222 protein-coding genes, 1 other RNA gene and 1 CRISPR repeat array (2 of these 224 running past the window's edge) are annotated in these 222,870 nt (G+C 60.8%); of the genes, 102 read left to right on the forward strand and 121 right to left on the reverse strand.

What is annotated here, in order from left to right:
• From AAF659_RS06005 to cobJ, 6 genes are all read left to right on the forward strand, one after another.
• A protein-coding gene (locus AAF659_RS06005) for a cobalt-precorrin-5B (C(1))-methyltransferase (protein ID WP_349750811.1) crosses the window boundary here: on the forward strand, window positions 1-248 show its end. The gene continues 931 nt to the left of window position 1, outside the view; the window shows 248 of its 1,179 coding nt (coding positions 932-1,179); its start codon lies off the left edge, out of view; it ends in the stop codon at window positions 246-248.
• Window positions 245-1,015 (forward strand): ABC transporter ATP-binding protein, encoded by a 771-nt coding sequence (locus AAF659_RS06010; protein ID WP_349750812.1) that lies wholly within the window; start codon window positions 245-247, stop codon window positions 1,013-1,015. Before AAF659_RS06005 ends, AAF659_RS06010 begins: the two co-directional genes overlap by 4 nt.
• A complete protein-coding gene (locus AAF659_RS06015; RefSeq protein ID WP_349750813.1) occupies window positions 1,012-1,785 on the forward strand; it encodes an ABC transporter permease in 774 nt (257 codons plus the stop codon). Before AAF659_RS06010 ends, AAF659_RS06015 begins: the two co-directional genes overlap by 4 nt.
• Before the next feature lie 100 nt (window positions 1,786-1,885).
• Window positions 1,886-2,518, forward strand: a complete 633-nt coding sequence (locus tag AAF659_RS06020; RefSeq protein ID WP_349750814.1) for a precorrin-8X methylmutase — start codon at window positions 1,886-1,888, stop codon at window positions 2,516-2,518.
• A 4-nt stretch (window positions 2,519-2,522) separates the two neighbouring features.
• A complete protein-coding gene (locus AAF659_RS06025) occupies window positions 2,523-3,284 on the forward strand; it encodes a precorrin-2 C(20)-methyltransferase (RefSeq protein ID WP_349750815.1) in 762 nt (253 codons plus the stop codon).
• Window positions 3,281-4,027 (forward strand): precorrin-3B C(17)-methyltransferase, encoded by a 747-nt coding sequence (cobJ, locus tag AAF659_RS06030; protein WP_349750816.1) that lies wholly within the window; start codon window positions 3,281-3,283, stop codon window positions 4,025-4,027. Before AAF659_RS06025 ends, cobJ begins: the two co-directional genes overlap by 4 nt.
• 159 nt (window positions 4,028-4,186) lie before the next feature.
• Here cobJ and AAF659_RS06035 read toward each other — a convergent pair whose 3' ends face one another.
• A complete protein-coding gene (locus AAF659_RS06035; RefSeq protein ID WP_349750817.1) occupies window positions 4,187-4,981 on the reverse strand; it encodes a cobalt-precorrin-6A reductase in 795 nt (264 codons plus the stop codon).
• Window positions 4,982-5,027: 46 nt separating this feature from the next.
• On the opposite strand from AAF659_RS06035, the gene cbiE reads away from it, so the two are divergent.
• A complete protein-coding gene (gene cbiE, locus AAF659_RS06040) occupies window positions 5,028-6,296 on the forward strand; it encodes a precorrin-6y C5,15-methyltransferase (decarboxylating) subunit CbiE (RefSeq protein ID WP_349750818.1) in 1,269 nt (422 codons plus the stop codon).
• Entirely contained in the window at window positions 6,293-7,048 is a 756-nt protein-coding gene (cobM, locus tag AAF659_RS06045; protein WP_349750819.1) for a precorrin-4 C(11)-methyltransferase, read from the forward strand. Before cbiE ends, cobM begins: the two co-directional genes overlap by 4 nt.
• Here the strand turns inward: cobM and cobG are convergent.
• Both cobG and AAF659_RS06055 read right to left on the reverse strand, forming a co-directional pair.
• Window positions 7,024-8,373, reverse strand: coding sequence for a precorrin-3B synthase (gene cobG / locus AAF659_RS06050; RefSeq protein WP_349750820.1), 1,350 nt, complete (start codon window positions 8,371-8,373; stop codon window positions 7,024-7,026). The genes cobM and cobG overlap by 25 nt on opposite strands.
• Before the next feature lie 14 nt (window positions 8,374-8,387).
• Window positions 8,388-8,795: an acyl-CoA thioesterase gene (locus AAF659_RS06055; protein WP_349750821.1), complete on the reverse strand. Its 408-nt coding sequence runs from the start codon at window positions 8,793-8,795 to the stop codon at window positions 8,388-8,390.
• Between the two features lie 157 nt (window positions 8,796-8,952).
• Between AAF659_RS06055 and phoU the strand changes: the two genes are divergently transcribed.
• The gene (gene phoU, locus AAF659_RS06060; RefSeq protein ID WP_349750822.1) at window positions 8,953-9,708 is read left to right on the forward strand and encodes a phosphate signaling complex protein PhoU; all 756 of its coding nucleotides are present in this window, start codon (window positions 8,953-8,955) and stop codon (window positions 9,706-9,708) included.
• 16 nt (window positions 9,709-9,724) lie between these two features.
• Here the strand turns inward: phoU and AAF659_RS06065 are convergent, their stop codons facing one another.
• The 5 genes from AAF659_RS06065 to mnmH form a co-directional block, all read right to left on the reverse strand.
• Window positions 9,725-10,078, reverse strand: a complete 354-nt coding sequence (locus AAF659_RS06065) for a histidine triad nucleotide-binding protein (protein ID WP_349750823.1) — start codon at window positions 10,076-10,078, stop codon at window positions 9,725-9,727.
• 18 nt (window positions 10,079-10,096) lie between these two features.
• A complete protein-coding gene (locus AAF659_RS06070) occupies window positions 10,097-11,377 on the reverse strand; it encodes an FAD-dependent oxidoreductase (RefSeq protein ID WP_349750824.1) in 1,281 nt (426 codons plus the stop codon).
• A gap of 39 nt (window positions 11,378-11,416) precedes the next feature.
• Entirely contained in the window at window positions 11,417-11,935 is a 519-nt protein-coding gene (locus AAF659_RS06075) for an aminoacyl-tRNA deacylase (protein WP_349750825.1), read from the reverse strand.
• 110 nt (window positions 11,936-12,045) lie between these two features.
• Window positions 12,046-12,882: a mechanosensitive ion channel family protein gene (locus AAF659_RS06080; protein WP_349750826.1), complete on the reverse strand. Its 837-nt coding sequence runs from the start codon at window positions 12,880-12,882 to the stop codon at window positions 12,046-12,048.
• Window positions 12,883-14,022, reverse strand: a complete 1,140-nt coding sequence (gene mnmH / locus AAF659_RS06085; protein ID WP_349750827.1) for a tRNA 2-selenouridine(34) synthase MnmH — start codon at window positions 14,020-14,022, stop codon at window positions 12,883-12,885. It lies immediately after the preceding gene.
• A gap of 90 nt (window positions 14,023-14,112) precedes the next feature.
• Here mnmH and AAF659_RS06090 point away from each other — a divergent pair, with 90 nt between their 5' ends.
• Both AAF659_RS06090 and AAF659_RS06095 read left to right on the forward strand, forming a co-directional pair.
• Entirely contained in the window at window positions 14,113-14,784 is a 672-nt protein-coding gene (locus tag AAF659_RS06090; RefSeq protein WP_349750828.1) for a class I SAM-dependent methyltransferase, read from the forward strand.
• A 536-nt stretch (window positions 14,785-15,320) separates the two neighbouring features.
• The gene (locus AAF659_RS06095; protein WP_349750829.1) at window positions 15,321-16,193 is read left to right on the forward strand and encodes a response regulator; all 873 of its coding nucleotides are present in this window, start codon (window positions 15,321-15,323) and stop codon (window positions 16,191-16,193) included.
• On the opposite strand, the gene phoR is transcribed toward AAF659_RS06095, so the two are convergent.
• The 5 genes from phoR to AAF659_RS06120 are packed head-to-tail and all read right to left on the reverse strand — an operon-like array spanning window position 16,171 to window position 20,290.
• Complete coding sequence (gene phoR / locus AAF659_RS06100) at window positions 16,171-17,478, reverse strand: phosphate regulon sensor histidine kinase PhoR (protein ID WP_349750830.1); 1,308 nt, start codon at window positions 17,476-17,478, stop codon at window positions 16,171-16,173. The two genes, AAF659_RS06095 and phoR, sit on opposite strands and share 23 nt — an antisense overlap.
• Before the next feature lie 15 nt (window positions 17,479-17,493).
• Window positions 17,494-18,186 carry a phosphate regulon transcriptional regulator PhoB gene (gene phoB, locus AAF659_RS06105; protein ID WP_349750831.1) on the reverse strand — a complete coding sequence of 231 codons (693 nt, stop codon included), beginning with the start codon at window positions 18,184-18,186 and terminating at the stop codon, window positions 17,494-17,496.
• Window positions 18,187-18,244: 58 nt separating this feature from the next.
• Entirely contained in the window at window positions 18,245-19,141 is an 897-nt protein-coding gene (gene ubiA / locus AAF659_RS06110; protein ID WP_349750832.1) for a 4-hydroxybenzoate octaprenyltransferase, read from the reverse strand.
• A gap of 26 nt (window positions 19,142-19,167) precedes the next feature.
• Window positions 19,168-19,713, reverse strand: a complete 546-nt coding sequence (locus AAF659_RS06115; protein WP_349750833.1) for a chorismate--pyruvate lyase family protein — start codon at window positions 19,711-19,713, stop codon at window positions 19,168-19,170.
• Window positions 19,714-19,732: 19 nt separating this feature from the next.
• Window positions 19,733-20,290 carry a hypoxanthine-guanine phosphoribosyltransferase gene (locus AAF659_RS06120; protein WP_349750834.1) on the reverse strand — a complete coding sequence of 186 codons (558 nt, stop codon included), beginning with the start codon at window positions 20,288-20,290 and terminating at the stop codon, window positions 19,733-19,735.
• 157 nt (window positions 20,291-20,447) lie between these two features.
• On the opposite strand from AAF659_RS06120, the gene AAF659_RS06125 reads away from it, so the two are divergent.
• From AAF659_RS06125 to AAF659_RS06140, 4 genes are all read left to right on the forward strand, one after another.
• Complete coding sequence (locus tag AAF659_RS06125) at window positions 20,448-20,615, forward strand: rubredoxin (protein WP_349750835.1); 168 nt, start codon at window positions 20,448-20,450, stop codon at window positions 20,613-20,615.
• Between the two features lie 8 nt (window positions 20,616-20,623).
• Window positions 20,624-21,787, forward strand: coding sequence for an NAD(P)/FAD-dependent oxidoreductase (locus AAF659_RS06130; protein ID WP_349750836.1), 1,164 nt, complete (start codon window positions 20,624-20,626; stop codon window positions 21,785-21,787).
• 11 nt (window positions 21,788-21,798) lie between these two features.
• Window positions 21,799-22,677, forward strand: coding sequence for an acyl-CoA thioesterase (locus AAF659_RS06135; protein WP_502949199.1), 879 nt, complete (start codon window positions 21,799-21,801; stop codon window positions 22,675-22,677).
• Window positions 22,678-22,816: 139 nt separating this feature from the next.
• Window positions 22,817-23,083: a hypothetical protein gene (locus AAF659_RS06140; RefSeq protein ID WP_349750837.1), complete on the forward strand. Its 267-nt coding sequence runs from the start codon at window positions 22,817-22,819 to the stop codon at window positions 23,081-23,083.
• Here AAF659_RS06140 and panP read toward each other — a convergent pair.
• Window positions 23,077-24,747 (reverse strand): pyridoxal-dependent aspartate 1-decarboxylase PanP, encoded by a 1,671-nt coding sequence (gene panP, locus AAF659_RS06145; RefSeq protein ID WP_349750838.1) that lies wholly within the window; start codon window positions 24,745-24,747, stop codon window positions 23,077-23,079. The two genes, AAF659_RS06140 and panP, sit on opposite strands and share 7 nt — an antisense overlap.
• A 231-nt stretch (window positions 24,748-24,978) precedes the next feature.
• Between panP and AAF659_RS06150 the strand changes: the two genes are divergently transcribed.
• A complete protein-coding gene (locus tag AAF659_RS06150) occupies window positions 24,979-27,207 on the forward strand; it encodes a hypothetical protein (RefSeq protein WP_349750839.1) in 2,229 nt (742 codons plus the stop codon).
• A 21-nt stretch (window positions 27,208-27,228) separates the two neighbouring features.
• Here AAF659_RS06150 and AAF659_RS06155 read toward each other — a convergent pair whose 3' ends face one another.
• From AAF659_RS06155 to AAF659_RS06165, 3 genes are read right to left on the reverse strand one after another with little or no spacing between them, the layout of a single operon-like run.
• Window positions 27,229-27,519 carry a DUF503 domain-containing protein gene (locus AAF659_RS06155; protein ID WP_349750840.1) on the reverse strand — a complete coding sequence of 97 codons (291 nt, stop codon included), beginning with the start codon at window positions 27,517-27,519 and terminating at the stop codon, window positions 27,229-27,231.
• Window positions 27,519-29,204, reverse strand: a complete 1,686-nt coding sequence (locus AAF659_RS06160; protein ID WP_349750841.1) for an isovaleryl-CoA dehydrogenase — start codon at window positions 29,202-29,204, stop codon at window positions 27,519-27,521. The genes AAF659_RS06155 and AAF659_RS06160 overlap by 1 nt, the downstream gene beginning before the upstream one ends.
• A 4-nt stretch (window positions 29,205-29,208) precedes the next feature.
• Complete coding sequence (locus tag AAF659_RS06165) at window positions 29,209-29,832, reverse strand: TetR/AcrR family transcriptional regulator (RefSeq protein ID WP_349750842.1); 624 nt, start codon at window positions 29,830-29,832, stop codon at window positions 29,209-29,211.
• Window positions 29,833-30,012: 180 nt separating this feature from the next.
• Between AAF659_RS06165 and hemB the strand changes: the two genes are divergently transcribed.
• From hemB to AAF659_RS06180, 3 genes are read left to right on the forward strand one after another with little or no spacing between them, the layout of a single operon-like run.
• Entirely contained in the window at window positions 30,013-31,059 is a 1,047-nt protein-coding gene (gene hemB, locus AAF659_RS06170; protein ID WP_349750843.1) for a porphobilinogen synthase, read from the forward strand.
• Window positions 31,060-31,068: 9 nt separating this feature from the next.
• Complete coding sequence (gene ppk1, locus AAF659_RS06175) at window positions 31,069-33,171, forward strand: polyphosphate kinase 1 (RefSeq protein ID WP_349750844.1); 2,103 nt, start codon at window positions 31,069-31,071, stop codon at window positions 33,169-33,171.
• Window positions 33,172-33,174: 3 nt separating this feature from the next.
• Window positions 33,175-34,473 (forward strand): DUF945 family protein, encoded by a 1,299-nt coding sequence (locus tag AAF659_RS06180; protein ID WP_349750845.1) that lies wholly within the window; start codon window positions 33,175-33,177, stop codon window positions 34,471-34,473.
• A 50-nt stretch (window positions 34,474-34,523) separates the two neighbouring features.
• Here AAF659_RS06180 and coaD read toward each other — a convergent pair whose 3' ends face one another.
• Genes coaD through AAF659_RS06200 form a run of 4 tightly spaced genes read right to left on the reverse strand, consistent with a single transcriptional unit; the run spans window position 34,524 to window position 38,740 of the window.
• On the reverse strand, window positions 34,524-35,012 hold the full coding sequence (gene coaD, locus AAF659_RS06185) for a pantetheine-phosphate adenylyltransferase (protein ID WP_349750846.1): 489 nt from the start codon (window positions 35,010-35,012) through the stop codon (window positions 34,524-34,526).
• Between the two features lie 17 nt (window positions 35,013-35,029).
• On the reverse strand, window positions 35,030-36,631 hold the full coding sequence (locus AAF659_RS06190; protein WP_349750847.1) for a GMC family oxidoreductase N-terminal domain-containing protein: 1,602 nt from the start codon (window positions 36,629-36,631) through the stop codon (window positions 35,030-35,032).
• Window positions 36,632-36,663: 32 nt separating this feature from the next.
• Window positions 36,664-37,281, reverse strand: coding sequence for a hypothetical protein (locus AAF659_RS06195; RefSeq protein WP_349750848.1), 618 nt, complete (start codon window positions 37,279-37,281; stop codon window positions 36,664-36,666).
• Window positions 37,282-37,294: 13 nt separating this feature from the next.
• Window positions 37,295-38,740: a coniferyl aldehyde dehydrogenase gene (locus tag AAF659_RS06200; protein WP_349750849.1), complete on the reverse strand. Its 1,446-nt coding sequence runs from the start codon at window positions 38,738-38,740 to the stop codon at window positions 37,295-37,297.
• Window positions 38,741-38,902: 162 nt separating this feature from the next.
• Here AAF659_RS06200 and AAF659_RS06205 point away from each other — a divergent pair, with 162 nt between their 5' ends.
• The gene (locus AAF659_RS06205; protein WP_349750850.1) at window positions 38,903-39,595 is read left to right on the forward strand and encodes a TetR/AcrR family transcriptional regulator; all 693 of its coding nucleotides are present in this window, start codon (window positions 38,903-38,905) and stop codon (window positions 39,593-39,595) included.
• On the opposite strand, the gene yihA is transcribed toward AAF659_RS06205, so the two are convergent.
• Window positions 39,587-40,261, reverse strand: a complete 675-nt coding sequence (gene yihA / locus AAF659_RS06210; protein ID WP_349750851.1) for a ribosome biogenesis GTP-binding protein YihA/YsxC — start codon at window positions 40,259-40,261, stop codon at window positions 39,587-39,589. The two genes, AAF659_RS06205 and yihA, sit on opposite strands and share 9 nt — an antisense overlap.
• An 85-nt stretch (window positions 40,262-40,346) precedes the next feature.
• Here yihA and AAF659_RS06215 point away from each other — a divergent pair, with 85 nt between their 5' ends.
• From AAF659_RS06215 to AAF659_RS06225, 3 genes are all read left to right on the forward strand, one after another.
• Window positions 40,347-40,955 carry a c-type cytochrome gene (locus AAF659_RS06215; protein ID WP_349750852.1) on the forward strand — a complete coding sequence of 203 codons (609 nt, stop codon included), beginning with the start codon at window positions 40,347-40,349 and terminating at the stop codon, window positions 40,953-40,955.
• 96 nt (window positions 40,956-41,051) lie between these two features.
• Complete coding sequence (locus AAF659_RS06220) at window positions 41,052-41,681, forward strand: thiol:disulfide interchange protein DsbA/DsbL (protein ID WP_349750853.1); 630 nt, start codon at window positions 41,052-41,054, stop codon at window positions 41,679-41,681.
• 35 nt (window positions 41,682-41,716) lie between these two features.
• A complete protein-coding gene (locus AAF659_RS06225) occupies window positions 41,717-42,550 on the forward strand; it encodes an endonuclease/exonuclease/phosphatase family protein (RefSeq protein ID WP_349750854.1) in 834 nt (277 codons plus the stop codon).
• 57 nt (window positions 42,551-42,607) lie between these two features.
• Here AAF659_RS06225 and rpmG read toward each other — a convergent pair whose 3' ends face one another.
• From rpmG to radC, 3 genes are all read right to left on the reverse strand, one after another.
• Window positions 42,608-42,763, reverse strand: a complete 156-nt coding sequence (gene rpmG / locus AAF659_RS06230) for a 50S ribosomal protein L33 (RefSeq protein ID WP_349750855.1) — start codon at window positions 42,761-42,763, stop codon at window positions 42,608-42,610.
• Between the two features lie 10 nt (window positions 42,764-42,773).
• The gene (gene rpmB, locus AAF659_RS06235) at window positions 42,774-43,010 is read right to left on the reverse strand and encodes a 50S ribosomal protein L28 (RefSeq protein WP_349750856.1); all 237 of its coding nucleotides are present in this window, start codon (window positions 43,008-43,010) and stop codon (window positions 42,774-42,776) included.
• 162 nt (window positions 43,011-43,172) lie between these two features.
• Complete coding sequence (radC, locus tag AAF659_RS06240; protein WP_349750857.1) at window positions 43,173-43,847, reverse strand: RadC family protein; 675 nt, start codon at window positions 43,845-43,847, stop codon at window positions 43,173-43,175.
• Window positions 43,848-43,992: 145 nt separating this feature from the next.
• Here radC and coaBC point away from each other — a divergent pair, with 145 nt between their 5' ends.
• The 4 genes from coaBC (at window position 43,993) to argB (ending at window position 49,271) form a co-directional block, all read left to right on the forward strand.
• The gene (gene coaBC, locus AAF659_RS06245) at window positions 43,993-45,204 is read left to right on the forward strand and encodes a bifunctional phosphopantothenoylcysteine decarboxylase/phosphopantothenate--cysteine ligase CoaBC (protein ID WP_349750858.1); all 1,212 of its coding nucleotides are present in this window, start codon (window positions 43,993-43,995) and stop codon (window positions 45,202-45,204) included.
• A gap of 17 nt (window positions 45,205-45,221) precedes the next feature.
• A complete protein-coding gene (gene dut / locus AAF659_RS06250; RefSeq protein WP_349750859.1) occupies window positions 45,222-45,683 on the forward strand; it encodes a dUTP diphosphatase in 462 nt (153 codons plus the stop codon).
• A 66-nt stretch (window positions 45,684-45,749) separates the two neighbouring features.
• Window positions 45,750-48,353, forward strand: a complete 2,604-nt coding sequence (locus AAF659_RS06255; RefSeq protein WP_349750860.1) for a phosphomannomutase/phosphoglucomutase — start codon at window positions 45,750-45,752, stop codon at window positions 48,351-48,353.
• Window positions 48,354-48,374: 21 nt separating this feature from the next.
• Window positions 48,375-49,271, forward strand: a complete 897-nt coding sequence (gene argB, locus AAF659_RS06260) for an acetylglutamate kinase (RefSeq protein ID WP_349750861.1) — start codon at window positions 48,375-48,377, stop codon at window positions 49,269-49,271.
• Here the strand turns inward: argB and AAF659_RS06265 are convergent.
• Entirely contained in the window at window positions 49,258-49,710 is a 453-nt protein-coding gene (locus AAF659_RS06265) for a PilZ domain-containing protein (protein WP_349750862.1), read from the reverse strand. The genes argB and AAF659_RS06265 overlap by 14 nt on opposite strands.
• A 183-nt stretch (window positions 49,711-49,893) precedes the next feature.
• Here AAF659_RS06265 and AAF659_RS06270 point away from each other — a divergent pair, with 183 nt between their 5' ends.
• The 5 genes from AAF659_RS06270 (at window position 49,894) to AAF659_RS06290 (ending at window position 57,609) form a co-directional block, all read left to right on the forward strand.
• On the forward strand, window positions 49,894-51,264 hold the full coding sequence (locus AAF659_RS06270) for a hypothetical protein (RefSeq protein ID WP_349750863.1): 1,371 nt from the start codon (window positions 49,894-49,896) through the stop codon (window positions 51,262-51,264).
• A 1-nt stretch (window position 51,265) separates the two neighbouring features.
• Complete coding sequence (argE, locus tag AAF659_RS06275) at window positions 51,266-52,438, forward strand: acetylornithine deacetylase (RefSeq protein ID WP_349750864.1); 1,173 nt, start codon at window positions 51,266-51,268, stop codon at window positions 52,436-52,438.
• A complete protein-coding gene (gene argA / locus AAF659_RS06280; RefSeq protein ID WP_349750865.1) occupies window positions 52,431-53,738 on the forward strand; it encodes an amino-acid N-acetyltransferase in 1,308 nt (435 codons plus the stop codon). Before argE ends, argA begins: the two co-directional genes overlap by 8 nt.
• 94 nt (window positions 53,739-53,832) lie before the next feature.
• Window positions 53,833-56,658, forward strand: coding sequence for an EAL domain-containing protein (locus AAF659_RS06285; RefSeq protein WP_349750866.1), 2,826 nt, complete (start codon window positions 53,833-53,835; stop codon window positions 56,656-56,658).
• A gap of 81 nt (window positions 56,659-56,739) precedes the next feature.
• On the forward strand, window positions 56,740-57,609 hold the full coding sequence (locus AAF659_RS06290) for a phosphoribulokinase (protein WP_349750867.1): 870 nt from the start codon (window positions 56,740-56,742) through the stop codon (window positions 57,607-57,609).
• A gap of 9 nt (window positions 57,610-57,618) precedes the next feature.
• Here AAF659_RS06290 and AAF659_RS06295 read toward each other — a convergent pair whose 3' ends face one another.
• From AAF659_RS06295 to AAF659_RS06320, 6 genes are all read right to left on the reverse strand, one after another.
• Entirely contained in the window at window positions 57,619-58,599 is a 981-nt protein-coding gene (locus tag AAF659_RS06295; RefSeq protein WP_349750868.1) for an alpha/beta fold hydrolase, read from the reverse strand.
• On the reverse strand, window positions 58,599-59,006 hold the full coding sequence (locus AAF659_RS06300; RefSeq protein WP_349750869.1) for an SDR family NAD(P)-dependent oxidoreductase: 408 nt from the start codon (window positions 59,004-59,006) through the stop codon (window positions 58,599-58,601). Before AAF659_RS06300 ends, AAF659_RS06295 begins: the two co-directional genes overlap by 1 nt.
• Window positions 59,003-59,221 carry an SDR family NAD(P)-dependent oxidoreductase gene (locus AAF659_RS06305; RefSeq protein WP_349750870.1) on the reverse strand — a complete coding sequence of 73 codons (219 nt, stop codon included), beginning with the start codon at window positions 59,219-59,221 and terminating at the stop codon, window positions 59,003-59,005. Before AAF659_RS06305 ends, AAF659_RS06300 begins: the two co-directional genes overlap by 4 nt.
• Window positions 59,218-60,771: a flavin-containing monooxygenase gene (locus tag AAF659_RS06310; protein ID WP_349750871.1), complete on the reverse strand. Its 1,554-nt coding sequence runs from the start codon at window positions 60,769-60,771 to the stop codon at window positions 59,218-59,220. Before AAF659_RS06310 ends, AAF659_RS06305 begins: the two co-directional genes overlap by 4 nt.
• Window positions 60,772-60,938: 167 nt before the next feature.
• Window positions 60,939-61,730, reverse strand: a complete 792-nt coding sequence (gene speD, locus AAF659_RS06315) for an adenosylmethionine decarboxylase (protein ID WP_349750872.1) — start codon at window positions 61,728-61,730, stop codon at window positions 60,939-60,941.
• Between the two features lie 317 nt (window positions 61,731-62,047).
• A complete protein-coding gene (locus AAF659_RS06320; RefSeq protein ID WP_349751031.1) occupies window positions 62,048-62,467 on the reverse strand; it encodes an OsmC family protein in 420 nt (139 codons plus the stop codon).
• 181 nt (window positions 62,468-62,648) lie between these two features.
• Between AAF659_RS06320 and crp the strand changes: the two genes are divergently transcribed.
• Window positions 62,649-63,290, forward strand: a complete 642-nt coding sequence (gene crp / locus AAF659_RS06325; RefSeq protein WP_349750873.1) for a cAMP-activated global transcriptional regulator CRP — start codon at window positions 62,649-62,651, stop codon at window positions 63,288-63,290.
• Window positions 63,287-63,904 (forward strand): glutathione S-transferase family protein, encoded by a 618-nt coding sequence (locus AAF659_RS06330; RefSeq protein ID WP_349750874.1) that lies wholly within the window; start codon window positions 63,287-63,289, stop codon window positions 63,902-63,904. The genes crp and AAF659_RS06330 overlap by 4 nt, the downstream gene beginning before the upstream one ends.
• 18 nt (window positions 63,905-63,922) lie before the next feature.
• Here the strand turns inward: AAF659_RS06330 and AAF659_RS06335 are convergent, their stop codons facing one another.
• The 4 genes from AAF659_RS06335 to AAF659_RS06350 are packed head-to-tail and all read right to left on the reverse strand — an operon-like array spanning window position 63,923 to window position 68,266.
• A complete protein-coding gene (locus tag AAF659_RS06335; RefSeq protein ID WP_349750875.1) occupies window positions 63,923-64,381 on the reverse strand; it encodes a group I truncated hemoglobin in 459 nt (152 codons plus the stop codon).
• Between the two features lie 2 nt (window positions 64,382-64,383).
• On the reverse strand, window positions 64,384-65,259 hold the full coding sequence (locus AAF659_RS06340) for a DUF3034 family protein (protein ID WP_349750876.1): 876 nt from the start codon (window positions 65,257-65,259) through the stop codon (window positions 64,384-64,386).
• A complete protein-coding gene (locus AAF659_RS06345; protein WP_349750877.1) occupies window positions 65,256-67,610 on the reverse strand; it encodes a putative bifunctional diguanylate cyclase/phosphodiesterase in 2,355 nt (784 codons plus the stop codon). The genes AAF659_RS06340 and AAF659_RS06345 overlap by 4 nt, the downstream gene beginning before the upstream one ends.
• Window positions 67,610-68,266, reverse strand: a complete 657-nt coding sequence (locus tag AAF659_RS06350; RefSeq protein WP_349750878.1) for a cupredoxin domain-containing protein — start codon at window positions 68,264-68,266, stop codon at window positions 67,610-67,612. The genes AAF659_RS06345 and AAF659_RS06350 overlap by 1 nt, the downstream gene beginning before the upstream one ends.
• A gap of 259 nt (window positions 68,267-68,525) precedes the next feature.
• Here AAF659_RS06350 and AAF659_RS06355 point away from each other — a divergent pair, with 259 nt between their 5' ends.
• Window positions 68,526-69,278: a substrate-binding periplasmic protein gene (locus AAF659_RS06355; RefSeq protein WP_349750879.1), complete on the forward strand. Its 753-nt coding sequence runs from the start codon at window positions 68,526-68,528 to the stop codon at window positions 69,276-69,278.
• Window positions 69,279-69,338: 60 nt separating this feature from the next.
• Here the strand turns inward: AAF659_RS06355 and trpC are convergent, their stop codons facing one another.
• Genes trpC through trpE form a run of 4 tightly spaced genes read right to left on the reverse strand, consistent with a single transcriptional unit; the run spans window position 69,339 to window position 73,271 of the window.
• Window positions 69,339-70,136, reverse strand: a complete 798-nt coding sequence (gene trpC, locus AAF659_RS06360; protein WP_349750880.1) for an indole-3-glycerol phosphate synthase TrpC — start codon at window positions 70,134-70,136, stop codon at window positions 69,339-69,341.
• Window positions 70,133-71,173 (reverse strand): anthranilate phosphoribosyltransferase, encoded by a 1,041-nt coding sequence (trpD, locus tag AAF659_RS06365; protein WP_349750881.1) that lies wholly within the window; start codon window positions 71,171-71,173, stop codon window positions 70,133-70,135. Before trpD ends, trpC begins: the two co-directional genes overlap by 4 nt.
• 6 nt (window positions 71,174-71,179) lie before the next feature.
• Complete coding sequence (locus AAF659_RS06370) at window positions 71,180-71,773, reverse strand: anthranilate synthase component II (protein WP_349750882.1); 594 nt, start codon at window positions 71,771-71,773, stop codon at window positions 71,180-71,182.
• A 16-nt stretch (window positions 71,774-71,789) separates the two neighbouring features.
• The gene (gene trpE / locus AAF659_RS06375; protein ID WP_349750883.1) at window positions 71,790-73,271 is read right to left on the reverse strand and encodes an anthranilate synthase component I; all 1,482 of its coding nucleotides are present in this window, start codon (window positions 73,269-73,271) and stop codon (window positions 71,790-71,792) included.
• Window positions 73,272-73,594: 323 nt separating this feature from the next.
• Here trpE and AAF659_RS06380 point away from each other — a divergent pair, with 323 nt between their 5' ends.
• Genes AAF659_RS06380 through fhuB form a run of 4 tightly spaced genes read left to right on the forward strand, consistent with a single transcriptional unit; the run spans window position 73,595 to window position 78,058 of the window.
• Window positions 73,595-74,368, forward strand: a complete 774-nt coding sequence (locus AAF659_RS06380) for a siderophore ferric iron reductase (RefSeq protein WP_349750884.1) — start codon at window positions 73,595-73,597, stop codon at window positions 74,366-74,368.
• Entirely contained in the window at window positions 74,349-75,119 is a 771-nt protein-coding gene (locus AAF659_RS06385) for an ABC transporter ATP-binding protein (RefSeq protein WP_349750885.1), read from the forward strand. Before AAF659_RS06380 ends, AAF659_RS06385 begins: the two co-directional genes overlap by 20 nt.
• Window positions 75,120-75,137: 18 nt before the next feature.
• Complete coding sequence (locus AAF659_RS06390; RefSeq protein ID WP_349750886.1) at window positions 75,138-76,055, forward strand: ABC transporter substrate-binding protein; 918 nt, start codon at window positions 75,138-75,140, stop codon at window positions 76,053-76,055.
• Window positions 76,055-78,058: a Fe(3+)-hydroxamate ABC transporter permease FhuB gene (gene fhuB / locus AAF659_RS06395; protein WP_349750887.1), complete on the forward strand. Its 2,004-nt coding sequence runs from the start codon at window positions 76,055-76,057 to the stop codon at window positions 78,056-78,058. The genes AAF659_RS06390 and fhuB overlap by 1 nt, the downstream gene beginning before the upstream one ends.
• Window positions 78,059-78,118: 60 nt before the next feature.
• Here fhuB and AAF659_RS06400 read toward each other — a convergent pair whose 3' ends face one another.
• The 5 genes from AAF659_RS06400 to AAF659_RS06420 all read right to left on the reverse strand — a co-directional run bounded on the left by AAF659_RS06400 (window position 78,119) and on the right by AAF659_RS06420 (window position 86,273).
• On the reverse strand, window positions 78,119-80,410 hold the full coding sequence (locus tag AAF659_RS06400) for a TonB-dependent receptor (protein WP_349750888.1): 2,292 nt from the start codon (window positions 80,408-80,410) through the stop codon (window positions 78,119-78,121).
• Window positions 80,411-80,482: 72 nt separating this feature from the next.
• The gene (locus tag AAF659_RS06405) at window positions 80,483-81,823 is read right to left on the reverse strand and encodes a lysine N(6)-hydroxylase/L-ornithine N(5)-oxygenase family protein (protein WP_349750889.1); all 1,341 of its coding nucleotides are present in this window, start codon (window positions 81,821-81,823) and stop codon (window positions 80,483-80,485) included.
• Window positions 81,820-83,538 (reverse strand): IucA/IucC family protein, encoded by a 1,719-nt coding sequence (locus AAF659_RS06410; protein ID WP_349750890.1) that lies wholly within the window; start codon window positions 83,536-83,538, stop codon window positions 81,820-81,822. Before AAF659_RS06410 ends, AAF659_RS06405 begins: the two co-directional genes overlap by 4 nt.
• A gap of 13 nt (window positions 83,539-83,551) precedes the next feature.
• Window positions 83,552-84,529, reverse strand: a complete 978-nt coding sequence (locus AAF659_RS06415; protein WP_349750891.1) for a GNAT family N-acetyltransferase — start codon at window positions 84,527-84,529, stop codon at window positions 83,552-83,554.
• Complete coding sequence (locus AAF659_RS06420) at window positions 84,519-86,273, reverse strand: IucA/IucC family protein (protein ID WP_349750892.1); 1,755 nt, start codon at window positions 86,271-86,273, stop codon at window positions 84,519-84,521. The genes AAF659_RS06415 and AAF659_RS06420 overlap by 11 nt, the downstream gene beginning before the upstream one ends.
• A gap of 89 nt (window positions 86,274-86,362) precedes the next feature.
• Between AAF659_RS06420 and AAF659_RS06425 the strand changes: the two genes are divergently transcribed.
• On the forward strand, window positions 86,363-86,680 hold the full coding sequence (locus AAF659_RS06425) for a DUF3301 domain-containing protein (protein ID WP_349750893.1): 318 nt from the start codon (window positions 86,363-86,365) through the stop codon (window positions 86,678-86,680).
• On the opposite strand, the gene AAF659_RS06430 is transcribed toward AAF659_RS06425, so the two are convergent.
• On the reverse strand, window positions 86,681-87,550 hold the full coding sequence (locus AAF659_RS06430) for a sirohydrochlorin chelatase (RefSeq protein ID WP_349750894.1): 870 nt from the start codon (window positions 87,548-87,550) through the stop codon (window positions 86,681-86,683).
• A 164-nt stretch (window positions 87,551-87,714) separates the two neighbouring features.
• Between AAF659_RS06430 and AAF659_RS06435 the strand changes: the two genes are divergently transcribed.
• Complete coding sequence (locus AAF659_RS06435) at window positions 87,715-88,683, forward strand: ATP-binding cassette domain-containing protein (protein ID WP_349750895.1); 969 nt, start codon at window positions 87,715-87,717, stop codon at window positions 88,681-88,683.
• On the forward strand, window positions 88,680-89,444 hold the full coding sequence (locus tag AAF659_RS06440) for an ABC transporter permease (RefSeq protein WP_349750896.1): 765 nt from the start codon (window positions 88,680-88,682) through the stop codon (window positions 89,442-89,444). The genes AAF659_RS06435 and AAF659_RS06440 overlap by 4 nt, the downstream gene beginning before the upstream one ends.
• Before the next feature lie 8 nt (window positions 89,445-89,452).
• Here the strand turns inward: AAF659_RS06440 and rpe are convergent, their stop codons facing one another.
• Window positions 89,453-90,136 (reverse strand): ribulose-phosphate 3-epimerase, encoded by a 684-nt coding sequence (rpe, locus tag AAF659_RS06445; protein ID WP_349750897.1) that lies wholly within the window; start codon window positions 90,134-90,136, stop codon window positions 89,453-89,455.
• 83 nt (window positions 90,137-90,219) lie between these two features.
• On the opposite strand from rpe, the gene AAF659_RS06450 reads away from it, so the two are divergent.
• Window positions 90,220-91,221: a DUF3530 family protein gene (locus AAF659_RS06450; protein ID WP_349750898.1), complete on the forward strand. Its 1,002-nt coding sequence runs from the start codon at window positions 90,220-90,222 to the stop codon at window positions 91,219-91,221.
• Between the two features lie 115 nt (window positions 91,222-91,336).
• Window positions 91,337-92,614 carry an O-acetylhomoserine aminocarboxypropyltransferase/cysteine synthase family protein gene (locus AAF659_RS06455; protein ID WP_349750899.1) on the forward strand — a complete coding sequence of 426 codons (1,278 nt, stop codon included), beginning with the start codon at window positions 91,337-91,339 and terminating at the stop codon, window positions 92,612-92,614.
• Window positions 92,615-92,647: 33 nt separating this feature from the next.
• Here AAF659_RS06455 and AAF659_RS06460 read toward each other — a convergent pair whose 3' ends face one another.
• The 15 genes from AAF659_RS06460 to AAF659_RS06530 all read right to left on the reverse strand — a co-directional run bounded on the left by AAF659_RS06460 (window position 92,648) and on the right by AAF659_RS06530 (window position 108,159).
• Window positions 92,648-93,130, reverse strand: coding sequence for a cytochrome c (locus AAF659_RS06460; RefSeq protein WP_349750900.1), 483 nt, complete (start codon window positions 93,128-93,130; stop codon window positions 92,648-92,650).
• Window positions 93,131-93,217: 87 nt separating this feature from the next.
• A complete protein-coding gene (locus AAF659_RS06465; protein WP_349750901.1) occupies window positions 93,218-94,540 on the reverse strand; it encodes a sensor histidine kinase in 1,323 nt (440 codons plus the stop codon).
• Window positions 94,541-94,551: 11 nt separating this feature from the next.
• Entirely contained in the window at window positions 94,552-95,235 is a 684-nt protein-coding gene (locus AAF659_RS06470; protein ID WP_349750902.1) for a response regulator transcription factor, read from the reverse strand.
• Between the two features lie 11 nt (window positions 95,236-95,246).
• Window positions 95,247-95,555 (reverse strand): PepSY domain-containing protein, encoded by a 309-nt coding sequence (locus AAF659_RS06475; protein ID WP_349750903.1) that lies wholly within the window; start codon window positions 95,553-95,555, stop codon window positions 95,247-95,249.
• Entirely contained in the window at window positions 95,552-96,211 is a 660-nt protein-coding gene (locus tag AAF659_RS06480) for a cytochrome b/b6 domain-containing protein (protein WP_349750904.1), read from the reverse strand. The genes AAF659_RS06475 and AAF659_RS06480 overlap by 4 nt, the downstream gene beginning before the upstream one ends.
• Window positions 96,212-96,299: 88 nt before the next feature.
• Window positions 96,300-99,401, reverse strand: coding sequence for an efflux RND transporter permease subunit (locus tag AAF659_RS06485; protein ID WP_349750905.1), 3,102 nt, complete (start codon window positions 99,399-99,401; stop codon window positions 96,300-96,302).
• Complete coding sequence (locus AAF659_RS06490; RefSeq protein WP_349750906.1) at window positions 99,398-100,771, reverse strand: efflux RND transporter periplasmic adaptor subunit; 1,374 nt, start codon at window positions 100,769-100,771, stop codon at window positions 99,398-99,400. The genes AAF659_RS06485 and AAF659_RS06490 overlap by 4 nt, the downstream gene beginning before the upstream one ends.
• A gap of 84 nt (window positions 100,772-100,855) precedes the next feature.
• Complete coding sequence (locus AAF659_RS06495; RefSeq protein ID WP_349750907.1) at window positions 100,856-102,418, reverse strand: cytochrome D1 domain-containing protein; 1,563 nt, start codon at window positions 102,416-102,418, stop codon at window positions 100,856-100,858.
• On the reverse strand, window positions 102,415-103,266 hold the full coding sequence (gene cobA, locus AAF659_RS06500; RefSeq protein ID WP_349750908.1) for a uroporphyrinogen-III C-methyltransferase: 852 nt from the start codon (window positions 103,264-103,266) through the stop codon (window positions 102,415-102,417). Before cobA ends, AAF659_RS06495 begins: the two co-directional genes overlap by 4 nt.
• Before the next feature lie 10 nt (window positions 103,267-103,276).
• The gene (nirJ, locus tag AAF659_RS06505; protein WP_349750909.1) at window positions 103,277-104,473 is read right to left on the reverse strand and encodes a heme d1 biosynthesis radical SAM protein NirJ; all 1,197 of its coding nucleotides are present in this window, start codon (window positions 104,471-104,473) and stop codon (window positions 103,277-103,279) included.
• Between the two features lie 9 nt (window positions 104,474-104,482).
• On the reverse strand, window positions 104,483-104,998 hold the full coding sequence (ahbB, locus tag AAF659_RS06510; RefSeq protein ID WP_349750910.1) for a siroheme decarboxylase subunit beta: 516 nt from the start codon (window positions 104,996-104,998) through the stop codon (window positions 104,483-104,485).
• Complete coding sequence (locus AAF659_RS06515) at window positions 104,973-105,452, reverse strand: Lrp/AsnC family transcriptional regulator (protein WP_349750911.1); 480 nt, start codon at window positions 105,450-105,452, stop codon at window positions 104,973-104,975. Before AAF659_RS06515 ends, ahbB (AAF659_RS06510) begins: the two co-directional genes overlap by 26 nt.
• Window positions 105,436-105,954 carry a siroheme decarboxylase subunit beta gene (gene ahbB / locus AAF659_RS06520; RefSeq protein ID WP_349750912.1) on the reverse strand — a complete coding sequence of 173 codons (519 nt, stop codon included), beginning with the start codon at window positions 105,952-105,954 and terminating at the stop codon, window positions 105,436-105,438. Before ahbB (AAF659_RS06520) ends, AAF659_RS06515 begins: the two co-directional genes overlap by 17 nt.
• Window positions 105,951-106,415, reverse strand: a complete 465-nt coding sequence (locus AAF659_RS06525) for an AsnC family transcriptional regulator (protein ID WP_349750913.1) — start codon at window positions 106,413-106,415, stop codon at window positions 105,951-105,953. Before AAF659_RS06525 ends, ahbB (AAF659_RS06520) begins: the two co-directional genes overlap by 4 nt.
• Before the next feature lie 13 nt (window positions 106,416-106,428).
• Window positions 106,429-108,159: a cytochrome D1 domain-containing protein gene (locus AAF659_RS06530; protein WP_349750914.1), complete on the reverse strand. Its 1,731-nt coding sequence runs from the start codon at window positions 108,157-108,159 to the stop codon at window positions 106,429-106,431.
• A gap of 261 nt (window positions 108,160-108,420) precedes the next feature.
• Here AAF659_RS06530 and AAF659_RS06535 point away from each other — a divergent pair, with 261 nt between their 5' ends.
• Window positions 108,421-108,726 carry a c-type cytochrome gene (locus AAF659_RS06535; protein ID WP_349750915.1) on the forward strand — a complete coding sequence of 102 codons (306 nt, stop codon included), beginning with the start codon at window positions 108,421-108,423 and terminating at the stop codon, window positions 108,724-108,726.
• A 4-nt stretch (window positions 108,727-108,730) separates the two neighbouring features.
• Window positions 108,731-109,939 carry a cytochrome D1 domain-containing protein gene (locus tag AAF659_RS06540; protein ID WP_349750916.1) on the forward strand — a complete coding sequence of 403 codons (1,209 nt, stop codon included), beginning with the start codon at window positions 108,731-108,733 and terminating at the stop codon, window positions 109,937-109,939.
• 1 nt (window position 109,940) lies between these two features.
• On the opposite strand, the gene AAF659_RS06545 is transcribed toward AAF659_RS06540, so the two are convergent.
• Window positions 109,941-111,044 (reverse strand): NnrS family protein, encoded by a 1,104-nt coding sequence (locus AAF659_RS06545; protein ID WP_349750917.1) that lies wholly within the window; start codon window positions 111,042-111,044, stop codon window positions 109,941-109,943.
• A 125-nt stretch (window positions 111,045-111,169) separates the two neighbouring features.
• On the opposite strand from AAF659_RS06545, the gene can reads away from it, so the two are divergent.
• On the forward strand, window positions 111,170-111,841 hold the full coding sequence (gene can, locus AAF659_RS06550; protein ID WP_349750918.1) for a carbonate dehydratase: 672 nt from the start codon (window positions 111,170-111,172) through the stop codon (window positions 111,839-111,841).
• A gap of 37 nt (window positions 111,842-111,878) precedes the next feature.
• A complete protein-coding gene (locus AAF659_RS06555) occupies window positions 111,879-113,057 on the forward strand; it encodes an MFS transporter (RefSeq protein ID WP_349750919.1) in 1,179 nt (392 codons plus the stop codon).
• Here the strand turns inward: AAF659_RS06555 and AAF659_RS06560 are convergent.
• Window positions 113,008-113,208 (reverse strand): (2Fe-2S)-binding protein, encoded by a 201-nt coding sequence (locus AAF659_RS06560; protein ID WP_349750920.1) that lies wholly within the window; start codon window positions 113,206-113,208, stop codon window positions 113,008-113,010. The two genes, AAF659_RS06555 and AAF659_RS06560, sit on opposite strands and share 50 nt — an antisense overlap.
• A gap of 523 nt (window positions 113,209-113,731) precedes the next feature.
• Here AAF659_RS06560 and AAF659_RS06565 point away from each other — a divergent pair.
• The 8 genes from AAF659_RS06565 to AAF659_RS06600 all read left to right on the forward strand — a co-directional run bounded on the left by AAF659_RS06565 (window position 113,732) and on the right by AAF659_RS06600 (window position 121,957).
• Entirely contained in the window at window positions 113,732-114,358 is a 627-nt protein-coding gene (locus AAF659_RS06565) for an ANTAR domain-containing response regulator (RefSeq protein ID WP_349750921.1), read from the forward strand.
• Window positions 114,351-115,514 carry a CmpA/NrtA family ABC transporter substrate-binding protein gene (locus AAF659_RS06570; RefSeq protein ID WP_349750922.1) on the forward strand — a complete coding sequence of 388 codons (1,164 nt, stop codon included), beginning with the start codon at window positions 114,351-114,353 and terminating at the stop codon, window positions 115,512-115,514. Before AAF659_RS06565 ends, AAF659_RS06570 begins: the two co-directional genes overlap by 8 nt.
• Before the next feature lie 297 nt (window positions 115,515-115,811).
• A complete protein-coding gene (locus AAF659_RS06575) occupies window positions 115,812-116,111 on the forward strand; it encodes an ABC transporter substrate-binding protein (protein ID WP_349750923.1) in 300 nt (99 codons plus the stop codon).
• Window positions 116,112-116,250: 139 nt separating this feature from the next.
• Window positions 116,251-116,730, forward strand: coding sequence for an FAD-dependent oxidoreductase (locus tag AAF659_RS06580; RefSeq protein WP_349750924.1), 480 nt, complete (start codon window positions 116,251-116,253; stop codon window positions 116,728-116,730).
• Window positions 116,723-119,260: a nitrite reductase large subunit NirB gene (gene nirB, locus AAF659_RS06585; protein WP_349750925.1), complete on the forward strand. Its 2,538-nt coding sequence runs from the start codon at window positions 116,723-116,725 to the stop codon at window positions 119,258-119,260. Before AAF659_RS06580 ends, nirB begins: the two co-directional genes overlap by 8 nt.
• Window positions 119,261-119,271: 11 nt before the next feature.
• Window positions 119,272-119,640 carry a nitrite reductase small subunit NirD gene (nirD, locus tag AAF659_RS06590; protein WP_349750926.1) on the forward strand — a complete coding sequence of 123 codons (369 nt, stop codon included), beginning with the start codon at window positions 119,272-119,274 and terminating at the stop codon, window positions 119,638-119,640.
• Window positions 119,641-119,743: 103 nt separating this feature from the next.
• Window positions 119,744-121,144 (forward strand): sodium:solute symporter family transporter, encoded by a 1,401-nt coding sequence (locus tag AAF659_RS06595; protein ID WP_349750927.1) that lies wholly within the window; start codon window positions 119,744-119,746, stop codon window positions 121,142-121,144.
• Between the two features lie 126 nt (window positions 121,145-121,270).
• Window positions 121,271-121,957, forward strand: a complete 687-nt coding sequence (locus AAF659_RS06600; protein WP_349750928.1) for an OmpW/AlkL family protein — start codon at window positions 121,271-121,273, stop codon at window positions 121,955-121,957.
• Window positions 121,958-122,132: 175 nt separating this feature from the next.
• Here the strand turns inward: AAF659_RS06600 and AAF659_RS06605 are convergent, their stop codons facing one another.
• On the reverse strand, window positions 122,133-123,377 hold the full coding sequence (locus tag AAF659_RS06605) for an NAD(P)/FAD-dependent oxidoreductase (protein ID WP_349750929.1): 1,245 nt from the start codon (window positions 123,375-123,377) through the stop codon (window positions 122,133-122,135).
• A 211-nt stretch (window positions 123,378-123,588) separates the two neighbouring features.
• On the opposite strand from AAF659_RS06605, the gene ubiU reads away from it, so the two are divergent.
• From ubiU to ubiT, 3 genes are read left to right on the forward strand one after another with little or no spacing between them, the layout of a single operon-like run.
• Window positions 123,589-124,584, forward strand: a complete 996-nt coding sequence (gene ubiU / locus AAF659_RS06610; protein WP_349750930.1) for a ubiquinone anaerobic biosynthesis protein UbiU — start codon at window positions 123,589-123,591, stop codon at window positions 124,582-124,584.
• A complete protein-coding gene (locus AAF659_RS06615) occupies window positions 124,581-125,480 on the forward strand; it encodes a U32 family peptidase (protein WP_349750931.1) in 900 nt (299 codons plus the stop codon). Before ubiU ends, AAF659_RS06615 begins: the two co-directional genes overlap by 4 nt.
• A complete protein-coding gene (ubiT, locus tag AAF659_RS06620) occupies window positions 125,477-125,932 on the forward strand; it encodes a ubiquinone anaerobic biosynthesis accessory factor UbiT (protein ID WP_349750932.1) in 456 nt (151 codons plus the stop codon). Before AAF659_RS06615 ends, ubiT begins: the two co-directional genes overlap by 4 nt.
• Here ubiT and AAF659_RS06625 read toward each other — a convergent pair.
• The 3 genes from AAF659_RS06625 to AAF659_RS06635 are packed head-to-tail and all read right to left on the reverse strand — an operon-like array spanning window position 125,904 to window position 128,346.
• Window positions 125,904-126,656, reverse strand: a complete 753-nt coding sequence (locus tag AAF659_RS06625) for a co-chaperone DjlA (protein ID WP_349750933.1) — start codon at window positions 126,654-126,656, stop codon at window positions 125,904-125,906. The genes ubiT and AAF659_RS06625 overlap by 29 nt on opposite strands.
• A complete protein-coding gene (gene murU / locus AAF659_RS06630; RefSeq protein WP_349750934.1) occupies window positions 126,653-127,342 on the reverse strand; it encodes an N-acetylmuramate alpha-1-phosphate uridylyltransferase MurU in 690 nt (229 codons plus the stop codon). Before murU ends, AAF659_RS06625 begins: the two co-directional genes overlap by 4 nt.
• Window positions 127,339-128,346 (reverse strand): aminoglycoside phosphotransferase family protein, encoded by a 1,008-nt coding sequence (locus AAF659_RS06635; RefSeq protein WP_349750935.1) that lies wholly within the window; start codon window positions 128,344-128,346, stop codon window positions 127,339-127,341. The genes murU and AAF659_RS06635 overlap by 4 nt, the downstream gene beginning before the upstream one ends.
• Before the next feature lie 140 nt (window positions 128,347-128,486).
• On the opposite strand from AAF659_RS06635, the gene AAF659_RS06640 reads away from it, so the two are divergent.
• The 9 genes from AAF659_RS06640 (at window position 128,487) to AAF659_RS06680 (ending at window position 137,605) form a co-directional block, all read left to right on the forward strand.
• Complete coding sequence (locus tag AAF659_RS06640) at window positions 128,487-130,883, forward strand: LPS-assembly protein LptD (RefSeq protein ID WP_349750936.1); 2,397 nt, start codon at window positions 128,487-128,489, stop codon at window positions 130,881-130,883.
• A 22-nt stretch (window positions 130,884-130,905) separates the two neighbouring features.
• Window positions 130,906-132,219: a peptidylprolyl isomerase gene (locus AAF659_RS06645; protein ID WP_349750937.1), complete on the forward strand. Its 1,314-nt coding sequence runs from the start codon at window positions 130,906-130,908 to the stop codon at window positions 132,217-132,219.
• Window positions 132,216-133,223, forward strand: a complete 1,008-nt coding sequence (gene pdxA, locus AAF659_RS06650) for a 4-hydroxythreonine-4-phosphate dehydrogenase PdxA (RefSeq protein WP_349750938.1) — start codon at window positions 132,216-132,218, stop codon at window positions 133,221-133,223. Before AAF659_RS06645 ends, pdxA begins: the two co-directional genes overlap by 4 nt.
• The gene (gene rsmA, locus AAF659_RS06655) at window positions 133,220-134,032 is read left to right on the forward strand and encodes a 16S rRNA (adenine(1518)-N(6)/adenine(1519)-N(6))-dimethyltransferase RsmA (protein ID WP_349750939.1); all 813 of its coding nucleotides are present in this window, start codon (window positions 133,220-133,222) and stop codon (window positions 134,030-134,032) included. Before pdxA ends, rsmA begins: the two co-directional genes overlap by 4 nt.
• Window positions 134,029-134,835, forward strand: a complete 807-nt coding sequence (locus tag AAF659_RS06660) for a symmetrical bis(5'-nucleosyl)-tetraphosphatase (RefSeq protein ID WP_349750940.1) — start codon at window positions 134,029-134,031, stop codon at window positions 134,833-134,835. The genes rsmA and AAF659_RS06660 overlap by 4 nt, the downstream gene beginning before the upstream one ends.
• Window positions 134,816-135,223: a DUF423 domain-containing protein gene (locus AAF659_RS06665; RefSeq protein WP_349750941.1), complete on the forward strand. Its 408-nt coding sequence runs from the start codon at window positions 134,816-134,818 to the stop codon at window positions 135,221-135,223. Before AAF659_RS06660 ends, AAF659_RS06665 begins: the two co-directional genes overlap by 20 nt.
• Window positions 135,224-135,295: 72 nt before the next feature.
• Window positions 135,296-135,496: a sulfur carrier protein ThiS gene (gene thiS, locus AAF659_RS06670; RefSeq protein WP_349750942.1), complete on the forward strand. Its 201-nt coding sequence runs from the start codon at window positions 135,296-135,298 to the stop codon at window positions 135,494-135,496.
• A gap of 28 nt (window positions 135,497-135,524) precedes the next feature.
• On the forward strand, window positions 135,525-136,325 hold the full coding sequence (locus AAF659_RS06675; RefSeq protein WP_349751032.1) for a thiazole synthase: 801 nt from the start codon (window positions 135,525-135,527) through the stop codon (window positions 136,323-136,325).
• Window positions 136,326-136,519: 194 nt separating this feature from the next.
• Window positions 136,520-137,605, forward strand: coding sequence for an ABC transporter substrate-binding protein (locus AAF659_RS06680; RefSeq protein WP_349750943.1), 1,086 nt, complete (start codon window positions 136,520-136,522; stop codon window positions 137,603-137,605).
• A gap of 126 nt (window positions 137,606-137,731) precedes the next feature.
• On the opposite strand, the gene AAF659_RS06685 is transcribed toward AAF659_RS06680, so the two are convergent.
• The 9 genes from AAF659_RS06685 to AAF659_RS06725 form a co-directional block, all read right to left on the reverse strand.
• Window positions 137,732-137,893, reverse strand: a complete 162-nt coding sequence (locus AAF659_RS06685; protein ID WP_349750944.1) for a hypothetical protein — start codon at window positions 137,891-137,893, stop codon at window positions 137,732-137,734.
• A 232-nt stretch (window positions 137,894-138,125) separates the two neighbouring features.
• A CRISPR array of direct repeats spans window positions 138,126-141,947; the repeat unit is 32 nt; unit sequence GTTTCTATCCACGCGCCCGCACGGGGCGCGAC.
• Between the two features lie 175 nt (window positions 141,948-142,122).
• Window positions 142,123-142,416, reverse strand: coding sequence for a CRISPR-associated endonuclease Cas2 (gene cas2 / locus AAF659_RS06690; RefSeq protein WP_349750945.1), 294 nt, complete (start codon window positions 142,414-142,416; stop codon window positions 142,123-142,125).
• A gap of 2 nt (window positions 142,417-142,418) precedes the next feature.
• Window positions 142,419-143,435 (reverse strand): type I-C CRISPR-associated endonuclease Cas1c, encoded by a 1,017-nt coding sequence (gene cas1c, locus AAF659_RS06695; RefSeq protein ID WP_349750946.1) that lies wholly within the window; start codon window positions 143,433-143,435, stop codon window positions 142,419-142,421.
• On the reverse strand, window positions 143,420-144,046 hold the full coding sequence (gene cas4, locus AAF659_RS06700) for a CRISPR-associated protein Cas4 (RefSeq protein WP_349750947.1): 627 nt from the start codon (window positions 144,044-144,046) through the stop codon (window positions 143,420-143,422). Before cas4 ends, cas1c begins: the two co-directional genes overlap by 16 nt.
• Window positions 144,047-144,057: 11 nt before the next feature.
• The gene (cas7c, locus tag AAF659_RS06705) at window positions 144,058-144,942 is read right to left on the reverse strand and encodes a type I-C CRISPR-associated protein Cas7/Csd2 (protein WP_349750948.1); all 885 of its coding nucleotides are present in this window, start codon (window positions 144,940-144,942) and stop codon (window positions 144,058-144,060) included.
• Window positions 144,939-146,735 carry a type I-C CRISPR-associated protein Cas8c/Csd1 gene (cas8c, locus tag AAF659_RS06710; RefSeq protein WP_349750949.1) on the reverse strand — a complete coding sequence of 599 codons (1,797 nt, stop codon included), beginning with the start codon at window positions 146,733-146,735 and terminating at the stop codon, window positions 144,939-144,941. Before cas8c ends, cas7c begins: the two co-directional genes overlap by 4 nt.
• Window positions 146,732-147,406 carry a type I-C CRISPR-associated protein Cas5c gene (gene cas5c, locus AAF659_RS06715; RefSeq protein WP_349750950.1) on the reverse strand — a complete coding sequence of 225 codons (675 nt, stop codon included), beginning with the start codon at window positions 147,404-147,406 and terminating at the stop codon, window positions 146,732-146,734. The genes cas8c and cas5c overlap by 4 nt, the downstream gene beginning before the upstream one ends.
• Before the next feature lie 35 nt (window positions 147,407-147,441).
• Entirely contained in the window at window positions 147,442-149,658 is a 2,217-nt protein-coding gene (locus AAF659_RS06720; protein ID WP_349750951.1) for a CRISPR-associated endonuclease Cas3'', read from the reverse strand.
• An 81-nt stretch (window positions 149,659-149,739) separates the two neighbouring features.
• Complete coding sequence (locus AAF659_RS06725) at window positions 149,740-150,705, reverse strand: helix-turn-helix transcriptional regulator (RefSeq protein ID WP_349750952.1); 966 nt, start codon at window positions 150,703-150,705, stop codon at window positions 149,740-149,742.
• A 181-nt stretch (window positions 150,706-150,886) separates the two neighbouring features.
• On the opposite strand from AAF659_RS06725, the gene AAF659_RS06730 reads away from it, so the two are divergent.
• The 3 genes from AAF659_RS06730 (at window position 150,887) to AAF659_RS06740 (ending at window position 152,646) form a co-directional block, all read left to right on the forward strand.
• The gene (locus AAF659_RS06730; RefSeq protein WP_349750953.1) at window positions 150,887-151,366 is read left to right on the forward strand and encodes a hypothetical protein; all 480 of its coding nucleotides are present in this window, start codon (window positions 150,887-150,889) and stop codon (window positions 151,364-151,366) included.
• 11 nt (window positions 151,367-151,377) lie between these two features.
• A complete protein-coding gene (locus AAF659_RS06735; protein ID WP_349750954.1) occupies window positions 151,378-151,920 on the forward strand; it encodes an ankyrin repeat domain-containing protein in 543 nt (180 codons plus the stop codon).
• Between the two features lie 195 nt (window positions 151,921-152,115).
• On the forward strand, window positions 152,116-152,646 hold the full coding sequence (locus tag AAF659_RS06740) for an ankyrin repeat domain-containing protein (protein WP_349750955.1): 531 nt from the start codon (window positions 152,116-152,118) through the stop codon (window positions 152,644-152,646).
• A 28-nt stretch (window positions 152,647-152,674) separates the two neighbouring features.
• Here AAF659_RS06740 and AAF659_RS06745 read toward each other — a convergent pair whose 3' ends face one another.
• Window positions 152,675-153,097 (reverse strand): methylglyoxal synthase, encoded by a 423-nt coding sequence (locus AAF659_RS06745; protein ID WP_349750956.1) that lies wholly within the window; start codon window positions 153,095-153,097, stop codon window positions 152,675-152,677.
• Window positions 153,098-153,268: 171 nt separating this feature from the next.
• Between AAF659_RS06745 and AAF659_RS06750 the strand changes: the two genes are divergently transcribed.
• The 5 genes from AAF659_RS06750 (at window position 153,269) to AAF659_RS06770 (ending at window position 159,401) form a co-directional block, all read left to right on the forward strand.
• The gene (locus tag AAF659_RS06750; RefSeq protein ID WP_349750957.1) at window positions 153,269-154,072 is read left to right on the forward strand and encodes a hypothetical protein; all 804 of its coding nucleotides are present in this window, start codon (window positions 153,269-153,271) and stop codon (window positions 154,070-154,072) included.
• Window positions 154,062-155,108 carry an extracellular solute-binding protein gene (locus AAF659_RS06755; protein ID WP_349750958.1) on the forward strand — a complete coding sequence of 349 codons (1,047 nt, stop codon included), beginning with the start codon at window positions 154,062-154,064 and terminating at the stop codon, window positions 155,106-155,108. The genes AAF659_RS06750 and AAF659_RS06755 overlap by 11 nt, the downstream gene beginning before the upstream one ends.
• Window positions 155,105-156,622 (forward strand): ABC transporter permease, encoded by a 1,518-nt coding sequence (locus AAF659_RS06760; protein WP_349750959.1) that lies wholly within the window; start codon window positions 155,105-155,107, stop codon window positions 156,620-156,622. The genes AAF659_RS06755 and AAF659_RS06760 overlap by 4 nt, the downstream gene beginning before the upstream one ends.
• 2 nt (window positions 156,623-156,624) lie before the next feature.
• Window positions 156,625-157,647, forward strand: a complete 1,023-nt coding sequence (locus tag AAF659_RS06765) for an ABC transporter ATP-binding protein (RefSeq protein WP_349750960.1) — start codon at window positions 156,625-156,627, stop codon at window positions 157,645-157,647.
• A 137-nt stretch (window positions 157,648-157,784) separates the two neighbouring features.
• Complete coding sequence (locus AAF659_RS06770) at window positions 157,785-159,401, forward strand: methyl-accepting chemotaxis protein (RefSeq protein WP_349750961.1); 1,617 nt, start codon at window positions 157,785-157,787, stop codon at window positions 159,399-159,401.
• Window positions 159,402-159,417: 16 nt separating this feature from the next.
• Here the strand turns inward: AAF659_RS06770 and AAF659_RS06775 are convergent, their stop codons facing one another.
• Window positions 159,418-160,233, reverse strand: a complete 816-nt coding sequence (locus AAF659_RS06775; protein WP_349750962.1) for an inositol monophosphatase family protein — start codon at window positions 160,231-160,233, stop codon at window positions 159,418-159,420.
• A 95-nt stretch (window positions 160,234-160,328) separates the two neighbouring features.
• On the opposite strand from AAF659_RS06775, the gene AAF659_RS06780 reads away from it, so the two are divergent.
• Window positions 160,329-160,838, forward strand: a complete 510-nt coding sequence (locus AAF659_RS06780) for a DnaJ domain-containing protein (RefSeq protein WP_349750963.1) — start codon at window positions 160,329-160,331, stop codon at window positions 160,836-160,838.
• A 12-nt stretch (window positions 160,839-160,850) separates the two neighbouring features.
• Here AAF659_RS06780 and AAF659_RS06785 read toward each other — a convergent pair whose 3' ends face one another.
• Entirely contained in the window at window positions 160,851-161,594 is a 744-nt protein-coding gene (locus AAF659_RS06785) for a secretin N-terminal domain-containing protein (RefSeq protein ID WP_349750964.1), read from the reverse strand.
• 104 nt (window positions 161,595-161,698) lie between these two features.
• Here AAF659_RS06785 and AAF659_RS06790 point away from each other — a divergent pair, with 104 nt between their 5' ends.
• The 3 genes from AAF659_RS06790 to AAF659_RS06800 are packed head-to-tail and all read left to right on the forward strand — an operon-like array spanning window position 161,699 to window position 164,562.
• The gene (locus AAF659_RS06790) at window positions 161,699-162,823 is read left to right on the forward strand and encodes an NAD(P) transhydrogenase subunit alpha (protein WP_349750965.1); all 1,125 of its coding nucleotides are present in this window, start codon (window positions 161,699-161,701) and stop codon (window positions 162,821-162,823) included.
• 2 nt (window positions 162,824-162,825) lie between these two features.
• Window positions 162,826-163,131: an NAD(P) transhydrogenase subunit alpha part 2 gene (locus tag AAF659_RS06795; protein ID WP_502949200.1), complete on the forward strand. Its 306-nt coding sequence runs from the start codon at window positions 162,826-162,828 to the stop codon at window positions 163,129-163,131.
• 12 nt (window positions 163,132-163,143) lie between these two features.
• Window positions 163,144-164,562, forward strand: coding sequence for an NAD(P)(+) transhydrogenase (Re/Si-specific) subunit beta (locus tag AAF659_RS06800; RefSeq protein WP_349750967.1), 1,419 nt, complete (start codon window positions 163,144-163,146; stop codon window positions 164,560-164,562).
• 73 nt (window positions 164,563-164,635) lie between these two features.
• Here AAF659_RS06800 and AAF659_RS06805 read toward each other — a convergent pair whose 3' ends face one another.
• Both AAF659_RS06805 and AAF659_RS06810 read right to left on the reverse strand, forming a co-directional pair.
• Window positions 164,636-165,769 carry an NAD(P)/FAD-dependent oxidoreductase gene (locus AAF659_RS06805; RefSeq protein WP_349750968.1) on the reverse strand — a complete coding sequence of 378 codons (1,134 nt, stop codon included), beginning with the start codon at window positions 165,767-165,769 and terminating at the stop codon, window positions 164,636-164,638.
• Window positions 165,769-167,091 (reverse strand): class I SAM-dependent methyltransferase, encoded by a 1,323-nt coding sequence (locus tag AAF659_RS06810; RefSeq protein WP_349750969.1) that lies wholly within the window; start codon window positions 167,089-167,091, stop codon window positions 165,769-165,771. Before AAF659_RS06810 ends, AAF659_RS06805 begins: the two co-directional genes overlap by 1 nt.
• A 186-nt stretch (window positions 167,092-167,277) precedes the next feature.
• Between AAF659_RS06810 and AAF659_RS06815 the strand changes: the two genes are divergently transcribed.
• From AAF659_RS06815 to arsH, 6 genes are all read left to right on the forward strand, one after another.
• Window positions 167,278-167,700 (forward strand): PGPGW domain-containing protein, encoded by a 423-nt coding sequence (locus tag AAF659_RS06815; RefSeq protein ID WP_349750970.1) that lies wholly within the window; start codon window positions 167,278-167,280, stop codon window positions 167,698-167,700.
• A gap of 87 nt (window positions 167,701-167,787) precedes the next feature.
• Entirely contained in the window at window positions 167,788-168,126 is a 339-nt protein-coding gene (locus AAF659_RS06820; protein WP_349750971.1) for a metalloregulator ArsR/SmtB family transcription factor, read from the forward strand.
• Window positions 168,127-168,135: 9 nt separating this feature from the next.
• Window positions 168,136-168,558, forward strand: a complete 423-nt coding sequence (locus tag AAF659_RS06825; protein WP_349750972.1) for an arsenate reductase ArsC — start codon at window positions 168,136-168,138, stop codon at window positions 168,556-168,558.
• Complete coding sequence (gene arsB / locus AAF659_RS06830) at window positions 168,558-169,628, forward strand: ACR3 family arsenite efflux transporter (protein WP_349750973.1); 1,071 nt, start codon at window positions 168,558-168,560, stop codon at window positions 169,626-169,628. The genes AAF659_RS06825 and arsB overlap by 1 nt, the downstream gene beginning before the upstream one ends.
• Window positions 169,628-169,933: a CC/Se motif family (seleno)protein gene (locus AAF659_RS06835; protein WP_349750974.1), complete on the forward strand. Its 306-nt coding sequence runs from the start codon at window positions 169,628-169,630 to the stop codon at window positions 169,931-169,933. Before arsB ends, AAF659_RS06835 begins: the two co-directional genes overlap by 1 nt.
• Window positions 169,934-169,987: 54 nt before the next feature.
• Window positions 169,988-170,719, forward strand: coding sequence for an arsenical resistance protein ArsH (arsH, locus tag AAF659_RS06840; RefSeq protein ID WP_349750975.1), 732 nt, complete (start codon window positions 169,988-169,990; stop codon window positions 170,717-170,719).
• 26 nt (window positions 170,720-170,745) lie between these two features.
• On the opposite strand, the gene purD is transcribed toward arsH, so the two are convergent.
• The 10 genes from purD to AAF659_RS06890 all read right to left on the reverse strand — a co-directional run bounded on the left by purD (window position 170,746) and on the right by AAF659_RS06890 (window position 181,086).
• The gene (purD, locus tag AAF659_RS06845; protein WP_349750976.1) at window positions 170,746-172,029 is read right to left on the reverse strand and encodes a phosphoribosylamine--glycine ligase; all 1,284 of its coding nucleotides are present in this window, start codon (window positions 172,027-172,029) and stop codon (window positions 170,746-170,748) included.
• 25 nt (window positions 172,030-172,054) lie between these two features.
• Entirely contained in the window at window positions 172,055-173,641 is a 1,587-nt protein-coding gene (purH, locus tag AAF659_RS06850; protein ID WP_349750977.1) for a bifunctional phosphoribosylaminoimidazolecarboxamide formyltransferase/IMP cyclohydrolase, read from the reverse strand.
• A gap of 15 nt (window positions 173,642-173,656) precedes the next feature.
• The gene (gene fis / locus AAF659_RS06855; RefSeq protein WP_502949201.1) at window positions 173,657-173,965 is read right to left on the reverse strand and encodes a DNA-binding transcriptional regulator Fis; all 309 of its coding nucleotides are present in this window, start codon (window positions 173,963-173,965) and stop codon (window positions 173,657-173,659) included.
• The gene (dusB, locus tag AAF659_RS06860; RefSeq protein WP_349750978.1) at window positions 173,962-174,951 is read right to left on the reverse strand and encodes a tRNA dihydrouridine synthase DusB; all 990 of its coding nucleotides are present in this window, start codon (window positions 174,949-174,951) and stop codon (window positions 173,962-173,964) included. The genes fis and dusB overlap by 4 nt, the downstream gene beginning before the upstream one ends.
• A gap of 134 nt (window positions 174,952-175,085) precedes the next feature.
• Window positions 175,086-176,147, reverse strand: a complete 1,062-nt coding sequence (locus tag AAF659_RS06865; protein WP_349750979.1) for a DUF3426 domain-containing protein — start codon at window positions 176,145-176,147, stop codon at window positions 175,086-175,088.
• A gap of 15 nt (window positions 176,148-176,162) precedes the next feature.
• Window positions 176,163-177,059, reverse strand: coding sequence for a 50S ribosomal protein L11 methyltransferase (prmA, locus tag AAF659_RS06870; RefSeq protein ID WP_349750980.1), 897 nt, complete (start codon window positions 177,057-177,059; stop codon window positions 176,163-176,165).
• A 3-nt stretch (window positions 177,060-177,062) separates the two neighbouring features.
• Entirely contained in the window at window positions 177,063-178,406 is a 1,344-nt protein-coding gene (gene accC, locus AAF659_RS06875) for an acetyl-CoA carboxylase biotin carboxylase subunit (protein ID WP_349750981.1), read from the reverse strand.
• Between the two features lie 17 nt (window positions 178,407-178,423).
• Window positions 178,424-178,900: an acetyl-CoA carboxylase biotin carboxyl carrier protein gene (gene accB, locus AAF659_RS06880; RefSeq protein ID WP_349750982.1), complete on the reverse strand. Its 477-nt coding sequence runs from the start codon at window positions 178,898-178,900 to the stop codon at window positions 178,424-178,426.
• 13 nt (window positions 178,901-178,913) lie between these two features.
• Window positions 178,914-179,351, reverse strand: coding sequence for a type II 3-dehydroquinate dehydratase (gene aroQ, locus AAF659_RS06885; protein ID WP_349750983.1), 438 nt, complete (start codon window positions 179,349-179,351; stop codon window positions 178,914-178,916).
• 118 nt (window positions 179,352-179,469) lie between these two features.
• Window positions 179,470-181,086 carry a GGDEF domain-containing response regulator gene (locus tag AAF659_RS06890; protein ID WP_349750984.1) on the reverse strand — a complete coding sequence of 539 codons (1,617 nt, stop codon included), beginning with the start codon at window positions 181,084-181,086 and terminating at the stop codon, window positions 179,470-179,472.
• 111 nt (window positions 181,087-181,197) lie between these two features.
• Here AAF659_RS06890 and AAF659_RS06895 point away from each other — a divergent pair, with 111 nt between their 5' ends.
• Window positions 181,198-183,156: a bifunctional diguanylate cyclase/phosphodiesterase gene (locus AAF659_RS06895; protein WP_349750985.1), complete on the forward strand. Its 1,959-nt coding sequence runs from the start codon at window positions 181,198-181,200 to the stop codon at window positions 183,154-183,156.
• Between the two features lie 28 nt (window positions 183,157-183,184).
• Here the strand turns inward: AAF659_RS06895 and ppa are convergent, their stop codons facing one another.
• Window positions 183,185-183,709 carry an inorganic diphosphatase gene (gene ppa / locus AAF659_RS06900; RefSeq protein WP_349750986.1) on the reverse strand — a complete coding sequence of 175 codons (525 nt, stop codon included), beginning with the start codon at window positions 183,707-183,709 and terminating at the stop codon, window positions 183,185-183,187.
• Between the two features lie 170 nt (window positions 183,710-183,879).
• Here ppa and AAF659_RS06905 point away from each other — a divergent pair, with 170 nt between their 5' ends.
• Window positions 183,880-185,028, forward strand: a complete 1,149-nt coding sequence (locus tag AAF659_RS06905; RefSeq protein ID WP_349750987.1) for an acyl-CoA dehydrogenase family protein — start codon at window positions 183,880-183,882, stop codon at window positions 185,026-185,028.
• On the opposite strand, the gene rpiA is transcribed toward AAF659_RS06905, so the two are convergent.
• From rpiA to nosR, 7 genes are all read right to left on the reverse strand, one after another.
• On the reverse strand, window positions 185,029-185,700 hold the full coding sequence (gene rpiA / locus AAF659_RS06910) for a ribose-5-phosphate isomerase RpiA (RefSeq protein ID WP_349750988.1): 672 nt from the start codon (window positions 185,698-185,700) through the stop codon (window positions 185,029-185,031). It abuts the gene before it with no gap.
• A 58-nt stretch (window positions 185,701-185,758) separates the two neighbouring features.
• The gene (locus AAF659_RS06915) at window positions 185,759-186,259 is read right to left on the reverse strand and encodes a nitrous oxide reductase accessory protein NosL (RefSeq protein WP_349750989.1); all 501 of its coding nucleotides are present in this window, start codon (window positions 186,257-186,259) and stop codon (window positions 185,759-185,761) included.
• 15 nt (window positions 186,260-186,274) lie between these two features.
• A complete protein-coding gene (locus AAF659_RS06920) occupies window positions 186,275-187,105 on the reverse strand; it encodes an ABC transporter permease (RefSeq protein ID WP_349750990.1) in 831 nt (276 codons plus the stop codon).
• Window positions 187,098-188,030 (reverse strand): ABC transporter ATP-binding protein, encoded by a 933-nt coding sequence (locus AAF659_RS06925; protein ID WP_349750991.1) that lies wholly within the window; start codon window positions 188,028-188,030, stop codon window positions 187,098-187,100. The genes AAF659_RS06920 and AAF659_RS06925 overlap by 8 nt, the downstream gene beginning before the upstream one ends.
• Entirely contained in the window at window positions 188,027-189,316 is a 1,290-nt protein-coding gene (locus AAF659_RS06930) for a nitrous oxide reductase family maturation protein NosD (protein ID WP_349750992.1), read from the reverse strand. The genes AAF659_RS06925 and AAF659_RS06930 overlap by 4 nt, the downstream gene beginning before the upstream one ends.
• A gap of 66 nt (window positions 189,317-189,382) precedes the next feature.
• A complete protein-coding gene (gene nosZ, locus AAF659_RS06935) occupies window positions 189,383-191,296 on the reverse strand; it encodes a TAT-dependent nitrous-oxide reductase (RefSeq protein WP_349750993.1) in 1,914 nt (637 codons plus the stop codon).
• Between the two features lie 39 nt (window positions 191,297-191,335).
• Window positions 191,336-193,483 carry a transcriptional regulator NosR gene (nosR, locus tag AAF659_RS06940; protein WP_349750994.1) on the reverse strand — a complete coding sequence of 716 codons (2,148 nt, stop codon included), beginning with the start codon at window positions 193,481-193,483 and terminating at the stop codon, window positions 191,336-191,338.
• A 148-nt stretch (window positions 193,484-193,631) separates the two neighbouring features.
• Here nosR and AAF659_RS06945 point away from each other — a divergent pair, with 148 nt between their 5' ends.
• Window positions 193,632-193,967, forward strand: a complete 336-nt coding sequence (locus AAF659_RS06945; RefSeq protein WP_349750995.1) for a hypothetical protein — start codon at window positions 193,632-193,634, stop codon at window positions 193,965-193,967.
• Here AAF659_RS06945 and AAF659_RS06950 read toward each other — a convergent pair.
• Window positions 193,961-194,659: an alpha/beta hydrolase gene (locus AAF659_RS06950; RefSeq protein WP_349750996.1), complete on the reverse strand. Its 699-nt coding sequence runs from the start codon at window positions 194,657-194,659 to the stop codon at window positions 193,961-193,963. The two genes, AAF659_RS06945 and AAF659_RS06950, sit on opposite strands and share 7 nt — an antisense overlap.
• A gap of 127 nt (window positions 194,660-194,786) precedes the next feature.
• Window positions 194,787-196,763: a TonB-dependent copper receptor gene (locus AAF659_RS06955; RefSeq protein WP_349750997.1), complete on the reverse strand. Its 1,977-nt coding sequence runs from the start codon at window positions 196,761-196,763 to the stop codon at window positions 194,787-194,789.
• A gap of 233 nt (window positions 196,764-196,996) precedes the next feature.
• Here AAF659_RS06955 and AAF659_RS06960 point away from each other — a divergent pair, with 233 nt between their 5' ends.
• The 5 genes from AAF659_RS06960 (at window position 196,997) to AAF659_RS06980 (ending at window position 201,063) form a co-directional block, all read left to right on the forward strand.
• Complete coding sequence (locus tag AAF659_RS06960) at window positions 196,997-197,677, forward strand: sulfite exporter TauE/SafE family protein (protein ID WP_349750998.1); 681 nt, start codon at window positions 196,997-196,999, stop codon at window positions 197,675-197,677.
• Between the two features lie 51 nt (window positions 197,678-197,728).
• Window positions 197,729-198,691: a sigma-54 interaction domain-containing protein gene (locus tag AAF659_RS06965; RefSeq protein WP_349750999.1), complete on the forward strand. Its 963-nt coding sequence runs from the start codon at window positions 197,729-197,731 to the stop codon at window positions 198,689-198,691.
• A 105-nt stretch (window positions 198,692-198,796) separates the two neighbouring features.
• Entirely contained in the window at window positions 198,797-199,120 is a 324-nt protein-coding gene (locus tag AAF659_RS06970) for a c-type cytochrome (protein WP_349751000.1), read from the forward strand.
• 84 nt (window positions 199,121-199,204) lie between these two features.
• The gene (gene ilvA, locus AAF659_RS06975; protein ID WP_349751001.1) at window positions 199,205-200,722 is read left to right on the forward strand and encodes a threonine ammonia-lyase, biosynthetic; all 1,518 of its coding nucleotides are present in this window, start codon (window positions 199,205-199,207) and stop codon (window positions 200,720-200,722) included.
• Window positions 200,723-200,895: 173 nt separating this feature from the next.
• The gene (locus AAF659_RS06980) at window positions 200,896-201,063 is read left to right on the forward strand and encodes a hypothetical protein (RefSeq protein WP_349751002.1); all 168 of its coding nucleotides are present in this window, start codon (window positions 200,896-200,898) and stop codon (window positions 201,061-201,063) included.
• 13 nt (window positions 201,064-201,076) lie between these two features.
• Here the strand turns inward: AAF659_RS06980 and AAF659_RS06985 are convergent, their stop codons facing one another.
• From AAF659_RS06985 to AAF659_RS07000, 4 genes are all read right to left on the reverse strand, one after another.
• Window positions 201,077-201,676, reverse strand: coding sequence for a 5-formyltetrahydrofolate cyclo-ligase (locus AAF659_RS06985; protein ID WP_349751003.1), 600 nt, complete (start codon window positions 201,674-201,676; stop codon window positions 201,077-201,079).
• A 24-nt stretch (window positions 201,677-201,700) separates the two neighbouring features.
• A non-coding RNA gene (ssrS, locus tag AAF659_RS06990) (6S RNA) lies at window positions 201,701-201,887 on the reverse strand.
• A 72-nt stretch (window positions 201,888-201,959) separates the two neighbouring features.
• Window positions 201,960-202,256 carry a cell division protein ZapA gene (locus tag AAF659_RS06995; RefSeq protein WP_349751004.1) on the reverse strand — a complete coding sequence of 99 codons (297 nt, stop codon included), beginning with the start codon at window positions 202,254-202,256 and terminating at the stop codon, window positions 201,960-201,962.
• A complete protein-coding gene (locus AAF659_RS07000; protein WP_077529508.1) occupies window positions 202,256-202,462 on the reverse strand; it encodes a TIGR02449 family protein in 207 nt (68 codons plus the stop codon). Before AAF659_RS07000 ends, AAF659_RS06995 begins: the two co-directional genes overlap by 1 nt.
• A gap of 159 nt (window positions 202,463-202,621) precedes the next feature.
• Here AAF659_RS07000 and AAF659_RS07005 point away from each other — a divergent pair, with 159 nt between their 5' ends.
• Genes AAF659_RS07005 through AAF659_RS07020 form a run of 4 tightly spaced genes read left to right on the forward strand, consistent with a single transcriptional unit; the run spans window position 202,622 to window position 207,097 of the window.
• The gene (locus AAF659_RS07005; protein ID WP_349751005.1) at window positions 202,622-203,236 is read left to right on the forward strand and encodes a UPF0149 family protein; all 615 of its coding nucleotides are present in this window, start codon (window positions 202,622-202,624) and stop codon (window positions 203,234-203,236) included.
• 13 nt (window positions 203,237-203,249) lie between these two features.
• On the forward strand, window positions 203,250-204,593 hold the full coding sequence (gene pepP, locus AAF659_RS07010) for a Xaa-Pro aminopeptidase (protein WP_349751006.1): 1,344 nt from the start codon (window positions 203,250-203,252) through the stop codon (window positions 204,591-204,593).
• Complete coding sequence (gene ubiH, locus AAF659_RS07015) at window positions 204,586-205,839, forward strand: 2-octaprenyl-6-methoxyphenyl hydroxylase (protein WP_349751007.1); 1,254 nt, start codon at window positions 204,586-204,588, stop codon at window positions 205,837-205,839. Before pepP ends, ubiH begins: the two co-directional genes overlap by 8 nt.
• Window positions 205,832-207,097, forward strand: a complete 1,266-nt coding sequence (locus AAF659_RS07020) for an FAD-dependent monooxygenase (RefSeq protein WP_349751008.1) — start codon at window positions 205,832-205,834, stop codon at window positions 207,095-207,097. The genes ubiH and AAF659_RS07020 overlap by 8 nt, the downstream gene beginning before the upstream one ends.
• Window positions 207,098-207,109: 12 nt before the next feature.
• Here AAF659_RS07020 and AAF659_RS07025 read toward each other — a convergent pair whose 3' ends face one another.
• The 11 genes from AAF659_RS07025 to ubiE all read right to left on the reverse strand — a co-directional run bounded on the left by AAF659_RS07025 (window position 207,110) and on the right by ubiE (window position 216,741).
• Complete coding sequence (locus AAF659_RS07025) at window positions 207,110-208,921, reverse strand: chloride channel protein (RefSeq protein ID WP_349751009.1); 1,812 nt, start codon at window positions 208,919-208,921, stop codon at window positions 207,110-207,112.
• A gap of 49 nt (window positions 208,922-208,970) precedes the next feature.
• Window positions 208,971-210,686 carry a chloride channel protein gene (locus tag AAF659_RS07030; RefSeq protein WP_349751010.1) on the reverse strand — a complete coding sequence of 572 codons (1,716 nt, stop codon included), beginning with the start codon at window positions 210,684-210,686 and terminating at the stop codon, window positions 208,971-208,973.
• 178 nt (window positions 210,687-210,864) lie between these two features.
• Window positions 210,865-211,587 (reverse strand): 16S rRNA (uracil(1498)-N(3))-methyltransferase, encoded by a 723-nt coding sequence (locus tag AAF659_RS07035; RefSeq protein WP_349751011.1) that lies wholly within the window; start codon window positions 211,585-211,587, stop codon window positions 210,865-210,867.
• Complete coding sequence (gene tatC, locus AAF659_RS07040) at window positions 211,584-212,348, reverse strand: twin-arginine translocase subunit TatC (protein ID WP_349751012.1); 765 nt, start codon at window positions 212,346-212,348, stop codon at window positions 211,584-211,586. The genes AAF659_RS07035 and tatC overlap by 4 nt, the downstream gene beginning before the upstream one ends.
• Window positions 212,345-212,701, reverse strand: a complete 357-nt coding sequence (gene tatB, locus AAF659_RS07045; RefSeq protein WP_349751013.1) for a Sec-independent protein translocase protein TatB — start codon at window positions 212,699-212,701, stop codon at window positions 212,345-212,347. Before tatB ends, tatC begins: the two co-directional genes overlap by 4 nt.
• A gap of 10 nt (window positions 212,702-212,711) precedes the next feature.
• Window positions 212,712-212,972, reverse strand: a complete 261-nt coding sequence (tatA, locus tag AAF659_RS07050; RefSeq protein WP_349751034.1) for a twin-arginine translocase TatA/TatE family subunit — start codon at window positions 212,970-212,972, stop codon at window positions 212,712-212,714.
• Window positions 212,973-212,984: 12 nt separating this feature from the next.
• A complete protein-coding gene (locus AAF659_RS07055; RefSeq protein ID WP_349751014.1) occupies window positions 212,985-213,323 on the reverse strand; it encodes a phosphoribosyl-ATP diphosphatase in 339 nt (112 codons plus the stop codon).
• On the reverse strand, window positions 213,323-213,733 hold the full coding sequence (gene hisI / locus AAF659_RS07060) for a phosphoribosyl-AMP cyclohydrolase (protein WP_349751015.1): 411 nt from the start codon (window positions 213,731-213,733) through the stop codon (window positions 213,323-213,325). Before hisI ends, AAF659_RS07055 begins: the two co-directional genes overlap by 1 nt.
• A 1-nt stretch (window position 213,734) precedes the next feature.
• Window positions 213,735-215,372, reverse strand: a complete 1,638-nt coding sequence (gene ubiB, locus AAF659_RS07065; protein WP_502949202.1) for a ubiquinone biosynthesis regulatory protein kinase UbiB — start codon at window positions 215,370-215,372, stop codon at window positions 213,735-213,737.
• Window positions 215,369-215,992, reverse strand: coding sequence for a ubiquinone biosynthesis accessory factor UbiJ (locus AAF659_RS07070; protein ID WP_349751036.1), 624 nt, complete (start codon window positions 215,990-215,992; stop codon window positions 215,369-215,371). Before AAF659_RS07070 ends, ubiB begins: the two co-directional genes overlap by 4 nt.
• Complete coding sequence (gene ubiE / locus AAF659_RS07075; RefSeq protein WP_349751016.1) at window positions 215,992-216,741, reverse strand: bifunctional demethylmenaquinone methyltransferase/2-methoxy-6-polyprenyl-1,4-benzoquinol methylase UbiE; 750 nt, start codon at window positions 216,739-216,741, stop codon at window positions 215,992-215,994. Before ubiE ends, AAF659_RS07070 begins: the two co-directional genes overlap by 1 nt.
• Window positions 216,742-216,884: 143 nt before the next feature.
• Here ubiE and AAF659_RS07080 point away from each other — a divergent pair, with 143 nt between their 5' ends.
• On the forward strand, window positions 216,885-217,169 hold the full coding sequence (locus tag AAF659_RS07080; RefSeq protein WP_349751017.1) for a polyhydroxyalkanoic acid system family protein: 285 nt from the start codon (window positions 216,885-216,887) through the stop codon (window positions 217,167-217,169).
• A 19-nt stretch (window positions 217,170-217,188) separates the two neighbouring features.
• Here AAF659_RS07080 and AAF659_RS07085 read toward each other — a convergent pair whose 3' ends face one another.
• Together AAF659_RS07085 and AAF659_RS07090 are read right to left on the reverse strand one after the other, a co-directional pair.
• Window positions 217,189-217,935, reverse strand: a complete 747-nt coding sequence (locus AAF659_RS07085; protein WP_349751018.1) for a DUF8198 family protein — start codon at window positions 217,933-217,935, stop codon at window positions 217,189-217,191.
• Window positions 217,936-217,997: 62 nt separating this feature from the next.
• The gene (locus tag AAF659_RS07090; RefSeq protein WP_349751019.1) at window positions 217,998-218,915 is read right to left on the reverse strand and encodes an alpha/beta hydrolase; all 918 of its coding nucleotides are present in this window, start codon (window positions 218,913-218,915) and stop codon (window positions 217,998-218,000) included.
• 262 nt (window positions 218,916-219,177) lie between these two features.
• Here AAF659_RS07090 and AAF659_RS07095 point away from each other — a divergent pair, with 262 nt between their 5' ends.
• Window positions 219,178-220,563 carry a class II fumarate hydratase gene (locus AAF659_RS07095; RefSeq protein WP_349751020.1) on the forward strand — a complete coding sequence of 462 codons (1,386 nt, stop codon included), beginning with the start codon at window positions 219,178-219,180 and terminating at the stop codon, window positions 220,561-220,563.
• Between the two features lie 27 nt (window positions 220,564-220,590).
• Entirely contained in the window at window positions 220,591-221,070 is a 480-nt protein-coding gene (locus AAF659_RS07100) for a CDP-archaeol synthase (protein WP_349751021.1), read from the forward strand.
• Here the strand turns inward: AAF659_RS07100 and AAF659_RS07105 are convergent.
• Window positions 221,064-222,056: a metallophosphoesterase gene (locus AAF659_RS07105; protein WP_349751022.1), complete on the reverse strand. Its 993-nt coding sequence runs from the start codon at window positions 222,054-222,056 to the stop codon at window positions 221,064-221,066. The two genes, AAF659_RS07100 and AAF659_RS07105, sit on opposite strands and share 7 nt — an antisense overlap.
• A 143-nt stretch (window positions 222,057-222,199) precedes the next feature.
• On the opposite strand from AAF659_RS07105, the gene AAF659_RS07110 reads away from it, so the two are divergent.
• On the forward strand, window positions 222,200-222,610 hold the full coding sequence (locus tag AAF659_RS07110; RefSeq protein ID WP_349751023.1) for a DUF4124 domain-containing protein: 411 nt from the start codon (window positions 222,200-222,202) through the stop codon (window positions 222,608-222,610).
• Window positions 222,611-222,668: 58 nt separating this feature from the next.
• Here AAF659_RS07110 and AAF659_RS07115 read toward each other — a convergent pair whose 3' ends face one another.
• On the reverse strand, window positions 222,669-222,870 hold the 3' end of the coding sequence (locus AAF659_RS07115) for an OmpP1/FadL family transporter (RefSeq protein ID WP_349751024.1). It continues 1,235 nt past the right edge of the window; 202 of the gene's 1,437 nt are visible here — the last part of the coding sequence; its start codon lies off the right edge, out of view; its stop codon occupies window positions 222,669-222,671.

Raw genomic sequence — 222,870 nt, forward strand, 5'->3', positions numbered from 1 at the left:
TTGACTTCATCGCTGATGAGGCGGTGGCGGTTGGTGCCGGCCAGGAGCTGGCTGAATGGATCCGCAACGCCAACACCAGCATCGAAGCCCTGGAAGCCTGTCAGAACTCGGGGATTCCCCTGGGCGACCGCATCGCGGGTGTGAGTCTGGCGCGCGCGCGTGATTATCTGCCTGGTGATCATCATCTGAGTGTCTGCGCTGTAAGCCGCCGGAGTGAACTTGTCGGCTTCGCCGAGGAGGCGGGATGATCGCGGCCATTGAACTCGAGGGATTGCGCAAAACCTACAAAGGTGGTCAGTCAGCGCTCGACGGCGTGGACCTTAGCGTTTCCGGTGGCACCTTCCAGGGGCTTCTGGGGCCTAATGGCGCGGGCAAGAGCACGCTGATCGGCTTGATGACCGGCCTGGTTCGGGTCGAAACCGGTTCGGTACGGCTCTTTGGTCATGACCCGGAGCGCGACCCTGTCGCTGCCCGCCGTCGGGTGGGGCTGGTGCCCCAGGAAGTGAACTTCAACAGTTTTGAGCCCATCAACGAGATCATCGCTACCCAGGCCATGTACTACGGCCTGCCGCGCCGCCGCGCCCGGGAACGTACCCGGGTGGTCCTCGAGCGCGTGGGCCTGCTGGAACGCGCCGAGCGCAAACCCTGGGGCCTCTCCGGTGGTATGAAGCGCCGGTTGATGATGGCCCGTGCTCTGGTGCACGAGCCGGAGCTGTTGATTCTCGACGAGCCCACGGCTGGGCTGGACGTGGAAGCTCGCCGCGACACCTGGTCGCTGCTGCAGGAACTCAATGCCGCCGGCACTACCATTGTGATGAGCAGCCATTACCTCGAGGAAATGCGTGATCTCTGCCAGAGCGTCGCTGTGCTCCGTGAAGGACGTCTGATCGCCAATAACACACCGGAGCGCCTCTTTGGCGCCGACGCCGGCAGCGGCACCGGTGACCAGGGCCTGGAAGCCCGCTTCCTGCGCCTTCTGGAAAAAGGCGACCCGGACGCGGAGGGCAATCAATGAATGCCACCATCCTCTGGAACGCCTACCAGGGCCTGGTCATCAAGCAGGTCCGCCGCTTCCTGCGCTCCTGGGTCCAGAACCTGTTGCCCTCGGTGGTCACCGCCACGCTGTTCATGATCATCTTCGGGCATTTCGTTGGGCGCGATCTCGGGCAGGTGGGCGGTGCTGACTACGCCGACTACATCATGCCGGGTCTGGTGCTGTTCGCCGTGGTTACCAACGCCTACAACAACACCACCCTGGCGTTCTTCGGCGCCCGGCTCCAGCGCCACATCGAGGAAATGCTGGTCGCCCCCATGCCCGCCTGGCTGATCGTCGCCGGTTTCGCCACCGCCGGCGTTCTGCGCGGGCTCATGGCCGGAGCACTGGTACTGCTGGTGGCCCTGCCCATGACCCAGCTCGAACTCCAGCACCCCGGCATCGGCCTGCTGGTGGCGGTGCTGAGCGCCCTGCTGTTCTCCTTCGCGGGCCTGCTCAACGGTATTTTTGCCCGCAGCTTTGATGACACCTCTGTCATCGCCACCTTCCTGCTGACGCCGCTGATCTACCTGGGCGGCGTCTTCTACCCCATCGACCGCCTCCCGGCCCCCTGGGACACCGTCTCCCTGGCCAACCCCATGGTCTACATCGTGGACGGTTTCCGTTACAGCCTGCTTGATGAGGGAACGATCGGGGGCGGGTGGACGTTTCTGGTGCTGCCGGTGGTGACAGGGATTACCGGGTTGCTGGCTTGGTGGCTGGTGGCAAGAGGTGTACGGATCAAGCCATGAGTCAGCTAAACGTGGACACAGGAATGTTGGTTTGTTGCCTGAGCATTCGGGTATCGCTGCCCGAACAGGGCATGAGGATTGCACATAGAGAGACGATGTAATGGACGAACTCCATGAGTATGAAAAGGACGGCGCCGCCATCTACCGCGCGTCCTTCGCGACCATCCGCAATGAAGCGGATCTTGCAGCGGTGCCGGCAGATCTCGAAAAAACCGCGGTCCGCCTGATCCACGCTTGCGGTATGGTGGACCTGATCGAGGACCTGGCGTTTTCCGCGGACGCCGCTGGCGCGGCAAAGGCAGCGCTTCAGGCAGGTAACCCCATACTCTGCGACAGCGAAATGGTTGCCCATGGCGTCACCCGCAAGCGTTTGCCTGCGGACAACGCCGTCATCTGCACCCTGCGGGACGAACGCGTTCCCGATCATGCAGTCGCCATTGGCAACACGCGCAGTGCGGCCGCCGTGGACTTCTGGGATGAGCATCTTGAGGGCAGTGTTGTGGCGATTGGCAATGCGCCCACGGTTCTGTTCCATCTACTGAACCGGTTGGCCAATGGGGCGCCTCGCCCTGCTGCCATCCTCGGTTTTCCGGTCGGGTTCATTGGTGCCGCCGAGAGCAAAGAAGCGCTGGCGGCGACTACGGACCTGTCTTTTCTAACCGTTCATGGCCGGCGTGGCGGAAGCGCCATGGCTGCCGCTGCCGTGAACGCCCTGGCCAGTGAAACGGAATGACACAATGAATGATGTATTGGCAACACCGACAGTTGGCGATGGTTACGGTCATCTTTACGGCATCAGCACTGGCCCGGGCGATCCGGAACTGATTACCCTCAAGGCCGCCCGGTTGCTCTCTGAATGCCCGGTCGTGGCCTACTTCTGCAAGCGTAGTGGCGCAGGCCGTGCACGTACGTCCTGTGACGCCCACATTACGGAAGGTCACCAGGAGCTGCCGCTGGTCTATCCCGTTACCAACGAGATTCCGCACGGCAGCCAGGCCTACCGTCAGCAGATCGAGACCTTTTTCGAGGAGGCCGCTGAGGCGGTTGCCCGGGAGCTCAGGGCGGGGCGCTCCGTGGCGGTCCTTAATGAAGGGGATGCGTTCTTTTACGGCTCTTTCATGCACATCTATCTGCGGCTCAAAGATCGCTTCGAGAGCTCTGTTGTCCCGGGTGTTGGTGCCATGATGGCTGGTGGCGCCCTGCTACCGCACCCGCTGATGATGCGCGATGACCAGCTGCGGGTGATTCCCGGAACGATGGATGAAAATGATCTACGGGCTGGCATCGATCCGCAACGGGCTACGGTGATCATGAAAGTTGGCACCAACCTGCCGTTGCTTCGTCACATCGTGAAGGATCTGGGGCTTGAAGAGCGCGCCTGGTACGTGGAAAAGGCGAGCATGCCGGAGGAGCGGGTCATGCCGCTGGTAGAGGCGCCGGATGGCAAGGCGCCGTACTTCTCCATGGTGCTGATCCCGGGACCCGGAGTGCGGGCATGAATCGGCTGGATGTGATTGGCGTGGGCCCGGCGGGCCCGGATTGGGTAACGCCTGAGACCCGGGATCTGATTGAGCAAGCGACGGATCTGGTGGGGTACGGGCCCTATCTGGACCGGCTGGCCTCGCAGCGCCATCGCTGCCATCCCTCGGACAACCGCGAGGAACTGGAACGCGCCGCTGAGGCGCTCGATCTGGCGGCGCAGGGGCGCCATGTTGCGGTGGTTTCGGGCGGTGATCCGGGAATCTTTGCCATGGCGGCGGCCCTGTGCGAGGTGCTGGATCATCAGGCACGCCCGGAGTGGGAGGATGTTGAGTTTGAGGTCCATCCCGGGGTGTCAGCGCTGCAGGCGGCGGCTGCCCGGGTGGGGGCGCCGCTGGGCCATGACTTCTGTGCCATCTCGCTGTCGGACAATCTCAAGCCCTGGTCAGTGATCGCGAACCGGCTGCAGCTGGCGGCGCGGGCGGATTTCGCCATGGCCTTCTACAACCCGCGTTCCTCGAGCCGGACCTGGCAGCTGGGCGAGGCGCTGTCGCTGCTGCGGGCGGAGCAGCCGGGGGAGACGCCGGTGGTGTTCGCGGCTGCGATCGGGCGGCCGGATGAGTGGGTGCGGATGACAACGCTGGCGGAGGCGGATCCGACCGAGGTGGATATGCGGACGGTAGTTCTGGTTGGGAATTCCCGGGGGCGGTATGTGCGTCATGGGGATCGTTGGTTTGTTTACAGTCCCCGGGATTATTTGTAGCGCCTTGCAGGACGGGCTCCGGGGAGCTCTGAACGGGAATCGCCACGAGTACGTCCCTGTAGGCTGCTCTTCCGCCCGTCGCGCTGCGCATTCCTGCTTCGCGCGCCGGTCCTGGGTTGCCCCTTAATCGGGCCAACCCCTGGCTCCAGAGCTTCCCGTTCAGAGCTCTCCGGACCCCGTCTGATACGCCTCGATAACTCTTAGTGCCTGTTCCAGCCATTGTGTAATTTCTTCTGGAGACTGGAAGGAGTGGGTGGCCGGCGGGAGAGGCGGCCGGTCGATGATGATGACCGGGATGCCGGCCTCTCGGGCGCCGTCGAGTTTAGGGTGCGCGGCCTGGCCGCCGGAGTTCTTGGTGATGAGGGCCGCGACGTTGTGGTCGCTGATGAGGCGGCGTTCGTCCTCGAGGTGGTAGGGGCCGCGGTCTTCGATCAGGGTCCATTGGTCGAATGCCGGTTGCGGGTCCGGGGCGTCGACGCAGCGCACGAGCAGGTGGCGGTCGGCGATGCCTTCGAAGGCTGGGAGACTGGTTCGGCCGGTCGTGAGCCAGAGGGCGTCCCCGGGGGCGGTCAGTTCGGTGGCTTTGCTGGCCGCTTCATGGAGGTCGGCGACCGGGTGCCAGTCGTCGCCGGACTGGGGTTCCCAGGGTTCGCGTTCGAGTCGGCCCAGGGGCAGGTCGAGTTCCTGGCAGGCGATGGCGGCGTTGTGGGACATCTCGGCGGCGAAGGGGTGGGTGGCGTCCACCACGGCGGCGATGTCGTGCTCCATGAGCCACTGTTTGAGGCCCTCGATGCCGCCGAAGCCGCCCCTGCGGGTCGGCAGTGCCGGTGGCAGGGGGCGACGGGTGCGGCCCGCGAGTGAGTAGGTGGGGTCCAGCTCGGGCTTGTCCAGGAGCTGTTCCGCCAGTGTCATGGCGTCGCGGGTGCCGCCGAGGATCAGGATGCGAAAGGCCATGGGCAGTTGCCAGAGTCGGAAAATGGATCAGGTGTAGGATTATACAGTGAGCGCACAGAACACGTCTTGTGTAGAACCGGAGACCGACCGCTGGTTGAGCGTTGTGGGACTGTCCGAAGACGGCTGGACGGCGTTGGGTGACGGGGCGAGGGCAGCAGTGATCGGGGCTGAATTCGTGATTGGCGGGCAGCGCCACTTGGATCACCTGCCGGATGTGGCGGACCAGCAGCGCGAGGCCTGGCCATCACCGTTCAGCCAGGGGGTTGAGCGCATCCGCCAGTGGCAGGGCCGGCGGGTCTGTGTCCTGGTCAGCGGCGATCCGTTCTGGTTTGGAGCGGGAGCAACGCTTGCACGCACTTTTTCGCCAACGGTGATGGATTGTCATCCGGGTTCGTCTGCTTTCTCGCTAGCGGCGGCGCGCTTGGGATGGGCGCTGCAGTCGGTAAACTGTCACTCGCTGGTAGCCCGTGATCCGGACCGGTTACGGTCGGCTCTGGTGCCTGGTCGGCGCCTGCTGGTGCTGAGCAATGATGAACAGAGCCCGGAGACCGTATGCGAGCTGTTGGCAGCGGGTGGTTACGGGGCCAGTCGCGTGATGGTGCTGGAGGCGTTGGGTGGCCCGGAGGAACGGTTTACTGAGACCACGGCGGGAGAGGGTCTGGCGCAACCCGTGGCCCGTCTGAACACCCTGGCCATTGAATGTCAGGTCGATGATCCGGAAAGGCCGATGGCACGTGTGCCGGGGCGCCCGGGGGAGGCGTTCAGCCACGATGGTCAGATCTCGCAGCCCGAGGTCCGCGCTGTTGTCATGGCGCAACTGGCGCCGCGTGGTGGCGAGCACCTCTGGGATCTGGGCGCCGGTTCCGGTGCCGTGGCGGTGGAATGGCTGCTGGCGGATCCGGCCAATCGGGCTACTGCGGTGGAGCGCCGACCGGAGCGGGTGACCAATATACGCGACAATGGCCGTCGCCACGGCGTGGCTCATCTGGAGGCTGTTGCAGGCGATTCGATCCAGGCAATGCCGATGCTGTCACGTCCGGATGCGGTATTCATTGGCGGAGGCGCGAGCGGTGACGGCGTGATTAACAGCGCCTGGTCCGCCTTGCCCGCGGGTGGCCGCTGTGTGGCAACAGCGGTGACCACTGAGGGGGAAGCAGCGTTGCTGGCGGCCCAGGGTCAATACGGCGGACAGCTGACCCGCCTCTCAGTAGACCGAACCCAACCTCTGGGCCGGTTCAACGGCTGGAAGGCGGATCGGCCGATCACTATCTGGGCTACAACCAAACCACCACAAGCACAGGATGGAACGCCATGACGGTACATTTCATCGGCGCCGGCCCAGGGGCGCCGGACCTGATCACGCTTCGGGCAAGGGATCGCATCGCCGCCTGCCCGGTCTGTCTCTACGCGGGATCGATCATTCCGGACGAGGTGCTCGCGCATGCGCCGGAGGAGGCGCGGTTGGTCAATACGGCCTCCATGGCGCTGGATGACATCATTGATGAATTCCGGAACGCGTATGAACGGGGCCTGGACGTGGCGCGCCTTCATTCCGGGGATCTGGCCATCTACTCGGCGGTAGCGGAACAGCTCCGGCGGCTGCGCGAGCTGGCAATTCCCTATGAGCTTACGCCCGGCGTTCCTGCCTTTTCAGCGGCGGCGGCCGTGCTGGGCCAGGAGCTGACCATGCCCGGTGTCGCCCAGAGCCTGGTGCTCACGCGGACCCAAGGACGGGCCTCGTCCATGCCGGAAGGAGAAACCCTGGAGGCCTACGCGGCAACCGGCACTACTCTGGCGATCCACCTCTCGCTGCACACATTGGCTTCGGTAGTGGAACGGCTGACCCCCTTTTACGGAGAGACCTGTCCAGCAGCGGTGGTCTTTCGCGCCAGCCGGCCTGATGAGCAGGTGCTGCGGGCGCCACTGGGTCGGCTGGCAGAGGATCTGGAACGCATCCCGGAGAAACGTTCAGCGATCATCCTGATAGGGCCCGCGCTGGGGGAAACGGGCTTTTGCAACAGCGCGCTCTATGACCCCGCGCATCAGAGACTGTTCCGGGACGCCTGAGCCAGGCGCTCCAGGGCTTGCGTCAGGGGCTCGTCGTCAGGGCTTTGTTGCTTTGCGGTGCTGACCAGGGCGCGCAGTGCCTCTGGTACTTCTCCGGGCAGCAGATCTTGCGCTATCCGGTGATGTTCGTGATCGGGCAGAGCCCGGTCGCTGAGCACAATGTCATAGCGCCCGTTGCGGGCAACCAGTACCACAGGCGCTTTTCCGGGATGGGCACAGCCCTTGGGGCAGCCTGAGATATGGACAGGTGTGTTGCCGTCGAACAGTTCCGGCACCTGCTCTGCCCACCTCATGGCATCCTGGCGTGTGGCGGTGGTCCCTGAGGCGCACCCGGGCGTACCCGGGCAGGCAATGGCGGAAAGCCGTGGATCCTCCGGAGTCTGGATCAGCTCCGGTGATTGCGGAAGACTGGCCGTTGAGGCTGTCGTGTGGCTGAGGATCAGACGACGCTGGGGCGTTATTCTCACTGTTTCATTAGACATCTCCAGCCGTTCAGCGATCTGCCGGGCAGCGCTGGTACTCAGGCATCCGAGAGCGATGCCCAGAACCGTACCGGCTGGCGTGGGTCCGGGGTCCAGAGTTGGCGGGGCATCCAACGACATCCCTCCGGGGCGTGCCAGTTCACACCCCCCTGCGAAGGGAGCCTTGCCGGCTACGTTGATCAGTTGCTGCATGCGCCGCGCGGGCGTGATCACTCGCTGGCGCTCTTTGAGAAACATCAGCGCCAGATCCACCAGCACATCCACCACCCGTGAGGATGTGCAGTTACCCAGGATGGCTGCTGTCGATGCCGTGCCACCCAGTCCAATGCGGTAGCGGATGCCGTCTGGCGTTGAGACCGCGTCGGCGCGGATGTCGCCATCGGCCTGCGCCAGGTGTGTCAATCCCCCGCCATTGAGCACAAATCGGAACTTGGCGGGCAGAGTCCAGAGGCGTTCGTCATTGATGATGCGTTCGTCCAGCGTTCGGGCTTCGGGCGCGGGATCGATCAGGGCATCCGGATCGAGGTCGGCGGCGGCGCTGCACTGGATGTTGCGGGCAGCCTCTGCGGCGGGTGTTTCTGTTGCCAGCCCGCTTGCCACCAGTGACGACGTCAGCATGGCTTCAGCGTTTTCAGAGAGCCCACGAAGCTGCAGGTTGCCGCGCCCGGTAATCTCGATCAGGCCGTTTCCGTACTGCTCCGCCAGCCCGGCTACCTGTCTCAGGGCTGCTGGCGTGAGACGGCCATCCACCAGCCGGATCCGTGATAGCAGGCCATCGCCACTGGCCATCGGATTACCGGCAGAAGGGCAGGCGCCACGGCGGTAGTCATCCGGGGTCGTCATGAAACTGGTCTCGTCTAAAGTTTCTGTTGGGGCTGGGGCACCTCGCGGATGCGGCCGTGTTCATCGATTGCCACGCTGACAAACTGCGCCTCGGTAACCTTGCGGGCATGCTGTTCGGTCTGATCCCGGGTCCAGACTTCCACCCGGATCTTCATGGAACTGCGGCCGATATCCTGGAGATGGGTGTAAAAAGCCACCTCGGCGCCAAGGCGCACCGGGGATAGGAACTCCATACCCTCCATGGCCACGGTGGCGGTCCGGCCCCTGGCCAGGCGACCGGCAGCAGTGGCGCTGGCCAGATCCATCTTGTTGACCAGCCATCCCGCATAGATGTCGCCATTGTTGTTGGTATCGGAGGCCATGGTGACCAGCTGCAGAGTCAGTTCACCCCGAGGTTGCGGTTTTTCTGGTTGTGTTTTCATTGGTGTCTGTCCGATGCTTCACTCAGAATACGTGCTGTGCGGCTCAGTATAGTCACATCAGTGGTATTTGCGATGGTGCTCTGGATGCAGCCTGATATTCTGCAATCTGTACATATCTGTCTTATCCTTTGGGAGAGACATGGCCAGAGGCGCAACAATGATAAGTGATCGAGAGAATTATTCCCGCCATATCTCCCAGCGGTTCAATGAGGAGCTGAGTGAACTCAAGAACCAGCTGCTGGAGATGGGTGGACTGGTAGAGAAGCAGATCGGTGAGGCTGTGGAGGCGCTGGTCGGCAACGACGCGGAACAAGCCCAGGCAGTGCGCGACCGGGATCGGGAAGTGGATGATATGGAGCGGCGCCTTGATGAGGAAGCCATCCAGGTGATCGCGCTGCGCCAACCCGCTGCAAGTGATCTGAGATTGGTTATGTCAGTGGTGAAGATGGTGGCTGATCTGGAACGCATCGGCGATGAGGCCAAGAAGATCGCGCGGATGGCGATTGATATGGCGGATGAAATGGACGACGCCATGCCCCAGCGCCGCTTCGTGGAAGTGCGCAACATCAGCGGGCACGTCCGTGCTATGGTCCGCGACGCCTTGGATGCGTTTGCGCGGTTTGATGCCGAGAGCGCGCTCGAGGTAATGCGTGAAGACGAGTCCGTGGATGAGGAATACAAGAGTTCAGCACGGGCGCTGGTCACACACATGATGGAAGACCCGCGAGGCATAGGGCGCTGTCTCAATCAGATGTGGACTCTGCGTGCGTTGGAGCGAGTTGGTGACCATGCGGACAACCTTTCGGAGCAGGTTATCTACCTGGTCCGGGGGATGGATGTTCGCCACCGGCCTCTGTCCGAGACGGAACGCGAGCTCGAGGCCAGCAGCGACGATGCCAGCAGCGGGAGCTGAAAGCTCCCGTCAGGCTTTAGCCGTTAGGGAAGGGCGGCCAGCCCATTGCCTTGCCGCCGAGCAGATGCAGGTGGATGTGGTAGACGGACTGGCCACCGTGCTCATTGCAGTTCATGGCCGTACGGAATCCGTCCTCGGCGATGCCTTCCTGCTTGGCGATCCGGGCTGCCACGACGTAAAGGTGACCGACAGTTTTCTCATCGTCTTCTGTGAGGTCGTTGACAGTAGCAATCGCTTTTTTCGGGATGATCAGGATGTGTACCGGTGCCTGCGGGTTGATATCCCGGAAGGCCAGGCACTGCTCATCCTCGTGCACGATGTCCGCTGGAATTTCACGGTTGATGATGCGGCTGAAGATGGTTTCGGACATGGATTCCTCGTTTGGTCGTCAGGCGAGTCGTTTGATCAGTGATTCAATGGGCGCGGGGAGGTGTTCGTCAATCCCCATGGCATAGCGTGTAACCCTCTCGTGCGCGAAAGGGATGCGCCCGGCGAGTCCGAGCCCCAGGGTGCGCGCCAGGTGAAGCGGCGGGTTTGCGTTGCTGAACAGATGATAGAACAGGTCCATGGCATCCATCATCAGGCGGTTGTGCGGCCGGCGTTCGGTTTCGTAGGCGGTTAGTATCCGCGCGTCACCGGGGTCGTTCCGCGAAGATGCCGTGCCCAGGCAGCGTGCCAGTGCGGCTGCATCCCGGAAGCCAAGATTGACGCCCTGCCCGGCCAGCGGGTTGATTGTATGGGCGGCATCCCCCACAAGAACCACACGTCCCCGTGCATACTGGTGCGCGTGCTCGCGCGCTATGGGGAAGCGTCCCCGCGCTGGAGCCGCCTCCGGGTCCGGCAACGTCAGTGGAAAGTTTCTGCGGATCGCTGCCAGAAGCTGTGATTCGTCCATGGCCGTGAGTTCATCCAGGGTTTCTGGCTGGTCGTACCAGACGAGTGATCCCCAGCCACTGCCGTTCGCTTCCGGTAGAGGCAGGTAGGCCTTTGGCCCCTGTGGGGTGAACATCTGCCAGGTGATGGTTTCGGCTGGTGGCGCATGGCGGATGTTGATGACCATGGCCTGTTGCCGGTACTGGTTGCGGCTGGTTCCGATCCCGGCCATCCGCCTTGTTGCGGAGTTGGCACCGTCAGCGCCCACAACCAGGGTGACGGGAACGGTGTTGCCAGTGTCCAGAGTGAGCGTGACACCGTCATTGGTGTGCTCCAGGGTCTTCAGCGTCGCCGGGTAGAGCCGAGTGATGCGGTCATGGTCGCCCATCCGCTGCCAAAGGGCCCAGCGGGTCACGCGGTTTTCCACAATGTGACCCAGGTGGCTGCGTCCGAGAGCCTCTGCGTTGAATTCGGTCCGCGCCTGGTTAGCCACGAGGCGGCCGCCGGGAACGCTAGCCAGTGGCCCTGTGGGAGCCTCCCAGACCGCCAGACGGCCGAAGGGCGCCATGCGCATTGCCTCCATTGCGGGCCAGACGCCCAGCTGGCGCAGCAAGGCTTCACTGCCGGCGCTCAGGGCGGAGACGCGCAGGTCGGGGTCGCTCTCCGGGGTCGGCTCTTCCGGAGCACTGGGCTCGATGACGACCACGCGCCAACCACTGGCCGCACAGGCCAGTGCCAGGGCAGCGCCGACCATGCCGGCACCGATTACGGCGATGTCATGCTCACGTTCACTCATAGGCGCAGTTTACGCCAGAGTGAACGGTTGGGACAGGGCTCAGCCGGCCTTGCGGGCCCTGCCGCTCAACCAGGCGGGCCGACGGGTGCCGGGGCGGATAAAACCCTGGTCGATGATGACCGGCTGTACCAGGTCCAGATAATCCCGGGTGCGGATCTGCATGGCCTCGGTGTGGCTGCCCGCGGCAAAGGTGATTTCCGGCTGCTCGGCCAGGGTTTCACTGCCGTAGGTGGCCATTCCGAACAGATTACCGAAAGGCGGCATGGCGCCAACCTCGCAGTCCGGGAAGCGATCCGTGAAATCCTCCTCGTCCGCCAACTCCACGAAGTCTGTATTGAGCACGTCCATTATCCGATCCCAGCGGATCCGGAAGCTGGCGGGCATCACCATCATCGCCATCCGACCGTCGAGTTCGATGATGACTGTTTTGGCCACCTGGTCGTCGGGCACGTTGCAGTGATGGGCAAGTGAATGGGCGGTGAATCCCGGGGGATGGCTCAGGCACCGAAACTCGGCGCCACGAGCTTTCAGGTATCCGATCAGGGTCTGTACGGGCATGGCAACTCCTCCTGGCACAGGGCTGTGACCCAAGAATCCGCAGATTCTTTTGTCAGGCTAGACCAGGCTCGCCGGAGGTATCCCCGCAAAAAAGGTTACATTTTGTACAGTCACTCTGATGGCTGGTAGTGGTGTATGCCCCGTTGCGGATAGGGAATAGTGATGCCGTTGTGGTCGAAGGCCACCTTGATCTTCTCGAGCATGTCCCAGTAGCAGAACCAGAGCACATCACCGTGGGCCCAGAAGCGCACTTTGAGGTCCACGGAGCTTTCACCAAGGTCGCCCACCACGATCATCGGTTCCGGATCCTGGAGGATGCGCTCGTCTGTAGCCAGGGTTTGCTGGGTGAGCTCGCGTGCCTTCTGGATATCATCGCCATAGCTGATGCCAATACTGATATCTAAACGGCGGTGCGCATAGGCGCTGTAGTTGGTGAGGCAGTCATTGGAGAGCGATGAGTTCGGGATGACAACCTGGCGGTTATCGAAAGTGTCCATCAGCGTGTACAGGATCTGTATTTCGTTAACGGTGCCCAGATATCCCTGGGCTTCAATGATGTCACCCACTTTGAACGGCTTGAAAACGAGGATGAGGATGCCGCCCGCGAAGTTGGAGAGGCTGCCCTGCAGAGCGAGCCCGACCGCCAGACCAGCGGCACCCAGCACAGCGATGAAGGAGGTCGTTGCGATACCGATCATGGAGGCGACGGAAATCAGCAGGATGGCCTTGAGCAGGATGGAGACCAACCCTGTTACGAAGCGCCCAAGGGTCGGATCCCTGGCGGTCAGTTTTTTGTCAATGGCGGTGACAAACCGATTGATCAGCCACAAGCCCACGACCAGGGTGACAACAGCGAGCAGCAGCTGCGGCAGGTAGTTCATGGCCATGGCAGCAGCCATATCGGTCAGCTGTGCTAGACGCTCCGCGTCAGGGATAATGCTTGTCATTCAGGCGCTCCTTCTGGGTTTTTGTGCTGTAGGGGGCTGCAGGCTGGTTTCCGAAGCCCATTCAATCAGTTCATCGAACCCGCCTTGGATCAGGACTCGGCTATCGCGCTGACTGAGCTGGTAATCGTACATCGGGTCGTAGTAGTCGGTCAGCAGCGTCCGGATCCAGTCACGGTGGCGATCCAGCTCCCCGGAATGCCACTGCCGCGTGAGAGCCTCCTGCATCACGGCCTCAAGCTGCTGATGGCGTAATCCGCCAAGACGTTTGCGGATACGGCCGAGCGCGTCCAGAAGAAAGCTGCGGAAAGCCTCATAGCCAGCCTCGGTTCCGTCGCGCGCCATGAAAGCCTGGCTCATATCAATAACGTAGTCCTCGAGGATGTTTTCAACCCGCGTCTCATTGGGCTGTTCAAGCACGATGCGTGGCGATTCGGCCAGACGTTGCTGTAAAGGCAGGGGCAGTACCCGCCGGCCGATCAGTCGCCCTTCATCCTCCACATGAACGGGGACGCCCCGAGCATGGGCCTGGTAAAGGGCTGTGGCCACCACGTTTTCGAAGCTGGCCTGGGTAGGCTGCGGTGTCAGCGTGCGTCCGAAACTGGAGCCTCGGTGAGCGGCCAGCCCTTCCAGGTCCACAGGGTTGGGAAGCTGGTGGAGCAGGCGTGTCTTGCCGGTGCCGGTGCGACCGGCAACCACCATCAGTGGCAGCTCCGGGATGCGGTGTCCGATCAGCTCATCCAGAACAAAGCGTCGCAGTGATTTGTAACCGCCTGCGACCCGGGGAATGGTTACACCGGTCTCCTTCAGCCACTGCTGAACGATCCGGGAACGCAGTCCGCCCCTGGAACAGTAAAGTCGCGCTTGCGGATGTCGGTTCACAAAATCCACCCACTGGGCGATCCGAGCTTCGCGCACCTGGCCTCCGACCAACTCATGGCCGAGCTCAATGGCAGCGCGTTGGCCGGCTTCCTTGTAGCGGATACCCACCTGTTCGCGTTCGCGGTCCGTCATCAGAGGCAGGTTGTGAGCCGTGGGCAGGGTACCCTCTGCGAATTCCATAGGTGCGCGCACGTCCAGTAGTGGGTGCCCGTTGCGCAGAAGGTCAGCATAGTCGTTAGTCAGCGCCAGTTCGGAGGCCACGGTGATGATCCCGTTGGTGCAATGAAGCTACAGTTTAACCCAGCGCCCCGCGCTTTACGCTACCCGGTGCGCCCGCTAGTATGCGCCGCCATGGATCACAACCGTCTTGATGCCCTGCTGAGGCGCAGCCTGCCGCGTGCACGTACCCGCTGGAGCCGCCCAGCGGGCTGCCCTGCCATAGAGCTGTGCCTGTTTGATCCGGCTTGTCTCGAAGGCCCGCTCAGCCATGAGGAAGCCCAGTCGGTGGTGGCCGAGCCCGCGTACTGGTCGTTCTGCTGGGCCAGCGGTCAGATAATGGCACAATGGCTCTTGGATAATCCGGCAAGGGTTGCCGGTCAGCGCGTCCTTGATTTTGGCTGTGGTTGTGGCGTGGTGGCGATTGCTGCGGCGAAGGCGGGGGCGCGTGAGGTAATTGCCGCCGACATTGACGCGGATGCACTTACCGCCACGGAACTCAATGCGCGTCATAACGGGGTGACGGTGACCCTGGCAAAGAATTGGCGTGAGATGCCGCGCGCGGAGGTTCTGCTGGCTGCGGATGTGCTCTATGACCCGGAGAACCGCCCTATGCTGTGGGATTTCCAGGCTGGTTCGGATGCCGTTCTGATGGCGGACTCACGATTGCGCCACCTTGGCAATGAGGATTATCGACTGATCACCACCGTGCAGGGCCGAACCTGGCCGGATCTCAACGAGTTCGAAGAGTTCAATCGCGTACGACTTTACTGGGCCCCCGGAGCCGAGGCCAGTGGTGGAGCATAACGCATAAAAAAGGGATGGCCGGAGCCATCCCTCAAAGCTGGCGAAAACGCTTTCCGACGAAAGCGGTGGGCGTCCTGCCCGGGCATCACGCCCTGTGGCTGTCCTCAGCCTTCCATGGCAGCCAGCGTCCGAGCCGGCTATTGGGTTCAGCGTCCTTTAAGCATTACGTCCTTTTATTCCCTGCTTCCCCTCAGCTCCTCTGAGGAAACCATCCCTGTAGCGTCCTTTCCCTGTCGTCCGCTGACAGATGAAACAATACCAAGGCAGTGGCACCTGTTGCGGCGGTCAATACCGCCGGATCGGCTGTTACCTTTCCGGGTTTACCATAGATGATCTTTATAATCAGGATGGTATAAAACAATATCCAGCCAGGGTCATTGTAACGCACGCTACAGAACCACAATCTCCTACAGTATTGTAAGAAATCTCTTACGCGCGGCATGGGAAAATGCTGACAGGGAAAACCTGCGGGCATCGTCAGGCTTTCGGGTCTATAGTGAGAGTCATCTCCGCAAACTGACGTCGGACGTTGTGTAATGAGCAAACTCAAGGCCCTGGTGGTTGATGATGCCAGCTTCGTAAGGGATCTGGTAAGGAGGACCATCCGTTCTCAGTTTCCTACCATTGAGCTCCACGAGGCGGCGGATGGCCGTAAGGCGCAGACGCTGATGGGGCGCGAGCGGTTTGATCTGATCCTGTGTGACTGGGAAATGCCTGAGGTTTCCGGGCTGGAACTGCTGCAATGGGCTCGGGGTCATAGCCAGTACAGTGACACGCCTTTCGTGATGGTGACGAGCCGGGGTGACAAGCAGCATGTGGTAGAGGCTATCCGCGAGGGGGTTTCCGATTATCTTGGCAAGCCATTCAGTCCGGAATCTCTGAGCAAGAAGATCATAAAGGTGCTCGGCAGCCAGCTGGAGGATCATGATCAGGGGGCGTCAGCGTCCAGCGATGCCTTCCGCCAGTCCGCTGACCTGCTCACTGGCGGAGGCCGGTCCCAGAAGGAGCAGAAGAAGGCCCCGGAACCGCCCTCCGAGGCACCAGCTGATACAGGTGCCGCGGATGGGCGCGCTTCCAGACCAGCAGCGAAACCCCGGGGTAGCGAGGCCACAACGGTCGACCTGCGTTTTGCGGAGGCGACGCTCAGGGGCGTGCTCAGGGCTGTGACACTGAACGAGGCCCGGGTGAGCGCGAAACGTGATGAACAGCTTCCCGCCATTCTGGAGCAGGCTGTGGTGGATATGGATCTTGGAGACAAAATGGCTCGGCTGAACGGTTACGTCTACCAGCTCCAGGCTCAGGAAAAACACCCGGACACCAGGTTTGTCCAGATCGTGGTGCGGTTTGTGGATGACGATCCCCAGAAACTGGCGGATCTGAGCCACTTCATTGCCCGCTTTCAGGGATGATGCGGCTGGCTGGCAGATGGCAGCGGAAGGTACTGCCGCGATCTGGCGTACTGTCGATAGTCAGGTAGCCGTCATGGTTATAGAGAATGTGTTTGACGATGGCAAGACCGAGCCCGGTGCCGCCAGTCTCCTTACTGCGGCTCGGGTCGGCACGGTAGAAGCGTTCTGTAAGCCTGGGAATGTCCTCGGGGTCAATACCGGGGCCGTCATCGGTGACACTGAGCGTGATGCCCTCGGCTGCGGCGCTGTAGTCAATGTGGATATGGCCGCCGTCAGGGGTGTATTTCACCGCATTGAAGATGATGTTTGAGAAAGCGCTGCGAAGCTGTTCCGCGTCGCCGCGTATGCTGCGGTTGTCGCCTATGCGCAGCGCAATCTCGTGCCCCTGGTCGCCGCTCAGGGCCATGGCATCCTGCTGGATTTGGCGCAGCAGATCCGCCGGCACACATTGCGCATCGCTGGTATTACGGTCACTGGTCTCGAGACGCGACAGAAGCAGCAGGTCTGTGATCAGCGCTTCCATACGGTTAGCCTGGTGGCGCATTGCTTCCATCGGGCGCTGCCAGCCAGCCGGCATGCGGTCAGTCTGCTCCGCAAGCGTTTCCAGGTAGCCGTTCAGTACTGTCAGCGGTGTACGCATCTCGTGGGAGACGTTGCTGATGAAATCCCGCCGCATCGTCTCGAGTTGGTAGAGTCTGGTGACATCCTTGACGGTGATCAGCCGGTCCTCCTCGCCGAACAGATTGATCTCAATTTGCAGCCTTGTGCGTGGCCGCGCCGGTGATTCGATCTCGAGCGGCTCCGAATACTGCTTCGCCACGAAATAGTCCCGGAACTCGGGGGTACGGATCAGGTTATGGATGAATTCGCCGCGGTCCTGGCGGCTGTCGAAGCCGCAGAGGTTTTCTGCTGACTGATTCCACCACTCCATGGCGCCGTCGGCGTCGGTCATGATGACGCCGTCACGCAGTGCATTAGTGGATTCCCGGACCCGATTGATCATGCTTTGGAGCCGGTCCCGCGTATGCAGATGGCGTTTCTGGAGGCGGTGGATGTCGTCCAGGATCTCACCCCAGAGTCCGGGGGCTTCTGGCGGTTCGGCTTCGCGGCTGCTGCGTTTGAGCCAATTCTGGAGCTGGATCAGCCGGTGCAGCATCCAGCCGGCGTAGACTGCCAAGGCCACGGCGAGCAGCAGGGCGGGCCGACTGGTCATTGACCCGATCAGCAGCGACGCGATCAGCAGAAGTGACAGTCGGCGCAGATGCTTTTTCAGGCCTGTACTCATGGCATGCCTGCCTATTTACTGTTTACGCGTGGAAAACCGATAGCCGGCACCCCGCACTGTCTGCACAAGTTTGCCGTGAACCTCGCCCAGAACCTTGCGCAAGCGGCGTATGTGCACGTCCACCGTGCGCTCTTCGACGTAAATGCCTGCCCCCCAGACCTGATCAAGAAGCTGTTCACGAGTATAAACCCGGTCCGGGTGGGTCATGAAAAACTGAAGCAGGCGGTATTCAGTGGGCCCTATATTGACAGCTTCACCGTCGACGGTCACCCAGTGCCCCACAGGGTCCAGGTGTATGCCACCGATCTCTACCGGGGTGTCCGTTCCGGGTGGTGTGGAGCGGCGCAATACGGCTTTGAGACGGGCCACCATTTCCCGGGGTGAGAAGGGTTTGGTGATGTAGTCGTCAGCGCCCACCTCCAGACCCTGTACCCGGTTGTCCTCTTCGGTCTTCGCCGTAAGCATGATGATGGGAATCTCGGCGGTGCCCTCGTCGCGTCTTAGACGGCGTGCCAGGTCGATGCCGGAGGTGCCTGGCAGCATCCAGTCCAGGATGATCAGGTCCGGGCGTTCATCCACGATCAGGCCGTGTGCCTGGCGGGCATCGCCCGCCTCGAGGTAGTGATAACCTGCCATTTCCAGCGCTACGGCGATCATCTCGCGGATGGAGGGCTCGTCATCAACAATCAGGACGGTTTTTTCGGTCATGGAGGTCACGTCTTTCGATTGGGTTACCGCGTCATTACACAGCCCTAGTGTGACAGATTCATGACAGCGCCAGATCCAGTGCCAGTCCCAGGAACACGGCGAAGCCGGCCCAGTTGTTGTTCAGGAAGGCCTGAAAGCATCTGTCACGCTCCCGGCCCTGGATCAACCATTGCTGGTAGCCGAAAAGACCGCCCATGGCCACAAGTCCCAGCATAAAGAGGCCACCCAGGCTTGTCTGGAGGCCCACAAGGAGCAGTGTCAGTAGGGTTGTAGTCTGGAGGATGGCGACTGCCGCGCGGTCCATATCCCCGAATAATACGGCCGTGGATTTGATGCCGATCTTCAGGTCATCGTCCCGGTCCACCATGGCGTAGAGCGTGTCATAGGCCACGGTCCAGACCAGATTGGCGATATAGAGCAGCCAGACAATCCGGGTGACCTCGCCGGCCTCTGCTGCCCAGGCCATGGGAACGGCCCAGGAGAAGGCTGCCCCCAGTACAATCTGGGGAAGGTGGGTGTAGCGTTTCATGAACGGATAGATGAAAGCGAGTGCCACGCCACCGAATGACAGCCACAGGGTGAGACGGTTAGTGAAGAATACCACCATCAGGAAGGAAACCAGACAGAGGCCCAGGAACAGAGCGATAGCCTCGCCCGGGCGCACGCGGCCGGTGGCGAGGGGGCGTTCGCGGGTGCGTTTGACGTGACCGTCGAGGTTGCGATCCGCGTAATCGTTGATGACGCAGCCGGCGGCGCGCATGAGGAAAACCCCGAGCGTGAAGATCACCAGGTTGGCCAGGCTCGGGAGGCCGTCGGCGGCCAGCCATAGTGCCCACCAGGTGGGCCAGAGCAGCAGCAGGCTGCCAATCGGTCGGTTGATCCGCATCAGCTGTATGAAATCCGGCAGGCGCTCAAGTGCCCGCTGGAGTCTGGGCTGAAGGCGTGTCGTCGTCATGGTTCCCTGTCCATTGCGGCCCGTGACTAGAGTGGCCGGAGGCTGTCCCCGTAGGTGGGGTAGCGGCGCACGGCCTGGTTGCTGATGTCTTCCCAAAGCGGCGGCAGGAAGCACTCCGTGACCAGCAGGGTACCTCGGCCGCGGCGGAAACGCGAGCGTCGCGCCGGGTACCGGGTGGCGTGTCCGAGCGGTTGCGCCTGACCGCAGGTGAATGCCTCCCGGGACCAGGGGTTACGGCCAAAAAGCGCCGAGCCCAGCGGGCGGCTGCCCAGCTGGCGCAGGCGACGGTTGGGACCTGTCAGGCAATGCAGGGGGATGATCGTGCGCGCCTGCACCCAGGGGGTGCCGTCGCCGATCAGCTGGACATCCCGTATCCAGGCCCTCTGGCGCGGTGGCAGGCCGAGCTCCCTGGCCTCGTCCGGTTTGGGCAGACGATACCCCTCCTGCAGGACCCGTACACGGAAATGGTTGCGGGTGAAGCCACGCAGCAGCCTTGTCAGGGAACCACGATGGCGGACCACCCGGCGCTGGTAGCGGGGCAGCCAGTGCCAGGGGTGTGGCCGGAAACCCATGGTGGTTCCCTCCATGGGGTTACAGGCCCCGGACCGCGTAGATGCCCGGTGCGTTGCGCCAGTAGCCCTGGTAGTCCATGCCGTAACCGAAAAGGTAGCGATCCGGCGTTTCAAGACCGATGAAATCAGCTTCAAAGGTCGGCTGGCTCCTACGGTCATGGAGCTTTTCCACCAGCGCCAGGGTTTGGACCCGTTGCGCGCCCTCGCTGCGGCAGGCATCGGCCAGAGCAACCATGGTGTCGCCTTCATCAAGGATGTCGTCAACAATCAGCACTGTGCGCCCCGCCAGCGCCGTCTGCGGGTGCACCTTCCATTCCAGTTCCCCGCCGGTGGTGTTGTTGCGATAACGGGAAAGCTGCGCGTAGTCCAGTTGCAGTGGGAAAGCCAGCCGCGGCAGCAGCTGACCGGCCACCACAAGTCCCCCGTTCATGATGCAGAGGATGACAGGATCCTGATCGCCAATGCTGGCCGTTACCTGTCGGGCCAGGCGATCCAAGGCCTTGCTGACCTGACTCTCTGTATAGATGCAGTCGGCTTCGTCGTAGACCTGCTGCATTACCGCTGTATTACGGGACATAGCTGGTCGCGCTCTTCATGGGCATAGGTGGCTTGGAAAGGCGCGAGTATAACGCCGCCGGGCCGGATTGTCCCGATTCTGACACTGTCGGGTGTAATCCGAGGGGGGTGTTTGGTTAGAATGCGCGTTATATTTGTCATTCAGTAAGGAGTAGGGCATGAAAAAATGGCAGTGCGTAGTCTGTGGCTTCATTTATGATGAAGCGGAGGGCTGGCCTGAGGATGGCATTGAGGCGGGCACCCGCTGGGAAGATGTGCCTGAGGACTGGACCTGCCCCGACTGTGGTGTGGGCAAGGAAGACTTCGAAATGGTTGAGATCGACTGAGCCCGCTCATGAGCCAGAATCAGACTCTGCCCATTGTCATTATTGGCACCGGACTGTCCGGCTACACTCTGGCCCGCGAGCTGCGCAAGCTGGACGGGGAAACGCCGCTGGTGCTGATAACGGCCGATGATGGCCGCAGCTACTCCAAGCCCATGCTCTCCAATGGTTTTGCCAAGGGTAAGACTGCGGATGAGCTGGCTCAGGCGGACGCGGATGCGCAAGCCGGGGCGCTCAGTGCGCGCATCATGACTCACACCCGTGTTGAGGCCATTGAGCCGGAGGCGGGCCGAGTCGCGACCGATGCCGGCCCTGTTGATTATGGCCGGCTGATTCTGGCCTGGGGCGCGGACCCCATCCGCATTCCGCTTCAGGGCGATGGCCTCGAGGCGCTTTACCAGGTGAATGACCTGAAAGATTATGGTCGCTTCCGCGAGGCGGCGACCGGTGCGCGCAGGGTGATTATTCTGGGGGCCGGCCTGATCGGTTGTGAGTTCGCCAACGACCTGATCAATGGTGGCTTTGAAGTGGAGGTTGTCGCTCCGGATTCACGCGTTCTTGCGGCGCTGCTCCCGGAGTCTGCGTCGCAAGCGGTGTGTTCCGGGCTGGCGCAAGCCGGTGTGCGATTCCATCTTGAGCGTAGCGCCACTGCGGTGCACAGGACGCCGGACGGGGTATTGGTCACTCTGGATGACGGTACTGAGATAGTGGCGGATCTGGGGGTTGCCGCCGTAGGCCTCAAACCCCGTACGCAACTGGCACATGCCGCCGGTCTTGAGTGCGGTCGTGGTATCCAGGTGAACCAGTATCTGGAAACCAGCATGCCCAACGTCTACGCCCTGGGCGACTGCGCCGAGGTCTGCGGTCATGTGCTGCCCTATGTGATGCCTCTGATGGCGGCGGGCCGTGCATTGGCGAAAACCCTGACCCGTGAGCGGACACCGGTGCACTACGGCAGCATGCCGGTGACAGTCAAAACGCCTGCTTGTCCGCTGGCTGTATGCCCGCCTCCGGCGGACGCTGAGGGGCAATGGTGGATCGAGGCTGATGGGCGTAATCTGCGGGCTCTCTTCCGCTCACAAGAGGGCAATCTGCTCGGGTTTGCGGTAACCGGTGACTGCGTGGGCGAAAAGCAGTCGCTGTCGAAGGAGGTGCCGGCCATTCTGCCGGCCTGAGGAGCAGGTTGATGACGGGGAACGCCAGAATGGAAGAGGTGACGCGCAGGCTTGTGGGGCTGCTGGATGTTGCCCCTCTCGGGGACGATCATTTCAGCGGTGAAAGTGATGACCTCGGCTTTCCCAACGTGTTCGGTGGACAGGTGCTTGGTCAGGGGCTTATGGCCACCAGCCGCACCGTTGAGGGTCGGCTGGCGCATTCGATGCATGCCTATTTCCTGCGTCCGGGGAATCCGCATCGCGGCATTGATTACGAGGTGCAGCGTGTGCGGGACGGCGGCACCTTCACCGTCAGGCGTGTCATCGCCCGCCAGGATGATCGCGAGATCCTGACGGCCATGGTTTCATTCCAGGTGGCGGAAGAGGGCTTCGAGCATCAGTTCGAAGCACCCAGTGCCCCTGCGCCGGAAGGGCTTACGCCAGAACAGACCCTGCGGGAAAAGGTCCGTGATCTGATTCCGGAGGAGCGGCGTGAGCAGATGATGAAGGAACGTGCCATCGATATCCGTCCGGTTAACCGCATGGATCCGCTCAGGCCCGAGGCCGGCCCCCCCTGCAGCCAGAGCTGGTTCCGAGCGCGCGGGCCGCTTCCGGATGATCCTGTTCTGCACCGAGCTATCCTAGCCTACGCCTCAGACTTTGGGCTGCTTGCAACCTCCATCCGCCCGCATGGCGTGGGTTTTTCGACGCCGGGAATGCAGGTTGCCAGCCTGGATCACGCCATCTGGTTCCACCGGCCACTGCGGTTGGACGACTGGCTGCTTTACGACATGGACAGCCCCAGCGCCTCATCCGGCCGGGGTATGAATCGGGGAACCCTGTTCAATCGCGACGGGGAGCTGGTGGCGTCCGTGGCGCAGGAAGCGCTGATCCGCCAGCGCCCGACGTGATGGGGTTCGCCAATTTCCATGGCCCCTCGCCTTTCAGGCTTCGATGTTCCACCTGACATTACTGGGCATGGTCGTCTGATGCATTGCTATACTGGATCGGAGTGATCAGCCAGCAAGCGCGCCCGCAAAGGAGCAATTGATGACAACACCAACCGAAAGCCGCCAGCAGAAGATCATTGATGAACTCCGGGGATTCATCCGCAAGGTACTCAGTGAGCCTACCGTGGCTGCACGCTGCATGGAAATTGCCCGCCAGCATCGCCATGACCGGGACGCGCGGGAGCAGATCGCTTCCGAAATCAGCGCTCAGACCATTGTCCGGATTCCCGAGACTCACAGTGAGGCGGATGAGATTTTTCTGGACGTGATCGACGAGGTGCTGGAAGAAGAACAGGCGCTTTACTGAGCCGTCTGTTCCGCGCCTTCCATTACTGAGGCCACGGCGGCGTCCAGTGCCCGGCGCTCCCCTGCGATGCGCTCTTCCCGCGCAATGGCCGCCTGTTCCGCCAGCATGTCACTGAGGATTTCATGGGTGGTCAGCGGGTTGGCAAGCACCACCCGGAAAACCACGCAGGGATAATGGGCGTGCTGGGCCGGTTCGAGTTGGGTCCGTGATACGAAAGATTTACCCCGCTCGCGCTGGGTTTTCTGGATGAACCGGGTGATACGGTTGAGGCTGGCGTTGATGCGCTCTGCCGTGGCCTCATCCGCCTGGCTCAATGCCTTCTGGGTACGAACCGGGCTATAACGGTATGTCAGGATGTTGAGCTCGGGCTCTGTGATGAGTTCAAAGTCTTCGTGTTCCCGGATCATGGCCGCGAAGGACCGGGCCTTTTCAATGCCCTGATCGATGAGGATCTCATACCCCTCCCGCCCGATGATGCGCAGCCCGGAATGGATGAGCATGGCCATGCCGGGTCGTGAGCCTTCCAGCGTGGTGCTGCCCAGGTCCTTGGAGCCTTTGCGGATGATGTACTGGGCATGATGCTCGATTACGCTCACCGAGGCGGGATTGCGGAACAGAACCATGCCCGCTCCCTGCGGGGTGTAGAGTTGCTTATGGGCATCAATGGTGACTGAGTCCGCCTTTTCGACCCCCTTGAGCCGGTGGCGGTGCTGGCGGGAAAACAGGGTCGGACCGCCCCAGGCGGCATCCACATGGAAATGAGCTCCGAACTCTCTGGCGATATCCGCCAGCGGTTCCAATGGGTCCACGTGGCCGGTCTCGGTGGTGCCGGCAATACCCACAATTGATAGAACCTTGATCTTCTGTTGCTGGAGCTGCAGGCAGCGGTCGCGCAGCGCATCCGGATCAATGTGGTTGTCGGCATCCGTCGCTACCGGGATAAGGTTGTCTCGCCCGATACCGAGAACATCGGCCGCTTTGCTGAGCGAGTAGTGTCCCCGCTCGGAGACCAGGATTGCCGCGCCCTCATGCCCGTAGAAGCGCAAAGCGCGGAACAGCCCTTCACGGTGCACCCCGCGGAATCCACCTTCAGCGGGGAAAGCTTTGTTGCGAGCCACCCAGAGTGCTGTGAGGTTCGCAACGGTACCACCCGAGCACATGGCGCCCAACGCGTGATGTGGATCATGCATCCACTCGCGGTACCATGCCTCCTCACAGCCATACACCAGATGGTGCAGCATGCCCAGAACCTGGCGTTCGAGTGGTGTGAACGCCTTGGAGGTCTCGGTCTTCACCAGGTTCTGGTTGAGGGCGATCATGATCTTTGAAAGCGGCAGCATGAAGTACGGTAGTGCAGACGTCATGTGGCCTACGAAACTGGGCGAGGCGGTATGGACGGACTGGGAGACCAGCTTGTCCAACAGGAACTGCGCCTGTTCAGAGACAAAGATGGGCTTTTCAGGAACGCGTGGGTCCTGGAAGTCCCGTTCCATTTCCCCCATTTCCCGTTCCAGAGCCACGATGTGGTCCTGCAGGAAACCGGTCAGGTTCCGGGAGATATCCTGGTCGAGACGGCTGAGCGCGGAGTCCGGAGCCTCCGGGATCGTGAAGATCCGGTACATCGCCTCGAGACTGGCTTGTGCGGTTTTTCTCTGGCCGCTCATGAATGCTTGGGCTCCGGACTGGTTGCAGGGTGCTTCACTGCAGACACCCCAAAAAGGAAAGTATAAGGACTGAGCCCGCGCCAGACCAGCACCCGCTGTTCGTAGCCCGGGACGTTGGTGTGTGTCGAATTGCAACCGTTGGATTGCGAATCACGCGGATCACGCTATCTTGAAAGAGGGTGAAATTACCGTAACTATTCATGCAGCACGGCGCAGAACAGGTATCAGGTTATGAGCGAGTCGAATACGACGTCCGAGGAAGGGCACACCGGGCAGGCGACCGAAGAGACCACTGATAACACCAGGAAAGGCCGTTCCGGCCAAGCCAAAAACAGCGGCACCGGTAAGCGCAGCAGCTCGCGTCGACGCTCCGCCAGCAGCCAGACTACGGCCTCGCCACAGTCATCTTACATGTATTTTACGGAAGAGGATCTTGATCAGATCCTTTCGAATCTGGACGAACTCAGGGCCAAGGTTTTTCCCAGCACCATTACTGGGGCTGCGCCTGACAAAACCGGTCGCAATGATCAGGTTTTCCCATCGGTATGCCTGATTGGGCTGGGTCGCTGCGGATCCAACATCGCGCTGGATGTCGCGGCGCTGGTGCACAGTGCCCGAACCCATTACCTGCAGGAGCTGAACAACGAAGAGCGACGCAGCAGGGAGAAGGAAGTTGGCCCCGTGCGCTGGATCCGTAACAGCCTCAACCTGCCAACGCCTCACTCGGTGAAGCCGGTCTTCCTGATCGAGCCCATGGTCATGCTCGGGGATCTGGACAAAGACATCGAGGGACGCATCCAGCTGACGCATAATAAGGAAGACGACAACTACCTGCTGGATGACTACAACAAGCTCAAGATCATGGACCTGTCCGAGGTGCATGCCGGCGGTGCGGGTAACGCGCCGATTCTCGGGCAGTATCTGGCAAAGATCATCCTGAATAAAGATACCCACCAGTTCAGCAATCAGGACTGGAAATACATTCACTCCTACCTGATCGATTCCTGCGGCATCAAGGCTAATCAGTCGCGGCTCTATTTCTACATCTTTTCGGCTGGTGGCGGGACCGGCTCCGGTATGGCTTCGGAGTTCGGACTGGCGCAGCAGTACGCTTACATGCGCAAGACGTTTGATCCCAAGCTTGAGGATACAGGCCTTCAGAATCAGGATCATGCCTTTATCTTTGAGCCCATTTTCACCAGTGGCATCTGCATCCTTCCCAATATCCAGGACAATCGCGTGGAAATGTCCGAGGCGCTGCATATCAACGCGGGCCGGTTGCTCTGCAAGTACCTCTCCGAGGAGTGGGATTTTTCCTACAACTTCGATGCGGAGGAGACCAGCGATGATAATATGATGAATCGCATTCGACCGTGGAACGCCATGATGCTGATCTCCAACGACATCATGCGCTATGCGGAGCAGACGGATGACGGTCGCATTCAGGATGTTGATGTGAATGCCATGGAGAAGTACGCGAACCAGTACATCTCCCAGCAGATCTTCAACATCCTCACCGCCCAGGCGGTGACCACTGATTACGATGAGGATTACTTCCGCCGTGCCGGCGTTGATATCGGCGAAACCATCCGCCTGGATGCCAATGATCTGTTTATGAGCCTGGCGGGCCCGGTAGCGGTTGCCTATGCGGAATCCGTGGTGCCAACAGCGCCCCAGGATGTCAGCGACCGGCGCCATTTCAACGATGAATCACGGCTGGACATTGATGACCTCTTCTATCGGTCCATCGACCTGCCGCACTTCAATAAGGTAACCCAGGCCATTGAAGGTGTGAGCCTGTTGCCGATTGAGTCTGAACGCTACCGTGAGCGGCTCAAGCGTTTCCGGGATTCAGGCTATAATGCCGAGACTTTGAGCGACCTGCACTTTTTCCAGAACTGCTCGTCCATCGTCTCGATCGTGTCGCTGCCCAAGGACTACAAGCTGTCCTACATGGATCTGAATCGCCTAAAGACGCATCTGAATGCGCTTTTCCCGAATACCACGCTCAAGCGCTACGCTCTGGTAATCGGGGCTTCAGCGAATCTCTCGCTGACCACTCTGGTGGTGAAGAGCCCGTGCCTGAGTGATGACTTCCTCACGCTGATCACAGCCTACATCAAGCGCTGTTTCGCCAATGAGCAGACGCGCTTTGATGACACGCTGGACCGGAGCATGCTCGAGTTTATCCGGAATGAGGAATTCGACGAGTCAATGGTCGATGACATGCTCAACGAGTTCGAGAACCCGGCCAAGATCCTTGATACTAACTGGTATGCGATCAAGCCGATGTACGAGAAGAAGTACCGCGAGATGTGCCATGACCGGAGCAACTTCGTCTCGATCAACGACATTCGGCTGAACCGGGACAACATCAAGAAGGCGATCAAGTACCTGCGTGAGATCTACAGGCACCGTATCAGCAAGACCCAGATGATCTCGCTGAACGAGGATCTGTAAGAGGGCTTCTTACAGATTCGTTCAGTCGATCTCGACCTCCGTGTCGAGAATCGGGGCGTCAATGCGTGCCAGGATCGCCTTTTCCACTTCCTGCAGGCGATGCTGGAGCAGCTGAGGGTCCGGTCCGGCGGTTGCCACGCTCCAGGTGGCGAGACCGGGATCGTCCTGGTCGGCGATCTCGGCCACCGCCAGATCCGGTTGTTTCCCCCAGATCCGGCGCATGGCCGCGAACACGCGCCTCTTGTCCCGCACGGTGTCACACCCATAGACCTGGAATCGCAGGGTCATGACGGCAATATGCGGGTGTTCCATCAATCCTCCATGTTCGGAGTGGCGCGCTCGATAATGGCGGCGCAGTCGACATCGTCCGGCAGGTTGCCGAACTGAAAGTGATCGCGCTGGCGCAGGCGGCCAGCGCAGAAGCCTTTCGCCACGGTCTGGCTGTCACCCCGCAGCAGCAAAGACGCCTGGATGGCGAGCGCCATGCGGTCTGTCAGGTTGCGGGCGCGGTACTCCAGGTTGTCGCTGTGGCGGAACTCGCGCTCCAGCTCGCTGGTAAACGTATCGAAGTCCGCATGCATCCCCTGGGCGCGGTTCACTTCCGCGAAGAAACTGTCGAGCACGCCCGGTTCCTTCTTCATGGCCCGCAGAACATCCAGGCACTGGACGTTGCCACTGCCCTCCCAGATGGCATTGACCGGTGATTCGCGCAGCAGCCGGGGCATGATGCAGTCCTCCATTAAACCGCTGCCGCCGATACATTCCATGGCTTCATAGGCGTGCTGGGGAGTGCGCTTGCAGATCCAGTACTTGCCTACGGCGGTAACCAGGCGTACGAGGTTGCGTTCCTCCGGATCATGCTGGTTGTCCATTGCGCGAGCCATGCGCATGCTCAGGGCCACAGAGCCTTCGCTCTCCAGTGCCAGGTCGGCCAGCACATTCTGCATCAGCGGCTGCTGGTTGAGACGGCCACCGAAGGCGTCGCGCCAGGCGCAGTGGTGCAGAGCCTGGGCGGCGGCCTGGCGCTGGCCGGAAGCCGAACCGATCATGCAGTCGTAGCGGGTCATTGCCACCATTTCAATAATGGTGGCTACGCCCCGGCCTTCGTCGCCCACCATCCAGGCATGGGCGCCACGCAGCTCCGCTTCACTTGAGGCATTGGCCACATTGCCCATCTTGTTCTTGAGGCGCTGGATCTGCATCGCATTCTTGGTGCCGTCAGGCCGCCAGCGCGGCATAAGGAAGCAGCTCAGGCCACCGGGCGCCTGGGCCAGGACCAGGAAAGCATCGCTCATGGGCGCTGAAACAAACCACTTGTGTCCCACCAGCTGGTAGGCCTTGCCCGGACCCTGTTCTGACAACGGGTAGGCTTTGGTGGTGTTGGCGCGCACATCCGAACCACCCTGTTTTTCGGTCATGGCCATGCCGATGGTGACTGCCTGCTTTTCGGAATCCGGGACATTGCGCGGATCGTAATGGCGATTGAGAATTTTGGGCAGCCAGTATTCAGCCAGCTCAGGCTGTTTTTTGAGCGCTGGTACACACGCAAAGGTCATGGTGAGCGGGCAGCAGTGCGCGGCTTCGACCTGGCCGTGCATGTAATAGCGTGCCGCCCGGGCCACATGCGCCCCCTCGCCGGGATCGGTCCAGGGCGCGCTCTGGAGTCCCCCCTCCAGCCCCATGGTCATGAGCTCATGATAGGCAGGATGGAAGCGGACCTCGTCGATACGGTGACCAAAGCGGTCATGGGGATAGAACTCTGGCTTATTGGCGTTGGCACTGTGCCCGAGTTCGATAACGTCTGAACGCCCGGTTATGGCGCCGTAGACGTCGAGTTCGCTCTCCGCCCAGTTGGCGCCTTCACGCCGCACTGCTTCCTGAAGGGCGCGATCTTCGCGGTAAAGGTTGTAGTTCTCCAGAGCCGGCGGCTGATTGAAGACCTCGTGGGTGTCCGCCAGGAAAGCGCTGTCCTGGTTGCTGTCAAAGGGTGTATTCATTGTTCTATCCTCCCGGTGTTCGTACGGCCTGCAGGCAGAGCTGTACGATGTCATGGATCAGCTGCTCGGCGTGCTCCTGGTGCAGCCCGTCCGCAGCGGGCGACAGGGGCCCGACCAGTGCCTCGGCAATAGCGCCGACAGTAGCGGCACTGCTGAGTTTGGGGTTCTGGTCCGGGCGGAAGCATCCCTCACGCATCCCCCGGATCAGTGCTTTCTCAAAGCGCTCCGCGTAAGCCTGGCGGTAACGAAGGCGTTGTTCATCAACTACGGGGTCCACGGGCTCAGCAATCAGCGCCCAGGCCATGGTGGGCCGGCGGAGGGCGCGTCGGGCAAAGACTTCCAGCGCTTCGGCCATTGCCTGGTCAGCCGGGTTTGTGGCATCCAGAACCTCACCAACGCGGTGGACTTCAACCTCGGTAGCGCGCCGGAATACTTCTGCGAAGAGCTCGCTCTTGGAGTCAAAGTGGCGGTAGACGGAGCCAATGGCAACGCCGGATTCCTCGGCAACGCGGGCTACCGAAGCGGCACCAAAACCACCGGATGCGACCAGCTCGTGGGCCTGAGCCAGGATGCGCTGGCGCGTTGCTTCCTTGCGCGCCCGCATGCGTGGCGTTTCGCGATAAGCCATGGGTGCTCCTGAACCCCGACAGTATGTAACAATTGAAGCAAAGTTCACTTCTTCGGGCAAGGTTTATCAGAAACGATTGGAATGACCGCAAAAAGTCGGGCACAAGGCCGGGCTGAAGAGTCTAGGGGTCGATGGTGGGATAATGCACGCCTTGCGCAACCTCTCTGGCATAATGCTGTTATGTATCCGGATCACCAGCAACAGGAGGCAGCCTTGAGCCGCAACAGCCGAGCGTTCCCTGCAACCCGCATGCGTCGCAATCGCCGTGACGCGTTTTCGCGCCGGCTGGTGCGCGAGGCCCGCCTGAGCGTCGATGACCTGATCTATCCGGTGTTCGTGCTTCCTGGTCAGGGCCAGACAGAGGCGGTCCCTTCCATGCCCGGGATTGAACGCCACAGCATTGACCGTCTTCTGGCTCACCTGGAAGAAGTGGTTGAGCTTGGCATACCGGCGGTGGCCCTGTTTCCGGTAACGCCTGCCGAGTGCAAGAGTACGGATGCCGCCGAGGCCTGGAATTCGAATGGCCTGGCCCAGCAGGCGGTTCGGGCTATTAAGCAGCGCTTCCCGGAGCTGGGCGTCATGACGGACGTGGCCCTGGATCCTTTCACAAGCCATGGCCAGGACGGGATCATCGACGACAGCGGCTATGTCTTAAATGATGAGACGCTGGTTGCGCTGGTGCGCCAGGCGGTTTCCCATGCCCGTGCCGGGGCGGATGTGGTGGCCCCCTCGGATATGATGGACGGGCGCATTGGGGTCATCCGCGAGGCGCTTGAGGATGAAGGTTATGTGAACACCCGGATCATGGCCTATTCTGCTAAGTACGCCTCCAGCTACTATGGGCCATTCCGGGATGCGGTGGGCTCAGCGGCCAGTCTGGGCGGCGGTGACAAACGGACCTACCAGATGGATCCGGGAAATCTCGACGAGGCACTGGAAGAGGTGGCGCTGGATCTGGGCGAGGGCGCGGATATGGTTATGGTCAAGCCCGGCATGCCCTATCTAGACGTTATCAACCAGGTCCGCAACGAATTCCGGGTGCCGGTTTTTGCCTATCAGGTCAGTGGTGAGTACGCCATGCACATGGCAGCTGGCGAAAAGGGCTGGCTGGACGCCGAAGCTGTGATGATGGAAAGCCTGACCGCGCTGCGCCGGGCTGGCGCCGATGCCATACTCACCTACTTCGCGCTCCGAGCGGCGCGCATTCTGAGAGGCACCAATGGATAAGGATGCATCATGAACCAGTCGGTAACTGACACCAGAGGTCTGCAGCTACCGGACCTCAAGGCGCCGGAGAACTATTTCAATCGCGAGATAAGCCACCTGCAGTTCAACTATCGGGTGCTGCGCCAGGCCTGTGATGAGAGCCATCCCCTTCTGGAGCGGCTCATGTTCTGCTGTATCTTCAGCAGTAACATGGACGAGTTCTTCGAGATCCGGGCTGCCGGCCTGCGCCAACAGCTCAAGTACGGTCGGGAAGTCCCGGGGCCGGACGGGCGGGCACCGCAGCAGACACTGAGTGAGATTTCGGATGTTGCCCATCATTACGTTGCAGAGCAGTACCGGATTCTCAATGAGCGCATCATCCCGGAACTGCGCGAACAGAATATCCATTTCGTGCGCCGCCGGGAGTGGACCCGGGCCCAGGCGGACTGGGTGGCACGCTACTTCCGGGACGAGATCATGCCGGTGGTCAATCCCATCGGTCTGGATCCCTCGCACCCACTGCCGCGGCTGGTGAACAAAAGCCTGAATTTCATTGTGGAGCTGGAAGGCAAGGACGCCTTCGGCCGCGAGACCGGCATGGCCATTGTACCGGCCCCCCGTTCGCTGCCCCGGCTGGTTCGGCTGCCGGATGAGGTCTGCTCCAGTGGTGATAACCTCGTCTTTCTTTCATCCATGATCCACGCTCATGCCAATCTGCTGTTCCCGGGGATGCGCATCAAGGGGTGCTATCAGTTCCGCCTGACGCGGAACGCGGACCTGGAGCTGGAGGATGACCTTGAGGATCTGGCCTCGGCCCTGCGCGGTGAGCTGCTGAGCCGGCGCTTCGGCGATGCCGTGCGGCTGGAAGTGGCGGATAACTGCCCGCGCCACCTGGCTGATTTCCTGCTGCGTCAGTTTGGCCTCACGGAACGTGAGCTCTACTGGGCCAACGGGCCGGTGAATCTGGCGCGCCTGACTGCTGTCAGTGAGTTGGTGGATCGCCCGGACCTACAGAATACCCCTATGACGCCAGGCCTGCCGAAAGCCTTAAAAGGTGGCGGGAGCACTCTCGATGCCGTACGCCAGCAGGACGTTCTGCTGCTGCATCCCTATGAGAGTTTCTCGCCGGTGGTGGACTTCCTGCGGCAGGCGGCACGGGATCCGCAGGTGCTGGCGATCCGCCAGACCCTCTACCGCACCGGTGCGGACTCTGAGATGGTGGAGGCTTTGGCCGAGGCGGCGCGTCGGGGCAAGGAGGTGACCGCGGTGATTGAGCTGCGGGCCCGGTTTGACGAGGCCGAGAACCTGGAGCTGGCGAGCCGGCTCCAGGAGGCGGGTGTGATTGTGGTCTACGGGGTGGTGGGCTACAAGACTCACGCTAAGATGATCCTGATCGTGCGGCGCGAGAACGGGCGCCTCAAGCGCTATGTGCACCTTGGCACCGGTAACTATCACGCCGGCAATGCGCGTCTGTACACCGACTACAGTTTCATGAGCTGTGACGACGCCCTGGGTGATGACGTGAATAAGGTCTTCCAGCAGCTGACCGGCATGGGTAAAACCCTGCGCATCCAGAAGCTGCTGCATGCTCCTTTCACTCTTCATCAGCGGGTTCTGGAGTTGATTGAGCGGGAAACCACGAATGCTCTGGCAGGCAAACGGGCACGCATCATCGTCAAGATCAATGGCCTGACCGAAGCGGAAGTCATCCGTTCTCTTTACCGTGCCTCTTGCGCGGGCGTTCAGGTGGATCTGATCGTGCGCGGCATCTGCTGTCTGCGTCCCGGTGTTGAAGGGCTTTCCGAAAACATCCGCGTTGTGTCCATTATTGGGCGTTTTCTGGAGCACAGCCGCGTTTACTGGTTCGCTAATGCTGGCGAGCCGGAAGTGTACTGTTCCAGTGCTGACTGGATGGAGCGCAACCTCATCAACCGGGTGGAAAGCTGCTTTCCAGTCGAGGACCGGCGGCTGGCCCGGCGTCTGCGCCGGGACCTGGAGGTTCACCTGCGCGACAATGCCCAGAGCTGGGAGTTGCAGCCTGATGGCAGCTATACCCAGAGACAGCCCGCGGCGGGTGAGAAACGGGTCGCCTCCCAACAGGCCCTGATGCAGCGTCTCGCAGGGTCGGGCTGACCCATGCGCTGGCTGCCGCTGATTGCGCTTGTAATTCTGATCGGTATCGCCGTTGGCGCTCCCTACGGTCTGGGGGTGCTTACAGAGTCCGAGTTCCGCTCCGTTATGCGTGATCTCGACAGGGAAGGGCGCGCCTGGGGGCTGACCAATCTGGATTACGAACGATACTACCTTAATGCCGTTGCCCGCTATGAGCTGCGATGGGCCTCAGGCAACGGTGGCGAACAGGTACTTCCATTGGTGACGCGCTTCAATCACGGCATGACGGATGTCCGTGCGGTTACGCGTCTGGCGGATGAGACGCTGGCCCGTTTGGCGCCGCTGATCCCCGAGGGGCAGGAGCCCAGGCTCCGCGTTGAAGTTGGAATAGGCGGCTCCGCCGATTTCCGGCTGCATATTCCCCGGCTCGAATGGGGGCCGGATACAACGGTTGCCCAACTCGCAGGGTCAGGGGGGGAGATCGCGCCTGTAGACCTGCAAGGGACTTGGTCGCCGGGGAACCACCAGCAACTGGTTACTGAGTGGCCGGGCTTTTCCATGGATCTGGGTGATGCGCGCATTCAAGTGGGTGCTGTCACTCTGGATCATCAGCTCAGCTCCCTGGGTGAACGGCTCTGGCAGGGTCAGAGCCGGTTGAAGGTGGATTCTGTGACCATGGATCCGGTTCTGGATGATCCGGTTGTGGCGGATGACGTCCGTTTCCGGTTTCTCTCCGCAGCCCAGGAAAGCTCCCTGGATGCCAGTCTGAAGGCGGTTATTGGAGAACTCCGGAATGCCGGGCGTTCCCTGGGTCGCCAGGCTTTGTCGCTGAAAGCGGAACGCCTGCACGTGAGCAGTCTCGATAAGGCGGTGGACAGTTTCATAGAGCTGCGCTCTGCGGAAGCGGCAGCACAGGGCGGCCAGGCGGATCAAGGGCAGGCGCTCATGGAAAGGTATACACGGCTGTCAGAGAGTCTGCAGTCGCTGTCGGTGCGTGGGGGGCGCCTGAACCTGGAGGAACTGCTGTTGACCCTGCCTGATGGTACTGTGGAAGGAGAGGGGTACCTCTCTTATCCGAGCCTGCCTGAGGAAGAGTGGGGGCAGCCCGTGAGCCTATTGCGGCATACCAGGGCCGAAGGTGTCCTGAATGTGGACCGTGGCATGGTCTGGGCACTCCCAAGGGCTGCCCAGCGCGTTCTTACGCGCCTGGAGCAGAACCATGTAGTGACTCCCCGCGATGGGCGCTATCATCTGGATCTGCGTCTGGAATCGATGCAGCTGCAGGTCAACGACGAGCGCTTCGAGGTGCCGCCTCTACTCTGAGTCGACCGCCTGCTTAGTCCGGGGAGCGGGCTGGCCCACGGGGTGGCTCCTCAGCCGTTACGCTGCTGAAAATGGTCATGCAGGCTCTGCGACACCTCGGGGTCCACAAAACCGCTGACATCTCCGCCCAGCCCGGCAATCTCGCGGATCAGGCTGGAGGACAGGAAAGAGAGGTGGTTGGCAGGGGTCAGGAAAATACTTTCAACCCCGGGAGCAAGCTCGCGATTCATGTCTGCGAGCTGGAACTCGTACTCGAAGTCCGAGGCGGCGCGCAGACCGCGCAGAATGATGTTGCCGCCCTGATCCTTAACAAAGTCCGCCAGCAGTTTGCTGAATCCAACGACGCGCACATTGGGCAGGTCCGAGAGCACGTACTCACAGAGTCTTACCCGCTCCTCCAGGGGTAGAAGCGGACCCTTTTTGGTGCTGGCCGCAACGGCGACCACGACTTCGTCGAAAATGCGGGTTGCGCGCTGGACCAGGTCCGTATGCCCGTTGGTGACAGGGTCAAAAGTGCCCGGATAGATGGCAGTGTTCATCAGCGTCTCCCAATGCCTTATGCGTTGCTCTGGAGTCGCCCAGCCAGTCTGTGGCTGTTGCGTGCCGCCAGAGCATACACGGTCAGCTGCGGATTCGCACCCAGGCTGGTGGGAAAGATCGACGCATCGTGGACAGAAAGATTGTTCAGGTGGTGGTGCTCACCCCAGCTGTTGACCACGCTGCGGGTCGGGTCCTCGCCCATGGCGCAGCCGCCCATCTGGTGTGCCGTGAAGAGTCGGGCGCGGAGCTCTTCCAGTGGCAGATCCCGGATGCCCTTTTCAGCCTCTTGCCAGCTCCGCCAGTAGGGGGCGTCCATATGCACGGCGCGGACCGCCTCGGCCCCGGCGGCGAACTGCAGTTCGGCCATGCGCAGCCAGGCATGGCGGAAAGCGGACCACAGCGAATCGCTGATGGGGTAATGCAGTTGAGGGCTGTTGTCGTCACGCAGGGTGACGGTGCCGCCTTCGCTGTCGCTGTTGAAGCCGTCACGCACAAGGCCAATGATGGACTGGGTCTGCGGGAAATGGCGGGCCTGCTCGATCATGGCTTCGCCGTGGTCTGGCAGCACCGCCGAGGCCATGACCGGGTGCAGCGGTGGCACTTCCAGCTTGTAGCCGGGGCTGCCGGTGACGCCGTCGCGCCAGAGGAATTCATCCGAGTAGATCGACTGGGGCGCGCCGTAGTAAGGCGCGACCGTCTCCGGCATGCGTGCCACGGTGGCGTTGACCGGATGCAGGAAGGTGCGGCGACCGATGCGATCATGGGGGTCGGGTACGTTTGAGCGCAGCAGTACCCCGGGCGAGCCAATGGCGCTGCCGGCCACCACGAAGTGCCGGGCCCGGATGCGCATTCTCGGGCCGGTGACGGTAACCCCATCCGCCCCGAGGGCGGTTCCCTGAAGGTCGCGCACACGATCGCTCTGATGGTTCAGCCGGTCCACGCGCAGCGAATGGATCAGGGTCGCCCCATCGCCCAGGGCGGAGGGTACACTGGTGATGAGCGTGCCCTGCTTGGCGTTGGTGGGGCAGCCCATGCCGCAATAACCCAGGTTCCAGCAATCGCGCACATTGCGTGGGATCGTCTGCCATTCCCAGCCCATACGTTCACAGCCGTCACGTAGGATGTCATTGTTGCGGTTCGGCTCTGTTTCCCAGAGCTGGATGTTCAAAGCCTGCTCACGATTGGCGAACCAGGGGGCCAGGGTTTCAGGCTCACAGTTGCGGACGCCGTGGGTGCTCTGCCAATGATTAAGGGTCTGCTCCGGTGTGCGGAAACTGGACGTCCAGTTGACTGTGGTGGAGCCGCCCACGCATCGCCCCTGCAGTATGGCAATGCTGGCATCCGCGGTGGCGCGGGTCATACCCTCCTGATAGAGCTGACTGTAGGCCTTCTGCTCGTTCATGGTGAAGTCCGGGTCGTGATAAAGCCGCCCTTCCTCTACCATGATCACCTTGAGCCCCGCACCTGCGAGGATTTCGGCTGTGGTGCCACCGCCCGCCCCTGTGCCGATAATGGCCACGTCCGCTTCCAGGGTGCGGTCATCCTCCAGCAGGGCCGCGTCCACCACGTCCCAGCCGTTTTTGATGCCTTCGCCGTACAGATTGAAGTTGTTGGCCATGGAGGCTCCGTCTTTGGATTACCGCGTTTCGTTCAGGCGGATGATGGCTGCATCTGGGGCAGCGCGTCATAGGTATAGGCCGGTGGGCCGGGATACCCCATCCTCCCCCAGTTGCTGGGTTGACCATACCAGGCCGCGTTACTCACCTGGACCAGCCCCAGATAGGCCTGATTGAACGTGTTGAACATGCTGCTCCGCCAGCGCTGGAGAAAAGCCTCCGCCTGATCATTGGAGACATTGGGCCAGTAGGAGGACACCCGCGCGAGCGTCAGCCGGGTGATGGACGATTCCAGCAGATCGAAGAGCTGGCGGAACTGGCGCTGGTTGGGTGGGCCCATGGCGTGGAAGGCTTCGTCCATAGCGACCAGGGTGTCAGACAGGGCGGCGTTGCGCGCTTGTGTCTCGCGCGGCATACCCGAGCCCACGATGGCTGGCAGTAGTGCGGCCATAACGACACGATCCGCTTCGGTCATGAAGTGCCACTGGCGCTCGGGCGCGCCCTCAGTGGCCGGAACCATGGGATCATGCGCAGGGCGGACTGAACAGCCGGAGAGACCGGCGACAACCAAGGCACCGCCAACAGCTACGCCGCCCTGGAAGCCAAGGCGGAGAAAACGGCGGCGGTCCGGATCCGGTAATGGGCTTTCCATGGCACTGCTCCGGTCAGCGGATGAACAGCTTGTAGATCATCCTGTGCAGCAGTGTGCCATGCGGTGCGTGGATCACCTTGCCGCTGTTGAGCCGCTGTTTGCTCATTACCCCTCTGGGATTGCTGAAGGTAATGAAACCTTCGCGACCGTGATAGGCGCCCATGCCGGAGTGACCGACACCGCCGAATGGCAGATCATCCTGGCCTACGTGCACCAGCGTGTCGTTGATGCACATGCCCCCGGAGTGGGTCTGTTCGCGCACCCGGCGCTGCTCCACACGGTCATACCCGAAATAGTACAGGGCCAGGGGGTTGGGCCGGTCATTCACATGGGTCAGTGCATCCTCGACACCGTCACAGGGTACGATCGGAAGAAGCGGTCCGAAGACCTCATCCTGCAGCACCTGCATGTCTTCCGTGGCATTGAGGATCAGGTGCGGCGCCACTTTGCGGGTGTCCTCACCGAAATACTCGTTGCCCGGGTTGATCTGGATGATGTCCGCTCCTTTCTCCCGGGCGTCTGCCAGCACGCTGGTCAGGCGCTCATGCTGGCGCTCGTTGATAATGCTGGTGTAGTCCGGATTGTCCTTGATGGTCGGATACATGGTGGCAACCGCGCTGCGGAAGCTGTCCACGAAACTGTTGACCCGATCCCGTGGGCAGAGGATGTAGTCCGGTGCCACGCAGGTCTGGCCGGCATTGATGCATTTGCCGAAGGCAATCCGTTCGGCGGCATCCTTCATGGGTACTTCATGGGAAATGATCGCGGGGGACTTGCCACCCAGTTCCAGCGTCACCGGTGTCAGGTTCTCGGCCGCCGCTTTCATCACCATGCGCCCGATGGGGGTAGAGCCGGTGAACAGTAGATGATCGAACGGTTGCGACGAGAAGGCCTGCGCTACATCGGCCTCGCCATTGATGACCGTGACCAGATCGGAGGGGAAGGTCTCGTGCAGCAGGCGATCAAGCAGCGCCGATGTGGCCGGGGTGAACTCGGAAAGCTTGAGCATAACCCGGTTGCCGGCGGCCAGTGCTGCGGTCAATGGCCCGGCAGCCAGGAACAGCGGGTAGTTCCAGGGCACCATGATGCCGACTACGCCCAGGGGCTCATAGTGCACTTCGTTGCGTGCCGGCTGGAACAGCATGTGGACTTTGCGCTTCTCCGGCTTCATCCAGCTGCTGAGATGGCTCAGGGTGTAGTTGACGTTCTGTACCGAGGGCATAACCTCAGCAAGCAGGCTCTCATCCCATGAGCGGCCGCCAAAGTCTTCGCTCATGGCCTCACAGAGTGCATCCTGATTCGCAAGCAGCATGCGCTTGAGTCGTTTCAGATGCTCCCGGCGTTCGGTGGCGGTTGGCATGGGGTGGGCCCTGAAAGCCTCACGCTGGGCGCTGAAGGCGCGGCTGATCTGCTGGATCTGCTTCCGGTTATCCGTCAGCTGAACAACGTTGGCGACCATGACTGGTTCTCCTGTATGGTTCCGGCCTCTGCCGCAAACCTTCTCCGCAGGTTTTAGGGTGGTAGATTTAGAGCAAGTACTCTAGGATCAATATTAGAGCATAAGCTCTAACAGTCAATGCACTACCGACAATGAAATGTGTCGACAGGGCCCTGGATTTCCATGAAAACCCGTGACCGGATTCTCAAAGCCAGTCTTCAGCTGTTCAATGAACAGGGCGAACGCAATGTGACCACCAATCATATCGCCGCGTATCTGGGGATTTCGCCAGGGAATCTCTATTACCATTTCCGCAACAAGGCGGACATCATCTATTCGCTGTTCCTGCAGTACCGGGGGCTGGTGGATCGCTATCTGAAGGTCCCGCGGGAGCGAACGCTCACGGTTGAGGACAAGATGTTCTATCTGGAGTCCGTGTTCGACGGCCTCTGGCATTACCGCTTTTTCCACCGTGATCTGGAATACCTGCTGACCATGGATGAGCGGCTCCGCCGTGATTACAGGGCGTTTACCTTCCATTGCCTGGGTGAAATCCGGGCGGTGCTTAAGGGACTGCAGAACGCGGGCATTCTCCGGCCGCATGCTGAACAGGAGCACGAGGCCATGGCATTGAACGTGTGGCTGGTGGTGACCAATTGGATGGCCTTTCTCAAGACCGCGAGTGTGGATGATGGCCATGACGGCAACAGCCAGCGCGAGCTCAAGCAGGGCATCTACCAGGTTCTGACGCTGGAAATGCCGTATCTGACGGAGGCGTATTACGAGCGCGTAGCGGCGATTCGGGAACAGTACCGGCCGGATCTCACCGTCATGGAGGAGAGTGGCCGGCTGGAGGATCCCGGTGTGTCAGTCTGACGCCGGTTCCGCACCGAGAAGCCAGTCACTGAGGTGGTTGCGGGCCGGTTCCACGCCCTGCCCCTTGAGGGCGGAAAATGGCTGGATGTGGTGAATGCACTCAATGCCTTCAAGGTCCCGCCGGACGCTCTCTATCTGGCGCCGTGCGGGGTTGCTCTTGAGTTTATCCGCCTTGGTGAGCAGCAGCATCATTGGCAGCCCGTGGTGCTCGCACCACTCGATCAGCATGGCGTCAAACTCCGACAGCGGGTGGCGCAGATCCATGATCAGGGTCATGCTCACCAGCGACTGTCGCTGGGCCAGGTAGTCGCCCAGGTGTTTCTCCCACTGCTTCTGGGTATTGCGCGAGACGCGCGCGAAACCGTAGCCGGGCAGATCCACTAGGCGAGTGCCGGGCGTACTTAATGAGAAGAAATTGAGAAGCTGAGTACGGCCCGGCGTCTTGCTGATGCGTGCCAAGCCGCCAATACGGGTTATAGCGTTGATGGCGCTGGATTTGCCTGAATTTGAGCGCCCAGCGAATGCCACCTCGCGTCCTGTGTCCTCCGGGCACTGGTCGAGCCGGGCGGCGCTGGTGAGAAAGCGGGCACTGTTGAAGGCGATGGGGCTTGAAAGTCCGGTCACGGCGTGGCCTTCGTCCATTGATTTCAGTCGGTGTTGAAACATGTATAATACCACACCAGTTTACGGGGCCGGCGCCGCTTTTAAGGGGTCGGCCGAACGGACAATGTGTAATCCGAGTGGTGTCACGATGAAAAAATTGCTGACCGGTCTTGTACTGACGTTTGGCCTGGCCGGATTGGCCCAGGCGGCTGATCCCAGTGCCGGCGAAGAAATCGCGCAGAACCAGTGCGTTTCCTGCCACGGCCAGAATGGCGTTGAACCGCTGCAGCCGAACTACGCCCGGCTGGCGGGGCTGGGTGAGGACTACCTGTTCAAACAGCTGCGCGACATCAAAAGCGGTGACCGCAACGTGGCGGCTATGATGGGCATCGTCGCCAACCTTGATAAACAGGACATGCGCAATCTGGCAGCCTATTTCAACGAGCAGGAGATGCCTCGTGGTGAGGCGGACTCCGAGAAGGTTGACGCGGGTAAATCGCTCTACCGTGGCGGTGACCTGTCGCGCGACGTTGCAGCTTGTATTGCCTGTCATGGGCCAAAGGGGCTGGGCAACGAGCCTGCCGGTTATCCGCGGCTGAGCGGTCAGTCCGCTGAGTATGTAGTTAAATCACTGAAAGATTACCGCTCTGGCGACCGTGTCTATGACGAGCAGAGCCAGATCATGGGCGATATTGCCAGCAAGCTCACCGACAATGAAATGCAAGCGGTTGCCGAGTATGTTGAGGGGCTCTACTGAGTCCTACCGGCTCCCTGAAAGTCTCCCTTGCGGGCTGCTTCAAAGTCCGATTGAATGGGATATGAGTTTCAATGTCTGTGACCGCAGGAGAATGGCATGCTCTATCGCAGCCTGATTGCATTGATGGCCTTCCTTGCTATGGTGCCAGCCGCTGTCGCGGCTGAGTGGGAGGAGGGGACCCACTACCAGACCCTTTCCAATCCTGTTGAGACCCGCTCCGGAGACCAGCTCGAGCTGGCCGAGGTGTTCTGGTATGGCTGTCCCTCCTGTTATCGGATGCAGCCTGTGATTGAGGAGTGGCAGCAGGGCAAACCCGAGGACGTTAATCTGCGTCATGTGCCAGCTTCCCTTCGGGGTGATTGGGAGCCCCATGCCAAGGCGTTCTATGCGGCCCGGGAACTGGGCGTTTTGGACCAGGTCCACTCCGAACTGTTTGATGCGCTGGCTGGCGAGCGGCGTGACCTGAGCGATCTTGATGCGATAGCTGCTTTCTTCGAGGATCAGGGCGCCGCGGACGCAGAGACGGTTCGCGATGCCTGGGCCAGTTTTGCCGTGGATACCGCCATGCGACGTGGCCGTCAGTTCCAGCAGGGAGCTAAAGTTTCAGGCACGCCGACGCTCGTGGTGGAAGGTAAATACGTGATCTCGGTCAGGGGCGCAGGCAACTACGAGAACATGTTGGCAATCGCGGAGCACCTGCTTGAAAAGGAACGCACCGGCGACTGATTTTGTATCCGAAGCTGCGTGACCAGGTCCGGCGAATGGCCGTTTCCGGTCGCTCGCGGGGCGCGGCGTCAGACTCTGACAGGGCACCTTCGCTGGCCGAGACGGGCCGCATCCGGTTGCTGACCTTCAATATCCAGGTTGGCATCGCCACGGGGGCCTACCACCATTATTTCACCCGGAGCTGGCAACATCTGCTACCGCATTCCAGGCGCCGGGATAACCTGGATCGCATCGCGGAACTGCTGTGCGATTACGACGTGATCGCTCTTCAGGAGTGTGATGGTGGCTCGCTGAGAAGTGGTTTCGTCAATCAGGTCCAGTATCTGGCGTGTCAGGGGGGATTCGCGTATTGGCGTCAGCAGCTTAACCGCAATCTCGGCCGTATCGCCCAGCACAGCAATGGTATTCTCAGCCGATATCAGCCCCTGCGAGTGGAAGAGCACCGCCTGCCGGCCCTGATCCCGGGGCGCGGCGCCATGATGGCCTTCTATGGCAATCCCGATGATCCGCTGGTGCTGGTGTTGATGCATCTGTCACTGAGCAAGGGAGCCCAGAACCGCCAGCTGGACTATATCCGGGCGCTGATTGCCCCCTATCGGCACGTGGTGCTCATGGGTGACATGAATGCTCACGCCGAACAGCTGCTCACCCATTCCCCGCTGCGTTCCGCGGAGCTGATCCCTCTGCCCGGATCAGCAATGAGTTTCCCCAGCTGGCGGCCGGAAAAGGCGCTCGATCACATTCTGGTCAGTCCCAGCCTCGATGTGCATGACACACAGGTTGTGGATTATCCGGTGTCGGATCACCTGCCGATCAGTATGGAGATCGAAATTCCCGGGGGTCCAGAGGCGTCAATAAGAGAGGGGTAGGGACTCGTTAAAACTTGAAAGGGCCCGGAAACGAGGTTTTTCCAGGCCCTGAATCACTTATTTAAGCTTGGTTTCCTTATACGCAACATGCCGACGCACAACCGGATCGTACTTTTTGATCTCAAGCTTGTCCGGTGTGTTCCGCTTGTTCTTGGTCGTGGTGTAGAAGTGACCTGTGCCGGCAGTGGACGCCAGTTTGATCTTTTCGCGCATGGTACTCTCCTCAAACCTTCTCGCCGCGGGCACGCAGGTCTTTCAGGACCGTCTCGATACCCTTTTTATCAATGGTGCGCAGACCCTTGGTGGAAACGCGCAGCTTCACGAAGCGGTTCTCACTCTCCACCCAGAAACGGTGGGTCTGCAGGTTGGGCAGAAACCGCCGTTTACGATGGTTCATGGCGTGTGAAACGTTGTTACCGGTGGCCGTGCGCTTACCGGTCACCTGACAGACTCTGGACATATTCGGCCTCCAACTGAGCGTTGGTCATATTGATTGAAAACGAATCCCGCGCCCCGTGGTGCCCTGCCGCCTTTGTGCACCCGCTGGCGGCTTGCGCCTGACGCTCCCGGAAAAGGCGGGTTTTATACCAGAAAAGGCTGTCTGACGCAAAGGTTTCCGCTTTTACAGGTGCCCGGTCTCTGCCATAGAGCTGACTTCATTGTGCCCCACAATCATGTGATCCAGTACCCGCACATCGATCAGGCCCAGTGCGGAACGCAATCGTTCTGTGAGATTGACGTCGGCGCTGCTGGGCTCAGCCACGCCGGAAGGGTGATTGTGCGCCAGGATGACGGCCGCCGCGTTAGTCTCCAGCGCGCGGCGGACCACTTCCCGGGGATAGACCGCGGCCCCGTCTATAGTGCCGGTGAACAGTTCCTCGTAGCGAATTACCCGGTGTCGGGTATCCAGGAACAGACAGGCAAAGACCTCATGGTGGCGTGTCACCAGTTTGCTTTTCAGGTAGGTGCGGGTGGCTGCTGGTGAGGTGAGCGGGTCGCCCGTGGTAACCGGCGATTCCATGACTCGCTCGGCCATGGTCAGTGCGGCCTGCAGCTGGGCGAATTTGGCGGTGCCCAGGCCGGGCGTCTGGCAGAAGCGCTCGGACGAGGCACCGGTGAGCGCCCGCAGACTGCCAAAGCCGCTGAGTAGCTCGCGTGCGAGCGTCATGACGGGGCGCCCGGCGCTGCCTGTGCGCAGAAAAATGGCAAGCAGTTCCGCATCCGTGAGGCTGTCCGGTCCGTGGTGCAGCAGTTTTTCCCGCGGGCGTTCCGCTGCCGGGAGGTCTTTCAGTGACATGGCGGCTCCTTCGCTGTTGGGTCCTGATCCTTCAGATCACCGCCCTGACGGCGGTGACGGCCAAGTCTAGCGTTACTGCCTGCCGCTGCCAATACCGGGCAGGGATCTGGTATCTTGGCCATCAAAACAGTTCCCAGAGGCGAAAGTGGGTAAACGGATTCTTCTCGGCGTCACCGGTGGCATCGCCGCCTACAAGAGTGCGGAGCTTGTGCGCGAGCTGCGCCGTCAGGGTCATGAGGTTCAGGTGGTGATGACCAACGGCGCGCACGCGTTTGTGCAGCCGCTCACCTTTCAGGCACTGAGTGGCCACCCCGTGCGGGAGAGCCTGCTTGAGCCGGAAGCCGAAGCCGGGATGGGCCACATTGAACTGGCGAAGTGGGCGGATCTGGTGCTGGTGGCGCCCGCCTCGGCGGACGTGATGGCCAAGCTGGCCGGCGGTTTGGCGGATGACCTGCTGACCACCGTCTGCCTAGCCACGCAGGTTCCGATTGCGTTGGCGCCGGCTATGAACCAGGCCATGTGGCGCAATGCCCGTACCCAGCGCAACCGGAGCCTGCTTGCGGCGGACCCCCAGCTCCGGCTCTGGGGCCCGCAAGCAGGGGATCAGGCCTGCGGTGATACAGGGCCGGGGCGGATGCTGGAACCGGCGGTGCTGGCGCAGGAGGTGGCCGCCATGGCGGATCAACCGCTGGCAGGGCGCAGACTTGTGATTACCGCTGGCCCCACCCGTGAGGCGTTGGATCCGGTCCGTTATATTTCCAATCACAGTTCCGGGCGCATGGGATTTGCCCTGGCGCAAGCGGCCTCAGAGCAGGGAGCGGAAGTGACGCTGGTAGCCGGCCCTGTGGAGCAGCCCACCCCCGGGGGTGTAGCCCGCATTGATGTGACCTCGGCTCTGGAAATGAAGGAGGCGGTGGATCAGGCGGTCTCTGCCGGCGCTGACTGGTTCATCGCCACCGCGGCGGTGGCCGATTACCGGCCAATAACCGTTGCTGACCAGAAAATGAAGAAGGAGCCTGACGCCGATGCGCCTGTTGTCGAGCTCGAAGAAAATCCGGATATCCTCGCCAGTGTTGCCGCTAGAACGGAACAGCGACCTCTCACTATCGGTTTTGCCGCCGAAACCCGCGATGTTGCCGACTATGCCCGCGACAAGCTCAGCCGCAAAGGTCTGGATTTGATCGTTGCTAATGACGTTACAACGCCCGGCCTTGGTTTCAACAGTGACAGTAATGCGGTTGAGGTCTTCTGGGCCGATGGCAGCGAGCGCTTCGAGGCCCGCCCGAAGCGCGAACTGGCGCGGGATTTGATCCGTCTTTTCCAGGCACACCAGAGCAACCCACCATCCCAACTGTAGAGGAGCGCCAGCCCACCATGGCCAACCAATCGATTGAAGTCCGGATCCTTGATGAGCGCCTGGGGGATCGCTTTCCCATGCCTGACTACGCTACCCGGGGGTCCGCGGGCTTGGATTTGCGAGCCTGCCTGCCGGAATCACTGACGCTGGAGCCTGGCGAGACGAACCTTCTGCCCACAGGCATGGCGGTGCATATTGCTGATCCGGGACTGGCGGGTATGATCCTGCCGCGCTCAGGGCTGGGGCATAAGCACGGCATTGTGCTGGGGAATCTGGTCGGGCTGATCGACTCGGATTATCAGGGCGAGCTCATGGTTTCGTGTTGGAATCGAGGTAACATCGCTTTCACCATCGAGCCTGGCGACCGTATTGCGCAGTTCGTTGTGGTGCCTGTCGTGCAGGCCGATTTCCAGGTTGTCGAATCATTCTCGGGCTCTGAGCGCGGGGTAGGAGGTTTCGGCTCCACCGGGGGGCAATAAGGATGCAATCACCTTTCAGCCATCTATACTGGCCTGATAACCCCTCCCAGATGCAAGGATGACACCATGAAATTCCGACTCAGAAAGGCCGCTTCAGGGCCGGAATCCGAATCGGGCAGCGCCCGCTCCTTTCCGCTTTCACGGATCCCGGTGCTGCAGTCGCTGATTGTCGTGGGCGGACTGGCACTTGTGGGTCTGCTGGTTAGTTTCCTGCTGGTAACACCAGCGGAAAAAAAAGTGCTTGAAGACAACACCCAGGAGAGGGCGGATGCGCTCAGATCACGATTCAACCAGCATCTGAACTATCTGCACGATGTGGTGGCCGCGTTTGCGGCCCAGGATTCGATCCGCGCCGCTGTCACTGGCGGTGATGACCGCGAGAATGCTGCCCGAATCCTCCAGGACACACTGCCGGCTGCTGAAACCGTTTTTCTGTTTGAACCCGGAAACGTGAGCCAGCCGGAAGACCGCAGCTGGGAGCTGGGGTTTGCCAGTATTGACCTGGCAAGACAGGCCGAGCGCGACGGTGAGTCGCGGATGGATGCTTTCCAGCGCGATGGCAGCTGGTTCGTCCAGATTGCGGCACCGGTGGGCGGCTCCGGTGGTGGCAGCCTGCTGGTGATTTTCGATGATTCAGTGATGGATCCTGTGCTTTCGGCAGCAGGGGTGCTGGACGGTTTTGTGGCGCTGCGCCAGCGGGTGGAAGGCCGTGAGGTTCCGGTATTCACCCAGGGCAGTGGCCAGGGTGACGGTGTGACGCGGGATCTGGCCATCAGCGGCTGGTCGGTGCGCTATAGGCCCGCCTCCCGGGCGCCGGAGCTGATCACCCCCGCGGCACTGTGGGGCGTACTTGCGGTAGTGGCCGTCCTCATTGTGGGTGGCATCTGGATGGTTTTCGGTCGGCTTCAGAAGCAGCTACGGCAGGATGTGTCCGGCCTCAGTCAGTGGGCCCAGAAAGCCTTTGAGGGCGACCGCCTGAAACCGCCGGAGCTCCGGGTTCCTGCTGTAAGGGCTCTGGCCGAGACGCTGCAGCGACTTGCCAGGGAGCGACCGGCGGCCTCTGCTGGAGCAGGCGGCGGCAGCCGCAGGAAGGCAGCGTCCAGTGGTCCGGCAGCAGCGCCGGCCACAGGCGGAGAGGCGGACCTACCAGAGGAGACCGATAGTGACAGCGAGCCGTTGTTCGGGGATGATGCGCTCGACATTGACATGCTCAACGGCGATGAGGATGTGCTTGGACTTGGAGACAGTGACAGTGGTGGGGACACTATGAGCCTTGAGGAAAACGCGGCAGCAACAGTGGACGTGCCGGATTCCATCTTCCGCGCCTATGACATCCGGGGTGTGGTGGGTGACAGTCTGACCCCGGAGATCGTGGAAACTATTGGTCGGGCTATCGGCAGCGAGGCATTGCAGCGCCGCCAGCACAGCATCTGTGTGGGGTATGACGGGCGCCACTCCAGTCCGGATCTGGCCGAGGCCCTGACTCAGGGTGTTCTGGCCACGGGCGTGGATGTGATCCGCATTGGCCGTGTGCCGACACCGGTGCTTTACTTCGCCACCCACTATCTTGAAACCGGCTCCGGGGTGATGATCACCGGCAGTCACAATCCGCCAGAATACAACGGCCTCAAGATGATGCTCGGTGGCGATACTCTGGCCGGTGATGCCATCCAGGATCTGCTTACCCGGATTCGCCACAATCAGCTGGAGGAAGGGCAGGGCGAGCGCAGCGACCGCGATGTCCGCAAGGCCTACATTGACACTATCGTCGGCGACATCGCTGTGGCAGCGCCATTGCGTGTGGTCGTGGATGCGGGCAACGGCGTGGCTGGAGAACTGGGGCCGGAGTTGATCAGGGAGCTCGGTTGCGAGGTAACACCGCTTTACTGCGATGTGGACGGCAACTTCCCCAATCATCACCCGGATCCGGGCAAGCCGGAAAACCTGGCCTCCCTGATTCAAACGGTGCAGAACGAGGGCGCGGATCTGGGTATTGCCTTTGACGGTGACGGTGACCGTCTGGGCGTAGTCACCAACAGCGGCAAGATTATCTGGCCGGATCGTCTGCTGATGCTGTTCGCGCGCGACGTTGTCTCGCGCAACCCGGGCGCTGACATCATCTATGATGTGAAATGCTCGCGTCGGCTGGCCAGCGTGGTGAATGAGTATGGCGGTCGGCCAGTGATCTGGAAAACCGGCCACTCCTGGATCAAGGCGAAGATGAAGGAGATGGGCGCGCTGCTGGCGGGTGAGATGAGCGGCCATATCTTCTTCCGGGAACGCTGGTACGGTTTTGACGATGGCATCTACGCTGCCGCGCGCCTGCTGGAGATACTGGGCATCGAGGACCGTGAGGCGGATACCATCTTCGCGGAATTCCCGGAGGACGAAAGCACTCCCGAGATCAATCTGGCGGTGGCGGATGACGACAAGTTCGCTCTGATTGAGCGCCTTGCCAGTGGTGGCGATTTCGGCGAGGCCAGCATTACCGATCTTGATGGCCTGCGCGTGGATTACCCGGATGGGTGGGGGCTGTGCCGTGCTTCCAACACCACGCCCAACCTGGTTCTGCGCTTTGAGGCCCAGAGTGGCGAGGCACTGGAGCGCATCAAGGGGGTTTTCCGGCAACAATTGCAGAAGGCGGAGCCGTCACTGCAGATTCCGTTCTGATTTCAGGAGACAGTGCATTACATGACCATGGATCGTGATACGGCCATGCAGGTGGCCTCGGTACTCAGCAAGGGTCTGCCCTACATCCAGCGGTTTACCGGCAGAACCATCGTGATCAAGTACGGTGGCAATGCCATGGAGAACGAGGAGCTGAAGAACAGCTTCGCGCGGGACATCGTGCTGATGAAGCTGGTCGGCATGAACCCCATCATCGTTCACGGTGGTGGCCCGCAGATCGGGGAACTTCTGGAGCGGCTCGAGATCCATTCCGAGTTCGTCAACGGCATGCGCGTGACTGACAGCGAAACCATGGATGTCGTTGAAATGGTTCTGGGAGGCCGGGTGAACAAGGAGATCGTTTCCCTGATGAATCAGCACGGCGGCCGGGCTATTGGTCTCACCGGCAAGGATGCGGGTCTGATCCGGGCGCGGCAGCTGGAGGTGCGCGATCCCTCGCCCGAGGTCACCCGTTCGGAGATCGTCGACATCGGCCATGTGGGTGAGGTGGTGTCTGTGAACACCGAGGTCATCAACATGCTCACCGCCAGTGATGTGATCCCGGTGATTGCGCCCATCGGTGTGGGTGATGATGGCAAGGCCTACAACATCAATGCGGATTCCGTGGCCGGTCATGTGGCCTCGGCGCTGGAGGCCGAGAAACTGATCCTGCTGACCAATGTGGCAGGCCTTCAGGGCGGTGATGGCAATGTGCTGACGGGGCTTACCGCTGAGCGTGTGGATGAGCTGATCGCGGACGGTACCATCCAGGGCGGGATGCTGCCGAAGATCCAGTGTGCGCTGGATGCCGTGAAAGGGGGTGTGACATCGTCCCATATCATCGATGGCCGGGTGGCGCATGCCACTCTGCTCGAGATCTTTACGGATGAGGGTGTGGGGACCCTGATCACCCGGTCCTGACCGTTTCCGGATCCACGGGCGCGAAGTAAGGGGCGTACTGGCGGATCCATTCCGCGGCGGCCTGATCGAGGGTCAGGTAGCGCGCGTTCTGGATTACCTGGTCGAGCCGGTACTGCTGGATGTGGCAAGCTTGTTCAACCAGCCGCATTCGGTAGGCATCTGCTTTATCTTCGAAGGCCACGCCCACTTCATAATGATGATTACAGGCTTCACACCAGGCCACATGCCCCTCCATGCTTGCGCATGGTGTACAGCAGCTGATGGTGATGCGTATCGGCATCCCCTGCCGCCAGGGGTTCTCCGATGAGAACGAGACTCCACCAAGGCTGAGATTGCGCATTTCTTCGCAGTAGTGTTCGCCTTCGCGCGGTTCCACATCAATCGGCATGTCGATGGGGTGCCGGATGAAGGTCCGACCCGGATTCTGATGTGCGTTCATGACGCCTCCTGGTAACCGGGGACAGTTCTTCGTTCTGCCTCCTACCCCCCACTATAGTGAATTCCATGACGTTTGCCCGGCGAAAGACAAGCCTGTGCGACGGTTGCCGCATTATCACCATTTGATCAGGTACGATAGGATGATTTCTACGCTTTATCATGCCATGCCCGCGGACGGTCGACCATGAAACGAACTCTCGGCGCCTTTGTGATCCTGCTGCTGTTGGCAGTGAGCGCCTTCTACGCGACGCTCTGGTACGGTGCCCGGAAGACCGTCTCGGACATGGAGGATGCGGTCAGTCCCTGGGGTAATCTTCACTGGGATGCTATCCGACCGACCTGGGACGCTAATATCAAGCTCCAGGGGGTGCGGTGGCACTGGTTTGATATCACGCGAGCGGTAACGGTACGGCAAGTGACTCTTGAAACGCCCGGCTTGCTCGCGTTGCCCCAATGGCTTCTGGGTGGTGAACAGCCCTCCCGTTGGCGGCTGCGGGTGGACGATGTGGAACTGATGGTCGAACCGGATCTGTTCCGGCCCTGGGCCCGCACTCGTCGCGCACTCTCGTTGAAGCGTCATCCGCTGTATTTTCATGGCTGTGGTGAACAGCCCGCGCTGACACCCGCGGATCTGTTGCGTATGGGCGTGGACCGGATCGCTGGTGATATAACACTCAAAGACCGGGGGAGTGGCGCAAGCGAATACCGTTATCAAGCGGAACTGGAGGCAGGGCGGCTCGGCAGTCTGTCACTGGCCTGGCGTTCGCAGAAACTGCAGTTGCCGGTGGTCTCGGGGCCGGGTGAAATGCCCGCAATGCCAGCAAAAGCGAAAATGGTCGTCCGGGATGCTGGAGTGATGCGGCGCCTGTCTTCCTTTTGCGCAGCGGCGGAGGACGAGCCGGTGGAAGACTGGGTCAATCGCGCGTCCAGTCACTGGGCCGATGCCATGAGCAATCAGGGTCTGGCGCCCACCGCGTCAACGACAGCGCTGTACCGGCGATGGCTCCATGAGGGGGGAGAGTTGGCGTTCGGCTGGGCTCTGGATGATGACACCTGGCCACAGAATGGAGTTTCAGCAGCGCAGTGGCGGTCTCAGACAGGGTTCCGGGTTATCCATAATGATCAGGAGCTGGATGACATTGGATTCAGCCTGAGCGAGCCCAGTAAACCTGCGGAGGCGGTGGATCGCGCGCCGCTGGTACCTGTTGAGGAATCCGCGCCGGAAATGGCCTTCCGGGAATCCGACACGCAACGGGCCGGTGCCTGGATCGACCGCCGCGTGCGCCTGGAGCTGGCCTCAGGGCGTCGCATCGAAGGTCAGCTTGTGGCACGGGAAGGCAGTCAGTTGCATATCCGACGGACTCTTGAGGGTGGTTCGTTGGTGGCGCCTTTCCCGGTGACGGATATTGACAAGTTCGAGGTCTGGCGTCGTGCCGATGACATGGGCCGCCCCGTCTCCGCTGGCGATGATGGCCCGGGGCTGGATGATTTTCTGAACCCGGACCTGGGCAAAATGCAGCCGATTCCGTCGGCAACCGGCGCCAGGGAGGAATGATATGCAGCGCCCGATTCCGGCCATCAGGGGAATGCTCGGCGAGCTGATCGCGACCCCCTCAATCAGCAGCGTAAGTCCGGCATGGGACCGGAGCAATGAAGCGGTGATCAACCATCTGGCCCAATGGCTGGGTGATCTGGATTTCCGTGTGGAGACCATGCCCATTCCCGACGCACCCGGGAAGTTTAACCTGATCGCCACCCGCGGCGAGGGGCCGGGAGGGCTGGTGCTCTCGGGCCATACCGATACGGTGCCCTTTGATGACCAACGGTGGCAGAGTGACCCCTTCGCGCTGACCGAGTGCGATGATCGCTGGTACGGGCTGGGGACCTGTGACATGAAGGGCTTTTTTCCGCTGGCGCTGGAGGCCGCCTGGCGGACTCAGGGCCAGAATCATTCAGAGCCGCTGGTGATTGTTGCGACGGCCGATGAGGAAAGCGCCATGGGTGGCGCGCGCGCGTTGATTGAGGCTGGCCGTCCCAAAGCGCGGCATGCGGTGATCGGTGAGCCCACGGAGCTGCGTCCGGTACGCATGCATAAAGGTATTATGATGGAACGGCTTGTCTTCCGCGGCCAGTCCGGTCATTCGTCCAATCCCATGCTTGGCCGCAACGCGCTGGAGGGCATGAACGAGGCGCTCACGCGGATTCTGGACTACCGCGGCGAATTGCAGCGGGATTACCGCCATCCCGGCTTCCGGGTGGATTACCCGACGCTGAACCCGGGCCATATCCATGGCGGCGACAACCCCAACCGCATCTGTGCCGAATGTGAACTCCACTTCGATCTACGTCCGCTGCCGGGAATGGACCCGGCAGGTCTGCGCCAGTGTATTCTCGGGCGAGTGCAGCCAGTAGCCGAGCAACGGGGGCTGAGTTGCACCTTTGAACCGCTTTTTGACGGAGTTCCGCCGTTTGAGGAACCGGAGACGGCGCGTCTGGTGGGAATCTGTGAGCGTCTTACCGGTCATTCCGCGGAAGGGGTCGCCTTTGCCACCGAAGCGCCCTTCCTGCAGCAGCTTGGGATGGAGACCCTGGTGCTGGGGCCAGGCTCCATCGACCAGGCGCACCAGCCGGATGAGTTCCTGGCCCTCTCCCAGATCGAGCCCATGGTGACTATACTGACCGGTTTGATCGAACAATGCTGCATCAAGGGAGGAGCCCCACGTGAGTGACCACAACTGGCTGTATTGGTTCCGCCATTCCGCACCTTATATCAATGCCCATCGTGATCGGGTGGTCGTGATCACCCTGGGCGGTGATGCACTGGCCCATCCGAATCTGACAACCATCATCCATGATATCGCTCTGCTGGCGAGCCTGGGGGTGCGTCTGGTAGTGGCCTTCGGGGCGCGCCCGCAGATCCGTGAACGCCTCGACGAGGCGGGTGAAACCTCGGGGTATCAGGGTCGGTTACGTGTGACCACAGAAACCCAGCTACCGCTGGTGCTTGAAGCGGTGGGCCGGGTTCGGGCGATGCTTGAAAGCCACCTTTCCATGGGGTTGGTGAACTCACCCATGCATGGTGCCCAGATCCGGGTTGCCAGCGGCAACTGGCTGACCGCCCGCCCGATTGGCGTTATCGAGGGTGTTGATCATGGCTATACTGGGCGGGTGCGCCGGGTGGACGCGAGCAGCATCCGGGAGCAGCTGGCGCTCGGGCAGGTGGTCATGCTGCCGCCCGTGGGTTATTCCGCCACGGGCGATGCGTTCAATCTCTCGCATGAGGAGGTTGCCGGGGAAGCTGCGGGGGCGCTGGAAGCGGATAAGCTGATCCTGTTCAGCGGTCGTAATGGTATTGCGGATACACAAGGCGACCTCATCCGCGAGCTCAGTGTCGCTCACGCCCGGGAACTGCTCGGTGGTGACTACCTTGGTGAGGACGATGCAGCAGCCCTTGGTGCTGCGGCCAATGCCTGCGACCGCAACGTGCGGCGGGCTCACATCATCAGCTACGGCCGTGAAGGCGCGCTTCTGGAGGAGCTGTTCACCCTTGATGGTCTGGGCACGCTGGTGACTGATGACGACTATGAACATATCCGGGTTGCCACACCAGAAGACATCAGCGGCATCCAGGCGCTGATCCAGCCGCTGGAGGCTAAGGGGGTCCTGATCAGCCGGCCCCGCGACCTGATTGAGACCGAGGTTGACCGTTTCCTGGTGGACGAGCGTGACGGTCAGGTGGTGGGGTGTGCCGCGCTGTATCCCTACCCCGCGAGCGCCATGATGGAGCTGGCCTGTTTTGCCGTGAGTCCGGACTACCAGGGCGGCGGGCGGGGTGACCGAATGCTCGTCATGGTCGAACGCCATGCCCGGGCGGAAGGGCTGGGTGAGCTGTTTGTGCTCACCACCCAGACTTCCCACTGGTTTGCAGAGCGTGGTTTTGAGCCGGCTGGAGCCGACGCATTACCACCGGAAAAGCGCCGTGACTATGACACGAGTCGCAATTCCCGGATTTTCGTGAAGCAGCTCTGACCCTCGGATTACCGCGATACGGAAACCCGTAATGGTCTGTCCATGTGGTGTCGCCTTAGGCTGCTTCCGTGATCGGAAATGCAGGAAACACCTCATGGATAGGGGAAACGCAGGACTGCTCAGTCGTAGCGGTGATCGCCGTGATGCGCGCCGTCACAATATTCGCCTCGCGGTAAGGGCTGTGACGTCGCACGGGCTTTCCTGGCTTTGTCAGGTAACCGACTTCTCCGCGGAAGCGGTTTCGGTACGCTACCCGGCCTCGCGCGAGCCAGCTGTCCGGAGCTGGCTGGATTCAGGTGGAGACGCCATCCGTCTCCAGTTCCATCACGGCGTTCTGGATCGATGGCAGACCATACAGGGTCATGTGGTTCGATCGGATCCGGGTTTGTTGATCATCCGTTTTGCGCAAGATGCCCTCCGCGGATTTGAGACCCTGCTTGCGCAGTCCGGCCTGGCCTCTCCCCGCCAGCATCAGGCGCCCGGTGTGGTTCCTTGTCGGGCCCTTTCCGCCCGCGCTCGTGGCCACCAGGCCGACGTGGCCGTGCGCCAGGTTGTGATCCCGCCCGTGCCGTCGTTGATCGAACCGGAAACCATGCGCCAGCAGGCTATTGGCGGGCTTTCCCTACACCAGGCGATTGCCTGCCTTTATAACCCAAGCGAGATGGTTGGAAACGATTTCCCAGGGGCATTGGTTCCGGAACTGATCCGGGTTATGGGAAAGAGCCCCCGTATGACCGCGCGTGGCCGAACGCTGCTTGAATGGCTGGGTCCGGTGATTGAACGGAGTCTCGCACGCACGCCTGAGGCACTGACCAGCGGCGGCCACACGCTGCGAAGCCTATTGAACCGCATCGGCCATATTGAAACGGCGGATCACGAGAATCCGGGGCCTTGGCCAGAGGCGATGTTGCGGGTGCTGCGCTCCCCAGAGGTGCAGGATGAGCAAGCACTGGCCGAGGCGGCCGCCATCCTTAGGGCTGAAATCCAGAAACGGGACGATGTTCACCGGCGTAATCTACGCCGGGTGACCAAGGCTGTGGCAGGCAGCGAACGCCTGCGTGAGGCGGAGGCGGCTACCAACAGAGCGCTGGATAAGCGTCTGCTGGGAGGTCCGGTCCCACTGGCAGTCTTGCGCTTTGTGGAGAATGAGTGGCGTAACCGCCTGGTTCTTCTGCACCTGCACGAGGGTGAGTCGGGAAGCACTTGGCTGGAAGCTCTGGCCCTTCTGGACGCTGTGCTGGCTTATCATGCTCTCCCTGACGCATGCAGTGCTACGACCATAAGGGTAAGGCTGGAGGCGCTCTGTGGTGACCAGGGGGACAGTCAGTCGGCTCGAAACATGCTCGATACCTGCCTGCAGGAGACTGGCGTTCAGGAACTGGTGTGCCTGAGTGAGGGGTTTGCCCAAGATGAAGGGCAGCAAGCGGATGATGAACGCCTGCGCCAGTGGCGCCCTGCCCTGGAGGGTTTACCGATTGGGAGCTGGTTCATGGATGGGCAGGACGATCAACCGCCGGTGCGCCTGGCATGGACAAATTCCCGGCACACCCGGTTTGTGCTGGTGACTCCCTCAGGGCGTAAGCAGTATGACCTCGGCCTGACCGAGATGGCCGATTATCTGGCTGAAAGCGCTCTTACACCGGTAACCCGCCATGATCAATCTCTTGTAGATGAAGCCCTGGGGCGGCTTCTGGAGGGGCTCTATGAACGCCGTATCCGGAACGCGACTACGGATGCCGTTACCGGTCTCGCGGACCGGGAGGCCTTCCTGGGATGGCTGGAACGGGTTCTCCATACTGCCCCGCTTGATCGTGAGCAGGCGCTGGTGGTCCTGACTTGGGATAGGGCTACTGATGCGGTGGCGCTGGCTGGGCAACTGCGTCGTGAGTTGGGCAGTGACCGGATAAGCGGGCGGGTAGGGCCCCGCCGGATAGCTTTTTGGTGTCATCGCGAGGGGCTGGAATCATGGCTGGTACTGTTGATGCAACGCTGTAATGCGCTGGTCGCGGGTGGCGGCAATCATGTCTGTGCCGGTGTGGCCGTGGGGGACCCTGCGATGGTGACGGCGGCTCACTGGTACCATCTGGCGGAAGAAGCTGCCAGGCAGGCACCGTTTGAAGATCCGCCCGCCTTACGCTTTGCCAGTATTTCCGCTGAACGCAGCCGTTACATACGTCGGCTGGTAGACAGGCTGGCGGGAAATGGCCGGCTACGCCGGGAAGAACTCATGCTCCAGGCTCAGCGGATCATTCCCCTTCATGGGGCAACCCGAATGTCGGCGCAGTATGAGCTGTTGATGACACTGCCGGACGAAGACGGCAACCTTATGACAGCGCAGGAGCTGATTCCGTTGGCGGAGCGTTTTGCGGGGGGCAGGAATCTGGATGAATGGCTGATGCAGGCGACTCTGGACTGCCTTTCCCGACCGATGCAGACACTTCCGGAAGTCGAGCCGGGGATCTGTATTCCGGTGCTTGGCTACACCCTTACCGAGTCCGGGCTTGTGCACTTCATTCATGAGGTTTTCCGGATCCGGCCCTGCCCGGTGGAACGTCTCTGGTTCAGCATTTCGGGTGCGGATGCACTGGCCGATCCGGACACTGTCGCATTGTTCATGCGTGAGGTGCGCGAGTTGGGCTGCCGCATCTGTCTGGATGCAGATGAAACGGACGTCGGGTTAGCACAACTGGTCAGGCGGTTGCCCGTCGATCTGGTCCGGCTGCGCCCCAGGACCTCGGAGGAAGACGGTCGTGGTCATGACTCAAGGCTGGCGGCTGTGGTGACGGCGGCCCATCAGATGGGGGCGGAAGTGATCGCCTCAGGGGTCAGCCGTCCTGAGCGGGTTGAGCGGCTGCGCGAGCTTGGCCTGGACTATGCTCAGGGTGATGCTATTGCCCGCCCAAGGCTGCTGCCTCATTGAGGCTTGCGAGCCGCTGGCGCCCCATGCACCATAGCGGATTCCCGAAACCGGGACTCCCAGTGCAGAGCGGGTTACCCAACCATGTCCAGCCAGTATCCGATCATCGCGGTCACAGGATCCTCTGGTGCCGGCACCACCACAACCGGCCGTGCCTTCAACAAGCTTTTCGATAGCGAGGGGCTGCGTACGGCCACCGTCAGCGGGGACAGTTTTCACCGCTATACCCGTGAAGAGATGGCGCTGGTCGCCGAGCGCGGTGATTATGGTGATCTCAACCACTTCAATCTTGAAGCCAACCATATCGACAAACTGGAGGCCCTGTTCCAGGATTTCGCCAACACCGGGGCTGGCCAGTACCGGGAGTACGTGCATGACGATGACCGCGAGCTGATAGCCGCGGGTTATGAGCCAGGGGGGTTCACGCCCTGGCAGAATCTGCCGACGGAATGCGACCTGCTTTTCTACGAGGGATTACATGGCGGCGTGCAGACCGAGCAGCATGACGTGGCCGGTCATGTGGATCTACTGATTGGGGTGGTGCCCATCGTGAATCTGGAATGGATCCAGAAGATCCACCGGGACACCAACCACCGCGGCTACAGTCAGGACGAGGTGGTGGAGACGATCATTAATCGCATGGATGACTACGTTCAGGACATCGTCCCGCAGTTCTCCAATACCCATATCAACTTTCAGCGCGTGCCCACTGTGGACACTTCGAACCCCTTTGTGGTCAGTGAGGTTCCCACGAGTGATGAGAGCATGATCGTGGTTCACTTTCGCCATTATTTGGATGTGGATTTCCAGCGGCTCCTACAGATGATTTCCGGGAGTTTTATGTCACGTCAGGATACGATCGTGATTCCGGGGCCCAAGCTGCCGCTGGCCATCGATCTGATTCTCAGGCCCCGAATCCTGGAGCTGATGGAACACAAGCGCTACGCCTGGTAGCCCTCGTCCTCAGCCCTGATCCCGCAGGAAGCGCCTCACAAGCCGACCGGTCTGCAATGGCGCCTCCAGCATGGGCAGATGACCGATTCCCTTTAACACGCTCACCTGCGCGTTGCCCAGAAGTGCGCCGTAGTGATGCGCGCAGGAGACGTCCAGAACCTGGTCGCGCTCACCCCAGATCACCTGGGCCGGGGCCTGGACCCGCTCCAGCAGTTCTGGAATACGCTCGCGTGGCTGCATCATGTCCATGAACAGGTGCTGATTGACCGGGCGTCTGTGGCGTATTTCCGGGCCCATGGCAAGAGGCATGACACGACTAAAAATGGCACGCCCGCGCCAGGTGGCATACCGGAAGAGCGCACGGGTTTCATTCGTGTCAGCCGGGATCAGTGGGTTATGGCCTTTGATCAGCTGGTTTTCCATAGGGCTGTGGCGAGCGCTGCCCATACCGGCGGCATTCATCAGGATCAGGCCGGCGACGTGCTCAGGGTGGTTGGCAGCTAGGGTGGCACTCACAGCACCTCCCATAGAGGAACCAATCCAGAACGCAGCTGGCAGGGCCAAACTCCGGGCCCACTCCGCCATGCGCCGGGCCTGGACCTCATAGGTGTAGCGGGCGTCTGCTTGATAGTCACTCTGCCCAAAACCGGGCAGGTCCGGCAGGTAAAGTGTAATGTTGTGCCGCCGGATGACGGGAATCAGGCTGGCCCAGTTCTCCTTGCTGGCACCAAAACCATGGAGCAGAATCACCGGCGTTCCATGGCCCGAGCCAACGCGCCAGTGCTGGATACGGTGGCCGTCGATCTCGATGCTTTCGGCCTGGATACCGGGCAACCAGCCACTGATCGCTTGCAGCTTCTGCCAGGGGCTGGATGAGGGCTGCCAGCGGTCCAGAGTGGCGGAGTCGGGCTGGGCCGAGGGTGCGTTCAGATAGCTGTCGCTGACTTCCTGCAGCGAGTCCAGTATCGCTTTGAAGGTGGTCGCTTCCATCAGCGCCTCCGTGACCCATTCTGGCGTTGGCGGTTGAACTTCAGGGCACCGGTTACAAAACCCTGGTAGCCGGCGTGCAGCAGTCGGCGGCGGTTGCGCTTGACCGCTTTGAGTATAGCCTGTGCCGCGTCATCTGCGGAAGTGCGGAACAGCTTTTCGAAGTTGGCCTGGAGTGTGCCGGTGTCCTCGCCCATAAGCCCGGCCATGCTCTCATCCATGCGTGCCGTGCGGGCAATATTGGTCTTGATGCCACCGGGGTGTACGCAGGTGGCGGAAACACCGCTTTCTTCCATGTCCAGTTCCTGGCGCAGGGATTCGGTGAGGCTGCGGACCGCGAATTTGGTGGCGTTATAGGCGCTCATGCCCGGCTGGGCGAAGAGCCCGAAGATGCTGGAGGTGCTGATCACATGGCCTCCGCCCGGCGTTTGGCCACATTGACGCTCGCGTGGGTCACTTTCACGGCCTGTTGATCACACAGACGGACGGTTTCAGCCAGACCTTCCTCGTTCACATCACTGAGGGCCAGGTGGCAGCCCTCGGCTGCGAGCGCGCGAGACAGGGCCCGACCGATGCCGGACCCGGCACCGGTAATGGCGGCTACCTTGCCGGAAAAGGACCTCATGCGGGCTGTTCCTCCAGGGGTGTTGTTGTGGTGGTTGTCTGGGCCTGACCTTGATCGCCAGCTTTGCCGACCTGGTAGGCGGAGGCGTCGAACTGACGGGTCTGGCGGCTGAAACGGAAGGTGAAGTCCGGCCACAGGACCACATTCTTGCCTGTCTCGGGGTGAATATACCAGCTGGTGCAGCCGCCATCATTCCAGATGGAACCGCCGAGCCGGCTCTGCAAGCGCTTGTTATAGGCGTTCTGAAACGTTTCTTTCACGTCGACCCAGTCGATGTTCTTCTGTTCCATGGTGTGGATCGCATCCATCACGTACTGGATCTGGGACTCGATCATATAGACCATGGAGTTGTGTCCCAGACCGGTGTTCGGGCCCATTACCATGAACAGGTTCGGGAAGCCGGCGATGGTGGCGCCCTTGTAGGCTTCGGGGCCATTCCGCCAGACCTCGTTCAGATCCTGCCCCTCGCGGCCCTGAATGAGCCCCTGCGGTACCGGGTCTGTGGATTTGAAACCGGTGCCGTAGATGAGCACATCGATTTCCCGGTGTTGGCCGTCGTTCGTCACGATGCCCGTTTCGGTAACCTCCTGGACCCCGTCGGTCACCACTTCCACGTTGGGCTGTTGCAGCGCCGGATAGTAGTTATTTGACATCAACACCCTTTTACAGCCGAACTCGTAGTCCGGCGTAACCTTGCCCCGCAGTTCCGGGTCCTTGATCTGGCGGTGGATGTGGGAACGGGCCAGATAACGCGCGACTCTGAGTAGTTTGGGATTGATCAGCATGGGCACGATGCGGCTCTCCAGCATCCAGTACAGCGCCTTGCGTTCAAGCATCTGGGCTCTGGGCAGGCGTCGGAAGATACTGCGTTCGGTTTCGCTGATCTCACGGTCTGGTTTGGCCATGATCCAGGGCGCGGAGCGTTGGAGCAGGTAGAGTTGGCCGGCTTCCTTCTGGACTTCGGGCACAAACTGGATGGCCGAAGCGCCGGTGCCGATGACGGCCACGCGCTTGCCGGTGAGGTCGTAGTTGTGATCCCAGTCCTGGGAGTGGAAAGCTTTGCCCTGGAAATTGTCCCTACCGGGAATGTTGGGGGAGGCGGGGATCGACAGAGCGCCCATGCCGGAGACCAGCACACTGGCGGTGAAGTCGCGACCGTGATTGTCCTTCAGCTGCCAAAGGGCTTGGGCGTCATCCCAGCAGGCCTCGGTCAGGGCTGTGTTCAGGTGGATGTGGGGGCGAACCTGGTATTTGTCGGCACAGTGCTCCAGGTACTGTCGGATTTCCTCCTGAGGCGCAAACATGCGTGTCCACTCGGGATTCGGCTCAAAGGAATAGGAGTAGACGTGGGACTGCACATCGCAGGCGCAGCCCGGATAGTGGTTCTGTCGCCAGGTACCGCCAATGCCGCCGTCCTTTTCAAAGATCCGGAAGCTGTGCCGGCCTTCGCCCTTGAGTCGGATGGCCATGCCCAGCCCGGAGAAACCGGACCCGATGATGGCCACCTGGGTGTGTTTGCTCGCGATGGTGCCATGTTGTTGTTGGGCCATGGGGTGTCTCCCTGCTTACGTGTATACAGTTGTCTACTAAAGTAGACGAATGTATACCTGGATGTAAAGACTTTCATCGAAGAAAGTGACATTACCCAATGTAATTATAAGCAACGGTCTAGCCATTGGCACCCGGGACCGGGTGCCGGGTCAGCAGAGATAAGAGCTTACGGAAGGTTGCGGGAGTAGAAGATCTCCAGCATTTCTTTCTGCAGGCGCTGGTGGATCTCCTCGGCTTCCTGGTCGTCCAGGTCGGAGGCGTTCACGCCGAAGACATAGTTGTCGAGGTTGAACTCACGCAGGATCATCTTGGTATGGAACAGATTATCCTGATACACGTTCACGTCCAGCATCTGATATGCGGAGCGTGTGTCTTCAGTGAGGTAGTTCTGGATGGAACTCATTTCGTGATCGCTGTAGTGCTTCTTGCCGTTCACGTCTCGGGTGAAGCCACGTACACGGTAGTCAACGGTGACAATGTCGGACTCAAAACTGTGGATCAGATAATTGAGTGCCTTAAGTGGCGAAATGAGGCCGCATGTGGAGACGTCGATATCCGCCCGGAAGGTGCTGATGCCCTCATAGGGGTGGCTTTCCGGGTAGGTGTGGACCGTTACATGGCTCTTGTCCAGATGGCCGACCAGGGTTTCTGGTAGCGGGCCCGGTGAGGCCTCGCCAGTGTTGCCTTCGGGGGCTTCCTCATGCTCGGCAATGAGCATGGTGACGCTGGCACCATGGGGGTCATAGTCCTGATGGGCGATATTGAGGATATTGGCGCCGATGATCTTTACCACATCGGTGAGGATCTGGGTGAGGCGTTCGGCGTTGTACATTTCATCAATGTATTCGATGTACGCCTGGCGCTGTTCCTCGGTGCGCGCGTAGCAGATGTCATAGATGTTGAAGCTGAGGGACTTGGTCAGGTTGTTGAAACCGTGAAGTTCCAGCTTGGATTCCATCGGCATGCCCCTCCACTCTCTTGCACACAGTGCCGGTAAAGCCGCGTATTATGCCTGCGTCGCTCTGGGCTGAACACCATTGGTTTGCTCAGGGATTTCCCGGACTGCTCCAGCCCTCTGTCACAAGAATGCGGATGCTTCTGCCGGTTTCAAAGGCTGCGGGATAACTGTCCGGGAATCGCCACAAGTACATCCATGTAGGCTGCGCGGTGGCCATCCATGGCCACCGAGCGTCCCTCCAAGTCATCCCGTAGCCTTTGAACCCCGAGTCCTGCAGGTAGCGCTAGCTCATTCCTTTGGCTCGAGCTCCTTGATCTCTATTCTTCATGAATAGTGTAGTCATGCGTGATCTCAACCCCGGCCTTCTCCAGCATGATCGAAGCCGAGCAGTACTGCTGGGCCGAGAGCTGGATGGCGCGGGCCACGCGTTTCTCGTTCAGATCTTGTCCGCTCACGTGGAAATGGATATGGATCCTCGTGAAGACAGAGGGCACTGCATCCGCGCGCTCGGCGGTGATTTCGGCGCGGCAGTCGGTGACGGTCTGGCGGGATTTCTGGAGGATGCTCATGACGTCGAAGGACGTGCAGCCGCCGAGCCCGACGAGCATCATCTCCATGGGCCGTGCGCCGTGGTTTTCACCGCCGTGGTCGGGCGGGCCGTCCAGCTGGATGTCATGGCCGGAGCCGGTGGTGGCTTTAAAGCTGGCGGCGCCAGTCCAGTTAATTGTGGTGTTCATGGCCATAACAGCGGCAATCTCCTTCAGGGCTAGGAACCGCGAAGGCTACCACAGGCGGAAAACAAGAGGGTATCGCACCGGACGACGAACCCCTTGTGCTGTTCTATACTGAGTGCTATCAACAGGGAACTGCCCCAAGGGGCTGGAATGGAAACGTCAATAACAGAATCAGGATGCGATCATGACCAGTATTGCCAGACCCGTCGACGACAAGACCAAGCACCTGGACTATTTCCTGTCACAGTGTCACCGACGGCGTTACCCGGCAAAAAGCACCATTATCTATGCCGGTGATAAAAGCGATTCGTTGTTCTACATCGTTAAGGGCTCCGTCACCGTCATTATCGAGGACGACGACGGCCGCGAGATGATCATGGCCTACCTCAACGCCGGCGATTTCTTCGGCGAAATGGGCCTGTTCGACAACATGGACTCGCGCAGTGCCTGGGTGAAGGCCAAGACTGAGTGTGAAGTCGCTGAAATCAGCTACACGAAATTCCGTGAGATCTCCCAGGAAGACCCCAGGGTGCTGTATTTCATCGGCGAGCAGATGGCCTCGCGCCTGCGCCAGACCACTCGCAAAGTCGGCGATCTCGCCTTCCTCGACGTGACCGGCCGTGTGGCGCGTACCCTCCTCGACCTGTGCGAGGAGCCGGACGCCATGACGCACCCGGATGGCATGCAGATCAAAATCACACGCCAGGAAATTGGCCGCATCGTGGGCTGCTCCCGCGAGATGGTGGGCCGTGTGCTGAAAACACTCGAAGATCAGGGCCTGGTACAGGTATCCGGTAAAACCATGGTTGTCTACGGAACCCGATGATGAAAATCTACGAGATGAAAAAGGCGCCCAACCCGAGGCGCGTACGTATGTTCATGGCCGAGAAAGGCATCGTCGATCAGGCCGAATTCGTCGAGATGGATCTTCAGCAGGGCGAGAACCTGACCCCCGAATTCGCCGGGAAGAACCCGATGAAGAAAGTCCCTGTTCTGGAGCTCGACGACGGCACCTGTGTCTCAGAGACTATGGCCATCTGCCGCTACTTCGAGGAGCTGCACCCTCAGCCGCCGCTACTGGGGAAGGATGCGCTGGACAAAGCCAAAGTGGAGCAGTGGCTTCGCTGGCTTGAGCTCTATTTCTTTATGCCTACCGGGATGTGTTTTCAGCATACCAGCGGTGTGTTCAAGGATCGCATGACGCCGATTCCAGAATGGGGCGAGGAATGCCGCAAGGGCGTCGAAAAGTTCATGCACTTTCTGAACAAACACCTGGAAGGGCGCGAGTTCATTGTGGGTGACCACTTCACGGCGGCGGATATCAGCGCTCTGTGTACCGTCGACTTTAATAAAGTGAACAGTATCGGCATCCAGCCCGATCAGACCAACCTCAAGGCCTGGTATGATCGTGTTTCCCAGCGCGAATCCGCAAGGGCCTGACAGAGCCGGCGCCCGCGCCTACTGGGTAGGCGCGGCTTCCGCCGGCACATCCACGATGTCCTCATGCAGCGGCACCAGCCGCTCCAGCAGCCGGTTCTGTGCCCAGGTGGGCACGCCTTCCTCTTCCATCGCTCGCACCAGCTGTTCCGCCAGGGCATTGAACTGGGTATCGGTCACACCTATGCCGGCGTGGATCGAACGCATGTCGTCACCACCATAGCGACAGGGGCCGCCGCTGAGCTGGCACAGCTGATCGCTCAGGTTGCGGTGGAATCGACGTACATCGATGCTTTTGAACTGGGCAGCGAGGCGCTCGTCATTGGCGATGCGGCCGAGCAGATCCTTGACGATGGTCTCGATGCCGGAGCGTTCACCCAGGGCCTGGTAGACGTCGGAAGACGACTCCTGGGCGTGGACAGGCATCAGGATGAAGCCATTCAGAAGCAGCACGAGCAGGGCATGGCGATGGGCTTGCATGATCAGAAGCTCCCTTCAATGGAGAGATAAGCGCCGTCCTGGGACTCCAGTCCGGCGATATCGCCCAGGTTCACGTAGGCGGCGGTGACCGTAAGGCGCCGGTCCGGGATCCAGGCGACGTAGAGGTCCCACCAGTCATTTTCCCGAGCCAAGCCCAGGTTGTCTGGTTTTTGACGGTATTCACCACCGACCAGCCAGTCACGACGCAGAAAAAGGCCAACGCTGGCTTCGGCGACTAGCTCGTGGCGGTCCCGCCCATCGCCACCGAAGCCCAGCAGGCCGCCCTGGTTGGCTCGAGTGGCACGAAGGGTGCTGTTGATCACGAGGTTGCGGTCAAAGGGGCCGGCGACGAAAAGTTTGCTGCCACTGAGGTAGATATCGGTGCCGGCGTCGTCCTCGGCGCCCACGGCTGCGGGAATTTCGGACACCCGGTGGCGCTTGTGCTGAGCGCCAAGACTCCACTGGCCATAGGGGCTGTAGATTACATCGCCAGCCAGGCGTGCCTTAAGCCCGAAGATGTCCTGTTTGAGATCCGTCTCCCCGAACGGCAGTGCGAAGGCGAGCGTGTCCATTTCGAGCTCCTGGCGGGCAAAGCTTAGCTCGATCCGGTTACGCCAGTTAAACGCTACACTCTGGACATTGAGCGTATAGTCCTGAGTGTTGGCTCTGGAGAGGGCGACAGTGCCGCCCGATTCCTCGTCGCTGGCGTAGCCGGCCAGTGTCGCCCAGGGACTGATGCCGCCGCCGGCGCTGCCTTCAATGCTGGTTACGCCGCCGGTGCCCCAGAGGCGGCTTCCGGGGTCACTGGCAGCCGCTGGGCCCGCCAGTAATAAAAAACCAAAAACCGTGAGATGCGTCTTCGGGTGGTCAAAGATCATGTTTCATCTCCTTTCTGAAACAGGCCGTGGTCGGCTGCCCAGCGCCTGTAGCGCAAGGCCCAGTCCGGTATGGCTTCCGGTGCCATGGGGCGCCCCATGAAGAATCCCTGAGCCCGCTCGCAGCCCCATTGCCTCAGGATGTCCCAGGACCCCTGGTCTTCAATGCCTTCAGCGCAGACGGTCAGGCGCAATCCATGGGCGAGGTTGATGGTGGAGCTCACGATAAGCTGGTCCTGATCACTGCTCGTGAGGTGCAGTACAAAGGATTTATCGATCTTCAGCTCCTGTACCGGCAGGTTACGCAGCTGAGACAGGGATGACTGGCCAGTGCCAAAGTCATCCACGGATATTGAGGCCCCCAGCGCCCTGAGCCCTTCCAGCGTCTGCAGGGCAAGGCCGGTATCGTTCATGACCGCGCTTTCGGTGACCTCAAAGGTCAGCTTGTCCATCTGTTCCGGATCGTGCTGGAAACAGGCTCGCACATCCTCCGCCAGTGCCGGATTGCTCAGATCCAGGGCCGACAGGTTGATGGCAAGGTGTGGGTCCAGCCCGTGCGAGCGCCAGCCCGCGCAATCCCCGGCTGCGAGTGACAGCACCAGTCGTGTCAGCGCCAGGGTCTGCCCGGAACTTTCAGCGAGCGGTATGAACTCTTCCGGACTGATGAAGCCCAGCTCCGGGTGGTGCCAGCGAATCAGAGCTTCCACGCCCTCGAACTCGCCGGTTTCCAGCGCCAGCTTGGGCTGATAGTTGAGATGGAGCTCGCGTTGCTGGATGGCGTCGCTCAGGTCGCGGATAAGACGGATTTCGCGCAGATGCTCCTCGTCACCACCGGGTTCGTAGAACGCGATGCGTTCAGGTTTGTGGCGTGCCTGTGCCAGCGTCAGGTCGAGTCGGCGCTGGATCTCGTCGATGCTATGAGCGTGATCAGGGATCCACAGGGCGGCCAGGTCCAACTTGATCTGAAGAGGACTGCCCAGAATCTCAACGGATGTTTCCATCCGCGTTTTCAGATCCGTAACCTGCTGGCGGAGTTCTTCTTCAGCGGCCCATGGCAGGATTGCCATGAACTGTCTGCCACCGGTCCGTGCCAGTTGACCAGGGCGTTTCAGAACACCGTTGAGGCGCAGGCCGATGGCAATCAGGGTCTCATCACCGAAGCGGAAGCCCAGCATTTCGTTGATGGTCTTGATGTCGGGAAGGTGGATGGCAACAACCGCCGCCGACTGGCCCTGGCAAAGATCACTTTCCAGCTGCAGCCGCAGCGCGCGCCAGTTGGGCAGGCCCGTGAGGCTGTCGTGGGTGGCGGCATGCTCAATCCGTTTTTCGCGCTGGATGATGCTGTCGCGCATAGCCAGAAGCGACTGCAGGAGAATGCCGGGTTCGCCGGAAACCCGCAGCGCTGGTGGCTCCGCCGTCCGGTCCTGCCCCAGAGCGTTGGCAAAACGGGCGAGCGTGAAAATGGGGCGCCCCAGGGTTCTTGCCGTAACCAGAACCACTGCCGCCGCGATTCCCAGAACGGCTGCGAGAACGGCGCCCATTTCCAGCGCCAGGGCGTAGTAGCGCGACAAGGCGTTGCCCCGGTCCTTGAGTAGCCAGAGGCGCGCAACGGTGCCGCGGACACCGTCGATGGGCACGGCGCGCATGAAATAGTCGCTGCCGCCTCTGAATGATGCCTGGCCCTCTGTGGAGTCACCGGGCTCAAGCGAAGGGAGGGCATCAGCGGCCAGGCTTGAACCAAGGAGGGCGCCGCTATCGGTCATCTGAAAGACAGCGTCGGTGGCGGTAAGGTCGGCAATGAGTTTGGCAAAGCTGTCGTCCAGGCGGAACCCGGCAATCAACCACGCACGCAACCCCGCACCCTCAAGGGGGACCACCAGCACCTGATAGACTCCGTCGTTCCATTGCCCCATGGCTGCGGATGTTCCCTCTTCAGCCTGGGCTTGCTGGATAATGGCCTGGAATGGTGCCGGGCTAGCGTTATCGAGGTCGGAAAGATTTGCGATCAGGCGCCCTTTGGCATTCACAATCATTGCCAGATCCGCATTGGCCCGGCGGCTGTGGTTGCGGAGCGCGCTGGTGATGGTGGCCGTATCCCGTGAACCGATGGCCGACTTGAAGCCGTAATCACGGGCAACCACTTCCAGATTGGAGACCAGGAGCTGTGTGCGCGTTGTGATCACCTGATTGGCCACGCGCTGGGCTACGTCGAGCTGCTCTTCGGCACGGGCCTGTTCTTCCTCGAACAGGTTGTACAGCATCACACCAGTCACGCTGGCACTGCTGAGTATCACCAGCGTCAGCATGGCGAGCATCAGTCTGGCGCGGAATCCGGTTGCTCGCAGCCATCCCATCACAGGTTATTGAACTCCTGCTGGAGTTGGTCCAGCTCCTCATCGGGCGCGGGCTCCGGGCGCAGAGCCAGAGTGACGCGCGTGGTCTCGCGGGTGACCGCTGCTTTCCGGAACTGCGTGGTATCTTTCAGCTGCGGATGCCAGACGCGCGCAGTGATGGGCTGTCCTTCGGGAAAAGCAGAGTGCTCGAAACGGACTTGGCCGTTCTTGTCCGTGCGTCCGTAGTGGGGGCGTTTGGTAACAATCACAAACCCCTGCATGTGGTCGTGGATGTTGCAGCCCAGCTCGACGATCCCAGGTTTATCAAAGTGGATGGGGGATTCCGGCTTGCCTGCGTAGAGTTCGATGTCAAAGGTTTTAGCCGGCGAGAAAGAGTAGACATGATGCTGGGTATCGTCTTTATTCGGAAAGTTGATCTCGGAGCCCACAGGTACCGTCAGAACCTGCGGCTGGAAGGCCCTGCCGTTCTGAGCAATGGTGTACTTGCCGGGGGGTGGCGCGCCGGATCCCGGGATGGTGACCACGGCGTCGCTGATCGGTTTGCCGGATTGCTTGGCTTCAACTGTGATCGTGAGGGTGTCCGCTGCCGCGCACAAAGAAAGCAGGAGAGCTGAAAGGCCGGCAAGCCGGGGCAGGGATGACGCAATAGCAGGCATGAACGGGGCTCGTTCGGGTCAGTATATAAAGTGACGATAGCAGATTTCCGGGCTCAGTGAGGCGGCTCGGGGATCGAGGGCTTTCGTTAAGAAGTCCCTTATCGGGGCAATTCCTGGCGCAACGTCTCTGATTGCTTCGTCGCGACCGGAAGCATTGCTAACGGATTACTCGTTTAAGGAGTCGTACTGTTATTTGCTGGATAACTGATTCGGGACCACACTTAGATCGACAGTAGGTCGATACTTGGAGCAGCCTGACATGCGGATATTCAAATCGTTTCTGACAGTAGCAGCCTTTCTGGTAACGGGCTTGTTCGCGGCAAACAGCCTCGCAGAGCTCAAAGACTATGACGTTATGACGGAAACCTACCCGCCGTATAACTTCAAGCAGTCCGGTCAATTGAAGGGGATTGCTGTGGAGATGCTGCTGGCAGCGTCCCAGAAAGGCGAGCTGGGGCTGTCGAGGGATGATATCCGTCTTCTGCCCTGGGCAAGGGGGTACCAAAATGTTCAGGAACAGCCAGGCTCCATGCTGTTCTCCACAACGCGCACCGAGAGTCGCGAGGATCTATTCCGGTGGGCGGGGCCCATAACCGAGACCAGCGTGGCATTGATTGCCCGCAAGGGCGCCGATCTGTCATTTGAAAACCAGTCTGACTACGCGTCACCAACGATTGCCGTGGTGCGGGATGACGTCGCGGAAAGCCTTGTCAGAGACAAAGGAGCGCAGGATAACAATCTTGACGTCACCTCCAGGCCTGAACCTGCGATGCGCAAGCTAGCTGCTGGCAGAGTCGATGCATGGGCCTACGAGGCGAACGTCGCCTTCTGGCTTCTTAACAGCGAAGACTACGATACGGATAATTACGAGGTCGTTGATGTGTTGAGTGAATCCGAGCTGTTCTATGCCTTTCACAAAGACACACCCGATAAGGTGGTCGATAGCCTTCAGGATGCGCTTGATGCCCTGTCAGAAAAAGAGCGCGATAAGATTCTGGATCAATACCTCTGAACAGCAGGGCGCTGCGTTCAGATCAGAGCCGGGAGCGCTTGCTTGTGGCTCCATCAGACATCAGGTAAACAGCGTCGCCAGCCTGTCGCCGGGGCTCTCGGCCCGCATGAACGATTCCCCGACGAGGAAGGCATGGATGCCACGCTTGCGCATGGCTTCTGCGTCTTCCCGGGTATGGATGCCGCTCTCGGTGACAGTAAGCCGATCCTCCGGCACGCGCTGATGCAGATCCAGGGTGGTCGCCAGTGATACCTCAAAGGTGTGCAGGTCGCGGTTGTTGATGCCGAGCAGGGGGCAATCCACCTGCAGCGCCTGATCCAGTTCCGCCTGATTGTGCACTTCCACCAGTACATCCATGTTCAGCTCCCGGGCAAGGCCTGCCATGGTCTGCATCTGAGTGAGCGACAGGCAGGCCGCGATCAGAAGGACGCAGTCAGCACCTGCAATGCGGCTTTCATGGATCTGGTAATCATCCACCATGAAGTCTTTGCGAAGAACGGGGAGCGTGCAGGCGTTGCGGGCATCCAGGAGATCGGCCTCGCTGCCCTGAAAAAAGTCTCTGTCGGTGAGCACGGACAGGCAGGCAGCACCGTGGGCTTCGTAGTCGCGCGCAATCACCGCCGGATCATAGGGGTCGCGGAGCACGCCAGCGCTGGGAGACGCACGCTTGATTTCGGCGATCACCCCCGGACCCCCGGCATCGATGTGCCTGTGCACAGTGGCGGCGAAGCCACGTGTTGCTGGTTGCTCACGGGCTTCGGCACGGCATGCCTCAAGGGGCAGGCGCCGCCGGCGTTCAGCCAGTTCCTCGTGTTTGCGCGCGATAATGCGCCGCAGAACCGTGGGTGTGTCGTTCATCCCTGCTGCTCCATTTGCTGGCTCAGGGTGGCGAGCTGTTCCATCCGTTGCTGGGCCGAGCCATTGGCCATGGCGGCCAGGGCCTTTTGCGCTCCGGTTTGCAGGGTGTCGGCCAGGTCGGCTGCGTAGAGGGCGGCGCCGGCGTTGAGGGCGATCATATCCCGAGCTAGGGCGGCCCGTTGACTCGGGTTAGGGCTCAGCGCTTCATGAATCAGTGCCAGGGATTCAGCGGCGTCGGCCACCTGCAGGTCAAAGATCGGTTGTGCTTTGATCCCCATGTCCTCGGGGCGGATGTGGTATTCACTGACCTCGCCATTTTTGAGTTCCGCCACGCGGGTGCGGCTGGCCAGGCTGATCTCGTCCAGGCCGTCCTCGGAATGCACGACGAGTATGTGGTCGCTGCCGAGCCGGCGCAGCACTTCCGCCATGGGCACACAGAGATCGCCGTTGAATACGCCGATCACCTGGTGTTTCACGCCGGCCGGGTTGGTCATGGGGCCGAGGATATTGAACAGCGTGCGGATGCCCAGCTCCTTGCGGGGCCCCACGGCGTGTTTCATGGCGGTATGATGGTTGGGGGCGAACATGAAACCCACGCCCAGCTCGTGCACGCAGCGCCTGATCTGCTCCGGCGTCATGTTCAGGCGCAGTCCGGCCTGGTCAAGCAGGTCCGAGCTGCCGCTGCGCGAGGATACCGAGCGGTTGCCGTGTTTCGCCACATGCCCGCCGGCGGCAGCGATAACAAAAGTCGCGGCGGTGGAAACGTTGAACAGGTTGGCACCGTCACCGCCAGTACCGACGATGTCCACCACATTGGGCACCTTCAGCGTGACGTCGGTGGCCAGTTCACGCATGACCTCCACGGCGCCGGTGATCTCGTCGATGGCCTCGCCTTTCATGCGCAGTCCGACCAGGAAACCGCCGATCTGAGCCTCTGTAGCCTCGCCCTGCATGATGGTGCGCATCACCGCTTTCATGTCCGCGGTGCTCAGGTCCTGTCGTTCGGTCACCTTGGCGATGGCGGTCTGGATGTCCATGGTGGTTTACTCTTGGTTTGGCATATTCAGGAAGTTCTGCAGCAGTTCGTGCCCGTGGCGCGTCATGATCGACTCCGGATGGAACTGCACCCCCTCGATGGCCAGCTGACGGTGTCTCAGCCCCATGATCTCTTCCATGGAGCCGTCCTCATTCTCGGTCCAGGCCGTGATCTCGAGTTCGTCATCAGGCCAGTGGTCCTTATCGACCACCAGGGAATGGTAGCGCGTAGCCTCAAACGGGTTGTCGAGCCCTGCAAAGACGCCTTCGTTGCGGTGGTGGATCAGGGATGTCTTGCCATGCATGACCTGCCCGGCACGGATCACCTTGCCGCCGAAGACCTGGCCGATGCACTGGTGCCCAAGGCAGACCCCCAGGAGCGGCAGGCGACCCGCGAAGCGGCGCACCACCTCCAGCGAGATGCCGGCCTCGTCCGGTGAACAGGGCCCGGGCGAGATCACGATCCGCTCCGGTGCCATGGCTTCGATCTCATCAACGCTGATGGCATCGTTGCGGTGCACGATCACTTCGGCGCCGAGTTCGCCCAGATACTGGACCACGTTGTAGGTGAAGGAGTCGTAGTTGTCGATCATCACAAGCATGCTGGTTTCCTTCTCCTCAGTGGTCGAAATCCGTTAGGGCCATATCGGCGGCCCGGAAAATCGCGCGGCCTTTGTTCTGGGTTTCCTGCCATTCCAGGTTGGGTACGGAGTCCGCCACTACCCCGGCGCCTGCCTGGATGTGCAGGGTACCGTCTTGGATGACGGCGGTGCGGATGGCGATGGCGGTGTCCATGTTCCCGCTCCAGGACAGGTAGCCCACGGCGCCGCCGTAGATCCCGCGCTTGACCGGCTCCAGTTCGTCCAGAATTTCCAGCGCCCGGATCTTGGGGGCGCCGCTCAGCGTCCCTGCCGGCAGGGTGGCGCGCAGCACGTCAATGCAGGATAGGCCTTCGCGCAGCCGGCCGGTGACGTTGGAGACGATGTGCATGACATGAGAATAGCGTTCCACCGTCATGGTATCCGTCAGGCTTACCGATCCGGTTTCACTCACCCGGCCGATGTCGTTGCGCCCCAGGTCGATCAGCATCAGATGCTCGGCGCGTTCCTTGGGATCAGCCAGCAGTTCCTGTTCCAGCGCCTGGTCCTGTTCGCGGTTGGTGCCGCGCTTGCGGGTACCCGCAATGGGGCGAACCGTGACTTCTTCGTCCTCTACCCTTGCCAGGATCTCCGGCGAGGAACCCACAATGTGGAAATACTTCAGGTTGAGAAAATACATATAGGGCGATGGGTTGAGGCAGCGCAGGGCGCGGTACAGGTTCAGAGGCGGTGCCTCGAAGGCCACGGACATGCGCCGCGAAAGCACCGTCTGCATAACATCGCCGGCCAGCACGTACTCGCGGATCTGCTCGACCGCTGCCTCGAAATCGTGCTGACTGAAGTCCGAATGGAAGTCCCGCTCTTCAATGCGGTTACCCGTGGCTTGCGAGACAGGGCTGGTGACACGGGTCTCACGCAACTGCTTTTCCAGCGCGTCCAACCGCTCCACCGCTGTGTCGTAGCTTCCGGGGAGGGCTGGACTGGCCTGGACGATCAGGTGCAGCTTGCCACGCAGGTTGTCGAAGACAACGACCTCATCAGAGACCATCAGCAGCACATCCGGCGTGCCCAGTTCATCCGGCGGCACCGAGTCATGCAGGCGGGGCTCGATGAAGCGCACGGTGTCGTAGCCGAAGTAACCCACCAGGCCACCGTTGAAGCGGGGCATGTCCGGCAGGTCCGGCGAATGGTAACGGGCCTGAAAGGCTTCGATGTACGCCAGCGGGTCCTCGGCGGTCAGCTCTTCAATGGTGCCGTCATCGGATTCATGCACCACCTGGTGGCCGCTTACCCGCAGCCGCTCGCGGGCCGGCAGGCCGATGATCGAGTAGCGGCCCCATTTCTCGCCGCCCTGGACGGATTCCAGCAGGTAGGAGTAGGCGCCGTCAGCCAGCTTGAGATAGGTGCTCAGCGGGGTGTCGAGATCCGCAAATACTTCGCGGTGGACGGGGATGCGGTTATAGCCTTCACCGGCGTAGGCGTCGAACTGTTCGGGCGTCATGGGTCGTTCCTGAAAAAAGCATGGGCATTATAGGATCGTGACTTTCGCCACGGGCGCTCAATGGTGACGCTTTACCATCGCCAGCGCGGGTTGGCCCAGCGTGCGGGGTGCACGATCAGCGTTGCTTCTTTCAGTCCGGCGGTCACGGACGCTCTCCCGATCATTGAAATAACATAGTCAGGTTAGCGAAGAGGTCTGAAGTAAGCAACCGTCGCCGACCCATATCGATAGAATGATACGGATTCGTATTTGCGGTATTCTTTTCTCCGCTGCACAATAAGCGGTGTTCTTTCCTTTCTGATTACCGGACCCGCGAGCGCGTTATGCAGGCATCGGATCATTGGGATACATCAGCCTTTCTGGCGCTGGCAGCCCGGGTCCACCCGGGGCTGAACGGCATGGCGACGCCTTCCCCCGAACCGGGCCTGTCCCATGGTGCTGACAATACGCCGGTGATCAGCACGGTTCACAGCATCTGGGCGAATGCTTATCCAGAGGCGGGGCAGCCGTACTCGTCTGTACGCACCTGGACGCTGCTGGTCTGGCAACCGGTGTTTCTCTCCGTTCTGGGTGTACACGGCGCCGATGCCGTGGTGCCTGTGGGCCGGCTCTGGCAACGGGTTGAACAGGGCGTGGTGGCCGGTTTCCGGATGCCCGAGGACTGGCCCGCCGCGGCCGGGGAAGAAAGCGAGCGCATTCATGAGGCGGCTGCCCGCCTGATGGCAGTGCGGGATGCGCTACTGGCGGATTTGCGGCAGATCGTGCGCATCAAGCCGCTGACGGCCAACCGACTGCTGGCGGATATCCTTCTCATGGCACTTCAGCGGCTGGCGGTGACCCTGCCCGGATTCACCAATGAGCGTGTGCAGACGCTCGGCGAGGTCTGGCTGGCAGCGATGGGGCTGAAAGACCAGAGCCGGTATCTGCTCCTGACTCTCAGCAGCGGACGGGAGGTTCTGGGGCTGGAGCGCCGCGCCTGTTGCATGCACTACCGGCGGGATGACGGCTGCTACTGCTCGTCCTGCCCCAAACTGACCCATTCTGAACGCACTCGGCGTCAACTGGAGGAGCTGAGCCATGACGCTGTCGCTGTCTGACATCCGCGTTCATCGGGATGGGCGCGCCATACTCGCTCTGGATGAACTGACGCTTCGTGATGGCGAGTTTACTGCCATCCTTGGGCACAACGGCTCCGGCAAGTCCACTCTCATGCAGGTGATGGCGCGGCAGATGAAACCGGACGGGGGCATGATCCGGCTCGATGACCAGCTCCTCGAGCGTTACAGCCAGCGGGAGCTGGCCCGTCGCATGGCCTTCCTGCCACAGCAGCTGCCGGAGGTTGCGGGGCTGGATGTGCGTGAGCTGGTCCGCCTGGGCCGCTTTCCCTGGCGGGGACTGGTGCGGCGCTGGCACCGCGACGATGCCACGGCGGTGGACTGGGCCCTGGAACAGACCAGTATGGCGAATTATGCCACCCACCTGGTGGATGAACTGTCCGGCGGTGAGCGCCAGCGTGCCTGGATCGCCATGCTGCTGGCACAGGAGGCGCCGCTTCTGTTGCTGGACGAGCCCACATCAGCGCTGGACCTGTCCCATCAGTACGAATGCATGGCGCTTCTGAGCGACCTTAACCAGTCCGCTGGTCGTGGCGTGGCGGTGATCCTGCACGATGTGAATCTGGCGGCGCGTTACGCCGACCGGGTGATCGCGCTCAAGCAGGGCGAGGTGGCTTTTGATGGCACCCCGCAAGCGATGCTTTCGTCCGAGCTGCTTACGATGCTGTACGGCATCGACATCAACCTGATCGCCCAGCCCGGCACACAGCGCCCGGTTGCGGTGGTCGCCTGACAGGAGTTGCCCGCACTCATGGCTCTGCAACTGAAACATTACCTGACCCTGATCCTGGGCATTGGCCTGACGCTTGCCGCTCAGGCGCAGATTACCGTCACCGACAGCCGGGGCGAGCAGACGCTCGAATCGGTCCCTGAGCGCGTGGTGGTGCTGAACTGGTCCATGGCGGAGAACCTGGTGGAGCTTGGCGTTGATCCCGTTGGCGTGGCGGACGTCGCCGGTTACCGCAAGTGGGTGGTGCGCCCAGAACTGCCGGGGTCGGTGGCCAATGTGGGTAAGCGCTCGGAACCGAACATGGAGAAGATTGCGTCCCTGGAACCGGACGTCATTGTGCTTTCCACGGACCAGGCCGGGTTGGCCGACAAGATGAGCCGGGTGGCGCCGGTGCTGTTTTTCGATGCGTTCCGCAAGGATCACAGTAACGCTGAAAAGGCACGCTCAATCTTTCTGGAACTGGGCCGGCTCTTCGAGCGCGAGGACAAGGCCCGGCATAAACTCAAGGCGCTGGAAGCCCGTTTGATATGGCTGCGTGGCCGTATCCGTGATCATTTCGGGGACGAGCTGCCCCGGGTTACCAGCGTGGGCTTTGCCAGCCCGACCGTGGTGCGTGTATTTGGGCGCAATAGTATGCCCTGGTACGCCCTCCGCCAGCTGGGCCTGGAATCGGCAATGCCGCAGCCGGCCAGCCAGTGGGGCCAGACCCAGAGAAAAGTGGCCGATCTGAATCAGGTCGACCGCGAGGACGTATTGCTTTATTTCAAGCCCACGGTTCTGGCCGGCGATCTGTTGGAGAAGCCGCTCTGGAACGCCCTTCCGGTAGTCGAAGCAGGGCGGGTGGCCCCCATTGAGCCCACCTGGGTCTATGGCGGCGCCATGTCGCTGCGCTACCTGGCCGAGAACATGACGGATGCCCTTCTGACCATTGAACCCTGATGCAGGCGACTTGGCCCCTGCTGGCAGCGCCGTTGTCGCGCTATGGGCTGGCCGTGGCGGCTGTGCTCGTGTTGGGGGTGTGTCACCTTCAGCTCGACAACGGCCTTGCGCTGGCCGACCAGTGGCGGCTGGCGACAGGGGGCGAGCCCAGCGGGTTTGAGCAGGTCCGTTTCTACTACACTGGGTTACCGCGCGCCTTACTTGCCCTCCTCGTGGGAGGGGTGCTTGGCATCGTGGGCAGCCTCCTGCAGCAGGTTACCCGCAACCCACTGGTCTCGCCACTAACGGTTGGCGCTTCCTCCGGCGCCTGGCTGGCGCTGGTGTGTGCCAGTGTCTGGCTGCCGGCGCTGGCGACCGATGAACGGGCACTGGTCGCCATGGGCGGCGCGATGGCATCGGTGGGGCTTGTCCTGATCATTGCCGGGCGTAATGGCATCGGCGGGTTGCCGGTGGTGCTCGCTGGTATGGCAACCCATTTGCTGATGGGAGCGGCGGCGTCGGCCATCATTCTGCTGAACCAGGAGGCCGCACAGGGTGTCTTCATCTGGGGCGCGGGCGACCTCACCCAGAATGACTGGAACTGGGTCCAATGGCTTTGGCCGCGGCTTCTGGTTGTGCCCTTGATGCTGGTGCTGGCGCCCAGGCCACTGACCTTGATGCGACTCGGGGAGGCCGGCGCACGCGGGCGCGGCTTCAGCTATGGGCCCGTGTTGGTGGTGCTGCTCGTTGGCGCGTTATGGATCCTGGCCAGTAGTATCACCGCTGTCGGGATCATCGGGTTCCTGGGGCTGATCGCGCCCAACATAGCCCGCTCCATGGGGGCGCGCCGGGCTGGAGATGAGCTGGCCTACAGCGCGGTGCTGGGAGCGGGGCTACTGCTGGCAACGGACTCGCTGGCCAAGGCAGCGGGCGATTGGTTCGGGGAGCTGGTGCCCAGTGGAACGGCTGCCGCCATGGTGGGTGCGCCAGCGCTGGTGGTGTTCGCGCACCGCAAGCTGGGCCATGTAGACCAGACTGCGTTGGCGCTGCCTCAAGGCGCGCGCCAGACGACCTGGCTGACGTGGGCCAGCGCTGTGTGCCTGCTACTGGCGCTTGTGATCCTCACCCTTACCTATACGCCGGCCACGCCGGTGTCGTTGTCCAGCCTGCCTTTTGCCTGGCCTTCGGAACTGGTCTGGTCGCTGCGCGCGCCACGCCTTTTGACCGCCTCCGCCACCGGTGTTGGTATGGCGGTGGCCGGGCTCATTCTTCAGCGCCTGATCCGTAATCCGCTCGCCAGCCCGGATATTCTGGGCATGTCCGCGGGCGCAACACTCGCCCTGGTCATCTTCACCATCTGGACCGGCACCTCCATCTATCACGCCGGTCCGGGCGTGGCGTTTCTGGGCAGTCTGGTGGTGCTCGGCGTTCTTCTGCTCGTAGGGCGGCGCTCCCACTATGCGCCGGGTATCGTGATTCTGGTGGGCATTTCACTCGCGGCCCTGATGGAGGCACTGGTGCATTTCGTGCTGGCCCAGGGCACCCAGAGCGCCCACATCATTCTGGGCTGGCTGTCTGGTTCCACGTACCGGGCCTCCACCGACAGGGCTCTGCTACTGGCGGCTGGCGTGGCGGTCCTGGTCCTGCTGGTTGTGGCGTTGAGCCGATGGCTGACGCTGATCTCCATCGGGGATCCCATGGCTCGGGCCCGAGGAGTCAATGTGGCCCGGGCACGGCTGGTGCTGCTTTTGGTGGTGTGCGCGCTCTGCGCGCTGGTGACGGCGCTGATGGGGCCGGTTGCTTTCGTGGGTCTGCTGGCTCCCCATGTAGCAGCGCTTCTGGGCGCGCGCCGTGTTCGGCCCCAGCTGGCATTAGCGGCCATGGTGGGGATGGGACTGATGACGCTTTCCGATTGGCTGGGCCGGACGCTGCTTTACCCGGACCAGTTACCGGCCGGTCTGATGGCGGCCCTGATCGGGGGGAGTTACTTCATCTTTCTGCTGACGCGGCGGCGTCTGGGATAGCACGGGAAACGGGAAGATCTCCCCGGCCTTGGCCGGGGAGGGAAGGGAACTGACCTGGCGTCAGTACTTGATGGCGTAGGAGAGCGAATAGGTCCGGCCGCGGCCCTTGAAGTCCGTAACCTCGGGTAGGCCGTAGAAGACGTCGGCACGCTGGCTCCAGATCGTGGTGTACTGATTATCAAAGACGTTGTTGATGCCAAGGCTCAGCTCGCCGCCAGCCAGGCGCTGGGTTGCCTGAAGATCAAAGCTGGTATGGCCGTTGATCTCGTTGCCCTGGGCGTCGTCGATATCAAACGCGTGCACCCCCTGGAAGCGGACACTGGTGTCAGTATTACCCCACTGGATGTGCGCTGTTGTCTTGGGAAGACTGGCGTCCGTGACGGATTGATCCTGCCAGTCGCCGTTGCGCTTGGCTTCCTGCTTGACGTAGTGACCAGTACCGCCGAGCTGCCACTGACGGGTGATCCGCCAGGTGCCGCTGGCCTCCAGCCCGTAGGTGCGGGTTTCGTCGTCAACCACATCAATGGTCAGGTCATCGCCGTTGAACTCGACGTTTTGATCCTTCCAGGTGTAATACACTGATACCTGGGCGTCCCAATCCGGGGTGTACTGGCGCCAACCGAGCTCCACCTGGTCCGTTTCCAGTGCCGGCAGGTTGTTGTTGTCCAGATCGAGATAATCCTGGAGCTGATACTGTGCACCGGGTGCTGCCAGAGAATAATCACCTTTGCCCAGCGCCTTGCCCGGATCCGGGATCTCCATCCCCTGACTGTAGTTGGCCCAGATCTGCTGATCGTGCGTCAGGTCATAGATGGCGCCTGCGTTAACCAGGGACACGTTGTAGTCGTTCTTGCCGCCTGGAACGGGTTCCGCTCCGGACGCCAGCCCACCCGAGACAAAGGTATTGCCGTTGGTGTTCACGACTTTCTGAACGGGGACGATGGAGCCTGTTTCCAGACTGGCTCGGCGGTGCCGGATACCAGCGCTCAGCTGAAGCCGGTCTGAAGCCTGCCATTCCCCATTGAGGAAACCGGCAACCCCGTCCACACGGAAGGAGGGGTAACGGGCAGTGGTGTAACTTTCCTGGAGGTTCATCAGGCCTGAGTTCAGGGCCTTCTCGCTATCGAAGATCATCTGGCTGGCGTCAAAATCTTCGCGGTCAAGATCCATGCCGTAGGTCAGCTGGACGTCCCCCATCTGCTTCACCAGCATCGCCTTGAGTGAGTGCTGTTCGGTGTTCTGTTTGGAGGACCCCACATAGCTGAGGCCCACATCCGCCAGTTCATTGATACCACTGTCAGGTGGGAAGGAGCCGGTCTGACGGAAGGTGGCAAGCGCCGCTTCGTCACCCTGAACGGGGAAACCCTGAAAGCTGACTTCTTCCCGCCGGGATGAGAGTTGCAGGTAGGCGGTATGCCCCAGGAAGTCGGTGTCGCGGAACGACGCATTCACAAGGTAGCGGTCGGTTTCCGGGTCCCGGTCACTGCTCAAGCCGCTGCGGATCTCCGGGTTCTCCAGCTGAGACAGGCCCTGGCCGAGATAGAGGCCTTTGTTGCCGTCAAATTTGGAGTTGTAGTACTGCGCGGTCAGGTCCAGGCTCTGGGTTTCGCTGAACTCGAACTGTAGATTCCCCATGACGTCGAGGGTGCGGTTGTATTGCAGATCCGTCTGGGTAATGTCCGGCTGAATGGGGTCGCCGTCGCCATCGTAAAAGGCACCGTTATCCTGACCGGCGATCGCGAGGCGCCCTTTCACGAAGTCCGTACCCCCGCTGATCGATTGGCCTGCCCTCAGATCACGGTCATTACTGTTGTTGAAGCCACTGGTGGCACCAATCTCGGTTTCGAAAGACGGACCGCCGGACTCGCCCTTTTTGGTGATGATGTTGATGATGCCGCCGGTACTGCCGCCGCCATAGATGGCGGTAGCGCCCGAAAGCACTTCGATACGCTTGATGTTGAACGGATCGATGCTGTCGAACTGGCGGCTCACGCCGCGGGATGAGTTGAGCGAGACGCCGTCGATCATCACCAGCACGCCGCGGCCACGCAGGTTCTGGCCAAAGTTGGTGCGGTTTTGGGTGCCCAGATCCATACCGGGTACCAGATTGCCCAGAGTGTCCTTGAGGCTTTTGCCGCTGTCGAACTGACGCTGCAGCTCTTCGCCTTCCAGTACCCAGACGGTTCCCGGTACTTCACTGATCTGGGACGGTGCGCGATTGCCCACAACCACAAGCTCATCCAGAGCACCCATGGTTTGCTGCGCGAGCACGGCAGGCGTTGTTCCCATGGCGACGCCGGTGATGAAAAGGGCTGCCAGCGGATTGCGCGACCAGGTGTTTGATTTCCGCATAGAAAAAGCTCCTTGTACTGAGATGGAAAGCGGTGAGAGGTTAACAGAGCGCAACGAAAATGCAAATGATTATCACAGAGTATTATGGATGAGTGCTGCCAGTGACGCCGGCTCAGCTTCTGGCGCCGTGGCCGTTTCGGTGCCGTCCCAATCAACGAGCCGGATCCCCTCAGTGACCGGGAAAAGGCGCTCGCCGGCCAGGTGGTTGATAATCCGGGCTGAGCGCCAGCACATCAGGCTCATCTGTGGTTCGGCGATACCGTGAGAGTGGCGGCCGGCATTGACGGCATAGATGTGGCGGTTGAGTGGCCCGTCCCATGTGGCCTCAAAGTGATGCCCGAGCCTTAACTCACCGTGGTCATCGGTTTCCAGGCCCTGCCTCAGGGGCTGTGAAAGATACCCTGGCAGTTGCGTGTCAAAGCCGGTGCACAGGATAAGGCGGTTGGTGGTGGTCTGCTCGTGGTGACCATTGAGCTCATTGCGGGCTGTTAGCGCATAAGGCGCCGGGCCTGCGACCGCCTCCAGTGTTCTTTCCGGTTGCAGTACAACTCTCGGGCTGGGGCCGCCAGTAACACGGTGCTCATAAAGCCGTTGATAAAGGGCATTAAGGGTGTCGGTCGATATTCCGTCAGATGCCAGTTTCTGGTGGTTGACTCGGGTGAGTCGCTGAGCCTCCTCGAGTCCATGAAACGTATCCACGTAACCGGGAGTGAAGTACTCATTCGTGAAAGGCGTTTCGTCCAGGGGCTCGAAGTTAGATCGTCGTGAAAGCCAGTGGATACACTCGGGCGTGCCCCAGTCGCCCTGGAGAAGACTCAGTACCACCTCAGCACCGGATTGGCCGCCCCCCACCACCGTGACATGTTGCCCGCTCACATCGGGTTGCCTCAGGGTTAACTCCATATTGTGAAAGCAGTCATCGCCTTGCCATGGTCGGCAGGATTCCGGAAGCGATGGTGTTTTCCCTGTGCCCAAACAAAGGTTATGCGCGAGCACAGGACGCTGTTCACCATGGCAGTGGATATGGAAAAGGTTGCCGTCGAAGTCAACGTGGTCGATATTGCGGCCGAAATGAAGACTGTTGAGACCCTGAGCGACCCATGCCATGTAATCGGCGAATTCAGCCCGACTGACGGCGGGTAGATTAGCGTTCATGAACGCGTAGAAGCGGCCGTTCTGGACCAGGTAGTTGAGGAAGCTGTTGGGGCTCCACGGGGCGACACCAGTCACCAGGTCCTTGAGGTAAGAGGTCTGGAGACGGACACCGGGCAGCATCATCCCCGGATGCCAGTTGAAATGCGGTTTGCGGTCAAAAAAGGCTGTCTCAAGATGAGGCACCTCCCGTAACAGCGCGGCAAGGCTCAGGTTGAATGGGCCGATACCCAGTCCGGCAAGATCCAGCGGTGCAGTCATGGGGTCTCTCCTGTCAGTAATGGGTTCGAGAGTGGCTTGCCGAGCTCCGGTCTGGGTCGGTCGGCGTGGTCTTCATACCCAATTCGGAAGCGAACGCGGTTGATACAGACCCTTTCGAACGTTGGTGTCAGCAGAGGAAACAACTCAAAGCGTTCGCTTAATTCGGGGTGGCGCCTCTGGTACGCACGGATGCGCTCGGCCAGAAGGCTGTAGAAGGATGCCTCCGGCAATAACCCTGCGTCGGGCAGCAGTGGCGAGATGAATCGCAGTGTTGTCACGAAATGGCCGGTGATGAGGTCATGGATCAGATAAGCGGCTGGCAACCGGGTTAACTCTGCCAGAAGGTGTTGCGGCATGCCGGCCTGCTCTGGGATCGGCTCGTCGACACAGCGCAGATCACCGTGAAAATCCTTGATAACCAGCCGTTCGGGAATGGCGCTTTTGAGGATAAATCCGAGATTCTGGCCATGGGCGACCAGCCCAATGCCATAGGTGCATAACAGGTGATAGAGCGGCACGGTTACGCGGTCGAAAAAGTGCGTCAGCCAGACCTTAGGGCTTAATCCGGAATGCCGGATCAGGGTGGCGATCAGCGGGTGATCGGCGCCATCGCACTGCATCAGGGCTGCCAGGAGCATGGAGTGCTCGCCGCACCCTGTTTTGCCTGGGAGACTTTCGCGCCACACAGCTCCCAGCATTTCGTGGTACCGGTAGGCGCCGCCTGCGACCTGCGAGTGCTGGGGGTGAGGTATGTGGCTTCCGGCCAGCTCTCGTTGGACCTCAAGCCCGGCATCCACCAATTCGGTGTCGCTTTGGCTCTGTCTCCATAACCATTGGGACAGCTCCGGACCAATGGCGATGGGGCGTGCAGGGATGCCGCGGTAGCTGGAGGTGTTGAGAACGGTCAGCGCCAGTTTGACATCACAGTACTCCGGAATGCTGATGTTGCTCAGAGTCCGCAGTGACTGTTGCGGCTGGTACCAGTAGCCATGCTGGCCGAGGTCCCGGATCCATCCGTGCGCCAGAGCCTGGGCGTATTGGATCTGGATGTAGTGCGTCCATTGCCAGGGGTGGACGGGGATAAGGGGCCAGTGGCCGGCCGCCTGCGAGCCATGTACCAGCGCAGTCTGTTCACTGCTGCTTAGACATTGGTCAAGCGGGGGGGTGCCGGCATGGGTTCCTGTCAGAGAGGGGGCAACGGCCAGCCAGCGCAGCTGGAACGGCCTGCCGGCCTCCGGACTGTACGTGTGCAGGTCTGCCTGGCTCCAGCCCAGACGGCCGCGGTTGGCAAGCGCCTTGGGGTGACCGTCCAACAAGCTCTGTAACTGGGGTTCCGGCAGCGCCAGCATGTGCTCTGCAGTGAAAGTGGCAAGGTGCTGCTGCTGGATCTGGTCACCAGCAAGGGTATTCTGAAGCTCTTCCAGGAACTGGCCGAGAACGATGTCGTTCATGCCTAGAGACTGCTGGGCATCGACGACCAATTGCGTGGCGCTGGTGGCGGGACAGTCATTACGCTTGAGGGTGTCGGGCGCCACGCGTAACCACCCCCAGCAGCTGAACTGGGCTCGAAAGCTGTAATCATTGCCTGCCAGGATGAGGTGAAACCACGCCTCGTCGAGGGCCTCAACATCAAAGCAGCCCTCGTAATGGGCCTCGCCAATGATCTTGGCCATCAACCGTTGGTTGGCGTGGTTCCACAGGGTTTGTGTGTCCATCGTTGGTGTCCTGTTACAAACGGGTATGTTTGAAAAACTCGGCGCGGCTAGTGCTTACCAAGGCGGCGCGCTTGTGCGGGAAATCGAATTCATACCGTTTGCGCCATGTAAGGTGCTGGAATTGCTTGAAAACCGCTTCGTTAGCGGCATCTGGCTCGCCATAAAGGGTTGTGGTCCGAGGGTCAGTCAGGAACAGGTAATGGGTGAGCGTGTTGAACCAGATCGGAGCCTGGCTATTGCCGCAGTAACGATCCTCACCAACCAGCACGTGGATGCCTTGGTCAAAGGGGCCCGCATCGCAGTAGGGGCCGAGCCGGTCTTCCGCCACAAAGTAGGTTTCGAAATAGCCCAGCGGGTCCCCATCAACTTCCATGATCAGCGGGAAGCTGTTCGCCTCGGCGCGGCGCTCCGCCAGCATGGCGTCCAGTCGCTCGCGGCTGAATGGGTATTCCCAGAAACGCGCAACGCGGGGCAGGTTCTGCCAACGGTGGAAGCGTTCACCGTCTTTCTCAATGCTAGCCGGGCGCAACTCGATCACCTGATCAAGGCCGGGGTGATAGCGCCGGTAAAGGGTAGCGTCCGGGAGCCTTGGCCGTTTTGGGTGAGCGATCGTCCCGGTCTGATTCGGAACCTCTGGCATTACTGGCCATAGGGCTGGTGCCAGCCAGGCTTCGCGGATTTGATAGAAAGCGGTTCTGTCGATCCACTGCGTGCCATCTTCGCTGACAAGCCATGCTGGATGGCTGAGCCCGCAAAATTCGGCAATACGCGCGCTCACGGCCAGCGAATCCAGATCGAAACCGTAAAAAAGCCGATCCAGAAGGGAGTAGATCAGGCTGTCGTCCGGCTTGGGTCCTTCCCAGTCAGAAAGGGTGCGGTGATGGCTTTCACCGCTCAGTCGGACCTGCCAGCTCTGCCCACCAGCGTGCAGCTGCGCCTGGTGGCCGTCGGCGCTGGCAGTGAGGTGGATTTTGGCATCACTATGCAACATGGCAGTGGCTCTCTCTGTGAAGTGGGTTGGTGAAGGGGTGATAAATGGAGAAAACGTCATCCAGGGTGGTCTCGTTCAGCGCCCGCAGCGTGCACAGGAAATTGCCCTTGGCGTAGAGCGAGTGGCTTTCAAGCAGATAACGGATGGCGCGGTCGTCTGGCGGCTGTTCATCCAGGCGGGCGCTCAACCAGTCGCGCAGGGTTTGAATCAGGTCGGCTTCGTGCACGAGCCCACCGGCGGCCAGGGAGGCTATGACGTTAAAGGTGGCGTTGATGAACAGGTAATAACAGAAAAGGCGGATGCCCAGATCATCGGGTAAGAGGTTGGCGCTGTCGTTGGCAAGATGACTCAACTCATCACCCAGGCGGTGCGTGGCCAGACTGGTAAAGCCTGTTCCCTGGCAATCCCGGAAAAACAGTCGTTGCGGCCAGATACCGTGCAATTGTAGAACCAGGTTCTGTTGATGTGCGCCGAACAGAATGCCGAACAGCGATTGGGCTTCCAGCAAGGGCGCTACGGCGACATTCAGATAGCGCAAGAACCATTGCTGTGTCTGGTCCGGCGTCATTTGCGCTGCGTGGAGTCTCTGGGAAAGACGGGACTCGCCGTTGCGCGGGTCGTCCTGCAGGAGGGTCGCAAGCATTTCCGTATTGGCGGCGTTTGTGCCTTGCAGAGGATTCTCCCGCCACGTCACAAGGGTTTCAGGCAGCGGCTGACCGTCGCTGCCTTGGATACCAGTGGCAACGGGCTCGCGCAGCACCTCAAAGTTGGGTCTGCTTGTCAGCCATTGGCGGACAGGGCCGCTGTTGAGCACCCGGCACAGTTCAGCACCGCGGACGACTTCTTCGGGTTGCAGATGCCGTATGGAGTTGGTGAGCCATACGCTCAGGGAGAATTTGAGCATCCAAGGCGCTGCCTCGCAGTAAATCGCTCGCAGTGATGAAGTGGCGCGCCAGTGTGACGCGCCGGGACCGATGCAGCGCAAAGCGCCGGACGCCTGCAGGGATCTCAGGGCTGGCGTGCGCTGCCAGTGGTAGTGCTGGAAGGGATGGCAGGGCATGAGGCGATGACTGCTGGGAGTGGCCGCTCTCAGGTCATCCGCTGCAGGCTCCGTATCCAGAAGCGCCTTGATGCCTTGATCGGCGGTGACGCCCTCGGCTTCCCGGTTAAACAGGTGGGCTTCAGCGACGCTGTACCAGATCAGAGGAAAGTAGTCACCGTATTCAGGCGCGTAGCGTTGCGCCTGCTCCAGCGTCATATTGCCCCGGTCTTTAGGGCAGGGGTGGATCGAATGGCCGCTGATCAGCGCTTGTTCAGCTTCGATGAAGCTCAGAGATTCTCGGAACAGGTGCTCCAGCGCCCCGGTGCGTGCCTGCTGCGCGGCATCAAGATTCTGTTTGCTGGCAATTACCCTGGCTTTCAGGGCCTCAAGCGCCTGGGGTGATGCTTCACGTTGCAGCGCATCAAGGGTCAGGCACCACTCTACGGCCTGCTCAAAGCTTATGTTTTCGGTCTGGCCGTGGCGATTCAGTTGTAAAGGCCCTGTCAGGCAATGGCGTCCTGTTTGCGTCCGGAATTGGCAGGGAATCACCAGGGCGGTGTCGTCAGGCCCCCGTATCTCAAAAACGTCGGGCTGCGAGCTGGCGCTACTGGCCTCATCTTGTCCACGTCTGTGATAGCGTGCCAGATCCCATTCGCGGATCAGGGCATTGAAAAAAGCGTTCAATGATGGGTCATAGAGCATGAAGGGCCTCAGGGGATGGCGATTGTCATGCGCATACTCACGCTAATAAGAATCATTGTCAAATAACAACTTAAGAGCTTCGAAGTCTCATGAATTTTGATCTCAAAACACTGGCGTTGCTGTTTCTGTTTGGTTTTGGCGCCTGGTACTGGTGGCGGGGGCTGGCGATCAAGGAAATGGCACTTCAGACAGCACGACGTGCCTGCGAGCGGGCCGACGTGGACCTGCTTGACCAGAGTGTCTGTCTGAGTGGGCTCGGCATCCAGAGGGATGATCGAGGACGACTACGGTTACGGCGGACGTTCAGTTTTGACTTCACCGCCACCGGCGATGGTCGCTACAGGGGGAGGCTCGTGTTGCTGGGGCAACGAACCCAGTCTGTTGAGTTCGAACCCCACCGTTTCTGATCAGTCGTTGCCCTGCGCCGGAAGATCCAGGAGAAAGCGTTCGCCGTCGATCGCCTGGTCCAGCCGGTCGGACAGGATTTCCAGAACGCCATCATGCTCGCCGGCAAGGCGCGTGATATGGGTTGCCAGCCCAGGGTTCCGGGCTTCCGCGTCCTGGCAGATGGTGACCACATCGCCGCCTTCGCCGGCATGCTTGCCTGGAGAAAGAAACAGCATTGACACGATCACTGGGCCCTGATTGAAGCCGGGCTCGTCCAGAAGGTTTTCCAGCAGCGGTTCATTGAAGCGGTACTCATCGCCCTCGCGGCGTTCCATAGAGGCAGGTGTGACGCTGCGTACCCGGTCCTCGAGTAACGCCGCCATCTGGCCTGCGAGGGCATTGCGCACGGCGGTAACATCCGGGATGGGACTGCCATGGTCGGCGAGGATGACGGTCGGTTTCGTGCCTGCCGGTAGTTGCTGAAGTTGCTCCTCCACACCGTCACGCAGTAGGCGCGCCAGCCGCAGATCCGTAGGGGCCTGCAGATCAACCAGTGGCGAGGCGATCCGCACCCGTACCTGAGGGTTCTCTGCCTGCATCTCGCCCAACCGCTCTGGCAAATAGCCATTGAGCGCGCGGCTTGGGCCGAAAAAAAACGGCAGAATCACCATGTCCGTGACGCCTTCCTCCGCACGCCAGGCGGAGGCTGGTCCAAGGGTTGAGGCTGGTACACCATCCAACTGCTCAGCCGGTACTTTGTTGGAATGCAGCAGGGAGCGGGCTTCCACTGCCATGCCGGTATGGTCACCCAGCGCCGAGGCGACACGCCTTAGGTTAAGCGTCGCACCAGGACGCAGGGAGCCATTGTCGACGAGAAAAACGTGTGTCATAGGTGCTCCAGTTGTGAATCATCAACGGCTTACGCACGTAAAGCATCTCATGATCACCCACGGTATAGTACAGACCGCCTGAAAGGTGAGCGGTCTTCGGGCGTGGGTCATGTTTTATGATGTTCGTTGCCATCTGAATTTTGTACAGGAACTGGACGGTCGGCATGGATGAAGCGATTCGCGCTCAGGGGTTGGTCAAGCAGTTTGGTGCCACCCGGGCGCTTGATGGTATCGACCTGAGCGTGCCGCGTGGCACGGTTCTTGGTCTGCTCGGTCCCAACGGGGCAGGCAAGACGACTGCCGTGCGGATACTGGCGACCCTGCTCGTGCCGGATTCGGGGCACGCCTGGGTGGATGGGTACGATGTGGTCACCGATGCCGCCGCTGTGCGCACCCGCATCGGGCTGACCGGCCAGTATGCCTCCGTGGATGAAAAGCTCACCGGGCGTGAAAACCTGGTCCTGATTGCCCGTCTGCTGGGGTTTCCCCGGCGGGATGCCCGGGCGAGGGCGGGGGAGCTGTTGGCGGAGTTCGGCCTGGAAGAGGCGGCCCTTCGGCCGGTGCAGACCTATTCCGGTGGCATGCGACGTCGTCTGGACCTGGCCGCCAGCTTGGTTGGCCGCCCCCGTATCCTGTTCCTGGATGAACCGACGACCGGTCTCGATCCGCGTGCCCGCCTGGACCTCTGGAACCTGATCCGCCAGCTCGTGGCCGAGGGCACCACGGTGCTGCTCACAACCCAGTACCTGGAGGAAGCGGACAGTCTCGCGGATGAGATCGTGGTGATTGATCAGGGGAGGGTGATTGCCAGCGGCACCTCGGACCAGCTTAAGGCGCGCATCGGCGGCCAGACCCTGGTGCTGGTGCCGGAGCACGGGGCGGATCTGGAAACCGCTATATCGGTTGTGACGGGGATCGTGGGGCAAGCCCCTGAGGTGGACGGCACTCGGTTGCGGGTTCCGGTCAGTGACCCGGCGCTGGTGCCGGCCGTGGTGCGGCGCCTGGATGAGTCCGGAATCGTGGCCAAGGAGCTGACGCTACGCGGTGCGAGCCTGGATGATGTCTTCCTGACGCTAACCGGCCGGCACGCCAGCGCCGAGACGCCACAAAAGGATGCGGAGGTGGCCCCGTGAGCAGCCTCCAGCAGACGCTGACCCTGGCCTGGCGCTCGCTGCTGCAGCTGCGCCGTAATCCCTGGGAGCTGATGGATTTCAGTATCCAGCCGATCCTGTTCCTGCTGCTGTTCCTGTACGTCTTCGGGGGCGCGGTTGCCGGGTCCACGGAGGCCTACCTGGACTTCATCCTGCCCGGCGTGATTGTAATGAACCTGGTGTTCGTTACCGTCTACGTCGGGCACGGCCTCAACACGGACCTGACCCGGGGCGTGTTCGACCGCTTCCGGGCACTGCCCATTGCACGCTGGTCACCCTTGGCCGGGCGCATCCTGGCGGACATGGTCAAGCAGGCTTGGTGCGTGCTGCTGTTGCTGGTGGTCGGTTTCCTGCTCGGGTTCCGGCTGGGCGCGCCTGTGTGGGGCGTGTTAGTGATGCTTTTGCTGCTTCTGGTGTTCGCCTTCGCCATGTCCTGGATCATGGTACTGGTGGGCGTGATGGCGCGGGACCCGGAGCACGTGCAGCTTTTCGGATTCACGGCACTGTTCCCCGTGACGTTTCTCAGCAACGTCTTCGTGCCTCTTGAGACGCTGCCACCGTTCATCCAGGCGGTGGTTGGTGCCAACCCGGTATCGCTGCTGTCCGAAGCCGCACGCGGCTTTCTCAGTGGTGGGCCGGCGCTCGAGCCGGCCCTGTGGGCCCTCGTGTGGGCCGGGGGAATCACCGTGGTTTTCGCGCCGCTGTCACTCTGGGCCCTCAACAGGCGCCTGGCGCGCAGCTGACTTCCTGCTCAATGGCGAGATGCGCGGGCACTGGCGATCTGGTTCCGCATCTCGCTGATAATGTGGCTGTAATCATCCTTTTTGAAGATCGCGGAACCGGCGACAAAGGTATCCGCGCCCGCCGCTGCGATAGCCGCGATATTGTCTTCTTTTACCCCGCCGTCCACTTGCAGCCGGATGTTATAGCCGCTGTAATCGATTTTCTGGCGGACCTCGCGCAGCTTGTCCAGCGTGGTGGGGATGAAGGACTGACCGCCAAAACCGGGGTTTACGGACATCAGCAAAACCATGTCCAGCTTATCCATGACGTAGTCCATGTAATGCAGTGGTGTGGCCGGGTTGAAGACCAGACCGGTTTTCAGGCCAGCGTCGCGCACCAGCTGCAGGGAGCGGTCAATGTGTTCCGAGGCTTCCGGGTGGAAGGTGATGTAGCTGGCACCCGCATCAATGAACAGACGGATCAGATCATCTACCGGCTTGACCATCAGGTGCACGTCGATGGGAGCGGTTACGCCGTGTTTGCGCAGGGCCTCGCAGACCATGGGACCCATGGTGAGGTTGGGCACATAGTGGTTGTCCATCACATCGAAATGGACCATATCCGCGCCTGCAGTCAGCACGTTGTCCACTTCTTCACCCAGCCGGGCGAAGTCCGCAGAGAGAATCGAGGGCGCGATGAGAGGGTCGTTCATGGGAAGATCCGCCATTGTTGGTAGACTGTTCTTAAAGACGCCAGTTTAACGCTTCCGGCTCACTCCATACTACAGGAGGTTCTGTGTTCCCTCGTTTCCTGCCAACCCTTGTTGGATGCCTGCTTGTGCTTGGTGGTCTGGCCCCTGCTGCTGCGCAGCAGGAGGATGCCGACCAGAACGCAGCCCAGCCGCCCAGCGTCACCATGGTTCACTATGGTCCGGGGAGCGCGGGCGGATCGCTGTTTGCCCTGTATCCGGATCAGGCTATGGAGTTCGGGCAGGGCGAGACGGCATTTACCGGCCTGTTGAAGCGCGAGACCACAGCGCAGCGTCACGGTGGCGTTCTGATCGTTGCTCCTTCCGGTCAGTCACCGGATCAGGGGATTGCGGGGGCGCTTCGCACACAGCTGCCGGAGGCGGGCTGGTTGACCCTGTCGATTGCTCAACCGGTTGAACCGGTGGCGGAGATCCCCGAGAGAGTCCTCGAACCAGGGGAAGCAATCAGCAACGGGGAAAGCCCGGAAGAAGCGGGAGCGGATGATTCTAAGCAGGCTGAAGAGAAGGGTGGAGCTGATGAGTCTGCTCCTGACATGACCATCCAGGTGGCGCAGGGCGCTCAGGCACCAGGGAGGAGCGACAATTGGCAGGGCTTGGCGACAGACCGCCTGGAAATGGCAGTCGATGCACTTCGTGATGAAGGAGTGGATGTGACCGTGCTCGTGGGCATCGGAGATGGGGCGGACCTCGTCCTGCGCCATGCTCGGGCCAATGGCGCGACTTTTCCGCCGGATCAGTTCGGTATGGTCTGGATTGATGCCCGCCTGCGGTCGCCGTTCAGCAGTGAACTGGGGGCCGAGCTGGGTGAGGGGTATCAGGTCCCGATACTGGATCTGTATGACCGGGGGCTGGACGATAACCAGCGCGCGGAGACCCGCGCCGCCACCGCTCGCCGGACTGAGTTTGAGGCCTATACCCAGTCGGCTATGCCACTGCCGCGCGGTGGCGGTGCCCGTAAGCAGCGGCGTGTGCCCGTGCGGATCCGGGGCTGGCTCGCCAATAACATGAAAGCAGCGGATGCGCAGTAGCCCGGCTTCTGAGCCGGGGGTTGTGTTATGCAGCAATAGCGCCATTCTGGCCTGAGCTGGCATACTGGCCTGCATATCAGTCAACGTCATCACAACTGGATCCCGAGGACACATCATGAAGCCGGATACCCTTGCCATTCACGGTGGCTTCCAGCCCGACCCCACAACCAAAGCCGTGGCAACCCCGATTTACCAGACCACCTCCTACGCGTTTGATAACACCCAGCACGGCGCGGATCTGTTCGATCTGAAAGTCGAGGGCAATATCTACAGCCGGATCATGAATCCGACGAATGCCTTCCTGGAGGAGCGCGTTCGGCTGCTGGAAGGCGGCGTTGGCGCGCTGGCCATGGCTTCTGGCATGGCGGCCATTACCGCGTCGATCCAGGCTATTGCTGAGGCTGGGGATAATATCGTCACCACCACCCAGCTTTATGGCGGGACCTACAATCTGTTTGCCCATACGTTTCCGAAACAGGGCATCGAGGTCCGGTTTGTCAGTGCCGATGACCCGGATGCTTTTGAGGCCCGTATTGATGAGCGTACCAAGCTGATCTTCTGCGAGACCGTGGGCAACCCGGCCGGTAACATCGTGGACATCGAGAAGCTGGCCACGATTGGTCACCGCCATGGCGTGCCGCTGTTTGTGGACAATACGGTCGCGACCCCCTGCCTGTGGCGCCCCTTTGATCATGGGGCTGACGTGGTGATCCATTCACTGACGAAGTTCATGGGAGGGCATGGCACCACACTGGGTGGCGCTATCGTGGATTCCGGACGATTCCCTTGGGCGGACTACCCTGAGCGTTTCTCCATGCTGAACGAACCGGATCCGTCCTACCACGGTGTGGTCTATACCGAAGCCATGGGCGAGGCCGCTTTCATCGGGCGTTGCCGGGTGGTGCCGCTGCGCAACATGGGAGCGGCACTGTCACCGATGAATGCGTTCCAGCTGATGCAGGGGATTGAAACACTGCACTTGCGCATGGAACGTCACTGCGAGAATGCCCTCAGAGTGGCTCGTTATCTGGAGCAGCATTCGGCGGTGAACTGGGTCAGCTACGCGGGCCTGGAATCCAGCCGGTACCATGACCTCGCCAGGAAATACATGGATGGCCAAGCCTCGGGTATTCTGTCCTTTGGTATTAAAGGCGGCGACGAAGCGGGTGCCCGGTTCATCGACGCCCTGCAGATGATCGTGCGGCTGGTGAATATTGGTGATGCCAAGACGCTGGCTTGCCATCCCGCCAGCACCACCCACCGTCAGCTCAATGACGAGGAGCTGGCCAGTGCTGGCGTTCCGCGGGATCTGGTCCGTCTCGCCATCGGTATTGAGCATGTGGATGACATCCTGGCGGATGTTGAACAGGCGCTGGATGCGTCGCAGTCCTGATGCCGGTTAGCCCGGTTGCGCCTGCATCCGGGCTTATTGCTTCAGCCCGCTGAAACGTTCATTCACAAAACGACTGTGACAATTTACGCAGGAGTTGGTCATCCGATCGAAGAGCTGCTTCTGTTTTTTGGTGTGCCCTTCTTCGCCGGCCTGCGCCAGTTTTGCAGCCTGCTTGTGGAACCTCTGATCCAGCTTCAGGAATGCTTTGGGCGCCGCAGCCTTGAGCGCTTTGCGGTCCTTGTCGGTTAATTCCTGCGCCGGGATGAAACTGTCGTGAATGGCTTGGCCTTTGGTCTGTACCACTTCGTGGTTGCCGCGGATAATAGCGCTGTAAATCTCCTTCATTGCCGCCTCGACTCCGATCATTTCCTGCTGCAAAAGCCCCCGGAGTTTGGGGTTCAGTTTCGAAGTGATGTCTTCTGCCAGAGCGGGTGGCGCCGCCAGAGTTATAACTGCCAGACATGCAATGAGCAGATTGTTACGGATGGCTCTCATCGGAAATATCTCCTGATTCATGGTTTTTGTAGGTGGATCCGGTATTGGTTTATTGATGCTAATAAAATGAATCTTAAGCGGCAAACCAGTATGTCCCTGATAGGAGACTCAGTCCCGCCGGGTTATCAGTATGGCTTTAACCCTCAGCCCACCCAGTGGTGAGTCGTCAAAGGTTAATTGACCGCCGTACTGCTCGACGATGTCAGCCGCGATGGCTAATCCCAGCCCGGAGCCCGGGTGATCTTCATCCTTGCGCCAGCCGCGTTCTGCCAGTGAATCGCGTTGTTCTTCGGGGCAGCCAGGCCCGTCATCGTCAACAGTGAGTAATGTCTCTTCGCCAATCCGATCCACGCTCACTCGCACGGAGTGATGACACCATTTGCAGGCGTTGTCGATGAGGACTCCGGCCAGTTCCAGGAAGTCCTCTCGGTCCAAAGGTAGTCTCAGATCCGGTGTGGCTTGGATATCAAAAGCGATTTTTTTGTGAGCATAGACTCTGGTGAAGACCTCGACCAGTTCAGACACCGCGGTGGCAGGGGCCAGGGTAGCGCCTGGCATGCCACCGCCGGCGAGGCGTGCACGACGGAGCTCGCGCTCAACAATGTTGCGCATGACCGCGACCTGACGATGGAGTTCGTCGGACGAGTGCGGCTCGTTTTCATTGAGGCCATCGAGTACGGTCAGTGGGGTCTTAAGCGCGTGGGCGAGGTTGCCCAGGGCGTTGCGCGAGCGTGCCAAGCGGCTCGAGAGCAGACTGATCAGCTGATTGATTTCAAGGATCAGAGGATTGATTTCGCGCGGGACCTGATCGGCATTGAGTGCCTCGATTTCGCCGCGTTCAAGGCGCTGAAGTTCCTGGCGGAGGGCGTTCACTGGTGCCAGTCCACGACGGACCAAGGCCGTCTGTGACAGCACGATAAGCCCCAGCAGCAGGACGCCAAGAGCCGCTATACCACCCTGCAGCAGTCGCACTGTTGCCGTCAGCGGGCCAATATCCTCGGCAACGCCGACCACGGCGGACTGACCGGACTGGCGGAAGCCCTCAACCAGCATCATGAGCGGTTGGTCCTCGGGCCCTTGAGCACGGAACGTGCGACGCTCGCCGGGGTCGAGATCCGGCAGATTCAGTTGATGGTCCCAGAGAGAACGGGAACGCTCGGGCGCGCTGCCCTCTGTTTCAATCTGGAAATAGTGGCCGGAGTAGGGCTGTTGATAGATCTGGGTGAGCTGTTTGCTCTGGTGTGGCGGTGCCTCCTGACTCAGTTCCACGCCGGCGACCAGGGTCTCGAGGTCGTGTTCCAAGCGGGTGAGCACAAAGTCGTCTACCAGCTGGCGCGCGCTATAGCTGACCAGGACGACTGTCAGCAAGGTCGCTATCGCCACTGGAATGGCGATCCCAATAGCAAGGCGGGATTGCAGACTGGTTCGCACCCTGAACTCCCTCAGCCGTCCTGTGACCGGAAAACACCGGGATGAAAGACATAGCCCTGGCCGCGACGGGTCTCGATGGCATCGTGCCCGATCTTGCGGCGCAATCGATTGATATAGACCTCGATGACATTGCTGTCTCTGTCCTGGTCGTATTCATAAACGTGCTCGGTAAGGCGGCTCTTCGACAGGAGAGAATCCGGATGAAGCATCAGGTAGCGCAACAGGCGGAACTCGGTACCAGTGAGTTCCATACCAGTGCCGGTGGGCAAAAGCGCTTCCTGGCGATCCTCATCCAGTGTCAGACCACCCGCGGTCAGCACACCACCGGGTTGGTTGCCGGCACGGTGGATCAAGGCGTTGAGCCGGGCGATGAGTTCCTCGGTATGAAAGGGTTTACCCAGGTAGTCATCGGCCCCGGCCTTGAAGCCATCCACCTTTTCATGCCATGCATCCCGAGCGGTGAGTATCAGAACCGGAAGGGCGTTACCCGCTTTTCGCCAGTTCCGCAGCACCTCCAGTCCGGCGCGCCCGGGGAGCCCGAGATCCAGAACAGCCACATCGTAAGCTTCTTCCTCGCCCAGGTACTGCGCTTCAATACCGTCGCCGGTGACATCTGTGGCAAAGCCCGCGTCACTCAGTGCTTTCCTGAGCTGTTCGGCGAGCGCGGCCTCATCCTCGATCAGTAACAGCCTCATCTTCTGGTCACCTAATCCTCTTCGCCCAGGAATTCGCCGGTAACCGCGTTAAAACGCAGTTCACGGACCTCTCCCGATGGGGCAAGGATTTCGAGTTCGTAGATGTGTTCATCGTCCTCGCGCTCCAGCTCCACTTCCAGCACTCGGCTGTCGGGATAGTTCTGGCGGAAGGTTGTGAGGATCTGCTCAAGACCAACGATGGCCTCGTTCTCGTGCAGTTCCCGAACCTCGTCATGATCGGCCCCCGCAACCGGAATAACGGCTGCGAGGAGCAGAGCGGCGGCCATCAGCGGCCGCCATTCGCGTGTGATTGTCATCATTGGCCTCGTTTGTAGCCGCTAAACATGGACCGAACCAGGTTCTGGCGCTCGCGGATGCTTTCTACGATGACGGCGATCACGTGAAGAATCACCAGCGCAAGCGTCAGGTTGGCAAACAACTCATGGACCCCCTCAGCTGTCTCCACCAGGGCTCTTTCCTCATGCTCGTGCTCCTCATTGGCATCGCTTTTGTTTTCTTCAAATTCATAGCGGGTTGCTTCAGAGGTGCTCTCACTCTGCATCTGCGGCGCGGCAACCAGCCACCCGGCCAGGGGGCCTTCACCCTCTTCCCCGGCCAGCACTACCATGCCGCCACCACAGGTGATGAGCAGGGACAGAATGATCGCCAGGATCATGGCACTGCCAGCCGGGTTATGTCCCCTGTAATACTCAGCGCGACCCCGGACATTGTCGCGCAGGTACGCCAGAATCCTCCCGGGCGAGAAAATAAAGTCGCTGAAGCGGGCATGCTCGCTCCCGACAAAGCCCCAGATGATGCGTAATACCAACAGCGCTACAATGAGATAGCCCGACCAGGCATGCAGCCACTCGGGCTCGCCTTCGGTGAAGTAGGCGGTAAAGAAAGCCACCACCAGTAGCCAGTGGAAGATGCGTATGAACGGGTCCCAGACCCGCACCTGATTGTCCTGTTTCATGGTTGGTTCTCCGCTGTCTATGGCTTGATGATTTCAGCCTAGGCGGAGAACCTTAATTCAGTCTTAAAAGGGCTCCGGTTTATCCCGTTCAGTGCGCCGAATCCGCATCGGTGCTGGTGAGACCAAGGTCGCTCAGGATAGCGTAGAGCGCGGGCAGCGCGATCAGAATCAGCACGGTGGAAATCAGCAGACCGAACACAATGGAAATGACCAGGGGAATGACCGCCATGGCCTGGGTGCTGGTCTCGGTCAGCAGCGGCAGCAGACCCGCGATGGTGGTGCTGGAGGTGATGAAAATGGCCCGGAAGCGGTCGCGGCTGGCCCGGCTGGCGGCACTCAGGGCATCCAGCCCGCTCTCCCGGTGGATGCGGATAAACTGCACCAGCAGGATGGCGTTGTTCACCACTATCCCTGCCAGTGAGGCTGCGCCGATCAGTGACGGCATGGACAGGTTGTACCCCATCAGGATATGGCCCCAGATAGCGCCCATGAAGGCTACAGGGATCGCCAGCATGACGATCACGGGCTCGATATAACTGCGGAACTGGAACGACAGAATCAGGAATATGCCCACCAGCCCGATCACCAGGCCCCGCGCGATGGACTGGCCGGTCTCCCGGGAGCGTGCGGTCTGACCTTCAACGGTGATCCTGAGGCCTGGGTAGCGGTCCTTAAGATCCGAAAAGGTTGCCTCTTTCAGGTCGCCCACAATGGCAGCGGCGTTAGCCGTTTGCGCATCGACGTCCGCAGTGACGGTTGCGGTGCGCAGGCCGTCGATCCGCGTGATCTGACCCCAGTCCCGCGAGTCCTCGATCCGGGCCACCTCGGTCAGTGGCACTGCCTCGTCATTGGCGCTGAATACGACACTGTCGGTCAGAAAGTCCAGTGTATTCCTTTCCGTTGCCTTCTGACGCAGCAGTACCTCGATGTACTGATCCCCCACCTGGACAGAGTCGACAATGTCACCGAGTAGTCCCGTCCGGATCTGGTTCGCCACATCACGGGCATCAATACCCAGCGCCAGCGCGCTTTCCCTGAGTGACAGCAGGCGCTGGGGTTTGCCGGGCCGGAGGTCGTCCATGATGTTGAAGGTGCCGGCGTAATCGCCGATGGCTGTGGACAGGTCCGTGGCAGCCCGCTTCAGGGTGGGCAGATCCTCGTGCTGCAGGCCGACCTCGATGGGAATGCCCGCGGGGCCGAAACCGGGCTCCTGGATGTTGAGGCTGACCAGGCCATAGATGGCGCCAATGCCCTCATACCAGCGGCGTCTGAGCGTATCCAGGTTCGTGGTCCGCTCTTCCGCCGTCAGCAGGTCAACCATGACGGTTGCGATGTGGGGCCCGGTTTCTCCGGCGCTGGCATGGTGATTGAAACGGGTCTGGATGTTCTCAACCAGAGGCTGCTCTCCGGGCTGGCGCGGCGTCAGGTCTTTGTTGATCGACTGCATGGCCCCGCTGACCTGGTCCGTAACCGCCTCGGTGCGTTCGAGCGGGGTGCCTTGGGGCATGAGGATGCGCGCTTCCAGCACGTCGCCTTCTATATCCGGCATCCCCTCCATCTTGATCACGCCATAGGCGATCACGCCGAAAGAGCCGAACAGGAACAGAAGTGTTATCGCCAGCACCCAATAGCGCGCGTGGATGGCGCGGTCCGCGACCCGTCCGGTCTGTTCCCGTAGGGCCTCAAAGCGTCGGGTAAAGCTGGCCCTGACGCGGGAATCGGAGGCCCCCTCCAGGGCCCGGAGGCTTCCCTTGAGATGATGGGGCAGGATCCAGAAGGCCTCGATAAGGCTGGCGGCCAGGGCGGCGAGAAGGGCAACCGGCAGCACTTCGAGCACCGCCCCCATTTCCCCGGCCAGGAACGCCAGGGGCAGGAATACGGAGGCGGTGGTGAGAAAGGAGGACATGACGCCGGGAAAGACCTGGCGAGCGCCATGCGCGGCGGCCTCCAGCGCGGACCGGTCCTGCGTGGCACTGGCCGCAATGTTGTCGGTAATGACCACCGCATCGTCCATGACGATACCAATGGCCATCAGCAGGGCGACCAGGGTGATCATGTTCAGCGTAAGCCCGGTCGCCATCATGACCGCAAAGGCCCCGGCAAAGGCGGCAGGCAGTCCGAACAGCGCCCAGAGCGCGAGGCGTGGGCGGAAGAAAAGGCTCAGGACCAGCCCGACCAGCACCAGCCCGAAAATGCCGTTTTCCACCAGCATCTGAAGGCGGTCGCGAACGATGGACGTCATGTTCTGGGTCAGGTCAAGATTGACCGTATCGGCTCGCGCGTTCAGTTCCCGGTTGCGGAAATCCTCAAGTTCGTCCATGACGCGCAACGCATCCGCCCCAAGGCTCTTGTGTACTTCCAGAATGATGGCCCGTTCACCGTTGAACGTGACCCGTTCCTCCTCCCGTTCATGGGTGACGCTGATGTCAGCAATATCGCCCAGCCGGATCTCAGCGCCACTGCGGCCACTGATCACCTGGATATCCTTGAGTGCTTCAGCGTGCCGGCGCTGATCCACAAATCGAAGCTGGACGTCCTGCCGCTCTGTTTCCACGGTACCCAGCGGCATATCGAGATTCTGGCGCTTCAGGGCCGCGGCGATATCCGTGCTTGCCAGGTCATACTGGCGCAACTGGTCCCGCGAGACTTCCACCTGCCACTGGCGCTGTGACAGCCCCTGAGTCACAACGTCCGCGACACCGTCGAGGCGCAGAAGCCCATCCTCCAGATCGTCCGCGTAGGCTTCCAGATCGTTGAAGGACATGGGCCCGGAAACGGCGAGGGCGGCCACCAGATTGGTCCGGTGGCGTTCTTCGATGATCGGATCCTCGGCCCGCTCGGGCAGGTTCTGGAGGGCCTCGATTTCCGTGCGGATGTCATCCAGGAAACGTCCCATGTCGCCACCGCGTTCCATGCTGGCCACGGCCCGGGCCATGTTGTCCCGGGCGGTGCAGGTGAGCTCTTCCAGGTTCTCCACCCGCTGCAGGGCCTCGTTGAAACGCCGGCAGATGGCCTCTTCCACGTCCGCTGCCGTTGCCCCCCGGTACTCCATGGTGATGCTGACTTCCGGCGGGCGGTAATCGGGGAAGGTCTCGCGCTTGAGGTTGGGCGCGGCGAACAGCCCGATGGCCAGAATCAGAATCAGCAGCAGGTTGCCCGCCGTGGGGTGGGCGGCAAACCAGCGGATCATGGAGCGGAACTCCGGGCCTGGTTGCGGATGGTGTTGAGAGCGTCTTCATCGCGGTTCGGGCTGAGCCGGGTGCCGTCGATGGCGGGAACCAGATCATCCAGCACCAGCCGCTCCCCGGGGGTCACTCCCTCGCGGATGACCGAAAGATCATTCTGGGTCCACGCCACCGAGACCCTGCGCCGTTCAAGGCGGTCGCCGTCATCGGCCAGATAGACGGTATCCCCGTGGATGCTCGCTGCGGGAACCACAATCACCTCATCCGGTGTCGGCAGCGACAGGGTGCCCTGCACGTACATATCCCGCACCAGCGGTGGCTGCTCGGGCGGGTTGGCATTGCGGTAGGGCTCATCCACGCTCAGTACCACCTGGACGGTGCGCGTTCCCGGGTCGAGGCCGCTGGCAACACGCGTGACACTGGCATCCCAGGTCGTGTCCGGATCACCGGCCAGTGAAAGCTGCGCATCGATCCTGCTGAGATCAATACGGCGGTGGAGATCCGCTATGTTGTCTTTCAATTCAGCGGGTGGCATGTCCGGTAACTGGCGTAAAAGGCGGCGCAGCTGGGCGACCGGGAGCTGGATGACGGCTTCTGCAGTTGCAATGCCATCGGCCTTGAACAGGGTCTGTCCCGGGCGCACCTCTTCGTCCTGTTCCACATTGGCCTTATGGATGCGCAGGTCAAAAGGCGCACTGAAATGGGTGTCCTCAAGATCCTGTCTGGCCTGTCCCAGGGCCGCTTCTGTGCGGGCGATGCGAGCTTCCAGGTTGTCCCTCTGGCTCGGGATCAGTGCGAGTTCATTCTCCAGCGACTGCACGGCCTGACGCTGCTGGAGGGTGGCGCGTTCCTGTTCATCCAACCGGGTGCGGGAGACAGCGTCCCTTTCGGCAAGATTGCGAATCCGTTCGAGTTCCTTTTCCGCCAGGGCCAGGCGCTCCTTCTCCAGCTCCAGCAGCAGGCGGGTATTGGCGGCTTTCTGTTCAAGCTGGCGCTTGTCGCTGCGCGCCGAGGCAAGGTCCGCTTCCGCGCTGGCGACCGCCAGTTCGTACCGGGTTGGATCGATCTGCAGCAGTTCCGTGCCTTCATTGATCAGGTTGCCGCTTTCGAGATCGGGGTGACGTTCGGTGATGCGGCTGCCAACCCGTGCGACTGCCTGCCAGCGTCGTGCCGCGCGGACGTTGCCGTAACCCTTGGCCTCAACGCGGAAGGGCATGGGGGTTATGGGCATCACCCGCACACTGCGGGCTTCAGTGGCTGAATCAGATTCCGCGGGCCCCGGCCTGAGATTAGCCATTACCACTATAAAAACGATGCCTGCCACCAGCGACAGAGCAATGATGAGCAGATTCTTCCAGCGTGACGGTATGGCCAAGTGAGGTCCCAAAGGCGGTCTGCATTTAATAAAGATTTATCTAATACGTTAACCCCGGGCGGTAATTCTTTACAATGACATCCGTCAGTGACTGGTGCCCTCTTCGTACTGGATCTTATTCCAGACGTTGTACTTGCCGGAGGGCTTCTTCATGGGAATGCGCTTGAGCTCTTCCAGGGTATCGGCATCATAGACGATGACCGCCCCGTCGTCGTCCCAGATGCTGAGCAGGAGCTTCTCGCCGTAACGGTCAAACTCCACGTGGGCGGATGTCTTGCCAGGCTCCGGCTGGAGCGTCTTCTCGATTGCCAGGGTCTGCTTGTCAATCACATGGACCTTGTCATTGTTGGGACCGAAGAAGACATCCACCCACGCGTAGCGGGAATTCTCGTGGCTGCGCATGAAAAAGCCCGGGCCGGCGGTTTCGAGGGTCTTGAGAACCTCCCAGTTCTCCATGTCGATGATGGAGACAGCACCGGTGCGGAAGTGTGGCGTCGCCATCACGCGGCGGCCCTTGTAGTCCCAAGTGATGCCGGACCCCAGGTGGGGCATGCCAGGCAATGGCAGAGTGGCGATGGTGTCGCCGGTATCCAGGTCAATCACGTGCCCGTTCTTGCCGTCGCGCGCGGCACCGATCAGGTGCTGGTAATCCTGGTCGAAAAAGAAATCGTCGAGATGGGTTTCCGTCTCCATGCGGCGGACCTTCGCCTCACCATCGACAACACGGATTTCCCAGGCCTCGGGAATGTCCTTGAGGGCGGCAATGAAGCTGTTTCTCGGCGGCGCGGTGTAGACGGCGCTGACGCGGGAGCTTTCCATCGCTTTTGGTACGGCATCCTGGTATTCCAGGCTGTGCCAGCTGGTCTTGGCGGACTGGTTCTCATCCGGACGTGCCGCGGGGATTACCTCCATCAGGCTGAGGTCCTCGGCATCGAACAGGGCCATGGTGTGGGGCAGGTAGTTCGCTGCCAGCACATGCTCGCCATCGGCGGAGACAGCGATGTTGCGCATGTTGATACCGGCCCGGATCTCTGCAACCACCTTGAGGTTGTACAGGTCGTACTTGGTAATCCAGCCATCCCGTGACCCAAAGTAGACAAAGCGGCCCTGCGGGCCGTATTTGGGCCCGCCATGGAGGGCGAAGCGGGTGGGGAAGCGGGTGATGGGTTCCATGCGGTCCCCATCGAGCAGGGTGACGTGATGGTCACCCTTCTCAACCACCAGGAAGAGATTCATCAGATCCGCTACATAGATGGGGAATGGGTCGAGCGTGTCGACCGGGTTGGGCACACGGTGTGATGCCGTTATGGCCTGCTTGCTCCATTCCAGGTCGTCTTCCGGCTCGGTGTAGATGAAATCCACCAGGCGGGTGATTTCCCCGTCCGAGAGCACGTCACCATAGCCGCTCATCTGGGTGGCGTCACGGCCATTGCGGATGACGCTCTGCGCGTCCTCCCGCGACAGTCGTGAGAGGTTCTCCGGCAGAAGCGCTGGCCCGGTAACACCGAGTCGGTCGGAGCCGTGGCAGCTGGCGCAGTGTTTCTGATAGAGGGATTCGGTGGCGCTGGCTTCGGTGTTGCTGGCCTGTAAGAGGGGTGCCATGGCGAACACAAGCAGGAAAGCAACGCTGGCTAAGGTGGGCTTCAAGATAATACTCCCTGGTGCGCCCGGGTTATCGGGGGGCGGCTCTGCTTACTTTGAGAAGGCGCTAGTTTGTCCGCAAGGGCCACCACTTCGCCCACGATGATCAGCGTCGGGGGATGGAACTGGTCGCGCTCCGCGGTGTGTGGAAGCTCCGCCAGCGTTGTGACCGCCATGCGCTGTTGATCTGTTGTTCCCCGTTCGATCAGTGCAACAGGACAGCTCCCCGGAACGCCGTGATGCATCAGGTTGTGCGTAATAGCACCAGCGTTGCTCAAGCCCATGTAGAAAACGCAGGTCTGCTTAGGCGTGGCCAGGGCGGCCCAGTCGAGGTCGAGGCTCTGGTCGGCTTTGCGGTGGCCTGTCACAAAGGTCACGCTCTGGGCGTGGTCGCGATGTGTCAGCGGCAAGCCGCATTGTGAGGCACAACCGGAGGCTGAGGTGATTCCCGGAACCACCTGGAAGTGGACGCCCTGTTCCATCAGGTATTCGGCTTCCTCACCGCCGCGGCCCAGAATATAGGGGTCGCCGCCTTTGAGACGGACTACCCGCTGTTGCTGTTGCGCCCGGGTCGTGAGAAGGGCGTTGGTGTCCGCCTGTGGAACGCAGTGATTACCGCTGAATTTGCCGACATGCAGACACTCCGCTGCCGGATTGACCAGTTCCATAACCTGGGGAGAAACAAGCCGGTCATGAAGGACCACATCGGCCTGCTGGATCAGCATCAGCGCGCGCAGGGTCAGCAGTCCAGGGTCGCCTGGGCCTGCGCCAACGATGGCGACATCGCCGGCCCGGAAGGGTGGCTCCGCCAGCTGGAATTCCACCAGGCGTTTTTTCTGGTTGGTGTTGTCCATACGGCGCTCCTTAAAGGTTATGGACCGGAATCTCCATTGCCGGCGTGGCCACCCGGCGGTCGCTTTCAGCTACTCCGATTTCCTCGTTGGTCAGGTAACACCCAGGGTCTTCTTCCCAGAAGTCGCCGGAGACGTTATAGGCCCTTACACGGGTGTTGCCGTTGCACACGGGCAGGTAATGGCAGGCGCCGCAGCGCCCCTTCACCGGGCGTGGCCGTTGGCGGAAACCGGCCATCAGCGGATCGTTCTCGTCGCTCCAGATCTGTGAGAAGGGGGTTTCGCGAACGTTGCCCAGAGTATAGTTCCACCAGAACGTATCCGGGTGAACGTTGCCCAGGTTGTCGATGTTGGCGATGTTCACGCCCGAGGAATTGCCTCCCCAGTTCACGAGCCGTTGCCACAGGTTGTCCACCTGATCCGGGTAGTGTTCCCGTGCCCATTCCATAAGGAAGGGCCCATCGGCGTCGTTATTGCCGGTGACGTACTCGCGCTCAATGCCCTGCTGGAGCTCGCTGTGGCAGTGATCGAACATCATGGTCATGGCCTGGCGGGTCATGTCATACCAGGTATCGCGCTTGCGGTTGCGCCCGCCACGCCCCGAGTAGTTCAGGTGGGACAGATAGAACTTGTCGATGTCGTATTCGTCCAGCAGCCGCAGGATATCCGGCAGCTCATGGAAATTGTCCTGGGTCAGCGTGAAGCGTAGCCCCACCTTGATGCCGGCCTGACGGCACAGCTCCACAGCCTTCATCGAGTCGGCGAACGAGCCCTGTTTCTGGCGGAACCAGTCATGGGTGGCCTCAAGCCCGTCAATGCTGATGCCGACGTAGTTGTAACCCACGTCTGCGATCTGTTGGATGTTGTCTTCGGTGATCAGGGTGCCGTTGGTGGACAGGCCCACGTAGAACCCCATCTGCTTGGCGCGATGGGAAACCTCAAAGATGTCACGCCGCATCAGGGGCTCGCCACCGGACAGAATCAGCACCGGCACACCGTAGTGCTTGAGGTCGTCCATCACGGTATGGACCTCGTCGGTCTCCAGCTCACCTTCAAAATCAATGTCCGCGGATACCGAGTAACAGTGCTTGCAGGTCAGGTTGCAGCGCCGAATCAGGTTCCAGATGACCACGGGGCCCGATGGCTTTGTGGCTGGCGGCACCGGGCTGGGATGCAAAAGGCTTTTGATGTAACGGGTCATTCTGAACATGACGCCCCCTTATTGTTTGCGCTGAAGGCGCAACCCCGTCTTTTTAAGGATTGCGGAGCTGTACAGGGTCTGATGCCCATGGCAGGCATCGCCCAGCAGCTCATGAATGCGTTCGGCCTTGGTTTCGACCTCGTCCTGGCTGGTGCCGTGGACCATGGCGAAAAGGTTATAGGGCCACAGTGGCCGGTGCCGTGGACGCTGATAGCAGTGGCTGACAAACGGCAGTTCGCCCACTGCCTGGCCCAGTTGCCGCGCCTGGTCATCGTCCACGTCCCAGACCGTCATGCCGTTGAATCGGTAGCCCAGACGGTAGTGGTTGGGCACGGCGGCGATGCGGCGCAGCACACCATTGGCCTGCAGACGCTGGAACCGTGCCAGGGCCTCGTCGCCACTGATGCCGATCTGCTCACCCACCGCAGCCCAGGGATCGGACACCAGCGGCAGTCCCTGCTGGGTCGCAACGATCAGGTCCCGATCCAGGCTGCCCAGAGCCGTTGATTCAGACGTAGAAACGGAGGTTGACATGGAACTCCTCCTCCTTGGGCATGTTGTAGACGCCGTAGCCGGTCTGTGACTCGATCCTGCTGATCACCGAGTGAATGGCGTCTGCCTGTTCAGTGGCCAGTACAAACCACATGTTGAGGTCATGCTCGCGCCGGTAATTATGTGCAACTTCCGGGAAGCTGTTGACCTGCTCAGTCACGGTTTCAAAAGCCTCTTCCGGAATGGCCATGGCTGCGAGGGTCAGGCCGCCACCCATTTCACCGGCATGGAACATGGGGCCGAAGCGGGTCAGCAGGCCGGATTCAAGCATGGCCTGGAGGTGCGACAGCAGGCTGTCTTCCCCGATCCCGAGCTCCTCGGCTATGGTCGCATAGGGATGCGGAACCAGCGGCAGCCCATCCTGGAGGCGATTGAGAATGGCCCGCTCGGTGTCGCTCAGTGTGGGCACTGTTTGTGGTTCAGCTATTGCCGACATAGCGGCCTCCGCGCTGTCGGTAGGCCTTGCGGCTGAACAGAACACGGTGCTGTGTTGCCTGAAGGCCGTGGTTATCGCGCAGCTTCTGGAGCTGTGCCAGAACCTGCTCACGATCCGTGCCGTGGATCATGCAGAACAGGTTATAGGGCCAGTCCGGAAGCTGTCGCGGGCGCTGATAGCACAGTGTTACGAAGGGTTCTTCTGCGAGGGCGCGCCCTATTTCCGCCACCTGCTCATCGGGAAGATCCCATACCACCATGGCGTTGGCCTGGTAGCCCAGTGTCCGGTGTCGAACCACCAGGCCCATCCGTTTGATCAGGCCAGTCTCTTGCCATTCGGTTATGGCATCCAGTACGTCCTGCTCGCTCAGACCGCAGTCAATGGCCAGTGCCTGGTAGGGCCTGGGCTCCAGTGGCAGTCCGGTTTCCAGCCGGTGGCGCAGCATCAGCAGTTTCTGTGCCTGGCTGAGGTGACTTTTGATGGACTGGGGCATACGGCTCATGTCAACGCCTCCCAGTCGATATCGAAGGCGAGATCGATGTGGTACGCCACGATCATTGGCAGCCTGAGTACAGGCAGCTCAAGTGTGCTCTCCAGCTCATCCAGCTGTGCATCCAGTGTTGTTTGATCCGGTGCAGTCATGACAAACCAGAGGTTGAATGTGTGTTCCCGGGCATAGTTGTGATTGATGCCCGGGAAGTGATTGATCCGGTCGGCGACCTGATCAATCCGGTGTTCCGGTGCCGCAACAGCTGCGAGCAGGCTGGCGCCCGCGCGGCTGTGTTCAAAGACGGGTCCAACCCGGCTGATGATCTGGTGCGCCTGGAGCGCCTCCAGCCGGCTGATGACCGCCTGTTCGCAGAGGCCCACCGCTTCACCCATTGCCAGGAAGGGGCGGGCGGTTACGGGCATCTGCCTCTGGTAGAGGTCAATCAGCCGTTTGTCGGTCGCATCCAGTCGCATCAGCTCACCCGGATCAGTACACGTCGTGCTGTGTGTTGTAGACGTTGAACTTGCCCGTGGGCGTAACCAGGCGCTCGTCCTTGATTACTTCTTTCAGCTCACGGGTTTCGTCATCCACAACCACCAGGGCGGATTCCTGCTCCTTGCCGTTCCAGACTGAGAACCAGACCTCATCACCGGCCTTGTTGTACTCAGGCTGCACGACCCGCTTGGGTCCTTCGCCCAGGTCGGCCCACTTGGCAATCGGCAGGCGCTCGTACCCTTCATCAAGGTTGTTGATGTCAAAGACCACAACACTTTGCTTGATCTTGTCGTTGGGGTTGAGTGGGTTATCCACGTACAGGTTGTCCGATTCCGGGTGGGTTTTGATGAACAACGAGCTGGCGCCCTGGCCTTTCAGGGTGCGGACCACTTCCCAAGCGTGTTCCGGATGGTTTTTCGGGTCCGTGCCGATCAGCTGGACGGTGTCGTCACCCAGGTGGGAGGTCGCCCAGACGGGGCCGTATTCCGGATCCACGAAGTTGGCGCCACGACCGGGGTGGGGGATGTTGCCCACGTTAACCAGCTCCTCCAGTTCACGCTCCCTGGAATCGACCACCGCAATCTTGTCGGACTCGTTGGCGGCGGTGAGGAAGTAGCGCTTGGTCCGGTCCCAGCCGCCGTCATGCAGGAAGGGGGCGGAATCGATGGTGGTTACGGACAGGTTATCGAGGTCCTCGTAGTTGACCAGCTTGATCTTGCCGGTCTCCTTCACGTTGACGATGAACTCCGGGTGCTCGTGAGAGGCAACAATGGCCGCTACGCGGGGTTCCGGATGGTACTCCTGCTCATTGACCGTCATGCCGCGTGTGGAGACGATTTTCTTGGGCTCCAGCGTCTGGCCATCCATGATGGTGTACTGCGGCGGCCAGTAGCTGCCGGCAATCGCCAGGTCGTCTTCGTAACCCTCGAACTTGGAAGTTTCCACCGAGCGTGCCTCAAGACCAACGGTGATCTCGGCAACTTTAGCGGGTTCTTCCATCCAGAGGTCGATCATGGTCACGCGAGCGTCGCGGCCAATGACGAAAACATAGCGACCCGAGGCGGACATGCGCGAGATGTGAACGGCGTAACCGGTTTCAATGATCTCTACGATTTCCTTGGTGTCACCGCTGATGAGGGCCACCTGACCGGCATCCCGCAGGGTGACGCTCATGAGATTGTCCCGGTTCAGGTTGTTCTGCGGCTCCGTGGGGCGCTCTTCCGGCGGAACGTAGACCTCCCAGCTCTCACGCATCTTCTCCATGCCGAATTCCGGCGGCTCCGGCGGTTCGTGCTGGACGTATTTGGCCATCATCTCGACCTGTTCGTCGCTCAGCTCGCCCGAGTCGCCCCAGGCTGGCATACCGGCAGGCGAACCGCTCTGTATGAAGGCCTTCAGATAGGCCATGCCCTTTTCCTGGGTAATATCCGGTGTGAGCGGCTTACCGGTTGCCCCTTTGCGCAGCACGCCGTGACAGCCCGCGCAGCGGTCGAAGAAGATCTGTTTCGCCTCCTGGAAATTCTCCTTCGTCATCTTGGGCGCGCCCTGAGTGGTCATGAAGTCCTTGGTGGATTCAGGATCAATGCCACTGGGTGCCCCCTTGTAGGCAGCGCTGTCCTTATCAGCGTGCTCTTTGTCTGCAGCCTGTAAGGGCATGGCTGCTGTGGCTGCAATAGCCACAGCCACCGCTATAGGTTTGAATAGATGGTGGGTTGCTTGCATAAGCCGGTCTCCTTGGTGCCCATTTAATACATCCTCTATATTTCTTTTGTTTAATCTTTAAATCATTGAGAAAAGTCACGCATAACGAACATGACCGCTGAAATACCTACACAGGAGTAGTCTCTACAGGGTGTAAGCGGATTAAACATTTAATTATCATCAATGAATAACCGGAAAACCTTAGTCAGACTTAATAAAACAGGATGTGGGGATGGGGAAGACAACGCCGTGCCGCTTTTAAGAGCAACAGCTGCTGTACTGGTGACGACCGCCGTCCTTGCTCTTCCGGCGCAGGCAGCGGATTCAGGGAAGTCGGAGCTTCGGGAGCTGGTGGTTCAAGACTGTGGTTCCTGTCATGGGCTAAAGCTTGGCGGTGGGCTGGGACCGGGGCTGCGTGCGGGCGACCTTAAGGGCCGGTCGATTGAAGCCATTGCGGCCATTATCCGGGAAGGCGTGCCCGGCACAGCCATGCCCCCCTGGCGGGATCTGCTCAGCGACCAGGAAATCCAGTGGATCAGTGAGCAGCTTAAATCCGGCGCTCTGATCAAAAGCGATGATTCGAGGTGATTGCATGAAATCTGTTTACGATCGACTCCGGCTGATGGCGGCCCTGATCGCTGTCGTGCTGCTGGCGGGTTGCCAGATACTGCCGGAAGAGCGCCCGGCGCTGCGTGGCACTGGTGATCTCGGACTGATTATTGAGCGGGCTTCCGGGTCGGTACTCGTGGTTGATACTACCGAGAAGGCCGTCCTTGATCGTGTGGAGGGGCTTGGCAACCTTTCCCACGCTTCGGTGGTGTATTCCCGGGACGGGCGTTATGGCTATGTTTTCGGCCGGGACGGTGGTCTCACCAAGGTTGATCTGCTGACCCAGACCATCGAGCGCCGTATTGTCCAGGCGGGCAACAGCATTGGCGGCGCTATTTCACAGGACGGCCAGTATCTGGCGGTCTCCAACTACGAGCCGGGCGGCGTCCGGGTTTTTGACAGCGAGACCCTGGAGCAGGTCGCGGACATCCCGGCTAACTATGAGGGGCAGGATGGCGAAACACGCCAATCCAAGACAGTCGGTCTCGTGGATGCACCCGGCAACCGGTTCGTGTTCAGCCTCTTTGATGCCGGCGAGATCTGGGTTCTGGACATGAAAAATAGCGAACCGGAGGTCACAAGGCACGAGGCGGGTGCCCAACCCTATGATGCGCTGATCACGGGTCAGGGTCGCTGGTATGTCGCGGGTCTTTTTGGTGAGGACGGTCTGTCAATGGTGGATCTTTGGAACCCGGAACAGGGCGCCCGGCACGTTCTGTCTGACTACGGCAGGGATGGCGAGCGGCTGCCTGTGTACAAGATGCCTCATCTGGAGGGCTGGGCAATCGCGGGGGATCGTGCCTTCGTTCCGGCTGTCGGTGGTCATGAGGTACTGGAAGTAGCTATGGACAGTTGGGACCTCGCCGGGCGCATCCCTGTTCATGGCCAACCGGTGTTTGTCATGGCCAGCCCAACGCATCGTCAGATCTGGGTGAGCTTCGCGCATCCCAATAATGATGTGGTTCAGGTGATTGATCCCCAGACCTCTGAGATCATCCGGACCCTGGAGCCTGGTGAGGCGGTTCTGCACATGGAGTTCAGCCCCCGAGGTGAGACGGTCTGGATTTCCGCCAGAGACAGTAATCGGGTTACCGTTTACGACACCCGAACGATGGAAAAAATCACGACTCTGAAAGCGAAGAAACCCAGTGGCATTTTCTTCACCAGCCGGGCCCACAGGCTGGGGCTGTGAATCACCGGTGCAACAGTAGCGCGGATGCTGTTACGGCATAGGCCAGTGACCAGGCCCCCGCTGCTGCCCAGAGCAGCATCGCGGCATCCCAGGGAGAGGGACCCGCAGCCAGACGTGCCAGCGTTGCCAGAGCCACAGGCAAAAGGGTGGCGATAAGTAGGGCACTGGGTGGAGGCTGACGCCGGCTGGCGTGGTAGTGAATCCGCAGCATCACGCTGATGGTCAGGGTGCCCAGCGCGCCCACGGTGATCAGGTGCACAAACGGTATGGCGTCACGCAACAGAAGTAATGAAGCCCCCAGACCGCCAGCACCGGCTCCCAGCCAGAGCGTGCCCGCCGCCAGCCCCAGAAGATCGGGCCGATCCGGGCAGAGCCACAGCCGCCACCGGAAAGTTCTAACCAGGATAAGGGCCCCTGCTGCCAGAAGCAGTGCGGCGCCCACCCACAGCGGCAATGGGATCAGAATGGTCAGAGCGGCTGCCCCGAGCAACAGGATCAGGGCGGCCTCGATCCGCGGCTGAACCCGTGCCTCCAGGGTCATTCCCCGCTTTTCCAGTGTTCCCGCCACCGCAGGGGCGATCAGGCGCCCGCTCATGAACGTCATCAGAAGCAGCAGAAGAACCACGCTTGTATGCAGCAATGTTGTTGCCTGCGTCATGGGCATGATGGGCAACACGAGCCAGAGTGCCGGAGGACCGCAGAGCGCCAGCAACAGCGGTACCAGCATGCGGTTACGCCATTTCTTGGCGGCATTGAAGCGGGGGACCACCCGCCAGGCCAGTAGCAGTGTGAAAGCCGGGCTGAGCAGCTGGCTCAACCAGAGATCGGGTGCCAGAGCATAACCCAAGCGCGCAGCCAGCCATAACCCAAACAGTACCGAGAGCCAGCGCGCGGACTGGGGCCCAAGGGTGTAGCCGGCCACCACGGCAAGCGCAAAGCCAAAAATCATCTCATGGCCATGATGGCTGCCAGCCAGCCCGGGCGCCGCGCTCCAGCCAGTCAGCATTGAAACCATTGAAAGCGGCAGTGCAACGGCGGCGTAAAGACAGGCTGCCGGGAAGAACAGGCGGTGACTCTTCAGGCGGGGCGTGCGACTGCGAGGCATGGGATTCCTGGATGCCTAAAGATTTAAAAAATATAAATCTTTATTCGGAGGCTTGCAATGCCGGTTCCCCGCGAACAGGCTGCCCGGTAAGATGGGAATAGGGTCACAGATGGAAAGGAAGAATCATGGCAACGGCACTCAAGCATCTATTCGACAATAACGCTCAATGGGTTCGCGACACACTCGCTGAGGATCCGGATTTTTTCGAGCGGCTTTCTCAGCAGCAGGCCCCGGAGTATCTGTGGATTGGTTGTGCCGACAGCCGTGTGCCTGCCAACCAGGTCGTGGGCCTGATGCCGGGAGAGCTGTTCGTGCACCGGAACGTGGCCAATGTGGTGGTGCACACCGACCTGAACCTGCTCTCGGTGCTGCAGTTCGCCGTGCAAGTGCTGAAGGTCAAGCATGTGATCGTGTGCGGCCATTATGGCTGCGGCGGCGTGAAGGCGGCGTACCAGGACGCCCATCTGGGGCTGATCGATAACTGGCTCCGTCACATCCAGAATGTGGCTGCCGACCATCAGGAGTTGTTGGCGGCACAGCCCGACGATAAAGCCGCCACGGACAAGCTCTGTGAGCTGAATGTGGTGGCTCAGGTTGCCAACGTGTGCCGGACAACCGTCGTAGCCGACGCCTGGCGCGCTGGCCAGGAGCTTTCCGTCCATGGCTTCATCTATGGCCTGGAGGACGGCCGCCTGCGTGATATGGGGCTGGGTGTTCGCTGCACGGAAGAGCGCGAGGCGCAGTGCCGGCAGGCAGTGGAACGTCTGGCCCAGGGCGCGCCCGCGCCCCAGGCGTGATGGCAGGGCTTGTCGTTTTGCGGCCTGCGGTGTCCAAATGAAGCTGTTTCTGGCGGTTGCCACGGTCACGGTCATGGGGCTCTTCCAGTCCTCGCTGCTGGCAACCCTGCCCTGGATCATTGAACGTACCGGTCTGCCGGCCGCTTTCTGGTCAGTGCTGGTGGCCGCCAGCCTGATTCTGGTGGCGGTGAGCAGTCCCCTCTGGGGGCAGCGTGCGGACAGCCACGGGGCCCTGCCGATCATGCGCCTGACCATGGGGTTGGTCGTCCTGTGCTATGGCCTGTTGATTGCCGCCATCCTCACCCTGTCCTCCCCGTTCCTGATTGCGGCCATCGCCATCGTGACGCGCCTGGTGTACGGCATCGCCACCGGTGGGGTCTTCCCGTCGGCTCAGCGTTTCGCGTTGGCGGACAAGCCCATTGCCCAGTGGCCCGAGACGTTGGCCTACATCCAGGCTTCCACCCATGCCGGGCGCGTCATGGGGCCGGGCATCGTGGCCCTGGCGGCGATATGGAGCCTGCCGCTGGGGCTGGTTCTGATCGTGTTGCTCGGTGTGGCCCTGTGGCTCATGCAGTGGTACTTCGCTACGGGCGTGGCGCCGGAACCGCCCGGCAACCGCGAAAGCGTGGTGCCACCTCCCTGGAACGAGGACTGGCCCCTTTACGCGCTTGGGTTTGTGATCACCCTCTGGGTGGGGCAGCTCCAGTTCGCGTTGGGGCCCTACATCCAGAACCTGGCGGACCTGGACTCGGTAACCGCCTCCCAGTGGACCGGAACGGTACTGATGGTGGCCTCTGTTTCGGCAGTCCTGGCCGGACCCTTGGGTAACCGCTGGCTCTCGCCCATGCCCCGTATCCTGGGTGGTCTCTGGCTGGGCGTGTTTACCCTGGGAGGGGTGTTGCTGGCAGCCTCACCGAGCGTGATCGGCGTGGGTGTGGCGGTGTGCCTGATCACCGCCGGGCTTACCCTGGCCGCGCCCTGGTATGGCAGCATCCTGCGGGCACGGCGCCCGGATGCCCAGGGGCTGGTTTCCGGGCGTCTGATCAGCGTGCACACCATTGGTTTCGGCAGCGGCACGCTGGTCGGTGGCCTGATGCTGGAACTGGTCCCGGATCAGGCCATGGCCGCCTTTTACCTGCTGGGGCCGGTGGCGGGCAGTCTGGCGCTCATCCATCACCTGAGGGTTCGGGCAGGGACTGTTCCACCAACTGCCTGAGTTCCGGCATGCAGGAGCCGCAGTTGGTGCCGCAGCCCAGGGCACTGCCGAGGGCGGGGAAGTCATTACCGGGTGCCACCAGCAGAACTGCCTGCAATTGCTCACCCTTGTACCAGGCCGCCAGGTAGCGCCCGGCCGCCGGGTTCCGCATTTCCGAATCGGGTGCCCTGCCCAGCCACTGGTCGCGGATGCGCCCGCTGGTGACTCACAGGGGTGTGGTTACCGTGGGCCCTCTTGCCCGATCCGGGTCCTGCCAGAAATGGGCCAGTGCTTCACGGGCACCGGGTGTGTCGTAGTCCATGTGGGCTGCCATCTGGTTAGCGAGCCCCCGGCCTCGCGCCCGCCCATGGCATTGGCCTTGTCTGTCCCGGAGCGGGACTGGTTAAGCCCCTGGGACCAGAAGCTGGTGGTGCGCGGAGTCGCGGCGAACCATTCATAGAAGCTGCGGACATCCTCAATAGTGTTCGCTTTCCCTTTGCGAGCATTTCCTATGCCTGCCTGGAATGCCCTTCATTGAGGGGCTGTTAGCTGGGTTTTGTCCTGTTACGGGGCAGGTTGCACTGTGCTGGGGCAGTCATCGCGTTGAATACGGCGATTCAGGCCCACTCCCTGGGCTCCGAGCGCTGGCGTGGCTTTTGCTTCGGATTGGCGCGAATCGACGTTGAGGATGGAGCATGTCGGCGGATCAGAGCAGTGTGCGGGTCATGCTGGTGGACAGCGAGCCGGAACGGGCGGCGATGGTCTGTGAAGCGCTGACCTCCGAGGGCTATCAGGTGGTGGGCCAGCGCAGCAGCGCCCGTGGTCTGGTGGCGGCCGTTGCCCAGGAAGAGCCGGACTTGGTGATCATCGATATGGATTCACCGGACCGGGATACGCTCGAGTCCATGTCCGCCCTCAATGAGCACGCGCCCCGCCCGGTGGTGTTCTTTGCCAGCGATGACAGTGACAGCCAGACAATCCAGCAGGCCGTGAACGCCGGCGTCAGCGCCTATATCGTGGATGGGCTTGAACAGCACCGGGTCAAACCGATTGTGGATGTCGCGATCGCGCGTTTCGAGGCCTTCCAGTCCCTGCGCCATCAGCTTGAGGAGACGCGAACGGCTCTGGAGGACCGCAAGGACATCGAACGGGCCAAGGGGCTGGTGATGAAGCAGAAGAACTGTTCGGAAGATGAGGCATTCCACAGCATGCGCAAACTGGCGATGGACCGGAACCAGAAACTCAGTGACGTGGCCCGCCAGCTGATCGAGGCGCTGGATGGGGGCAAAGGGGCAGGCTCTCCGGAGACGATGGATGACTGAATGGATAGACGACGCGGAAGCGAGTGACAGTATCCGTTTGGGGTTTATCCCCCTTCTGGATGCTGCGCCATTGATCATGGCCGTGGAGGCGGGGTTCTTTGCGGAGGAGGGGCTGGACGTGAGCCTGCACCGCCAGCCGTCCTGGTCCAGCCTGCGGGACCGTGTCGGCGTGGGCATGCTGGACGGGGCCCAGATGCTCGGGCCCATGGCCCTGGCCATCAATATGGGGCTCGGAGCCCCGCCGTGCCCGGTCATCAGCCCCATGGTGCTCAGCCGCAACGGCAATGCCATCACGGCCAGACGGGTTCTCTATGAACAGCTGGCCGCCACTGGCTTTGATCTTTCTGACCCCTCGGAGGCGGCGCGTGCCCTGGCACGGGTGGTGGCTTCCAGTCATGAACCCATAAGGCTGGGGATTGTCTACGCTTGGTCCAGCCACTATCTGCAGCTGCTCGACTGGCTTGCCAGTGCCGGACTGTCCCCCGGGCCGGGTCTGGAGCTAGTAACCGTGCCGCCGCCGGAAATGATGACCGCCCTGGCCTATGGCAGTGTCGATCTGGCCTGTGTCGGCGAGCCCTGGAACTCATTGATGGAGTACCACGGGCTCGGCCAGATCCTGGCGACGGGGTGCCAGGTCTGGCAGAACGCACCGGAGAAAGTCCTGGGCGTCCGCCGCGACTGGGCGGAGGCCAACCCGGAAAAACTGCGTGCGTTGATGCGCGCCCTGATCCGGTGCTGTCGCTGGCTGGATGACCCGGTCAATCGTGAACTTATTCATCGCATGCTGGTGCACCCCAACTACCTGGGTAGCGCCATTGAGCCCATCGGGGATCAGGGCCAGTGGCTCTTCCACCCCAGGGTTCACCAGCACTTCTTCCGTCAGAGCGCAAACTTCCCATGGCTCTCCCAGGCGGAATGGCTGCTTTCGCGCATGCAGTTGCATACCCAGGGGGATCAGGTTTCGGGGGTGCCCGATCTGGGCAGTATCGTCCGGGCTGACCTCTACCGCGAGGTGGCGGAAAGCCTGAGTCTTGATGCGCCGGTTATGGACTATAAGGACGAGGGGGAACACCGTCAGCCGTTTGTGGTCGAAGGGTTCCGGGGACAGGTTGAGGTGGCCTCGGATGCCCTGATCGCTGCCGCCGGCCGGGGCTGATCCGCGCCGGTGCACGGGGTCTGCCTGGTGCACCTGATTCGGTCGTGGATCCCCGCCTTCTTTGGATCGTACTCCAGTAAAAGCCTTTAAATTCAGTGGAGGGGAATGGTGGCATGCTCCCTGCTGCATACAGGGCGTGCCACGGAGAGGTTGACCGTTTGCCATGGCACGGACCGGTGTGGCGGCCGGGTGCAGAAGGATCTGCACTCCAGATTACGAGCATTGCATTGGCAAAGGCGCCTGCTCCCGGACTGGGGGCAGGCGCTTTTTTTTGGTTTATTGCAGGGGAGACGTTCAGTGAACGGTAACAGGTGGAAAGGATTCGGAATCGGCACACTCGCGCTGGCGGCTCTGCTGAGCGCATTACCAGCGGGCGCCGAGGAGATCGGGCCGGCGGAGCAGCCGGATCTCAAACTGGGCTTCATCAAGCTGACCGAGATGGCCCCTCTGGCCATTGCCAAGGAGAAGAATTTTTTCTTTGACGAAGGGCTTTTTGTGGACCTGGAGGCCCAGTCCAACTGGCGGGTGCTCGAGAACCGTATGGCGCGGGGGGCGCGAGTGAGACGAAGGCTGCCCCGGCGGGATCGGATGCCGTGAACGCCTGATCCTGGTGCATCAGGGCCCGGCTGTGCACCAGCAGGGGTCCTGTCGAGCCCTCATGGCGTGAAGGGGGTTGGTCAAGCGTCTGAGTTTGCAGGGTTTTTTATGTTGGCATGCAATCTGCTGCCCCAAGAGTGTGTCTGAGGACACGGACATTGCGAATCAAAAGGGCATTGGCGCCTGGTCGGCTTTCCTTAGGGAGGGGTGGCGGGCGCCTTTTTTGTTGGGGCAGGGCGACGGTGTGGCCTCGATTGATCGCATCTCCCGGGCGGTGATCACCACCGGTTCCCGTCCGGCGATGCCGTGCATTGAGGGCAACGATCTGGAGGGCGTGACCGGTTTCCGGACCCTCCGGGATGCCCGATGGATGGCGGAGTGCGGCTGGAACGGGGGCAACGCTGTTGTACTCGGTGGTGGTTTTCTGGGTCTGGAAGCGGTCGAGGGCTTGAGGGCCCAGGGGATGACGGTGTCCGTAGTGCACCGAGGGCGCTGGCCCCTGAATCGGCAGTTGGACGAGACCGCAGTGCCTGGCGCGCGAGCCTGGCATTTGGCGAAGCATACTGCGAGGCGGCCTGAGACGTCGCCCGCTGGCAACCGGAGGAAACGTCATGAGTAAACAGAACCTGATCGTGATCGGGAACGGCATGGTGGGTCATCACTTCCTGGAGCAACTGGCCGAGAGTGGCCACGCTGGCGGGTTCGAGGTGACCGTGCTGGGCGAGGAGCGCCACATCGCCTACGACCGTGTGCACTTGTCCGAATACTTCCAGGGCAAATCCGCCGACGACCTGGCGTTTTCCACGGCGGACCAGTACGCGCAGTGGGGCTTCAACCTGCGGCTGGATACCGCGGCGACCGCCATCGACCGGGAGGCGCAGACTCTCACCCTCGATAACGGCGAAACACTTCCTTATGACAAGATCGTTCTGGCGACCGGTTCCTATCCTTTCGTGCCGCCCATTGAGGGCAACGACCGCGAGGACTGTCTGGTCTATCGAACGCTGGATGACCTGGACGCCATCCGCGAGGCGGCGTCCCGCGCCAATACCGGCGTTGTGGTGGGTGGCGGCCTGTTGGGGCTGGAGGCGGCTAACGCCCTGCGCGAGCTGGATCTGGATACGGCCGTGGTGGAATTTGCGCCCCGGCTGATGCCGGTTCAGGTCGATGAAGAGGGCGGCGGCATCCTGCGCGAGAAGATCGAGGCACTGGGTGTGCAGGTGCTGACCGGCCGCGCGACCCAGCGCATCGAGGCCGGCACCAACGCGCGTCACCAGATGGTGTTTCAGGATGACCGGCTGTTGGAGACGGACCTGATCGTGTTCTCCGCCGGCATCCGCCCGCGTGATGAACTGGCGCGGGAGACTGGCTTGACCATGGGTGAACGTGGGGGCGTCGTGATTGACGATCACTGCTGCACCAGTGATCCCAACGTCCTCGCCATCGGTGAAGTGGCGCTGTGGAACGACAGCATCTTCGGCCTGGTTGGCCCGGGGTACCAGATGGCCAAGGCGGCCCTGGATACGCTGACCGGGGGCGACCGGGCCTTCACCGGGGCGGACATGAGCACCAAGCTCAAGCTTCTGGGCGTGGACGTGGGCGCTGTTGGCGATGCCCATGGCAACCAGAACCCAGGAGCGCGTTTCTACCGTTACACCGACGGTATTGCCCAGGAGTACCGCAAGCTGGTGGTCTCTGCCGATGGCAAGCAGCTTCTTGGGGCCATGCTGGTGGGCAACAACAGCTGGTACGACACCCTTTTGCAGTATGCCCTCAATGGGCTGGAGTTGCCAGACAACCCCGAGTCGCTGATTCTGCCGGCCAGCGAGGGCGGAGCTCCGGCGCTGGGTGTGGATGCGCTGCCGGAGACCGCCGGCATCTGCTCCTGCCACAACGTTACCAAGGGCGACATCGTTCAGTGCGTGCATGACGGGTATGCCTCGGTGAGCGATGTTAAGGCCGCTACCAAGGCGGGTACCGGCTGCGGTGGCTGCGCCGGCCAGCTCAAGGAGATCGTCGACCACGAGATGGCGGCGCTGGGCATGGAAGTGGACAACAGCGTCTGCGAGCACTTCGCCTACACGCGCCAGCAACTCGAACACATTATTCGCGTGGAAGACATCCATGACTTCCAAACCCTTCTGAAGCATCATGGCCACGGCCTTGGCTGTGACATCTGCAAGCCGACAGTCGCCTCGATACTGGCCTCCACCTGGAATGACTATGTCCTGAACCCGGAGCATGTGGGCCTTCAGGACACCAACGATACCTTCCTCGCCAATATGCAGAAGGACGGAACCTTCTCCGTGGTGCCCCGTGTGGCCGGTGGTGAGATCACTCCGGATAAGTTGATTACGCTGGGTGAGGTGGCCAAGGAATTCGAGCTCTACACCAAGATCACCGGTGGCCAGCGCGTGGACCTATTCGGCGCCAAGCTCAATGATCTGCCCGCGATCTGGGAGCGTCTGGTGGATGCAGGCTTCGAGACCGGCCACGCTTACGGCAAGGCCCTGAGGACCGTCAAGAGCTGTGTCGGCAGCACCTGGTGTCGCTATGGTGTGCAGGACAGCGTGCAGCTCGCCATTGACCTTGAACACCGCTACAAGGGCATCCGCGCGCCGCACAAGATCAAGTTCGGCGTCAGCGGCTGCACCCGTGAGTGTGCCGAGGCCCAGAGCAAGGACTTCGGAGTGATCGCCACGGAGAATGGCTGGAACCTCTATGTGGCCGGTAATGGCGGTATGCGCCCGCGCCACGCCGATCTCTTCGCCCAGGATCTGGACACCGACGGCCTGATCCGCGCCGTGGACCGTTTCATGATGTTCTACGTCCGCACCGCGGACCGGCTGCAGCGCACCGCGCGCTGGCTGGAGAATCTGGAAGGTGGCCTGGATTACGTTTACGACGTTGTCTTCAACGATTCACTGGGGATTGCCGAGGACCTGGATGCGCAGATGGCACGGCTGATCGAGAACTACCAGTGCGAATGGAAAACCACGCTTGAAGACCCCGAGAAGCTCAAGCGCTTCCGGCAGATGATCAATGAGGACGGCGACGACCCCTATGTCGTGACCGTCGAGGAGCGTGGCCAGCCGCGCCCCGCCACGAATGCCGAGAAGCTGGAACGTATCCCAGCGGTGAGTGTTTAAGGAGGTTTATCATGCATCAATCCGACAACAACTGGATCACCATCGGGCGGCTTTCCGATCTGGTCGTTGGCTCCGGAGTGGGAGCCCGATACGGCGATCGGCAGGTGGCGGTATTCCTGATACCGCAGCTGGACGATCAGGTCTTTGTGCTCGATAATTATTGCCCGATTTCGGGTGTAAACATTATTGCCCGCGGCATGGTGGGGGATATCCAGGGCGAACCAGTGGTAGCCACGCCTCTGTATAAGAAGCACTTCTCACTGCTGGATGGTCGCTGTATCGAGGATGACAGTCACAAGCTAACCACCTATGCCGTCCGTATCGAGGGTGATGAGTTGCAGGTTGCAGCCTCGCGAAAGGAGGCTGACGCGGCCGCCTGATGCCGGATTCATGCCCCTATTGATCCTGTTTTGCTGGTAGCGGTGATGTAACATGGCGTGCCCATCTGCGTCACCGCCATCAGAGCGCTATCAGGAGGGGAACATGAGCATCCATCTGCCCAGCTTCATCATCATTCTCATCGGGGTGGCTGTCGCCAGCGTTGTGTTTGCTCCCCGTGCCCGGTCGCTGGACGGTTTCTTCAGGGGAACCAGCGATACGGGAACCGCACCCGGCGTCTGGACGCTGACCCTGTCCCAAGTGACCACCTGGATCTTCGCGCGCTCTCTTCTCAACGCGGGGATCCTGGGTTATTTCTTTGGCCTGCCCGGGGCGCTGGCCTACACCGCCTACTATGGCTCCTTTCTCACCGGCTGGCTCATCGTGGACCGACTGCGGTTCCACCATGGTGCAACCAACGTTCAGGGATTCCTTTCCGAGCGCTTCGGTGCCGCGGGGGCCGCCTCTTACAACATGCTGGTTTCGTTGCGTCTGTTGACTGAAGTGTTCGCGAACCTTCTGGTGGTGGGTATGGTGTTCAGTACCTGGGGCGACGGGGCTGGTGATCTGGCCATTGTTGCGGTTGCCGGGATCACGCTCGTCTATTCCACAACCGGCGGGCTGCGTGCCTCACTGCGCACCGATGTCTGGCAGGCTGCCTTCCTGGTCGTGGTGATTGGTGTATTGCTAGTGCTGGTGCTCACCGGGGAGCGTTTCTCGGTCAGCGGCCTTGTAACCGGGGCGAACCAGGATACTGGCCCAGGCTGGATCCTACTCATTGTCGCGCTTTTACAGGTACTGAGCTATCCCCTGCATGATCCCATCATGATGGATCGCGGTTTCCTGGCAGATCGCGACACCACCCGGCGGAGTTTCCTTCGTGCTTTCGGTATCTCCGCCCTGTTGATTCTGGCGTTTGGGGTTATTGGTGTACACGCTGGGCAGTTCGCGGCTGATGACGGCGATTTTCTAACCACGTTGGATCGTCTGCTCGGCGGGCCCGCGATGTTCCTTGTGGGTCTGGCTCTCGTCCTTTCAGCCGTGTCCACTATGGATTCGACCTTCTCCAGTGTTTCCAAGCTGGTGGTTGTGGATTCCGGTCTGCTGCCGCGCACGCTGGCGAATGGGCGCCGGGCCATGGCCGGGTTCGCGGCGGGTGGCCTGCTGCTGGTGTTCCTTGGAACCGATGATCTATACGCGGCGGTGGCGGTCAGCGGTACGGCCTCACTGTTCCTGACGCCGGTTATCGTATTCTGCATCTTTCTGAGCCGACGGGTGGCCGGGTGGAGTCTGCTCGTGAACGGCGTGACCGCCATTGCGGGTGCCGTGCTCTATTTCCTGGAAGACAGTGGTTACATCACACTGCTGGCGGAACTGACGGGGCTGGAACACACTTACTCGCACCTTTTGGTGGTCACCATCGGCATCCTTCTGGTCGGGTTCACCGTCTTCAGCCTTGGTCTTCAGCCCGAACGTGATCCGCGTGTTGGCGATCTGGGGGGATGATGTGACAACCGGAATGCGCCTGCCTTTTTGACAAAAATCAAATTCAAAAACAATGAGATAGGTCAAGTTTTGTTGGTGCCGGCTGGCTTAAACTGTGATCAACATCAACGGCAGGAGCCTTAACCTATGAAACTGAACCCGATTCACCAATCCCTCATCGCTGCCCTTTCCATCACCGCCATCGGCGCGGCAGCCCCTGCCGTAGCCTATGATAAGGGCGACACCGTCGTGCGTGGTGGTATTGCCAGTGTGGTGCCTGGTGGGAGCTACTCAGGTGTTGCTGGTGATAACCTTGATCTCAGAGTTGACCGGGATACACAGGCTGCGGTCAGTCTGAGCTACATGTTCACAGACCATATAAGCTTGGACCTGCTCGCCGCCACTCCCTTCGAACACGATATTGAGGCAAGCCAAGCGGGTGGGGCAGCCATTGGTTCCACCAAGCACCTGCCTCCGACGCTCACCGTATCCTGGTTCCCGCTTTCAGGCATGGATTTTGGTTTTAAGCCCTATGTGGGAGCCGGGCTCAACTATACGACCTTCTGGGACGAGGAGTTGAATAACACCGGCCAGACGGCGATTAATGCTATCACCGGTCAGCCCCAAACCAGCATGAACAAGCTGAACTTGGATGATTCACTCGGGTTAGCAGCTCAGGTGGGCGTTGATGTACCGCTGGATGATAACTGGAGTGTGGGTGCTGCGGCTTACTACGCGGATATTGAAACGGATGCGGAGCTTAATGGTAATGATATCGGGACCGTCGAGATCGATCCCATGATCTACCGCCTCCACGTCGGCTACAGCTTCTGATCCGAGTCTGGCTCACAGACATTGCGATGCCAGGGACGGCATCCTGCTTTTCGCACTGTCTTTACTGCCTGCCCATTCCCGCCATCGATGATGCGGTGTACACCCGATCCACAACGATCAAAAATCCCGCGATAACGAGCAGGTGTTACCGCAGGATCCGTGTTCCGTGCAGCGATCAGCTGGCCTTCAGCGGCTTATGCGCAATATCAGGCTCTTTGCCTTGCAGCATCTGGTTCCAGTAGAACGGGGGCAGCAGGTGTTTCTTGACCACCCAGTAGAACCGGGATTCGTTGAAGGGGCTCAGCGGCAGCGTGGGCGTGACCACACCGTCGTACTTGAACTCCGCCAGCATGACCTTGCCGTAGGCGGTAACCAGTGGGCAGGATGTGTAGCCGTCGTAGGTTGCGGGCAGCGCCTGGTCGTCCAGCTGTGCCAGCAGATTGCGCACGGTGACCGGCGCCTGTTTGCGCACGGCCGCGGCGGTCTTGGAGGTGGGCAGCGAGCTGGCATCGCCCAGTGAGAACACGTTGGGGTACTGGTTGTGCTGGGTGGTGTTGCGGTCCACATCCACCCAGCCATCCGCATTGGCCAGCGGGCTCTGCTTCACGAAGTCCGGCGAGGTCTGATGCGGTGTCACATGCAGCAGGTCGAAAGGCTGCTCCACTTCGGTGGTCTCGCCGTTGGCATCTTTTGTGGCGAAACGGGCGACCTTGCGCTCGGCGTCAACGGCGACCAGATCGTGGCTCAGATTGACGCCGATCGCGTAGCGGTCCATTACCTTCTGCAGGTGCGGCACGAAGTCCGGCACGCTGAACAGGGCACCAGCGCCGCTGTAGAATTGCAGGTTGCTCTCCGGGCTCAGGTCATTGCGGCGCAGATGGTCCGCCGCCAGATAGGCGATTTTCTGCGGGGCGCCGGCGCACTTCAGAGGGGGCGGCGGCTGGGTGAAGATGGCATTGCCACCGCGGAACTGGCGCAGGCACTCCCAGGTGTAGGGAGCGGTATCGGGACTGTAGTTACTGCATACACCATTGCTGCCCAGTGCCTCACGCAGCCCTTCCACGCGATCCCAGTCCAGCTTGATGCCGGGCGCGACCACCAGCTGTTGGTACTGCAGCGGGCGTCCATCGTCGAGAGTCACCTGGTTGCTCTCCGGCTCAAATGACGCCACCCCAGCCTGAATCCAGGTTGCCTGCTCCGGGAGTGTTTCTCTCTGGGCCCGCCGGGTGCTGTCCATTTCGTAGGTGCCACCGCCGACGAGCGTGAACGCCGGCTGGTAGTAGTGGACTTCCGAGGGTTCCACCACGGCCACATCCAGCTCCGGGCGTTGGCGGAGCAGGGAGGCGGCCACGGTGGTGCCGGCAGTGCCGCCGCCGACGACCACCACCTGATGGCTGGGAGAGTTGGGGGTGTTGCTCATGGGAACCTCTTGCTCGGTTTGCGAGTGTTGTCTGAACGGCGCTTATGATATCGCGTTTGTGAGATCATAATTTGATAAAAACAAAAATTATAAGTCTTTTTTGGAATATAAAGATCAGACAAATGCATGGTGGAGCCAGTTGACCGATTCGGTGGCGACAATACGGGTATAAAGCGATCATGCCGGTTGCCGTCAGCCACCGGAGCCACCCATGGAACTTGTCTGCCCGGCGGGCAGTCTGCCCGCCCTCAAAGCGGCCGTTGATGCAGGCGCGGATGCGGTTTACATCGGCTTCCGCGACCATACCAATGCGCGTCAGTTCGCGGGCCTCAACTTCACCGAGAGGCGCATGCGCGAGGGGATGGAGTACGCCCGCAAACGCGGAACCCGAGTGTTCTGTGCGCTCAATACCTATCCCCAGCCGGCAGGCTGGAAGCACTGGACCGCAACCCTGGACCGGGCTGTCGATCTGGGCTTTGATGCCCTGATCCTGGCGGATATGGGTCTGCTGGCTCACGCGGCGCAGAAACACCCACAGGTGCCGCGTCACCTCTCGGTACAGGGGTCGGCCACCAGCTATGAGGCCCTGCGCTTCTATCACCGCGAGTTTGGCATCAGCCGTGCCGTGTTGCCCCGGGTTCTGTCCATGGATCAGGTGCGCCAGGTGGCGGAACATTCCCCAGTGGCGCTGGAGGTCTTCGCCTTTGGCAGTCTTTGCATCATGGCCGAGGGGCGCTGTTACCTGTCGTCCTACCTGACGGATGAATCCCCTAACACCTGTGGCGCCTGTTCACCCGCGAAGGCCGTACGCTGGGAGGAGAAGGGGGATGAGCTCGAGGCCCGGCTCAATGGCGTGTTGATTGACCGGTTCGCCGGTAATGAGCAGGCGGGCTACCCGACGCTTTGCAAGGGGCGATTTGACGTTGAGGGGACGACCTATCACGCGCTTGAAGAGCCTACCAGTCTCAACACCATGGATCTGCTACCGGAGCTTCACCGCCTGGGCGTGTCCGCGGTAAAAATTGAGGGCCGCCAGCGCAGCCCGGCCTATACGGGTCAGGTTGCTGGCACCTGGCGGGCAGCGCTGGATCGCATGCAGGCGGATCCGGAGGTCTTTGAACCCGCCCCACAATGGCATCGCAGCCTGGGCGAACTCTCCGAAGGTGGGCAGACTACATTGGGCGCATGGACCCGGAGCTGGAAATGACGATGAAACTCTCACTGGGCCCGATTCTCTGGTACTGGCCCCGCCAGGATGTGCTGAACTTCTACGCGGAAGCCGCCGAATGGCCAGTGGATACCGTCTATCTGGGGGAGGTGGTCTGTTCCCGCCGCCGTGATATGAAGGTGGCCGACTGGGTGGATCTGGGGCGCGACCTGCGTGACTGTGGTAAGGAGGTGGTGCTCTCAAGCCAGACACTGATCGAGTCCGAGGCCGATCTGCGCACCCTGCGCCGCATCCGCGACAATGGCGAGTTCCTGGTGGAGGCCAATGATCAGAGCGCGCTTAACATGGTAACGGAAGCCGGCCTGCCGTTTGTGACAGGCCCCTCCGTGAATCTCTATAACACCGCGACCTTACGGGTTCTTCTGCGCCACGGCCTGAAGCGCTGGTGTCTGCCGGTGGAGTTGAGCCGCGACACCCTGGCCGATATGCAGTCAGCTCTTGATGACGAAGCCCTGCATGCACCGGTGGAGGTCTTCGCCTGGGGCTTTCTGCCGCTGGCGTGGTCGTCGCGCTGCTTCACCGCTCGCTATTACGGCAAGCCCAAGGATCGTTGCGAGTTCGTGTGCCAGCAGCACCCGGATGGTTTGCCTGTTAAGTCCCGGGAAGATCAGGATGTGTTCCGACTCAACGGCATTAGTACCCTCTCCGGCGCCCGCTATGACCTGATGCGCGAGCTGCCGGACATGCAGCGCCTGGGTGTGGACACTGTGCGCCTGAGCCCTGAATACGAGGGGATGGGCGAAGTTGTGGCGCGTTTCGATCAGGCACGCCATGGGGTCATGCCGGAGCGTCACCCGCTTCATCTTGCGCAGGCGCCACCCTGCGATGGCTACTGGTATGGCAGGCCAGGTATGGAGTGGAGTCATAATCCATGAAACAGATGCTGGATCGCATGGCAAGCACCCTTGTTCCGCTGGTGGACACGCGTATGCCCTGGGGGCTCAAGCAGGGGTTGGTGGAGGTCGCAGTGAATCAACTTTTCGCCGAGGCCCTGGCCGAAGGCGATTTCGATGAACTCGAAGGTCGCGTGCTGCGTCTTGAGCTTGATGACGCTACTACCGGTGTGACCCTGGGTTTGTGGGGTGGTCGGCTGCGCATGGTAGTGCTCACGCCCGAGGCGACGATCCGGGGCACCACCGAGGCCTTCCGGCGACTGGCACAGCGCCGTGAGGACCCGGACCGGCTGTTTTTCCAGCGTCAGCTGGTGATCGAGGGCGACACGGAACTGGGATTGGCGGTGAAGAACCTTCTGGATGCCGTGGAGTGGCGTATTCCCCTGCTAAGTGGGCCTCCAGGGATCAGCGCGTCTCCGGATGACGCCGGTTGATCAGATCCCAGGCCTTGTGAATCTCTTCCAGGCGGGCGCGTGCCAGGTCTGGATCCATGTCGGTGTGCTGTACCCGGTCGGGATGATACAGGCTGCGCTGTTTGCGGTAGGCCTGGCGCAGGGTCTCCAGTGAGTCTGAGGGCTTGCCGCCGACCACCTGGCAAGCGCGCGCGAGACCGGTCAGAGGCGCCTCGCTTGTGCCGTCACCGGGGGATGTGATCCAGACCTTGCCGCGATAGCTCTGCAGGATGCGATTGCTCGCCGTTGCGGGTAGCCCGGTTGCGATGATGGCGGTGTGGCAGCGGGCAATACGGGCGGCGGAGTCGGGCCCGTCCTGGTAGCACAGATGCGCCAGCGCCATGCTCAGGCGCAGCGCTGAATCCGGCGAGCGGCGTGAAATCGCCCGGAACCATAGCGGTACCACAGGAATGATGTCCTGTTTGCCGGCGTTGAATCGGCGGATCAGGCGGCGGCGTTGGCGGGCGCCGGCGTCCAGGTTGCGCATCAGCGACTCGCCGTAGCGGATATCCAGTTCGGTTACCCTGCCGTCCGCCTTGGCAACGAAGCCCATCAGCCGGAACAGAGTGCCGTGCGCCCAGCGGGGCAGGCCAGTACGTTCCAGCAGCCGGGCTCCGTGATGACCACAGGATGCCAGTTCCCGCAGCAGCTCCGAGAGATTTTCCGGCAGCGCCTCGGCGTTCTTGCTGTTGGGCCTGGCAGTCATTGAGGGGGACCTCCCCCGGCCAGCGTACGGGCCGTTTCAAGGCGCTCGGGCGTGCCCACGTCCACCCAGTGCTCGTCATGCCGGGTGCCGGTAACACGGCCCTGGTGGCAGGCTGTTGCCAGGACCGGGCCCAGCCGGTTCTCGTCTGCAGGCGCGGTCGCAATCAGGCGCTGGTGGAGCCGGCTGATGCCGGCGAAGGTGAGCCATTCTCCGGCTTCCCTACTCACCCCGCCTGAAGCAGTCAGCGCAAAGTCACCGCTGCTGTGGTGTGCTGGGTTGGGAACCATGATCAGGTGGGCGTCGCGGTCTGCGCCCAGCCGGTTGGCAGCCAGTGAGGCCAGGTCGAAGTCCGTCCAGACATCGCCGTTGATGACCAGGAATTCAGGGTCCGTCTCTGCGAGCATTGGCAGTGCGCGGCGTAAGCCGCCCAGGGTTTCCTGTGGTGTGTCCTCGCGCGAGTACTCGATGCGGGCGCCCAGATGAGCGCCATCGCCAAGCTCGGCCTCAATCTGTTCACCCAGCCAGGCGGTGTTGATGACAATGTCCGGAATGGCGCCGCGCACCAGGGCTTCGATGTGCCACTGGATCATCGGTCGGCCGCCAATCGGCAGCAGCGGCTTGGGGGTTTCCAGCGTCAGCGGACGCAGCCGCTCGCCACGTCCGGCGGCCAGAATCATGGCCTTCATGGAGTCGCCACCACCGGGTCGACGGCCGGCGCCACCCTTTCGGCCAGCCAGTCACCGAAATGCTCCAGCGCTGGCTGCCGGCGTGCGGCCGAGATGATGTAATCCAGGGCGCGCGGGATATCCGCCAGGTAGCGCGGCTTGCTGTCGCGCTGGTCGAGGCGGGCAAAGATACCGCAGGCTTTGAGGTGGCGCTGGATACCCATGAGCTCGAACCACTGGCGGAAAGTGGCTTCGTCCGCCTGGTGCAGTCCTGCCTCCCGAGCCTCGATGCGGTAATACTCCAGCCACCAGTAGACCTTTTCCAGTGGCCAGTCGATGTAGCAATCGCGTAGCAGCGATACAGCATCATAGGTTATGGGGCCGATGACCGCGTCCTGGAAATCGATGATGCCAGGGCTGTTGCGCTCGGTCACCAGTAGATTCCGGGAATGGTAATCGCGGTGTACCGTGACCCGCGGCTGGGCCAAAGCGGACTCGGTCAGGGTGGCGCAGGTGGTTGCCAGCATGGCCTGTTCCTGACTGGAAAGCGCTAGCCCTAGCTTGTGCTCCAGAAGCCAGTCCGGGAACAGCTGCATTTCCTGCTGCAGGCGTTCACGATCATAGGGTGGCAGAGTGTAGTTCGGCGGCGAGGGCAGGCCCTGAAGGCGGACGAGCGCTCTTAGGGCCTCGCCGTAGAGCTGGTCGACCTTGTTCTCACTGGTGAGCTCATCCAGATAGAGCCGGTCGCCCAGGTCTTCCAGCAGCAGGAACCCCTGCGCCTGATCCTCGGCCAGCAGCGCCGGCACGTGCAGGCCGTGCTGATGCCAATGGCGTGTGAGCGCCACGAAGGCCCTGCAGGACTCTTTCTCCGGCGGGGCATCCATCACAATGCGGGAGCCATCCGGCGTTGACACACGGAAATAGCGCCGGAAGCTGGCATCACCGGCTACTGCTTGAAGGTCTTGTGGCGCCATTCCAAGCGTCTGGTCCAGCCAGACCCGCAGGGCGTCGTACCGTTGGTCCATGATTGCTCCCGATTCCAGATGACTCGTATTCTGCATTAAGCCTCTGCCAACTGACCAGAGAGCGTTAACATGCTGCGGTGGCGCATGTAGACTGTGTGCTTGTTTCAGCCGCATGCTGGCGAACGCTCCGGAGAGGGTGAGTGGCAATAAAGAGGTGGAGGTACAACCGCGCCGGTCGATTCCGGGTGCTGGCTGCCAGCATCACCCTGGCGTGCATGCCTGTGCAGGCTCAGGAGTCCCCGTCTGCCGCCGCTATTGATTGGGTGGAATGGGGTCAGCTGCCCCCGGAACTCCAGCAGAAGGTGCCGGCGTACTGTGGTGGCGCCTATCGGCCTCCGGCGCTCGAACCCAGTAAGGCCGGTGACGCCGCCTCGGAAGGCGAGCGGAGCCCGGTTCACATAACCAGTCGTGATGCCCGTTACCGGGTGGATGAAACGCTGGATCTGAGCGGGGACGTACGGGTGCGCCAGGGTGAGCTGCGGGCGCGCAGCGATCATGCCCGGTATGACCAGAACAGCGGCACACTCAACCTCAGTGGCGGGGTGGTCAGTCGTGCCAACGGGGTGCTGCTGACCGGTAAGGAGGCCGAAGCCAGCGACGAGACCGGAAGCCTGACCCTCAAGACGGCGCACTTCCTGCTCCATGATGCCCATATGCGTGGCAGCGCCGGCCGTGTCGAGCGCACGGGGGAAGAAGCCATGCGCATTGATCAGGCGGTCATGACCACCTGCCAGCCGGGCCGCAATGACTGGTCACTGGCGGCGAGTGCGGTGGACCTGGACCAAGCCAGCGGCTTCGGAACCGCCAGTCATGTGCGGCTGCGAGTGAAGGATGTGCCGGTGATGTACATCCCCTGGCTCAGCTTCCCCATTGATGACCGACGCAAGTCGGGCTTTCTTTATCCGTCTTTTGGTACGTCCAATACCGGCAGTGGGCTTTTTGTAGCCACGCCCTACTACCTCAATCTGGCGCCCCATTACGATGCCACCTATACGCCCCAGTACATCCATGGGCGGGGTTACTTCTCTGAGCTGGAGACCCGCTACCTGAGCCGCTTTGGGCAGACGGATGTGCAGCTGGGCTTCATTGATGAGGATTCGGAGTACGAATCGGAAAACCCCAGAATGGATGGTAAACGCTGGGGCCTGGACGTCACCAGCGATGCCGACTTCGGCGGCGGTTGGCGCGGCGACCTGGCGTACGCGGCGGTTTCCGATGATGACTACGGCAACGATCTCAACCGGACCCTGGACATCCAGCAGAATACTCATCTCAGCCGCAATGGCCGCATCCGCTACAGTGAGCCCGGCCTCAGCTTCTCCGCAGCACTGCGTGGCTACCAGACCATCGATCCCGCCATACCGGAAAGGAGCCGTCCCTATAATCAGCTGCCGCGCTTGCAGCTTGATCTGAATACCAGCAGCGGTAACTGGTATGCCACCCAGGAGACTGAATACAACTATTTCTGGCGTGAGAATGAGGATCTCCAGGGGGATGCAGCGGCCGTTGGCCACCGGCTGCGCACGCGCCCTGAGGTGGGCTGGGAACTGCGGGGGCTGCCAGGCTTTGTGAGTACGTCGATGATGCTCGATCATACCCAGTATCAGCTGGATGATATCGACAAGGATGAGCGCTTCAGTCGCAGCGTGCCCTTTGCGGATGTGGATGCGGGGCTGTATTTCGACCGTTTCTTTGATCTGGGCGACAGCTTCTACAGCCAGACTCTGGAACCGCGGCTGTATTACGTCTACTCGCCGGAGCGTGAACAGGGGGACATTCCCGTTTTCGACACCCGGCTCAATTCCTTCAATTTCAACCAACTCTTCGCCCGTGACCGTTTTGTGGGCGGGGATCGTGTGGGCGACAACAACCGCCTCACGACGGCCCTTACGTCACGAGTGTATGATGTGGATGCTGGTATTGAGCGAGCCCGGTTGAGTCTGGGTCAGATCCACCGGTTCGAGAACGAAAAGGTGACCGTCAAGGGCAGAGGCGCGGAGGCGGATCGCACCTCGCCCTACGCGGGCGAGCTTGTGCTGCGCCCGGCGGAGACCATGGATCTGCGGGTCACCGGCCAGTGGGACGCGGATGAACGTGAGACCGTCCAGGGGCGCAGCCAGTTCCGCTTCCACACCAGTGACTACCGCTATCTGTTCAACGCCGGCCACACCTACGATGGGGCCACCGACCTTGAACAGTCGGATGTGAGCGCTGTGGTGGCGCTGGGCGAGCAGACCAGCGTGATTGGCCGCTGGCCGTACGATATGGAAAATAGGGAAACAGCAGGCACTCTGCTGGGCCTTGAATACAGCAGCTGTTGCTGGAACCTGCAGCTTGTGGCCCAGCGCTATCGGACCCGGGACGAGGGGCTGGACACCCGGTTCCTGTTCCAGATCCAGCTGCTCGGGCTCGGCGGCAGTGGCGATGCCGGTGAAACGGCGCGCGATGCTATTCCGGGCTTTGATCAGCGTACTGCCATCCGCAAACGCCCGACCCCTGAACAGCTGCGGCGGCCGGCGCAGCAGCGGTGGCCCTGAAACCATTCAGATTGAGGTAAGCATGATTCCGAAACGACAGCGTTTTTCCAGCCTGCTGGCCCTGGTCTTACTGGCCTGCCTGCCTCTGTTCGCGGGAGGCGCCGACCGCCAGCCTCTGGACCGCGTCGTGGCCGTGGTGGATGAGGGTGTTGTCCTCCAATCCGAGCTCCAGGCACGCATCCAGCAGATCCGCTCACGCATGAACGCCCAGGGCACGCGGCTGCCGCCGGAATCCGTGCTGCGCGAGCGTGTGTTGGATCAGCTCATCCTGGAGCAGATCCAGATCCAGCGGGCGCGCCAGATGGGCATGCGCATTGGTGACTCCGAGCTCAACGATGCCATGCGCAATGTGGCCCGGAACAACGGTTTTGATAGTCTGGACGGTTTCGAGCAGGCGCTTGCCAGCGAGGGGCTGAGTTTCCAGCAGGCACGTGAACAGATCCGCCGCGAGATGCTGGTCAGCCGGGTTCAGCAGCAGAGTGTTGGCCGGCGTGTGCGTGTCACGGAAAGAGAAGTGGAGAACTTTCTCAGTTCTTCACAGGCCCGTGAACGCTCGGGGATTGAGCACCTGCTCGGGCATATCCTGATTCAGGTGAATAACTTCAATAACGAGGAAAAGGTCCAGGCAGCCCGCAACAAAGCAGAATCCATTCAGGATAAGCTCCAGAATGGCGCGGATTTCCGTGAACTGGCTGTTGCTGAATCCGATGGGCGCAATGCCCTGGAAGGCGGCGAGCTGGGGTGGCGCTCCGGTCAGGAGCTGCCTTCGCTGGTCGCCAGCGAGATTCCGCGGCTGGATGTGGGTGAGCCTTCCCGCGTGCTGCAGAGCAGCAGCGGCTTCCACGTGGTGACACCACTGGACCGGCGCGGCCAGGACAGCAACGAAGTTGAGCAGCGCAAGGTCAGCCATATCCTGATCAACACCCGGGACCGTTCCGACTCCGAAGCGGAGTCGATGATCCGGGATATTCAGCAACAGCTGCAAAACGGTGCTGATTTCGCAGCACTGGCCAGAGAGTATTCGGACGATCCCGGCACGGTTTCGGAAGGCGGTGAGCTGGGCTGGGTCGGCCCTGGGGAGATGGTACCGGCTTTTGAGGACACCATGATGAACACCCAGGTGGGCAACACCAGCGCTGCGTTCCGCTCGCGCTTTGGCTGGCACATCCTGAAGGTCAAGGATAAGCGCGTGGCGGAGCAGAGTGACCGGATCCGGCGTAACGAAGCCCGGCAGGCGCTGCAGAAACGCCAGTACGAACTGGAGCTGCAGAACTGGCTGAGCCAGATCCGCGAGGAAGCGTACGTGAACATCAAAACCGACGAGGGCAGCTCATGAGCCGGCCGGCGCGTCTGGCCGTCACGGCCGGTGAGCCGGCCGGCATCGGGCCGGATCTGTGCCTGAGCCTGGCGCAGCGAGCCAGGGATGACGAGCTGGTGGTAGTGGCGGACGCCGACCTCATGCGCGAGCGGGCCCGGGCTCTGGAAATGGATGTCCGTATTGAACCCTGGGAGCCGGATCAGGCGATCCCGACCCAGGCTGGTGTGCTACCGGTATGGTCTGTTGCTCGCGCCGCAACGACCCTGGCCGGGCAGCTCAACCCTGACAACGCCAGCTATGTGCTGCGCACCCTGGAGGCGGCGGTGGAAGCCTGCCAGCTCAGCATTGTTGATGCCATGGTTACTGCCCCCGTGCATAAAGGCGTGATCAACGAGGCCGGTATCCGCTTCAGTGGGCATACCGAGTTCCTACAGGAAAAAACCGGGGCCAGCGGTGTGGTGATGATGCTGGCCACTGAAGGGCTGCGCGTGGCGTTGGCGACGACCCATCTGCCGCTGCGCGAGGTCGCGGATGCCATCACCAGTACCCGTGTTGGCCGGGCGCTCGAGATCCTGAATGAAGACCTTCGCAAGCACTTCGCCATCAACCAGCCCCGCATTCTGGTTGCGGGGCTGAACCCGCATGCCGGTGAGAACGGTCATCTTGGCCGGGAGGAGCTGGATGTGATCGAGCCCCTGTTGGAGCGACTCAACAACGAGGGCATGAACCTCACCGGCCCGTTGCCCGCGGATACGCTGTTTACGCCTTACAATCTCGAAGAAGCGGATGCCGTTCTTGCCATGTACCACGACCAGGGTCTGCCGGTGCTTAAGCACAAAGGCTTTGGCCGGGCCGTGAACATCACCCTCGGGCTGCCGATCATCCGCACGTCGGTGGATCACGGCACCGCGCTGGACCTGGCGGCCACCGGGCAGGCGGACTCGGGCAGTCTGCATGAAGCCATCCAGACCGCGGGCCACATGGTGCGCCAGCGCGAACGCGCACGGAAGGAGCGCGCATGAGCCGGCCAGCAGGGCATCAGGCGCGTAAGCGCTTTGGTCAGAACTTCCTGCACGATGGCGGTGTGATCGACCGCATCGTGGCGGCTATCGACCCGTCCCCCGAGGACAATCTGGTGGAGATCGGCCCTGGTATGGGGGCACTCAGTGAACCACTGCTCCAGGCCTGCCCGTCACTTCAGATGATTGAACTGGACCGGGATCTGATTCCGGGGCTGCGGGCCCAGTTTTTCCGTTACCCAGAGCTGACCATCCACGAGGGCGATGCACTGCGCTTTGATTTTCGCGCCATCGCCGGCAAGGGGCCGATCCGGGCGGTGGGCAACCTGCCCTACAACATCGCCACACCGCTGATCTTCCACCTTCTGGAGTTCGGGGATGTAGTGCATGACATGCATTTCATGCTCCAGAAGGAGGTTGTGGAACGTATGGCCGCAGCGCCGGGTGAGAGCCAGTGGGGCCGGCTGGCGATCATGACGCAGTACCAGTGCCGGGTGCAGCCGCTGTTCACGGTGGGCTCCGGCGCATTCAAGCCGGCGCCCAAGGTGGACTCGGCCATTGTTCGGCTCATCCCCCACGAGACCATCAGCAATCCAGTACAGGACAGGGAACTTCTGGCGAAGGTGGTGCGCACGGCATTCAACGCCCGGCGCAAGACCCTGCGCAAGGCGCTGGCACCGCTGTTCGGGGATGCGGACTGGCCGCGGCTGGGAGTGGATCCGAAACTGCGACCCGAGAATCTGACATTGGCGGATTATGTGATGCTGGCCAATGATCTGTACGCACAGCAATCCAACGGGAGTACGGCATGAGCGAGTACGCCATCGGCGACATTCACGGCTGCCATGACAGTCTGCGCGCCCTGATGGACCGCATCGGCTTCAGCCCGGACCGGGATCGGCTCTGGTTTGTGGGCGACATCATCAACCGGGGTCCCAAATCCCTGGATTCCCTGCGTCTGGTGCGCGACCTTGGCGATAATGCCCTGGTGACCCTGGGCAACCATGACATGCACTTTCTGGCGGTGGCGCTCGGCGGGCATGAGCTGAGGCCGAAGGATACCCTGCAGGCGATCCTGGAAGCGCCTGACCGCAATGCGTTGATCGACTGGCTGCTGCAGCAGAATTTTGCGATCCCCAATGAGGCGCGCGGTCTGCTGATGGTTCATGCAGGAATTCCCCATCTGTGGACAGCACAGGAGGCGGTTGCCTACAGCCGGGAACTGGAGGCGGTGCTCCAGAGCCGTGAGGCGTCAGGGTATTTCCAGGCGATGTACGGCAATCAGCCGGAGCGCTGGGATGCGGCTCTTGAGGGCATGGAGCGCTGGCGGATTATCACCAATTACCTGACCCGTATGCGTTTTCTGGCCGCGGACGGCACTCTGGATCTGGCGACTAAAGAAGGCGCTGGCGCGGCACCGGCAGGCTTTGCGCCCTGGTTCCAGCACCCACGACCGGATGCCACGGAACTGATCTTTGGGCACTGGGCGGCTCTTGAGGGCCGCACGGACACACCCGGTGTCCATGCTCTGGATACGGGCTGCGTCTACAACGGCCAGCTCACGGCAATGAACCTTGATACCAGGGAGATGACCCGTGCTGAACCCTGCGACTGAAGCCGGCTTCCCCGCTGGCACCTGGTTGGCACTGGCCGCGGTTGTCGGTGGCGTGGCCGTTGCAGCGGGGGCCTTTGGTGCCCATGCGCTTGAGGGCAAGCTTTCCGAGCATTATATGAGCGTGTTCCAGACAGCAGTGCAGTATCAGATGTTCCATGCGGTGGCGTTACTGGGAGTGGCGCTGATCGGCATGATCCGGCCGGATGCGTCCTGGCTGGTGCCGGCGGCCTGGGCCTTCCTGGTGGGGGTGCTGCTGTTCAGCGGCAGCCTTTATGCCCTGGTGCTGAGCGGGATCCGGGTTCTGGGGGCGATCACGCCGATTGGGGGTGTGGCGTTTCTGGTGGGATGGTTGTGTCTCGTGATGGCGGGGCTGCGGCTGGGGGCTTGAAGCTCAGAAGCGGAAGCCTCAATCTTGAGTGGGTACCCATCACCATGCACTCCAGCTGGATCGGGTTTTAAAATGAAGATCGAACTGAATGGCGAGAATACCGAAGTCAGCGACGGCGCAAGCATCCAGGCGCTGGTGGATCAGCTGGAGCTAACCGGGCGGCGGATTGCCGTAGAGGTGAATGAGGAGATCGTGCCCCGTAGTGAGCATGATTCCCATCAACTGTCACCCGGTGATCGGGTGGAGGTTGTGCACGCGATTGGTGGTGGCTGAGCCAGAACCCCCTGAAACGAGAGACATGATGACCAACGAGAACCCCCAGGACACGCCCCTCACCATTGATGGCACCACCTATCATTCCCGCCTGCTGGTGGGAACAGGCAAATACGCCAGCTGGGAGCAAGCCCGTGAGGCCATCGAGACCAGCGGAGCTGAGATGGTGACCATGGCGGTGCGGCGCACCAACCTGGGCCAGAACCCGGACGAACCCAGCCTTCTGGACATCGTCTCGCCGGAGCAGTACACCCTTCTGCCCAATACCGCCGGGTGCTACAACGCCCGGGATGCCGTGCGCACCTGCAAGCTGGCGCGCGAGCTGCTGGACGGCCACAACCTGGTCAAGCTGGAGGTTCTGGGCGATGAGAAGACTCTTTACCCGGACGTGACCGAGACCCTGAAGGCGGCGGAACAGCTGATCGACGACGGATTCCGGGTTATGGTCTACACCAATGACGACCCGCTGATCGCGCTCAGGCTGGAGCGCATGGGGTGTGTGGCCGTCATGCCGCTGGGCGCCCCCATTGGCTCCGGTCTGGGCATCCAGAACCGCTACAACATCCGCACCATTGTTGAGAACGCCAGTGTTCCGGTGTTGGTGGATGCAGGCGTGGGCACGGCGTCGGACGCCAGCGTGGCAATGGAGCTGGGCTGTGATGGCGTACTAATGAACACCGCCATCGCCGAGGCCAGGGAGCCGGTCCGCATGGCCAGGGCCATGGGCAAGGCCATTGAAGCCGGTCGTGACGCCTACCTCGCCGGCCGTATGCCCAAAAAAGCCTACGCGAGCGCCTCATCGCCGCTTGACGGCACCTTCTTCCAGTGACCGCTGGGGCGTAAGAACCCCAGCCCCGCGTGACAGGCCCCGACCGCGCTTTGACCGACCCTGCGCCCCACCCGGCCACAGGGTCGATTTGTATAAATTGTGGGCGAAAGCCTGTGCCTCTGCTATCCAAATAGAGGGGAGGCGCAGTCCATAGAGCCTCCTGCTCAGTCAAAGCCGTGATCGTGGAGGACCACATGAAAACAATGCTAAGCGGGCTTCTGTTCGGCGTCCTGATCCTTTCGGGCGGGATGGCAACAGCGCAGACCGGCAAGACCCTCAACGTATTCACCTGGGAAGGCTATGTGCTGCCTGAGGAGGTTGAAGCCGTTAACAAGCTGCTTGAGCGCAAGGGGTACGACTACCGGGTGCAGGTTATTGAGCCGTGGGCGGAGGGCCCGTCCCAGATGTTCGACGTGATGCGCAGCGGCAACGTGGACATCAGCTTTCTCACCCTCAACTACATCAAGATGCAGGGGGGCAAGATCCAGTCGCTGTTGCAGCCCATTAACACGGATTCCCCACGACTCACCAATTACGACGCTTTGAACGACGACCTGACCCAGATTTCAATGGGCATGGATAATGGTGAGCCCCTCTACATTCCCTGGGGCGGGGGCGCCTACGGCATCTGGGCCAACATGGACAAGCTCTCCAAGGATGAGCTGCCACAGTCGGTGAACGACCTCTGGAACGATCGCTGGGAAGGTAAACTCTCGCTCACGAAGGGCCAGATCCAGCCCAACATTGCCCTGGCGTTGATGGCCCAGGGGAAAGAGCCGTTCTACATCAACGAGCTGGCAGGGGACCGTGCCGGACTGGGCAAATACTCCAAGGCTGATACAGCGCTGCAGCGCAAGGTGAATGCCCTGTACGACCAGGTTGGCAATCTCTGGTCCGATGGGCCGGTATTCAGCGACGATCTCCTCCTGGTTGCCTCCTACGGCCCGGGCGTATCAGCGCACAATGCCGAGGGCGGCAACTGGGAGCTGGTCCCCTTTGAGGAAGGGAATACAGTGTGGCTGGACACGATCAACTTCAGTTCAGAGCTTTCCGGCCGGAAACTGGAAGCGGCGGAAATATTTGCCAACTACTTCATTGGCAAGAAAGTCCAGGAGCGGGTGGTTGAAGGACTGGGTATGGTCGCCGCCTCAAGCAAGGTGGATTCCAACCCGCTGATCGAGGACAACCCGAACTTCTTTGACTCGGCCATGTTCTGGCCTCCCTATGACAGTAAGGCCAACAACGTGATGAAGATCATCTCGGATCGGGCGATGGAGTAAACCATCCAAGTAGCCGCTAAGTGAACTCGCAGCGGCCATTGCCAAAGGGCAATTGGCCGCTGGGTAGCTGGATATCCTCTTGAGCGACCTTTTCGGCGGCGGCGTTGCGTCCATTCCGACAAGGGCTCAGGTCTTCTTGTTGGTCTCACGACGCTTGACCAGTGCCTTTTTCATCCAATCGCTAGCGTGCCGCATTTCTTGCTGCAGTGATTCGATCTCGTATTGCGTCAACCGCCGGTGCTTTCCGGAGGTATCCTGTTTCGCCTTGTGTGCGTTGGTCGATGTCATAACGAAAGGCCTCTTCCGATCGCTGTTCATTGCCTGGCCATCTTTGTTCTCCGTGCCGGCCAGCATTGTGTCTTTGGCCGGCAGATTGACGGAGCTAGGATTGGCGATCATTTGAATTGGCCACTACCAGTCATGACGGCGGCGACTAAAATGTAATCTCCTCATTGGGATGTTAGGCGCGTGCCCGCGTGGGGCAACCTGGGGCCTGGAACTTGTCAGCCCACGAGATCTGGTTTCTACCCACGCGCCCGCGTGGGGCGCGACATCTGAGAACTTAACGACCATTATGATTACCACTTGTTTCTATCCACGCGCCCGCACGGGGCGCGACACACTCTGCATCAATATAGACGCGCTCCCCGCTAGAGTTTCTATCCACGCGCCCGCACGGGGCGCGACGTTATGACGCAGCCTGATTTAGACTCATTGGCCGTTTCTATCCACGCGCCCGCACGGGGCGCGACGATCGTTGATATTGTCCAGCAAAAGGCCAGCGTCGTTTCTATCCACGCGCCCGCACGGGGCGCGACACTATTGACTATGCGTAACCGCACCCGGCGCATGTTTCTATCCACGCGCCCGCACGGGGCGCGACTTTGTGACTTGCTTCAGTTCGCCGTTCAGTTCAAAGTTTCTATCCACGCGCCCGCACGGGGCGCGACAAGGAGGTGGCGTCTGGGGTTTACGGTGAGGTCACGTTTCTATCCACGCGCCCGCACGGGGCGCGACATCTATAATCTGAGGATCAGGACAAGCCGCACCAGTTTCTATCCACGCGCCCGCACGGGGCGCGACCTCCTGATCCGGGTTAACTACCGCCCCGCCCGCATTGTTTCTATCCACGCGCCCGCACGGGGCGCGACCCGCAAACCCGCCGCCCGATACGGCAGCCTTATTGTTTCTATCCACGCGCCCGCACGGGGCGCGACGGATGCGAATCACTCTCGGAAACGCATCTAGGTAGTTTCTATCCACGCGCCCGCACGGGGCGCGACCGACAGGGGCGATGCGCTGGGCAGCATCTATCTGTGGTTTCTATCCACGCGCCCGCACGGGGCGCGACATGTACGCCTCGATCAATGGGCTGGTGCTGGTGTCGTTTCTATCCACGCGCCCGCACGGGGCGCGACTGGGAACAAGTATCGGGGACACGCTTTTGCATCGGTTTCTATCCACGCGCCCGCACGGGGCGCGACTCACGAATCTGCCGGATAATCACCAATCCACCCAGGTTTCTATCCACGCGCCCGCACGGGGCGCGACCAGAGCCGCCATCAGAGCCGCCATCATCACCACCTGTTTCTATCCACGCGCCCGCACGGGGCGCGACTTGCAATTTAGAAAAACTGAATATCTGATAACCTGTTTCTATCCACGCGCCCGCACGGGGCGCGACCCGTGGGTATGTTTTTACTTCCCGCACATCGTCATGTTTCTATCCACGCGCCCGCACGGGGCGCGACTGGCGTCTCTGCCCCTGAAAACGTGAGCGTTACTGTTTCTATCCACGCGCCCGCACGGGGCGCGACGAGTTGGTCCAAGCGAACTCAAAAGACTTTTCCAGTTTCTATCCACGCGCCCGCACGGGGCGCGACGGTTATCTCTGGATAATATCCCGAGCTATTAGAGTCGTTTCTATCCACGCGCCCGCACGGGGCGCGACACCACATTCGGGCGCCCCCGCTTCAGCCTTATTGGTTTCTATCCACGCGCCCGCACGGGGCGCGACCGCTATTCCTGGTTTCTTGTTGTCGTGCTTCATGTTTCTATCCACGCGCCCGCACGGGGCGCGACCGATTGCAAAGTCTGAGCTAATCTGATTATCGGCTGTTTCTATCCACGCGCCCGCACGGGGCGCGACGCATCATCAGCGCAAGCAGCGAGGTGATGGCCTCCTGTTTCTATCCACGCGCCCGCACGGGGCGCGACGTACCTGACGAAACAGTCGAGTTCTCCCCGGAAGTTTCTATCCACGCGCCCGCACGGGGCGCGACGAAAACCTACCCGCGGCCTCAGTGTATGCGCTCTGTTTCTATCCACGCGCCCGCACGGGGCGCGACGCAACAGCACCGGGATCACCCCCAGCCAGAGAGGGTTTCTATCCACGCGCCCGCACGGGGCGCGACAGTCGCTCAAGGTCGGTCTGATCGACTTCGTCAGGTTTCTATCCACGCGCCCGCACGGGGCGCGACGCGGTAGCCAGCGTGCCGTCGCCAGCGGAGGCCAGTTTCTATCCACGCGCCCGCACGGGGCGCGACATGAGTAATTTAGCGCCAAGCCAGCGTGTTGGCGTTTCTATCCACGCGCCCGCACGGGGCGCGACATGAAACAGACCTCAAAAAGGCCAAACGTGGTATGTTTCTATCCACGCGCCCGCACGGGGCGCGACATCAAATGCACTACCAATAGCCTCTTCCTCAGAAGTTTCTATCCACGCGCCCGCACGGGGCGCGACCACCTTCTGAGTGTTCACGCCATTGAGCTGGCGGCAGTTTCTATCCACGCGCCCGCACGGGGCGCGACATCTGCTCAACCATGCTGTATTGGCCGGATGACGTGTTTCTATCCACGCGCCCGCACGGGGCGCGACCCCATTGGTGCCGTCGAACTTCTGCGTGGTCTTGTTTCTATCCACGCGCCCGCACGGGGCGCGACGTGAAGGAATTGGCGGAGTGGGTCGGCTCCTGGTGTTTCTATCCACGCGCCCGCACGGGGCGCGACCTGGTATAGGGCGTTCACATCGCCTGAACTGCCCTGTTTCTATCCACGCGCCCGCACGGGGCGCGACCAGACCTCCAGCGCCAACTCGCGGATGAGCAACAGTTTCTATCCACGCGCCCGCACGGGGCGCGACGGGAACTGAGATACTGGTGCCGGGCGATTTTTTTGTTTCTATCCACGCGCCCGCACGGGGCGCGACCATGATTTTTTCCACGCTTTATAAGCCAATTGCGTGTTTCTATCCACGCGCCCGCACGGGGCGCGACATCGACCAGCTTTTGCTCGTCATAGTCACGGATGGTTTCTATCCACGCGCCCGCACGGGGCGCGACTTTCTGCCGTTGGCTCCGGTTCATGTTCCGGTTCGGTTTCTATCCACGCGCCCGCACGGGGCGCGACGACCGGGACAGGCCCCGATTATTGGCGCCATGACGGTTTCTATCCACGCGCCCGCACGGGGCGCGACGACCGTCTGGTCATCAATCGTGGCGTTACCGACCCGTTTCTATCCACGCGCCCGCACGGGGCGCGACAGGTGAGCTTAAAATTAAACTGCCGTCGCTATGCGTTTCTATCCACGCGCCCGCACGGGGCGCGACATCGCGCACTACCAGACGACAGCAGACCACCGAGAGTTTCTATCCACGCGCCCGCACGGGGCGCGACAACGAACGTGTTGCCCATGCGGTAAGGGATAAACACAGTTTCTATCCACGCGCCCGCACGGGGCGCGACCCATTAGATCACCTTTCTATTACAGAGGTGCAATATGTTTCTATCCACGCGCCCGCACGGGGCGCGACGATCCCCTGGCGACAGTGCTACCGTGCGGAACTTGTTTCTATCCACGCGCCCGCACGGGGCGCGACGCGACCCGCTGGGCAACCCGACAGACATCACGGTGTTTCTATCCACGCGCCCGCACGGGGCGCGACACAAAAACAGAAAGATCAACCATCCCATTAGATGTTTCTATCCACGCGCCCGCACGGGGCGCGACTTGATCCGGTTATATTTTCAGCGATCGCGAAGTCTGTTTCTATCCACGCGCCCGCACGGGGCGCGACGCGGCGCTCTGCGCGGGCCATCTCGTTCAGATTGTCGTTTCTATCCACGCGCCCGCACGGGGCGCGACTTGAGAGACTTGCGCATCCAGAGATTTCTTCTGGTTTCTATCCACGCGCCCGCACGGGGCGCGACACGAAGGCGGCGATCAGCTCAACGTTCCTTTCTGGTTTCTATCCACGCGCCCGCACGGGGCGCGACCTTACCACAAAAAACACAGGCGAATTGGCTGCCTGGTTTCTATCCACGCGCCCGCACGGGGCGCGACCGCTCAAGTCTAGCTTGTTAAAGAGCAGCCCAAAACACCGCTATCTCCGCTGACCTGCCAACGAATAAAGGGCGTAAAGGGAAAAATTGGCTCCCTGGAAAGCAAAAACCCTAATATCAATGGGTTAGAGGTGCGCTGATGCGCCGGGGTTTTGGTGGGAACCATGGGGTAGCGCCTACAGAATCAGGGTGTCGTTCAATGGATCATCCGCTGGCTTGGCTCCATGGTGCTCAACCTTTTCCCTACCTTTCTTGCCCAGAAAGTAGAACCGGAGACTGTCTTCTTCACTGTCATAGATTGAGAGCAATTCATCCTTGAGCTGGGTGAAATGAGCCGGCTCCACATCGCATTCGAATACGGAGTTCTGCACCCGGGTACCATAATCCAGGCAGGCCTTTGCGATCTGCCGGAGTCGGTGCCGACCTTTTGCGGTGGTTACGCTGACATCATAGGTAATCAAAACCAACATCGTTACTTCACCATGTAAGGAGTATAGAACGCCATATCGCCCCGTAGGTGCCGTGCCAATAACAGGGCTTGGCAGTGCGGGAGCAGGCCAATCGGGACCTGTTCTTCCAGATAAGGGTGTTGCAACTCGGTCTGTTTGCGCTCCTGGTAAGCGCTGAGAACTTTCTTGCGCGGCTCCTCCTTCAGCCGGACGGCGCCGCTGGCGTCCGTCTCAAAGTCCTTGAGCTGGACCTGCTGCCGGTTGACCAAGGTAAGGACGAACCGGTCCGCCCACGCCGCCCGGAACTCTTCCAGCATATCCAGCGCCAGGCTTGGGCGGCCTGGCCGGTCCTTGTGGAGGAACCCGACGTAAGGGTCCAGCCCTACCCCCTGCAATGCCGATGTGCATTCCTGGGTAATGAGCGAGTAGATGAAAGACAGGAGGGCATTGACTGGATCCGTTGGCGGTCGGCGTACGCGGCCGCCGAATGCGAATCCGGAGCCCTTCAATAGGTCATTGAAAACGCCAAAATAGGTGTTGGCGGCATCCCCTTCCATGCCGCGGACTGCTTCCACGGAGTACGCGTTGCGGACACGCCGGAGGCTGGTTGCCAGCTTGTCCACTGCCTCCCTGAGGGCGGGGGTCTCTCCGTGGTTGCGGATCTCGCGCTGCAGCACGGAACGGCTGTTGGCGACCTTGGCCGCCACGGAAAGCCGGGCAACCGAGGCGGCTTGCTCCTGCGAATCGGCCCAGCGGTACTGTTCCCGTCTGAGCAGTACGTTACCGCTTTCCGGCCCCTGAACTCGTGCAAGAAAACGCCCATAGTCCGTATAGAAAGACAGCCCGATACCCTGGTCAGCGCAATAGCCCATCAGGAAAGGTGATACTGAAACGCGGCCAAAACAAATGATGCCGCCCAGTGACAGCGCCGGGAACTGTCCCAGCTTTTCGTCACCCTGTTTGATGACAATGGTTTCCCGCTCCTTGTGCAGGTAGGTCTCCTGGCGGGTGATGTAGAGCGTATTCAGAAGCCGCTGCATTGCTGGAACAACTCCTTGATGTAGCGCTCGGAGGCATCTTTCCGGAAGCGCTGGGGCTGGCAGGTTTCGGCGAGTGAGCATGCCCGGCATCGTTTGGCGTCGTCGATGGGTGCCGGCGTTCTGCCTTCATCCAGCAGTTGGTGGGCGGCCTGGATGCAGAGCATGGTTTGTTCCTTCAGGGGCTGGTCAATGGCTACGGTTTCCCGGTGGCGCTTTTCCCAGTACCAGATTGCGCCTTCGGCAACGCTGGTTTCCTTCATCTCTTCGATGCAAAGAGCCTGGGCGCATAGCTGGATGCGATCCCAGTCCTGAACCTTCGGCTTTCCCCGTTTGTATTCCACAGGGCGGTAGATGGCGGGTAACCCCTGTTCAACCTCCAGAAGATCCATTTTGCCAGTGAGTCCGTGATCTCTGGATAGCAGCTCCACGCTGCGTTCATACCGAACCCCATTCCGGGTCTCTGACTCGCCGGAATCCACGCGCTGATGAAGCACACGACCTTCCGCCGTAAACCGGTTTTCTGCCCACACCTGCTCCACATGGATCAATGCAAACTGCCGAGGGCAATACGCGTAATGCTGGAGAGCGGAGATGGGCAGAAGGTCATCCATAGTGGTATTGCCTATAGCTTCTCTTGCACGCTGACGCCTTCCGGAATGGACTCGGCATCAACAGTGACGCGGTAATCCGAGAATTGCCGCGCGGGGGAGTCTGGTTCTCCATCCACCCGCTCCACGTTCACGGCGTCGAACAGTGTGTGGGCCGGGGCATTGCCCATGGCATTGTCATGCTTGAACACGATCAGCTTACGGGCGGACATTTCACCACGTGACGCAGAGCGGTCGTGCTCAAACATGTTGATGAGCGAGCGCCACAACAGGTCCAGGTCTTCTTCCCCAAAGCCCGTCTGTTCCGCCAGTTTTGCGGATATAAAGCCATGCGCCCTGTAAAGGCCGTAAGGAATGATGTGCTTCCGCCCCATCGTGCGGTTGTCGCCGCTTTGTTGCTCGGCTTCCTTTTCCGTAGTAACCGCCATGCGGGTAATTGACATTTCGAGGGGGACAACAGGGTCAATGGAGTTGGCAAAAGCCATCTGGATTGGGCCGCGAACCTGGCCGCAATTAACGCCAGTCGTCATGACGGCGCCGAAGGAGCGGATGTCAAAAAAGTTGGAGCACATCCATTGCGTCAGCTGGGCTGCCTTGTCTTTGTCGTTCGGCAGCTTATTGTTCTTTTCCTGTTTTATCCCTAACGCATCATAGGCCTTCTGGTGCTGATTGTTCAGCACACTTTTTTCCTGCATATAGATGTTGTAGCCGGACGACTCCTCTTTCTCAAGGCTGACGTAATTCCGGATCTTGCGCTTGAGGCAGACGTCAGTCACGAGGCCCTGGTTGGTCTCCGGGTCAATGCGCGGCAGGTTGCCCGCATCGGGGTCGCCGTTCGGATTGCCGTTGGTGACGTCAAATAGAAAGACGAATTCATAGCGATTGGTGATGGCGGTCATTGGTCTTCTCCTTGTTCAGCGGTTTCCGGTTTGCGGAAGTGGCTCTGGGACTGGTGGTAGTAGCCGATGGCGAATTGGCCCTGGGCTTCAAGACGCAGGTTCTTGGGGAAGGTTGGGCCCAACCCGTCCATGATTTCGCCAACCTCTTTTTCGAGGTTTACGGCAAGCCCTGGCTTGTCTTTGCGCAATCGGCTTAGGTGGTTTCCGTAGTTATTAATGAGTACTGGAAAGATACTAGCGGGGGTCGTCGATGCAGATCCGTAATAACGATCCCGGATTGTAGCGTTCACGTTACCTTGCGCCGCATATTGGGCATCTTCCAGTACGGCAAACAGTCGGCCGAGCCGATAGCCGGGATTGGCGTTTTCTTTGTCGAGACTCACGGGTACCTCCTCTTGGATTCCTTTCACGCCCAGACGCTTGTCGCGCGCCAGAACGCCTTTGCAGAGAGCGACACGCAGGTCGGAAATATCCCCGTCCGTGCGCATGCGCATAATGATGTTGGTCAGCAGGCTTCGCGGGTAACGCCTGCCGGTCAAGATGGATCGGGTCAGCTCCCCCGCGAGCTGGGGTAGTATGTCGTCCCAGCTGCCTTTCTTGTCCTTGCCGCGGTGGGGGGTGGTTTCCAGCAGTAAACGCCAGATGCCGGGAAAGGTTTTCCATGGCAACGGATCCAGGCTGAGGTCCTGGTAGTGTTGTGTCATCCGTTGGGCGAAGGACCGCAACGAGCCGGTTTCCCAGTACCGGATGGAAAGGCGTGAGGCGTTTGGGGCCAGGCCCAGAACATAGATCTGTGCTTCATCGTTGAGGCCGGGATCCTGTTCGCGCAGGGGCTGGCCTCGCGCGACCGAATCCAGCAGGCGCTTAAGACGCTCTGTCTCGCTTTCGTCACTTGCCCTTGGATTCAGCATCTGGGCAAAGGTCTGCTCGGCGGCTTGGGTCTGTGACTGGTCATCCGCAATGGCCCAGAAAACCGTGGTTGCGTCACCGATCTGGAGACGCTGATGGTTGTCGGGTTCATTTCTGAGCAGGTGGTTCAGTGTCGTGGTGTACGCAAAGGCGGCTTTCTCGGAAACCGGGGCGTTATCCCCTTGAGACTTGCCGTAGGATTCGTAGGCTTTTTCATTGAATGAGACGATGGAGGCTCCCATCGACTGTGCATCCTTGACGCCCTTGATCGAGGGGTGGACCCGCGCTACAGGCGCGCGCTCACCCGTCACGAGACAGGTGCCCTCCGGGGTCTCGGCCTCGTCGAGGAGCTGTTTTCTGAGCGCTTTGGCCGCCTCCCTTTGATGAATGAGCTGCTGTTCCCCCTCGAGACGGAAAACAACATTGGTGTCCAGAACTTCGTCACTCAATTTTGGATAGCCGTGCGAGTGCTCCGGTTGCCATTGACGCAGAAAACGCAGGAGGGCCAGAAGGCCTTCATCGTCTGTATCGGCGAGAACGTTCTCGTGATACTCCCTGAATGCTTTATGGGCTTCGGCGGCCCGCTTCTGGGCTTTTTCATCCTGGCCTTCTGTGATCCCAAGGGCGTACTTGGTGTTATCCCACAAGAAGGCGGGTGGTGGATTAACGCCGGCTCGTTTGGGCGGCTGGGTTACCAGGATCAGGCTGGGCCGCGGCTTTTTGCTGCTGGTATCACGAAGATCCTGAACGTCAACGAGCTTCCCTTCAGGCGAGAGAACCAGTCCAAAGCTGATCTTCTCATAACTGTACCCGATAGGTGCGATTGTGCTGTCCGGCTGGGCTGCCAGCCGCTCGTAATAGTCGTTCAGTGCTGTCAGGATCATGCTCGCACCTCCTCATCATGGAAAGCGGGAATATCAATAACGCCATCCTTCATGACCGGCCGGAAAAAGTGGGGCGTCATGCCGTTCTGGAAATCGAAGTCATGGAGCATGAAGCCCAGGTCCTTCTCGCCCAGAAGGCTGTCATCCACGGCCATTTCCGATTCGCCCTCCTCAACCAAACGAAAAAAGGCGGGAAATTCACGATTGCCGAGACAGGGATTGTGGAAGCATTGGCCTTTCCGGGCTCGGCGGTTGAATATGTCCAGGTGCTTGCCTTCCGTGTCGTCGTCTCCGGCCTTGGAGGTGAGCTCGAAGTGCGCTTCGATGATGTAGGCCACGTCCCGGAGGATGGTCGCCGCACGCTGTTGGCGGTCTTCATCAACAAGGTTTGAGAGCCCAGAGGTGGACTCTGCTTTCATCGCCGACTTCACGTTGCCGGTGGGGATTTTGGAGGCGACTTCGTTGCGCCGTATGGATTCAAACCGGATTGGTTTCAGAACCTGTATGCGGTCAATTACCCACCGGATGGCCGGCTTCCAGTGAATGGCTTCCAGGATGCCCCGGGCTGCCGAAGGGGTGATGACGTCGTAGCTCACCCGCTCCACTTTCATTTCCGGGCGTGTAAAACAGGCCCGGTCACCCCAGACGATTAGTTTGATTCCATATGCCATGTTTTTCTCCTTTAGATCCACGTCATTTCGACGACTCAGATAATCGAGTTTTCCGCTCTGATAAAGACCGAGTTATCCCAATTCAGCCCATAGTCAGGAGAGTAGAGGTCTTCGTTCACCAGTAGCAGGAATTGCTCCCCAAACTCTTTCGGCCGGATGGATTGAACCGCACCAGCGCTTTTTAATGCTTTATAGGCCTGTTCAGGAATCTGCACCAGGTAGGGCTGCAAGTTCCGGCTGATTCTGCCAACACGCTCGGCGTACTCCAGATCCTTGATGGCTTTCCGGGCACCATCATCGTACGGAATGATGACCGGGATCATGGTGCTTTCAATCATCTGGAACTGCTCCGAGATCCACTCAAAGGGAAGGCTGTCGATCTGGCTCCGGTTGACCCGGCCCAGTAGGTCATTGGCATCCAGTTCCTTGTCCTTTTGCCAATAAAGCTCCCGGAAATAGGCATTGATTGCCGCCAGTGACAGCGGATCCTCAAACTGGCGGAAGATCGCCCTGGCAGCCTGGGCGAACTGTTCAAGCTCCGGAGGTGTGGGCCAGTCATCGGCTACGGAGAACACGCGGACCTCGCTGGTCTCCGGTGACCGCTTGCCTTCGCGGTTGCAACGCCCCGCGGCCTGGGCGATGGAGTCGAGGCCGGTTTCGGCTCTCAGCACCAGAGGGAAGTCCACGTCAACGCCGGCCTCGATGAGTGATGTGGACACCAGTCGGCAGGGCAAGCCGTCCTGAAGCCGTGCCCGGATCTCGGCCAACACGTTACTTCGGTGCCTGGCGCACATCAGGGTCGTGAGATGAAAGGCGCCGGGGTCATCGGCGATCTGTTCATACAGGCATCGGGCGTGGCGCCGGTTGTTGACGATGCACAATGTCTGGTCATTGTCACGGAGGGTGGCCGCGATATCGCTGTCGTAAGCTTCCCCCACGTGGTGCAGGGTTACCCGCTTCAGGCGGTGGAAGATGCGTTCGCGGTCCGGAGCCAGCTCCCGGACGTCTTCCAGGCCGCCCCTGAACTCGTCATTGGCTCTGAGGGCGGGTTGCGTGGCCGTGCAAAGCACAAGGCTTGTCCGGTAGTTGCGCGCCAACTCGTCGACTGCCGCTACGCAGGGGCGCAGTAGCTTCAAGGGTAGGGTCTGTGCTTCATCCAGTATTACGACGCTGCCACTGATGTTGTGGAGCTTGCGGCATTGCGACGGGCGGTCGCCGAACAGGCTTTCAAAGAACTGGACCGAGGTGGTGACCACAATCGGCGCTTCCCAGTTCTCCATTGCCTTCTTCAGTTTCTCCGCTGCTTCTGGTGCTTTCTGCCCGTCATCCTGATAGGCGCTGTGATGTTCGAGTACGGCGGTTTCACCATAGGCCCCCAATGCCTGACGGAAAACCGCTGCGTTCTGTTCCACGATGCTGGTAAAAGGAATCACGAAGATAACGCGCCGCAGACCGTGCCGGATAGCATGGTCGAGCGCGAATGCCAGTGATGTCAGCGTCTTGCCGCCACCGGTGGGAACGGTCATCGAGAAAAGGCCGGGCGGTTGTTCGGACTCGTTGCGGGCATGATTGAGGATTTCCATGCGCAGTTCATTAACGTCGGTATCCGGTTTGAACCCTGAAAGAGTCTTTTCCAGCTCTTCCCGCAGTGTTTCCAGTGATGGGAAGCCCTGCCTTTCAACTGGAACCCCTGTGGTCTTCGCATAGAAGGCCTCCGTGTCCCGGTAATCCGCATCAACCAACGATGAGAAGAGCATCCGGGCCATCAACGAGAACTGAAAGAACCGTTGGTCCGGTTTCAGGCTGAAAGCCTCGGGTTGAGGGGGGTGAGTCGGGACCGGGACTTCTGTTTCCCAGGCGGGATCGAGGGTAGGCACCTCCTGGTCAAGGCGTTGCGCAAGCGGTGATCGGAGGCCTGAATCCTTACCATTGGCCAATCCCGCGTGATGACCCGCGATGCCATACGCCAGCAAGGTGCCAATATCCCCAAATCGCTCGCTCGCAACCATGGCGCCCCGGGTGGCGTGGTCCACCTTTATGCTTTCACCCTGGAGTCGTTTCTGGAAGCGGGGCGCGTACTTGCCCAGGTCATGGAGAAGACCCATGACCCGAGCCATTGAGCCACAGGCAAAAGGAGCCGCGTTGGATTCGGCCAGCGCGGCTGTGCTTTCAAGGTGCTCATGGAGCAATTGCCAGTCCGCCTGGTCTTCCCGTTCGGTACTGTGGGCGAAAAACGCGTTGTCCTGACTCATATTCGGCCTCTTGTTCCATTACTCCCTTTTAGTAGCCGTTGTATCACGGGGCCTGCCCCACATAACGCATCACTGTTGGAATCACCAGTACAAGCCGTGCATGCGTGAGACCTGGTCCGCAACGTCCCGCCTCAATGCCTCCGGGCCGATCACTTCCACGTCGGGCCCATAACGGAGAACTTCCATAACCAACTCCGTTGGGTCCGCGTAGGGCACGTAGAGGTGGAAACAGCCATCGCTGGCCCATTGGCTCTGCTGGTCCGGGTGCCACAGTTCCTCCGCGCTCCAGCGCGCCGCCCGTGGTGAGAAGCACAGGTGCGCGGTTTGGCGCGCTTCGCCGGTGAAGATGCCGAAACTGGTGCTGAGTTGGGCGTCCAGGGTTTCGGGCGGGCATTCATTGGATTCGTCACTGGTTACGGATGGGCCACTCATCCGGTCCAAGGAGAACAGCCGCAGTCCCTTGGCCTGATGGCACCAGCCCAGCAGGTACCAGTTGGAGCGGTAGTGCAGCAGCCGCTGCGGGCTGATGGTTCGTTCCTGCGTCTGCTCCCGGCTGCGGCTGGTGTATCTGGCATGGAGCTGGAGGCCGCGGAGGGTGGCCTCGGCCACATTGCGGAAGATGGACTCCGGGGCATGGCGGGCCAGGATGGGCTGGATCCGGATGCGTTCGCTCAGGCGCTGGGCCGTATCGCCCTCGTCACCCAGAAGCTCCCGGATGCGGTTCTTGAGCGGGGCCAGATGCGGCGTCATCAGCCCGGGCTGTACGGCTTCCAGCAGTTGCTCGCTGGCCAGCAGGGCATGGAGTTCGCTGGCGTTCATCCAGAAGCCGGGCAGCTCGAATACCGGTTCGTCCGGGTCGTATTCGTGGCCGTTGTGTTCCCGGTTGTAGGTTATTGGAGCGCCGAGGATGTCCCGCATGAACTGGAAGTCCCGGGTAATGGTGTTGCGGGAGGCTTCCAGGTTGTTCATGAAGGTCTGCATTGGCACTGGGCGTGTTGCCGAGCGGAGGGTGTCATGGATGCGGTAGATGCGTTCGATCTGGCTCATTACGGCTCCCTGAGCGGATGACTATCTTCCGTCAGCAGGGAGCCTAGCAGTTGTCCGGCGTGATTGCCCTGGCTGCCATGAGCACGATGTCTTTGTATTCTTGAATATTAATGCTTGTGGAATTACGCTCGAGATCCTTTAAATCCCCACTGGATGGGGTTCTATTGAAAGGAGGCAAACGATGAGTGAGACGACACTCTCCCTACCCGATATCCCGGATTCCAAAGTGGTGCTGAACGAACGTGAAGCCCGGGAGGTACTCGTGTTTTTCTGGCCCTCGAAGAAGCCCGTTATCAGGACAACTACGATGACGATGGACCTGCGGCGGTATGCTCAGGCTTTGCTGGTTGTTGCTATTGATGGATCCTACCTGATTGGTTTTGTTCAGATTCTTTTCGAGGTTGTGTTCCGCCAAAAACCCGGCGCTTCGATTAAGAAGCTGATAGGCAAGGTTGCTCGCAAATCAACCAAGCACTGGTGGAAACACGCGACTGAGCAGGATCTGGAAGACCCAAGGATCTATGAAACGGTTAGGGAAGCCATTGCCTGGAAGCAAAGATCGAAAGTCGAACAGAGGCTGAACCATATACCCGTTACAAGCAGGGGCAGGCCGACAATTGAGTTTGGCAATGTCGAGCCGGGCGAACAGGTTTGGGTTTGAGGATGTCTGGTATGCAAAAGTTTTTGAGGTGGTCCGGCCTGGCCCTGGTTTTTCTGGTCGCTTCCACGGCAGGGGGCATTCTGTATGAGTTTTCCACAACATCGACTTTCCAGTTGATTGTTGTCTATATGGATAAGGATAACCCTGCGGTGATTCGTTGGAGCGCGAAGCAGGCGTTTTATGCGTTCCATCCTGGTGAGGAAGACGTAGAACAACTCAACAGGGAGGCAGGAGCCAGATACGTGGCGGCGCTTCCTGACTCCGAGGAGGCAAGATCCGTGCTTGATCATCTCGTATCTAACGGAGTAGATATCAATAGCGTGGATAAGGTCAGTGGCTCAGGGTTTACGGCCTTGCACGCCGCTGTCCTTAGCAATGACCCAGGAACCGTTGAGGTTCTGCTGAACGAGGGGGCTGATCCTTCATTAACAGATCACGAGGGGCGGACGCCTCTCGATCTTGCCCAGCTCGCTGGCCGGAATCGTCCTGACAGGGATTTTGGGCGGGTCCTTGAGCTCCTTGAGCAGGCTTCCTTCGAGGGGTCTGCGCGGTAGAAACCACGCGACTGAAGAGGATCTTGAGGACCCCTGGGTTTATGAGGCGGTTCGAGGCGCCATTGCGATCAAGCAAAGAAAACCATTCGAGGATCGGCTTAAAGGGCTGACGTCATCAATCCCGAAGGCCAAACAACGGATTGTGCTGAGCGATATTAAGCCGGATACCATCGCCTGGATTTGAAGGACGCGGTTATGAGCAAGTTTGTGAAAGGACTAGCGGTTGTTCTGGCGTTCCTGGTGGCCACTGGCTGTGGTTTGACTGTGTATCATTTCGCCACCACGTCGACCTTCAAACTCATTGCGGTCTATATGGATGATGAGACACCAGCGGTCTTTCGTTGGAGCGCGAAACAGTCGCTTTACTGGTTTCACCCAGATGAAGCGGATGTGAAGCAGCTTAATCGAGAAGCGGGAGCCCAATATGTTGTGGATGTATTGGGTCCTGACGAAGCGCGCCCGGTTCTTAGGCACCTGATGAACAACGGTCTCGATATCAACAGCATGAGTGAGGCCCACGGCACGAGATTTACCGCCCTGCATGCTGCGGCGATAACGAATAATCCGGGGGGCGTTCGGCTTTTGTTGGAGTTTGGGGCTGATCCGACCCTGAGGGATGGCGAGGGCCGAAAACCACTGGAGTTAGCTCGCTTCAGCAGCAATCGACCGAATCGGGTGGAAAACTACAGCGCTGTGATCAATGTCCTTGAGGAGGCACAGCGTTGATGGATCTCACACAAGGTCGATAGCCTCCTCAGGCCTTCCCGCCGAACCCAGGAACCGCCCTGTCATACGCCTGGAAAAACGGCGATGTGATCAGGAAATCCGCGGTGCTCTCATTGGAGGCGATCGGGATATTCCAGAGGGTGGCCAGGCGCAGCAGGGCGCGGATGTCCGGGTCGTGAGACATCGGTTCCAGTGGGTCCCAGAAGAACACCAGCATGTCGACGGTGCCTTCCGCAATACGCGCACCGATCTGCTGGTCCCCACCGTGTGGGCCGCTCTTGAGGCAGGTCACTGGCAGTCCTGTTCGATCTGCGATGAGGTTGCCCGTCGTACCGGTACTGATCAGGGTCAGTGCCCTCATCTGTTCTGCGTTGGTCTGTACCCAGTTGGCGAGGGCGGGCTTGCGGTTATCATGCGCGATCAGCGCTAGGGTGCTGATGGGTGATGACATTATTGTTCTCCTTCTTATAGCCCATGGTCTATTCAATCGGGATGATGCACAGGGGTCATAACATACCACAAGAGTCTGACAACAAGGTTTCACAGGAAAGAATACCTTTACTGTTCATTTGAGAATAGTTATTGTTCACGCACTAAGACATAAAATCAGAGGAAAGGTTCTATGAAAAACCATACGTTCACGGCTTTCAGGGGTGTATTGCTTGCGGCAGCATTGGTGGCACTACCGTTCACTGCGGCGGCGGATGGTGAAGCGGGCGATCATGTTAAAGACCTCAAGTCACATCTCGGTAACTATGAGAGTGAAGTGAACCGTTTTGTTGAGCGCGTTGAGAAACTGGTAGGGCGTTACGCTGAGCAGGGGCCGGATGCGGCTGAAACGGATGATCTGATTGAACTCTGGGAACAAGTGCGGATCCATTCCGCTGTTGAGGTCAATCAGGCACCGGTTTATGCCTCGATCTGGCAGGGCATTTATGGCGTGAAAGAGGCCATTGACCAGGAGAAGGACATCGCGACAGTGCGGGCCGAACAGAAGGCACTGGAGTCCGCTTTGTGGCAGGCTCTGGGTGTGGTCAAGATGGCTGCCCAGCATCAGGCTGATGGCGGTCACGATGATGACTCAACCGAGTCCTCGGCCAGTGGCAGCGCTACGGTGGATGAGATTGTTGCCCAGCTCGATGAAGTCACAGTGGAACATGCCGAGGGTGAGACCGAGGAGGCGACTGAGCTGGTCCACGATACTTACATGAACCTTTTTGAAGGCATTGAGGGGGCACTCATCGAGCAGGATGCCGAGCTGGTTGAAAGCCTCGAGAAAGATTTCAATGTCACACTGCCCAAGCTGCTTGAGAATGGTGCTTCGGTCTCGGAAGTGACCAACCGGGTTGACGCCATGAAAGATAAGCTGGCGCGGGCGCAGGAGCTGCTCAAGAAGGCGGAGGAGAGTCAGGGCGATGTGTTCTGATGTGACCCGTCGGGATCTGATGCGCGCGTTGGGCGCGCTGGGTGTCATGAGCGCCTTCCCCTTGTCCGGCCTGGCGGCCGGCAAGGGCGAGGCGCCGTTTTCGGTTGAGTCGCTGCCGCCTCTGGAGGGGGAGTTGACCCTCTACCTGGGGCGGGGTGAGGGCGGCCTTTACGAGAACGTGATCAACGCCATCCGGGACCGTAACCCGGACCTGTCACTGCAGGTGCGGCGCGGCCCCACGGTGGCTTTGGCGAATACTATCGTGGCGGAGGCCGAGGCCGGTGCCCGCCAGGCTGACCTGTTCTGGGCTGTTGATTCCGGCTCGCTGGGTCTTGTGAGTGATGCCGGCTTGGCTACTGCGCTGCCGGATTCGCTCGGCGAGGGGTTGCGTGAGGGCTTCCGTTACGATTACTGGGCGCCGGTGTCCGGTCGCGTCCGCACGTTGCCCTTCAACACGGATCGGCTCAGCCTGGGGGATATCCCTGAGGACATCATGGCGCTGCCGGACAGTGGTCTGAGCGTGGGATGGGCGCCGGCCTATGGCTCCTTCCAGTCCTTCGTGACCGCCATGCGCCTTCTGCAAGGTGAGAAGGCGACACGGGAATGGCTGCGCGCCATGAAAGGCCGGGCCCGCCAGTACGCGGGTGAATTCGGGGCCGTGATGGGCGTCTCCCGTGGGGAAGTCGACGTGGGACTGGCGAACCACTATTACACCCTGAGGCTCAAAGCCGGTCAGCCGGACGCGCCGGTGTCGCTTGCCATGACACGCGATGATGCCGGTTCGCTGCTGAATGCCTCCGGGGCCATGGCGCTGACGGATCGCCCGGTGGCCGTCAACTTCATCCGTTACCTGCTGACGCGGGAAGTGCAGGAGTACCTGGTGCAGGAGGCTTACGAGATCCCGATGGTTAACGGCGTGGCTCTGCCGGAGGGGCTGCCGGATCAGGAGCGGATCCAGCCGCCCTCTCTTGATCTGACGCGCCTGGCGGATCTGCGCCCGACCCTCGAGCTGATGCGGGATACGGGCGTTCTATGAGGCGATGGCCAGCCTCCTATGTGTTGGCGGCACCGGTTGCGGTGCTCGCAATCCTGCCGCTACTCGTCCTTCTGGATCTGGGTGCTGGCGCTGAAACGCTCTGGGATCCCCATTGGCTCGAGGTGCTTTGGCAGTCGTTGGCACTCGCGGGGCTGACGGTCCTGGGGGCTCTGATTCTCGGGGTTCCCCTGGCGGTGATGACCGCCTATGTCCGGTTGCCCCTGAGAGGGCTGTGGTTGCCGCTGCTGGCGGCACCGCTGGCAATGCCGAGCTATATCGGCGCTTTTACGTTCTATGCGGCTTTCGGGCCGGGCGGTGAGATTGAGGCACTCACGGGGATTCCTACCCCTGAGCTGCGGGGCCTTACCGGCGCCGCCGTGGTCATGTCGCTGTATACTTTCCCTTTTGTACTCCTCACGACCCGGGCGTCGCTGCGTGGGCTGGATGCCAGCGTGCTGGATGCTGCCCGCACGTTGGGGCTTTCCCTGCCGCAGGCGCTCTGGCGGGCGGTACTGCCGCGGGTTCGTCGTGGTATCGCGGCTGGCGCGCTGCTGGCGGCGCTTTACACGTTGTCGGACTTCGGCACACCCGCCATCATGGGTGTGGACACGTTTACGCGTGTGATCTTTGTCGAATACAACGCGTTTGGGCTCAGCCAGGCGGCCATGCTGTCGCTGCATCTGCTGGTCATCGTTGGATTGATCCTGTTTCTTGAAAGCCGTTTCGGCACGGAGCAGGAGCGCCCTGGTCGGACGCTGGTTCTGACCCCGGGCGCTGCCGCAGGGAGCGCCATGATGGCGGCGGCCCTGCTGGTGGCGGCTCTGGCCGTGGCGTTGCCTCTGGCCCTTTTCGGCATCTGGATTGCGCGCGATGGTCTGGCTGGCTTTGATCCCATGACAGCGGTCAACTCAGCCTGGGCAGCAGCACTGGCAGCTGTGGGCGCGGTTGTTCTGGCGCTGCCAGTCGCCTTTGCGGCGCTCTCCGGGCGCGCTGGCCGGATCATGGACCGGGCAACCTATCTTGGGTTTGGCGTGCCCGGGATCGTGATGGGGACGGCGCTGGTTCATCTGGGGCTCAGGATTCCGTATCTGTACCAGACGTTGTTTCTACTGGTGCTGGCCTATACGCTTCGGTTTCTGCCGCTGGCGGTTGGTGCTGTACGCTCAACCGCGGAGCGGCTGGATAACAACCTGACTCACGCGGCGCGCCTGCTGGGTGCCTCCCGGCGCGAGGCGTTCCGCCGCGTCAGTCTGCCTCTGACACTGCGCGGCGTGGTTGCCGGTGGCGCGCTGGTCTTTCTGGAGGCCATGCGCGAGCTGCCAGCAACTTTGATGCTGCGGCCCACAGGTTTCGATACGCTTGCGACGGAGCTGTGGCGGGTTTATGAGGCGGGCTATTTCGGCCGTGCCGGCGTACCGGGGCTGCTGCTTGTACTCATCTCCGGTGTGGCGCTGGTGCTGATGGTCAGTGGCGAAAGGGGGCTGAAAACGGGCCTTGCAGATAATAAGGGGTAACGATGCTTGAAGTACGCGACCTGAGTGTTGCCTATGGTCAGACCCGGGTTCTGGATGGCCTGGATTTCCAGCTGGGCGAAGACGAGATCCTGATGCTCGTGGGTCCGACCGGCTGCGGCAAGACGACGGTACTGCGTGCTCTGGCAGGTCTGGTGCGGCCGAATGCCGGTGAGATTGTGCTGGGCGACAAGCGGATTACGCCCAAGCGCGACGTGCCGCCGGAAAAGCGCCGGGTTGGGATGGTCTTCCAGGATTTTGCCCTGTTCCCGCATCTGAGTGTGATCGACAACGTAGCGTTTCGGCTGAGTGATCGCACAGGCGCCTACGAGTGGCTGGAGCGTCTTGGGCTGTCATCACTGGCGGATGCCATGCCGGAACGCCTCTCCGGAGGGCAGAAGCAGCGTGTGGCCCTGGCGCGCGCGCTGGCTCATGAACCGCAGCTGATGCTTCTGGATGAACCGCTGTCCAACCTGGATGCGGCGCTCAAGGACACCCTGCGCTGGGATATACGCATTGCGCTCAAAGAAGCGGGTGTGCCGGCCATCTGGGTGACGCATGATCAGGAGGAGGCATTGTCTGTGGGCGATCGCCTTGGCGTCCTGAACAATGGTCACATGGAACAGCTGGATACACCTGAGCAATGCTTCAGTCAGCCAACCAGTCGCTTTGCCGCGCGTTTTCTGGGTGAGGCGGCTTTCGTGCGCGGGCGCCGCGAGGGCGATCTCGTGCTGACGCCCCTGGGTAATGCGCCCGCCCTGAAAGCGGGGGGGCATGGTGAACCGGTGGATCTTCTGGTACGCCCTGATGATCTGACTGTTGTGCCCTCAAAGGAAGGTAACGGGGTTGTTGAGTGGCGCCGCTATGAGGGGGAGTCAAGGCTCTATGCCATTCGCGTGTGTGAAGGCGAGGCATTGCGAGTGAGGACCAATCATGAGCAGGATCTGTCCGTGGGTTGTCCTGTGCATCTGCGCATCAGCTCTGAGCATCCGCTGGCGGCATTCCCCGCTGAATCAGCGGCTGGCTGACGCTTACGGCGAGCACGGCACACTGTTGCTGTAAGAGCTGTAACAAAAGTTTCTGGGTGTGTCACTTAACCTTTCCGGAATCTGGCCGCTACCCTTTAGTGTGTTATAAAGACAGTCACTCAGGAGCGGTCCTCTCTATGATCCGAACGAGTATTGCCCGCCAGGTTCTGATGGTCATCCTGATGGCGAATATTGCCATTGCCGTGGTGGCTGGCGCTTACCTCAGTTATTCGCTCAGTGTGACTGACTCATTCTCGCGCCTGACCTCGCGGGATATGAAGGCGGCCATTGAGACCCAAGAGGTTCTCTCTGATTTCAAGACTCAGGTCCAGGAGTGGAAGAATGTGCTGCTGCGCGGCCATGACCAGGGTCAGAGGGACAAGTACTGGAGCCAGTTCAAGGAGCAGGAAGCGAGTATTCAGGCGAGTCTGGATGAGTTGCTGCCACTGGTTTCCGATGCTGAGGCAAAGAAGCTGCTTGAACAGTTCCAGCAGGCGCACCAGCGCATGGGGGAGTCATACCGTGAGGGTTACCAGTCTTTCGCGGATTCGGGATTTGATCACACCGAGGGTGACGCGGCCGTACAGGGCATTGACCGCGAACCGGCGCAACTGATCAGCGACGCGACTGAGCGAATCCGCGAGCTTGCCACCAACGAAGCCGCAAGCCTGGCGGCCAATGCCAGAAGTAACACCATGCTGGCAGGCGCGGCGCTTCTGGTTGCGGTATTGCTGGGGACTATTCTGTCAGTATTTATGATCAACCGGCAGGTGATACAACCGACGCGGCTTATTGCCGGGCGACTGGAACAACTGGCCAATGGCGAGCTGGGCGAAAAGCCCACGCTGAAACGCGAGGATGAGATCGGCTGGCTTGCGGACGCGGCGCGTAAGCTGCACGACTTCCTGAATGAGATCCAGCAGACGACCCGCACCAACGCGGCGGATCTGACGACTATCAAGGATACGGTAGGTGGCGGGGCACGCGATGTGGCTGAGCGCTCGGAGCAGGCCCGGCAGCGGATTGATCAGATGGCTACAGCCATGAATGAGATGACCTCAACAGCGAGTGAAGTAGCCCAGCATGCCTCCAATGTGTCGACCCGCGTGGATGAGACCACCTCTGAAACCGATCGCGCCAACAGCAACATTGCCACCTCGGTTGAGAGCATGAACCGGCTGTCCCAGCAGGTGCATTCGACCTCGGAAACAGTCGTAGCCCTGGCGCAAAACAACAAGAAAGTCAGCGACGTGATGAAAGTCATCCGTGAGATCGCGGATCAGACCAACCTGCTGGCGCTGAACGCCGCCATTGAAGCAGCTCGGGCCGGTGATGCCGGACGTGGATTCTCGGTGGTGGCGGATGAGGTGCGCAACCTGGCCGGCAAGACCCAGGAGGCGACCGCCGAGATTGATGGGATTGTGAACAGCATCGCCTCCGGTTCCGATGAGGCCACGGAAAACATGCGAGCCAGCGAGACTGTGACCGAGGAGTGTGTGCAGCAGGTCACCGAGGTTCAGCAGATCATCTCGGATATCAATTCACGGATGAGCGAGATCCAGGACGCAACGACCCAAGTGGCTACGGCGGCGGAAGAGCAGACCAGCACCAGCGAGGACATCAACCGCAATATCACAGAGGTCTCGGAGCTGGCGGAAGCCATGAGTGAGTCCTCGGATGCCAATCTCAAAACCATTCCGGAGCTGGAAGCGATGGCATCCAGCGCCACCAATCTGGCTAACCGGATCCGGTGAGGCGGGCCCACGGGGCTTACGCCCCGGCTGGCTCCGGAAGCAGCTCTTTCAGGGCGTTGTGGATACCGGGGGCCGTGATGATCAGATCCCGGCCCCATAGATCCTCGGGGTAGCCCTCGGGAACCGGTGAGAAATGGCCGCAGGTGGCGCCGGCTTCCAGTGCGATCAGCCGGGCTGCCGCAAAATCCCAGGGGCTGACGCTCTCGTAGTAGCCGTCCAATCGCCCACAGGCCACCCAGCAGATGTCCGCGGCGGCGGAGCCGATGCGCCGGATGTCGCGGCAGTGGGTGAGTACCCGCTCCAGTCGGCGCACTAGGGTTGGGATCTCATCCTTGCCATAGGGGAAGCCGGTAGCGATAAGGCTGCGGCGCAGCTCGGTGGCACTGGCGACCTCGATCGGCATGCGATTGAGCAGAGCGCCCTGGCCTTGGGTGGCCATAAAGGTTTCCTGCTGGAAGGGGCAGTGGACGACACCGGCGCACACCCGGCCCTTTTCGGCATAGGCGATGGAAACCGCCACCTGGGCGTGGCCGTAGGCATAGTTCACGGTGCCGTCAATGGGGTCCACGATCCAAAGAGGTGTATCCAGATTCTCGGCTTGGGCCAGATCCGGCATGGCTTCCTCGGAGAGGATGCGGTGCTTGGGGAAGGCCTGCTGGATGCGCTGGGCGATGAACTCATCCGCCTCGATGTCCGCCTGGGTGACCAGCTCGGTAGCATCCTTGTAGTCATGCTTCAGATTCCCCCCGCGACGTTGCTGAATGATCAGTTCCCCTGCTTGCTGGGCGGTTTCTTCGGCGAATTCGGTGATGGCGGTCAGCTCGTCGTGCATTGAGGCCAGGCCCCTCTGGTAGGATGTGATGGATCGGGTCGGACTGGCGTGTAGTGTACTCCGGCCCTGGGATGCCCACAAAACACGGAACTCTGATGCACCTTATTTTTGGCCTTGCTCTTACTGTTCTGCTTTTCCTGCTGTTGCGTCAGTGGGCACGCCTGGACCCAGAGGACCGGCGCAAAGGGCTTTTCTGGGGTGTCGTCGTGGCGGTGGGCGCACTCTGTACACTGCTGGTGGCCACCGGCAGGCTGCATGTGGTCGGGGGCCTGATTGCCGCACTCGTGCCTTTCGCGCATCGCGGCTGGCGCGCCTTCCAGCTTTGGCTTCTGTGGCGCCGTATCCGTAATGCTGGCATGGATGGGGGTGCTGACTCGCATCAACAGGGTGAGCATGATGCGCAGAGCCCACCGCCCGATTCAGGCGGTATGCGTCTGGAAGAAGCCCGTGAGGTGCTCAATGTTCCCGCTGATGCTGGCCGGGATGAGATTGTGAAGGCGCACCGGCGCTTGATCCAGAAGGTACATCCGGATCACGGCGGCAGTGATGAGCTGGCAGCACGGGTGAACGAGGCCAAGGAAGTGCTGCTGAAGGCCTTGAGCTGACGCCGGCCTTTGTCAGGGGGCTGGAAGTACCTCTATCTTCACTTCCCAAAGGCGGTTGCCCTTTGACTGCGTACTGTGAACCCGGCTGTTGTTCTGTGAACGGGCACTCCGGCGCTCCTTGCCCAGCTCCACCCATTCGCCGGGGGTTACGCGGCGGATGGTCACCACACCAGCAGTCTCGTAACCCGGTTTGCCCGGGATGGGTTCGTTGCGGATGGCGGTAATGTGCAGTTCCACCTGATCGTCGCTCAGTACCGAAGGGCGCACCAGAAAGCCGCTGGTCATAGCCACTTCCTCAACAATCACCATCGGGTCCTTGCCGCCCCGGGCGGCGACCGGGAGGCGCGCGATGCGCCCGGACGAGATCTGTGCGATCTGCTGATCCTGGACGACTAGCGAGCGTGTCGAGGCCCGTTGCGTACTGTAGACACGCTCGCTGCCAGTGCGGTCGTCCTCGCCTGAGGCCATTTCCCGGTGGCGCAGGGCCAGCCGCATCCGGCGCACCGGTTGGTCGATCTGGCTGAGCAGGCTCTTGATCTCCGCAAGCTGCTCTGGCTTGGCGCGCACCATCAGGTTCTGGCCATCCGGCGAAAGCGTGATTTCATCGCCATAAAGATTGCGCAGCTGGGGTACTACGGTCTGTGCCCGCCTGTTCTCCAGCTCGAAGACGTGACTTTCAGTAGCGGCAAAGGCGCCAGGCATGGCCAGAAACAGTAACAGGCCGATAAGAATGAGGTTGCGAATGGCTGGTTTCATGATATTCCATGGGTTTCTGTCTATTATCAGGGTATCGCACCGTTAGCGGGTGCGCGACCGTTTCAAGCTCAGGATTCCATCCTGTCAACAAGGGAGTGGCCATCATGACGGTGACCATCACTGCACCCCGGGAAACACGGGCCAATGAACGACGGGTGGCCGTGGTACCCGCGGTCGTGCCGAAGCTGGAAAAACTAGGGGTCGAGATCCGCCTCCAGGAGGGAGCCGGTGCAGCTGCCCGTATTCCCGATGAGTCCTATCACAACGCAGGCGTCCATGTGGGCCAGCTGGAACTCGATAAGGCTGATGTGGTGCTCTGTGTGCAGGTGCCCAGCCCGGCCGAGGTCCGGAAGATGCCCAAGGGCAGCATCCTGATTGCCTTTGTCTATGCGCACCGTGAACCCGAGACGGTGGAGGCGCTGGTGGAGCGTGAGATCACCTGCTTCGCCATGGATCTGGTGCCACGGATCACGCGGGCCCAGGCCATGGATGCGCTCTCCACCCAGGCGGCATTGTCGGGGTATTACGGTGGTCTTCTGGCCGCTACCAATCTGCACCGCATCCTGCCCATGATGACCACGGCGGTTGGTTCCATCCGGCCGGCGAAAGTGCTGGTGATTGGCGCCGGTGTTGCGGGACTGCAGGCCATTGCAACGGCGCGCCGGCTGGGTGCCATGGTTGAGGGTTATGACGTGCGCAGCGAAGCGGCAGAACAGGTGGAGTCGCTGGGTGCAAAGTTCGTCGACACTGGTGTCTCCGCCACCGGTGAAGGTGGTTACGCACGGGAACTGACGGACGAGGAAAAAGCACAGGCAGCCGAGGTGGTGACACGCCATGTCCAGAATGCCGACGCGGTGATCACCACTGCGAATATTCCCGGCCGTGAGAGCCCGAAGGTTCTCACTGAAGAGCAGATCCAGGGCATGAAGCCGGGGGCCGTGATCGTGGATCTGGCATCAGATGGCGGCGGCAACACGCCCCTCACGGAGCCGGGCGAGACGGTGGAAAAGGGCAACGTAACGATCGTGGCCCCGTTGAACGTGCCCAGTCTTCTGGCTGAGCACGCCTCTGAGCTTTACGCTAAAAATCTCCTCAACTTCCTGGGGCTGATCATCGCTGACGGTGAGATCCAGCTCAACTGGGAAGATGAGGTCGTTGCCCATGCGTGCCTGACGCACGCGGGTGAAATCCGGAACGAAGTGGCGGCCGAAGCCGTCAGGGGGGAATGACCATGGATGCGACCACCGCCATCACCGGTTTTGTTGCGCTCTATATCTTTATGCTGGCGGCTTTTACCGGCTATGAGATCATCGGTCGGGTGCCGGCGATTCTGCACACACCACTGATGTCTGGCTCCAATTTCGTTCACGGCATCGTGGTGGTTGGCGCCATCTGGGCCCTGCTCAACGCGGCCACGCCACTGGAGCAGACCATTGGTTTCATCGGCGTTGTGCTGGGTGCGGGTAATGCGGCTGGCGGCTACGTGGTGACCGACCGTATGCTCGACATGTTCAAAGCTAGTGACCGGCAGGACTAAGGGAGCAGTACCATGGTGAGTTTTCTGATCGCGGCAGCCTTCTTTGTTGCCACCCTGCTGTTCATCTACGGGCTCAAGCGTATGGCCAGCCCGGTGACCGCGCCCTCGGGGATCCGCGTTGCGGGCTGGGGTATGGTGATCGCGGTAGCGGCCGCCTTCCTGTATGCCTTTGACGTGCGTCCCGCGGCTTCGGACCACGTGGTCACCAACTTCCTGCTGGCCCTGGTGGCACTGGGAATTGGCGTCGCCTGGGCCTGGCGCAGTGGCAAGCGCGTTGAGATGACCGGGATGCCACAGATGGTGGCGCTCTACAACGGCATGGGCGGCGGTGCAGCGGCTGCCATTGCAGCGGTGGAGCTGTATTCCGGTAACGCCCAGGCCCATGGCTTTGTGGTTACGGTGCTGGCACTTGTGGGGGGGCTGATCGGGGCGGTGGCTCTTTCCGGCTCGGTCGTTGCGTGGGGCAAGCTGGATGGCCGCCTGAACCGGACCATCCGTTTCAGCTCCCAGCAATTGATTAACGGCGGGACGCTGGCGCTGGCGGCCCTGTTTGCGCTTTACATCCTGGTGGTCGGGGATGGCGCGGTGCCCGCCAACGGCATCACGCTGTTTTTCATCGCCGCTCTGGTGCTGGGCGTTCTATTGACCACGCCCATTGGTGGCGCGGACATGCCGGTGGTGATTTCACTCTATAACGCCTTTACCGGCCTCGCTGTGGCATTCGAGGGTTTCGTTCTCCAGAATCCGGCCATGATCATTGCCGGTACTGTTGTGGGTTCCGCCGGCACCCTGCTGACCTTCCTGATGGCGAAGGCTATGAACCGGTCGGTGACCAACGTGATCTTCTCGAACTTTGGCGAGGAGGACGATGGCTCCGGTGGTATCGAGGGCTCCATGAAATCGGTGGATGCCTCGGATGCGGCAATCTCCATGTACTACGGCTCAAGGGTGATCATTGTGCCGGGCTATGGTCTGGCAGTGGCTCAGGCTCAGCACAAGCTCTATGAGTTCGTGAAGCTGTTGCAGAAGCAGGGCGTAGAGGTAAGCTTTGCGATCCATCCGGTTGCCGGGCGCATGCCGGGGCACATGAACGTGCTGTTGGCGGAAGCTGGCATTCCCTATGACATCATTTACGATCTGGAAGACATCAACGAAGAGTTCGCCCTTTCGGATGCGGCTCTGGTGATTGGCGCCAATGACGTGGTGAACCCGGCGGCGCGCAGCAACGAGTCCAGTCCCATCTACGGCATGCCCATCCTGAACGTGGATTACGCCCATCAGGCTTTTGTGGTCAAGCGCGGCCAGGGTAAGGGCTATAGTGGCGTGGAGAATGAGCTGTTCTTCGCGGACAACACGCACATGGTCTATGGCGATGCGCAGAAGGTGATGGTTGAAATGATCGAGGCAGTGAAGTCACTCGGCAGCGCCTGATGACGTGCGAGCCTGTGCGCCAGCCCGGTAGCAACCTTGCCGGGCCGCGCTCAGGAGTGGTTTGCTCCCGGTTTCAGGAAGCCACCTCCAGTGTGGGCACGTGTTCGTGGAGGAACCAGCGTTCGGTTACCACCTTGCGGGTGAACCAGTGCGTTTTCATCAGCGCGGGTGCGATGCGCAGCTTGGCCCAGTCCGGGAGATCAAGGCCGCTTTCGCGCTCGACTTCGCGGGTACCGAAGCGCTCGCGCAAACGGTTGGCATAGAGCTTTAGGCTGGCTGCGCTGTAGTCCGGTGCCTCCTGGATTACATCGGCGGCCAGGAAAGCGGATTCCACTGCCGGGCGGATGCCTTCGCCGCTCTGGGTGTAGGCCAGGCCGGCTGAATCACCGATAAGCAGGATGCCGTTATCCACCAGTGGCCTTTCAGCGTGATCGTAGAGCAAGTAAGCGTGGCCCTTGAACTTGCCGGGTAGATCCTCCGGGATCCGGTCTTCGGCCTGCATTCTGGCGACAAAGTCGTTGAGGTGGCTCTTGAGGTCGTTAGGATCCTCGCGTCCAAGGCCGATATTGAGAAAGTTGTCCTTGCGGAAAACCCAGGCATACCCCATCAGGTCGCGGCAGAACCAGAGCTCCGGGGTATCCTCGCGGACCCGGCAGTGGCGGGCCTGCTGCGGGGTCATCTCAAACTCTACTTCCTTGGCGGTGACCGAAGTCTCATGGCTGCCGGGCCCTTCCCCGATGGTAGCCGCAACCGGGCAGAAGTGGCCCCCGGCGCCAATGACCAGTGGCGCCTGGTAGTCACCGTTGAGGCACCATTCGCCATCGGCGGTGCGTTCTAGGGATTGGAACTTGATGCCCTCCGCCCGCTCACTGGCGCTGCGCTCAAGCAGGTAGTGATCAAATTCACAGCGGCGGATCCCGTAGCTGACCGGCTCGCTGCCGTGGTCATTGACCACCGCTTTCTGGCCCATCATGCCGATACGGAAGCCGTGGATGGGCTGCATTACGTTCTTCTGACGGTAGTCGGCCGGATCAATGCCCAGAATGTCGAGCACGGCTGGAGTGACCCAGCCGGCGCAGGTCTTGTCCCGCGGGAAGGTCTGTTTATCCACCACCAGGGGGCGGTAACCGCGCTGGGTCAGGGCCCGTGCCATGGTGGAGCCGGCCGGGCCACCGCCGACGATCAGAGCATCGTAACGCTGTACCATCAGTAGCTGCCCTCCGGCGGAACGTTGGAACTGGTGTAGAGGTGTTTACGGTTACGGGGCACGTTGTTGTTCTCCGGGTGCGCCAGTACCATCTGGAACAGTTGCAGCGAGCTGGCACGGAAGCCCGCAATGGAACCGGACAGGTAGAGCCGCCAGGCGCGCACGAAGTTCTCGCCGTACATCTCGCGCACGGTGGCACTATTGGCCTCGAAGCGCGCCAGCCAGTCCTCCAGTGTTTCGGCGTAGTGCAGGCGCAGGTTTTCCACGTCGAGTATCGATAATGGGCCGGATTCGGCGATGCTGGTGAGTTCGGTGATGCTGGGCGGATAGGCCCCCGGGAAAATCCGCTTCTCGATCCAGGCGTTAGTCCGCATCGGGTAGTTTCGGCCGATGGAGTGAACCAGAGCAAGACCGTCGGTTTTCATGTGCCGGCGGATGACGTCCGCCAGATCTGGGTAGTGCTCCGTGCCCACGTGCTCAAGCATACCGACGGAGACGAAGCGGTCGTATTCGCCGGTAATATTGCGGTAGTCATCCTGCACGTACTCGACCTGGTTCTCCAGGCCCTCCTCTTTTGCCCTCTCGCGGGCAAAGTTGATCTGCTCCTGGGAGATATTGAACGCTCGGACATTCACGCCATAGTGCTTCGCCATGTAACGGGCCAGGCCGCCCCAGCCACAGCCGGCTTCTACCACGGTCTCGCCGGGCTGGAGCTGAAGCTTGCGACAGACGAGTTCCAGCTTGGCCAGCTGGGCCTGCTCCAGGCTGATGCCAGGCTCCTCGTAATACGCGCAGGTGTACTGCATCTGGGCTTTATCCAACCAGAGCCGGTAGAAGTCATTACCCATATCATAGTGATGATGGATATTGTCTTTAGCTTGCTTGAGGCTGGTGGAGCGTGGCGCCTGATCGCGCCACAGCATGCGCAACAGCAGAGGCAGCCTGTCATAGGCCTGGTCCAGGGCCCGGTACAGATCCGTGAGCAGGTCGGGCATGTGCCCTTCCATCTCCAACCGCCCCTCGCTGTAGAGGTCGCCAAAAGCCAGGTTAGGGTTGGTCATCAGTTCGTAGAGGGCAGCGCGATCCGCAATCCGCAGTCGATAGCGCGATGTTTCTGAGGACGGGCCGACCTGCTCAGTGCCCCATAGATCCAGTGTCATCGGAGGATTACCGGCCACTGAAAGGAATTTCTCTGCCATCCAGCGCTCAGGTGCTCTGGCGGAACTGGTGGGTTCGATCAGCGATTGTGTGAAGCTCAAGGGTGAAAATCGCTCATTACGATCAGTGCGAGTTGTGTCCCTTTGCGGGGTCTTCTGTTCCATTGTGCCCTCCAGCATCCGGTTACTATCCTCCATACTACACTCAGTATAGGAAGTGTCCCGCTCAATCGGCAACTGACTGGTTTGATGAGGGCGTTATTTTCCACTTCCAAGGGCGGGGTGGGCAAATGTTGGATAAGGCGGTAGGCTTGCCGCAACGCGGATTTCCATGGGGGGGCGCGGCGACCCTTGTTCAGCAGACTGGCGGCGTGGTTGCAGGCCCATGATTGGGCGCTGTGGAGTCTGGGCGGTATGTCCCTGCTCATGTTTGTAGTGACTCTCATTGCCGTGCCCATCATCGTGGCGCGTATTCCCGCTGATTACTTCGCGCGCCCTGAGCGGGATACCCGCCTCATTCTGCAGCGTCACCCCGCGATGGGACTGCTCGTTCTGATTCTCAAGAACCTGCTGGGGCTGGTGCTGCTGGTGGCTGGGGTCGCCATGCTGGTGCTGCCGGGCCAGGGGCTTCTGACCATTGTCATTGCCCTGACGCTGCTCAATTTTCCGGGTAAATTCCAACTGGAACGTTGGATTGTCTCCCGTCCACCGGTATTCGGGGCCATCAACTGGATTCGGCGGCGTCGCGGCGTCCCCAAGCTGACCCATCCTTAGCTATCGGGATCCTGAGTGGATAACAGCTCTTTCCACTGGTGTATGGTTTCGGTAGGATGATCTCTGAAAATATATGGATATGCGTATATGGTAACGCCAGAACAGTTCTTTCGGGCTCTTTCTGATACAACCCGCCTTAATAGCCTGCTGTTGCTGCAGCAGGAAGGACGGCTCTGCGTCTGTGAGCTGGTTGCGGCGCTGGACCTTTCCCAGCCCCGGGTCTCACGGCATCTGTCCCAGCTCAGGGATCAGGGCATTGTTCAGGATGAGCGCCGGGGGCAGTGGGTGCACTATCGCCTTGCACCGGAGCTCCCAGAGTGGGCGTACGAGACGTTGCGGTCGGTCCTGGTGTCCCGGGACCTGTCCGAGCACCGGAGGCGTCTGGTGGCCATGGGGCAGCGCCCGTCTGTTGATGCGGCTGAGTGAGGCAGCGCGATGAACGTGCTTTTTGTGTGTACCGGCAACGCCTGTCGTTCCCAGATGGCCGAAGGCTTTCTGCGGCATATGAGGGGCGGGCGGTTGAACGTCGATTCGGCGGGGCTGGAGGCCCATGGCCAGAACCCGAGGGCGTTGCAGGTGATGGATGAGGTTGGCGTGGGCATTCAGGACCAGCAATCCAGCACTCTGACGGAGGCGCATCTGGTTTGGGCGGATCTGGTGGTGACTGTCTGCGGGGATGCGGATGAATTCTGCCCCATGCTGCCGCCAGGGACCGACAAGCACCATTGGGCACTGCCCGATCCGGCGCGAGCGCAGGGCGATGACGCAACGGTGATGACTGAATTCCGAAGGGTGCGTGATGACATCGAGCAGCGTGTACAGGCACTCCTGAAGGCGATTGACGGAGGTGAGCTCTGATGCAGAGAACCGATGAGCCGGATATCCGGGAAGGGATGGGGTTCTTTGAGCGTTATCTCTCGGTGTGGGTGGCGTTGGCGATTGTGGCTGGTATTGCCATGGGCCAGTGGTTGCCGGTAGTGCCGGATGTGCTGTCGCGCTTTGAATACGCCCAGGTGTCGATACCGGTGGCGGTACTGATCTGGGCCATGATTTTTCCGATGATGGTGCAGATCGATTTCGCCGCCATCGCGGGTGTCCGCCGTCAGCCACGGGGCCTGATCGTCACCACGACGATCAACTGGCTGGTCAAACCATTCACCATGTTTATGATTGCCTGGTTCTTCCTGCTGGTGGTCTTCGAGCCGCTGATCGAGACGGGCCTGGCACGCGAGTATCTGGCTGGCGCTATCCTGCTTGGAGCCGCCCCCTGTACGGCGATGGTCTTTGTCTGGAGTTACCTGACCCGGGGCGACGCTGCCTACACGCTGGTGCAGGTGTCGCTCAATGACATCATCATGCTGTTCGCGTTCGCACCTATTGTGATGTTCCTGCTGGGCCTGTCGAACATGATCGTCCCCTGGGAAACGATCGCCCTGTCAGTTGTTCTGTATATTGTGATTCCGCTGGCGGCGGGTTACGCCACTCGCCGCTGGGTGATCACACAGCACGGCAGCGAGTATTTCGACAACGTCTTTATGAGGCGCCTTGCGCCGGTTACTCCCATTGGGCTGATTTTGACTCTGGTACTGCTGTTCGCCTTCCAGGGTGAAGTGATCCTCCAGAATCCGCTGCATATTGTGTTGATTGCGGTACCGCTGATTCTTCAGACGTTCCTGATCTTTGCCATCGCCTATGGTTGGGCCATGGCGTGGCGGGTGCCACACAGTGTAGCGGCGCCAGGGGCCATGATCGGAGCGAGCAACTTCTTTGAGCTTGCGGTGGCGGCCGCCATTGCCCTGTTCGGGCTGCAGTCCGGTGCAGCCTTGGCAACGGTGGTTGGGGTGCTGGTGGAAGTGCCACTGATGCTGGGGCTGGTCAAGATCGCGAACCGGACGCGCCGTTATTTTCCGGCTGAGGCCAGTACCTGATGGCGGAGGTACCCATCACTATTGCCGATGAGGCCAGGGCCTGGCTCCTGGCGGGTGAGGCTGCGTTGATCGTGCGTAACGCTACGCGTAACGGCTGTTGCGGTGGCTCCGCCGGTGTTCCGGTTGCGGAACCCGGCATACCGTGTGACATCGATGATTATCGGGTGATTGAAGTAGATGGCATCGCCGTCCATCTCGATCCCGGCATCACCATCAGCAAACCGCTGACGGTTCGACTGGAATCGTTTTTGGGATTGCGCCATCTCTTTGTCGAAGGCGCTGAACTGGCGTCAGGCAGAGATTGAGGTCAACGGGCGCAGTGTCCATTTCAGGCTACTCACCAATCAGGAGGCAAACCATTGTCCGGGGATTCGCCACTTCCCAATGTTGATCGGGCATTTCTTGATCATCCCAGTCTGAGCAAGCTCAATACCCCGGGTAGCGCCCAGCCGCCCCGGGTGCTGCTGCTGTACGGCTCACTGCGCGAGCGCTCCTACAGTCGGTTTCTGGCTGAGGAGGCGCAAAGTCTGCTGCACGAGTTCGGCGCCGAGACCCGCGTTTTCAATCCCTCTGGTCTGCCGCTGCCGGATGACGCTGGGGCGGATCATCCCAAGGTGCAGGAACTGCGTGAGCTTTCCCAATGGTCCGAGGCGCATGTCTGGGTCAGCCCTGAGCGCCACGGCAACATGACCGGGATCATGAAAACCCAGATCGACTGGTTGCCACTGTCTGTGGGTGGGGTCCGGCCGACCCAGGGCCGGACCCTGGCAGTACTGCAGGTTTCCGGTGGCTCGCAGTCGTTCAACGCTGTGAATAATCTGCGCATTCTGGGACGTTGGATGCGCATGATCACCATCCCCAATCAGTCCTCTGTTCCCAAGGCCTATCAAGAGTTTGACGAGGCGGGACGGATGTTGCCGTCGCCGCTGTACGATCGGGTGGTCGATGTGATGGAGGAACTGATGAAGTTTACGCTGCTGTTGCGCGACCGCGCCAACTATCTAGTAGACCGTTACAGTGAGCGCCGAGCGGATGGGCGGTCACCGGTTACCGAAGCCGGGATCGCTGAGAGCGCGTCGTCACTGGAATAAGCGGACGCGCTCCGGGGTGCCATAGCTCAGGTGCGCTCAAGCGCGCGGAACCCTATATCACGGCGGTAATGGGCGTCTTCCCAGTGAATGTGTTCGACGCCGTCGTAGGCGCTGTTCTGCGCGTCGGCCACGGTCTCGCCAAGGGCGGTGACGCACAGCACGCGACCGCCTGCGGTCACTACCTGGCCGCTTTCATCCTGCTGAGTGCCGGCATGGAAGACCTTGCGGTCGGCGGCGTCCACGTCGTCGAGCCCTGAGATGGCATCGCCCTTGCGGTATTTCGCCGGGTAGCCACCCGCCGCCATGACCACGCCCAGAGCCGTGCGCTCATCCCAATCGCAGCTGACCTGGTCCAGCTCACCGCGGGCGCCGGCCAGGCAGAGCTGGATTAGATCGGTGCGCAGCCGCATCAGCAGTGGCTGGGTCTCAGGATCGCCCAGCCGGCAGTTGAACTCGATCACCTTGGGCGAGCCATTGGGGCTGATCATCAGGCCGGCGTAGAGAAAGCCCGTGTAGGGCCGGCCTTCTTCTGCCATGCCCTTTACGGTGGGCTCGATAACCTCCCGCATGATGCGCTCGTGAACGTCATCCGTTACCACGGGTGCCGGTGAGTAGGCGCCCATGCCGCCGGTGTTGCTGCCGGTGTCGTCATCGCCCACGCGCTTGTGGTCCTGGCTGCTGGCCAGCGGCAGAATGTTCGCGCCATCAACCATGGCGATAAAGCTGGCTTCCTCGCCCAGCAGGCATTCCTCGATCACCACCCGGTGGCCGGCATCGCTGAAGGTGTTGCCAGCAAGCATATCACGCACGGCGTGTTCGGCTTCGGGCAGGGTCTCTGCCACGATCACGCCCTTGCCGGCGGCCAGGCCATCCGCTTTGATCACAATGGGAGCATTTTTCTCGCGCAGGTATTCCAGTGCTGACTCAGGGTCCGAGAAGGTCTGATATTCGCCAGTGGGAATGCTGTGGCGGGCGAGAAAGTCCTTGGCAAAGCTCTTGGAACCTTCCAGCTGAGCTGCGGCCTGGCTGGGACCGAAAACGGCGATGCCAGCCTCACGCAGTCGATCCGAAACACCTTCCACCAATGGCGCTTCCGGGCCCACGATCACCAGATCAATGGCGTTTTCGGTGGCGAAGCGGGTCAGTCCTTCAATGTCTTCAGCACCGATCGCCACGTTCTCGACCCCGGTCTCCCGGGCCGTACCCGCATTGCCCGGGGCAACATGGACTTTTTCCGCCCCTGGGGACTGAGCGGCCTTCCAGGCCAGCGCGTGTTCGCGGCCACCGCCGCCGATGATCAGGATCTGCATGGTTGGGCTCCCGTTCCTGCTTCTATCAATGCCGGAAATGGCGCATGCCGGTGAAAACCATGGCAATGCCATGCTCATTCGCGGCGTCAATCACTTCCTGGTCGCGCATGGAGCCGCCGGGCTGGATCACTGCCTTGATGCCCGCTTCGGCGGCCTGGTCAATGCCGTCCCGGAAAGGAAAGAATGCGTCCGATGCCATGACCGAGCCATTCACTTCCAGACCCTCATCGGCGGCCTTGATGCCGGCGATACGGGCGCTGTAGACGCGGCTCATCTGCCCGGCGCCGATGCCGATGGTGCGGCCGTGGCGGGCGTAGACAATGGCATTGGACTTCACGTACTTGGCCACTTCCCAGGCGAACAGAAGGTCCTCCAGCTCGTCCTGTTCCGGTGACCGCGCGGTCACCATCTGCAGGGTGGATTCATCAACCATACCCAGATCCCGGTCCTGAACCAGCAGGCCACCGTTCACCCGCTTGTAGTCCCAGCCGGCGATGCGTTGCTCATTGAAGGGGCCACAGATCAGCACACGCACGTTTTTCTTTGCTGCCAGCACGTTGCTGGCTTCCGGGGTGATGTCCGGGGCAATGATCACTTCCACGAACTGGCGCTCAATAATCGCGGAAGCCGCTTCCGGATCCAGCGGCCGGTTGAAGGCGATGATGCCCCCAAAAGACGAGGTCGGGTCGGTGGTAAAGGCCAGGTCGTAGGCCTGTTTCAGGTCCGCCCCGATGGCCACGCCGCAGGGGTTGGCGTGCTTGACGATCACGCACGCCGGATCCGCGAAGGGTTTGACGCATTCCAGTGCGGCGTCCGTATCCGCCACGTTGTTATAGGACAGAGCCTTGCCCTGAATCTGGCGCGCGGTGGCGACGGACGCCTCGCTGGCACCACGCTCGCGGTAGAACGCCGCATTCTGATGCGGGTTCTCGCCATAGCGCATGGTCTGCACTTTCTCGAACTGGTTGTTAAAGGTGCGGGGGAACGGCTCCGGCTCGGCCTGGCTTGCCAGTTGACCGCCCAGATAGTTCGCGATGGCGCCGTCATAAGCGGCGGTGTGCTCAAAGGCACGGGTTGCAAGGTCAAAGCGGGTGCTGGCGTGAAGACCGCCATCATTGGCATCCATTTCACCCAGGATACGGTCGTAATCGTCGGCGTTCACGACAACGGTTACATCCTGGTGGTTCTTGGCCGCGGCCCGCAGCATACCGGGGCCGCCGATATCGACGTTCTCAATAGCGGTCGCGAGGTCGCAGTCCGGGTCCGCCACTGTCTGTTCGAAGGGATAGAGATTGACCACAACCATGTCGATGGGATCGATGCCCTGCTCCGCCATGATGCTGTCATCCGTGCCGCGACGTCCCAGTATGCCGCCATGGATCAGCGGGTGGAGTGTCTTGACCCGGCCGGCCATGATCTCCGGAAAGCCGGTGTGGTCAGACACCTCCCTGGCATCAATGCCGCTTTCGGTGAGCAACCGAAAGGTGCCGCCGGTCGACAGTATCTCAATACCCCGCTGGCGCAGTGCCTGGGCAAATTCAACAATACCGGTTTTGTCCGAGACGCTGATCAGCGCCCGGCGGATGGGGCTTGCATTGGGCTGTTCCGTCATGATGGCTCCGATTCCTTACAGCAGGCCGTACTGTTTGAGCTTCTTGCGCAGGGTACCGCGGTTGAGACCCAGCATCGCTGAGGCGCGCGTCTGATTGTCGCCGGTGTATTCCATGACTTTTTCCAGCAGCGGTGCTTCCACTTCGGAGAGCACCAGCTGATAGACGTCACTGACCGGGGCACCATCGAGTTGTGAAAAATAGTTTTCCAGTGCCTGTTCCACGCTGTCGCGCAGCGTCACGGTCTGACCGTTGCCGGCAGCCGTTGTAAGGGGCTCATCGGGTGTGTGGGCCCGGTTATCCTCGGCCATGAATTCAGTGTTCATGCGACACGTACCTCTTCTGTCTGAATGCCTTGAAAGTAATCATCAAGCAGCTGCAGCTGCGCGCCGGCGTCCTCAATGCGGTTGAAGTGCCGGCGGAATATCTTGTCCGGATCACGGGCCTGCAGGTACCAGCCTACGTGTTTGCGTGCAACACGCAGGCCGATGTACTCGCCATAGAAGCCGTGCAGTGCCTCTACATGACCCATCAGAATGTTCCTGATCTCTTCCTGATCGGGATCCGGTAGTTCCTCACCCGTGGCCAGATAGTGATTGATCTGACGAAAGAGCCAGGGCCGCCCCTGGGCGGCCCGGCCAATGAACAGCCCGTCCGCGCCTGTTTCCTGCAGGACCTCGTCGGCCTTGCGGGGCGAATCCACGTCGCCGTTGGCAAATACAGGAATGTCCACAGCCTGTGTCACCTTGGCGATGGTTCCGTATTCGGCCTCGCCCTTGTAGGCGTCGGCACGGGTACGCCCGTGCACTGCCAGCGCAGAGATCCCCACATCTTCGGCCATACGCGCAATGGTCTCGGCGTTGCGGTTGTCACGGTCCCAGCCCGTGCGCATCTTGAGCGTAACCGGAACATCCACGGCCGCTACCACCGCCTCCAGGATCTCCTGAACCAGGGCTTCGTCGCGCATTAGCGCGGAACCCGCCGCCTTGTTGCAGACTTTCTTGGCGGGGCAGCCCATATTGATGTCGATGATCCGGGCACCATTAGCGACATTGAACCGCGCGGCCTCCGCCAGCATGGGCGCATCGCCGCCGGCGATCTGGACAGCGATGGGCTCCGGTTCCCCGCTGTGATCCATACGCTGACGCGATTTGCGGGAGCTCCAGAGACTGGCGTCTGCGGTGACCATCTCGGAAACAGCCAAGCCCGCGCCCATCGTGCGGCATAGAAGCCGGAAGGGTCTGTCCGTGACACCCGCCATGGGTGCCAGAACCAGGTTGTTGGGCAGCGTATGGGGGCCAATGGCGACCACAGCGTTCTCCTGGTGATTGGGTCCGTGCGGGTTGGTCAAATCTCGACCAGCTCAGGGGGGAACAATGATACGCCGGGCTCCCAGCCCATTAAAGGGGCGGATTGAATCAAAAGCAGAGTATTTTTGAGGTTGGCCTATTGACGCGCCGGGAGGAAGTCGATCCTGTAGTTGATAGCGTCTTTACCGGGATCCTTCAGGCTCAGGCGGATGCGGCGGCCCGCTTTCGAGGGAATGCGGCCACGGGCTGCTTCTTCGCCAGCCAGGTAGGTGTCTGGCTGAAATACGCGCTGGGCCACCACATCATTGTTGAGATTGGAAAAACTAAGGGCAATGGCGGGCCAAGGCTGGGCAAAGCCGCCCTCGTTGACAATGGTGACCTCCAGGAGCAGGGCGTTCGCCATGTCCGGATGACTGCGGACCACCAGCTGACGGGGTTCCAGCCGATCGGTGGCTACCAGCGGCGGCAGCTCGCATCCGAGCCATTCACAGGCCTGCTCGTACCAGGGGCGAACAGGCTCATAGAGGGCGAGCCGTTCGAAACGGTACCAGCCCACCTGGTAGGCCAACAGGGCGGCCATTGCGGTGACGCCCAGAAACCATGCAAGCCGGCGCAGCCAGCGCCAGCGGTCAGGCCTGGTGGTGACAATCGGGTCGGTATTCAGCGTCTGCCAGGCAGGCTCGAAGTCGGGCTCAGCGCGGTCTTCCGGCTCAGGGTCCGTGTTACGCTCGAGGTCCGCTTCTCCGGGGCCTGGCTCTGGCGATGGCGGTTCTGCCGTAGTTGCTTCCGGTTCGTGCTCGACCTCGTGGAGCAGTGACTCCGCCCAGCTCTCATCGTCCTGAAGATGGTCGCCGGATTCGAGTGAGTCCAGCTCGCTGCGAAATCCGGAACGGTCGCCCGCGTCAAGGGCCAGGATATCGTCGCTGAATTCTTCCTCTACCGGCCCCTCATGGCCGGTATAGCGCTCTTCCTGGGCATCTTCCTCGGGATTATCATCAAAGATCAGGTCGTCGTCGGAGCCTGATCCCGTGGAGGCGTGTGTGTCTTCTTCCGGTTCGGCGTGCTCAACGGCATTGAATACATACAGGCAGTGGCCACAGCGGACCCGTCCGCGCGCCGCCTCGATCTGACGCGGGGTTACCCGGAACCGCGTCTGGCAGTACGGGCAACGGGTAAGAGTATCCGGTTGTGCGGCCATGCAGTCGGCTCCACTTCAGTCCGTGTGGCGCGTTCCGGTCAGACAGATCCAGCCTTCCTGCTCCGTTGGTGACTGCATGTGGAACCAGCGGGCATAGCGATCACTGATGGCGTCCGCCTGATTGGACAGGATGCCTGAAAGCACGATCTGTCCTCCAGGCCGGACCTGACTGGCCAGCGTTGGAGCCAGAGACAGTAATGGTTGCGCCAGTATGTTGGCAAGCATCAGGTCACAGCGGCCTTCCGGCTGGTCCTCTGGCAAGTAAAGATCAAGGGCTTTATCTGGAATGGTGTTGCGTCGCGCGTTATCGCGGCTGGCGTCCAGTGCTTGTGGGTCATTGTCCGTGGCGACCACGTGCCCGGCGCCGAGCTTGAGTGCGGCAAGTCCGAGAATGCCAGAGCCGCAGCCGTAATCGACGATCTCCAGGCCCTCCACAGGATTGGCATCCAGCCACTCCAGGCAGAGACGGGTAGTGGGATGGGTGCCGGAGCCGAACGCCAGCCCCGGGTCCAGAGTGATGTTAACCGCTTGCGGTTCCGGGGGGTCCTGCCAGCTCGGGCAGATCCAGAGGCGGTTGCCGAAGCGCTCGGGACGGAAATCATCCATCCACGCGCGCTCCCATTCCCGATCCTCAAGCAGCTCCGTCTCCATGGATTCAACATGGGTCTGGGTAGCAGCATGATAGGCTTCTGCCACTTGCGATTGAACCTCGGCCAGGTCTGCTTGGCCCTGAAACAACCCCGTGACGGTGGTGCTGTCCCACAGCGGGGTAGAGCCGCGCTCAGGCTCATAGAGCGGCGTATCCGCGCTGTCTTCCATGCTTACAGACTCGGCACCGGCTTCAAGAAGCATCTGTTCCACAAGCTCGGCATGGTCACTGTCCGACTGGATGTGAAGCTGTACCCACGCCATGCGTCAGTCCCGCCGGATCAGCTGTTCCAGGTAATGGATCGTGATGTCGCCGCTGCGGAAGCCTTCATCACGAACCAGTCGCTGGTGCAGAGATCCGTTGGTCTTGATGCCGATGACAACCAGCTCATCCAGCGCATTGTGCATGCGCGTGAGGCAGGTGTCGCGATTGTCGCCAAATGTGATGAGCTTGCCCACCAGCGAGTCGTAGTAAGGTGGAATACTGTAGCCAGAGTACAGGTGCGAGTCCACGCGCACGCCGAGACCGCCCGGTGGGTGGAATCGTTCAACACGCCCGGGACTGGGAGCAAAGGTTTTGGAGTCTTCGGCATTGATCCGGCACTCCAGTGCGTGGCCACGGACTTCAATGTCCTCTTGGCGGTAGCGCAGTTGCTCGCCAGCGGCAACACGGATCTGCTCGGCCAGGATGTCGACCCCCGTGACCATCTCGGAAACCGGGTGTTCCACCTGGACTCGTGTGTTCATTTCGATGAAGAAGAACTCGCCGTCCTGATAGAGAAATTCGAAGGTGCCCGCGCCCACATAGCCAATCTCGCGGCAGGCGGCGAGACAGGCTTGAAGGGTACGTTCCCGAGCCTCCGCGTCGATATTCGGCGCTGGCGCCTCTTCAATGATTTTCTGGTGGCGGCGCTGCAGGGAACAGTCCCGGTCGCCCAGATGGATGACGTTGCCGTACTGATCCGCCAGAACCTGGACTTCCACATGCCGTGGTCGTTCCAGATATTTCTCGAGGTAGACGGTTTCGTCGCCGAACGCACCCCGGGCTTCACGCTGGGTGACGTGTACACCCTTAAGCAGTGCATGCTCGGTGTGCACGACCTGCATACCGCGCCCGCCACCGCCGGAAGCCGCCTTGATCAGCACCGGATAGCCGATTTCCCGGGCGATCTGGCGGGTGCGCTCCTCATCTTCGTTCAGCGGCCCATTGGAGCCGGGAACGGTGGGTACACCGGCGCGCACCATGGAGCGGATGGCAGAGACCTTGTTGCCCATCAGCCGGATGGTTTCGGCGGAAGGCCCGATGAACCGGAAGCCGCTTTTCTCAACCTGCTCGGCAAAGTCCGCGTTCTCGGACAGGAAGCCATACCCGGGATGGATGGCGTCGGCGTCTGTTACCTCGGCGGCACTGATGATAGCCGGGATGTTGAGATAACTGTCGGCGGCGCTGTTGGGCCCAATACAGACGGATTCGTCCGCCAGGCGTACGTGCATCAGGTCGCGGTCCACGCGTGAATGCACGGCAACGGTGCGGATGCCCAGCTCCTTGCAGGCCCGCAGTATGCGCAGGGCGATTTCACCCCGATTCGCAATCAGTACTTTATTGATCATGATGCGGCGCTTCGCTGTCAGGTGATGACGAACATGGGCTGGTCGTATTCAACGGGTTCACCGTCTTCGACCAGGATCTGGGAAACCGTACCGCTGATGTCGGCGTCGATCTGATTCATCATTTTCATGGCCTCGACAATGCAGAGGGCGTCACCGGCGTGCACCTTCTGGCCTACCTGCACAAAGGAGGCGGAAGTGGGCGACGCTGCCCTGTAGAAAGTGCCAACCATGGGAGAGCGTACCAGGTGCCCCTGGGGCTCGTCCGGTTCGGTCTTTTCTTCAGCCGGTTCACTGGCGCCGCTGGTGGGCTGCGGCTGCGGCGCAGGTGCCGGCTGCTGCGGGGCTGGCGCCGGGGCTGCTGGCGCGGCCATAGTTACGGTATCGGCCCGCCGGCGGTTGATTCGGACGGAATCCTCGCCTTCCCGGATTTCCAGTTCCTCAACGTCGGATTCTTCCAGAAGCTCGATCAGTTTCTTGACTTTGCGAATGTCCATAAGGGGCTCTCATTCACCTCAGTTTGCGGCATGCGGCGGTCAGCGCGAGTTCATAACCCTGCGCTCCCAATCCGCTGATCACGCCCTCGGCAACATCTGAAAAAAAGGAATGATGGCGAAAGGACTCGCGCGCATGCACGTTGGATAGATGCACCTCAATAAACGGGATCGCGGTGGCCAGCAGGGCATCCCGCAGGGCTACGCTGGTGTGCGTGAAGGCTGCGGGATTGAACAGGATGAAGTCGATGCCTTCATCGGCTGCGTCATGGATCCGTTCGATGAGCTCGTGTTCGGCGTTGCTCTGCAGCGTGAACAGGTGATGGCCGGCCTCGGTGGCCTGTTCATTCAGGCGCTGATTGATGTCCACCAGGGTGGCTGCCCCGTAGGTATCGGGCTCGCGGGTACCGAGCCGGTTCAGGTTGGGGCCGTGGAGGACGAGGACGTTGGCCATAATTGTTTCTTTTCGGGTTATTTTGCGTCGGATTCTGTGTTTTCAGGCTCAGATCCGGCCACGTTAGGAAAAGTGTGAACGCATGTTAGCCGTAGATCAATAGCGGTGATACGAAAAATCAATCTCCTGCAACCACCTGGTTGCGACCCTCTTCTTTGGCCGCGTAAAGCAGGCCATCGGCACGTTCACACAGCTGCTGGGGGGATTCCCCCCGCCACTGGGCCACGCCGCAGGAAAAGGTCACATGGAAATCCGTGCCTGTGGCGGGCTGGCGCAACTGGCTGAACTTTTCGCGAATCTCATTCATGACGTCGAGTGCGTCATCCTCCTGTGTGTCCGGAAGGATGATGGCGAACTCTTCACCGCCGTAGCGGCCGATGTGATCGGTTTTGCGCAGACGCTGCTTGAGAAAGAGTGACAGGCTTTTCAGGATCCGGTCGCCGATGGGGTGTCCGTAGGTATCATTGATGCGCTTGAAGTGATCCAGGTCCACCATGACAAAGGTCAGTGGCTCGTGACTCTGGTTGGCCCGGCTGATCTCGGATTCGAGCAGACTCAGTGTATGCGTGTGGTTGTAGAGGCCAGTGAGGCTGTCGCGGATCATCAGCGCCAGCAGCGAGCGGGCCCGCCGACCCCGGTTGTGGAGGGTGGCGACCAGGTGTTTGGCGTCAATGGGCTTGGTGAGGAAGTCGTCGCCGCCCATGCTCATGGCGTGCAGCTGCTTGGCAACATCCTCTTCCGCGGAGAGGTAGATGATGGGCACGCTGTGAAGATGGTCCTGCTGGCGGATGACCTTGGCCAGTTCCGTTCCGGTGCACCCGGGCATATACATGTCCAGGATGATGATTTCCGGAGAGAAGGTCTCCAGCGCATCGACGACCTCCATAGGGTCGGTCAGAACACAGGAGCGCATGCCGGCCTTCTGGAGCACGTTCTCAATATATTTGGCCTGGGCTTTGGAGTCGTCGACCACCAGCACCCGATAGGGTTCGGGGGGGTGGGCGTAGGAGTAGTGCTCGATCTTTTCGATCAGCTGCCCCGGGTCGAGCGCCTGGTAGAAGAACTCTTCGCCACCGGAGCGTACAGCCCGCAGGCGGGTTTCGATGGAACCGTCCTCACGGCTGATATAGAGCACAGGGATGGGGGTTTCGTGGCGTTGCTGGATGCGTTCCATGGTGGCGATACCGGCAACGGCGTCATCACCGCCGAAATTCACGTCAATCACAACTGTTTCAGGTTTGTTGCGCGCGCACTCCGCCTCCAGGTCTGCCGGAGTCGGGAAAGCCGCGGCCCGGAAACCGAAGAACTCCATCTGGCGGATGATGCGCTGAGCGTAGTCGCTGTCGTTGAAAGCGAGATAGATTGGCGTGCGCAGGTAGGTCCGGGGTGCGTCATCCTCGTTCTGGTCCGAGCGCCGCAAAGTGCAACGCGCAAGCTGGTCCATGCCCTGCTGCAGGCTGTCGCGGATCTCGCTGTTCATGGGCTGGCTTTCGGGCCAGATCTGGAGGGCGGTGCGAATGCTGTCGGCGGCCGCCTCATGATCGGTCATCTCGAAGCGCCGCGCGTACTTGATCAGCTTCTCCGTGGCAGCCATCAGGTCTTCGCGCAGACCGGGTGGCGGTTCGCCGTTATCGAGGAACTTCTGCCAGTTCTCGAGCACGACGCGTGCTTGGGTGGTTACGCGTCGGGCGAAGTGCTGGCGCAGCTTCTCCTGCTGAGAGTTGGTGTCTGTCATGACCGTAGGCTTGTTATTGGTGTGCTTTGTCACATTCCACGCAACCACTATAGTCGTTTCTTCTGGATCTGTGTCAATCTGGCGTCTTTCGGCCCGTTTCGGGAAAACACCATGCGTCGAGCGGACGATACAGGCTACAGCCTGCGCATGCTCCTCGTGACTTTCATCGGGGTGCTGCTGGTTATGGTGCTCGCGGCGAGCACCTGGTTCAGTGCCAGCCGCTTTGGGGCCTATCTTGGGGAAGAGCTCCGCATTCAGACCCAGGATGCGGCTACCGCGCTGGGGGTGGCGGTATCGACACTCGAGCGTGATGGCCAAATACGACGGCTGGTGGATGCGGTCTTTGACAGTGGCGCCTATTCCAGGGTCGAGCTGGTCCGTTCTGATGGCAGCGTGCGCCACAGTCGTGAGGTAGAAGACACGCCATCGGCGGTCCCCGGGTGGTTCCGCCATTGGGCGGATCTGCCTTCGCCGCGAGGTGAGGCGAGCGTCATGGCCGGGTGGCAGCCGGCCGGCAGTGTGCGGGTTTACGGTGATCCCAAGCCGGCTCTTGTCCGTCTCTGGCGCAGTTTCCTGGTGGATCTGGCCTGGAGTGGTGCGCTTCTGTTGCTGAGTATGTGGCTGGCCTGGCGCGGTTCCGGGCGGCTTCTGGCGCCTTTGCGGCAGATGGCGAGCCAGGCGCAGGCACTGCAGGCTAATGACTTCTCCGCGCGTACCCAGCCACCCCATGCCCGCGAACTGCGTCGCGTAGCTCAGGCGCTTAACGCCATGGCCGCGCGCCTGAGCCAGACCTTCCAGCGCCAGCTGGATCTGATCAGTGAACTGCAGCGCCGCCTCAATCGGGATCCGGTGACCGGGCTACGCACCCGTGAGGCGTTTGATCAGGCACTGACCGCGGTCTTGCATTCCCATGAATCGGTGCGCGGAGGGGGGTTGGCCATATTCCGTCCGCTCGGGTTCCAGTCATTCAATAAGCGTTGCGGACGGGCGCAGGGCAATGCGGTTCTGGCCGAGTGCGGCGCGAGGCTTCTGGACTTTGAGTCTCACCATGAGGGAGTGGTGACGGGGCGGGGGCAGGGCGCGGATCTGCTGGTCTTAATTGCCGGTGTCGATGCCGCCGAGGCGGATGCCTGGTTGCAGGAGCTGGTGGCGCAGCTCGCATCGCGCTACAGTGCCCACAGTGTACCGGAGCAGGGCATCTTCCAGGCTGGCGTGACTCGGATTGAATCAGGATTGAGTGTGGGCGGACTGCTGACACGGGCTGATCAGGGCCTTAGCACGGCGGCGGCGAGCGCAGACCCGCTGGTCTGCTGGGGGCATGCGTTGGCCGCGCCTTTGGATGGCGCCGGGAGCTGGCTCGAGACCATCGATAATGCGCTGGCCTCGGAGGATGTGGCACTTGCCTGGCAATCAATCCACGACCTGGCCGGCAATGGTTTCATGCACCAGGCCCTGGGGCGGATGCAGCTGGCCGGGCAGTGGCAGGCAGCGGCGCATTTTCTGCCCCATCTGGAGCGCTCAGGGCGAACACCGTTGTTTGACCGCCTCGTCGTTGAACGGGTGCTTTGCGGTGAACGACCAGAGGCTACAGGCGCCGTGGCGGTGTCGCTGGGGTTGGCTTCACTGGTCGATGATGCCTTCATGCACTGGCTGGTCCTGCGTCTGGAGACAGCGGGGGATCAGGTCCGGTCGCTGTGGTTTGTTGTGCCGGAACGTGCCCTGCGTGTTCAGCCGGCAGCTGTGTCGTTGCTTGCAGAGGCAGCCGCGCGTACCGGAGCAAGCCTGATGGTGGACCACTTCGGTTCCGGCGGCGTCAGCTTTGGATACCTGGGGCGTTACGCCATACAGGCCGTGCGCATCAGCCGTGAGCACATCCGGGATCTTCATCAGCGCCCCGAGGCACGTTTCTTCCTATCGCACATCGCGCCGGTTCTGCGCGAGCAGGGTATCCAGGTCTATGTCAGTGGCGTGGAGGTGGAAGCCGAATGGGCGGCGGTGCGTGAGCTGCCAGTTGACGGTGTGATGGGCTACTGGTTCTCCCGGCCCAGGGAGCCGGAGGGGATGAGCTGACCGGGCGGCCGAACCGCCCGGCTGCTGGTTACTGGGCGGCCTTGACCGCTTCCTCTACCGCTTTGTGTGCGGCTTCGGCGTTGTCCCAGTTGCGCACCTTGACCCACTTGCCGGCTTCAAGGTCTTTGTAGTTCTCGAAGAAGTGCTTGATCTGTTCTTTCAGCAGTTCCGGAATGTCCTCAACGTCCTGCACATCCTTGTAAGCCGTGGTCAGCTTGTCGTGGGGAACACAGACCAGCTTGGCATCCTCGCCTTCCTCATCTTCCATGTTAAGAACGCCCACGGGGCGCGAGCGGATGATCGCGCCTGGCTGAACCGGGTAAGGCGTTACTACGAGGGCATCCAGCGGGTCATCATCATCGGCCAGAGTGTTCGGGATGAAGCCATAGTTGGCCGGGTAGAACATGGGCGTGGCCATGAAGCGATCCACGAGGACAGCGTCCATGTCCTTGTCGATTTCGTACTTGATCGGCTGCGCGTTGGCAGGAATCTCAATGGCAACGAAGATGTCTTCCGGCGGGTTCTTGCCGGGCGGGATCTTGTCAAAGTTCATGACGGTGTCCTTTTCTGTGGATGAATGAAGGCTTCATGAATCAAGCGTGAATTATACGCATGGATCGCGCGGGATAAAAATCCAAAGATGACCAAGCGCTTGCTTGGTGTTAGTGGTTGCGGCACACTCGGGCTGTTCACACTGGCGCTGGCTGCTGAAGGAAGGCACTCATGAAGACCGCAACACACTGCTTCACCGAAACCCATGAACAGGCTCGCCAGACGGCATTGCGCTTTGTGGAGCGGGAAGTCCTGCCGCACATTGATGAATGGGAAGAGGCCGGAGAGTTCCCCCGCGATCTTTACCGCAAAGCGGCGGAAGCCGGGCTTCTGGGTGTTGGTTATCCGGAGTCACTGGGGGGGACCGGTGAAGGCGATCTCTTCCTCAAGGTGGCGGTCAGCGAGGCGTTAATGCGCAGTACGTCCGGTGGCCTGGTTGCGGGCCTAGGCTCTCACGACATCGCGCTGCCACCCATTGTGCAATGGGGGTCGAAGGCCATGCGCGAGCGCGTAGTCCCCGAGGTGCTGAATGGCGACGCGGTTGCCGCTCTTGCGATTACCGAGCCCGGGGGCGGCTCCGATGTGGCTAACCTCCAGACCCGGGCGGAAAAGGAGGGTGATTACTACCGGATCAACGGCAGCAAGACCTTCATTACCAGCGGTCACCGGGCGGACTACTACACCGTGGCTGTGCGTACCGGCGAAGCCGGTCATAACGGCATCAGTATGATGCTGGTTGAACGTGACACGCCCGGTTTCTCCCGCGGGCGGGTGCTGAAGAAGACCGGCTGGTGGGCCAGTGACACCGCCGAGCTGTTCTTTGATGACGTCCCGGTGCCGGCGGAGAACCTGATTGGCCAGGAGAACGGCGGGTTCATGGTCATCATGACCAACTTCCTCCAGGAACGGCTGATGCTGTGCATCATGGGTGCCATGACGGCGCGCCTGGCACTGGAGCAGGCTATGGCCTATAGCCGCGAGCGGGAGGCTTTCGGGCGCTCGATCAGTGGCTTCCAGGTGACCCGGCACAAGCTGGTGGATATGGCCACCCGGGTAGAGATGGCCACCCAGTACACCTACCACTGCGCCGCCCTCATGGATGCCGGAAAGACACCGGTCAAGGAAGTGGCCATGGCCAAGAACGTTACGGCAGAGGCGGCGGAGGATGTAACCCGTGAAGCGGTGCAGCTGCACGGGGGTATGGGCTACATGCGCGAGGCGGGGGTTGAGCGCCTCGCCCGTGATGCCCGCATCCTTGCCATCGGCGGCGGCACCACCGAAATCATGAAAGAGCTTATCGCCACACAGATGGGACTTTAATCAGGCTGCTTTCTCGGTAACGCCGGTCGCGGTGGCCACGAAGAGCCGGTCCGCCGGGCGCTTCGCAAAAAGCCCATTGGTGACCACGCCAGTGATCTGGTTGATCGCCTCTTCAGCCTTGATCGGACGGCTCAGATCAAGATTGTGTACATCCAGAATAATGTTGCCGTTGTCCGTGGTGAAACCGGCACGGTATTCCGGGTCGCCGCCCAGCCTGACCAGCTCGCGCCCCACATAGCTGCGTGCCATGGGGATCACTTCAACAGGCAGGGGGAACTGACCGACAATATCTACTTCCTTGGACTCGTCGATAATACAGAGGAAGGTTTCCGAGGCGGCGGCCAGAATCTTTTCCCGGGTCAGGGCGCCTCCGCCGCCCTTGACGAGTTCAAGCCGTTTGTTGGCCTCGTCCGCGCCATCAAGGTAGAAGCGCGGCGGTGCGACGGCGTTGAGATCGTAGACCGGTATCCCGTGCTGTTTAAGGCGTTCGGCGGTCGCTTCGGAGCTGGCGACAGCGCCCTCAAACTGGTCCTTTTCCTCAGCCAGGGCATCGATCAGGTAATTAACCGTACTGCCGGTGCCAACCCCCAGAATACTGCGTGGGTTCAGGTCCGGCAGGATATGATTCAGTGCGGCTCGCGCCGCCTCCTGTTTGTGGCTGTCCTGGCGCATAGGGGCTGTCTCTCTGTTTTCGGTTGTGAAGGCCCAGTATACGGATTCAGGTGGGCACTTAGGAACTGGCCTTGAGTGCGTCCCAGTCCAGCTCCCGGAATCCAAGGATGCGACCGCCGTGCGTCTCGGCAAACTGCTCCGCGTCTTTGTTGTTCGAAAACGGTGCTGGCGAGTGGCCCATGGCGCCTTCCTTTTTGTGGCCGACGACATAGACGGCGTTCCTGGCCTCGATCCAGGCCTCGCCAGAGGGTGACTGCCACCGGGTACGACTAAGGTCGTGAACATAGAGCTTTCCGATCCGGGGTTTGGAGTCGGGTTGCCAGGCCCAGGAAAACAGGTCGTTGGTGGAACAGAAGCTGAGGGTTTCGCCTTCATCAACGCAGGCTTGGCCTTTGGGGCCCGGGAAACTGCTGATGGTCATGCCGCAGAGCGTGCATTGGTGGCCGTCCGAAAGCGCAATGGACTGACAGTTGGCGCCAGTGTCGCCCTGTCCACAGCCTGCCAGCGACAGGATTGGGAGGGCACCGAGGAAAGCAATGATATCGCGTCGGGTGGTCATAATGGCTCCCTGATCTCAGGTACGGCGACGCCGGAAAACGGCGGCGGCAATGGCAAGTGGGGCAATGATCCAGAGTCCGAGAAGGGCGATCAGGCCCGCAACCGAGTGGCTCTCACTGGTCGCAATGGCGAGCATGCCGCTGGCTTGCGCGACCTGTTCAAACCCTGTCAGGTTGATCAGCCGGAAGATATCCGTCGGGTTGATCATCAGCAGAACCTGGAAAAGGCTCTCGTTCACCTGGCCTTCAGTGCCCACGAGTATCCCCAGCAGTGTCAGGTCGTAGACCAGCACGAACAGGAACCAGACAAAGAGCGCCATGCCCGCTGCCCGGGCTTTTTCATGAGCAATGGCACTGATCAGGTAGGACAGGGCCAGAAAGGACCAACCCAGCAGAATGGCACTGCCTATAAACAGCGAGAAGGGGCTGACAAGGGCGGCAAGGGTCGCCTCAGCATCGAAGACCACAATCACCAGCCCGGCAATGGCGAAACCCAGAAGCGTGGAGAGGCCCATGATGGCGGCGTGCCCCATGAACTTGCCCGCGAGCAGCCCGGTCCGGCTCAGGGGGTAGGTCATCAGTAGCAGAAGGGTACCGTTTTCATCCTCACCCACAATGCTGTCATAGGCCAGCATCAGGGCGATCAGGGGAATCAGGAACACCGCCAGGCTGGCGAGGCTGGCGATGGTGGTCGAGACACGGGTGAAGCCAACCTCCCCGGAGACAGCGGCACCGAACCAGGCCAGGGCAATGGCCAGCATCGCGAATACCAGGGTGATGGCCAGAACCCAGCGGTTACGCAGCCCGTCCCGGAATTCCTTGCCGGCAACGACCAGGGATTCATGCATACCGGGTTCCCCCTTCATTGAGCTCGGTGTCGAAATGGGCGTACAGAGTTTCCAGAGTTGGTGGTTCAATCGTGACGTCCTCAAGCCCGGCAAGGTTGAGCAGCTCATTGAGCACTCTGATCTTGTCCCTGGTCGCAACCGTCAGAACCAGGCTGTTATCGGCCTCGGGGATAGCATCCTGAATGGCCGGATGCAGGCCGGTGTCCGGAAACCGGGTGGAGGGCTGGCGGCGGACACGGATTGTCAGCGGCAGCTCCGCCTGGCTGCGTAGCGCCTCAATCGTGCCTGATGCCAGCAGGCTGCCGCCGCCGAGGATGGCGACGCGGTCCACGTGTTGTTCAATGCCGGGCAGCACATGCGAGCTGATCATGATGCCGGTGCCCCGGGCGCGCAGCTCATCGATGGTCTGGTAGACATCCCGTGTGGCCATGGGGTCAAGTCCGACCGTGGGCTCATCAAGCAGCAGCAGGCGGGGCTCTCCCAGCAGCGCCTGGGCCAGGCCGAGGCGCTGGCGCATGCCCTTGGAGTAGGTGCGCACTCGGCGGTTGGCGGCATGATCGAGACCGACCTGCGTCAGCAGTCGGTTGACCTCTTTCGGGGGTACGCGTTTGAGGCGTGCGAAATAGGTCAGCACCTCACGGCCACTGAGATTGTCGTAGAAGCTGACGTTTTCCGGGAGATAGCCCAACTGCATCCGGAGCTGGCCGGAGCCCGGGCCTCTCGGGTCTTCGCCGAAGACCCGCACGCGCCCGGAGGTGGGCGTCAGGATGCCCAGTATCAATTTCATGGCTGTGGATTTGCCGGCACCGTTATGGCCGAGCAGACCCAGAACCTCGCCTTCACCAAGAGCAAGATTCAGATCGCTCAGGGCGCGTACGCCGCTGAAATGACAGCTGAGCTGTTCAAGGTCCACCGTGTTGGTCATGAGCGCTCTTCCTGCGTTTCCGGGGGGCGCATGAGCGGGTGGCTGTCCTTTACGCCCCTGGGTCTGAGTATGGGAAAGGCGGACTGGACCCAGCGCATGAGTTCCACCGCCGGGCTGTTCATCAGCACCCGCGCCATGGGATAGGTCCACAGGATCCGATCCACTGCGTCATTGGGTTCATGGGGAACATCGCCGATGCCATCGTCATTGATATCCCAGCCCATGTAGTCACTCCAGTAGTTGCCGCGTCCGTCTTTTGACCATTCCTGGGCGCGGTTGGAAACGTATTTGACCTGGGTACGGTTGCTGATCAGCGAGTTGCCGTGGATCTCGTTGTTCTCGGAACCAGCGGTCATATGGATGCCGATGGCGGTACGGGCGAACGTATTGCCATGGATCCGATTTTTCTGGGAGTTGTAGATGAACAGGGCCTTGCCCTCGCCGCCCTCAATACTCCGGGTGCCGTCCGGGCTCGTTGAAGCCTTGATGTCGACGGCGGCGTTATCCCGCAGCGTGGACTGGGTGATGTAGTTGAGAAGAAAACCATAACCTTTATCGTTTTCGGCCCGGTTATTGATGACTTCAAGCCGGGTGGACTGCATCAGGGCGTAGCCGGTGCGGTTGCCCCAGCTCCGGTTGCTGCGGACCGTGTTGCTGTTGGAGTACATGTAATGAATGCCGTAGCGCTGGTTGCACAGGCGGTTAGCGACCAGGGAGTTGTGGTTGCTGACATTGATGTAGATGCCGTCCCGTGCCTGGCAGACCGTGTTGTCCCGGATTATGGCGCCGTTGACATGGTGCAGGTGGATGCCGTTGCCGCGGTCTTGGGAGCGGATCTCGGTATTGCCGGTTATCCGGTTGCGTTCGATCAGCACATTGGGCGCGGAGTCCACCCAGATGCCGAATCCCTGGGCATTGATGCGGTTGTTCTGGATGTGGGCATCACGGCCGCTGGTTTTGATGAAGATGGCTGACTCATGCTGTGTCAGGTTGTCGCCGCTGTTGCGCAACAGCAGTCCCTTTACCGAGACATCCGGGGCCGAGATGGTCAGGATGGTGTCTTTGCCGCCGCCATCAATGATGGTGCCGGGGCTTCCCTGAAGGGTCAGGGAGGTATCAATTCGGTAGTGGCCCGAGAAAAGGCCGGGTTCGAGTTCCAGTGTATCGCCACTGTGGGCGTTTTCCAGTGCTTGCGCCAGTTGGCCTGGCTGGATGCCAGCCATTGCCCAGGCGGGAAAGAGAATCGCGCCCAGTAATAGACTGAGAAACCGTTGTGTTCGGCTCAAGATGATCACCGTTGGTGAAAAACGGACCGGGCACAAGATGCCCGGTCACAGTACGGCTTGTGCGGATCAGGAATCCGCAGGTTCGACCAGCATGCGGCCTGCCATTTCCATGTGCAGCGCGTGGCAGAACCAGTTGCAGTAGTACCAGTACACACCGGGTGAACCGGCTGTAAAGGTTATCGAGGAGGTCTGCTGCGGGTTGACCTCCATGACAACGCCATGCCCTATGACGCAGAAACCGTGACTGACATCCTCAACGGTATCAACGTTAGTGATCGTCACGGTCACTTCATTGCCTTCCTTGACCCGGAACTCGGTCAGACCATAACGCGGTGCGGATGAGGTCATGTAGACGCGCACGTCATTGCCATCACGAATCACTTTGTTGTCCGATTCCACGTCGATCCCGTCTTCTTTTGCACGACGGACCGTTTCCGCGAAGAAGGGGTCATCACGATCCCAGATCTGTTTCGTAGTGATCATATCGCGGGGCACGATCACCGTGTCGTGGGGTTCTGCGAAAGTCGGCGTGTCGTGCACCAGCTTCATCTCCTCGCCGGAGATATCAATCATCTGGTCGTTCTCCGGATGCAGCGGCCCTACAGGGAGGAAGCGGTCCTTGGAGAACTTGTTCAGGGAGAATAGCCATTGGCCATCGGCGTCTTTGGACTCCGCCAGGCTCGCATGGTTATGCCCGGGCTGGTAGTGCACATCCAGCTTCTGGACGATGTAGTTCACATCCTCGCCGTTGTAGTGACGGACCGCCTTCTCCATGTTCCATTTGACGATCTGGCTGTCGATGAAGAGCGTGGTGTAGGCGTTGCCACGGCCGTCATAGGTCGTGTGCAGCGGCCCCAGGCCCAGTTCCGGCTCGGCTGCGATCACATCGCGTTCGTTCTCCAGGTTGCCGGCGAACAGGTCATCCAGTTTGCTGATATCGATCATGCTCGCGGTAGGCGACAGCTTGCCGGCAGCGATGAAATACTTGCCATCGGTTGAGGTATTGCAGCCGTGCGGATTCTTGGGAATAGGCACATAACGTGTGACTTCGGTGCCATGCCGGCCATCAACAACCGGAACTTCGGAGTCACCAATGGTGGTGTAGTTACCATCCTTGACGGCCTGCTCGATGCGCTCGATGTTGAAGACAACCACCCAGTCCCGTTCGGAGCGCATCTTCTCGTTGAGCTTGACGCCCTTTTCCGAGTTGTAGCAGGTCGCTGCGGCGTACTTGCCGGTGTAGTCGGCATCCATGTTGTCGAGGTTGCCATCGACCATGACCTGCCAGGCTACTTCCATGGTTTCCCCGTCAATGGCGGTCCACAGACACCAGTAGTTGTCCGGATTGTCCAGATCCCGACCATCGTTGGGCTGCGGGATATGGAATTCACCATTGGCGAAGACATAGCCGGTCTTGGGTGCTTTCTGCAGACGCAGGCCGTGGACTGACTGGACGTTGGGGACGCTCACCATTGCATCGGGCTTGAACACATCAAGGCGGACACGTGCCACGCGGGAGTTGGCCTTGTCGTTGACATACAGGTAACGGCCGTCGTGACTGCCATCGGTGTAGCTGAGGTGCGGATGGTGGGTGTCGCCGTTGGTAAATCTGTGGCTGTCGCCCATTATGCGCTTGGATTCGTTGGTCATCCCCCATCCAGTTGCACTGCAATGGTTGAACACCGGAACCCGCATGATTTCGCGCATGGAGGGAACACCATAGATGCGGATCTCACCAGACTGGCCACCACTCCAGAAGCCGTAGTAATCGTCCAGTTGCCCCAGCGGGACGTCTTTGCTTTTTGCCCCTTCAGCCGCCTGGGCTCCACCGGAGCCGCCCATCATCAGGGCTGTGCCGGTACCGCCGGTTACGCCGAGCGCCCCAACGGTCGCCGTGGCTCCCAGGAAAGAACGCCGTCCAGGATTTGCGACCTCTTCATTCTGGTCCGTGTTCTTAGGATCGTCATCACGCTTTGTCATAGTGTTGTGTCCCTTGCCTCTCTCTGGTTTTGGGGATATCTAGCTGGTTACTTCAACAGCAGGTATCTGGTTCGTCTTATTTTTGCTGTCATCTGCGTCCGTGCGAGCCATTTTCTCGCGCTTCTTGCGCTTCTGGATCATGGGTGGGCACTTCTGGTTATCCCAGTAGGTGACCTGGCAGTCCAGGCAGTAATGGCATTCGTTGGGATTGATCCGGCCATCCGGATGGATGGCGCCAATCTCGCATTCGTTGGCGCAGATCTGGCAGGGCGATCCGCACTCCTTGTGCCGCTTAAGCCAATCGAAAAGCCGGATGCGGGCCGGAATGGCCAGACCCGCGCCAAGAGGGCACAGATAGCGGCAGTAGAATTTGTGATTGAAGATGCCAATCACCAGCAGCAGGGCGGCATAGAGCACAAAGCCCCACTCGCGCTGCCAGTGCAGGGTTACGGCGGTCTTGAACGGCTCCACTTCCGAGTACTGTTCCGCGGCACCGAGTGACTGCAGCGAGATGCCGAACAGCACCAGCAGAATCAGGTACTTCAGTGCCCAGAGGCGCTCGTGTACGGCGAAGGGCACGTCGAACTGCGGTATTTTCAGCTTGCGGGCGGCGAGATTGATCAGCTCCTGCATGGCGCCAAAGGGGCAGAGCCAGCCACAGAATACACCCCGGCCCCAGAACAGAAGCGTAGCGGCTACGAAGCTCCACATGATGAACATCATCGGGTCCATCAGGAAGGTGGTCCAGCTGAAGTCGGTGAACACAGCGTTGGTGAAGGTGAAGATGTTCACCACCGAGAGCTGGGCCAGGGCATACCAGCCGATGAACACCACCGTGTAGATCAGGAAGCCGATGCGCAGCGGATGCAGCAGGCGCGGGCGCTTGGCAAGCCAGTCCTGGAACAGCAGGATGAAGACGAGCAGACCAAGGCCGGCCCCCAGGACCCCGATCTGGATCTGGCGATCCTGCCAGACAGAGACCCAGAGCGGCTGATCACTCCCATCGCTGAGTGCCTTGCGTTCGGGGATATTGAACCATTCCTGAACCGGTTGATAGTCAAGCGTGAAGTTGACGAAGGTGGAGTCCAGCGCACCGTACTGGCGCCGGACCCGCAACTGCAGTTCCCAGGGAGCAGCCGGATCAAACCGGTTTTGCTCGCGCACAATGAAAATGTCTTTTTCCGAGATAGTGGGTGTGTCTTCCAGCGCGAAATCCGGTGCGCGCACCAGGTCGCTGTCGCGGAACTGGATGGAACTGTCCCGCTGATTGATCTGGATGCGGTCAAATATGCCGCCCCGGACAAAGCCCGTGCCCTTGAAGGAATAACGACCGTCGGCCATCAGCATGATGGCGTGTTCGCCGTCCTCCAGGCGGTCCATAAGCTGGTTGTAATGCTCCTGCCCCAGCAGATTACGCCCGGTGGTGGGGGTGTTCAGGTAGGTCGCGTAGAGGTTGATAAAGGTGTCATCCCGTGCTCTTTTCGGCGCTTTATCAACGTCTTCCGCCTCGGTGCCCTCGAAGGCATCATCCACTTGCCCCCGTGTAAGGTGGCGTTTGCTGATGGCGCCCTGCTCGCGCAGCGTTTCCCAGCCGGCCTGCTCATAGGTGTTCGTTTTTACCGTCGCCGGCTCGCGGACATCCACGGCATCCTCAGCAACCAGGCCATGGCTGACAGCAGCCTTGCGGGCAGCGCGCATGATGGTGTCGCCCATCACAACCACGGTGACCGTGGCACCAGATACCGCATCCACGTAGTCGTAGCCTTCGCGCCGGCTCGAGGAGAGGCCGACCCGCATGCGGTCATGGATGGATTTGCCCACGTATTGGTCGACGAACTCATCCATCTTTTTTTCTGGAATGCCGGTGAGAACAATGGGTTCCGAGTGTTCGAGGATCTCACCGCCAATAATTTCGCCCTCGCCGTTAAGCCCGATGCGCATGTTGACCGGCTTGCCGGAGTAGGCGGGGATGGGCGCGTAGTCCACGGTTTCGAAAACCAGTCCGGCCAGCTCGCCATCCTGATAGACGCCCATCGCTGGCTTGTCTCCGGACATGGCGCCAACGCGGTCCGCGTCCGGGAAAAAGGCTTTCGCTTCCTCCTTTCCGGTTTCGCTGACGGCGTTCAGGGAGAAAACGGTTGCGACCAGGCCCAGCAGGAAAGACTGAAGAAGACGCTGGATCATCATAGGGGTGAACTCCGGGACAATCGCCTATTGGTAACGATACAGTGACACTGAACAATTGCAGGCTCATTGATTTAAGCCAATAAATGATGCTTTTTATATGAACTAATATAGCTGGGCGGGATTTTTTGACAAATTACGGGGTTAATAAATGAGTGACGCATCAGATGTTGCCAAGGTCTTCAACCAATCGCGGATTCTGGGTGCCAGACGGCTTGTGGCTGAATACAACTTCCGGCTGGAAGGCATCCTGACGCCGATCCGGATCTGGATTTACGAGGGCATAACGGGGGACTGGGTGGAGGCCGAGCAGGACTATTTTCTGCAGGCACCGGGCATGAAGGAGCCGGCAGTACCGGAAAGCGCCCGGTATGCGACTGCCGAGGAAGCTCTGAGGGAGATTGTCGGCGGTTTTCGTGAAGGCTATGAGCAGGCAGTAAAAGCAGGTTATGAACCGGACAGCGACTGGCTGATGCCCGGCTACTGATCCTCGAGGCTGGCAGCTACGCCCTGCTCTTGGAGTCTTGCCAGGAGCCACTGATCGATAATGGCAATGGTGTCCATGCTGATTTCATGGCCCAGTGGTAGGGTATGCCAGTCAACAGGTAGGCCCTGGGCCCGCAGGCGGTCCCTGTTGGCTTCGGCCTCCTGGAGGGAGATGGTTGCATCCTCAGTGCCATGGATCATCAGTACGGGCGTGGTGGCATTGGCCGGGTGGATCCGGTTGGCAAGGTCGTCCGGATTGAGCAACTCCCCGGAGAGCACCACGATACCCGCCAGCGGGTGGGGGTGCTGGAGGCCGGTGTACAGTGCCAGTGCCGCGCCCTGGGAAAACCCACCCATGATGATCTTCGAGGACGGGATGGCGTTGTGCTGCTCGCTATCAAGGAGTGCTGTCAGCTGATTGTGCGTCTCGGCAAGGCTTTCAGGATCGGGTTCGTCTGAATCCGGTGCGATGCCATCATACCAGGCCCGACCCATGCGGTTACCCAGTGCTGTAAGCCGGCGTAACGTGGCATTGGGGGCCACGTAGCGCAATCCGAGCGCTCTGGAGTCAGTGAGGTTCTTGAAGATCGGGATCAGATCCTCGGAGCTGGCACCCTGGCCGTGGAGCCACAATGTAGTGGCGTGGATGGTCCGTCGCGTATGGATTTCCAGCGTATCGTTGGATTCGTGCATTGGGCTTCCCCGGTCACGGTGACTGCGGGGTAAGATTACCTGTATTCAGGATGAATGTTAAGGGTCCGGGTATTAAAAAGCCGGCCCCGGAGGGCCGGCAACTCTCGAGAGAGGCACGAGAGAAAAATCAGAATTCGGTTGTGAGATTGGCCCAGAGGGTACGGCCCGGTTCGTTGATGGGGCCATTACTGGCACCGAGATCCGCGGAACCGCGCTGGATGTGTTCCGCATAGCGTCGATCAAAGGCGTTGTCGATGCCGGCACTCAGGCGGGCCTGCTCGAAAAGCTGCATTCCGCCATAAACGGAAAAAGTGGCGAACCCAGGTGTTTCCCGGGTATCCAGGCTGTAAATGGTGCCGCTGCCTTCATCCACGCGGTCTTGACGTGCGACGCCACGCCACTGCATACCGGCGGAGTAGCCGCCACGCCTGTAGTCGAGCCCCAGGGTGCCTTCCAGGGGCGGCGTCTGGGCCAGTGGTTCGTTATCGCTGTCATTGGTGCTGCGGGTCCAGGCAAGGGTGGAATTAAAGGTCAGCGCAGGCGTCAGGGAGACCGCCATATCGGCTTCAACGCCCCGCGTGGTCGCGTCCACGTTACGGGCGTTACCGCCACCGTTGGTGATCAGGATGTAGTCATCGTACTGTCCGTAGAATACGGCGATGGTGCCTTCGACCCGCTTGTGGCTCAGCGAGATGCCGGTATCCACCTGGGTAAGGGTCTCGTTGCCAATACCGAAGTCCCTGTCACGCTCCCAGAAATCCGGCGCGCGCTCGGAGCGCCCCAGCCCGGCATAAAGATTGATGGGTAGATCCTGCAACGCCACTTCGTAGCGGCCAAAGCTGCTCCACTGGGTGCGGTCGTCGGTTTCACCCTCGCGCGCGCCCCCGTAGTCTGCGATCAGTGCCTCGGCCTCGTGGTAATCGCCGCGCACGCCCAGGGTCAGCCATGAATTGGCGCCCACTTGCCGTTCCATGTCTGCAAAAAGACCCATATCGGAAAACTCGGCCGTTTCCGGGGCTGCTTCACCTCTGAACTTGGCGCCAGCCAGGGGGTTGCCCATTGTCATGATAGGGCCGCTGTCGGCATGCTCGCTGATGGAAAAGTCCAGTCCGGCTTGGATTTCAGTCCGGGAGGACAGGTCCATGTCGGCGCTCACGCGCCCTCCCATGGTAGTGCGTTCCACAAGGCGCGCCATGGCCATCTTTCCCGGAGGATTCCTCAGGCGGAAATTGTCCATGACGTGGTTAACGTCGTTGTAATAGAAGTTGGCCTCGATCCGGGGGAGCCAGCCGGTAAGGTTGTCCCGGGATCCGGACAACCGGTAGCTGGTTCGATCAAACTCGGTGCCGTCCATCCGACGGTCGTCGTAGGCGGCTTCGGCGTTACTGCGGTCGTAACTGAGCTCAAGCTCGCTATCATTGCCAGGCGTCCAGCCTGCGATGGCGCTCGTGCTCCAGCGCTCGTGCTCGGAATGGACGGATTCACCGCCGCCGTCCTCATAATCGTCCTGTGTTGAGAGCGTCCCGATGAAGCGGGCGTAACCATCCTCATCCCCGGTAGTGATGTTGGTGGCCATGTCATTGCGTGCGTGGCTGCCGGCCGTGAAACTTGCGAACCCATTGGTTGTGGGTTCTGAAAAATCCGGTGTGTCACGCTCAAAGCGAACGCTTCCCGCGGTGGCAGGGCCATAACGGACACTCTGGGGGCCTTTGGTAACGCTTACCCGGTCATAGGACTGGGGGAATATGTAGGCCGTCGGCGGGTCCATGCGGCTCGGGCATCCGCCAGGTATGGCGCCTCCATTCACCGAGATGTTGAGCCTGGAGCCGCCCAGGCCCCGCAGGACCGGTTCGCCGCTGGTTCCTCCCTTACGGCTGACATTGAAACCAGTGATCGATTCCAGATAGGCGCCGCCGTCCTGGGCTGGGAGTGAGGCGTGCGGTTGGCGGGGATCGGTTGTGACCTCATAGGGTGTGTCCATCGAGGAGGTTGTGACCACGAGTGGTTCCAGGGTCATGTTCTGGGCACTTGCAGCTGTGGCGCCCATAAGCAGGCTGGCTGTCACCAGGGGTGTGGTGCGCGGCCTGTAAGGCTTATGTATCATCGAGTGCTCCGTGAGGTTGATTATCTCTGTGGCCTTTCGGTCGCAAGATGCGGGCCAGTTCCGCCAGCTTAGAGAAGCGCTTTCAGGCCTCTGTAATGACAGTATTTTTTTAAGGTCTCAGTTGGCATCTCACTGAGGCGGAGCGGGGGGGGGGTGTGAAATGCCCGGGTGACTGTGTGATTTCACGCAGTTGTTGATATTCCTTAAGTCGCCAGCCGCGGGAGCTGTTTAGAATGTGGTGGACGGACTGGGCAACGGCGTTTGTATTGGGGGTAGTCAGCAGCACCCACTGCGTGGGGATGTGCGGTGGCATTGTGGGGGCTCTGACCTACAGCCTGGCGCCGGAGATCCGGGGTAGTCGTTCGCATTTTGTGCTGTTCAGCCTGCATTATCATCTGGGCCGCATTAGCAGCTATATGCTGGCCGGCGCCCTGGTGGCCGGGGGAGCGGCAGTGTTTCAGGAGCTGGCCGGTGCTGGTAGTGCCCTGGTGATGCGCACAGTGGGGGCAATGTTTCTGGTGGCGCTGGGGGTCTACATTGGCGGCTGGTTCCCCCGTTTCGCGTGGATCGAGTCAATGGGGCGTCCACTGTGGCGGTGGCTGGAGCCGATTGGTCGTCGCCTTCTGCCGGTACGCTCACTGCCCCAGGCCTTTGGCTTTGGACTTGTCTGGGGCTGGCTGCCCTGTGGTTTGGTGTATTCGGCGCTGGTCTACAGTCTGAGTACCGGGTCCGTGTGGCAGGGGATGGGGGTTATGCTGTTCTTCGGGCTGGGGACGATTCCCACGCTGCTTCTGGTGGGGTTCATGGCGGAACGGGTGAGCCGTGTTATGGCCAACCCGCTGTTCCGTCAGGTCGCGGGTGTGCTCATTGTGGTGCTGGCGTTGGTGCCGCTGGCACTGGTGCGGGCGCACTAAGCGCGTGCATGGCATCAGGGGTTTTCATGGGTTTGCGTCAGGATGGTCACGATGTTCAGTAGTGATTCTTTTCCGCTTCTCGGGGGTGAATCGCCAGCGCTGCAGTCTGTACTGCGATCGGCTTCACTGGTGGCGGCCACGGATGCCACCGCTCTGATAACCGGGGAGAGCGGTACCGGCAAGGAGTTGCTCGCGGGTGGCGTGCATCAGGTCAGTCGCCGGTATGCCGGCCCCTGGGTGCCGGTCAACTGTGCGGCGCTGCCGTCCGAGTTGGTGGAAGCTGAGCTTTTCGGTTACTGGAAAGGCGCGTTCACAGGCGCGGACAGGGATACGCCGGGCTTCGTCCACCAAGCCCAGAATGGCACCCTGTTTCTCGACGAGATCGCCGAGCTGACCCTTTCTGGGCAGGGGAAACTGTTGCGGTTCCTAGAGGCGGGCGAATGTCAGCGCCTGGGGTCTGGCAGAGCCGAGAAGCTTGATGTGCGGATCATTGCGGCGACTCATCAGGATCTGTCAGCACTGGCAGCGCAGGGGCGATTCCGATCCGATCTGTTCTACCGCCTCAACGTGATACCTTTGGGTCTGCCTGCTCTCAGGGAGCGGACCGGCGACATTCAGTTGCTGCTTGAGCATTTTCGTGAGGCGCTTGCGGTCAGGCATGGCGTCACCGCCCCGGTCTTTGCACCCAGCGTACTCAAACGTTTCAGTCGGTATTCCTGGCCGGGCAATGTGCGTGAGCTGAAAAACCTGGTCGAACGGTGCGTGGTTCTGATGGCGGGCCAGACCATCGAGGCTCATGATATCCCTGATGGGTGGCTGGCTGACGCCAGTGCCACAGAGGATCAGTTGGGAATGGAGCTGCCGGCTGAGGGTGTCAGGCTTGAGAGTGTGGAGGTTAGTCTGATCCAGCAGGCGCTTGCCCGTACCGGCGGCAATCGCAGCCGGACGGCGGAACTGCTCGGAGTTACCCGGGATACGCTTGTGTATCGGCTTCGCAAGTATGGCTTTCGATGAAACAGATCGTCTAGTTGAGTCAGGTCAATGTATTTGCGCTGTGCGCCCGTTAAGATGTAGAAAAAGGTGGAATATGAATTCCATAGAAGACAGTAAGGAGCAAACATGAAGGCAACCATCAAACCGATCGCAGTAGTCGGTACCGTCCTCGTGATGAGTTTGGCCAGCACGGGAATGGCTCAGGAGCGTTCCGGAGAAAAGATCTACAACAGTAATTGCAGTGCCTGTCATATGACCGGAGCTGCTGGTGCTCCCAAGATGGATGCAAGTGACGACTGGCAGAGCCGTCTCGATGCACGGGGCCGGGAAGGTCTCTATAAGAACTCCATCAACGGCTACAAGGCCATGCCGCCGATGGGCACCTGCAGTGACTGTTCCGACGCGGAAATGAAGGCGACAGTCGATTACATGCTCGACAAAGCACTTTAGTGATCGGCAAAAAGGCATCACGCGTGGACGTGGTGCCCGGATCCTTCTTACACTGTGAGGCTGCCGATGAGAGAGAGCCTCACAATGATTGATCGATACATCCGCAAGATCCTTGATGCGCGCGTCTATGATGTGGCGATCAAATCGCCCGTGAGCCATGCGCGCAACCTCACCCGCCGCTTCGGTAACAATATCGTCTTCAAGCGTGAGGATCTGCAGCCGGTCTTCTCCTTCAAGCTTCGTGGTGCCTATAACAAGATCAGTCAGCTGTCGGACGCCCAGAAAGCGTGCGGTGTCATTGCGGCCTCTGCGGGTAATCATGCCCAGGGCGTGGCGCTTGCCGCGACTCAGCTGGGTATCCATGCGACCATCGTCATGCCGCGGACCACGCCGGAGATCAAGGTCAACTCCGTGCGCAACCAGGGCGCTGAGGTGGTTCTGATTGGCGATGCCTTCGACGACGCCGCCGCCTACGCGCAGGAGCAGATCGAAAAGCACGGCTACACCTACATCCCTCCCTACGACGACCCGGATACCATTGCCGGCCAGGGGACCGTGGCCATGGAGCTGCTATGGCAGTTCACAAAGCCCATACACGCCGTGTTCATCCCGGTCGGCGGCGGTGGTCTTATGGCGGGCATGGCAGCCTACATCAAGTATCTGCGCCCAGAGACGCGGGTCATCGGGGTGGAGCCCGAGGACTCTGCCTGTCTTTCCGAAGCCCTGAAGGCAGGGCAGCGTGTGGCATTGCCTCAGGTCGGGGTCTTTGCCGATGGTGTGGCGGTGAAACAAATCGGAAGTTATACCTGGGAGGTCTGCAAGAATCACGTGGACGAGGTTGTGACCGTGACCACGGATGAGATCTGCGCCGCGATCAAGGACGTTTTCGAGGACACACGCTCGATACAGGAACCGGCAGGCGCTCTCTCAGTAGCGGGCGTCAAGAAATACGTCCAGCGCCAGGGCCTGGAGGATGAGAATCTGGTCGGGATCCTGAGCGGTGCCAATATGAACTTCGATCGCCTGCGCTACATCTCGGAGCGCACCGAGGTAGGGGAGCAGCGCGAGGCCATCCTTGCGGTCACGATTCCGGAAAGGCCTGGCAGCTTCCGCCAGTTCATCCAGGCCCTGCGTAAGCGCAACATCACCGAGTTCAATTACCGTTATTCGTCGGCCGACGAAGCGCATATCTTTGTCGGCGTACAGATCCAGGCGGGCGGTCTCGGTCGGAATGAGGTGGTGAGCGAGCTCACGGATCTGGGATATCCGGTTCTTGATCTGACCGACAATGACCTGGCTAAGCAGCACATCCGGCACATGGTTGGCGGGCACGCGCCCTCGGTAACCAATGAAAAGGTTTTCCAGTTCACTTTTCCTGAACGCCCGGGGGCGCTGATCAGCTTCCTGATGTCACTGGGCAGCCGTTGGAACATCTCCATGTTCCACTACCGGAACCATGGTGCTGCCTACAGCCGGATTCTGATGGGTGCCCAGGTCGAGGATGATGAGCTGGATGACTTCCGCGTCATGTTGGATGAAATCGGCTTCGAGTATGAAGAAATCGGTAATGATCCGGCCTATCGCCTTTTTCTTGGTCAGTAGGTTGCAAAATATTACAAAGTTCTCATGAGCCGCCAATCGTCCTGAATTGTAAAAAGGTATTTTACTGCTAAACTCCTACTACTGTTCGAGGAATCAGGCCTAGACCGCTGGTTTTTCGCCATTATTACCGATCGAATAAGAAAAACAGAACAGCTGGCAGGAGACGACCTACAATGAAGCGCCAACCTGACGTTATACGCGTACTGGTTATGGTGTTTGCTATTGGGCTTTTGATCAGTGGGCTGACTTCCCTGGCCACCTCAGAGGAGCCCGGGATGACGTCCAGGGCCGCGCAGGAAGCAGCCCTGACCCAGAGCACCAGTAGCCGCGCCATCAACTGAGTTCAGATCCGTTTCAGCGTACCGGGTAGTACCCCTGATCCGTCACAATTGCGTTCATGGGAACGTCCCAGCTGGCGGTGGGCATGGCCGCCACCCGTTGGCTGTCGTGCGCCAGGCCAATGAGCCGGGGGCTGTGCTGCCCAGGCTGCCCCAAGAATGCAAAGGTTCGGTCGTAGAAACCACCGCCCATCCCCAGTCGGTCGCCTTCCGCCGTAAACCCCACCAGCGGCATCAGCACCACGTCCAGCGCCCAGGCCGGTCGTGACGCAGCCCGGCGCAGGCTGGGTTCGGGGATGCCAAAGCGATTGCGGACCATGGGCGTATCCCTGTCCAGACGCATGAACCAAAGGCGGTTGCCAAGTACGGGGTGGAGAACGGGCAGGTAACAGCCCTTGTTCATGCGTTGCACCGCTGACTGCAGGGGGCGGGGGTCGATCTCGCCGTCATTCGGCCAGTAAAGGGCGATACTGCGTGCGTCACGCAGTTCCCGACTGGCGAGCAGGTTGCGGCACAGTCTGCGTGAGGCGCGTCGCTGCTGCTGGGGGCTGAGCGCCCGTCGTCGTGAGCGCAGCTCCCTGCGCAATTGTTGTCGAGTCGGTTGATGGCTCGTCATGGGGATCTGGTAAGGCAGGTTAGAAAACCCTCCGGGCTGCCGGACCGGATTGTGCCCTTGAACCCAGTAGTTCAAGGCGGGAGCCCCTTGATGGTGAATCAGGCTTTCCTCTGCGCGGAGGACTTGCACACATCACCAGGGAGCGGCTCCCTTTGGTCATGCGCATCGGCTCGAGGACAACATCCAGTGAAGTCGCACAACCCAGAAGGTTAATCAGATTATAGGCCGACCGACGGGGGGGAATGCAATGGCGGCGTTGAGCAATTCAGGCATCTGTACCCGTTCAAGACTGTTCCAGTGCCTCGCGCACGCGCTCATCGATGTCCCGCAGGGTGCGTTCCGCTGATTCGGGCATGCTGCTACCGCTCTGCAGCAGCTCGTGGGTGATGTTGAGCGCGGCCATGACCGCTATTCGCTCAGTGCCGAAGACACGGCCGCTTGCCCGGATCTCGCGCATTTTTTCATCCAGGTATCTGGCGGAACGTTCCAGATCACTTCGGGCCTCGCCCGGACTGGCTACAAGGTATTCCTTGTCCAGGATGTTGACCGCGACTGTTTCCTTATCCGTATGCTCTGCCATCAGTGATGCTCCAGTGAACGCAGCCGTGAAATCATCGCCTCGATCCGGTGGCGTGCCATATCGTTCTTCTGCATGAGCTGAACCCGTTCCTGCTGCCAGTCCTCCTGGGCCTGGCGCAGCCGCGCGTTCTCGGCTTCGAGCTGGCGATTGCGCTCGATCAGCCGTTCAATGCGCGCGGCCAGTGCCTCGAGTTCCGCTTGGTCCATGGTCGCCTCTCCGGGGAATCGCCTCTGGAAAATCACTATAGTGGGCTCCCGGAGAGCGGTCAATTTGCGGTACGACAGCCTCTCACAACATGATAGTCTGAAGGCCTGCATAATCTGCTGTCCAAAACCCGAAATCCAACACCCGGAGCTGATCACCGCATGAGCGGAATCGACGACAACGATACCCAGCGCCTCCAGGAAGTGGTCTACGACTTTGACCTGTGGACCGATCTCCATAGTCGCCATAGTGCCATTAACCATCCCAGTGAACTGCACGGCCTTCTCGCGGGCGAGCTGGCCGCCGGCGAGCGCCTTTCCAGTGAGCGCTGGGAGAATCTGGCATTGGAGCATCTGGGCTGTGACAACCTGCAGGAAGAACAGGGAGACGAACAGGCGTCTCCGCGTGCGCTTCTGCATGCTTTCTATGCAGCGACTCTGGCCGCACTGCAGTCTGAAGCCATGGATTTCCAACTGCTGCTGCCGCCTGAACAGGCACCGCTGAACCAGCGCCTTGAAGCCGTTTCCAACTGGGTCCGTGGTTTCCTGGAAGGGATGGCCCGGGCGGCTGGCGATGGCCTGAGTCGCGCGCCGGACGACATTCGTGAGCTGGTCCGTGATTTTGTGGCCATTAGTCAGGTAGATAGCGACGCTGATGACGGCGAGGATGATGGCGACCGCGACATTGAGGAGATCTCGGAGTACATCCGGGTCGGGGTTCTCAATGTATTCGCGGAATTCAATCATCCCAAGCCGGACCAAGAGACTCTGCATTGAACCGGGAATGCCGATGACTGCTGCAAACAACCAGATCCAGACCGCGATTGACCGGGACGAGCATGGCAGCCGTCGCCGTCGCCTGATGGAACAGATGGCGCCGGAGAGTATCGCCATCGTTTCCGCGGCTCCTGAGCGTACCCGAAGTCGGGATACAGAATACCCCTACCGCCAGGATAGCGATTTTCTCTATCTCACCGGCTTCCAGGAGCCGCACGCGGTGCTGGTACTGATCCCCGGCCGGGAGCATGGTGAGTCGGTGCTGTTCTGTCGTGAGCGGGATCCGGATCGCGAACTGTGGGATGGTTTCATGACCGGCCCTGATGGTGCCGTGGCCGATTACGGTGTGGATGATGCCTTTCCCGTCAGCGATATCGACGACATTCTTCCGGGCCTGATTGAGGGACGCTCCCGGGTCTATTACTCGATCGGCCGGGATTCGACGTTCGACAGCCGGGTCATGGAATGGGTCAACAGCATCCGCGCCCGCGTGCGCAGTGGCGCTAAGCCCCCGGGTGAGTTTGTGGCGCTGGAGCACACCCTGCATGATATGCGCCTTTACAAGAGCGCGGCGGAGCTGCGGGTCATGGAGCGTGCCGGCCGTATCAGTGCTGAGGCTCACTGCCAGGCCATGCGCCGCGCCCGCCCCGGGCTGCGTGAATACCAGCTGGAGGCGGAGCTGCTGTACCGCTTTCTGGATGAAGGCGCCAGCGCTCCTGCTTACCCCACTATTGTTGCAAGCGGGTCCAACGGCTGTGTGCTGCATTACACCGAGAATCAGGGCAGGCTGGCGGACGGCGATCTGGTTCTGATCGACGCCGGCTGTGAGTATAACGGTTACGCGGCGGATATCACCCGGACTTTCCCGGCTAATGGCCGTTTCTCCGGCGAACAGAAAGCGGTTTATGAGATTGTGCTGGCAGCCCAGAAAGCGGCCATTGAGAAGGTTAAGCCGGAAAACAACTGGAATCAGCCGCATGAGGCGGCGGTGGAGGTCCTGAGCCAGGGGCTTCTGGATCTGGGCATCCTGTCGGGCAGTCTGGAGGAGGTGCTTGAGCAGGGTCATTATCGGGACTTCTTTATGCACCGCACCGGTCACTGGCTGGGCATGGATGTGCACGATGTGGGTGATTACCGTATTGATGGTGCCTGGCGGGTGCTTGAACCGGGCATGGTAATGACCATTGAGCCCGGGCTTTATATTGCCCCGGGTAGTGCGAATGTGGACCAGCGCTGGCATGGCATTGCTGTGCGCATTGAGGACGACGTGGCGGTTACCCGCTCCGGCTATCGCAATCTCACGCCGGATGTGCCCAAAGAGATTGCTGATATTGAGGCGTTGATGGCGGATGAGTGAACCCGCTTCCACCACCCGGCACTGTGATGTGCTCATCGTTGGCGGTGGCATGGCCGGCGCTTCGCTGGCGCTCGGGCTTGCCCGGCATGCGCCGTCACTTGATGTGGCCGTCGTGGAATCTTCGCCCCTGGATCCGTCAGTGGATCCTGAGGCGCAGTTCCAGCCCAGTTACGATGCCCGCGCCACAGCGCTTGCCTACGGCTCCCGCCTGATCTATGAGGATCTCGGGGTATGGCCGGAACTGGCGCGGGCAGCCACTGCCATTGAACATATCCACGTTTCCAGCCGTGGTCGCCCGGGTACCACCCGTATGCACGCGTCAGAGCATGGGACCGCGGCGCTGGGGTATGTGGTGGACAATGGCTGGTTGGGCCTCAATCTGGTCTCCGCTCTTCAGAATACGGCAACACACTGGCTGTGCCCGGCACGTGTTGTAACGGCTGAGACCGGTAGGAACAGCGCCCAGGTTCTGGTGGAACAGGACGACCGCCAACAGTGGTGGCAGGCGCGGTTGCTGGTGGTCGCTGACGGAGGTCGTTCCGGGCTGCGTGAGCAGCTGGGCTTCACCGCCAGCCGGCGGGATTATGGCCAGCATGCCCTGGTCGCCACCGTTACCACCAGTGCGCCCCATGGGCATCAGGCTTATGAACGTTTTGCCGAGGGCGCGGCCGTAGCCCTGCTGCCTCACCGGGGTGACCATGACTACGCTCTGGTCTGGACCATGGACAGTGCTGAAATCGAACGTCGGATGGCGCTCGGGAACGATGCTTTTCTGGAGGAACTGCAGGCGCGGTTTGGCTGGCGTCAGGGCCGTTTCGAGCATGTGGGTCAGCGCCACAGCTACGCGCTGGCCCTGGAGCAGGTTGTCCACCCGGTGCGCCCCGGCGTGGTGCTGGTGGGCAACGCCGCCCATTCGCTGCATCCGGTGGCTGGCCAGGGATTCAACCTTGCCCTGCGGGGCTTGATGCGGCTGAGCAGTCGCTTGGGTAAGGCGGCTGGCGAGCCGTTATCCCTGGGCCAGCCCGAACAGCTGGCCTCTTATGTAGAGACTCATCAGCAGGATGTAGACGCTATCGTCGGCTTCTCCGATGGCCTGGTGCGGGTGTTTTCTGAAAAGAGTGGTTTCCCGGGGCGGCTCCGGGACATCGGCCTCGCGGCGCTCGATGCCGCGCCCGGCGCGCGTAACTGGCTGGCACACCGCAACATGGGGCTGAATACACGACGGAGTTCTCTGGGCCATGACTGACAGCGGGCTGACTGAAAGAACCACCATTGCCATTGTTGGCGGCGGTCTTGTGGGTGGGGCCCTGGCACTTCTGCTGGCGCGTCTGGGGCTTGAGGTTACCGTGGTGGAGCCCCAATCGAGGGAGACATCGCTGCACGAACTGGAGCCTGTCACCACCGTGGATGGCTTTGAACCGCGCGTCAGCGCCCTTACCGAGGGAACCCGGCAGCTGCTTGAGGATTTGGGCGTCTGGTCCGAAATAGAAGCCCGCCGCTGCTGCCCTTACAGGGAGATGCGCGTCTGGGACGCCGAGGGTACCGGCAGCATCCATTTCGACGCGGCTGACCTGCAGCTTTCCCGACTCGGAAGTATCGTCGAGAATCGGGTGGTTCTGGGGGCGCTGGCCCGAGCCATGGCCGCAGAGCCTGGTCTCAACTGGCTGGATGGAGAACACGTCCGCCACTGGCGCCCAACAGGCAGCGGGTCAGCGGTCATGCTCAGTGACGGCCGCTGGCTCGAGGCGCGCCTGGTGATCGGGGCGGATGGTGCCAATTCGCGCATTCGACAGTGGGCCGGCCTCGCCACCCGGGAGTGGGACTACGACCAGCAGGCGATTGTCTGCACGGCGCGTACCGAATACGGCCACCAGCGCACCGCTTGGCAACGGTTCATGGCCACAGGACCTCTGGCGTATCTGCCCCTGGCTAATGAAGAAGGTAGTGACCGGTTCGTCTCTATTGTCTGGTCTCAGGATGTCGGGGAATCGGCGCGTCTCATGAATCTGGAGGATGGCGCGTTCGCAGGTGAGCTGGCGGCGGCTCTGGAGTGGACGCTGGGTACGGTGGAAACTGTGTCCACGCGTCATGCCCTGCCGCTGCGCCAACGCCATGCCCGGGAGTACAACCGCCCGGGCGTGGCGCTGGTAGGTGATGCGGCCCATACCATCCATCCGCTGGCGGGGCAGGGTGTCAACCTGGGCTTTGCGGATGCCGCCGTCCTGGCGGATGAGATCCGTACCGCCATGGAACGGGGGCTGGAGCCGGCGCACACTAGTGCCCTTCAGCGTTACCAGCGCCGGCGCAAGGTGGAGAACCTTTCCCTCATGGCGGCCATGGAGGGGTTTAAACAGCTCTTCGCGCGTGACGAGCTGCCAATGCGCTGGCTGCGCAACACCGGTATGCGCTGGCTGGACGGCCAGACCGGAATCAAGAACCGTATCGCGGCCGAGGCTATGGGTGCCCGCCACCCGTTGCCCAGGTTTCCACCGCCGCAGGCTTAGCCGGGGGACTGATCAGGTGCGGGTGCTGAAGCTCCGGAACTGCTCCATAACGCTGTCGGCCAGATGGTCCTTGTCCAAAACCCCGATCACCTCTTCGGCCAGACCGGTTTCCGCAGCCACTGCATAGACCAGTGCGTAGTCCACACCCTGCTGGGTCAGCTGCTGGACTACCTGGCTGAGCAGATCGCCGGCGCCTACCTGCACGAACTGCTTGTGACCAAGCTTTTTCAGCGGCCAGTCCTCATGATGCTGATGCTCTGCGTCAAGCAACCCCTCAAAGGAGAGAATACCGTTGATTTCATTGTGGTCATCGGTCAGGAGCAGGTACTGCACATCCGCCTCGCGGCCCAGAAGCCCGAAGGCGCCGCTGACGCTAGTGGTTTCGGGAAGAGTGGCGATCCCCACTTCGGTGAACTCATCCGCCCGCCGCATCAGGAAGAGGTTGCGGTGGCGTTCGCTGGAGAAGTGTTTGCCACGGCGTGTAAGCTTGATGCTATAGATCGTATCGTCGATCAGGGCGCGGCGGATGCCGATGGCAACAGCGACAGCGATAATGAGTGGGATGATTATCGAGTAAGCGCGGGTCATTTCAAACACCATGACAATCGCCGTCATCGCGGCGCCCGTGACGCCGCCGACAACGCTGGCCATACCGACAACGGCATAATTCATGGGGTTGATGTTCGCGGTGGGCCAGATCAGGGAAAGTGCGACACCGAAAGCAGCGCCCAGTGTCGCGCCAAGAAAAAGCGCCGGTGAAAAGATGCCCCCGGACGACCCGGAGCCCAGGCTCAGCGCCGTGGCCAGCAGCTTACCGCCAAAAAGCATAACAAGTAACTGAAATGCCAGCAGGTTGCCGTGCAGTACCTCACTGATGGTGGCGTAATTGGCGCCCGCTATATGGTAGTGGCCGTAGGTGTACTGGAAGCCGAAAAGCATAAGACCAACGAAAAACATGCCGGTCGTGTGCCGTAGGTAATGGTTGTTGGTGAACCGTTCAAAAGCGATTTCCGTGACCGACTGGAGTCGAATGAAAAGCCAGGCGGTCACACCACAGACGACACCCAGAACACTCATGGCTGCAATGTTGTAGAAGTCCAGGGCACCGGCGCTGACAGCCTGTGGTGCAGGAATCACGAATGCCGGTGTCATTCCCAGGGTGGTACGCCCGATATAGCTGGCGGTGGCGGTCGAAAGCACCACCGGCATGAAGGTCCGGACGCTGAGCTCGGGCAGCATCAGTTCCACCGCAAACATGACACCGCCCAACGGCGTATTGAAGGTAGCCGCAATGCCTCCTCCGGCGCCCGCCGCAATCAGGGTTATGCGTTGCCAGGCACTGAGATGGACGAGGCGGGCAATGCTTGAGGCGAGCGAGGCCCCGATCTGGATAATGGGGCCCTCCTTGCCTACGGATGCCCCGCTGCCAATGGATAGGGCGGAGGCCAGCGATTTGGCGGCGGCAACAACAGGCCGGATCAACCCCTCGCGGAAGTAAACCGCATCAATGACCTCGGGCACGCCACTACCACGGGCTTCGGGCGCGAAGGTGCGAGTGAGCCAGACAACACCCAGCCCCCCAACTACCGGCACAAGAATCACAAAGGGTCCCCAGATACTGGGCTCCAGAAGGCTTTCACCGCCCAGCGTCAGGCCCAGGCGCCCGTAGAAAAACAGATTGTGGAAAAAGCTGATGAGATAATAGAAAAGAATGGCACCCAGGCCAGTGACGATGCCCACCACAATGGCAATGAGCGAAAAAACGAGCGCTGGTGCGTCGCGTTCTTCACTCGACTCATCGTTCAGAGTCTTTTCAGTGTTCATGGATCGATCGCAATCCCGGGGGTCGTTTTGGAATCGTGATACCTTCCTGTTAATGCATCAGGTAGGCATCTTCCTTGGAAGCAAGGGAAATCTCGCGTGGTGTAATGACGCCCAGTACATCCTCAGCCTTGCGGCTGTTCTCATCGGCCATAACCAGAACCGCCTCGCACTCATTGGCATGCATGGTCCGCATCAGGTTCGACCAGTTGGTTTCCGACACCACTGACAGGAAATTGCGGTCAATGGTCCAGTCTGTACTCTCGGGCACGCAGAGGTAATGCAGGTTCTCGTGCACAACCCCTTCAATCAGTCCGTTGTCCACCGCTACCGCGTATCGGGGTGCTTTTTCAGGGGTGTGGGTTGCCTCCCATTGCCTCAGGAGCCGGACATCAATCAGGTCAAATTCCGGACTCATGAGTGTGCCTGCATTATGCAGGTGGGATGTTGCCGCCTGAAGTCCCTGTGGAACGCTGTAGCCGCGACGCGAGAGCTTGAGGGTATAGATGCTTTCTTCGCTCAGCGCTGACCGAACCGCATAGGCGAATGAGACCGTTGCGATGATGGGCAGCATGGCGGCGTAGTCACCCGTCAACTCGAAGACCATGATGACTGCGGTCAGAACAGCACCGGTGGTGCCCGCAACCATGCCCGCCATGCCAGCGATGGCGAATACCACGGGATCAATGCCGCTGGCTGGAAAAACCACTAGCACAAGGTTGCCAAACAGCGCGCCGAAAGTGGCGCCCAGAAACAGCGACGGTGAGAAAACACCGCCGGATGCTCCCGAGCCCAGCGTGAGCCCGGTTGCCAGCCATTTTCCAAGGAAAAGCAAGGCCAGAAAAAGTGGATCGGACAGGATACTGCGCAGGACATCCAGAATGGTGGGATAGCCCACACCACCAATGTGGTAATGGCCTGTATAGATCATGGATCCATACAGCATGATGCCGACAACCGCCATACCGGCGATATGGCGTACATAGGAGTTGGTGAAATAGTGTTCGAACCAGTCCTCGAATGTATAGATGGAGCGGATGAAACCAGCGGAAATCGCACCAACCAGGGCGCCCAGCGGAATGCACGCCAGCAGTGAGTAGAACCCGACAAGGTGGTTCTCGAAAACGACAAGCTCAGGCACATCGAACGAGGGGTGGACACCGCTGTAAAACCGGCCGATGTAGGTTGCTGTTACGGTGGAAATGGCAACAACGGTGACAGTGCGGGCGCTGATTGAGACCAGCATCAGCTCCATGGCGAAGGCCAGCCCACCAATCGGGGCATTGAAAGTGGCAGCCACCGCGGCCGCAGCACCCGCGCCCACGAGCACAACCCTCTGGCGTGCTGGCATGGCAATGATCTGCCCCAGGCTGGAGCCGAAGGCCGATCCGATCTGGACGATGGGCCCTTCACGGCCAACAGAGCCGCCACTGCCAATGGAAACCGCCGAAGTCAGGGCCTTGGCAACCACCACCGAGGGTCGGATGCGGCCCTGACTGAAGTAGATGGCGTTCATGACCTCGGGAACCCCGTGACCACGGGTTTCCGGGGCGAATCGTTCGGTTATCCAGTTAACGATGATGGCACCCGCAACCGGTACCAGAATAACCCCTGCCCCCCAGGTGCTGGCGGCAATATGGATATCCGGATTGAACGCCAGACTGAATTCGCCGTAGAAAAAAAGGTTGCGGAAAAAACCAATGATGGCTTTGAAAGCAATCGCACTGAAACCACCGAAGATCCCCACCGCTACCGCCAGCACCACCATGATACTGGGGCGGAGGGGTTGATTGGGGGCTGCTCCAAGAGAAGAAGCTGGGGCTGACCCGTCAGTTTGTTGGTTACTGCTTTGGCTCATAGAGACCATAAGGGTGTAAGGCGGATAATATTCTTATATAAAGCGTGTGCCTGCTGCAAGGAACATTGTGTTCCTGCCTTTGCGTGGATTATTCGTCGGCGATTTCAAACAAACGCCCCAGAACCGCGGGGACGAGTGTTTCCGTACGCAGTATGCGTGTCCCCAGGTGCACCGCCTCGAAGCCCTGTTCGCAGATCAGCGCTACTTCATAGGGAATGAAGCCGCCTTCCGGTCCGATGCACAGGCTCAGGGGCGTCGTCAGACCCTGCGGGCAGGCGCCCGTGCTGCCCGGGTGCGCAATCAGGCGGCGACTACCGGCTGTCATGGCTGCGAGTTCATCCTGCACAAAGGGTTTGAAGCGATTGCGTTGCACAACGTCCGGCCAGACTGTGTCCCGCGCCTGTTCCAGCCCCAGGGTGATCTGATCGTTAAGGGCCTCCGGTTGGAGCCAGGGGGTCTGCCAGTAGCTCTTCTCCACCCGCCAGCTGTTGACCAGGACCAGGCGTTTAACTCCCATGGAGACCACGGACTGGATGATGCGGCGCAGCATCTTGGGTCTGGGAAGAGCCAGCACCAGCGTTACTGGCAGAGGCCTGGGTGGGGCATCGTTGAGCGTCAGACTCAGGGTGGCTTCATCGCAAGTGAGTGTCTCAATGCGCCCTTCGCCCATCGGGCCGTCGCGCATGCCAACTTTCAGGTGGTCGCCGGCCTGGGCACCGTGAACGTCGTGCAGGTGCCGCAGCTGGCGCCCGGTTACGCGCGCGCACCCATCCGCGCTCCGCTGTTCCGGGTGGAGCAGAAGCAGGTTCATGCCGCGTCTTGATCCTCCGCCGACCGGCGACGTTCGATCATGCGACCAAAGATGAGCCCGATCTCGAACAGCAGCCACATGGGCGCGGCCAGAAGAGTCTGTGAGATCATGTCAGGAGGCGTCATCATCATGCCGACAATGAAACAGCCCACCACCACATAAGGGCGTTTTTCACTCAGGGAGGTGGTGTCTGTCGCCCCGCTGAGAATCATCAGCATAATGGCGATGGGGATTTCAAAGGCGATACCAAAAGCGAACAGCAGTTTCAGAACGAAGCTGAGGTAGCTGCTCATGTCCGTCATGACGGTAACCTCCTCCGGGCCTACAGAGGTGAAGAAGGCGAATACCAGTGGGAAGACCACGAAATAGGCGAAAACTGCCCCCAGATAGAACAGAATGATGGAGGAGCCCAGCAGCGGAAAAGCAATTCGCTTTTCGTGGCGATACAGCCCCGGCGCCATGAACCGCCAGATCTGGTAAAGCACGACCGGCATGGCCAGGAAGGTGCCGAGGACCAGCGTCAGCTTGAGCGGCGCGAAGAATGGGGCCGCCACGTCTGTGGCAATCATGCTGCTGCCTTCCGGCAGGTACTCTCTCAGGGGACCGGAAAGCCAGGCATAGAGTTTATTGGCAAAGGGGTAGAGGGCCAGGAAAATCGCCAGAATGGCGAGGATGGCCTTGAGCAGGCGGTTGCGCAGTTCCACCAGGTGGGCAACCAGCGGCATGGTGTTCTCGTCGGGGTGTCCGTCCTGCTGGTTCATGAACTGTCTCGGGAGCTGTCCGGCGTTGGCGTGTCGGTCCGGTCTTTGTCCGTCCCGTCTGCGTTCCCGGATTTCAGATGATCCTCATCCAGCTTCGCTTCGTCCAGCGCTTCGCGCACGTTCTGCTGGATGTCCTCGTAGCCGATGTCGCTTTTTTCCCGGCGCAGCTGCTCCCGAATCTCCTCGGCTTTAACCTGGCGGTCCAGCTCTTCGGAGAATTGACGGGTCATGCGCCGGGCCTTGCCGATCCAGTGACCTGCACTGCGTGCGGCGCCGGGCAGGCGTTCAGGGCCCAGCACCAGAAGGGCAATCACGCCGCACAGAAAGAGTTCCAGAAAACCGAGATCAAACATTCAGGGCGCCTCAGGAATGCTCGTGATCGCGGCGCTTCTCCGCCTCGGGCGTCTCCTCGCTTTTCTGCTGCTCCAGGGGGCGATCGGCCTGGGGTTCATTGTCGCCGTCATCCGTGCTCTTCTCGCTGTCGCCATCGTTCATGGCCTGCTTGAAGTTGCTGATGGCGCTGCCGATGTCACCGCCCATGTTGCGCAGCTTCTTTGTGCCGAACACCAGAATGACGATGCCGAACACAATCAGAAGCTGCCAGATACTGATTCCACCCATGATGATTTCTCCTGTTCAGGATTCCGGCTTGCGCCGGGCTTTTTCTTCAAGACCGGAAAGGCCAAAACGCTGTGCCAGTTCCGCGAGCACGGCATCCGGACTTTCGCCCCGGTTGGAGAGCATGACCAGGCTGTGGAACCACAGATCCGCCGTCTCAGCGACCAGATCCCGGTTGTCACCGGTGTGTTCCGCGTCCTTGGCTGCAAGCAGTGTTTCCGTGCACTCTTCCCCGACTTTCTCGAGGATTTTGTTGAGTCCCTTGTTATGGAGGCCGGCAACATAGGAGCTGTCCGGAGCCGCGTTGTGGCGCCGGTCTTCGAGCACCTCGGCCAGCTGGCTCAGTACCGTGTCCATCAGTTGTGCTCCAATCCGTATATGGCTTCAGGATCCTTGAGGATCGCACCGGACTCCTGCCAGGCACCGTTTTCAAGGCGGCGGTAGAAACAGTGGCGCCGCCCGGTATGGCAGGCGATACCGCCGATCTGTTCCACTCTCAGGAGGACAACGTCGGCATCACAGTCCAGCCGTATCTCATGCACTTTCTGGACATGACCAGAACTCTCGCCTTTGTGCCACAGCCGGTCCCGTGAGCGCGAATAATAGACGGCCTCGCCGGTATTCGCGGTTTTTTCGAGGGCTTCGGCGTTCATCCAGGCCATCATCAGTACGTCGCCGCTGGCGCTATCCTGAGCAATGACGGGCACCAGACCGTCTTCATTGAAGGCTACTTCTGCGATCCAGCCGGGCTCGATGTTCGTTGTCATTTCAGTGTCCACTGCGATTCGTGCCACATAAGAATAACACGGTCCCGGCACCGAGCAGAATCCAGCTGCTAACAGGCAGGTTCTGGAACCAGTTCTGAAGGCTGGGTTCCGCCATAATCAGCGCACCCCCTGCGCAGGCAGCGGCGCCAGAAAGGGGCCAGAGCCGAAGGCGGGGCGCGGCGCTTGCCAGGGTGGGTTGCGGCTGTACCGGTGACTGGTCACTGGCCAGCCGTTCCAGCGCGTCGTGAACCAGCTGTGGCATCTCAGGCGTCTGTTCCGCCCAGTCCGGGAGGTGTTCGCGCAGGGAGCGTAACACGCCGGGTGGACCCAGCTGCTGCTGCATCCAGTTTTCCAGGAAGGGCTGTGCGGTCGCCCAGAGGTCGAGATCCGGGTAAAGCTGGCGGCCAAGGCCCTCCACGTTGAGCAGGGTTTTCTGCAGCAGCACCAGCTGGGGTTGGACTTCCATGCGGAAACGCCGTGCCACCTCGAACAGGCGCAGCAGAAAGTGGCCAAAGGAGATGTCGCGCAGGGGCTTGGCGAAGATGGGCTCGCACACGGTACGGATGGCTGCTTCGAATTCGTCCACGCGGGTGTCTTCCGGAATCCAGCCTGATTGGATATGCAATACGGCCACCTGGTGGTAGTCGCGCCGGAAGAAGGCCAGCAGGTTGCGCGCCAGATAGCTCTTGTCCGAGGGCCCCAGAGTGCCGACGATACCGAAATCCAGCGCGATGTACTGGGGATCGGCGGGATTTGAAGCGTCCACGAAGATGTTGCCGGGGTGCATGTCGGCGTGGAAAAAGCTGTCGCGGAAGACCTGGGTGAAGAAGATTTCCACGCCTTTTTCAGCCAGAACCTTCATATCCACGCCGGCCGCGTGCAGGGCAGCGGTATCGCCGATCGGAATGCCGCTGACCCGCTCCATGGTGACCACCCGGCGTCCGGTGTGGGACCAGTAGACCGCCGGAACGTAGATCAGCGGGGAGTCCGGGAAGTTGCGCCGGAGCTGGCTTGCGTTGGCGGCCTCGCGCTGCATGTCCAGCTCGTCGAAGATGGTCTTTTCGTAGTCCGCCACCACCTCAACAGGTCGCAGGCGCGGGCCTTCGGCCCAGAAGCGCTGCAGCAGCTTTGCCATCAGGTAGAGCAGGCGGATGTCCTGCCGGATGGTTTTCTCAATACCCGGGCGAATGACCTTGACCACCACGGCGGTGGCGTCCAGCAGCTTTGCGCCATGCACCTGGGCGACCGAGGCGGAGGCCAGCGGCTGCTGTTCGAACTCACTGAAGCTGTCGGCGATATCCGCCCCCAGCTCCGCCTCCACGATGGCTCTGGCCTGGTCGCTATCGAAGGGGGCGACCCGATCCTGAAGGTGCTTCAGGGCGTCCGCCATGTCCTCTGGGAGCAGGTCACGCCGGGTGGAGAGGATCTGGCCGAACTTGATGAACACCGGGCCCAGTTCCTCCATTGCCTGGCGCAGGCGTTCGCCGCGGCTGGCCTCCGGCTGCGGGAAAAGCCGCCAGGGGGCGATGGCCAGCAGCAAGCGGATGCCTGCGGGCAGAGCCAGCAGGCGCAGGAAGGTGTCGAGCCGGTAGCGGCAGAATACCCACAGAATCCGGATCAGGCGGCCCGGGTTGATCAACGGCGTGCCTCCGGATCGAGTAGATTGAGACGATCCTCAAGCGCATCCACCCGGGCCTTCAGGGCATGGATGTCGCGCAAGCGGGTTTGCGCTTGCTGGCGGCCTGGAACCAGACCGGATTCCTCGTGCATGTAATCCTCGATGTTGGCGTGGATGGCAGCACGTGCCTGCTGGCTCCAGTGCAGAGCATTGCGCAGGCGCCGGGCGATCACGTGGGCAGGTACATCGCCGAGTGTGCGCGCCATGAGGGCTTCCCAGTCCGGTGCCAGCGCATGCAGGCGCTGCGCCAGATGGCGTACGCGCTCACTGTCGCCCTCGACGCCGATCAGGCCCTGATCGAGGCCGCTGGTATCGCCTGCGGCAAGCGCCAGAAGGGCAAGTGGCGTGGCGGTGATGTGAGCATCCGCCGATGGATCGGCTACACCCTGTTGCAGGGCAAGCCGATCTGCCGAGCGAACCAGTGTCAGGGTAGCGTCGAAGGGCTCCAGCGTCATCGAGACCGGGGTTTCCAGTTCAGAAAGAAGCACATCTTTTGCTGCCGGATCCATTTGCAGAGCCCGGTTCAGGGCGGAAGCGGCCATAGTGGTGGCCTGCTCAAGCAATGTGCCGCCCAGTCCCATCACGGCTTGACCCCGGCATGCAGGGCAACGATGCCGCCGGTCATGTTGTGGTACTTGCATTGCACCAGACCGGCGTCCTGCATCATGTGCTTGAGGGTTTGCTGATCCGGATGCATCCGGATGGATTCAGCCAGGTATTTGTAACTCTCGCTGTCACCGGCCACGAGCCGGCCCATCAGGGGTAGCGCCGTGAATGAATAGGTGTCGTAGGCCTTGTTGAGTAGCGGGTTTACGGGCTTGGAGAACTCCAGGATCAGCAGTTTGCCGCCGGGTTTGAGCACTCGGGTCATCTCGCGCAGGGCCAGGTCCTTGTCAGTGACGTTGCGCAGACCGAAGGCGATGGAGACCGCGTTGAAATAGTTGTCCGGGAAGGGCAGGCACTCCGCGTTAGCCTGGACGTAGTCAACGCGCCCCGCGTAGCCACGATCGATCAGGCGTTCCCGACCGACTTCCAGCATTTCCTGATTGATGTCCGCCAGTACCACCTCGCCTTGCGTGCCCACGCGGTCCGCGAACTGCATGGTCAGATCGCCCGTGCCGCCGGCGATGTCGAGGATACGGTGGCCCGGGCGGACGCTGCTCAGCTCGATGGTGAAGCGCTTCCAGAGCCGGTGGATGCCCATGGACATCAGATCATTCATCAGGTCATACCGACCGGCAACCGAAGAGAAAACCTGGCCAACGCGCTCTGTTTTTTCCGTCTTCGGTACCTCGCGGTAGCCGAAATGGGTGGTGTCCTGATCCGCCATAGGGACCTCCGCTCATGCTTTCGCGTATTCTAACCCCGGAGGCGCAGCTTGTCTGCGCCTCCGGGGTAGGCTCGCCTATGGGGCTGCATTGGCGTAAAATTAGGGCTCACTCCAAACCATCCTATTCCAGTTGAGGAACGCCGATGTCCCGAATCCGGATCCGCCGCCGCCACGCCATGGACCATGAACACGCGCTGCGCGTGGCCGATGAGCTGGCTCGGGAAATGACGGCGCATTACGATTTTGAGTGGCACTGGGAGGGCGAGCGCCTGAAACTGCGCCGGACAGGGCTCAGGGGCGAGGTGGGCGTCTATCCGAATGAGATTGGCGTAGACCTGGAGCTGGGCATGATGCTGCGGCCTTTAAAAGGGCGGATCGAACAGGAGATGGTGCGCGAGCTGGAGGCGATCCTGGAACGCCACAGTTGATCCCGCGGCCCGGGGCCGGTCAGTGCCTCGGGAGGTGCCCTTCGTCCAGCAGCTTTTCCATGATGTGGGTTTCACGCTTGCGGATGGTTTTCAGCAGCTCCGTCACGCCACCCATAGCGCGGAAGGCGTGGACGCCCTCCGTAATAAAACGGTAGAGCTCGCCCAGCCCGGCCATGCGCGCGGGCTGGTGCATCATCTTCAGCCCCATGCGAAGAGAACGGTTGTTCACGTAACGCTCCAGGTCATGGCCTACGGCATCCACCAGTTCAATCTGCCGGCGGCGGTCCTCAATCCGCCCACAGCTCCGGTAGGCTTCGGCATAGGTGGCATCGGCCATGCACTCGATGGCGGGAGCATCCAACGCCGCCTCATGGGTGAGCCACTCCGTCATGACCAGGTCCAGGCGCTGACTGATCAGGTTGAGTTCAACCAGCTGTGACAGGGTGAAAAGCGCGCTGTCAGGGCTCAGCCGGACCAGATAGGGAAAGATCCGGTCGAAGTCGTCATCCCGGCGGTTGAAGTCCTGGGGCGTGTAGAGATCCTCCAGCAGGAAGTCCAGGGCCTCGTGGTAACGCGGGGACTCGTAGAGGTCGCGGTGGGTCGCGCGCAGGCGCTCCGCCTGCCAGCGGCCAAGGGCCTCAATGGACGGCTCCAACGGATGATCGACGCGCTCCTGCCGGAAGTCATGGTAGTTGAGCATCAGCTCCTGGAGCCGGCGCGCGTTGCGAGTTCGTGTCTGGGTCTGGGTCAGCTTGTAGCGGTACACGCCCGTCCTCCGATTGTCAGGACGAGCATTCTAGTGGGGGCTGTGATCCCGGACAATGGCAGTCAGGCCACGCGCGGAATGTCATCCATGGAAGGCACCCAGCGCTCGCTGTCCAGGGTAATGAAGTGGCTGGTGCCCTGGGTTTCGACGATCCGTACCGACGTTGCGGACTGACGGGCCGCTGCCAGCAGCGTCTCCCGATCCAGTATGCGGTCCGATTCCGGGATCAGTATGGTGCCCTGGCGGATGTTGTCGAGAACGTTCGCGTCCCATCTCTCCATCCAGGCGATGATGTTCTCGATATTGCGCACAATTGTCAGGTGATCCTGAGTGGCTGAGAACATGCGGTTCAGTAGCGTCTTCTTGCGGGGGTTCATGCGCCCGAAGAAAGTCTGGGCATAGGCTGAGGAGGGGGTGGTGTTGATCGCGCGCACCACCCATGGCCACATGCCGTGGCTGACCGGCTCCAGAATGGTGCGCACCAAGGCATGGAGCTGGCCCTGAGGCAGTACCGGCGCCTCCAGGACTACATCGATATCTTCGAACAGCTCTGGTCGCTGGCGGGCCGCTTCTACGATCACACCGCCACCGCGGGAATGGCCGTGTACCCGTATGCTTCTGGATGAGGGCAGATTCTCGATGGCCTGGATGAGAATGCGCGCATCGTACTCGATGGTGGCCTCCACATGCGGATTGCGTACCACCCAGTCAGGGCGTTCCAGATTGGGACCACTCACCGGAATATGGTAATTGGAGCAGGTCAGCAGGATGAGCTCAGTGGTCGGCTCCTGATAAAGCTGTGTGAAATAGCACTGATTCTCAAGGAACCCGTGAACGCCGATCACAGTATGGTCTGCTTGACCGCTGTGGTTGCGCACCGCTACCGCGCCGGAGCCTACTTCATGGACCCGCCCTGAAAACATCTCGCTGTAGGCGGGTTCGATCCGTTTCTTGAGCTTGCGGATGTCGCTGGCTTTCATGATAACTGCCCTTTTGTCGGCGCGGCCTTACAGCTTTTCTGTGACCGGCTTATGACAAGTTCTTTACCTCACACTATAGAAACAGCTGGAACCTTGGGAGTGAAAATTTGTAACGGGCGGTGCCTGTTGAGACAACCGTCACGTTGCGGCTGGTCGGTTCTTCGACCAATGCCTAAGGGGGCATGACTGGAAAACCTGGCCTTCGGAAGGCACTATAGCCGCAGTTTAAGAACAGCCTGGCCAACCTGACGGAGGTCCCACTATGAGTGACAAGCGCATTGAGAAAGACAGCCTCGGCGAGGTGGAAGTCCCGGCCAACGCCCTCTGGGCGGCCCAGACCCAGCGCGCCATCGATAACTTCCCTGTGAGCGGCCGGCCCATGCCCGGTGCGTTCATCCACGCTGTGGTGCGCATCAAGCGCAGCGCCGCGCGCGCCAATGCCGTACTGGGGCTGCTGGACGCGGAGCACGCCCAGGCCATTGAGACGGCCTGTGATGAGGTGCTTGGTGGCGCTCATGCGGATCAGTTCCCGGTGGACGTGTTCCAGACCGGCTCCGGTACCAGCACCAACATGAACGTGAACGAAGTCATCGCACGCTTGGCCTCGGGCCACAGCAGCGAGCCGGTGAACGCCAATGATCACGTGAACATGAGCCAGAGCAGCAACGACGTGATTCCTACCGCCATTCACCTGAGCGCGGTGACCGAGGTGCATGAGTCGCTGTTGCCGGCGCTGGATCACATGATGCAGACCATCGCGGGCCGCGAGCAGGAAACCGAGTCCGTGGTCAAGACCGGTCGCACGCATCTGATGGACGCCATGCCGGTAACCCTGGCTCAGGAACTGCGCACCTGGCGTGACCAGATCAGCAACGCCCGTGACCGCCTGGAGCAGGCGGCGAAAGATCTACTGCGCATTCCCCAAGGCGGCACTGCCGTGGGTACGGGGGTAAACGCCCACGCGGACTTCGCGCGGCTGTTTGCCGAAGAGCTGAGCGCGCTCACCGATCACCACTTTACCGCGCTCGAGCATCCGTTCGTCGGCCAGAGCGCCATTGATGCGCCGGTTGCCCTTTCGTCTGCCTATCGCGGGTTGGGCACGGTGGTCATGAAGATCGCCAACGACCTGCGCTGGATGAACAGTGGGCCCATCCATGGCCTGGGCGAGATCACCCTGCCAGCGCTGCAGCCCGGCTCCAGCATCATGCCTGGCAAGGTGAACCCGGTTATCCCGGAATCCGCTGCCATGGCCGCGGCGCAGGTAACCGGTCTAGATGCTACGGTTAACACCGCCGGCCAGTCGGGTAACTTCCAGCTCAACGTGATGCTGCCGCTGGTCGGCTGGAACCTGTTGGAAATGAACGGCTTGCTGGCCAACACCGCACGCGTGATGGCGGACAAAGCCATTGCCGGGTTTACAGTGAACAGTGAGGTGATGGCCGAGGCGGTTGGCAAGAACCCGGTGCTGGTGACTACCCTTAATCCCGTTATTGGCTACGCCAAAGCGGCCGAAGTGGCCAAGAAGGCCTATGCGACCGGTCGCTCCATCCTGGATGTGGCTAAGGAAGAAACGGATGTGGCGGAAAACGAGCTGCGTGACCTGCTCGACCCGATCAAGCAGACCAAGGGTGGCCTGCCGGACGCCTGACCAGCGTCCGCCGCCGGGCTCTGCGCCATGCCGCTGATCCCGGAGCTGGTCGCTTTACTGATTGTGGCCAATGGCGCGCCCTTGGTTCTCAGTCGGGTTATGGCGAGCCGTGGGCTGGCCGTGGACGGGCGTCTTCGGCTGCCTGACGGCCGCCGGCTCTTCGGGGCCAGTAAAACCTGGCGTGGTGTGGGTGCCGCAATCCTTAGCGCTGCGGTTTTTGCCTGGTTGTTGCAGTTCGGCTTGGCCTTCGGCGTTGTGTTCGGTGCGGCGGCGATGATTGGCGACCTGTTCTCAAGCTTCCTGAAACGCCGTCTCGGACTCAGATCAGGGGATAAGGCGCTGGGCCTGGATCAGCTGCCCGAAGGGCTGCTTCCCAGTTTTGTCGCCTGGTGGTGGCTGGGCGTCCCTGGTTGGGCGGCGCTGCTGGCGGCGCTGATCTTCTCAGCACTCAATATCTGGGGATCGCCTCTTCTCTATCGCCTCGGTATTCGTCGACGGCCTCACTGACTGGATGGATCCGGGCCAGCACTCAGCTGGTGCAGGGTCACCTCAGGCGGACAGTTCAGGCGGACATTGAGGATGGATGTCCCCGCCCCAGTAGTGGTGTAGCCCTGCATGGCATCTTGCGTCCAGAGACCGCGACCCAGTCGGCGGGGGATTTTCGCATCCAGCGTTAGCGGCATGCCGCCTGGCAGGCACAGTTGGCCGCCGTGTGTGTGGCCACACAGATAGAGGTCAAAGCCGGCATCGGCCGCGTCAATGTGAATTTCCGGGGTGTGGCTTAGCAGCAGTGACAGAGCGCCGGGGGGAATGTCCCGGGTGGCGGCTGCCAGGTCATGGGTGCGGTAGAGGTGCGGGTCATCCACACCGGCAATCCAAAGTGCCTCGCCGCCGCGTTTAATACGCAGGCTCTCGTTCATCAGTAGGCGGTACCCCATGCTCTCCATCTCCGGCACCATCAGGACGCTGTCATGGTTGCCCAGAATGGCAAGGGGCGTGCCCTTGAGGTGGGGGCGCAGACGCCGCATACCGTCCATCGCGGGGTTGATGTCCCCCCAGGTATCGCGTCGGTAATCACCCGTGATCACGCAGAGGTCATAGTCCAGCTCTCTTATGATTTCAATGACTGCATGCAGGTTGGCCTCGTCCATGTCCACGTGCAGATCGCTGAGCTGCAGCAGGGTGTAGCCTTCCAGCGCCGGGGGGAGGCCCGGGACCACGAAACGGTTACGGGTCACTCTGAGAGACCGGCTGTTTTTGACAGCCCGTTGATAAAGGCCTCCCAGTGACAGGGCAAGCCGGACCAGTGTGGGCATGGAATAGAGGTTTTCCGGGTGCAGGTGCTTGCCCGAGCGGCTCACAAACAGGGCCTCGCGCTCGTGCTCGGTGGTCAGGCGCTGGCGCGCGTGATCCGTGCCCAGTCTCAACGCCAGCTGATAGGTACGTTCCGCGTCGCTGTGATCTCCGGTCAGGGGACTCGAAAAACCATCCATGACAAAACTGCTCCGAAATCCGGGAATTATTTCCATCATAGCAGGGAAGCGCCTGTTCTGGGGTGTGCTTGACAGCAAAGCCTCAGCGGTGGATGCTCTGGCGCACCGAAACGGACTGCCACTGCATCAGGGAGGAATGCCGCATGCTCCACAGCACTCTGCGTTTTCTGATCGTAGCCACGCTGATTATGGCCGCTGCCGCGCGAGCGGAGATCTACACCTGGACGGATGACAATGGGGTCACCCATTACACCGACACCCCCAGACAGGATGGCGCCCACGAGGAGCGATCCCGGCCGAAACTGACGAACTCGCCCATGGCACTGCCGGAGCCCGGAACCTGGGGGGTCAAGCGCGATAATGGCGACGACGAAGCCAGTCAGCCGAGCCGAGCGGAGCGTGAAGCGGCGGCCAGGGAAAAGCGGTGTCAGGGTTACGAGAAGCGCTTGGATCGGGTCAATGAGGAATTGGGGCGAGGGTACCAGGAGCCCCGGGGAAATCAGCTGCGCGCCGAGCGGCGGAAGCTGCGTTCAAAAATCTTCAGTGAATGCTGAGGATTGTATAGGAGAGGATCAGCTCCATCCCTGGAGCTGAACGAGTGGACTCAGGCGGTTAGAAGGAGCGGCTGAGTTCCACAGAGGCGCTCCAGGCGCTCAGGTCGTAGGAGCCGGAGTAGCTTGCCGCACTTGTGGGGGTTGTCGGCTTTTGATGGCTGTAATCACGCTCTGTGAATTTGGCGTCGCCATCAAAGATGAGCGTGCCCACGGCCGCATCCACTTTCCAGTCGGTGTTGGCCGGGGCAAACTGGGTGCCC

Source organism: Salicola sp. Rm-C-2C1-2, assembly GCF_040196175.1.
In the GTDB taxonomy this organism is placed as follows: Bacteria; Pseudomonadota; Gammaproteobacteria; order Pseudomonadales; family Oleiphilaceae; genus Halospina.

What these genes read in the sequence shown, in the direction of transcription:
- AAF659_RS07095 (WP_349751020.1), top strand. Translation starts at nt 219,178, where the DNA reads ATGAGTGACAAGCGCATTGAGAAAGACAGCCTCGGCGAGGTGGAAGTC.
- AAF659_RS06765 (WP_349750960.1), top strand. Translation starts at nt 156,625, where the DNA reads ATGCTTGAAGTACGCGACCTGAGTGTTGCCTATGGTCAGACCCGGGTT.
- AAF659_RS06675 (WP_349751032.1), top strand. Translation starts at nt 135,525, where the DNA reads ATGACCAACGAGAACCCCCAGGACACGCCCCTCACCATTGATGGCACC.
- AAF659_RS06010 (WP_349750812.1), top strand. Translation starts at nt 245, where the DNA reads ATGATCGCGGCCATTGAACTCGAGGGATTGCGCAAAACCTACAAAGGT.
- AAF659_RS06015 (WP_349750813.1), top strand. Translation starts at nt 1,012, where the DNA reads ATGAATGCCACCATCCTCTGGAACGCCTACCAGGGCCTGGTCATCAAG.
- AAF659_RS06200 (WP_349750849.1), bottom strand. Translation starts at nt 38,740, where the DNA reads ATGGTCGCCAACGTTGTTCAGCTGACGGATAACCGGAAGCAGATCCAG.
- nirD (WP_349750926.1), top strand. Translation starts at nt 119,272, where the DNA reads ATGCATCAATCCGACAACAACTGGATCACCATCGGGCGGCTTTCCGAT.
- AAF659_RS06600 (WP_349750928.1), top strand. Translation starts at nt 121,271, where the DNA reads ATGAAACTGAACCCGATTCACCAATCCCTCATCGCTGCCCTTTCCATC.
- AAF659_RS06055 (WP_349750821.1), bottom strand. Translation starts at nt 8,795, where the DNA reads ATGAAAACACAACCAGAAAAACCGCAACCTCGGGGTGAACTGACTCTG.
- AAF659_RS06120 (WP_349750834.1), bottom strand. Translation starts at nt 20,290, where the DNA reads ATGTCCCGTAATACAGCGGTAATGCAGCAGGTCTACGACGAAGCCGAC.
- AAF659_RS06785 (WP_349750964.1), bottom strand. Translation starts at nt 161,594, where the DNA reads ATGAAACCAGCCATTCGCAACCTCATTCTTATCGGCCTGTTACTGTTT.
- AAF659_RS06090 (WP_349750828.1), top strand. Translation starts at nt 14,113, where the DNA reads ATGGATCACAACCGTCTTGATGCCCTGCTGAGGCGCAGCCTGCCGCGT.
- AAF659_RS06195 (WP_349750848.1), bottom strand. Translation starts at nt 37,281, where the DNA reads ATGGAAAGCCCATTACCGGATCCGGACCGCCGCCGTTTTCTCCGCCTT.
- AAF659_RS06485 (WP_349750905.1), bottom strand. Translation starts at nt 99,401, where the DNA reads ATGATCCGCTGGTTTGCCGCCCACCCCACGGCGGGCAACCTGCTGCTG.
- AAF659_RS06075 (WP_349750825.1), bottom strand. Translation starts at nt 11,935, where the DNA reads ATGCCCGTACAGACCCTGATCGGATACCTGAAAGCTCGTGGCGCCGAG.
- AAF659_RS07030 (WP_349751010.1), bottom strand. Translation starts at nt 210,686, where the DNA reads ATGGTGGTGCTGGCGGTAGCGGTGGGGATCTTCGGTGGTTTCAGTGCG.
- AAF659_RS06350 (WP_349750878.1), bottom strand. Translation starts at nt 68,266, where the DNA reads ATGCCTGCTATTGCGTCATCCCTGCCCCGGCTTGCCGGCCTTTCAGCT.
- AAF659_RS06960 (WP_349750998.1), top strand. Translation starts at nt 196,997, where the DNA reads ATGTGGTGGACGGACTGGGCAACGGCGTTTGTATTGGGGGTAGTCAGC.
- ahbB (WP_349750910.1), bottom strand. Translation starts at nt 104,998, where the DNA reads ATGTCAACCTCCGTTTCTACGTCTGAATCAACGGCTCTGGGCAGCCTG.
- ubiT (WP_349750932.1), top strand. Translation starts at nt 125,477, where the DNA reads ATGAAACAGATGCTGGATCGCATGGCAAGCACCCTTGTTCCGCTGGTG.
- AAF659_RS06390 (WP_349750886.1), top strand. Translation starts at nt 75,138, where the DNA reads ATGGCTCTGCAACTGAAACATTACCTGACCCTGATCCTGGGCATTGGC.
- AAF659_RS06865 (WP_349750979.1), bottom strand. Translation starts at nt 176,147, where the DNA reads ATGGCCGCACAACCGGATACTCTTACCCGTTGCCCGTACTGCCAGACG.
- AAF659_RS06790 (WP_349750965.1), top strand. Translation starts at nt 161,699, where the DNA reads ATGACGGTGACCATCACTGCACCCCGGGAAACACGGGCCAATGAACGA.
- AAF659_RS06685 (WP_349750944.1), bottom strand. Translation starts at nt 137,893, where the DNA reads ATGACATCGACCAACGCACACAAGGCGAAACAGGATACCTCCGGAAAG.
- AAF659_RS06290 (WP_349750867.1), top strand. Translation starts at nt 56,740, where the DNA reads ATGTCCAGCCAGTATCCGATCATCGCGGTCACAGGATCCTCTGGTGCC.
- ilvA (WP_349751001.1), top strand. Translation starts at nt 199,205, where the DNA reads ATGATTGATCGATACATCCGCAAGATCCTTGATGCGCGCGTCTATGAT.
- cas5c (WP_349750950.1), bottom strand. Translation starts at nt 147,406, where the DNA reads ATGGCATATGGAATCAAACTAATCGTCTGGGGTGACCGGGCCTGTTTT.
- AAF659_RS06595 (WP_349750927.1), top strand. Translation starts at nt 119,744, where the DNA reads ATGAGCATCCATCTGCCCAGCTTCATCATCATTCTCATCGGGGTGGCT.
- AAF659_RS06770 (WP_349750961.1), top strand. Translation starts at nt 157,785, where the DNA reads ATGATCCGAACGAGTATTGCCCGCCAGGTTCTGATGGTCATCCTGATG.
- AAF659_RS06295 (WP_349750868.1), bottom strand. Translation starts at nt 58,599, where the DNA reads ATGGAAGCGACCACCTTCAAAGCGATACTGGACTCGCTGCAGGAAGTC.
- AAF659_RS06660 (WP_349750940.1), top strand. Translation starts at nt 134,029, where the DNA reads ATGAGCGAGTACGCCATCGGCGACATTCACGGCTGCCATGACAGTCTG.
- phoR (WP_349750830.1), bottom strand. Translation starts at nt 17,478, where the DNA reads ATGAGTACAGGCCTGAAAAAGCATCTGCGCCGACTGTCACTTCTGCTG.
- murU (WP_349750934.1), bottom strand. Translation starts at nt 127,342, where the DNA reads ATGAAGGCCATGATTCTGGCCGCCGGACGTGGCGAGCGGCTGCGTCCG.
- AAF659_RS06480 (WP_349750904.1), bottom strand. Translation starts at nt 96,211, where the DNA reads ATGAAACAGGACAATCAGGTGCGGGTCTGGGACCCGTTCATACGCATC.
- AAF659_RS06835 (WP_349750974.1), top strand. Translation starts at nt 169,628, where the DNA reads ATGGCGGAGGTACCCATCACTATTGCCGATGAGGCCAGGGCCTGGCTC.
- AAF659_RS06800 (WP_349750967.1), top strand. Translation starts at nt 163,144, where the DNA reads ATGGTGAGTTTTCTGATCGCGGCAGCCTTCTTTGTTGCCACCCTGCTG.
- AAF659_RS06915 (WP_349750989.1), bottom strand. Translation starts at nt 186,259, where the DNA reads ATGACCACCCGACGCGATATCATTGCTTTCCTCGGTGCCCTCCCAATC.
- AAF659_RS06950 (WP_349750996.1), bottom strand. Translation starts at nt 194,659, where the DNA reads ATGCACGAATCCAACGATACGCTGGAAATCCATACGCGACGGACCATC.
- AAF659_RS07080 (WP_349751017.1), top strand. Translation starts at nt 216,885, where the DNA reads ATGTCCCGAATCCGGATCCGCCGCCGCCACGCCATGGACCATGAACAC.
- AAF659_RS06605 (WP_349750929.1), bottom strand. Translation starts at nt 123,377, where the DNA reads ATGAGCAACACCCCCAACTCTCCCAGCCATCAGGTGGTGGTCGTCGGC.
- speD (WP_349750872.1), bottom strand. Translation starts at nt 61,730, where the DNA reads ATGGAATCCAAGCTGGAACTTCACGGTTTCAACAACCTGACCAAGTCC.
- AAF659_RS06760 (WP_349750959.1), top strand. Translation starts at nt 155,105, where the DNA reads ATGAGGCGATGGCCAGCCTCCTATGTGTTGGCGGCACCGGTTGCGGTG.
- AAF659_RS06890 (WP_349750984.1), bottom strand. Translation starts at nt 181,086, where the DNA reads ATGACAGACACCAACTCTCAGCAGGAGAAGCTGCGCCAGCACTTCGCC.
- AAF659_RS06435 (WP_349750895.1), top strand. Translation starts at nt 87,715, where the DNA reads ATGGATGAAGCGATTCGCGCTCAGGGGTTGGTCAAGCAGTTTGGTGCC.
- AAF659_RS06755 (WP_349750958.1), top strand. Translation starts at nt 154,062, where the DNA reads ATGTGTTCTGATGTGACCCGTCGGGATCTGATGCGCGCGTTGGGCGCG.
- AAF659_RS06925 (WP_349750991.1), bottom strand. Translation starts at nt 188,030, where the DNA reads ATGACCAACACGGTGGACCTTGAACAGCTCAGCTGTCATTTCAGCGGC.
- AAF659_RS06460 (WP_349750900.1), bottom strand. Translation starts at nt 93,130, where the DNA reads ATGAATCAGGAGATATTTCCGATGAGAGCCATCCGTAACAATCTGCTC.
- AAF659_RS06780 (WP_349750963.1), top strand. Translation starts at nt 160,329, where the DNA reads ATGCACCTTATTTTTGGCCTTGCTCTTACTGTTCTGCTTTTCCTGCTG.
- ubiE (WP_349751016.1), bottom strand. Translation starts at nt 216,741, where the DNA reads ATGGCGGATCAGGACACCACCCATTTCGGCTACCGCGAGGTACCGAAG.
- AAF659_RS06340 (WP_349750876.1), bottom strand. Translation starts at nt 65,259, where the DNA reads ATGATCTTTGACCACCCGAAGACGCATCTCACGGTTTTTGGTTTTTTA.
- AAF659_RS06905 (WP_349750987.1), top strand. Translation starts at nt 183,880, where the DNA reads ATGAAGACCGCAACACACTGCTTCACCGAAACCCATGAACAGGCTCGC.
- AAF659_RS06530 (WP_349750914.1), bottom strand. Translation starts at nt 108,159, where the DNA reads ATGCAAGCAACCCACCATCTATTCAAACCTATAGCGGTGGCTGTGGCT.
- AAF659_RS06415 (WP_349750891.1), bottom strand. Translation starts at nt 84,529, where the DNA reads ATGTTGCATAGTGATGCCAAAATCCACCTCACTGCCAGCGCCGACGGC.
- AAF659_RS06735 (WP_349750954.1), top strand. Translation starts at nt 151,378, where the DNA reads ATGCAAAAGTTTTTGAGGTGGTCCGGCCTGGCCCTGGTTTTTCTGGTC.
- AAF659_RS06540 (WP_349750916.1), top strand. Translation starts at nt 108,731, where the DNA reads ATGAAATCTGTTTACGATCGACTCCGGCTGATGGCGGCCCTGATCGCT.
- AAF659_RS06215 (WP_349750852.1), top strand. Translation starts at nt 40,347, where the DNA reads ATGAAAAAATTGCTGACCGGTCTTGTACTGACGTTTGGCCTGGCCGGA.
- AAF659_RS07100 (WP_349751021.1), top strand. Translation starts at nt 220,591, where the DNA reads ATGCCGCTGATCCCGGAGCTGGTCGCTTTACTGATTGTGGCCAATGGC.
- AAF659_RS06895 (WP_349750985.1), top strand. Translation starts at nt 181,198, where the DNA reads ATGCGTCGAGCGGACGATACAGGCTACAGCCTGCGCATGCTCCTCGTG.
- trpD (WP_349750881.1), bottom strand. Translation starts at nt 71,173, where the DNA reads ATGGACATCCAGACCGCCATCGCCAAGGTGACCGAACGACAGGACCTG.
- accC (WP_349750981.1), bottom strand. Translation starts at nt 178,406, where the DNA reads ATGATCAATAAAGTACTGATTGCGAATCGGGGTGAAATCGCCCTGCGC.
- AAF659_RS06775 (WP_349750962.1), bottom strand. Translation starts at nt 160,233, where the DNA reads ATGCACGACGAGCTGACCGCCATCACCGAATTCGCCGAAGAAACCGCC.
- AAF659_RS06065 (WP_349750823.1), bottom strand. Translation starts at nt 10,078, where the DNA reads ATGTCCGAAACCATCTTCAGCCGCATCATCAACCGTGAAATTCCAGCG.
- phoU (WP_349750822.1), top strand. Translation starts at nt 8,953, where the DNA reads ATGATAAGTGATCGAGAGAATTATTCCCGCCATATCTCCCAGCGGTTC.
- ubiH (WP_349751007.1), top strand. Translation starts at nt 204,586, where the DNA reads ATGAGTGAACCCGCTTCCACCACCCGGCACTGTGATGTGCTCATCGTT.
- ahbB (WP_349750912.1), bottom strand. Translation starts at nt 105,954, where the DNA reads ATGAGCCGTATGCCCCAGTCCATCAAAAGTCACCTCAGCCAGGCACAG.
- phoB (WP_349750831.1), bottom strand. Translation starts at nt 18,186, where the DNA reads ATGACCGAAAAAACCGTCCTGATTGTTGATGACGAGCCCTCCATCCGC.
- AAF659_RS06115 (WP_349750833.1), bottom strand. Translation starts at nt 19,713, where the DNA reads ATGGGTTTCCGGCCACACCCCTGGCACTGGCTGCCCCGCTACCAGCGC.
- AAF659_RS06160 (WP_349750841.1), bottom strand. Translation starts at nt 29,204, where the DNA reads ATGAATACACCCTTTGACAGCAACCAGGACAGCGCTTTCCTGGCGGAC.
- pdxA (WP_349750938.1), top strand. Translation starts at nt 132,216, where the DNA reads ATGAGCCGGCCGGCGCGTCTGGCCGTCACGGCCGGTGAGCCGGCCGGC.
- AAF659_RS06810 (WP_349750969.1), bottom strand. Translation starts at nt 167,091, where the DNA reads ATGGAACAGAAGACCCCGCAAAGGGACACAACTCGCACTGATCGTAAT.
- AAF659_RS06555 (WP_349750919.1), top strand. Translation starts at nt 111,879, where the DNA reads ATGAAGCTGTTTCTGGCGGTTGCCACGGTCACGGTCATGGGGCTCTTC.
- cas4 (WP_349750947.1), bottom strand. Translation starts at nt 144,046, where the DNA reads ATGGATGACCTTCTGCCCATCTCCGCTCTCCAGCATTACGCGTATTGC.
- cas8c (WP_349750949.1), bottom strand. Translation starts at nt 146,735, where the DNA reads ATGATCCTGACAGCACTGAACGACTATTACGAGCGGCTGGCAGCCCAG.
- AAF659_RS06795 (WP_502949200.1), top strand. Translation starts at nt 162,826, where the DNA reads ATGGATGCGACCACCGCCATCACCGGTTTTGTTGCGCTCTATATCTTT.
- AAF659_RS07110 (WP_349751023.1), top strand. Translation starts at nt 222,200, where the DNA reads ATGCTCCACAGCACTCTGCGTTTTCTGATCGTAGCCACGCTGATTATG.
- AAF659_RS07000 (WP_077529508.1), bottom strand. Translation starts at nt 202,462, where the DNA reads ATGGACCAAGCGGAACTCGAGGCACTGGCCGCGCGCATTGAACGGCTG.
- ubiU (WP_349750930.1), top strand. Translation starts at nt 123,589, where the DNA reads ATGGAACTTGTCTGCCCGGCGGGCAGTCTGCCCGCCCTCAAAGCGGCC.
- cas7c (WP_349750948.1), bottom strand. Translation starts at nt 144,942, where the DNA reads ATGACCGCCATCACCAATCGCTATGAATTCGTCTTTCTATTTGACGTC.
- AAF659_RS06570 (WP_349750922.1), top strand. Translation starts at nt 114,351, where the DNA reads ATGACTGAATGGATAGACGACGCGGAAGCGAGTGACAGTATCCGTTTG.
- dut (WP_349750859.1), top strand. Translation starts at nt 45,222, where the DNA reads ATGGCCAACCAATCGATTGAAGTCCGGATCCTTGATGAGCGCCTGGGG.
- cobM (WP_349750819.1), top strand. Translation starts at nt 6,293, where the DNA reads ATGACGGTACATTTCATCGGCGCCGGCCCAGGGGCGCCGGACCTGATC.
- accB (WP_349750982.1), bottom strand. Translation starts at nt 178,900, where the DNA reads ATGGACATTCGCAAAGTCAAGAAACTGATCGAGCTTCTGGAAGAATCC.
- fis (WP_502949201.1), bottom strand. Translation starts at nt 173,965, where the DNA reads ATGAACACTGAATTCATGGCCGAGGATAACCGGGCCCACACACCCGAT.
- AAF659_RS06380 (WP_349750884.1), top strand. Translation starts at nt 73,595, where the DNA reads ATGCAGGCATCGGATCATTGGGATACATCAGCCTTTCTGGCGCTGGCA.
- AAF659_RS06190 (WP_349750847.1), bottom strand. Translation starts at nt 36,631, where the DNA reads ATGGCCAACAACTTCAATCTGTACGGCGAAGGCATCAAAAACGGCTGG.
- ppk1 (WP_349750844.1), top strand. Translation starts at nt 31,069, where the DNA reads ATGAACCAGTCGGTAACTGACACCAGAGGTCTGCAGCTACCGGACCTC.
- AAF659_RS07025 (WP_349751009.1), bottom strand. Translation starts at nt 208,921, where the DNA reads ATGAACACTGAAAAGACTCTGAACGATGAGTCGAGTGAAGAACGCGAC.
- AAF659_RS06995 (WP_349751004.1), bottom strand. Translation starts at nt 202,256, where the DNA reads ATGGCAGAGCATACGGATAAGGAAACAGTCGCGGTCAACATCCTGGAC.
- pepP (WP_349751006.1), top strand. Translation starts at nt 203,250, where the DNA reads ATGACTGCTGCAAACAACCAGATCCAGACCGCGATTGACCGGGACGAG.
- AAF659_RS06125 (WP_349750835.1), top strand. Translation starts at nt 20,448, where the DNA reads ATGAAAAAATGGCAGTGCGTAGTCTGTGGCTTCATTTATGATGAAGCG.
- AAF659_RS06345 (WP_349750877.1), bottom strand. Translation starts at nt 67,610, where the DNA reads ATGGGATGGCTGCGAGCAACCGGATTCCGCGCCAGACTGATGCTCGCC.
- cobG (WP_349750820.1), bottom strand. Translation starts at nt 8,373, where the DNA reads ATGACGACCCCGGATGACTACCGCCGTGGCGCCTGCCCTTCTGCCGGT.
- AAF659_RS07055 (WP_349751014.1), bottom strand. Translation starts at nt 213,323, where the DNA reads ATGGACACGGTACTGAGCCAGCTGGCCGAGGTGCTCGAAGACCGGCGC.
- purH (WP_349750977.1), bottom strand. Translation starts at nt 173,641, where the DNA reads ATGACGGAACAGCCCAATGCAAGCCCCATCCGCCGGGCGCTGATCAGC.
- AAF659_RS06130 (WP_349750836.1), top strand. Translation starts at nt 20,624, where the DNA reads ATGAGCCAGAATCAGACTCTGCCCATTGTCATTATTGGCACCGGACTG.
- AAF659_RS06470 (WP_349750902.1), bottom strand. Translation starts at nt 95,235, where the DNA reads ATGAGGCTGTTACTGATCGAGGATGAGGCCGCGCTCGCCGAACAGCTC.
- AAF659_RS07070 (WP_349751036.1), bottom strand. Translation starts at nt 215,992, where the DNA reads ATGGGACTGGGCGGCACATTGCTTGAGCAGGCCACCACTATGGCCGCT.
- AAF659_RS06420 (WP_349750892.1), bottom strand. Translation starts at nt 86,273, where the DNA reads ATGCTCTATGACCCATCATTGAACGCTTTTTTCAATGCCCTGATCCGC.
- AAF659_RS06330 (WP_349750874.1), top strand. Translation starts at nt 63,287, where the DNA reads ATGATGAAAATCTACGAGATGAAAAAGGCGCCCAACCCGAGGCGCGTA.
- AAF659_RS06625 (WP_349750933.1), bottom strand. Translation starts at nt 126,656, where the DNA reads ATGACTGCCAGGCCCAACAGCAAGAACGCCGAGGCGCTGCCGGAAAAT.
- cas1c (WP_349750946.1), bottom strand. Translation starts at nt 143,435, where the DNA reads ATGCAGCGGCTTCTGAATACGCTCTACATCACCCGCCAGGAGACCTAC.
- coaD (WP_349750846.1), bottom strand. Translation starts at nt 35,012, where the DNA reads ATGAACACTGCCATCTATCCGGGCACTTTTGACCCTGTCACCAACGGG.
- AAF659_RS06205 (WP_349750850.1), top strand. Translation starts at nt 38,903, where the DNA reads ATGAAAACCCGTGACCGGATTCTCAAAGCCAGTCTTCAGCTGTTCAAT.
- AAF659_RS06270 (WP_349750863.1), top strand. Translation starts at nt 49,894, where the DNA reads ATGAAACGAACTCTCGGCGCCTTTGTGATCCTGCTGCTGTTGGCAGTG.
- AAF659_RS06020 (WP_349750814.1), top strand. Translation starts at nt 1,886, where the DNA reads ATGGACGAACTCCATGAGTATGAAAAGGACGGCGCCGCCATCTACCGC.
- hisI (WP_349751015.1), bottom strand. Translation starts at nt 213,733, where the DNA reads ATGACAACGAACATCGAGCCCGGCTGGATCGCAGAAGTAGCCTTCAAT.
- arsB (WP_349750973.1), top strand. Translation starts at nt 168,558, where the DNA reads ATGCAGAGAACCGATGAGCCGGATATCCGGGAAGGGATGGGGTTCTTT.
- AAF659_RS06135 (WP_502949199.1), top strand. Translation starts at nt 21,799, where the DNA reads ATGACGGGGAACGCCAGAATGGAAGAGGTGACGCGCAGGCTTGTGGGG.
- AAF659_RS06180 (WP_349750845.1), top strand. Translation starts at nt 33,175, where the DNA reads ATGCGCTGGCTGCCGCTGATTGCGCTTGTAATTCTGATCGGTATCGCC.
- AAF659_RS06965 (WP_349750999.1), top strand. Translation starts at nt 197,729, where the DNA reads ATGTTCAGTAGTGATTCTTTTCCGCTTCTCGGGGGTGAATCGCCAGCG.
- AAF659_RS07090 (WP_349751019.1), bottom strand. Translation starts at nt 218,915, where the DNA reads ATGAAAGCCAGCGACATCCGCAAGCTCAAGAAACGGATCGAACCCGCC.
- AAF659_RS06720 (WP_349750951.1), bottom strand. Translation starts at nt 149,658, where the DNA reads ATGAGTCAGGACAACGCGTTTTTCGCCCACAGTACCGAACGGGAAGAC.
- AAF659_RS06225 (WP_349750854.1), top strand. Translation starts at nt 41,717, where the DNA reads ATGGCCGTTTCCGGTCGCTCGCGGGGCGCGGCGTCAGACTCTGACAGG.
- tatC (WP_349751012.1), bottom strand. Translation starts at nt 212,348, where the DNA reads ATGAACCAGCAGGACGGACACCCCGACGAGAACACCATGCCGCTGGTT.
- AAF659_RS06070 (WP_349750824.1), bottom strand. Translation starts at nt 11,377, where the DNA reads ATGAGTGAACGTGAGCATGACATCGCCGTAATCGGTGCCGGCATGGTC.
- aroQ (WP_349750983.1), bottom strand. Translation starts at nt 179,351, where the DNA reads ATGGCCAACGTCCTCGTCCTCCACGGCCCCAACCTGAACCGGCTCGGT.
- rpe (WP_349750897.1), bottom strand. Translation starts at nt 90,136, where the DNA reads ATGAACGACCCTCTCATCGCGCCCTCGATTCTCTCTGCGGACTTCGCC.
- AAF659_RS06985 (WP_349751003.1), bottom strand. Translation starts at nt 201,676, where the DNA reads ATGACGAGCCATCAACCGACTCGACAACAATTGCGCAGGGAGCTGCGC.
- tatB (WP_349751013.1), bottom strand. Translation starts at nt 212,701, where the DNA reads ATGTTTGATCTCGGTTTTCTGGAACTCTTTCTGTGCGGCGTGATTGCC.
- AAF659_RS06265 (WP_349750862.1), bottom strand. Translation starts at nt 49,710, where the DNA reads ATGAACGCACATCAGAATCCGGGTCGGACCTTCATCCGGCACCCCATC.
- AAF659_RS06155 (WP_349750840.1), bottom strand. Translation starts at nt 27,519, where the DNA reads ATGGAACACCCGCATATTGCCGTCATGACCCTGCGATTCCAGGTCTAT.
- trpE (WP_349750883.1), bottom strand. Translation starts at nt 73,271, where the DNA reads ATGACGCCCGAACAGTTCGACGCCTACGCCGGTGAAGGCTATAACCGC.
- crp (WP_349750873.1), top strand. Translation starts at nt 62,649, where the DNA reads ATGACCAGTATTGCCAGACCCGTCGACGACAAGACCAAGCACCTGGAC.
- argB (WP_349750861.1), top strand. Translation starts at nt 48,375, where the DNA reads ATGACCATGGATCGTGATACGGCCATGCAGGTGGCCTCGGTACTCAGC.
- trpC (WP_349750880.1), bottom strand. Translation starts at nt 70,136, where the DNA reads ATGAACGACACACCCACGGTTCTGCGGCGCATTATCGCGCGCAAACAC.
- AAF659_RS06430 (WP_349750894.1), bottom strand. Translation starts at nt 87,550, where the DNA reads ATGACACACGTTTTTCTCGTCGACAATGGCTCCCTGCGTCCTGGTGCG.
- AAF659_RS07105 (WP_349751022.1), bottom strand. Translation starts at nt 222,056, where the DNA reads ATGGATGGTTTTTCGAGTCCCCTGACCGGAGATCACAGCGACGCGGAA.
- purD (WP_349750976.1), bottom strand. Translation starts at nt 172,029, where the DNA reads ATGCAGATCCTGATCATCGGCGGCGGTGGCCGCGAACACGCGCTGGCC.
- AAF659_RS06150 (WP_349750839.1), top strand. Translation starts at nt 24,979, where the DNA reads ATGAGCGAGTCGAATACGACGTCCGAGGAAGGGCACACCGGGCAGGCG.
- AAF659_RS06370 (WP_349750882.1), bottom strand. Translation starts at nt 71,773, where the DNA reads ATGCTTGTGATGATCGACAACTACGACTCCTTCACCTACAACGTGGTC.
- AAF659_RS06560 (WP_349750920.1), bottom strand. Translation starts at nt 113,208, where the DNA reads ATGCGGAACCCGGCGGCCGGGCGCTACCTGGCGGCCTGGTACAAGGGT.
- nosR (WP_349750994.1), bottom strand. Translation starts at nt 193,483, where the DNA reads ATGATGATCCAGCGTCTTCTTCAGTCTTTCCTGCTGGGCCTGGTCGCA.
- AAF659_RS06920 (WP_349750990.1), bottom strand. Translation starts at nt 187,105, where the DNA reads ATGCATGAATCCCTGGTCGTTGCCGGCAAGGAATTCCGGGACGGGCTG.
- AAF659_RS07035 (WP_349751011.1), bottom strand. Translation starts at nt 211,587, where the DNA reads ATGAACCTGCTTCTGCTCCACCCGGAACAGCGGAGCGCGGATGGGTGC.
- AAF659_RS06740 (WP_349750955.1), top strand. Translation starts at nt 152,116, where the DNA reads ATGAGCAAGTTTGTGAAAGGACTAGCGGTTGTTCTGGCGTTCCTGGTG.
- rsmA (WP_349750939.1), top strand. Translation starts at nt 133,220, where the DNA reads ATGAGCCGGCCAGCAGGGCATCAGGCGCGTAAGCGCTTTGGTCAGAAC.
- AAF659_RS06955 (WP_349750997.1), bottom strand. Translation starts at nt 196,763, where the DNA reads ATGATACATAAGCCTTACAGGCCGCGCACCACACCCCTGGTGACAGCC.
- argE (WP_349750864.1), top strand. Translation starts at nt 51,266, where the DNA reads ATGCAGCGCCCGATTCCGGCCATCAGGGGAATGCTCGGCGAGCTGATC.
- AAF659_RS06525 (WP_349750913.1), bottom strand. Translation starts at nt 106,415, where the DNA reads ATGCGACTGGATGCGACCGACAAACGGCTGATTGACCTCTACCAGAGG.
- ppa (WP_349750986.1), bottom strand. Translation starts at nt 183,709, where the DNA reads ATGAACTTTGACAAGATCCCGCCCGGCAAGAACCCGCCGGAAGACATC.
- AAF659_RS06545 (WP_349750917.1), bottom strand. Translation starts at nt 111,044, where the DNA reads ATGCCTCGCAGTCGCACGCCCCGCCTGAAGAGTCACCGCCTGTTCTTC.
- AAF659_RS06255 (WP_349750860.1), top strand. Translation starts at nt 45,750, where the DNA reads ATGAAATTCCGACTCAGAAAGGCCGCTTCAGGGCCGGAATCCGAATCG.
- panP (WP_349750838.1), bottom strand. Translation starts at nt 24,747, where the DNA reads ATGAGCGGCCAGAGAAAAACCGCACAAGCCAGTCTCGAGGCGATGTAC.
- AAF659_RS06680 (WP_349750943.1), top strand. Translation starts at nt 136,520, where the DNA reads ATGAAAACAATGCTAAGCGGGCTTCTGTTCGGCGTCCTGATCCTTTCG.
- hemB (WP_349750843.1), top strand. Translation starts at nt 30,013, where the DNA reads ATGTATCCGGATCACCAGCAACAGGAGGCAGCCTTGAGCCGCAACAGC.
- AAF659_RS06335 (WP_349750875.1), bottom strand. Translation starts at nt 64,381, where the DNA reads ATGCAAGCCCATCGCCATGCCCTGCTCGTGCTGCTTCTGAATGGCTTC.
- cobJ (WP_349750816.1), top strand. Translation starts at nt 3,281, where the DNA reads ATGAATCGGCTGGATGTGATTGGCGTGGGCCCGGCGGGCCCGGATTGG.
- AAF659_RS06970 (WP_349751000.1), top strand. Translation starts at nt 198,797, where the DNA reads ATGAAGGCAACCATCAAACCGATCGCAGTAGTCGGTACCGTCCTCGTG.
- AAF659_RS06320 (WP_349751031.1), bottom strand. Translation starts at nt 62,467, where the DNA reads ATGAACACCACAATTAACTGGACTGGCGCCGCCAGCTTTAAAGCCACC.
- AAF659_RS06565 (WP_349750921.1), top strand. Translation starts at nt 113,732, where the DNA reads ATGTCGGCGGATCAGAGCAGTGTGCGGGTCATGCTGGTGGACAGCGAG.
- AAF659_RS06405 (WP_349750889.1), bottom strand. Translation starts at nt 81,823, where the DNA reads ATGACTGCACCGCTGGATCTTGCCGGACTGGGTATCGGCCCATTCAAC.
- AAF659_RS06385 (WP_349750885.1), top strand. Translation starts at nt 74,349, where the DNA reads ATGACGCTGTCGCTGTCTGACATCCGCGTTCATCGGGATGGGCGCGCC.
- AAF659_RS06095 (WP_349750829.1), top strand. Translation starts at nt 15,321, where the DNA reads ATGAGCAAACTCAAGGCCCTGGTGGTTGATGATGCCAGCTTCGTAAGG.
- nirB (WP_349750925.1), top strand. Translation starts at nt 116,723, where the DNA reads ATGAGTAAACAGAACCTGATCGTGATCGGGAACGGCATGGTGGGTCAT.
- AAF659_RS06645 (WP_349750937.1), top strand. Translation starts at nt 130,906, where the DNA reads ATGATTCCGAAACGACAGCGTTTTTCCAGCCTGCTGGCCCTGGTCTTA.
- rpmB (WP_349750856.1), bottom strand. Translation starts at nt 43,010, where the DNA reads ATGTCCAGAGTCTGTCAGGTGACCGGTAAGCGCACGGCCACCGGTAAC.
- AAF659_RS06730 (WP_349750953.1), top strand. Translation starts at nt 150,887, where the DNA reads ATGAGTGAGACGACACTCTCCCTACCCGATATCCCGGATTCCAAAGTG.
- AAF659_RS06410 (WP_349750890.1), bottom strand. Translation starts at nt 83,538, where the DNA reads ATGGACACACAAACCCTGTGGAACCACGCCAACCAACGGTTGATGGCC.
- AAF659_RS06615 (WP_349750931.1), top strand. Translation starts at nt 124,581, where the DNA reads ATGACGATGAAACTCTCACTGGGCCCGATTCTCTGGTACTGGCCCCGC.
- AAF659_RS06825 (WP_349750972.1), top strand. Translation starts at nt 168,136, where the DNA reads ATGAACGTGCTTTTTGTGTGTACCGGCAACGCCTGTCGTTCCCAGATG.
- AAF659_RS06080 (WP_349750826.1), bottom strand. Translation starts at nt 12,882, where the DNA reads ATGACAAGCATTATCCCTGACGCGGAGCGTCTAGCACAGCTGACCGAT.
- cas2 (WP_349750945.1), bottom strand. Translation starts at nt 142,416, where the DNA reads ATGTTGGTTTTGATTACCTATGATGTCAGCGTAACCACCGCAAAAGGT.
- AAF659_RS07020 (WP_349751008.1), top strand. Translation starts at nt 205,832, where the DNA reads ATGACTGACAGCGGGCTGACTGAAAGAACCACCATTGCCATTGTTGGC.
- rpmG (WP_349750855.1), bottom strand. Translation starts at nt 42,763, where the DNA reads ATGCGCGAAAAGATCAAACTGGCGTCCACTGCCGGCACAGGTCACTTC.
- AAF659_RS06165 (WP_349750842.1), bottom strand. Translation starts at nt 29,832, where the DNA reads ATGGCTTATCGCGAAACGCCACGCATGCGGGCGCGCAAGGAAGCAACG.
- AAF659_RS06310 (WP_349750871.1), bottom strand. Translation starts at nt 60,771, where the DNA reads ATGGCCCAACAACAACATGGCACCATCGCGAGCAAACACACCCAGGTG.
- AAF659_RS06025 (WP_349750815.1), top strand. Translation starts at nt 2,523, where the DNA reads ATGAATGATGTATTGGCAACACCGACAGTTGGCGATGGTTACGGTCAT.
- rpiA (WP_349750988.1), bottom strand. Translation starts at nt 185,700, where the DNA reads ATGCGCCAGGACAGCCACAAACAGGAGGCGGCGCGAGCCGCACTGAAT.
- thiS (WP_349750942.1), top strand. Translation starts at nt 135,296, where the DNA reads ATGAAGATCGAACTGAATGGCGAGAATACCGAAGTCAGCGACGGCGCA.
- radC (WP_349750857.1), bottom strand. Translation starts at nt 43,847, where the DNA reads ATGTCACTGAAAGACCTCCCGGCAGCGGAACGCCCGCGGGAAAAACTG.
- AAF659_RS06400 (WP_349750888.1), bottom strand. Translation starts at nt 80,410, where the DNA reads ATGCGGAAATCAAACACCTGGTCGCGCAATCCGCTGGCAGCCCTTTTC.
- AAF659_RS07005 (WP_349751005.1), top strand. Translation starts at nt 202,622, where the DNA reads ATGAGCGGAATCGACGACAACGATACCCAGCGCCTCCAGGAAGTGGTC.
- AAF659_RS06945 (WP_349750995.1), top strand. Translation starts at nt 193,632, where the DNA reads ATGAGTGACGCATCAGATGTTGCCAAGGTCTTCAACCAATCGCGGATT.
- cobA (WP_349750908.1), bottom strand. Translation starts at nt 103,266, where the DNA reads ATGGACAACACCAACCAGAAAAAACGCCTGGTGGAATTCCAGCTGGCG.
- AAF659_RS06745 (WP_349750956.1), bottom strand. Translation starts at nt 153,097, where the DNA reads ATGTCATCACCCATCAGCACCCTAGCGCTGATCGCGCATGATAACCGC.
- AAF659_RS06475 (WP_349750903.1), bottom strand. Translation starts at nt 95,555, where the DNA reads ATGATGACAATCACACGCGAATGGCGGCCGCTGATGGCCGCCGCTCTG.
- AAF659_RS06750 (WP_349750957.1), top strand. Translation starts at nt 153,269, where the DNA reads ATGAAAAACCATACGTTCACGGCTTTCAGGGGTGTATTGCTTGCGGCA.
- yihA (WP_349750851.1), bottom strand. Translation starts at nt 40,261, where the DNA reads ATGTTTCAACACCGACTGAAATCAATGGACGAAGGCCACGCCGTGACC.
- nosZ (WP_349750993.1), bottom strand. Translation starts at nt 191,296, where the DNA reads ATGACAAAGCGTGATGACGATCCTAAGAACACGGACCAGAATGAAGAG.
- AAF659_RS06980 (WP_349751002.1), top strand. Translation starts at nt 200,896, where the DNA reads ATGAAGCGCCAACCTGACGTTATACGCGTACTGGTTATGGTGTTTGCT.
- AAF659_RS06140 (WP_349750837.1), top strand. Translation starts at nt 22,817, where the DNA reads ATGACAACACCAACCGAAAGCCGCCAGCAGAAGATCATTGATGAACTC.
- AAF659_RS06515 (WP_349750911.1), bottom strand. Translation starts at nt 105,452, where the DNA reads ATGTCGGCAATAGCTGAACCACAAACAGTGCCCACACTGAGCGACACC.
- AAF659_RS06425 (WP_349750893.1), top strand. Translation starts at nt 86,363, where the DNA reads ATGAATTTTGATCTCAAAACACTGGCGTTGCTGTTTCTGTTTGGTTTT.
- AAF659_RS06725 (WP_349750952.1), bottom strand. Translation starts at nt 150,705, where the DNA reads ATGAGCCAGATCGAACGCATCTACCGCATCCATGACACCCTCCGCTCG.
- AAF659_RS06305 (WP_349750870.1), bottom strand. Translation starts at nt 59,221, where the DNA reads ATGAGGTCCTTTTCCGGCAAGGTAGCCGCCATTACCGGTGCCGGGTCC.
- AAF659_RS06285 (WP_349750866.1), top strand. Translation starts at nt 53,833, where the DNA reads ATGGATAGGGGAAACGCAGGACTGCTCAGTCGTAGCGGTGATCGCCGT.
- AAF659_RS06805 (WP_349750968.1), bottom strand. Translation starts at nt 165,769, where the DNA reads ATGGTACAGCGTTACGATGCTCTGATCGTCGGCGGTGGCCCGGCCGGC.
- prmA (WP_349750980.1), bottom strand. Translation starts at nt 177,059, where the DNA reads ATGGCGTGGGTACAGCTTCACATCCAGTCGGACAGTGACCATGCCGAG.
- AAF659_RS06635 (WP_349750935.1), bottom strand. Translation starts at nt 128,346, where the DNA reads ATGGACCAACGGTACGACGCCCTGCGGGTCTGGCTGGACCAGACGCTT.
- AAF659_RS06820 (WP_349750971.1), top strand. Translation starts at nt 167,788, where the DNA reads ATGGTAACGCCAGAACAGTTCTTTCGGGCTCTTTCTGATACAACCCGC.
- AAF659_RS06035 (WP_349750817.1), bottom strand. Translation starts at nt 4,981, where the DNA reads ATGGCCTTTCGCATCCTGATCCTCGGCGGCACCCGCGACGCCATGACA.
- ubiA (WP_349750832.1), bottom strand. Translation starts at nt 19,141, where the DNA reads ATGACGACGACACGCCTTCAGCCCAGACTCCAGCGGGCACTTGAGCGC.
- AAF659_RS06355 (WP_349750879.1), top strand. Translation starts at nt 68,526, where the DNA reads ATGCGGATATTCAAATCGTTTCTGACAGTAGCAGCCTTTCTGGTAACG.
- nirJ (WP_349750909.1), bottom strand. Translation starts at nt 104,473, where the DNA reads ATGTTCAGAATGACCCGTTACATCAAAAGCCTTTTGCATCCCAGCCCG.
- fhuB (WP_349750887.1), top strand. Translation starts at nt 76,055, where the DNA reads ATGCAGGCGACTTGGCCCCTGCTGGCAGCGCCGTTGTCGCGCTATGGG.
- can (WP_349750918.1), top strand. Translation starts at nt 111,170, where the DNA reads ATGGCAACGGCACTCAAGCATCTATTCGACAATAACGCTCAATGGGTT.
- AAF659_RS06220 (WP_349750853.1), top strand. Translation starts at nt 41,052, where the DNA reads ATGCTCTATCGCAGCCTGATTGCATTGATGGCCTTCCTTGCTATGGTG.
- AAF659_RS06455 (WP_349750899.1), top strand. Translation starts at nt 91,337, where the DNA reads ATGAAGCCGGATACCCTTGCCATTCACGGTGGCTTCCAGCCCGACCCC.